207 protein-coding genes and 4 pseudogenes (1 of these 211 only partly in view) are annotated in these 227,432 nt (G+C 59.8%); 110 read left to right on the forward strand and 101 right to left on the reverse strand.

Annotated elements, in window-relative coordinates; all coding sequences use genetic code 11:
* The 8 genes from H8K11_09780 to H8K11_09815 all read right to left on the reverse strand — a co-directional run.
* A protein-coding gene (locus H8K11_09780; GenBank protein ID MCS6264034.1) for a Ppx/GppA family phosphatase crosses the window boundary here: on the reverse strand, positions 1 to 1,368 show its 5' portion. 186 nt of this gene lie to the left of the window's left edge; the window shows 1,368 of its 1,554 coding nt (coding positions 1-1,368); it begins with the start codon at positions 1,366 to 1,368; the stop codon falls past the left edge of the window.
* A complete protein-coding gene (phoU, locus tag H8K11_09785; GenBank protein MCS6264035.1) occupies positions 1,369 to 2,037 on the reverse strand; it encodes a phosphate signaling complex protein PhoU in 669 nt (222 codons plus the stop codon).
* Positions 2,038 to 2,057: 20 nt separating this feature from the next.
* Positions 2,058 to 2,921: a phosphate ABC transporter ATP-binding protein gene (locus H8K11_09790; protein ID MCS6264036.1), complete on the reverse strand. Its 864-nt coding sequence runs from the start codon at positions 2,919 to 2,921 to the stop codon at positions 2,058 to 2,060.
* 18 nt (positions 2,922 to 2,939) lie between these two features.
* The gene (gene pstA / locus H8K11_09795) at positions 2,940 to 4,568 is read right to left on the reverse strand and encodes a phosphate ABC transporter permease PstA (GenBank protein MCS6264037.1); all 1,629 of its coding nucleotides are present in this window, start codon (positions 4,566 to 4,568) and stop codon (positions 2,940 to 2,942) included.
* A 13-nt stretch (positions 4,569 to 4,581) separates the two neighbouring features.
* On the reverse strand, positions 4,582 to 6,786 hold the full coding sequence (locus tag H8K11_09800; GenBank protein MCS6264038.1) for an ABC transporter permease subunit: 2,205 nt from the start codon (positions 6,784 to 6,786) through the stop codon (positions 4,582 to 4,584).
* Positions 6,787 to 6,809: 23 nt separating this feature from the next.
* Positions 6,810 to 7,766, reverse strand: coding sequence for a phosphate ABC transporter substrate-binding protein (locus H8K11_09805; protein ID MCS6264039.1), 957 nt, complete (start codon positions 7,764 to 7,766; stop codon positions 6,810 to 6,812).
* Positions 7,767 to 8,323: 557 nt separating this feature from the next.
* On the reverse strand, positions 8,324 to 9,028 hold the full coding sequence (locus tag H8K11_09810; GenBank protein MCS6264040.1) for a response regulator transcription factor: 705 nt from the start codon (positions 9,026 to 9,028) through the stop codon (positions 8,324 to 8,326).
* Between the two features lie 43 nt (positions 9,029 to 9,071).
* Positions 9,072 to 9,383, reverse strand: coding sequence for a DUF2934 domain-containing protein (locus H8K11_09815; GenBank protein MCS6264041.1), 312 nt, complete (start codon positions 9,381 to 9,383; stop codon positions 9,072 to 9,074).
* Between the two features lie 612 nt (positions 9,384 to 9,995).
* Between H8K11_09815 and H8K11_09820 the strand changes: the two genes are divergently transcribed.
* The gene (locus H8K11_09820) at positions 9,996 to 10,691 is read left to right on the forward strand and encodes a response regulator transcription factor (GenBank protein ID MCS6264042.1); all 696 of its coding nucleotides are present in this window, start codon (positions 9,996 to 9,998) and stop codon (positions 10,689 to 10,691) included.
* A gap of 129 nt (positions 10,692 to 10,820) precedes the next feature.
* On the opposite strand, the gene H8K11_09825 is transcribed toward H8K11_09820, so the two are convergent.
* Positions 10,821 to 11,060 carry a hypothetical protein gene (locus tag H8K11_09825; GenBank protein ID MCS6264043.1) on the reverse strand — a complete coding sequence of 80 codons (240 nt, stop codon included), beginning with the start codon at positions 11,058 to 11,060 and terminating at the stop codon, positions 10,821 to 10,823.
* A gap of 162 nt (positions 11,061 to 11,222) precedes the next feature.
* Complete coding sequence (locus H8K11_09830; GenBank protein MCS6264044.1) at positions 11,223 to 11,684, reverse strand: phosphate-starvation-inducible PsiE family protein; 462 nt, start codon at positions 11,682 to 11,684, stop codon at positions 11,223 to 11,225.
* A gap of 572 nt (positions 11,685 to 12,256) precedes the next feature.
* On the opposite strand from H8K11_09830, the gene H8K11_09835 reads away from it, so the two are divergent.
* The 3 genes from H8K11_09835 to H8K11_09845 all read left to right on the forward strand — a co-directional run bounded on the left by H8K11_09835 (position 12,257) and on the right by H8K11_09845 (position 15,471).
* Positions 12,257 to 13,414 carry a PstS family phosphate ABC transporter substrate-binding protein gene (locus tag H8K11_09835; protein MCS6264045.1) on the forward strand — a complete coding sequence of 386 codons (1,158 nt, stop codon included), beginning with the start codon at positions 12,257 to 12,259 and terminating at the stop codon, positions 13,412 to 13,414.
* 115 nt (positions 13,415 to 13,529) lie between these two features.
* Positions 13,530 to 14,678: a PstS family phosphate ABC transporter substrate-binding protein gene (locus tag H8K11_09840; protein MCS6264046.1), complete on the forward strand. Its 1,149-nt coding sequence runs from the start codon at positions 13,530 to 13,532 to the stop codon at positions 14,676 to 14,678.
* Positions 14,679 to 14,787: 109 nt separating this feature from the next.
* Positions 14,788 to 15,471 (forward strand): hypothetical protein, encoded by a 684-nt coding sequence (locus tag H8K11_09845; protein ID MCS6264047.1) that lies wholly within the window; start codon positions 14,788 to 14,790, stop codon positions 15,469 to 15,471.
* Between the two features lie 504 nt (positions 15,472 to 15,975).
* On the opposite strand, the gene H8K11_09850 is transcribed toward H8K11_09845, so the two are convergent.
* A complete protein-coding gene (locus tag H8K11_09850; protein MCS6264048.1) occupies positions 15,976 to 17,421 on the reverse strand; it encodes a hypothetical protein in 1,446 nt (481 codons plus the stop codon).
* A 608-nt stretch (positions 17,422 to 18,029) separates the two neighbouring features.
* Between H8K11_09850 and H8K11_09855 the strand changes: the two genes are divergently transcribed.
* Entirely contained in the window at positions 18,030 to 18,719 is a 690-nt protein-coding gene (locus tag H8K11_09855; protein ID MCS6264049.1) for a response regulator transcription factor, read from the forward strand.
* 239 nt (positions 18,720 to 18,958) lie between these two features.
* Here H8K11_09855 and H8K11_09860 read toward each other — a convergent pair whose 3' ends face one another.
* From H8K11_09860 to H8K11_09875, 4 genes are all read right to left on the reverse strand, one after another.
* Positions 18,959 to 19,342: a CBS domain-containing protein gene (locus tag H8K11_09860; protein ID MCS6264050.1), complete on the reverse strand. Its 384-nt coding sequence runs from the start codon at positions 19,340 to 19,342 to the stop codon at positions 18,959 to 18,961.
* A gap of 211 nt (positions 19,343 to 19,553) precedes the next feature.
* Positions 19,554 to 20,129, reverse strand: coding sequence for an OmpA family protein (locus tag H8K11_09865; protein MCS6264051.1), 576 nt, complete (start codon positions 20,127 to 20,129; stop codon positions 19,554 to 19,556).
* A 74-nt stretch (positions 20,130 to 20,203) separates the two neighbouring features.
* Entirely contained in the window at positions 20,204 to 23,902 is a 3,699-nt protein-coding gene (locus tag H8K11_09870; protein MCS6264052.1) for a DUF255 domain-containing protein, read from the reverse strand.
* A 147-nt stretch (positions 23,903 to 24,049) separates the two neighbouring features.
* Positions 24,050 to 24,274, reverse strand: coding sequence for a hypothetical protein (locus tag H8K11_09875; protein ID MCS6264053.1), 225 nt, complete (start codon positions 24,272 to 24,274; stop codon positions 24,050 to 24,052).
* A gap of 438 nt (positions 24,275 to 24,712) precedes the next feature.
* On the opposite strand from H8K11_09875, the gene H8K11_09880 reads away from it, so the two are divergent.
* From H8K11_09880 to rnd, 4 genes are all read left to right on the forward strand, one after another.
* Positions 24,713 to 26,155 carry an NAD-dependent malic enzyme gene (locus tag H8K11_09880; protein MCS6264054.1) on the forward strand — a complete coding sequence of 481 codons (1,443 nt, stop codon included), beginning with the start codon at positions 24,713 to 24,715 and terminating at the stop codon, positions 26,153 to 26,155.
* Positions 26,156 to 26,302: 147 nt separating this feature from the next.
* On the forward strand, positions 26,303 to 27,562 hold the full coding sequence (locus H8K11_09885; GenBank protein ID MCS6264055.1) for a putative Na+/H+ antiporter: 1,260 nt from the start codon (positions 26,303 to 26,305) through the stop codon (positions 27,560 to 27,562).
* 110 nt (positions 27,563 to 27,672) lie between these two features.
* On the forward strand, positions 27,673 to 28,302 hold the full coding sequence (locus H8K11_09890) for a J domain-containing protein (GenBank protein MCS6264056.1): 630 nt from the start codon (positions 27,673 to 27,675) through the stop codon (positions 28,300 to 28,302).
* A gap of 3 nt (positions 28,303 to 28,305) precedes the next feature.
* Complete coding sequence (gene rnd, locus H8K11_09895; GenBank protein MCS6264057.1) at positions 28,306 to 29,511, forward strand: ribonuclease D; 1,206 nt, start codon at positions 28,306 to 28,308, stop codon at positions 29,509 to 29,511.
* Between the two features lie 10 nt (positions 29,512 to 29,521).
* Here rnd and H8K11_09900 read toward each other — a convergent pair whose 3' ends face one another.
* Both H8K11_09900 and arsC read right to left on the reverse strand, forming a co-directional pair.
* Complete coding sequence (locus H8K11_09900; GenBank protein ID MCS6264058.1) at positions 29,522 to 29,731, reverse strand: hypothetical protein; 210 nt, start codon at positions 29,729 to 29,731, stop codon at positions 29,522 to 29,524.
* Positions 29,732 to 29,846: 115 nt separating this feature from the next.
* Complete coding sequence (gene arsC / locus H8K11_09905; protein ID MCS6264059.1) at positions 29,847 to 30,197, reverse strand: arsenate reductase (glutaredoxin); 351 nt, start codon at positions 30,195 to 30,197, stop codon at positions 29,847 to 29,849.
* Between the two features lie 102 nt (positions 30,198 to 30,299).
* Here arsC and H8K11_09910 point away from each other — a divergent pair, with 102 nt between their 5' ends.
* Positions 30,300 to 30,677, forward strand: coding sequence for a hypothetical protein (locus H8K11_09910; GenBank protein MCS6264060.1), 378 nt, complete (start codon positions 30,300 to 30,302; stop codon positions 30,675 to 30,677).
* 160 nt (positions 30,678 to 30,837) lie between these two features.
* Here the strand turns inward: H8K11_09910 and H8K11_09915 are convergent, their stop codons facing one another.
* Positions 30,838 to 31,227, reverse strand: a complete 390-nt coding sequence (locus H8K11_09915; protein ID MCS6264061.1) for a hypothetical protein — start codon at positions 31,225 to 31,227, stop codon at positions 30,838 to 30,840.
* Between the two features lie 3 nt (positions 31,228 to 31,230).
* On the reverse strand, positions 31,231 to 31,458 hold the full coding sequence (locus H8K11_09920; protein MCS6264062.1) for a hypothetical protein: 228 nt from the start codon (positions 31,456 to 31,458) through the stop codon (positions 31,231 to 31,233).
* A 232-nt stretch (positions 31,459 to 31,690) separates the two neighbouring features.
* Here H8K11_09920 and H8K11_09925 point away from each other — a divergent pair, with 232 nt between their 5' ends.
* The 4 genes from H8K11_09925 (at position 31,691) to H8K11_09940 (ending at position 36,815) form a co-directional block, all read left to right on the forward strand.
* Positions 31,691 to 32,824, forward strand: a complete 1,134-nt coding sequence (locus H8K11_09925) for a citrate synthase (protein MCS6264063.1) — start codon at positions 31,691 to 31,693, stop codon at positions 32,822 to 32,824.
* Positions 32,825 to 33,113: 289 nt separating this feature from the next.
* A complete protein-coding gene (locus tag H8K11_09930; GenBank protein MCS6264064.1) occupies positions 33,114 to 33,569 on the forward strand; it encodes an Hsp20/alpha crystallin family protein in 456 nt (151 codons plus the stop codon).
* A gap of 239 nt (positions 33,570 to 33,808) precedes the next feature.
* Complete coding sequence (locus H8K11_09935) at positions 33,809 to 35,263, forward strand: class II fumarate hydratase (protein ID MCS6264065.1); 1,455 nt, start codon at positions 33,809 to 33,811, stop codon at positions 35,261 to 35,263.
* Between the two features lie 181 nt (positions 35,264 to 35,444).
* The gene (locus H8K11_09940; GenBank protein ID MCS6264066.1) at positions 35,445 to 36,815 is read left to right on the forward strand and encodes an FAD-dependent oxidoreductase; all 1,371 of its coding nucleotides are present in this window, start codon (positions 35,445 to 35,447) and stop codon (positions 36,813 to 36,815) included.
* A gap of 21 nt (positions 36,816 to 36,836) precedes the next feature.
* Here H8K11_09940 and H8K11_09945 read toward each other — a convergent pair whose 3' ends face one another.
* Positions 36,837 to 37,697 carry an NAD(+)/NADH kinase gene (locus tag H8K11_09945; GenBank protein MCS6264067.1) on the reverse strand — a complete coding sequence of 287 codons (861 nt, stop codon included), beginning with the start codon at positions 37,695 to 37,697 and terminating at the stop codon, positions 36,837 to 36,839.
* 286 nt (positions 37,698 to 37,983) lie between these two features.
* Between H8K11_09945 and H8K11_09950 the strand changes: the two genes are divergently transcribed.
* The 14 genes from H8K11_09950 to thiE all read left to right on the forward strand — a co-directional run bounded on the left by H8K11_09950 (position 37,984) and on the right by thiE (position 52,245).
* A complete protein-coding gene (locus tag H8K11_09950) occupies positions 37,984 to 40,413 on the forward strand; it encodes an ATP-dependent Clp protease ATP-binding subunit (GenBank protein ID MCS6264068.1) in 2,430 nt (809 codons plus the stop codon).
* 248 nt (positions 40,414 to 40,661) lie between these two features.
* Entirely contained in the window at positions 40,662 to 41,720 is a 1,059-nt protein-coding gene (gene tsaD / locus H8K11_09955; protein ID MCS6264069.1) for a tRNA (adenosine(37)-N6)-threonylcarbamoyltransferase complex transferase subunit TsaD, read from the forward strand.
* A 103-nt stretch (positions 41,721 to 41,823) separates the two neighbouring features.
* A complete protein-coding gene (hflX, locus tag H8K11_09960; GenBank protein ID MCS6264070.1) occupies positions 41,824 to 43,440 on the forward strand; it encodes a GTPase HflX in 1,617 nt (538 codons plus the stop codon).
* Between the two features lie 33 nt (positions 43,441 to 43,473).
* The gene (gene nth, locus H8K11_09965) at positions 43,474 to 44,145 is read left to right on the forward strand and encodes an endonuclease III (GenBank protein MCS6264071.1); all 672 of its coding nucleotides are present in this window, start codon (positions 43,474 to 43,476) and stop codon (positions 44,143 to 44,145) included.
* Positions 44,142 to 45,020: a YicC family protein gene (locus H8K11_09970; protein ID MCS6264072.1), complete on the forward strand. Its 879-nt coding sequence runs from the start codon at positions 44,142 to 44,144 to the stop codon at positions 45,018 to 45,020. The genes nth and H8K11_09970 overlap by 4 nt, the downstream gene beginning before the upstream one ends.
* Positions 45,021 to 45,050: 30 nt before the next feature.
* Positions 45,051 to 45,767 carry a guanylate kinase gene (gene gmk, locus H8K11_09975; protein MCS6264073.1) on the forward strand — a complete coding sequence of 239 codons (717 nt, stop codon included), beginning with the start codon at positions 45,051 to 45,053 and terminating at the stop codon, positions 45,765 to 45,767.
* Positions 45,760 to 46,122, forward strand: a complete 363-nt coding sequence (rpoZ, locus tag H8K11_09980) for a DNA-directed RNA polymerase subunit omega (GenBank protein MCS6264074.1) — start codon at positions 45,760 to 45,762, stop codon at positions 46,120 to 46,122. The genes gmk and rpoZ overlap by 8 nt, the downstream gene beginning before the upstream one ends.
* A 9-nt stretch (positions 46,123 to 46,131) precedes the next feature.
* Positions 46,132 to 47,391 (forward strand): bifunctional phosphopantothenoylcysteine decarboxylase/phosphopantothenate--cysteine ligase CoaBC, encoded by a 1,260-nt coding sequence (gene coaBC, locus H8K11_09985; protein ID MCS6264075.1) that lies wholly within the window; start codon positions 46,132 to 46,134, stop codon positions 47,389 to 47,391.
* Between the two features lie 3 nt (positions 47,392 to 47,394).
* Positions 47,395 to 48,072, forward strand: coding sequence for a tetratricopeptide repeat protein (locus tag H8K11_09990; GenBank protein ID MCS6264076.1), 678 nt, complete (start codon positions 47,395 to 47,397; stop codon positions 48,070 to 48,072).
* A gap of 145 nt (positions 48,073 to 48,217) precedes the next feature.
* On the forward strand, positions 48,218 to 48,712 hold the full coding sequence (aroQ, locus tag H8K11_09995) for a type II 3-dehydroquinate dehydratase (GenBank protein MCS6264077.1): 495 nt from the start codon (positions 48,218 to 48,220) through the stop codon (positions 48,710 to 48,712).
* Between the two features lie 25 nt (positions 48,713 to 48,737).
* Positions 48,738 to 49,298, forward strand: a complete 561-nt coding sequence (gene efp / locus H8K11_10000; protein ID MCS6264078.1) for an elongation factor P — start codon at positions 48,738 to 48,740, stop codon at positions 49,296 to 49,298.
* Between the two features lie 95 nt (positions 49,299 to 49,393).
* Positions 49,394 to 49,870 (forward strand): acetyl-CoA carboxylase biotin carboxyl carrier protein, encoded by a 477-nt coding sequence (gene accB / locus H8K11_10005; protein ID MCS6264079.1) that lies wholly within the window; start codon positions 49,394 to 49,396, stop codon positions 49,868 to 49,870.
* Positions 49,871 to 50,049: 179 nt separating this feature from the next.
* Positions 50,050 to 51,399, forward strand: coding sequence for an acetyl-CoA carboxylase biotin carboxylase subunit (gene accC / locus H8K11_10010; GenBank protein ID MCS6264080.1), 1,350 nt, complete (start codon positions 50,050 to 50,052; stop codon positions 51,397 to 51,399).
* Positions 51,400 to 51,612: 213 nt separating this feature from the next.
* Positions 51,613 to 52,245, forward strand: a complete 633-nt coding sequence (gene thiE / locus H8K11_10015) for a thiamine phosphate synthase (protein ID MCS6264081.1) — start codon at positions 51,613 to 51,615, stop codon at positions 52,243 to 52,245.
* Here the strand turns inward: thiE and bioD are convergent.
* Complete coding sequence (gene bioD / locus H8K11_10020; protein MCS6264082.1) at positions 52,169 to 52,939, reverse strand: dethiobiotin synthase; 771 nt, start codon at positions 52,937 to 52,939, stop codon at positions 52,169 to 52,171. The genes thiE and bioD overlap by 77 nt on opposite strands.
* Positions 52,940 to 53,090: 151 nt before the next feature.
* Entirely contained in the window at positions 53,091 to 53,849 is a 759-nt protein-coding gene (locus tag H8K11_10025; GenBank protein ID MCS6264083.1) for an SDR family oxidoreductase, read from the reverse strand.
* Between the two features lie 106 nt (positions 53,850 to 53,955).
* On the opposite strand from H8K11_10025, the gene H8K11_10030 reads away from it, so the two are divergent.
* Positions 53,956 to 54,861 carry a hypothetical protein gene (locus tag H8K11_10030; GenBank protein MCS6264084.1) on the forward strand — a complete coding sequence of 302 codons (906 nt, stop codon included), beginning with the start codon at positions 53,956 to 53,958 and terminating at the stop codon, positions 54,859 to 54,861.
* Here the strand turns inward: H8K11_10030 and H8K11_10035 are convergent.
* A complete protein-coding gene (locus H8K11_10035; protein ID MCS6264085.1) occupies positions 54,751 to 57,720 on the reverse strand; it encodes a bifunctional proline dehydrogenase/L-glutamate gamma-semialdehyde dehydrogenase in 2,970 nt (989 codons plus the stop codon). The two genes, H8K11_10030 and H8K11_10035, sit on opposite strands and share 111 nt — an antisense overlap.
* Positions 57,721 to 58,106: 386 nt before the next feature.
* On the opposite strand from H8K11_10035, the gene H8K11_10040 reads away from it, so the two are divergent.
* The 14 genes from H8K11_10040 (at position 58,107) to amrB (ending at position 70,474) form a co-directional block, all read left to right on the forward strand.
* Positions 58,107 to 58,940, forward strand: coding sequence for a fatty acid desaturase (locus H8K11_10040; GenBank protein MCS6264086.1), 834 nt, complete (start codon positions 58,107 to 58,109; stop codon positions 58,938 to 58,940).
* Positions 58,941 to 59,153: 213 nt separating this feature from the next.
* Entirely contained in the window at positions 59,154 to 60,041 is an 888-nt protein-coding gene (locus H8K11_10045) for an Mrp/NBP35 family ATP-binding protein (protein ID MCS6264087.1), read from the forward strand.
* Positions 60,042 to 60,084: 43 nt separating this feature from the next.
* Entirely contained in the window at positions 60,085 to 60,390 is a 306-nt protein-coding gene (locus H8K11_10050) for a Rieske (2Fe-2S) protein (GenBank protein ID MCS6264088.1), read from the forward strand.
* Positions 60,391 to 60,464: 74 nt separating this feature from the next.
* Positions 60,465 to 60,833 (forward strand): hypothetical protein, encoded by a 369-nt coding sequence (locus H8K11_10055; GenBank protein ID MCS6264089.1) that lies wholly within the window; start codon positions 60,465 to 60,467, stop codon positions 60,831 to 60,833.
* Between the two features lie 7 nt (positions 60,834 to 60,840).
* Complete coding sequence (locus H8K11_10060; protein MCS6264090.1) at positions 60,841 to 61,194, forward strand: hypothetical protein; 354 nt, start codon at positions 60,841 to 60,843, stop codon at positions 61,192 to 61,194.
* 138 nt (positions 61,195 to 61,332) lie between these two features.
* Complete coding sequence (locus tag H8K11_10065; protein MCS6264091.1) at positions 61,333 to 61,779, forward strand: hypothetical protein; 447 nt, start codon at positions 61,333 to 61,335, stop codon at positions 61,777 to 61,779.
* Between the two features lie 98 nt (positions 61,780 to 61,877).
* Positions 61,878 to 62,252 carry a hypothetical protein gene (locus H8K11_10070; protein ID MCS6264092.1) on the forward strand — a complete coding sequence of 125 codons (375 nt, stop codon included), beginning with the start codon at positions 61,878 to 61,880 and terminating at the stop codon, positions 62,250 to 62,252.
* Positions 62,249 to 64,099, forward strand: a complete 1,851-nt coding sequence (locus tag H8K11_10075) for a glutamate mutase L (GenBank protein MCS6264093.1) — start codon at positions 62,249 to 62,251, stop codon at positions 64,097 to 64,099. The genes H8K11_10070 and H8K11_10075 overlap by 4 nt, the downstream gene beginning before the upstream one ends.
* Before the next feature lie 178 nt (positions 64,100 to 64,277).
* Positions 64,278 to 65,402, forward strand: a complete 1,125-nt coding sequence (locus H8K11_10080) for a hypothetical protein (GenBank protein ID MCS6264094.1) — start codon at positions 64,278 to 64,280, stop codon at positions 65,400 to 65,402.
* Entirely contained in the window at positions 65,399 to 66,646 is a 1,248-nt protein-coding gene (locus H8K11_10085; GenBank protein ID MCS6264095.1) for a hypothetical protein, read from the forward strand. The genes H8K11_10080 and H8K11_10085 overlap by 4 nt, the downstream gene beginning before the upstream one ends.
* Complete coding sequence (locus H8K11_10090) at positions 66,643 to 67,293, forward strand: hypothetical protein (protein ID MCS6264096.1); 651 nt, start codon at positions 66,643 to 66,645, stop codon at positions 67,291 to 67,293. Before H8K11_10085 ends, H8K11_10090 begins: the two co-directional genes overlap by 4 nt.
* Positions 67,294 to 67,445: 152 nt before the next feature.
* The gene (locus tag H8K11_10095) at positions 67,446 to 68,291 is read left to right on the forward strand and encodes a hypothetical protein (protein MCS6264097.1); all 846 of its coding nucleotides are present in this window, start codon (positions 67,446 to 67,448) and stop codon (positions 68,289 to 68,291) included.
* A 4-nt stretch (positions 68,292 to 68,295) separates the two neighbouring features.
* Positions 68,296 to 69,051: a hypothetical protein gene (locus H8K11_10100; protein ID MCS6264098.1), complete on the forward strand. Its 756-nt coding sequence runs from the start codon at positions 68,296 to 68,298 to the stop codon at positions 69,049 to 69,051.
* A gap of 160 nt (positions 69,052 to 69,211) precedes the next feature.
* Positions 69,212 to 70,474, forward strand: a complete 1,263-nt coding sequence (amrB, locus tag H8K11_10105) for an AmmeMemoRadiSam system protein B (GenBank protein ID MCS6264099.1) — start codon at positions 69,212 to 69,214, stop codon at positions 70,472 to 70,474.
* Between the two features lie 511 nt (positions 70,475 to 70,985).
* On the opposite strand, the gene H8K11_10110 is transcribed toward amrB, so the two are convergent.
* The 4 genes from H8K11_10110 to H8K11_10125 form a co-directional block, all read right to left on the reverse strand.
* The gene (locus H8K11_10110) at positions 70,986 to 71,369 is read right to left on the reverse strand and encodes a hypothetical protein (protein ID MCS6264100.1); all 384 of its coding nucleotides are present in this window, start codon (positions 71,367 to 71,369) and stop codon (positions 70,986 to 70,988) included.
* 238 nt (positions 71,370 to 71,607) lie between these two features.
* On the reverse strand, positions 71,608 to 71,808 hold the full coding sequence (locus H8K11_10115; GenBank protein ID MCS6264101.1) for a hypothetical protein: 201 nt from the start codon (positions 71,806 to 71,808) through the stop codon (positions 71,608 to 71,610).
* Between the two features lies 1 nt (position 71,809).
* Positions 71,810 to 72,115 carry a BrnT family toxin gene (locus H8K11_10120; GenBank protein ID MCS6264102.1) on the reverse strand — a complete coding sequence of 102 codons (306 nt, stop codon included), beginning with the start codon at positions 72,113 to 72,115 and terminating at the stop codon, positions 71,810 to 71,812.
* 115 nt (positions 72,116 to 72,230) lie between these two features.
* Entirely contained in the window at positions 72,231 to 72,821 is a 591-nt protein-coding gene (locus H8K11_10125) for a peptidylprolyl isomerase (protein MCS6264103.1), read from the reverse strand.
* Positions 72,822 to 73,247: 426 nt separating this feature from the next.
* Between H8K11_10125 and H8K11_10130 the strand changes: the two genes are divergently transcribed.
* The 9 genes from H8K11_10130 (at position 73,248) to H8K11_10170 (ending at position 84,603) form a co-directional block, all read left to right on the forward strand.
* Positions 73,248 to 74,771 (forward strand): MBL fold metallo-hydrolase, encoded by a 1,524-nt coding sequence (locus H8K11_10130; GenBank protein MCS6264104.1) that lies wholly within the window; start codon positions 73,248 to 73,250, stop codon positions 74,769 to 74,771.
* Positions 74,772 to 74,967: 196 nt separating this feature from the next.
* Positions 74,968 to 75,168: a hypothetical protein gene (locus H8K11_10135; protein ID MCS6264105.1), complete on the forward strand. Its 201-nt coding sequence runs from the start codon at positions 74,968 to 74,970 to the stop codon at positions 75,166 to 75,168.
* A 281-nt stretch (positions 75,169 to 75,449) separates the two neighbouring features.
* Positions 75,450 to 75,695, forward strand: a complete 246-nt coding sequence (locus tag H8K11_10140) for a hypothetical protein (GenBank protein MCS6264106.1) — start codon at positions 75,450 to 75,452, stop codon at positions 75,693 to 75,695.
* Positions 75,696 to 75,909: 214 nt separating this feature from the next.
* Positions 75,910 to 77,520, forward strand: a complete 1,611-nt coding sequence (locus H8K11_10145) for an SAM-dependent DNA methyltransferase (GenBank protein ID MCS6264107.1) — start codon at positions 75,910 to 75,912, stop codon at positions 77,518 to 77,520.
* Between the two features lie 2 nt (positions 77,521 to 77,522).
* Complete coding sequence (locus tag H8K11_10150; protein MCS6264108.1) at positions 77,523 to 78,725, forward strand: restriction endonuclease subunit S; 1,203 nt, start codon at positions 77,523 to 77,525, stop codon at positions 78,723 to 78,725.
* A 4-nt stretch (positions 78,726 to 78,729) separates the two neighbouring features.
* On the forward strand, positions 78,730 to 79,659 hold the full coding sequence (locus tag H8K11_10155; protein MCS6264109.1) for a HipA domain-containing protein: 930 nt from the start codon (positions 78,730 to 78,732) through the stop codon (positions 79,657 to 79,659).
* A complete protein-coding gene (locus H8K11_10160) occupies positions 79,656 to 80,426 on the forward strand; it encodes an HIRAN domain-containing protein (GenBank protein ID MCS6264110.1) in 771 nt (256 codons plus the stop codon). The genes H8K11_10155 and H8K11_10160 overlap by 4 nt, the downstream gene beginning before the upstream one ends.
* A gap of 6 nt (positions 80,427 to 80,432) precedes the next feature.
* Positions 80,433 to 83,612 carry a type I restriction endonuclease subunit R gene (locus tag H8K11_10165; protein MCS6264111.1) on the forward strand — a complete coding sequence of 1,060 codons (3,180 nt, stop codon included), beginning with the start codon at positions 80,433 to 80,435 and terminating at the stop codon, positions 83,610 to 83,612.
* A gap of 511 nt (positions 83,613 to 84,123) precedes the next feature.
* A complete protein-coding gene (locus tag H8K11_10170; GenBank protein MCS6264112.1) occupies positions 84,124 to 84,603 on the forward strand; it encodes an NUDIX hydrolase in 480 nt (159 codons plus the stop codon).
* A gap of 201 nt (positions 84,604 to 84,804) precedes the next feature.
* On the opposite strand, the pseudogene H8K11_10175 reads toward H8K11_10170, so the two are convergent.
* Positions 84,805 to 84,957 (reverse strand): annotated as a pseudogene (locus H8K11_10175) (type II toxin-antitoxin system PemK/MazF family toxin).
* Between the two features lie 10 nt (positions 84,958 to 84,967).
* Positions 84,968 to 85,144: a hypothetical protein gene (locus H8K11_10180; GenBank protein MCS6264113.1), complete on the reverse strand. Its 177-nt coding sequence runs from the start codon at positions 85,142 to 85,144 to the stop codon at positions 84,968 to 84,970.
* 195 nt (positions 85,145 to 85,339) lie between these two features.
* Here H8K11_10180 and H8K11_10185 point away from each other — a divergent pair, with 195 nt between their 5' ends.
* Positions 85,340 to 85,591: a DUF433 domain-containing protein gene (locus tag H8K11_10185; GenBank protein MCS6264114.1), complete on the forward strand. Its 252-nt coding sequence runs from the start codon at positions 85,340 to 85,342 to the stop codon at positions 85,589 to 85,591.
* A pseudogene (locus H8K11_10190) lies at positions 85,588 to 85,955 on the forward strand (DUF5615 family PIN-like protein). The gene H8K11_10185 and the pseudogene H8K11_10190 overlap by 4 nt, the downstream one beginning before the upstream one ends.
* Positions 85,956 to 86,066: 111 nt before the next feature.
* Here H8K11_10190 and H8K11_10195 read toward each other — a convergent pair.
* Complete coding sequence (locus tag H8K11_10195) at positions 86,067 to 87,311, reverse strand: MFS transporter (GenBank protein MCS6264115.1); 1,245 nt, start codon at positions 87,309 to 87,311, stop codon at positions 86,067 to 86,069.
* A 233-nt stretch (positions 87,312 to 87,544) separates the two neighbouring features.
* On the opposite strand from H8K11_10195, the gene H8K11_10200 reads away from it, so the two are divergent.
* The 8 genes from H8K11_10200 to H8K11_10235 all read left to right on the forward strand — a co-directional run bounded on the left by H8K11_10200 (position 87,545) and on the right by H8K11_10235 (position 98,765).
* Positions 87,545 to 90,958 carry an AsmA-like C-terminal domain-containing protein gene (locus H8K11_10200; GenBank protein ID MCS6264116.1) on the forward strand — a complete coding sequence of 1,138 codons (3,414 nt, stop codon included), beginning with the start codon at positions 87,545 to 87,547 and terminating at the stop codon, positions 90,956 to 90,958.
* Positions 90,959 to 91,009: 51 nt separating this feature from the next.
* Positions 91,010 to 92,167 (forward strand): aminopeptidase P family protein, encoded by a 1,158-nt coding sequence (locus H8K11_10205; GenBank protein ID MCS6264117.1) that lies wholly within the window; start codon positions 91,010 to 91,012, stop codon positions 92,165 to 92,167.
* A gap of 79 nt (positions 92,168 to 92,246) precedes the next feature.
* Entirely contained in the window at positions 92,247 to 93,221 is a 975-nt protein-coding gene (locus H8K11_10210; GenBank protein ID MCS6264118.1) for a succinate dehydrogenase/fumarate reductase iron-sulfur subunit, read from the forward strand.
* Positions 93,222 to 93,226: 5 nt separating this feature from the next.
* On the forward strand, positions 93,227 to 93,667 hold the full coding sequence (locus tag H8K11_10215; GenBank protein MCS6264119.1) for an archease: 441 nt from the start codon (positions 93,227 to 93,229) through the stop codon (positions 93,665 to 93,667).
* 166 nt (positions 93,668 to 93,833) lie between these two features.
* On the forward strand, positions 93,834 to 95,285 hold the full coding sequence (locus tag H8K11_10220; GenBank protein MCS6264120.1) for an RtcB family protein: 1,452 nt from the start codon (positions 93,834 to 93,836) through the stop codon (positions 95,283 to 95,285).
* Positions 95,286 to 95,308: 23 nt separating this feature from the next.
* Positions 95,309 to 95,674 (forward strand): PilZ domain-containing protein, encoded by a 366-nt coding sequence (locus tag H8K11_10225; protein MCS6264121.1) that lies wholly within the window; start codon positions 95,309 to 95,311, stop codon positions 95,672 to 95,674.
* Positions 95,675 to 95,694: 20 nt separating this feature from the next.
* A complete protein-coding gene (locus tag H8K11_10230) occupies positions 95,695 to 96,408 on the forward strand; it encodes a hypothetical protein (GenBank protein MCS6264122.1) in 714 nt (237 codons plus the stop codon).
* A gap of 230 nt (positions 96,409 to 96,638) precedes the next feature.
* Positions 96,639 to 98,765: an EAL domain-containing protein gene (locus tag H8K11_10235; protein MCS6264123.1), complete on the forward strand. Its 2,127-nt coding sequence runs from the start codon at positions 96,639 to 96,641 to the stop codon at positions 98,763 to 98,765.
* On the opposite strand, the gene H8K11_10240 is transcribed toward H8K11_10235, so the two are convergent.
* From H8K11_10240 to H8K11_10250, 3 genes are all read right to left on the reverse strand, one after another.
* Complete coding sequence (locus H8K11_10240; protein MCS6264124.1) at positions 98,731 to 100,434, reverse strand: tetratricopeptide repeat protein; 1,704 nt, start codon at positions 100,432 to 100,434, stop codon at positions 98,731 to 98,733. The two genes, H8K11_10235 and H8K11_10240, sit on opposite strands and share 35 nt — an antisense overlap.
* A gap of 97 nt (positions 100,435 to 100,531) precedes the next feature.
* Positions 100,532 to 101,950 carry a Si-specific NAD(P)(+) transhydrogenase gene (gene sthA, locus H8K11_10245; protein ID MCS6264125.1) on the reverse strand — a complete coding sequence of 473 codons (1,419 nt, stop codon included), beginning with the start codon at positions 101,948 to 101,950 and terminating at the stop codon, positions 100,532 to 100,534.
* Positions 101,950 to 102,819 (reverse strand): HDOD domain-containing protein, encoded by an 870-nt coding sequence (locus tag H8K11_10250; GenBank protein ID MCS6264126.1) that lies wholly within the window; start codon positions 102,817 to 102,819, stop codon positions 101,950 to 101,952. Before H8K11_10250 ends, sthA begins: the two co-directional genes overlap by 1 nt.
* Positions 102,820 to 103,199: 380 nt before the next feature.
* Between H8K11_10250 and H8K11_10255 the strand changes: the two genes are divergently transcribed.
* The 3 genes from H8K11_10255 to H8K11_10265 all read left to right on the forward strand — a co-directional run bounded on the left by H8K11_10255 (position 103,200) and on the right by H8K11_10265 (position 104,993).
* Positions 103,200 to 103,643 carry a hypothetical protein gene (locus H8K11_10255; protein MCS6264127.1) on the forward strand — a complete coding sequence of 148 codons (444 nt, stop codon included), beginning with the start codon at positions 103,200 to 103,202 and terminating at the stop codon, positions 103,641 to 103,643.
* A 109-nt stretch (positions 103,644 to 103,752) separates the two neighbouring features.
* The gene (locus H8K11_10260) at positions 103,753 to 104,655 is read left to right on the forward strand and encodes a CoB--CoM heterodisulfide reductase iron-sulfur subunit B family protein (GenBank protein ID MCS6264128.1); all 903 of its coding nucleotides are present in this window, start codon (positions 103,753 to 103,755) and stop codon (positions 104,653 to 104,655) included.
* A 17-nt stretch (positions 104,656 to 104,672) separates the two neighbouring features.
* Positions 104,673 to 104,993 (forward strand): cupin domain-containing protein, encoded by a 321-nt coding sequence (locus tag H8K11_10265; GenBank protein MCS6264129.1) that lies wholly within the window; start codon positions 104,673 to 104,675, stop codon positions 104,991 to 104,993.
* Between the two features lie 70 nt (positions 104,994 to 105,063).
* Here the strand turns inward: H8K11_10265 and H8K11_10270 are convergent, their stop codons facing one another.
* The 7 genes from H8K11_10270 to H8K11_10300 form a co-directional block, all read right to left on the reverse strand.
* Positions 105,064 to 105,825: a DUF3365 domain-containing protein gene (locus tag H8K11_10270; protein MCS6264130.1), complete on the reverse strand. Its 762-nt coding sequence runs from the start codon at positions 105,823 to 105,825 to the stop codon at positions 105,064 to 105,066.
* 22 nt (positions 105,826 to 105,847) lie between these two features.
* On the reverse strand, positions 105,848 to 106,879 hold the full coding sequence (locus H8K11_10275) for a transporter substrate-binding domain-containing protein (protein MCS6264131.1): 1,032 nt from the start codon (positions 106,877 to 106,879) through the stop codon (positions 105,848 to 105,850).
* Complete coding sequence (locus H8K11_10280) at positions 106,879 to 107,490, reverse strand: hypothetical protein (GenBank protein MCS6264132.1); 612 nt, start codon at positions 107,488 to 107,490, stop codon at positions 106,879 to 106,881. The genes H8K11_10275 and H8K11_10280 overlap by 1 nt, the downstream gene beginning before the upstream one ends.
* 79 nt (positions 107,491 to 107,569) lie before the next feature.
* Positions 107,570 to 107,917: a hypothetical protein gene (locus H8K11_10285; GenBank protein ID MCS6264133.1), complete on the reverse strand. Its 348-nt coding sequence runs from the start codon at positions 107,915 to 107,917 to the stop codon at positions 107,570 to 107,572.
* 114 nt (positions 107,918 to 108,031) lie between these two features.
* Positions 108,032 to 109,003, reverse strand: a complete 972-nt coding sequence (locus H8K11_10290; protein MCS6264134.1) for a multicopper oxidase domain-containing protein — start codon at positions 109,001 to 109,003, stop codon at positions 108,032 to 108,034.
* Between the two features lie 174 nt (positions 109,004 to 109,177).
* On the reverse strand, positions 109,178 to 109,918 hold the full coding sequence (locus tag H8K11_10295) for a Crp/Fnr family transcriptional regulator (protein MCS6264135.1): 741 nt from the start codon (positions 109,916 to 109,918) through the stop codon (positions 109,178 to 109,180).
* Entirely contained in the window at positions 109,875 to 111,761 is a 1,887-nt protein-coding gene (locus H8K11_10300; protein MCS6264136.1) for a transketolase, read from the reverse strand. The genes H8K11_10295 and H8K11_10300 overlap by 44 nt, the downstream gene beginning before the upstream one ends.
* Positions 111,762 to 112,091: 330 nt before the next feature.
* Between H8K11_10300 and pyrR the strand changes: the two genes are divergently transcribed.
* From pyrR to H8K11_10355, 11 genes are all read left to right on the forward strand, one after another.
* Complete coding sequence (gene pyrR / locus H8K11_10305) at positions 112,092 to 112,652, forward strand: bifunctional pyr operon transcriptional regulator/uracil phosphoribosyltransferase PyrR (GenBank protein ID MCS6264137.1); 561 nt, start codon at positions 112,092 to 112,094, stop codon at positions 112,650 to 112,652.
* A 14-nt stretch (positions 112,653 to 112,666) separates the two neighbouring features.
* Entirely contained in the window at positions 112,667 to 113,587 is a 921-nt protein-coding gene (locus H8K11_10310) for an aspartate carbamoyltransferase catalytic subunit (protein MCS6264138.1), read from the forward strand.
* Between the two features lie 54 nt (positions 113,588 to 113,641).
* On the forward strand, positions 113,642 to 114,934 hold the full coding sequence (locus tag H8K11_10315) for a dihydroorotase (GenBank protein MCS6264139.1): 1,293 nt from the start codon (positions 113,642 to 113,644) through the stop codon (positions 114,932 to 114,934).
* 12 nt (positions 114,935 to 114,946) lie between these two features.
* Complete coding sequence (locus tag H8K11_10320; GenBank protein MCS6264140.1) at positions 114,947 to 115,450, forward strand: DUF4149 domain-containing protein; 504 nt, start codon at positions 114,947 to 114,949, stop codon at positions 115,448 to 115,450.
* Between the two features lie 9 nt (positions 115,451 to 115,459).
* The gene (carA, locus tag H8K11_10325) at positions 115,460 to 116,644 is read left to right on the forward strand and encodes a glutamine-hydrolyzing carbamoyl-phosphate synthase small subunit (protein MCS6264141.1); all 1,185 of its coding nucleotides are present in this window, start codon (positions 115,460 to 115,462) and stop codon (positions 116,642 to 116,644) included.
* Positions 116,637 to 117,713, forward strand: a complete 1,077-nt coding sequence (gene sppA, locus H8K11_10330; GenBank protein ID MCS6264142.1) for a signal peptide peptidase SppA — start codon at positions 116,637 to 116,639, stop codon at positions 117,711 to 117,713. Before carA ends, sppA begins: the two co-directional genes overlap by 8 nt.
* A 41-nt stretch (positions 117,714 to 117,754) precedes the next feature.
* Positions 117,755 to 118,744 carry a M48 family metallopeptidase gene (locus tag H8K11_10335; protein MCS6264143.1) on the forward strand — a complete coding sequence of 330 codons (990 nt, stop codon included), beginning with the start codon at positions 117,755 to 117,757 and terminating at the stop codon, positions 118,742 to 118,744.
* Positions 118,745 to 118,765: 21 nt separating this feature from the next.
* The gene (gene carB, locus H8K11_10340; GenBank protein MCS6264144.1) at positions 118,766 to 122,035 is read left to right on the forward strand and encodes a carbamoyl-phosphate synthase large subunit; all 3,270 of its coding nucleotides are present in this window, start codon (positions 118,766 to 118,768) and stop codon (positions 122,033 to 122,035) included.
* A 144-nt stretch (positions 122,036 to 122,179) separates the two neighbouring features.
* A complete protein-coding gene (gene greA, locus H8K11_10345) occupies positions 122,180 to 122,656 on the forward strand; it encodes a transcription elongation factor GreA (protein ID MCS6264145.1) in 477 nt (158 codons plus the stop codon).
* Between the two features lie 80 nt (positions 122,657 to 122,736).
* A complete protein-coding gene (locus tag H8K11_10350) occupies positions 122,737 to 123,537 on the forward strand; it encodes an SAM-dependent chlorinase/fluorinase (GenBank protein ID MCS6264146.1) in 801 nt (266 codons plus the stop codon).
* A gap of 359 nt (positions 123,538 to 123,896) precedes the next feature.
* Positions 123,897 to 125,045 (forward strand): efflux RND transporter periplasmic adaptor subunit, encoded by a 1,149-nt coding sequence (locus H8K11_10355; protein ID MCS6264147.1) that lies wholly within the window; start codon positions 123,897 to 123,899, stop codon positions 125,043 to 125,045.
* A gap of 23 nt (positions 125,046 to 125,068) precedes the next feature.
* On the opposite strand, the gene H8K11_10360 is transcribed toward H8K11_10355, so the two are convergent.
* Positions 125,069 to 126,295 carry a hypothetical protein gene (locus H8K11_10360; protein ID MCS6264148.1) on the reverse strand — a complete coding sequence of 409 codons (1,227 nt, stop codon included), beginning with the start codon at positions 126,293 to 126,295 and terminating at the stop codon, positions 125,069 to 125,071.
* Between the two features lie 174 nt (positions 126,296 to 126,469).
* Entirely contained in the window at positions 126,470 to 127,852 is a 1,383-nt protein-coding gene (bioA, locus tag H8K11_10365; protein MCS6264149.1) for an adenosylmethionine--8-amino-7-oxononanoate transaminase, read from the reverse strand.
* 142 nt (positions 127,853 to 127,994) lie between these two features.
* Between bioA and lepA the strand changes: the two genes are divergently transcribed.
* The 11 genes from lepA to H8K11_10420 all read left to right on the forward strand — a co-directional run bounded on the left by lepA (position 127,995) and on the right by H8K11_10420 (position 139,464).
* Positions 127,995 to 129,806: an elongation factor 4 gene (gene lepA, locus H8K11_10370; protein MCS6264150.1), complete on the forward strand. Its 1,812-nt coding sequence runs from the start codon at positions 127,995 to 127,997 to the stop codon at positions 129,804 to 129,806.
* Positions 129,803 to 130,582 carry a signal peptidase I gene (gene lepB, locus H8K11_10375; GenBank protein MCS6264151.1) on the forward strand — a complete coding sequence of 260 codons (780 nt, stop codon included), beginning with the start codon at positions 129,803 to 129,805 and terminating at the stop codon, positions 130,580 to 130,582. The genes lepA and lepB overlap by 4 nt, the downstream gene beginning before the upstream one ends.
* Positions 130,552 to 131,616 (forward strand): D-glycero-beta-D-manno-heptose-7-phosphate kinase, encoded by a 1,065-nt coding sequence (rfaE1, locus tag H8K11_10380; GenBank protein ID MCS6264152.1) that lies wholly within the window; start codon positions 130,552 to 130,554, stop codon positions 131,614 to 131,616. Before lepB ends, rfaE1 begins: the two co-directional genes overlap by 31 nt.
* A complete protein-coding gene (gene kdsB / locus H8K11_10385; protein MCS6264153.1) occupies positions 131,597 to 132,388 on the forward strand; it encodes a 3-deoxy-manno-octulosonate cytidylyltransferase in 792 nt (263 codons plus the stop codon). The genes rfaE1 and kdsB overlap by 20 nt, the downstream gene beginning before the upstream one ends.
* 17 nt (positions 132,389 to 132,405) lie before the next feature.
* On the forward strand, positions 132,406 to 134,007 hold the full coding sequence (locus H8K11_10390; GenBank protein ID MCS6264154.1) for a CTP synthase: 1,602 nt from the start codon (positions 132,406 to 132,408) through the stop codon (positions 134,005 to 134,007).
* A gap of 143 nt (positions 134,008 to 134,150) precedes the next feature.
* Positions 134,151 to 134,972, forward strand: a complete 822-nt coding sequence (gene kdsA / locus H8K11_10395) for a 3-deoxy-8-phosphooctulonate synthase (protein MCS6264155.1) — start codon at positions 134,151 to 134,153, stop codon at positions 134,970 to 134,972.
* A gap of 62 nt (positions 134,973 to 135,034) precedes the next feature.
* Positions 135,035 to 135,988 carry a KpsF/GutQ family sugar-phosphate isomerase gene (locus H8K11_10400; GenBank protein MCS6264156.1) on the forward strand — a complete coding sequence of 318 codons (954 nt, stop codon included), beginning with the start codon at positions 135,035 to 135,037 and terminating at the stop codon, positions 135,986 to 135,988.
* A 45-nt stretch (positions 135,989 to 136,033) separates the two neighbouring features.
* On the forward strand, positions 136,034 to 136,648 hold the full coding sequence (gene pgsA / locus H8K11_10405) for a CDP-diacylglycerol--glycerol-3-phosphate 3-phosphatidyltransferase (GenBank protein MCS6264157.1): 615 nt from the start codon (positions 136,034 to 136,036) through the stop codon (positions 136,646 to 136,648).
* Positions 136,649 to 136,696: 48 nt separating this feature from the next.
* Positions 136,697 to 137,299, forward strand: a complete 603-nt coding sequence (plsY, locus tag H8K11_10410; GenBank protein MCS6264158.1) for a glycerol-3-phosphate 1-O-acyltransferase PlsY — start codon at positions 136,697 to 136,699, stop codon at positions 137,297 to 137,299.
* Between the two features lie 29 nt (positions 137,300 to 137,328).
* Positions 137,329 to 137,967 (forward strand): TrkA C-terminal domain-containing protein, encoded by a 639-nt coding sequence (locus H8K11_10415; protein ID MCS6264159.1) that lies wholly within the window; start codon positions 137,329 to 137,331, stop codon positions 137,965 to 137,967.
* Positions 137,968 to 138,057: 90 nt separating this feature from the next.
* Positions 138,058 to 139,464, forward strand: coding sequence for a Do family serine endopeptidase (locus tag H8K11_10420; GenBank protein MCS6264160.1), 1,407 nt, complete (start codon positions 138,058 to 138,060; stop codon positions 139,462 to 139,464).
* 43 nt (positions 139,465 to 139,507) lie between these two features.
* Here the strand turns inward: H8K11_10420 and H8K11_10425 are convergent, their stop codons facing one another.
* Together H8K11_10425 and radC are read right to left on the reverse strand one after the other, a co-directional pair.
* Entirely contained in the window at positions 139,508 to 141,613 is a 2,106-nt protein-coding gene (locus H8K11_10425) for an elongation factor G (GenBank protein ID MCS6264161.1), read from the reverse strand.
* 133 nt (positions 141,614 to 141,746) lie between these two features.
* Positions 141,747 to 142,463, reverse strand: a complete 717-nt coding sequence (radC, locus tag H8K11_10430; protein ID MCS6264162.1) for a DNA repair protein RadC — start codon at positions 142,461 to 142,463, stop codon at positions 141,747 to 141,749.
* Between the two features lie 185 nt (positions 142,464 to 142,648).
* Between radC and H8K11_10435 the strand changes: the two genes are divergently transcribed.
* The 5 genes from H8K11_10435 (at position 142,649) to H8K11_10455 (ending at position 145,919) form a co-directional block, all read left to right on the forward strand.
* On the forward strand, positions 142,649 to 142,822 hold the full coding sequence (locus H8K11_10435; GenBank protein MCS6264163.1) for a hypothetical protein: 174 nt from the start codon (positions 142,649 to 142,651) through the stop codon (positions 142,820 to 142,822).
* Between the two features lie 310 nt (positions 142,823 to 143,132).
* The gene (rsmD, locus tag H8K11_10440; protein MCS6264164.1) at positions 143,133 to 143,705 is read left to right on the forward strand and encodes a 16S rRNA (guanine(966)-N(2))-methyltransferase RsmD; all 573 of its coding nucleotides are present in this window, start codon (positions 143,133 to 143,135) and stop codon (positions 143,703 to 143,705) included.
* Complete coding sequence (gene coaD, locus H8K11_10445; protein MCS6264165.1) at positions 143,702 to 144,190, forward strand: pantetheine-phosphate adenylyltransferase; 489 nt, start codon at positions 143,702 to 143,704, stop codon at positions 144,188 to 144,190. Before rsmD ends, coaD begins: the two co-directional genes overlap by 4 nt.
* Positions 144,187 to 145,380 carry a pyridoxal phosphate-dependent aminotransferase gene (locus tag H8K11_10450; protein ID MCS6264166.1) on the forward strand — a complete coding sequence of 398 codons (1,194 nt, stop codon included), beginning with the start codon at positions 144,187 to 144,189 and terminating at the stop codon, positions 145,378 to 145,380. Before coaD ends, H8K11_10450 begins: the two co-directional genes overlap by 4 nt.
* 134 nt (positions 145,381 to 145,514) lie before the next feature.
* A complete protein-coding gene (locus H8K11_10455; GenBank protein MCS6264167.1) occupies positions 145,515 to 145,919 on the forward strand; it encodes a hypothetical protein in 405 nt (134 codons plus the stop codon).
* A 320-nt stretch (positions 145,920 to 146,239) separates the two neighbouring features.
* Here H8K11_10455 and H8K11_10460 read toward each other — a convergent pair whose 3' ends face one another.
* The 4 genes from H8K11_10460 to purH form a co-directional block, all read right to left on the reverse strand.
* Complete coding sequence (locus H8K11_10460; GenBank protein MCS6264168.1) at positions 146,240 to 146,683, reverse strand: hypothetical protein; 444 nt, start codon at positions 146,681 to 146,683, stop codon at positions 146,240 to 146,242.
* A gap of 48 nt (positions 146,684 to 146,731) precedes the next feature.
* Positions 146,732 to 147,379: a threonylcarbamoyl-AMP synthase gene (locus H8K11_10465; GenBank protein MCS6264169.1), complete on the reverse strand. Its 648-nt coding sequence runs from the start codon at positions 147,377 to 147,379 to the stop codon at positions 146,732 to 146,734.
* A gap of 28 nt (positions 147,380 to 147,407) precedes the next feature.
* Entirely contained in the window at positions 147,408 to 148,685 is a 1,278-nt protein-coding gene (gene purD, locus H8K11_10470) for a phosphoribosylamine--glycine ligase (protein ID MCS6264170.1), read from the reverse strand.
* A gap of 170 nt (positions 148,686 to 148,855) precedes the next feature.
* Entirely contained in the window at positions 148,856 to 150,409 is a 1,554-nt protein-coding gene (gene purH / locus H8K11_10475; GenBank protein ID MCS6264171.1) for a bifunctional phosphoribosylaminoimidazolecarboxamide formyltransferase/IMP cyclohydrolase, read from the reverse strand.
* A gap of 352 nt (positions 150,410 to 150,761) precedes the next feature.
* Here purH and H8K11_10480 point away from each other — a divergent pair, with 352 nt between their 5' ends.
* Entirely contained in the window at positions 150,762 to 151,667 is a 906-nt protein-coding gene (locus H8K11_10480; protein ID MCS6264172.1) for an OmpA family protein, read from the forward strand.
* Between the two features lie 4 nt (positions 151,668 to 151,671).
* Entirely contained in the window at positions 151,672 to 152,922 is a 1,251-nt protein-coding gene (locus tag H8K11_10485; protein MCS6264173.1) for a hypothetical protein, read from the forward strand.
* 102 nt (positions 152,923 to 153,024) lie between these two features.
* Here H8K11_10485 and H8K11_10490 read toward each other — a convergent pair whose 3' ends face one another.
* The 4 genes from H8K11_10490 to H8K11_10505 form a co-directional block, all read right to left on the reverse strand.
* Positions 153,025 to 154,209: an NnrS family protein gene (locus tag H8K11_10490; GenBank protein MCS6264174.1), complete on the reverse strand. Its 1,185-nt coding sequence runs from the start codon at positions 154,207 to 154,209 to the stop codon at positions 153,025 to 153,027.
* A gap of 155 nt (positions 154,210 to 154,364) precedes the next feature.
* Positions 154,365 to 155,357, reverse strand: coding sequence for a hypothetical protein (locus H8K11_10495; GenBank protein ID MCS6264175.1), 993 nt, complete (start codon positions 155,355 to 155,357; stop codon positions 154,365 to 154,367).
* Between the two features lie 279 nt (positions 155,358 to 155,636).
* Positions 155,637 to 156,461 carry a hypothetical protein gene (locus tag H8K11_10500; GenBank protein MCS6264176.1) on the reverse strand — a complete coding sequence of 275 codons (825 nt, stop codon included), beginning with the start codon at positions 156,459 to 156,461 and terminating at the stop codon, positions 155,637 to 155,639.
* A gap of 96 nt (positions 156,462 to 156,557) precedes the next feature.
* Positions 156,558 to 159,716: a hypothetical protein gene (locus H8K11_10505; protein MCS6264177.1), complete on the reverse strand. Its 3,159-nt coding sequence runs from the start codon at positions 159,714 to 159,716 to the stop codon at positions 156,558 to 156,560.
* 436 nt (positions 159,717 to 160,152) lie between these two features.
* Here H8K11_10505 and H8K11_10510 point away from each other — a divergent pair, with 436 nt between their 5' ends.
* The 3 genes from H8K11_10510 to H8K11_10520 all read left to right on the forward strand — a co-directional run bounded on the left by H8K11_10510 (position 160,153) and on the right by H8K11_10520 (position 166,209).
* Positions 160,153 to 163,605: a DNA polymerase III subunit alpha gene (locus tag H8K11_10510; protein MCS6264178.1), complete on the forward strand. Its 3,453-nt coding sequence runs from the start codon at positions 160,153 to 160,155 to the stop codon at positions 163,603 to 163,605.
* 37 nt (positions 163,606 to 163,642) lie between these two features.
* Positions 163,643 to 164,611, forward strand: coding sequence for an acetyl-CoA carboxylase carboxyltransferase subunit alpha (locus tag H8K11_10515; GenBank protein MCS6264179.1), 969 nt, complete (start codon positions 163,643 to 163,645; stop codon positions 164,609 to 164,611).
* A gap of 281 nt (positions 164,612 to 164,892) precedes the next feature.
* Complete coding sequence (locus H8K11_10520) at positions 164,893 to 166,209, forward strand: porin (protein ID MCS6264180.1); 1,317 nt, start codon at positions 164,893 to 164,895, stop codon at positions 166,207 to 166,209.
* 32 nt (positions 166,210 to 166,241) lie between these two features.
* Here the strand turns inward: H8K11_10520 and H8K11_10525 are convergent, their stop codons facing one another.
* Both H8K11_10525 and H8K11_10530 read right to left on the reverse strand, forming a co-directional pair.
* Positions 166,242 to 166,826, reverse strand: coding sequence for a ferritin-like domain-containing protein (locus H8K11_10525; GenBank protein MCS6264181.1), 585 nt, complete (start codon positions 166,824 to 166,826; stop codon positions 166,242 to 166,244).
* Positions 166,827 to 166,833: 7 nt separating this feature from the next.
* Complete coding sequence (locus H8K11_10530) at positions 166,834 to 167,034, reverse strand: hypothetical protein (protein MCS6264182.1); 201 nt, start codon at positions 167,032 to 167,034, stop codon at positions 166,834 to 166,836.
* A 179-nt stretch (positions 167,035 to 167,213) separates the two neighbouring features.
* Here H8K11_10530 and hrpB point away from each other — a divergent pair, with 179 nt between their 5' ends.
* The 3 genes from hrpB (at position 167,214) to def (ending at position 170,856) form a co-directional block, all read left to right on the forward strand.
* Positions 167,214 to 169,712: an ATP-dependent helicase HrpB gene (gene hrpB, locus H8K11_10535; protein ID MCS6264183.1), complete on the forward strand. Its 2,499-nt coding sequence runs from the start codon at positions 167,214 to 167,216 to the stop codon at positions 169,710 to 169,712.
* Positions 169,713 to 169,813: 101 nt separating this feature from the next.
* Positions 169,814 to 170,362, forward strand: a complete 549-nt coding sequence (locus H8K11_10540; GenBank protein ID MCS6264184.1) for an ACT domain-containing protein — start codon at positions 169,814 to 169,816, stop codon at positions 170,360 to 170,362.
* Between the two features lie 2 nt (positions 170,363 to 170,364).
* The gene (gene def, locus H8K11_10545) at positions 170,365 to 170,856 is read left to right on the forward strand and encodes a peptide deformylase (GenBank protein MCS6264185.1); all 492 of its coding nucleotides are present in this window, start codon (positions 170,365 to 170,367) and stop codon (positions 170,854 to 170,856) included.
* Between the two features lie 17 nt (positions 170,857 to 170,873).
* Here def and H8K11_10550 read toward each other — a convergent pair whose 3' ends face one another.
* The 4 genes from H8K11_10550 to H8K11_10565 all read right to left on the reverse strand — a co-directional run bounded on the left by H8K11_10550 (position 170,874) and on the right by H8K11_10565 (position 173,547).
* The gene (locus H8K11_10550) at positions 170,874 to 171,341 is read right to left on the reverse strand and encodes a sel1 repeat family protein (protein MCS6264186.1); all 468 of its coding nucleotides are present in this window, start codon (positions 171,339 to 171,341) and stop codon (positions 170,874 to 170,876) included.
* A 25-nt stretch (positions 171,342 to 171,366) separates the two neighbouring features.
* The gene (locus H8K11_10555; GenBank protein MCS6264187.1) at positions 171,367 to 172,617 is read right to left on the reverse strand and encodes an FAD-dependent oxidoreductase; all 1,251 of its coding nucleotides are present in this window, start codon (positions 172,615 to 172,617) and stop codon (positions 171,367 to 171,369) included.
* Between the two features lie 65 nt (positions 172,618 to 172,682).
* On the reverse strand, positions 172,683 to 173,075 hold the full coding sequence (locus H8K11_10560; GenBank protein ID MCS6264188.1) for a hypothetical protein: 393 nt from the start codon (positions 173,073 to 173,075) through the stop codon (positions 172,683 to 172,685).
* A gap of 58 nt (positions 173,076 to 173,133) precedes the next feature.
* A complete protein-coding gene (locus tag H8K11_10565; GenBank protein ID MCS6264189.1) occupies positions 173,134 to 173,547 on the reverse strand; it encodes a hypothetical protein in 414 nt (137 codons plus the stop codon).
* A 197-nt stretch (positions 173,548 to 173,744) separates the two neighbouring features.
* Between H8K11_10565 and H8K11_10570 the strand changes: the two genes are divergently transcribed.
* The gene (locus tag H8K11_10570) at positions 173,745 to 174,596 is read left to right on the forward strand and encodes an rRNA pseudouridine synthase (protein ID MCS6264190.1); all 852 of its coding nucleotides are present in this window, start codon (positions 173,745 to 173,747) and stop codon (positions 174,594 to 174,596) included.
* A gap of 262 nt (positions 174,597 to 174,858) precedes the next feature.
* On the forward strand, positions 174,859 to 175,308 hold the full coding sequence (locus H8K11_10575) for a hypothetical protein (protein MCS6264191.1): 450 nt from the start codon (positions 174,859 to 174,861) through the stop codon (positions 175,306 to 175,308).
* A gap of 120 nt (positions 175,309 to 175,428) precedes the next feature.
* Here H8K11_10575 and H8K11_10580 read toward each other — a convergent pair whose 3' ends face one another.
* From H8K11_10580 to H8K11_10590, 3 genes are all read right to left on the reverse strand, one after another.
* Complete coding sequence (locus H8K11_10580; protein MCS6264192.1) at positions 175,429 to 175,848, reverse strand: hypothetical protein; 420 nt, start codon at positions 175,846 to 175,848, stop codon at positions 175,429 to 175,431.
* 188 nt (positions 175,849 to 176,036) lie between these two features.
* Complete coding sequence (locus H8K11_10585; GenBank protein MCS6264193.1) at positions 176,037 to 176,939, reverse strand: alpha/beta hydrolase; 903 nt, start codon at positions 176,937 to 176,939, stop codon at positions 176,037 to 176,039.
* 271 nt (positions 176,940 to 177,210) lie between these two features.
* Positions 177,211 to 177,519, reverse strand: coding sequence for a hypothetical protein (locus H8K11_10590; GenBank protein MCS6264194.1), 309 nt, complete (start codon positions 177,517 to 177,519; stop codon positions 177,211 to 177,213).
* A 452-nt stretch (positions 177,520 to 177,971) separates the two neighbouring features.
* Here H8K11_10590 and H8K11_10595 point away from each other — a divergent pair, with 452 nt between their 5' ends.
* A complete protein-coding gene (locus H8K11_10595) occupies positions 177,972 to 179,291 on the forward strand; it encodes a GAF domain-containing sensor histidine kinase (GenBank protein MCS6264195.1) in 1,320 nt (439 codons plus the stop codon).
* Between the two features lie 30 nt (positions 179,292 to 179,321).
* On the opposite strand, the gene H8K11_10600 is transcribed toward H8K11_10595, so the two are convergent.
* The 4 genes from H8K11_10600 to H8K11_10615 form a co-directional block, all read right to left on the reverse strand.
* Complete coding sequence (locus H8K11_10600) at positions 179,322 to 179,969, reverse strand: DUF3365 domain-containing protein (protein ID MCS6264196.1); 648 nt, start codon at positions 179,967 to 179,969, stop codon at positions 179,322 to 179,324.
* A gap of 122 nt (positions 179,970 to 180,091) precedes the next feature.
* Positions 180,092 to 180,820 (reverse strand): MBL fold metallo-hydrolase, encoded by a 729-nt coding sequence (locus tag H8K11_10605; GenBank protein ID MCS6264197.1) that lies wholly within the window; start codon positions 180,818 to 180,820, stop codon positions 180,092 to 180,094.
* Between the two features lie 245 nt (positions 180,821 to 181,065).
* Positions 181,066 to 181,785, reverse strand: a complete 720-nt coding sequence (locus H8K11_10610; protein ID MCS6264198.1) for a DUF3313 domain-containing protein — start codon at positions 181,783 to 181,785, stop codon at positions 181,066 to 181,068.
* 31 nt (positions 181,786 to 181,816) lie between these two features.
* Positions 181,817 to 182,161: a nucleotide pyrophosphohydrolase gene (locus H8K11_10615; protein MCS6264199.1), complete on the reverse strand. Its 345-nt coding sequence runs from the start codon at positions 182,159 to 182,161 to the stop codon at positions 181,817 to 181,819.
* A gap of 390 nt (positions 182,162 to 182,551) precedes the next feature.
* Between H8K11_10615 and H8K11_10620 the strand changes: the two genes are divergently transcribed.
* Entirely contained in the window at positions 182,552 to 183,100 is a 549-nt protein-coding gene (locus H8K11_10620; GenBank protein MCS6264200.1) for a hypothetical protein, read from the forward strand.
* A 32-nt stretch (positions 183,101 to 183,132) separates the two neighbouring features.
* Here H8K11_10620 and H8K11_10625 read toward each other — a convergent pair whose 3' ends face one another.
* From H8K11_10625 to H8K11_10730, 22 genes and pseudogenes are all read right to left on the reverse strand, one after another.
* Entirely contained in the window at positions 183,133 to 183,969 is an 837-nt protein-coding gene (locus tag H8K11_10625) for a transposase (protein ID MCS6264201.1), read from the reverse strand.
* A 65-nt stretch (positions 183,970 to 184,034) separates the two neighbouring features.
* Entirely contained in the window at positions 184,035 to 185,084 is a 1,050-nt protein-coding gene (cydB, locus tag H8K11_10630) for a cytochrome d ubiquinol oxidase subunit II (GenBank protein ID MCS6264202.1), read from the reverse strand.
* Between the two features lies 1 nt (position 185,085).
* Complete coding sequence (locus H8K11_10635) at positions 185,086 to 186,429, reverse strand: cytochrome ubiquinol oxidase subunit I (GenBank protein MCS6264203.1); 1,344 nt, start codon at positions 186,427 to 186,429, stop codon at positions 185,086 to 185,088.
* Between the two features lie 147 nt (positions 186,430 to 186,576).
* Entirely contained in the window at positions 186,577 to 187,173 is a 597-nt protein-coding gene (locus H8K11_10640; GenBank protein MCS6264204.1) for a CDP-alcohol phosphatidyltransferase family protein, read from the reverse strand.
* Positions 187,174 to 187,361: 188 nt separating this feature from the next.
* Positions 187,362 to 187,679: a hypothetical protein gene (locus H8K11_10645; GenBank protein ID MCS6264205.1), complete on the reverse strand. Its 318-nt coding sequence runs from the start codon at positions 187,677 to 187,679 to the stop codon at positions 187,362 to 187,364.
* A gap of 194 nt (positions 187,680 to 187,873) precedes the next feature.
* Positions 187,874 to 188,098 carry a 4a-hydroxytetrahydrobiopterin dehydratase gene (locus H8K11_10650; GenBank protein MCS6264206.1) on the reverse strand — a complete coding sequence of 75 codons (225 nt, stop codon included), beginning with the start codon at positions 188,096 to 188,098 and terminating at the stop codon, positions 187,874 to 187,876.
* Between the two features lie 99 nt (positions 188,099 to 188,197).
* Entirely contained in the window at positions 188,198 to 189,586 is a 1,389-nt protein-coding gene (hflX, locus tag H8K11_10655) for a GTPase HflX (protein ID MCS6264207.1), read from the reverse strand.
* 94 nt (positions 189,587 to 189,680) lie between these two features.
* Complete coding sequence (locus tag H8K11_10660) at positions 189,681 to 190,079, reverse strand: DUF1232 domain-containing protein (GenBank protein MCS6264208.1); 399 nt, start codon at positions 190,077 to 190,079, stop codon at positions 189,681 to 189,683.
* 433 nt (positions 190,080 to 190,512) lie between these two features.
* Positions 190,513 to 192,330 (reverse strand): GIY-YIG nuclease family protein, encoded by a 1,818-nt coding sequence (locus H8K11_10665; protein MCS6264209.1) that lies wholly within the window; start codon positions 192,328 to 192,330, stop codon positions 190,513 to 190,515.
* 135 nt (positions 192,331 to 192,465) lie between these two features.
* Positions 192,466 to 193,263 (reverse strand): annotated as a pseudogene (locus tag H8K11_10670) (DEAD/DEAH box helicase family protein).
* A gap of 1 nt (position 193,264) precedes the next feature.
* A complete protein-coding gene (locus H8K11_10675; protein ID MCS6264210.1) occupies positions 193,265 to 194,263 on the reverse strand; it encodes a virulence protein RhuM/Fic/DOC family protein in 999 nt (332 codons plus the stop codon).
* 22 nt (positions 194,264 to 194,285) lie between these two features.
* Entirely contained in the window at positions 194,286 to 195,419 is a 1,134-nt protein-coding gene (locus H8K11_10680) for a restriction endonuclease subunit S (protein MCS6264211.1), read from the reverse strand.
* Positions 195,416 to 196,885: an N-6 DNA methylase gene (locus H8K11_10685; protein ID MCS6264212.1), complete on the reverse strand. Its 1,470-nt coding sequence runs from the start codon at positions 196,883 to 196,885 to the stop codon at positions 195,416 to 195,418. The genes H8K11_10680 and H8K11_10685 overlap by 4 nt, the downstream gene beginning before the upstream one ends.
* A 261-nt stretch (positions 196,886 to 197,146) precedes the next feature.
* The gene (locus H8K11_10690; protein ID MCS6264213.1) at positions 197,147 to 197,458 is read right to left on the reverse strand and encodes an XRE family transcriptional regulator; all 312 of its coding nucleotides are present in this window, start codon (positions 197,456 to 197,458) and stop codon (positions 197,147 to 197,149) included.
* Positions 197,445 to 197,777 (reverse strand): type II toxin-antitoxin system RelE/ParE family toxin, encoded by a 333-nt coding sequence (locus H8K11_10695; protein MCS6264214.1) that lies wholly within the window; start codon positions 197,775 to 197,777, stop codon positions 197,445 to 197,447. The genes H8K11_10690 and H8K11_10695 overlap by 14 nt, the downstream gene beginning before the upstream one ends.
* A gap of 326 nt (positions 197,778 to 198,103) precedes the next feature.
* Positions 198,104 to 198,445 (reverse strand): annotated as a pseudogene (locus tag H8K11_10700) (helix-turn-helix transcriptional regulator).
* Between the two features lie 21 nt (positions 198,446 to 198,466).
* A complete protein-coding gene (locus H8K11_10705) occupies positions 198,467 to 198,634 on the reverse strand; it encodes a BrnA antitoxin family protein (protein MCS6264215.1) in 168 nt (55 codons plus the stop codon).
* A gap of 43 nt (positions 198,635 to 198,677) precedes the next feature.
* The gene (locus tag H8K11_10710; GenBank protein ID MCS6264216.1) at positions 198,678 to 198,917 is read right to left on the reverse strand and encodes a BrnT family toxin; all 240 of its coding nucleotides are present in this window, start codon (positions 198,915 to 198,917) and stop codon (positions 198,678 to 198,680) included.
* Positions 198,818 to 199,804 carry a transcriptional regulator gene (locus tag H8K11_10715; GenBank protein MCS6264217.1) on the reverse strand — a complete coding sequence of 329 codons (987 nt, stop codon included), beginning with the start codon at positions 199,802 to 199,804 and terminating at the stop codon, positions 198,818 to 198,820. The genes H8K11_10710 and H8K11_10715 overlap by 100 nt, the downstream gene beginning before the upstream one ends.
* A gap of 174 nt (positions 199,805 to 199,978) precedes the next feature.
* On the reverse strand, positions 199,979 to 200,257 hold the full coding sequence (locus H8K11_10720; GenBank protein MCS6264218.1) for a hypothetical protein: 279 nt from the start codon (positions 200,255 to 200,257) through the stop codon (positions 199,979 to 199,981).
* A gap of 164 nt (positions 200,258 to 200,421) precedes the next feature.
* The gene (locus H8K11_10725) at positions 200,422 to 200,664 is read right to left on the reverse strand and encodes a hypothetical protein (protein ID MCS6264219.1); all 243 of its coding nucleotides are present in this window, start codon (positions 200,662 to 200,664) and stop codon (positions 200,422 to 200,424) included.
* Positions 200,661 to 203,501, reverse strand: a complete 2,841-nt coding sequence (locus tag H8K11_10730) for an FAD-binding oxidoreductase (GenBank protein MCS6264220.1) — start codon at positions 203,499 to 203,501, stop codon at positions 200,661 to 200,663. The genes H8K11_10725 and H8K11_10730 overlap by 4 nt, the downstream gene beginning before the upstream one ends.
* 107 nt (positions 203,502 to 203,608) lie before the next feature.
* Here H8K11_10730 and H8K11_10735 point away from each other — a divergent pair, with 107 nt between their 5' ends.
* Positions 203,609 to 204,580 carry a D-glycerate dehydrogenase gene (locus H8K11_10735; GenBank protein ID MCS6264221.1) on the forward strand — a complete coding sequence of 324 codons (972 nt, stop codon included), beginning with the start codon at positions 203,609 to 203,611 and terminating at the stop codon, positions 204,578 to 204,580.
* A gap of 78 nt (positions 204,581 to 204,658) precedes the next feature.
* On the opposite strand, the gene H8K11_10740 is transcribed toward H8K11_10735, so the two are convergent.
* Together H8K11_10740 and H8K11_10745 are read right to left on the reverse strand one after the other, a co-directional pair.
* Positions 204,659 to 206,578, reverse strand: coding sequence for a tetratricopeptide repeat protein (locus H8K11_10740; GenBank protein ID MCS6264222.1), 1,920 nt, complete (start codon positions 206,576 to 206,578; stop codon positions 204,659 to 204,661).
* Positions 206,579 to 206,753: 175 nt separating this feature from the next.
* The gene (locus H8K11_10745) at positions 206,754 to 206,972 is read right to left on the reverse strand and encodes a cold shock domain-containing protein (protein ID MCS6264223.1); all 219 of its coding nucleotides are present in this window, start codon (positions 206,970 to 206,972) and stop codon (positions 206,754 to 206,756) included.
* A 310-nt stretch (positions 206,973 to 207,282) separates the two neighbouring features.
* Here H8K11_10745 and H8K11_10750 point away from each other — a divergent pair, with 310 nt between their 5' ends.
* From H8K11_10750 to lpxD, 5 genes are all read left to right on the forward strand, one after another.
* A complete protein-coding gene (locus H8K11_10750) occupies positions 207,283 to 208,368 on the forward strand; it encodes an LptF/LptG family permease (protein ID MCS6264224.1) in 1,086 nt (361 codons plus the stop codon).
* A gap of 4 nt (positions 208,369 to 208,372) precedes the next feature.
* Entirely contained in the window at positions 208,373 to 209,464 is a 1,092-nt protein-coding gene (gene lptG, locus H8K11_10755; GenBank protein MCS6264225.1) for an LPS export ABC transporter permease LptG, read from the forward strand.
* Positions 209,465 to 209,568: 104 nt separating this feature from the next.
* The gene (gene fabF, locus H8K11_10760) at positions 209,569 to 210,825 is read left to right on the forward strand and encodes a beta-ketoacyl-ACP synthase II (GenBank protein ID MCS6264226.1); all 1,257 of its coding nucleotides are present in this window, start codon (positions 209,569 to 209,571) and stop codon (positions 210,823 to 210,825) included.
* A gap of 63 nt (positions 210,826 to 210,888) precedes the next feature.
* The gene (locus H8K11_10765) at positions 210,889 to 211,230 is read left to right on the forward strand and encodes an acyl carrier protein (GenBank protein ID MCS6264227.1); all 342 of its coding nucleotides are present in this window, start codon (positions 210,889 to 210,891) and stop codon (positions 211,228 to 211,230) included.
* Positions 211,231 to 211,234: 4 nt separating this feature from the next.
* Positions 211,235 to 212,317, forward strand: coding sequence for a UDP-3-O-(3-hydroxymyristoyl)glucosamine N-acyltransferase (gene lpxD, locus H8K11_10770; protein MCS6264228.1), 1,083 nt, complete (start codon positions 211,235 to 211,237; stop codon positions 212,315 to 212,317).
* 18 nt (positions 212,318 to 212,335) lie between these two features.
* Here the strand turns inward: lpxD and H8K11_10775 are convergent, their stop codons facing one another.
* The 12 genes from H8K11_10775 to H8K11_10830 all read right to left on the reverse strand — a co-directional run.
* Positions 212,336 to 212,860 carry a hypothetical protein gene (locus tag H8K11_10775; protein ID MCS6264229.1) on the reverse strand — a complete coding sequence of 175 codons (525 nt, stop codon included), beginning with the start codon at positions 212,858 to 212,860 and terminating at the stop codon, positions 212,336 to 212,338.
* A gap of 488 nt (positions 212,861 to 213,348) precedes the next feature.
* Positions 213,349 to 215,421, reverse strand: coding sequence for an HD domain-containing protein (locus H8K11_10780; GenBank protein ID MCS6264230.1), 2,073 nt, complete (start codon positions 215,419 to 215,421; stop codon positions 213,349 to 213,351).
* Positions 215,422 to 215,620: 199 nt separating this feature from the next.
* Positions 215,621 to 216,592, reverse strand: a complete 972-nt coding sequence (locus H8K11_10785) for a hypothetical protein (protein MCS6264231.1) — start codon at positions 216,590 to 216,592, stop codon at positions 215,621 to 215,623.
* 35 nt (positions 216,593 to 216,627) lie between these two features.
* Positions 216,628 to 218,118 carry a response regulator gene (locus tag H8K11_10790; protein ID MCS6264232.1) on the reverse strand — a complete coding sequence of 497 codons (1,491 nt, stop codon included), beginning with the start codon at positions 218,116 to 218,118 and terminating at the stop codon, positions 216,628 to 216,630.
* Positions 218,119 to 218,146: 28 nt separating this feature from the next.
* Entirely contained in the window at positions 218,147 to 218,623 is a 477-nt protein-coding gene (locus H8K11_10795) for a chemotaxis protein CheW (GenBank protein MCS6264233.1), read from the reverse strand.
* A 16-nt stretch (positions 218,624 to 218,639) separates the two neighbouring features.
* Positions 218,640 to 219,212 (reverse strand): hypothetical protein, encoded by a 573-nt coding sequence (locus tag H8K11_10800; GenBank protein MCS6264234.1) that lies wholly within the window; start codon positions 219,210 to 219,212, stop codon positions 218,640 to 218,642.
* Between the two features lie 47 nt (positions 219,213 to 219,259).
* On the reverse strand, positions 219,260 to 222,649 hold the full coding sequence (locus tag H8K11_10805) for an Hpt domain-containing protein (protein MCS6264235.1): 3,390 nt from the start codon (positions 222,647 to 222,649) through the stop codon (positions 219,260 to 219,262).
* Positions 222,650 to 222,701: 52 nt separating this feature from the next.
* Positions 222,702 to 224,576, reverse strand: coding sequence for an MCP four helix bundle domain-containing protein (locus H8K11_10810; GenBank protein ID MCS6264236.1), 1,875 nt, complete (start codon positions 224,574 to 224,576; stop codon positions 222,702 to 222,704).
* A 95-nt stretch (positions 224,577 to 224,671) separates the two neighbouring features.
* Complete coding sequence (locus tag H8K11_10815) at positions 224,672 to 225,109, reverse strand: purine-binding chemotaxis protein CheW (protein ID MCS6264237.1); 438 nt, start codon at positions 225,107 to 225,109, stop codon at positions 224,672 to 224,674.
* Positions 225,110 to 225,220: 111 nt separating this feature from the next.
* Complete coding sequence (locus H8K11_10820) at positions 225,221 to 225,583, reverse strand: response regulator (GenBank protein MCS6264238.1); 363 nt, start codon at positions 225,581 to 225,583, stop codon at positions 225,221 to 225,223.
* A gap of 64 nt (positions 225,584 to 225,647) precedes the next feature.
* A complete protein-coding gene (locus tag H8K11_10825) occupies positions 225,648 to 226,382 on the reverse strand; it encodes a DUF3365 domain-containing protein (protein MCS6264239.1) in 735 nt (244 codons plus the stop codon).
* Positions 226,383 to 226,777: 395 nt separating this feature from the next.
* Positions 226,778 to 227,432 (reverse strand): cobyric acid synthase (locus H8K11_10830; GenBank protein ID MCS6264240.1); only part of this gene is annotated, 655 nt, incomplete at its 5' end.

A 227,432-nucleotide genomic window follows, 5' to 3' on the forward strand; every position in this document is an offset into this window, starting at 1 on the left:
TCGATCCAATCCGTCGGCAATACGGAGCAGGGCCGACAGCACGTTGATGATGCGCTGATTCCCTTCCGGCAACGCGGTGAACTCACTGTGCTTCCGCGTCGGTACCGAGCGGCGGTGATACCGCGAGACATTCGCCACCAGATCGATTTCCTCGGCGGTGAATCCGGAAAGATCGCTGTTCTTGATCAAGTAGTAGGCATGTTTGTGATGCTGGCGTGAATTGATCAAATATCCGATGTCGTGCAGGATGGCCGCGAACTCCAGCCACTCACGCTCCCGCTGCCCGAATCCGTGCAACGACGTGGTTTGATCGAACAGGCGTAAGGCGAGTCCGGCGACATGGAGCGCATGCGTCTCGGAGACATGGCACCGGCGAGCCAGGGCCAGAATGTTCCGCTTCCGGACATCGGGAATGTCCCGCTCCGCCTGAATACCCTCGTGGTGCCGCTGAATAAAATCGTAAATGATCCCTTCCCGGATCGCCTTGTCGCAAATCGTCAGCTCATCTTTCCGTAACAGGTCGAGCAGAATTCGAAACACCATCGTCGCAGGAAGCAGCGTATCCACGCGTTTGGGATCAAGCCCCGGCATGGCCAGCCGGGTTTTCAGCGTGGCGTCGGCCAGACGTTTTTCAACGGCGGCAATTTCTTTCGCCGAAATTTTCGTGAGGTTCAGCTGCTGGAGCGGGCGGCCCGTGCGCTGCAGATAAATGACTTCGGCCAGGTTGCCCGCCATCCCGGAAGTGGCGATGATCTGCTCCACGCGTTTTGTCTTATAGGTACCGAGCGCCTGCTTGAGTTGACCGGTCACAGCCTCTTCGAGTTCGTGCAGCATCGCCTTAGAGGGCGGCGTCTTGGTCAGATACAAATCTTTGAGCCGAATCGCTCCCAACTTGAGGCTGCGAGCCTGATAGATCGTTTCCCGGTTCCCGACGATCACCTCGACCGAACCGCCTCCGATATCGATCACGAGGGTAGGCGGCTCAGGGAGAGCGACGCTGTTCTGCACGCCAAGGAAGATTAAGCGGGCTTCCTCTGCGCCTGTGATGACCCGGACCGTCAACCCGGTTTGTTGTGCGACATGATCGAGAAATTCCCCGCCGTTTCGCGCCTCTCGTACCGCGCTGGTCGCCACGCCTTCGATCCGCTCGTAGCCCTTGTTCCTGGCCAGCGTGACCAGGTTCCGGATGACTTCGAGTCCGCGCATCATCGCCTGGTCGGAGAGGCGGCGTGACGTGAACACCCCGTCACCGAGACGGGTCATGTCTTTGAAGCGGTCGAGAATCTTATAGGTGTAGTCCGGCTGAACTTCCGCCAGGACCATATGAATGGAATTGGTGCCGATATCGAGGACGGCCAGTTTGGGCATCTACATGCTCGCAGAGGGAGCTACGTGCCGGATGTTCTTGCCTTCAACCATGTAGACGACAAGCTCCGCAATATTGGTGGCATGATCGGCAATCCGTTCGAGCGACTTCGCCACGAAGGTGAGCCGGATCGCGCGGGTAATGGTCCGCGTATCTTCCAGCATAAAGGAGAGCAGTTCTCGAAACAACTGCTCGTTCACCTCATCGACAAAGTCGTCGTCCGCGCACACCTTCCGCGCCAGCACCGGATCTGAATTCACGAAGGCATCCAGACAGTCCTTGACCATACGCATCGTCCAATTGGCCATGCGCGGAATGTCGATATAGGGCTTCAGCTGCGGCTCGCCGTTCAGCTCCAGGGCTCGCTGCGCGATGTTGTCGGCCAGATCGCCCATCCGTTCCAGTTCAGACGAAATCTTCATCCCCGTCGTCACGAAGCGGAGATCGCGAGCCGTCGGCTGTTGCAGCGCCAGCAATTGAATGCAGAGTTCGTCGATCTCGACATCCAACGCGTTGACATCGTGGTCCTGCTTGATGACATCGACCGCCAGATCGGAATCCCGATCCACCAGCGCCTGCAGGGCCTGTTGAATCTGCGATTCGACGAGCCCGCCCATACGGAGCAATGTCTGCTTGAGATGCGCGAGGTCTTGATCGAAATGTCGTTGCATGGTCGGGCTCCTCCCGCGATTTATCCAAACCGCCCGGTGATGTAGTCTTCCGTTCGTTTATCGTGCGGGGTCGTAAAAATCGTCTTGGTATCGCCGAACTCTACCAATTCGCCCATCAGAAAAAAACCGCATTGATCCGACACGCGCGCGGCCTGCTGCATGTTGTGCGTCACGATCACCACGGTGTAGGTGTCCTTCAAAGTATAGATGAGTTCTTCGATCTTGCCGGTCGCGATGGGGTCCAGGGCCGAACAGGGCTCATCCATCAGGATGACGTCGGGCTGGACCGCCAGCGCGCGCGCGATGCACAACCGCTGTTGCTGTCCGCCTGACAGTCCCAGGGCACTTTGCATCAACCGGTCCTTTACCTCATCCCAGAGTCCGGCGCCCTGCAGACTATGCTGCACGAGTTTATCCAGAGACCGCTTATCCTTGGTGCCGTGCAGACGCGGCCCATACGCGACATTGTCGTAGATCGATTTGGGAAACGGGTTCGATTTCTGAAAGACCATCCCCACACGCTTCCTGAGATCGGTGACGTCGATGGCGGGGTCGTAGATGTCGACACCGTCCAGTGCCACACGTCCCACCGCGCGCGCCCCTTCCACCAGATCGTTCATACGATTCAGACATCGCAGCAACGTGGATTTTCCGCACCCCGATGGCCCGATGAAGGAGGTGACCGAATGGGTCCGTACCGTCAGTGAGACCCGAAAGAGGGCCTGTCGTTGGCCATAATAAAAGTCGAGATTGCGGACCAGCATTTTTGCATCGACGGAAGTTCCTTGCGCCTCGTGGGAACGAGTGAGACGCGGTTGCGGAACGGTCGGACGCAGTGACAATGCCGGCGCCGTCGGCGACAGACTACAAGTCTGGATATCCATGCGTAATCCTTTCTGTGATCACACTGCCGATGCGGTAAATCGTCGCCGTAAACGGTTGCGTAGCCGCACGGCCGCCCAATTCAGCAACACGACCACGAGGATCAGAATCAGCGTGGTCATATACACCATCGGCTTCGCCGCCTCGACGTTCGGGGACTGAAATCCGACGTCGTAAATATGGAATCCCAAGTGCATGAACTTTCGATCGAGATGCAGAAAGGGAAGGTATTCGTCCAGCGGGAGGGCAGGGGCCAATTTCACCACCCCGGTCAGCATCAAGGGCGCCACTTCCCCGGCCGCCCTCGCCATGGCCAGGATCAGTCCCGTCAAAATTCCCGGTAACGCACAGGGGAGGATCACATGCCGGAGCGTTTCAAATTTGGTCGCGCCCAGTCCGAGCGAACCTTCCCGGAAATCCCGTGGGACCGCAGACAGTCCTTCCTCCGTCGCCACGATCACGACCGGGACGGTGAGGAGCGCCAGGGTCAAAGAAGCCCACAGGATGCCGCCCGTGCCGAAGGTGGGATTCGGGAGCGCCTCGGGAAACAACCATTGGTCGATCGTGCCACCCAGCGCGTAGACAAAAAAGGCGAGGCCGAAGACCCCGAAGACAATGGACGGCACACCGGCCAGGTTGTTCACCGCAATCCGGACCAGCCTCACCAACGGACCCTGTTGCGCATATTCCCGCAAATAGACGGCCGCCATCACACCGAACGGCATCACAGCCAAGGTCATCAGAAAGACCATCAGCACCGTGCCGAAGATCGCCGGGAAGATGCCGCCCTCCGTGTTCGCTTCACGGGGTTCGCTGGAAACAAACAGCCACAGATTGTGGACATAGGCCAGGAGCTTCTCAACCCAATGCATCCCGTTCGGCCGACTGACGGCCAACACCTGATCGAGAGAGAGCCGCACCGTCCGTCCGGTGGAGACGGTCAAAAACAAGACCTCCTGCCCGGCCTCCTTATGCAGCCGCTCAAGCGCCTCAGCCTTGGCGAGATAGTCTCGTTCCAACGCGGTAATCTGATCGATGAGACGCTGGTCTTGTTCGGCATCGCCAGGGCTAAGTCGACCGCTCAGCGTCAACGCATGTCGGGCAAGCCTGGCCTTCTCAATCCGATAGTTGATGGATCCAATGTCTTCTCGCTCCAGATGTTCGATCCGCCGACGTAACTGATTGGCCCGCTCCACCAGCGTCTTCACCGTCGACCATGAACTCCCGCTTGCGCTTCCTGCTGCTGCCCCCTCCACGCCGACCGTGATCCGACCGAAGGCAGGCCCCCACTCACGCCGCTCGACAACCGTGAGATCCTCGGAACGCGCGCTCGACACAATATCCGCGGCATTGATCCAACGATATTCGGACCCGAACACATCCCGATTGCCGACCCGATACCGAAAACGGCGTTGTCCGGACGGCGAGTCCGGCGTGACCGAATTGGGGATGACTTCTTCTCCCACCACCTGACCGATCACCGTCTCCTGCGTCCTCAGCGTCGTTTCCTGCAATGCACCGGGCCAGAATTGTCCCAGGCCGTTGATCATAATTAAGGCAAGCATCCCGGCCACCATCAACAGGCTGAGCGCCACACCGGAGGCCGTCATCCAGACGAACAGTTCCCCGCCTCGCCAAAAGTCCTTCATGAGCTTCGACCGTTCACCCATGGCTGTACTTATCCCGGAGCCGCTGACGAATGAGTTCCGCCAACGAGTTGATGACAAACGTGACGATGAACAAGAGCAAGGCGGCGAGGAACAACACCCGATAGAGACTTCCGCCATGCGGAGCTTCCGGAATTTCCACGGCGATATTGGCCGACAGCGTCCGAAAGCCGTTCGCCCAATTCCAATCGAGAATGGGAGTATTCCCCGTGGCCATCAGGACGATCATGGTTTCCCCGATCGCACGCCCGAACCCGATCATCACGGCGGAGAATATTCCCGGGCTGGCGGACAACAGCACCAGATACAGAACGGTTTGCCAACGAGTCGCGCCCAGCGCGAGCGACCCGGCGATTTGGATCTTCGGCACATTGGACAGCGCCTCTTCGGCAATACTGTAGATGACCGGGACGATGGCAAACCCCATCATGATACCGACGATCAGCGCGTTGCGCTGATCGTATTCGATACCGAGCCGGGTTGAGAGCCAGGCCTTGACGTTCCCATCGAACCACCAGCCTTCGATGGTGGAATTGGCCCAGAGGCAGCCGACGATTCCGAGAGCCATGATGGGGAGCAGCAGCAATGCTTCCTGACCCTGCGGGAGGTGGCGTTTCACGGACAACGGACAGAGGTACCAGGCGAACGAGGCCACGACAACCAGCAGAGGCAACACCAGCGCCATACCGGCCACCGCCGGGAGCATTCGTTCAAGAAGAGGGGCCAGCCAGAGCCCGGCAAGGAAACCGAGCACCACGGTCGGCAACGCCGCCATGACTTCAATAATAGGTTTAATTTTCGCGCGCAGGTCCTGATGCATGAATTGCGAGGTGCACAGCGCCGCCAGAATGGCAATCGGCACGGCGAGAAACAGGGCGTACATCGTCCCCTTGAGAGTTCCGAATGCCAGCGGAAGCAGACCGAGCTTCGGCTCAACATCATCCGACCCGGAGGAGGATTGCCACACATGCGCCGGCTGATCGTACCCCTCGTACCAGATCTTGCCGAACAACGTCTCGAGCGTCACTTCTGGATAGGCATTCTGCACCTGGTACAGAGTCAGTTGCCCGGCCCCGTCCAACGCGATCAACCCGTCGCCTTTCGGCGCGAACGCCACGGCGCGGATCGGAAACTCACTGTTGGCCAGCCGCAACAACGTTTGAGAAGAGGTCGCATGGTGCAGGAACAGATTGCCCTTCATATCGCCGGTCACGAACCCCTTGACCCGTTGCGACGGAGCAAACGCGGTGACCGGCGCATTGTGAGGGCGGAGGGTATGGATTTGGGTCAGTTTCCAACCGGACGGGGCATCGGCGCGTCGCACAAGTCCCCAGGTCGAGACCGCACCGTCCTCAGACATGACCACCAGGCTACGATCGCCACTCAGAAACCCCAACGTCGTGACGGCCGTCGAGGATGCGGCGACAGTATAGGCGGCCCTCATCTCCGGCGACTCCGTCTCGGACAAGGCGACATGCACCACCTGTCCGTCCGCGGTTCCCACATACAGATTTTCAAGTAACGCATCCAGGGCGAGAGCCGTCACCGCACCTTTCGGTTGCGGCAGTTCCGTGATGATCGGATGGTCGCCCGCCACGTCATCCGCCGCTATGCGCACGACGAGCAGCCGGCCGCCCTTCGACAGGAGGGCCAGCAGACTTCCTTGATCATTGGCCCGGTAGGCCAGCCGGACGATGGGGCTCTTCGTCAGTGGAATAGGTTGACCGGCGCGAATATGCGGGCGCTTGCGTCGCTCGCCTTGATCGGTAAATTCCGTCGTGGTGCCGACTTTCAAGAACAGGATTTCACCATCGGCTGTGCCCACGGCCAACCGCGGAGCATTGCCGCCTCCGGACGCCATCGCCGTGATCTGGCGGCTCGTTACCTGTGCCGGCATCTCCAACGGGATGGGTTGGCCCGATGCCAGATCGAAGAACTGAATGGCTCCTGATGTGAACACCTGCGCGATCTCACGATGTTCATCGACCGCCACCTGAGCCGGACCTTCGTCCACAAGCAGGGCAGGCACACTCAGGCGTTGAGTCAACTTCGCGCTCGGCGCCGTGAACAACGGGGTGACTTCGCGAAACAGAAAAAAGAAGATCCCGAGAATGCTGACGATGGTCGCCAGCCCACCGACGGTAATAATGGCCCGGGCAAGCCGATCGAACAATGTTCGGAGATGCACAGGCCTCAGCATCAGTCGGAATCGCTCCGTGATCATTACCGGATCTGGCTCAGCTGCTTCTCAGCCAAGGTGGCATCGACCGGGAAGTAGCCATCCCTCAGCACGTCGGATTGCCCCTCCCTGCTGTACACGTAGGCAAGAAACTCTTTCACGATGGGGGAGAGGGGTTTTCCCGGGGCCTGATTCACATAGATGTACAAGTATCGCCAGAGCGGATACGTGCCGTTTCTCGTGTTCGCCTGGGTGGGTTCGATGAGCGGTTGGCCGGGCTTTACCGCCAGCGGAAGCATTTTTACTCCGGACGTGGTATAGCCGATCCCGCTGTAGCCGATGCCGTAACGATCTTCGCTGATCCCTTGCACCACGGAGGCGGAGCCGGGCTGTTCCTTCACCTGATCCTTGAAGTCGCCGTTCTTGAGTGCGTGTTCCTTGAAGAAGCCATAGGTGCCGGAAGCAGAATTGCGGCCATAGAGACTGACAGGCGCAGCGGCCCAGTCTCCGGTCAATCCGAGTTGTCCCCACTTGATCAGTTCGACCGCATGGCCCTGCCTCCGGGATTTGGAAAACAGCGCGTCCACCTCTGTAACCGTGAGTCCCTTGATCGGATTGTCCTTATTGACGAAGAGCGCCAAGGCATCCACCGCGACAGGGTAGGCAGTCGGCGGGTACCCGAACTTCGTTTCGAATGCATCGATCTCGCTCGACTTCATCGTCCGCGACATGGGACCGAGTTGAGCCGTGTTTTCAATGAGCGCAGGCGGCGCCGTGCTGGACCCCTTCCCCTCGACTTGAATTTTCACATTGGGATATTGCTTGCGGAATCCCTCCGCCCACAGCGTGATCAAGTTGTTCAAGGTATCGGAGCCGATGCTGTTGATCGTTCCGGAGACGCCGCTGACCTTACTATAGGACTTGAGCTTGGTATCGACGCTTCCCTGTTCGATGACAGCGACAGGCTCAGCGGCACCGGCTGTCCAAAGATCGGTCGTCATGAACGAACCCAACACTGCGAGCGTCACGCTCATACAGACTCGGCGGGCGGATAAGGACATGTGCGCACTCCTCCACAAAAGTATCTATAAAAGTATGCATCACACTTCGAGTGTGTACACGACAGCATACGGTGATGCGATTTCACCTTGTTCACAGCTGTGTTACCGGCCTGTTAACTCTTCTGACGACATGGGGCTCCGGCTGTTGGTTGCGCTGAGCAGCCGACTGCTGCCATGACTGAGCCCTAGCAGGATGCGGAAAAAGTCCGCCAGCGGCGTTCTCGCATCGCTCAGCGGCTCACCGTACGGCACGAGTACGATTCGCCACTTCGCTCGCTGCGGCCTTGCTGGACGGCCTTTTTGCTCATCCTGCGGCCGATTCTGATACCGACACGCCACGTGAGCTGATCGCGGCGTATTGCGGAACAATCCAGTTTTTCCACAGCCTGCTAGACTAGAAACGCGAGGACTCCAGATTCGCCCGCCGGCGACGCAAGGGAGGCAAAGCCAGGCCTTGACCGGCGCATGGGCTAGTTGTCTCGTCGTCATGCGGCCGCTCAGACGGCCGGTCCGCATCCCGCCAGGCCCTTTTGATGAACCCATCGGAGCAGCTTTAACCGGGTGCTGATGCCAAGTTTGCCGAACAGATTGGTCAGGTGATGACGGACAGTGATGGTGGAGATGTGAAGGCGGTCGGCAATGTCTTTGTTGGACAGACCTTGTCCGACCAACAGGGCAATCTCCTGTTCACGATCGGTCAAGGGAGAATCAAGGCGTTCAGGCAAGGAGGGACTCGCAGGGTCCCGACAGTCGGTCGTTTCTCTGCTATCCGACGAGGTCGGGTCGTTGCGCTCCTGTCGCCGGGACGTTCCGGGGAGCCTGCGGAGGTAGTCGACGGTTGCGAGCAGGACCTCCACCGGTTGAATGTTCAATACAATGCCGTCGATGCCGGACAACAGGAGCCCGCCGGTACCGTGCCTGTATTCCATGGCACTGATGGCGATGATTCTGATCGTCGGAACGGAAATCCGCACCTTCCGCACCAGGTCTGCGATGTCGATTTCTGACTCAAGCACCACAATGAGCGCCCGGGGCTTCTCGCGTGCGACGATCTCCTCCGCGTCCGATGCGTTGATCGCTTCCCCAACCAGCCTGACGTGCGGGTGAGTCGTCAGGACGGCCTGCAGGCCGAGACGGACGAGATCACTCTTGCAGACGGTCGCCAGGGCAATTGAATAATCGGGTGGTTCTCGTTCGCTCACTGGACCCATCATTCCTGCCTGAGGTCTACCGCCTTCTGCCTCGTTACGCATGGGATGAGGCCGAAAGGCGATCGAGGCCACCTTGCCTCGTATCTGCGGCTTGTGAGAGCGTCAACCGTTCGGCCTCCAGCCAATCTTGGCGATCATGCCCGTCCTGCCGTCCCCGGCGCTGATACAGCTCATAGGCCAGTTTCTCAATGCGTATCCTGATCTCCTCGGCCGCTGCCATGCCGCCGGTTGGTTGCGGTTGCCGGTCGCGGACCGGCCGTGGGCGGGCAGACGCCTTCTTGGCCGACTTGGAGGGGCTACCTTTCTGCTTACTGTCTGCGGTTGACTTGATCCGTCGTTGTGCCATCGCTGAATCTCCTGCTTGCATCGAACTGAGCCTTCCCCCTTCCGACAGAAACGCATCGCTCGGACAATACGCACGCATGGGATTGTCGAGATTCTCCCGGAACCGTTCCACGATACGATTGTGAGGACGCCGAGTCGCTCGCCACTCGGGGGCCTCTCTGGGCAAAAGTCTTACCCAGGACCTGCGTTGCGCTCAGGCCAGTCCTCTGGCTGTCCTTACAGAGGGTCGGCTCGCGCGGACTCGTTGTCTTGCGCAAGGTCAGGAGACGCACCTGATCCGGCACTCACGAGGTGAATCGTCATGAACGGACCTAAGACCGTAAGGGTGAGGTTGGTGCCACCTTGCTCCGACGGCAGGGGCGTATGATTATTGCTCCATGAAAACATTGCGCTGTCCTCCGTGTGGGGAGGCCAGCATAGAGGCGCGACATTTCATGAGAGTCACTGTTTCTTTAACATTCGGTTAAGCCGGACCATTTCTGGATAATGTTCATGAAGCCGTATGCGCTGCGGCGAAAGCCGCCAAGACTTTTACTGTCGAAGTAACCTCTTCGCAATGCGGCCTTGAGGAAGGCGAAACAGATCAACCGTAGGGTCTGTTGCTATGGTTTCTATGATCGTCCAGATCATCGAAGACGAGCCGCTCCACGCCGACCTCCTGGACCGCGCGTTGCGCCAGGCCCAATTCGCGACGACGCTTGCCGCGGATGGTGAGAGTGGATGGCGTGACGCGCAGCGACTGCTGCCTTCGTTGATTCTTCTCGACTTGATGCTGCCGGGTCTCAGCGGCCATGAGGTCTGTCGCTTAGTCCGACGCACGCCTTTAACACGCCATATCCCGATCATCATGCTGACGGCCGTCGGAACAGAAGCAGACCGTATTGCCGGCCTTGAAATGGGAGCAGACGACTACGTGGTGAAGCCGTTCAGCCCGCGGGAGGTCGTGTCGCGCGTCCATGCCGTACTGCGCAGAGTCCATGAGACACGTCGTGAGGCCCCTGTTCTGTTTTCCGATACCTCCATCACAATGGAGGGGCCTTACTTCGTCGTGTCCTTGCAGGAACGGCAAATCACCGTTTCGAACACAGAGCTGAGGCTGCTTCAATACCTGTTGACTCGGGATGGGGAATTGGTGCGCGGCGATGAACTGCTGAACCTTCCAGGCGAGGAGCCCGGGAGCATGAACAGAGAGGAACTCGATCACCGTGTTCGCTTTCTTCGACGAAAGCTGGAGAACAGCGGTACGGGATCGATTGAGATTTTTCCGGGGTTTCGTTATCGCTTCCTGGCCCATCCGAGGCCAACCTGACACAACCGGCCGGAATACCGCCTCATTCGGAAAGCTGCGGCACTCAACCACAACTACCCGGCGGGGACAGGCTTCTACTGGAATGCCCTGCCTTGATCAAGGAGACCCTTGATGCTTGTCACGCAGGGATCAGCCGACGCAGGCTAAGACCCTCGCCCTCGACGAAATCCGTTCGATCTCGTACTCAAAGCCTCTTCGAAGCAGAATGATTTCTCCGCGTCGGCTCAGCTCGTCGACGGTCTTAAAGACCTGGTTCCAGCTGAGCTCCGGCAGCAGGGTCACGACCTGCTCCAGCGTCAGGGATTTTCGCAGGCATACGAGATCGAGGATCAGACCTTCGCTGGTGGGGGAAATGGATGGATGCACCATGGCACGCCTCCTTGTTGGGAATCCTTCACTCACCCTTGTCGCAGACCCGGGTAACTGTGGAGTCGGCGATCACGTGCAGACAGTAACATGGGGAAACCGTATGTCTATGCAATCAACGCCGCATCAATTCTGAGTTAACTCGTTCCAGGGATCGCCTCGCCGCTAAATCTCTTCGCGGCCGCAGAACGATCCTCTCCCGGTTCCGTCGCCTTGCGCCGGCGAACAACGCACCGCCACCACCCGAATCGCTCCGAGTGCCAGGAGAATGGCTCCAAGCGAGAGCAGCTTCATATGGTCCGCATCCTTGAACCAGAGAGAAATGATTTCCGTCAACATGACCACGAGGATCGTATCGACGATGAAGGTGACTTTGACGCGACCTTCTGAAAAATAGGTCAGCGTGGTCTTGAACACTTCCACGACCGCGAGAAGGATCAGCGTATCAACAATAATCTGCCGGAGCCCGATCTCCACCGGGGCATGCAGCAACAGTGCGATATCCAGAAAGGTTTTGACGACCCCGCCGGTCAAGGCGATGAGGATCGTCAGAATGAGCAGGCTGAGGACTGCCTTGATCCCTTTCATCCAGAGTTCGGTAAGATCGGTATCGATGGCACGCCCCATGAAATCCGAAAAGCGATGGACTCGGGGTTCTGAATTCATGAATGTCATTCGCAGAATCTCCTTCTTGTCTTCTGAGGGTACGCTTCATATCGGACACGATGCGCTGTTACTCATATTTGATCATGATGGACCACAGGCCAATAAAAAGTCCGACAAGCAAGAGCATGGCGAGATGAAACGCGTCGTTTGAGGATGATGACATCAAGAAATCGGCAGCCGACATAAGCGACCCTCCTGGTTATAAATAAAAATGATACCCATCGAAGCAGACTCTTTCTTGAGTATATGGAGGCGCTGTTCCGGGAAGATCACTGCTTAGTTACAGCGTTGTTACTTCTAAAGCATCACCGTGAGACTCCATGAGGACGCCCTCAAGTGCCCAACCTCACCTGACTCACGATTTACACCTTTGAGCCCGCACGGCCCAAGAGTTAACACCGAGTTAACATCTCGCTAATTGATCAGCAATTCACCGCGAGTACCCTGGAACCAGTTATAGACAACATGTTGTTGTTTTTTCTCAAGAGAGCAATCCAATGAGCGGCAACCATCACTTCATACGGAGGCGTCAGATGACACGACAGCAGCAGACAGGTTCCCAACATCACACAGGCACTCGTTCGGTTTGCACCGCGCTGGCCGCCGTCGCGGCGCTGGCACTATTCGGAGACTATGCGGCAGCAGAACATGCGGGAGGCCCGGAACGGCCCACCGCAGACACCTCTCTGGTTGCGTATGAGCCGGTAAAGGGGATCGAAGGGCGACTGACGATCACGGGTTCAGATACGATGGCGCCGCTCATGGATCGACTGGCCAATGAATTCACGCGGCTGCATGGCTATCCCAAGGTGAATCTCTTTGTGGAACATCCAGGGACCAATCCGGCGATGCGGCAATTCCTCCTGAAATATTCCAATCAGCGTCGCGGCGATAAAGCTCGTACCGGTAACACCGGAGCTGGGTTTCCTGAAATTCTTGCTTCATCTCGCGCCATGACGCCTGAGGAGCGTGCCATCTTCACATCGCAAAACGGTCATGAGGTGATTGAGATTCCGATCGCGATGGATGCCGTCGCACTCTACGTGAGTCAGCAGAATCCCGTTCAGCATTTGACGCTGGTTCAGGCTGATGCGATGTTCGGCAGCGGACGCAAACAAGGCGCCGCCGAGGACCTAAACACCTGGGGCGCTGTGGGCGTGACAGAATGGCCATCCCAACCGATCCACCTCTATGGGCGTACCCGGAACTCTGCAACGCACGATTTCTTTGCGCAAAATGTGTTGAAGGGCGGCGCCTTCAAGCCGCAAATCCAGGAAGTTCCTGGAACGGCAATGGAAATGCTTGCCGTGGCTCGAGACCCGCAGGGAATCGGCTATGCGGGTATCGGGTATGAGAATTCGTTCGTCAGAATGGTTCCGCTAGCGCAGAGCGCGAACAGCCCTGCCGTGGTCCCAACCGCCGAATCGGTGATGAATGGAACCTATCCTCTGAGCAGGACTCTGTATCTGTACATTAATCAAGATCCGACGGAAGCCATTGCGGACCCGCTCCTTCGCGAGTTTCTTAAGTTCGTCAATACTCGTGAAGGACAGCAAGTCGTTGCGGATGCAAAGTTTTATTTGCTCCCGAAGGAACGGATCATGCAAAATCTGACTCTTATCCAGGGGCCGACTACTACCGCCAAGCTCATGGACGCAGGGAAGCGGACCATGACGGTTCTGGCCGAATAGCGAGAAGTCGAATGTTGAACGGCGATCATAGCAGTGCGGCCGTTCCGAGCGTCACCGGCCACACTGATCGTGTACTTCATGAGCAGACATGTTATGTCTGTAAGGAGGAGCGACGATGAGTATCAGTCGCATCAGGAGTATTGGGCCGACATTTGTGCGAGCCACCGTCTGTTCCGTTATCACCGCCACCCTTCTCAGCAGCGGCGGCGCCTGGGCAGAACGTGCCAGCGTGGCAGAGAATCCTACCATCGACGGATCCCTGACCGTCTATGAACCAGTCAACAAACTTGAGGGAAAACTGACGATCACGGGCTCCGACACCATGGCTATGCTGACGGATCAGCTGGCCTTCGAATTCACGCGGATATATGGTTATCCATCGGTCAATATCTTTGTTGAACACCCCGGATCAAACTTCGCGATGCGAGAGTTTCTTGTGGGTTTCTCGAAGCAACGGCGAGGTGATAAGTCCAGGAGCGAAGGACATGAGGCAGCTGCATATGCAGATATTCTGGCCTCGTCACGGGTGATGACGCCGGAGGAACGGGGACATTTCAAGTCGCGATATGGTCATGATGTGCTGGAGATTCCGATCGCGTTGGATGGCGTTGGAATCTACGTGCATGCCGCGAATCCTATCCCGCAGCTTACCCTGCAACAAGTCGACGCCATTTTCAGTTCCAGCCGAAAGTTAGGATGGCCCTCGGACATCACGAGCTGGGATAAGGCCGGTGTCGAAGAATGGTCGTCGCGGGATATCCATCTGTATGGGAGAGATTCAAAATCGGGAACGCGTGAGTTTTTCGTTCAAACCGCCTTAGGCGGCGGCACGTTGCGGTCCGACCTTCACGAACAGCCGGGGTCTGCAATGGAAATTCTGTCCATTGCCCGCGATCCGCAGGCCATTGGATATGCCGGCATCGGCTACCAGGGCTCCTTCGTCAAGGTGGTGCCGATTGCAGCACAAGCCAATGGGCAAGCGGTTCTACCGACTGCGGAAACCGTGACGGATCATCGGTATCCGCTCAGCCGAAAGTTGTATCTCTACGTCAACCATGAACCGGGCAAGAAATTCGAGAACCCGGTGCTCCGCGAGTTTCTTCTGTTCGTCAATAGTCGGCAGGGACAGGAAATCGTGAGCAAGGCCCAATTTTATCCTGTCACCAAAGAACAACTCGCTCAGAACCTGGTCTTGATTCAAGACAAGGCGACTACAGCGGGGTTGGAGTCGAACCACCGGTCTGGCAAGGTCCTTCCTGAATAACGCTCGCCTTCATCAAGCTGTTCAGGTATACGTAGCCACTTCATTGTGGAGGGTCGCGACAATGCGCGTCCCTCCACTCCGTCAGCATCACCGTTCCAAAGGCTTTACTATGATCCAATTTCCTCCAGCATTCAGATGTTTCGTCTTCATACTTGGCCTGAGTGTTTCCGCTTGTACTGCCGGCCCAGCACCCCGGGTTCTCTATAAAGATGCGACTACGGTCGTCCAGGTTCAACATGATGCTCATGCCCAGTCGGGCAACAGCCATCCCGCGACCCTTTCCGTTCAGACTATCAAACAAGTGCTCACGGGACTGCGCGTACAACGGCGTGGAGATATCGTGCTGAGTCTACTGACGGGAGAGGAGGAAGCCGTACCCGCTTTTTCGAACGGAGAGATAGACGATCTCGCACCGAGAATCGGTCAAGCCTTGGCAAATGCCACACCGACGGAACTCGTCGGGTTCTATCGTCGGGTTTCCGATTCCGGTCTTGGACTTGGCGTGACCTCCGGTGGCGCCCTGGTCAGAGACGGGCTCCTGTATGTTGTTCTCGCCAACCATCGGTCGAGGTTTTCCGATGCCATGAGAGAGGGGTTGTCCTATGAGGTAGATCCCGTCCGCGACCCGCTTCTTTCCTTGCGATCCCGTGCATTCAAACTATCCTTTGTCACGGATAGAGCTGTTGCTCATCCAGTCAAACCATGGGATTACATCGACTCCGGAAAAGTTGTGGCCCTGGATATTCAGACGCTGACGAGTCTTTTCGAGACCGCACCGCCGTCCCACCGATAATCATCAGCACCCAAACGCTTCCCTCTTCTCTCCCTGGAAAGAGCATCCCTGCAGCCTCATCCGATTTACCGGGCGGTCATAGACCGGGGGATGCTCCCTGCCTCGTCTCGCCTACGCTGCCCCGTTTTGAGCAGGAGCTTCCTTGCCGCGTTCTGTTAGGCTTCGCGCGGCCTTGCCCTCTGAAATCTCCCCGACGCTCAGCATTGGAGCCGCTACCTACTAATATCCAATAGGGGAGAGGCGATGAGTCCTGCCGGCAAACCAGAAGCAAACTGACGCGCCGCAGTTTACAGGGGCGGGGCACTGTCTCGGTGTCAGTCAGTCGTCGTGGGGAATGCGCCGCTCTCGCCTCACTGTAAGCGGTCCCAGCTCGCAGCGACGGAGAGGGCCGATGATTTCTGGAGAGCCGCAAGGCAGGGGATCAGAGGGTGTCCTGCAGGTCCGGCCATCTGCGGGAGCCAGTATCGAGCAACTATACCGCTCGATACCGGCTCATCGGGCAGGTTAGTTGAAGAAATACTGGATTTGGAACCGAAGCCAATGGCCGTACAATTCATCCTGCGAGCGATTCAACGCAAGAACGGTGGTGTCCAATCTGTCATGAAGTGAGTATTCCGACACGAGTCGGAGGTGCGTATCGGGTTCCCACACCAGACCGAAGTTCCACATCGTATTGTCGGCGGCTGCGCCTTGAAAGTTCTTCATGCCGCCGTGGTAATAGCTATACCGCACATACGGCGTCAATTGGCCTACATCGGAGTAGCGCCAGGTATAGTTGGCCTGGGCATACCCGCCATGGAGTTCCTGTTCTGCGACAAAGCCCTGCGCATTACGCTCTGGTCCGCGACCGACCGTATATTCCCCCTGGAATCCCCAGGGTTGTGGAGGGGTGAAGATATACGCGGTGACACGTTGATCCTGGATTTCACACCCGCCGTGTGTCAGGACTTTAGCGCAACGAGAACCGGATGTACTGGTTGGGGCTCCGACGTTTTGCACATTGTAGATTCCGGTGAAGGCAAGGACACCGGCTTCCAGGAGTCGTCCGTTAGGCAACTCGAACGGGTAGGAGAGTTTGGCGCCGAAATGTTTGTCCCGGTTTCGTTCGATTTGGTTGCGGCCTTGTCCATTGTAGACCATGATGCCGAAGACCCCGTAATCTCCAGGGCCATTGTGGTATGTGGTCATGGTTGCAAACCGTTCTTGAGCGATCTTTGGGCTCCAATAGTACGCGAGACCGAAGTCTCGCTCACCGGGAGCGCCGGTCTGAATGGACTCAGACCGATCCAATTCTTGTCGTTGACTGCTGGACCGATAGGTGTCGAACGAGTTGGGAACTCGTTGCAAACCGGCGCGGATCCGATGTTCCTTATTCTTGGTTATATAATAATCTGCATAGGCGTCGACCATTTCTGCATTGGATGTCTGAAACCCGTTGCCTTCATAGGCACCCTGTAGGAAGAATGAGATGCGATCGGACATTTGGCCTTGAAAAACCATACGAATGCGGCGATAAAAGAAATCGCCGTTGTTATTGTTCGAGAAACTCTCTCCTTGCTGATTGGTCAGATTATTCTGAGATCGCGTGGAGTATCGGAACTGGGCGTACCCATTGACGTTGATGCGCTCGAACCATCGGGGACTGGCGCGAAATTGCCCTTCGGTCAATCGTTCAAATGTGCGCCGTTCCTCCTCGGCCTTCGTGCGGAGCCATTCGTCACGGGAGATGAGGTTTTTCTCTAATAGGAGATCTTCTAAAGGGGTGCTCTGCAAAGGCAACCCTGCCCCCATTCCGGCCGATGGTCTGATGTTGGCATCCGTAGGCGCCACAGGAACTCCCTGTGCGACGTTCATTTCCATACCGGACCGCTGAGTCTCCACGGCAGACAGCTCCTGCGCTGAAGCCTGAATCCACGTGCCGACCACTGTCATCACACACAACGCCGCCACACAACTTCCGCTGCGGAGATTGCCTCTCTGCCATCGAGCCCCTGTACCTCTTGAAACCAGCTTCACATGTTCCTCCTTCCTACGGAATGTTTAAAGAGTATTCCATTCACAACGCGCGGCGAAGTATCGTCCTGAAACATGTCTCCCAATTCAGGAACTTGTAACATCCGTGTAAACTATTGGCAGGTTGTTCTGGATTTCGTCTCCCATTCGTATGATCCATGATGGTTCGCCGCAGCAGCGAGCCGTCGCGCCCTAAGAGGCCCACGACGGCAGGAAGGATGAGAGTCTTCGTAAACGAGTTGTTGAACGGGTGAGTAATGAACGCCTCCGCAGAACCGCTTATCCGCGTCTGCAGCAGGAGCCATCATGCATAATGCGGGCGCTTGAATAAATTGTGCCGTGATCTGTTGGGAAATAGAGTAAATTCTTCAACACAATGCAGCAGACTCTTACGACAAACGCGCAGCCGAGCGTCAGGTTCCTGACCTCTTTAGTTGAGGAAACTACAGGTTGCAGCGAGAAGTAACGCAGCTGTAACGTCCGGGCAATCAATCGACAATAAATGCCTACTAGGATACGAAATCTATGTGTGAAGGCTTAGACATATGACGCGCGCTGCGAACTCCATTCTATTGGTTACCGCCGACACTGCCGCTACCCACAACCTGGAGAAGGTCTTGAAGCCGAATGGCTATAATCTTAACGTGGCGGCAACGGTCACATCCGCACTGAGCGAAATCCGGCGGCACTCTCCGATGCTGATTCTTGTGGATCGAGAAATCCTCGCCAAAGAAGCGGGACATCGAGACCAGTTCCCTCCTGCTATCCCCATCATCGTGCTTCAGCCATTCGACAAGTCATGCGGCCCGGATGATTGCCTCACCGAACTGGAGGATGGATACGACCTTGTGTTTTGTTCCCCTCATTACCGTGAACTACTCGCGCACATCCGGGCGATACTTCGCCGGCACAATATGACGTCGGAATCGCCATCCGTGCTCCGCGTCCAAGGCCTCGCTATGGACACCGCCCGCCATGAGGTGACGGTCGGGGGAGCCCTCGTCGAACTCACACCGAAGGAATTTCGTATTCTCCATCAATTTCTCCTCTCACCGGGTGTCGTGCTGTCGAGGCAAGATCTGCTCAACCGTGTCTGGGGGGAGGACTATGCCCTCGAAGAACATGCGCTGGATGTTCACATTCATTCGTTACGCCAGAAAATCGAAGCAGATCCTGCCAAGCCGATTTTCATCGTCACCATTCGCGGGGTCGGATACAAACTCCAGAGCCCCTGACCATCTTCTTCCGGCTTTCTCCCTTCCCCACACACTACTTATGTTTCCGCGGACCGCTGCCAAGTTCGCCCCGAAGTGAGAGTGAGGGGGTATAGGAAACATTTCCCGGAATGGGCAGAGGGGTGGCGAGTGCATCGTCAGGGCAGGTAACAGAACCAATGATGGGTGAGGAAGAGGAGAGGATCAGCCTGCTCAGACCCGGCAGGCCGTCGATGGACAGGTACCGATGCGGTGGAGAGTTAAAACTCGTCCACCGACACCGGCTGCAACAGATCCCGTACTGAAAGGACCCCCACGATCGCGCCGCTCTTCAGGACACCCAGATGGCGGGTGTGGTGATGTTGCATGAGATCGGCCGCTTCCGTAATCGAACGGCGCTCATCCAAGCTGATGACTGGGCTGCTCATGATCGATTCCACAGGAACAAAATGCACCGGCCTGTTTTCACCCACGACTTTTCGAACGATATCGGACTCGGTCACGATGCCGACTACACGGTCGTTCTGCTCGATAAACACGCTGCCGACGTGGCGCTCGTTCATCACTCTGGCTGCGTCCGCCGCGGAAGTACCGGCCGGCACCGTCACCAGTTTCTTCGTCATGAGATCACTGACTGTCACCATACTGTATCCTCCTTGTTGAATGTGTGTCATCGGCGGCTGTTTCTCACCTTGCCGATGCTCTAACAGGGAGGATATTCCTGCTACGTTCCAGGCGGGTTAGGCTTCCGTAAATTCTATGTTACGAATGGGGTCGACGTAGAATGCGGGAGGAGAGGCGCGGCACAGGCGAGAATCACCCGTGCCGCGCCGTGAGGGAACTGCCGGGGGACGACTACTCTTTCACCACGAAGTGGACGCTGCGGTTCTTCTGCCAGCAGACCGGATTGTGCTGGAGACACAACGGCCGGTCTTTTCCGTAACTAGTGACATCGACCTGGAGCTGATTGATGCCCAACGATTCGAGGTACCGTTTCACGGAGAGAGCTCGCCGTTCCCCCAACACCAGATTGTATTCGGAGGTCCCGACTTCGTCGCAACGGCCTTCCAGCAACACCTTGGTCACCCGGTTGTCTTTCAAGCGCTTGGCATTGGCCTCGACCGCCGTGAGCGCATCGTCCCGCAGGACGTATTGGTCAAAATCAAACAGCACATCCGGGAACGGAATGTTCTGTTCCCCGGTCGCATTCCGCGCGGCCATCTCCACCGATCGTAACGGCACCGGCGCCGGTTCGGGCGGGGCGGGGATTTCCTGCACCGGAGCCGCAGCCACACGCTCCTCCGCGCGGGGTTTCGGTGGAGTCGCCGTCGCTCCTCCGCTGGTTCCCGATTTGCTCGCGCAGCCGTCAAGAAACAGGGGGCCGGCGACGGCAAGCAATCCGAGCAGGACAAACGGGCGCAAACGTATCATGAAAACCTCCGGCGCTAGATGGGTTCGTGGAGTGGACGAGGCACAGAATAATCAAATCGAACGAACAGGGCAAGTTACTTCTTCGCGGCACAGCAATCGTAGACGCGTCGCGAATCCGACAACGGCTCCCACCGTAAGATCTGCAACGCATCGTCCACGTAGGCCGGCGTGCGCATTCCGTTGAGCACGGACGTGACACCCGGTGTACTGGCGAGAATCCACAGCGCCTTCTGCGACAAGGTCGCGTTGCGTCTCTGTTCAGGCAACAGCGGATCGATGGTTCGATGCAGGTCTTCGGCGCGCAGACGGCTGCGTTCACTGGCTTCCCGATGCAACGTTCGCAGGAGCGCGAGAAGCTCCGGTACGTACCGGTCACGCCAGGCTTCCCACTGCTCAGCCACGGTACCCGTAAACGCTTCGGAGAGCGCGCGAAGCACCTGATTCACGTGGGGTGCAATCATCTGCGTTTCAATTTGTTCCCAATGTTCCAGGCCCTGCACCTGCGTGCGGATGCGGTTCAGTTCATCGGCCCATCGGAAAAAGTCTGCGGGAAGCATGCCTTGGCCGCTGTGGGCCACCGCCGGCGCAAGATCCTTTCGATACTCTTCTTCCAACCGGGCAACCTTCTGTCGCTGCGTTTCGAATTCCGCCTCCGGTGCCGGCACCGGCACATCGGCCAATCGTACCACGCCGCCGCGCTGGGCCGGCATGGCGTTCAGCGGACGATTCACGAGCACCGCGACACGTTCCCTGATGGCTTCATCCAGCAAGGTGCTGCCGTTGCCCGGACCCGTATTCTTGATCAGCGCTGCGCCGGCCTCGTGCACATTCATCGGGCACTGCAAGACCGTGAAATGGTGATCGGACGCGCCGACGTTCTTCGCCGCCGCCTGCGCGGCTTCAATCATGCGGGACAACGACGTGGCGCCGGGTTCATCCGGAGAGGCCGTGGACGTGTTGGACGACACCCCGTACCCGCGCAGACGGCCTGCTTCGACCTGCCTTTCGCAATACTCGAATGCCAGTTGCAATCGCGCGTAAAACTCATCGCGCAGCGCGGACAGCTCCCGTTGTTCACCGGCGCCGAGCCGGGTCGCATGAGACAGGAAATACTCCGGGTTGTGGAGCAAACAGACATCCAGCGTCGCCAATCCCAGGCGATCGAGCGACAGCGTCAATTGATCGGCCAGGAAATCCGGATGGATGCAATGCCAGATGTCGTCGCCGTACTTCACCATGTCCGGATAGGGCTTGCCGGATTTCTCCCGCGTCTTGGCCTGGGCCAGATTCTGGCCCTGCACATAACCGATCTTCGACACGACGATGATTTCCTCGCGGGCCACTTCACCGGCACGCATCAATTGCTGGAGGACCGAACCGACCACTTGCTCGCTCTCGCCGTCCATGTAATTCGTCGAGGTGTCGATCAGGTTGCAGCCTGAGCGAATCGCCTTGATCAAGGCTTCTCGATGCTCCGCTTCCCGTTGACCGACCCGGTAGGTGCCGAATCCGAGACGGCTCACCGTCAGCCCTGTCGCCCCGAACGGCCCGAACCCATGGGCCAAGGAGCCGGCCCCGGTGGCATCGTGGATCGTCCTGGCCGCGTAACCGGCCGTGCCCTGAACGGTCGCGGCTCCCGGATACAAATTTCCACTCAAGACCTTCTGCTCGGGCGCAGCCAACGACGGTGCAGCTTTGTGCGACGGATCGACCAGGGCAGGGAGATCCGCGGGGTCGGTGATCGGTTGTCGGCAGGCAAAATTCCGGCAGACATACAACGCCGACTTGCCGCCGACCAGAGCCTTCCCCTGCAAGAGCGGATGGGTCGCTTCGGGCTGCTGCGACTCGCGATAGGCGATGACACGATTCGGAATGTAGGTCCGGCTGACTGCAGCGCGCAACGCGACGGTGTTGAAATCGCCGGATGCCCCGATGACGGCAATTTCTACCGGGCCGCTGGTCAACAAATCGACGACGATCAGACTTTTTGCAAATGCGCGCGGGTAGCGGGCAATCTGGCGTCCATAGGCGCGCACAGCCGCCGCCGCCGCCTGCCGGAAATCCTCCCGCCCGAAGTGATAGGACAATCGGGCCAGCGCCGCTGCCGCCACAGCATTCCCGCTCGGGGTGGCTCCGTCGGGACCTTCACGACTGCGCATGATCAGGGCTTCGTGGCCCGTGGCCGTGGTGAAGAATCCGCCCTGTTGACTGTCGGAGAAATCCGCCAGAATGCGCTCCGCGAGCCGCACCGCCGCAGCCAGGTACCGCTCGTTGCCGCCTGCTTCATAGGTGTCGATCAAACCCTCGGCAAAATAGGCATAGTCTTCGAGGTACGCATCCAGGTGGGCTGTGCCCGCGCGATAGGTCCGCAGAAGTCGTCCATCCGGCTTGGACAGCGTGCTCAGGAGAAACTCGCAGGCGCGTTCGGCGGCAGCCCGATATCGCGGCATGTCGAACACCCGCCCGGCTTCCGCCATGGCGCTGATCATCATCCCGTTCCAGGCCGTGATGACCTTATCGTCGAGTCCGGGCGGAACGCGTTTCGCGCGCGCCGCATAGAGCAACGGCTTCACTCGATCGATGGTCTCTTGTAAGTCCTCGACGGTCACCCCCAGTTCCTTCGCCACCGACGTAATGGACTTGGCCGTATGCAGCACATTCTTGTGCTCCCAGTTGCCGCCCGGTGTGACATCGTAATAGGCACAGATTCGCCGCACATCCTCATCGTTCGAAAGCACCGCGCGAATTTCCTCCGGCGTCCAGACGAAGAATTTGCCCTCCACCCCTTCGGAGTCGGCATCGGTTGCGGAATAGAACCCGCCCTCGGGGGACGTCATTTCCTTCAGAATATAATCGAGGGTCTCACAAGCCACGCGGCGGTAGTTCGGGTCGGCCGTCACCTGAAAGGCCTCGACATAGACGCGAGCCAGCAGAGCGTTGTCGTACAGCATCTTCTCGAAATGGGGCACCAGCCACCGGTCGTCGGTGGAGTACCGCGCGAAGCCGCCGCCGATCTGATCGTAGATGCCGCCGGCCGCCATAGCATCCAGCGTGGTACGGACCATCGTAAGCGTATGCGGATCCTTCGTGCGGTGATAACAATGGAGTAACAGTGAGAGCCCGGTGGCAGGGGGGAATTTCGGAGCGCCGCCGAATCCTCCGAGCTTCGCATCGAAGTCCTCCGCAAACTGAGTCACGGCCATGTCGAGTTCGGCTTCGCCGACCGTGGTCGGGGAAGGGGCGTGACTGCCGTCCTGCAGGCGCGCCGTGAGCGTGGCCGCTTGCGCGACGACGCCCGCATGATCCTTTTCCCAATACTCGGCAATTTTCTTAAGCAGAGTCGGAAAACCAGGACGGCCCCATCGATCCTCAGGCGGAAAATAGGTCCCGGCAAAAAACGGTTTCTGATCGGGAGTGAGGAACACGGTCATCGGCCAGCCACCCTGATTCCGGTTCAATGCCAGCGTGGCTTGCATATAAATTTCGTCGAGATCGGGCCGTTCCTCGCGATCGACTTTGATGCAGACGAAATGCTGATTCATCAGCCGGGCGATCGCCTCGTTCTCAAACGATTCCCGCTCCATGACATGACACCAATGGCAGGAGGAATACCCGATGGAGAGCAGGATCGGTCGCTTCAGCTTCGCCGCCTGGGCCAAGGCCTCCGGACCCCAGGGATACCAATCCACCGGGTTATAGGCATGTTGCAGGAGATAGGGACTGGTTTGCTGTATGAGGCGATTCGGCTCGCGGCCGGCGGTTGTGCTGGTCATGCGCGAACCGTATCACGCACCGATTGAATGGGTCAATGAAGCGGAGGGGAGAAGGAGCGGCAGCCGCGCGAGGCAAAAAAATTGGCCCGCGCCGGCATCCGGAGTCGCGAGCCAATTTAGACTACGAAAGAACGTCGGAAGCGGGGATCAGTGTCCGCCCTTCTTTTCGTCCTTCTTTTTGTCTTCGCCGAACACGGTCTGGGACAGGTGTCCGCCCTTCTTCTCTTCCTTCTTCTTGTCATCGCCGAAGAGGGTCTGGGAGAAGTGGCCGCCCTTCTTCTCTTCCTTCTTCTTGTCGTCGCCGGCAAAAGACGGGGCGGTGAATGCAACGAGAATGGCTGCCGCTACGAATGCAAATAGAGCACGCTTCATGGAAACCCCTCCTTGAAAGGTTGAGAATATAAGTGCCCACCACAAGGGCGCGCCGAGGGTAGCCAACCTGTCAAAAAAAGTCAACGAAACTCTTCACCATCTTGTTTCGCCTACGCAGAAAGCCCGGCAGGGCCAGGGCCACCCCCCTGGAGAACCGCTCCAGCACCCCCTCTGGTTGGATTCGAAACTAATCTGAATTCTCAAGAGGATATGAGTTGAACATCAACGAATGATTGCGCCTTCATCTTCTTCAGACTTGCCCATGGTTCAGGCGTTACCGTCTCTGCGACTCTGCCTGCATCGACGGTCTTTGGCGACAGGTTCTAATCGGTGGGACGCGGCATCCCTGCGCAGCGAACAAGCCCGATGATCCACGCCCGCGCGTGACCCACTGTGATACACTCATGAACAAGGCCACTCACCTCCGGGTCGCAGCCTATGACCACCGATGACATCGGTCCCTATTCCAACTACCGCCTGACCGTCCGCCTCGCACTCCTCAACAAACCGGGTATCTTCGCAAAAGTCGCCGGCCTGCTGGCCGAAGAGGGGGCCAACCTCGGGGCCGTGGATATCGTGTCAGCCAATGCCGAACGCATGATCAGGGACATTACCTTCGACGTGCAGAATGAGGCCCACGGAGAACATGTCCTCGAACGCCTCGAAGCCCTGCCGGAAGTGAATGTGCTCTCGGCATCCGACCGGATTTTCCTCCTCCATCTGGGAGGAAAGATCAGAGTCCAGAGCAAAGTCCCGGTCAATACGCGCAACGTCCTCTCGATGATCTACACTCCCGGCGTCGGACGCGTCTGCCAGGCCATCGCGAAAGACCCCTCGAAAGCCTATGCCTTCACGATCAAGAGCAATAGCGTGGCCGTCGTCACCGACGGGTCTGCGGTACTGGGTTTGGGCAATCTCGGTCCCGCCGCCGCGCTTCCGGTGATGGAAGGCAAGGTCATGTTGTTCAAGGAATTGGCGGGCATCGACGCCTGGCCGATTTGTGTTGCCACCCAGGACCCTGATGAAATCATCCGCATCGTGCGCGGCATCGCCCCCGGTTTCGGCGGCATCAACCTGGAAGACATCAGTGCCCCGCGTTGCTTTGAAATTGAACGCGCACTCAAGACATCCCTCGACATTCCCGTCATGCACGACGATCAACATGGCACGGCCGTTGTCCTCCTGGCTGCGCTCACCAATGCCTTGAAGGTGGTCGGAAAACGGATGGAAGATGTCCGGATCGTCGTGAACGGTCTGGGCGCGGCCGGAACCGCCTGTTGCCGCATTTTGCTTGCCGCCGGGGCATCCCATCTCATCGGGTGCGACAAAGAAGGCATCGTGCTGATGGGTGATGCGGAGGAACTGCGAACCTGCCGCACCGATCTTCACGCCTGCATCCGTCGGGATCAGCCGCGCGGGACGCTCCACGATGCCTTGAAGGGCGCCGACGTGTTCATCGGGCTCTCCGTGGGCAATGTGCTGAACCGGGAGGATCTCGAACGGATGAATCAGGACCGGATCGTCTTCGCGATGGCCAACCCCGATCCGGAGATCGAACCGAAGGTGGGCGATGAGGCCTCACGGATCTTTGCCACCGGACGGTCGGACTTTCCCAACCAGATCAACAACGCCCTGTCGTTTCCCGGAATTTTCCGCGGGGCGCTCGACGTGCAAGCCAGCGAGATCAACGAAGCCATGAAGCTGGCGGCGGCCGAGGCTATTGCCGGTTGTGTGCCGGCCGAAGCCCTGTCGGAGGACTACATCATCCCCAGCGTGTTCGATCGCGACGTGGTGCCGCGCGTCGCGAAGGCAGTGGCCGCGGCTGCACGCGCAACCGGCGTGGCCCGCCGCCGTATCCGGATCGACGACGACCTCCGCTGACCGTGCAACCGTCATCTCCCTCCCGTTTCTTTTCTTGCTTGGCGTAGTCCTCCCACCCCATGTACAGTACGCACATATTCTGATGAACCGGTTCGTCCGTGCGTCATCCCTCGTCGGGGTTCGCCGCGACCGCCCTGAAAAATCACCGTGACGCCAACCACAATCGAAATGATCGGGACCGCTCTGTTCGTCGTCGCGATCCTGCATACCTTTTCCACCGCATTTTTTGAGCACCTGGCCCATACAAGACCGGCGCATGCCGGGCTGTGGCACTTGCTGGGGGAAGTCGAAGTCGTCTTCGGCTTCTGGGCGCTCGTCCTCATCGCCGTCATGTTCGTCACGGATGGGCCGGCGGCCGCCACACAGTACCTCGACTCACGCAACTTCACGGAACCGCTGTTCGTCTTCGCCATCATGGTCATCGCGGGCACGCGCCCGATTCTGCATGCCGCCACGAGCGGAGTGCGGCTGCTCAGCAAGGCCCTCCCGCTGCCGCACAATCTGAGCGCCTATTTCACCATTCTGACACTGGTGCCGTTGCTGGGGTCGTTCATCACCGAACCGGCAGCGATGACCCTGGCCGCCCTGATGCTGCGCGACCGGTTTTTTCAGCACGGCCTGTCGAAACCCTTGAGGTATGCCACCCTGGGAGTGCTGTTCGTGAATGTTTCGATCGGCGGGACACTCACACCGTTTGCCGCGCCTCCGGTCTTAATGGTGGCCGGCACCTGGCACTGGGACTTCCCGTTCATGATGGGAAACTTTGGATGGAAAGCCGCAGTCGTGGTGGTCGTCAATGCGCTGGCTGCGGCACTGCTGTTCCGTAGGGAGCTCTGTCGAATCTCTGCAGAGGGCCGTGAAACGGCACATGGCAGGGTGCCCTTCACGATGGTCGTGCTGCACCTGGTGTTTCTTGGCATAGTGGTGCTCTTCGCCCATCACCCGGTGATGTTCCTGGGAGTTTTTCTGTTCTTCCTGGGTGTCGCCCAGGCTTACGAACGACATCAGGATCGTTTGATCCTGCGCGAGGGCTTACTGGTGGGATTCTTTTTGGCAGGCCTGGTCGTGATGGGCGGGCAGCAGCAGTGGTGGTTGCAACCGGTCCTGCTGAGCATGAGCAACGATGCAGTGTTTTTCGGGGCGACTCTCCTCACGGCCTTCACCGACAATGCGGCGCTGACCTATCTCGGGTCGCTTGTGGAAGGGTTGTCGGATGGATTTAAATACGCGCTGGTGGCCGGCGCAGTCACGGGCGGCGGCCTGACTATCATCGCCAATGCGCCGAACCCGGCCGGCGTGGCCATGCTTCGCGGCCACTTCGAGGATGAGTCCATCAATCCGCTGGGACTCTTCCTGGGTGCGTTGCCACCCACCATTCTCGCTGCGCTCGGGTTCTGGTGTCTGTAGGCTGATCCCTTTCCTGGCAGGATGCTCTGCTCTTATCGAAGCGCAAACGGTTGTGCTAAGATGCCCACGACCTTGCCGGAACCCTGGAGGTTCGCGCCCAACGAGGATTTGTGGCCTTTTCAACCAATCGCCTGTTTAAATATCAGCGAGGCATGCGACGGCGCATCGGTATGTTGCGCGCCAAGAATGTCGACAGCATGGAGTTTGCCGTCGATTTCATGATGCAGGAACGGGTCGACAGTTACTTCCGCATCGAACCTGGGCTCGAAGAAGTCGAACGGTCGCTGCAGCAGATCGAAGACGAATTGGATCTCGTGAAGGATGTCTCGGGCGCCATTCGGCTGGAGTCGCGATTGGAGTTCGTCGAAGACCGCTGGGACGAACTCGACAGCGAAGTGCGGGAACGTCCTCGCCGCCGGCGCCGCAAAATCAATCTGGCCGACTTCCTCAAGGCCGCGGGAGGGGAGGGAAGTCCCACCGGCGCGACCAATGAAGTCACCAATGCGTACGATGCCTACCAGATTCTGGGTCTCGAGTTCGGCACTCCGCTCGCCGATGTGACCACCTCCTTCCGTCAACGTGCCAAAGAATTGCACCCCGATGCGCGCAACGGCGACCGCAGTTCAGAACCAGAGCTCCGGCGCATCCTCGAAGCCTATCAATTCCTCAAAGAGTACTTGAGCCTGAGCAACACCGAACCGCCGATTTCACGCGGGGCGGAATATCGTCCCACTGAGTAACCCATGGCCACACTGGAACCGGATCAGACCTTCATTACCTCCGACGATGCCCTCGATGCCCTCTGTGATCAACTCCTCAACAGTTCGGTCATTGCCATCGATACCGAGTTTATGGGGGAGGAGCATTTCATCCCCCGCCTGGAGTTGATTCAGGTCGCGGCGGAAGGGGTGGCCGCGGTTATCGACTTTCCCGCCGTGCAAGAGACCGCGCCGATGGCCCGATTCTGGGAGCTTGTCTGCGATGCCCGCATCGAAAAGGTGCTGCATGCGGGACGGCAGGACCTGGAACTGTTCGCACACCATGCCGGGCGTCTGCCGAAGCCCTTTTTCGATACACAGATCGCCGCCGCCATGGTCGGGTACGGCGCGCAGACCGCCTATGCCAACCTGGTCCAGCGCGTCCAGGGCGTGAAACTCGACAAGGCCCATACATTTACGAATTGGAGCCAGCGGCCGCTGAGCCGCGAGCAGCTGGTCTATGCCCTGGACGACGTGACCTTCCTGCTCCCGGTGCACCGGCATCTCCGGCAGAAATTATCCGTGATGGGTCGCGCGGAATGGGTGGATGAGGAATTCGCCCGTTTGGAAGTCTCTCTTGGCGCACAGGCGCGGGACCCCCAGGAGCGGTATCAACGCATCCGTGGATGGGACAGCCTCAAACCACGCGCGGCCGGTGTCCTGCGCGACTTGGCGGCCTGGCGTGAAGGGGAGGCCCGGCGGCGCAACGTCCCGCGGGGACGAGTGATGCGTGACGAGGTGCTGGTGCAGCTGGCCCGTCAAACGCCGCGCACGCTGGATCAATTGCGCGGCATGCGGGGAATGTATTCGTCGGAAGTCGAACGGAACGGGCAGGCGCTGCTCGCCACCATGCAGCAGGCGCTGGCGCGACCGGAATCCGAATGGCCCGAGGTCCCACGCGATCGCAAGCCGGATCCCGAATCCACCGGCGTGCTGGAGCTGCTGCAGGCTGTGCTGAAGTCCCGTGCCTCTGTGGAGAACATCGCCCCCACGCTGATCGCCACCACCGGTGACTTGCAGGCCCTGGTCGAACGGGCGTCACCAGTGGAAGAAATGGACATCCCCGTGTTACGGGGCTGGCGACGGCAACTGGTCGGAGAAACACTCCTCAGCGTTCTATCCGGGGACCTGAAGGTGTGGATCGACCCGCAACTCGGCAAGCTCCGCTTCGGCCATCTCGATCACGCGTAACCTCCCCCGTCTACCGCGTCGCCCTTCCTGCGGTCTGAGCGCGGCTCTGAGTCCGACGCTCTTTCCACAATCCCAACAACAACGTCAGCAGGGCCAGACCGATTTCGTCGGCCAGCGGGATCACGTCCGGCACAATGATGTCCGCCAGGGTAAGGACGGCGAACAGCACAAAGAGAGACGGAAAGCGAAGGTTGAGCCGCTGCAGAATCCTCCCGAGCAACGACACGCGATCAACGGAACTGAATGCAAACATAGGCCCGGCCCTCCCTGATGTCGACCCGGCGCCGCTGCAGGAGCGTCTGCGGCAGCGCCAGGCTCCCACGTTTCTGAGAAGATCAGAGCATCTTGGTGATCGTGTCGGCCGGGCGCGCCAGCATGGCCTTATCGCCCTTTTCGACGAGCGGACGTTGAATCAAATCCGGATGCAGGACCATCAGGTCGAGCAGATGGTCCTCGCTCATTGCCGGGTCGGCCAGCTTCAGCGACTTGTAGAGATCTTCTTTCGTGCGCAGGACCTCGCGAGCCGTTAGTCCGGCTTTCTGGAGCAGGCCTTTGAGTTGGCTCTTTGTGAACGGTTGCTCATAATAATTGATCGCCTTGAACGGTTGGCCGCTCTCGCGCACGATCCGCACGGCCTCGCGACACGTCGAACAGGTGGGTTTCTGATAGATTGTGATCTCCGCCATGCTTTCAGCCTTGCTCCTTCTTCGTAGGTTCTCTTGACGCAAATTTTTGACCTGTGTTACATGGACACACGAGACTTCACCCTAGAGCGATACTGTTGACCTATGCCGATTTTCGGAACCGACACCAGCGATCAGGCCGGCAAATTTTCCTGTGCGTCAGCGACGCAACGCACCCTGAAAGATCTGCGCACCAAACGCAAGGGGCAGCCGGTGTTTGTCGTCGGGCACCGGCTGGAGCGGAAAGGCAAGGAAGCCACCTTTGAAGTGTTCAATGATCGCCTGGCCATCATTCGCTTCGATGACGAGGTCAAGCTAGGCTATGATCCCTTTGAACTCCTGCTCCCCACCGAGATCGACGAGCAAGGGGTGGCATACTTCGAAATCCGCACCTGCCGCCAGTGCGAGCAATTCTTTCCGCTCACGGCCGACGAATGCGACGCCGACGAAGAACCGACCGTCTGTCCCGACTGCGCATCCTAACGACCACCTCCCGGGATGCGCAAAAAGTCCGTCCTCCTGGTCCGTCGTTCGTGAAACCTCGATCGTCTTTCGTTTCAGCCCCATTGCAGTTCCCGACGAGATGCGCTTCACGTTTTACGGATGTCGAGAACGCCGCTGGCGGATTTTTTCCGCATCGTAACTAGTCTGCCAACGGGGCAATTTCCACCGCTTTTTTAATCAAGCAATCCCCGGCATACCCCTGCAGCGCCATCGGCAGCATACTGGCATCGAGCACCCGTGCCGAGGTGACTTTGAATCCGTCTCCCATCTTCATCCCTTCAAGCTTAAGGGCATGACAGACTTCCAGCGTGCGCCAGACGGGATTCCCGAGGATCAATTCTCCGGGCAGAAGTTTCAAGTCGGAGACGGCGCCATCAAGCAGCGCCTTGGCCGACACGCGCGACCTGTCTTTCGGCACATCGCTGACGACGGCAAACACGACCGTGTCGTCATCGGCCCAGACCGGGACGAACAGACTCAGTGTCAGCGATGTCACAATTCCCCACGTCCGCAAGCGGAACCAGCTCATGCCTCACCTCGTGGTTGCGTACGGAGACTGATTGGAAGGGATCCGGCGATCAGCGGACGGGGCTTCTGCGGGCGCGACCGGGATCGATCCGGCGCCGGGTCCGCCGTGACTCAAGGTGCTGCGCCCGATGCGTGGTTCAACCGGAGAGGCTGCCGGTCGTTCATCGCGCCCGAGCATGAACAAGGCCACGCCCAACACCAGAAGCCCGAGTAGGATAAGGATCCGTGTCACACCGCTCACTCAATGCCTCACAACGAGTCACACGTCGTTCAGTGAGTATGCCAAGCGGGCCGCACCAATTCAAGGTGAGAGCTGAGTCGGCACCGTGGATCATGGTAAGCTCAGCCAGGCACGTGTGTGGACAGTGGCGTCGAAGCAGCGGCACGCGGGAGGACATCTCCAGGCGCCGGATGCATACGTGGTGGGTCATCATTCGTGTTGTTGAAGAGAGGAGAGGGAGACTATGCCGCACGACTTCATGCCGGGGCTTGCCGGTGTTCCTGCCGCAAAATCAGCGATCAGCGATGTCGATGGAACGCGAGGAGTACTTGAATATCGCGGCATCCGCGTTGAGGAACTCTGCCAGCACTCGTCGTTTCTCGAAACGAGTTATCTGCTGCTGTTCGGTCGATTGCCGACTGCGCCTGAGCTCACACAATGGGTGGATGACGTCACGCATCACCGGCGCATCAAATTTCGCATCGTCGATCTATTGAAGGTGATGCCCGAGCATGGGCACCCCATGGATGCGTTGCAGGCGGCCGTCGCGGCACTCGGCATGTTCTACCCGGGCCGCAATGTGAAGGACGTGGCCAACAACTACTGGTCGGCAGTCCGACTGATCGCCAAACTCCCCACCATCGTAGCCGCCTGGGCGCGCCTGAGACGCGGAGACGAGTACATCCCGCCGCGGGACGATTTGCCGTTTTCCGATAACTTTCTCTATATGCTGACCGAAACCGTTCCGCATCCGCTGTGGAGCGAAGTCTTCGACGACTGCCTGATTCTGCACGCCGAACACACCATGAACGCCTCGACCTTTGCCGGCATGGTGACGGCTTCCACCCTGGCCGACCCGTATACCGTAGTGGCCTCCTCGATCGGCGCGCTGAAGGGCCCGCTGCACGGCGGCGCGAATGAAGAGGTCGTGATGATGCTGAGAGAAATCGGCACCCCGGCTCAAGCCCGCGCGGCAGTCGAAGCCAGGCTGGAAGGGAAACACAAACTCATGGGGTTCGGGCACCGGGTCTATAAGGTGAAAGATCCGCGCGCGACCGTGCTGCAGGACCTCTGCATGCGTCTCTTCAACGTCTGTGGAACGTCTCCGCTGTATGAAGTGGCGGTGGCGGTGGAGCAACTCGCGGGTGAGCGACTGACGGACAAAGGGATTTACCCGAACGTCGACTTTTACTCCGGTATCATCTACGACAAGATGGGCATCGAGGTGGATCTCTTTACGCCGCTGTTCGCCATGGCGCGAGTGAGCGGGTGGCTGGCGCATTGGCTGGAGCAATTACGGGAGAACAAACTCTATCGGCCCGACCAGATCTATTCCGGCGAACATGACCGGCACTATGTGCCGATCGACAAGCGGTAGTGGAGTGACGGTTACTCCGTGCGACCGATGAACCACCACAAGACAATCGATGTCACAAACATGATACCGCCGAGCAGCGCATAAGACATGTATTCCAGCATGGTCATCGCCTCCCTGTGTGAAGGGGGCTACTAAATAATGCCGGGGGTCCCAATGTCAAGACCCCGTCGCCGACTTTAACTCTTCCGGCCCGGGCCTTGACTTCAGCAGCGTGGATATTACCTCCTTTCTAGTACGTAGGATGTTCCAAGTGAACGGCGTCAACACATCCACACAAGGAGGTTCCACCATGGCGATTGTACGATGGGATCCGTTCAGGGAATTGGAGGAGATGTCCGACCGGTTGAACCGGATGATTGCACGACCCTCAACCGGTACGCCTACCGGGCAGGGGAAGGAAGTCATGACCGTTGCCGACTGGACCCCGACCGTCGACATCAGCGAAACCGAAAGCGAGTATGCCATTAAGGCTGAGCTTCCGGAGGTGAAAAAGGAAGATGTGAAGGTCACGGTCGAAGATGCGGTCCTCACCATTCAGGGTGAACGGAAACAGGAAAAGGAAGAAAAGGGCAAGAAGTACCATCGTATCGAACGGTCCTACGGTCGGTTTGTACGGAGCTTCACCCTTCCCGATTCGGTCGACGAGAGCAAGGTGAGGGCAGAGTATGCGGATGGTGTTCTGCACCTGCATCTCCCGAAATCGGAGAAGGCGAAACCGAAACAGATCGACGTCAAGATCTCCTAACGAGATCCGATACCATGAGAAGGAAGGCCCGCCCCCGGCGGGCCTTTTCTTTTTCACCATCCCGCCTGCCATCGCATCACCATCTCACCGCCTCACCGTCGGCCCGGGCCGCTTGGTTCACGGACAGGTGAGCGCAATTTCCACTCCCGGACGCAGCCATGCTTGTGCTTCCGCACGGGGACCGTTTAAGATGCGCGGCTCCAGCACGTCAACCGCCAGGTAATCGAGGAGACCCGACGATGAAGAAAGCTTCGCGCACAACCGGCACCGCCGCATCCATGACCACCTCCACGCGCATGGAGCGCGACACGATGGGAGAACTGCCGGTTCCCTCCAATGCCTATTATGGGGTCCAGACCGCCCGCGCGATCGAGAACTTCCCGATCAGTTCGCTTCGTATTCCCCGCGCCATGATCCGGGCCATGGGACTCATCAAACGCGCCGCCGCCTCGGTGAACCACTCGTTGAAACTGCTCGACAAGAAACCGGCCGACGCCATCGTTCGGGCCGCCACCGAAGTGGTGGAGGGGCGCCTGGATGCCGAATTCCCGGTCGATATTTTCCAAACCGGCTCCGGCACCTCGACCAATATGAACACCAACGAAGTCATCTCCAACCGGGCCACGGAACTGCTCGGCGGCGCCAGAGGCAGCAAACTGGTGCACCCGAACGACCATGTGAACCTGGGCCAATCCAGCAACGACGTGGTTCCGACCGCCATCCACATTGCAGCCTCGGAAACGATCCAACGGCAATTGATTCCCGCGCTCACCCGGCTGCAGAAGGCGCTCAACGGCAAAGCCCGCGAGTTCGATAAGATCGTCAAGATCGGCCGGACCCACTTGCAGGATGCAACGCCGGTCCGGTTGGGACAGGAATTCGGCGGCTATGCCAGACAGATCGAGCTGGGCATCGCACGGATGAAGCGGGCTCAGGCGGCCCTCAGCGAAGTAGCCCTGGGAGGCACCGCCGTCGGCACCGGACTCAATTGCCATCCGAAATTCGCCGGCAAGGTCATGGCCATCATTTCGAAGGAAACGGGCTGCGCTTTCAAGGAAGCCGTCAACCACTTCGAAGGACAGTCCGCCCAGGACTCATTGGTCGAGGCCAGCGGGGAATTGCGCACCCTGGCGGTCAGCTTGATGAAGATCGCCAACGACATTCGCTGGCTCGGGTCAGGTCCGCGCTGCGGACTCGGCGAGATCAATCTTCCGGAAACCCAGCCTGGCTCCTCCATCATGCCGGGCAAAGTCAATCCGGTCATTGCGGAATCCGTCACCATGGTCTGCGCCCAAGTGATCGGCAATGACGTCACGATCACCGTGGGAGGCCAGGCGGCTAATTTCGAGTTGATCGTGATGCTGCCGGTGATGGCCTACAACCTGCTGCAATCCATCGAGCTGCTGGCAACGGCCTCGACAAACTTTGCGGTGAAATGCATCGAAGGCATCAAGGCCAACGAGGAACGCTGCAAGAGCTTGATCGAGGAAAGTCTCGCCATGTGCACCGCGCTCGCCCCGGTGATCGGCTACGAGGCGGCCGCAAAACTTGCCAAGGATGCCTATAAGTCCGGCAAGACCGTCAGGGAGGTGGCTCGTGAACAAAACGTGTTACCGGAAAAACGACTCAGCCAGCTCCTCGATCCATGGCGCATGACGCAAGCCGGCGGACCGGTCGGCAGTGCAGGCGGGTAGGCGACTGCCGGACCGGCTCATCGGGCGTGACAATCCGCCAGAGGGTGGTTCACCGGGGCGGTCGGCGATTTTGACAGCCCGAGGAACCCTGTGCTAACGTGCGCAAAATTTTTAAACTTTCGACCGTTCGACGGTCTTCGTCATTAATAATTCACTTTCGATATAGATTGAAGGGTAGATAATGAGCGCAACCGGTTCTGAGACAAGCGGGCATGTCGTCATCGTCGTGGGCGCAGGCCCGGCTGGAATGGCCCTGGCCAAGAAGATGGCGGATGCAGGCCACGAGGTCATCATTCTCAATCGCGACATCAAGTTCGGCGGATTGGCCGAGTACGGGATCTTCCCCAGTAAGCTCAAGCTGCGCGGCGGGTTGAAGAAGCAATATTGGGAGATGCTCGAGCAGCCCAATGTCCACTACTTCGGCAACGTCTCCGTCGGGCAGGGGAAGGACCTCACGGTTGAAGATTTGCGCGGATTGGGTGCCAGCGCCGTCGCCTTTTCGATCGGCGCGCAGGGGACCAAAGCCATTGGGGTCGAAGGAGATTCCGCCAAGGGCGTATTTCACGCCAAGGACGTGGTCTACCACTTCAACCGCCTGCCTGGCTTCGGCGACCGTCCGTTCGACATGGGAAAACATGTCGCCATCATCGGCGTCGGCGACGTCATGGTCGACATCGCCCACTGGTTGATCAAGTATAAGAAGGTGGAGCGCGTCACCGCCATTGCCCGCCGGGGGCCGGTCGAGCGCAAATACAACCCGAAAGAAATCCGGGCCGTCTGCACCAACATGGATCAGGACGGCATCGCCACAGAGTTCGCCCGCATCAAGGACCGGCTGGCCGCAGTCGGTCAGAATGCCGACGAAGTGCTGGCGAGCATGACCTCAGAATTCACCAAGTGTGAACCGACGGGCAGCCCCTCCAAGATGGGATTTCGCTTTCTCGCCTCTCCTAAACGTGTGCTGGTCGACGCCAACAATCGCGTCCGCGCGCTTGAGATGGAAGAAAATAAGCTGGAGCCGAAAGGGGACGACACTGCCGCCGTCGGACTCAAACAATTGTACGAGTTTCCGGTCGACAGCGTGGTGTTCGCCGTGGGCGACCGGGTGGATGAAACCGTGGGGCTCCCCTATAAGAACGGCGTCTACGTCACCAACCCGAACAAGACCGGAAACGATCCGGACGATTCCCTCTTTCAAGCGTATGACGAGAAATCAGGACAGATCGTTGAAGGCGTCTTTCTCGCCGGATGGGCCCGCAAAGCCAGCGAAGGTCTGGTGGGTATCGCCAAGCGGGACGGGGACTGGTGCGCGGAAGTAATCACCCGCTACCTGGCGACTCAAACGACACGCTCACGGGGAACGATGGATGGAGTGCTCGCGAAACTTCACACCATCCTCAAGGAGCGAAAGAGCCGGCCGGTGGACCTCGAAGGACTCAAGGTGCTGGATGCAGTGGAGAAAGCGCATGCCGCCTCTCCCGACGCGATCGGGGAGTTTAAGTTTGCATCGAACGCCGACATGTTGGCCCACATCGAACGGGGGCGCGGCTAGCCGCGCCCCACTCGACATTCCTTACCCGTCGCCCCATTTCAGCTTTTCCCGCAGCACCTCATAATAGCTACTTTCCGGGAAACGGATCAGTCTGGTCATGTGCTCGAAAGCCCGGATCTCCACCGTGTCGCCCTGGGTCAACGCGACTCCCACCTGGCCGTCGAGTGTCGCCATCGCCCCATCATCCTTACTGGTCAAAGCCACTTCGATTTCTGCAGTGGCGGGCACAATCAGCGGTCGATGCGTGAGTGTGTGGGGGCAGATCGGCGTCAGGATCAATGACGGAACCGCCGGGCTGATGATAGGACCGCCGGCTGACAGCGAGTACGCGGTCGATCCCGTCGGCGTGCTGATGATCAACCCGTCTCCGCGCAGGTTCGTGACGAACTGCCCCTGAATCGAGATCTTGAGTTCGATCATCCGCGCGAGCGTGCCTTTGCTGATGACGACATCGTTTAAGACGACTCCGCGGGCGACCGTTTCGCCGTGCCGGTGCACGTGCGTCTTCAACATCAGTCGCTCGTCGAGCACGAAGTCGTTGGCGAATACCCGCTCAAGCGACGGGTATAAATTCTCCAAGACAACTTCGGTCAAGAATCCAAGGCCGCCCATATTCACACCGAGAATCGGAATGCCGCGCTCGCCGGCCAATCGCGCCGCATTGAGCATCGTGCCGTCGCCCCCCAACACAAGCAGGACATCGGCCTTGCTGGCGAGCTGTGGCTTTTGAAACCCGCCTTGCTCGCCAAGCAAAGTCGTGGCGGTCGTATCCAAGAGCACGTCGATGTTCCGGGAACGAAGCCAAGTGACCACGGCCTGCACGGTGCTTTTCACTTCCGGAAATTTGGGTTTCGTCAGAATTCCGATGCTTTTGCTTTTCATAAGTAGGACCGCGATGCGCTGAGATGAGGTGCGGGTCGAAAGGTGCGGGATTGTATCGGGATGATTCTTTGACTGTCAAACAACCGAGCGACAGTACTCGACAAAACCCAGTCGCGTACACATGCGATTCACCAGTCGTAGCGCGCCGTTCGCGATTCGCTCAATACCTTGACACCCCATATTGTGGTAGTTAGAATCACATCATCAGTATTTTCGAGCCTTTGAATTGCATCAATTCACTCAGCTAAGGCTTCTCTTACAGACCCCATCACCATAAGGAGGCGGGATGTTCGAACGGTTCACGGACAAGGGTCGCAAGATCATCATCCTGGCACGTGAAGAAGCCGAGCGCCATCAGAACGATTACCTGGGCACCGAGCACCTGGTGTTGGCCATCCTTCGCGAGACGGATGGGATTGCGCTGATGATCCTCAAGAAAATGGGGCTTTCCACCGAGCAGATTCGGCTTGAAATCGAGCGGAATCTCCCGGGCGGGGGCACAACGATGACCTTCGGGGAAATTCCTTTCAGCCCGCGGGTCAAGAAAGTCATCGAGTACGGGGTGGAAGAAGCCCGCTTACTCGGTCATAACCACATCGGCAGCGAACATCTGCTGCTGGGTCTCCTTCGGGAGGAAGAAGGCATCGGCGGAAAGATTCTCCGGAGTCTGGGCGCCAACCTCCTCACCGCCCGGCAACTCACTGTGACCTTCCTGCGTAAGTCTGCCCCGCGCGAGCGGGATCGCAAGAGCAACACACCGGCACTCGACGAGTTCGGGCGCGACCTGACCCAGCTGGCCCAAGAGGGGCAGTTGGACCCGGTTATCGGTCGCGCGGATGAAATCGAGCGCGTCCTGCAGATTCTCAGCCGCCGATCGAAAAACAATCCGGTGCTCATCGGCGAATCCGGCGTGGGAAAGACAGCCATCGTCGAAGGACTCGCACAGCGTATCATCGCGTCGGAAGTCCCGGACAATTTGCTGTCCCGTCGCGTTATCGCACTCGACCTGGGCTCGCTGGTGGCCGGCACGAAATACCGCGGCCAGTTTGAAGAGCGACTCAAGGTCGTGATGAAGGAGATCGTGCAGGCCGGGAACATCATTATCTTCATCGACGAATTGCATACGTTGGTCGGGGCAGGGGCGGCAGAAGGCTCGATCGATGCCTCCAACATGCTCAAGCCGGCGTTGTCCCGCGGTGAGATTCAATGCATCGGCGCCACGACGCTCGACGAATACCGTAAACACATCGAGAAGGACGGCGCGCTCAAACGTCGCTTCCAACCCATTCACGTACAGCCGCCCAGCACGGATGAAACGGTGCGGATCATCCAGGGTTTGCGGGACCGGTACGAGGAACACCATGGGGTGGAAATTACGGAAGACGCTATCGTGGAGGCCGTTAAGTTAGCGGATCGTTATATTACCGACCGGTTCCTGCCGGACAAGGCGATCGATCTGATCGACGAAACCGGATCGCGGGCGAAGTTGCAGACCTACGCGCTGCCGACTGAACTCAAAGCGCTGGAGCAGGAGCTCAAGAAAATTTCTCGCGATAAAGAGCTGGCGATCTCAATGCAAAACTTCGAGGAAGCCGTCCGCCATCGCGAAGAAGAAGAGCGTCTGCGAAAGCTCCTCGATGAGTCCAAGCGGGAGTGGAAAAAGAATCAGGAGAAACACAAGCCGACCATCGGCAAGGAAGAGGTCGCCTATGTCGTGTCGAAGATGACCGGCATTCCGCTCTTTAAGTTGGAAGAAGAAGAATCCAATAAACTGCTCCGCATGGAAGAATTCCTCCACAAGCGGGTCATCGGACAGAACGAGGCTATTTCGGCGGTGGCGCGTGCCATTCGTCGATCCAGAGCGGGTCTCAAGGAAGCGAAGAAACCCATCGGGTCCTTCATTTTCCTCGGCCCGACCGGTGTCGGAAAGACGGAATTGGCGAGGACGCTGGCGGAGTTCCTCTTCAACAGCGAAGACGCGCTGATCCGGATCGATATGTCCGAGTATCAGGAAAAGTTTACGAGTTCGCGCCTCTTCGGAGCCCCTCCCGGATACGTCGGCTACGAGGAAGGCGGACAGCTCACTGAAAAGGTTCGACGCCGTCCCTATTCGGTCGTGTTGTTCGACGAAATCGAGAAAGCGCATCCGGATGTGTTCAACGTCCTGCTGCAGGTGCTCGACGACGGTGTTCTCACGGACAGCCTGGGCCGAAAAGTCGACTTCAAGAACACGGTCGTGATCATGACCTCGAACATCGGCACGAAGATGATCCAAAAAGGCGTGTCGCTCGGATTCCAGAATGATGAAAAGGGCGGACAGGCCTTGCGTCGTAAGGAAGACGTGATGGGAGAACTCAAGCGTTCGTTCAGTCCGGAGTTCTTGAACCGGATCGACGAAATCGTGATCTTCCATTCCCTGGAGAAGGAACACTTGATCCACATCCTGGATATCCTGCTGCACGAGCTGAATCTCCGCCTGATCGACAAGAGCGTCAGCATCGAGGTGGACGACGAAGTGAAGCAGTGGCTCATCAAGGAAGGATACGAACCGCTCTACGGTGCGCGCCCGATGCGTCGTATCATCCAACGAGCCATCGGCGATCCCCTGTCTGAAGAACTCATCAAGGGTCGCTTCAAGGAGAACAGGAAGATCAAAGTCGTACTGCGCGACGGCGCGCCGGCCTTCATCGAGCAAGAAGCGATGGCAGGCGTCTAGCGCGAGCGGAGAACGTGACGAGAGGATCGACTCTTCGTTGAGATCCTAGAGACCACCCGGCAACCCCCGCGGTCCGCAACCGGATCCGGGGGTTGTCCCATTTTACGGCAGGATCAGTTGTTGACCAAATTTCCTTACGAGCAGCACCCGTCACAGTGCGCGTCCACTGCGCCTGATCTCGCCCCGTGGAATGGCGCGCCCATGCATAACCAGGTTCACACGCCGTCACCCTGTCGGCGGTTTTCCCGATGAAGCCTCCTGCATCCACGACGATTCTCGGCATTGAAACGTCCTGCGACGAGACTGCCGCAGCGGTGCTCGACGGTGAAGGGCATGTCCTGGCCAACGTGATTTCTTCCCAGCAAACCGTCCATGAACGGTTCGGCGGGGTGGTGCCTGAATTAGCCTCGCGTGCTCATATTCAGAATGTGGATCACGTCACACGTCGGGCTCTGGACGCAGCGGGCCTCACCTGGCAGGATCTCGGCGCCATCGCCGTCACCCAAGGTCCAGGCCTGGCCGGCGCCCTGCTGGTGGGGATCAGTTATGCCAAGTCCTTAGCCTACGCGCTGGGCATTCCACTGGTCGGCGTGAGTCACCTCGAAGGCCACATCGCTTCAGCCTGGATCGACCGCCCGTCATTCCCCAGGACCTGCGTAGTCTTGATCGCCTCGGGCGGGCACACGCATCTCTTCCACGCAAAGGACGATGGCGGCTTCCACTTGATGGGACGAACGATCGACGATGCAGCAGGCGAAGCATTCGATAAGGGGGCGCAAATGCTCGGGCTCGGATACCCGGGTGGACCGCTCATCGACGCGGCGGCCAGAAAGGGCAGTCCGACGGCCGTGCGATTTCCCCGATCGCGCGTGAGAACCGGCCAACTGGATTTCAGCTTCAGCGGTCTCAAAACGTCCTTGCTCTATCATCTCCAGCGCATGGATCAGCAAGCCATCACCCGACAACAGGCCGACCTGGCCGCCGGGTACCAGGAAGCGATCGTGGACGTATTGGTCCGCCAGACTTTCGCGGCCGTACGACAGGCAGGGGTCTCAGCCCTCGCCGTCGTCGGCGGCGTCTCAGCGAATTCCAGGCTGCGAGCACGATTGGCGGAGAGGGCAGGCGAGGAGGGGATTGAATTGGGCCTCCCGGCACTCTCATACTGCACAGACAATGCGGCCATGATTGCGGCGGCAGGGCAGCGGGCACTGGAGCAGGGCAGGCTGGCATCATTCGAGTGCGAGGCGATGCCGAACTATGCGTTGCCGGCAGCGGCGGGCGGCGCAACGATGCGTCGTAAATCCTAACCTTCGAGTATCAAGGAGCACCACCATCCCTACCATTCACGGTCACGTCACCGGCCTCAAAGCCAGTCACCTCGCGGCATTGGAGCGACTCTATCGACGACGTGTGCCGCCCTCACTCGTTCTCACGGCCGAGCTCGCGCGCACGACCAGTCAGTTGACGCGGGAGATTCGACGTCCCATCGGCCTCCTGATCACTCGCCGCGGTGTCATCGAACAGGTACTCGTGGGAGCCGGTTGCGCGCCGACCTTTGAATCGCTGGCGAAGTTCAGAGTCGGATCGCATGCCCTCCGCGGTCTCCGGTTGATTCGCACACATCTCCACGATGACCCGTTGAGCCAGGACGATTTGACCCATCTGGCGCTCCTGAGATTGGACCTGATCGGAGTCCTGGGAGTAGACGAAACGGGCGAACCCAGCCGGCTGCATCTGGCGCATCTTCTCCCACCCAATCAGCAGGGAGAAGTCTGCCGACTCCTGAAGCCGGTTCCGTTCCATGATCTCGAACTTCAACTGGACATCTTCCTCCATGGGCTCGATAGCGATTTGCAGCGAGCGGACAGCACCCATGACGTCGCCGGAGGGAGCGAATCCGCCATTCTGGTCAGCGCGGCTCCCAGGAGTCACGCCGAGCAGCAAGAGCATTTGGAAGAACTGAATGAACTGGCCGAATCCGCCGGGGTCCGCGTGCTGGATCGCATCGCCCAGCGCACCCACGAAGGCTTCGAGCGATACTTGCTCGGAAAAGGCAAACTGAAAGAGGTGGTGATGCGCGCGCTCCAGAAGGGAGCCGACCTCGTGATCTTCGACCAGGATCTCGCCCCGGCGCAAGCCCGCGCCATTTCCGAGGTGACGGATCTCAAAGTGATCGATCGCACGCAACTCATTCTGGATATTTTCGCCCGGCGTGCCCATACCCGCGAAGGCAAAGTTCAAGTGGAGCTGGCGCAGCTTCGGTATCTCCTGCCGCGACTGTCCGGACATGGTACCTCGTTGTCGCGACTTGGAGGCGGAATCGGTTCTCGCGGCCCCGGTGAAACCAAGCTGGAAACCGATCGCCGCCGCATCCGCGATCGCATCGCGCACTTGGAGCGGGAAATCGATGACGTGGCCCGCCATCAAGATCAACGCCGATCCCGACGTGTGCGCCAGGGGCTTCCGATCCTGTCCATCGTCGGCTACACCAATGCAGGCAAATCGACGCTGCTCAACTCCCTGACCCAGAGTCAGATCCCGGCCCAGGATCGGCTCTTTGAAACCCTCGACACGACAAGCCGCCGCCTTCGTTTTCCTCATGACCGCGAAGTCATCGTGACTGATACGGTAGGGTTCATCCGGGATCTCCCCAAAGATCTGGTGGGGGCCTTCCGCACCACGCTGGACGAATTGCGGGATGCCGACCTGCTCCTGCATGTGGTCGATGCGTCGGCCCCCAACGTCGATCAACAAATCACCGCCGTCGAAACCGTCCTGCAATCGCTCAACTTGGATATAATTCCCCGCGTGATGGTCCTGAACAAGTGTGACCGCCTCTCGGCACACGAAGCCGGCGTCCTCTGCGAGCGGTATCACGCGATCGGAATCTCGGCGCCGAACCGTGAGACGCTGCGTCCGTTGATCGCGCACCTCGAAACCCTCTTGCCCGCCGTCCCGACATTCCCGGGACAGGAGGAAGATCTCGACCAGCCACCCCAGGACCTGGCGCTTGCATCTCACTCCTGACCTCTGCACAATTGGCCGCCACTACACCGCATCATGAAAGTCGCCACAACAGATCAACCGGCCGGCGTCACGGCCAAACGCCGCCTCGCACGGATGTTGACCGCATTACGCGCGACCTCACCGGCCATGAAAGTCGAACTCGACCATCGCACGCCCTGGGAGTTGCTGGTCGCCACGATCCTGTCGGCTCAATGCACCGATCAGCGAGTGAATCAGGTCACCCCGAATCTCTTCCGACGCTATCAGCAACCTCACGAGTACGCTTCGGCCGACCCCGCGGAATTGGAAGCCCTCATCCGGCCGACCGGGTTTTTCAAAACGAAAGCCAGGAACCTCATCCACTGTGCGAAGACCGTGGTCGAGCAGTTCCACGGAGAGGTTCCCGATACGATGGACGCACTCACCACGCTACCGGGAGTAGGGCGAAAGACCGCGAATGTTCTCCTGGGCAACGCATTCGAGAAGCCGGCCATCGTGGTCGATACGCATGTGAAACGAGTCGCCTGGCGGCTCGACCTGACCCGCCATACGGATCCCGAAAAGATTGAAATGGATCTGCAACGCTTACTGCCGGCAGACCAGTGGACGGAAGGATCGCAACGGCTCCTGCTGCATGGCCGCTACATCTGCCTGGCACGCACACCGAAATGTCGGCACTGTCCGATCTATGCCGATTGCCATTGGAAGGGGAAAGTCGCACGATGATTCGAAGCATGACGGGATATGGAAAAAAGGACGGCACGTCACAGAAAGCCGGGGTCACCGTGGAGATCCGTTCGGTCAATCACCGCTTTCTCGAAGTCGCAGTCAGGCTGCCCCGCTCGTTGGCGCAGCTGGAGGACCAGGTTCGAAAAACCGTCCAGCAACGCTGCCTCCGCGGACGAGTCGACGTGTCGGTTTCGATCCATTCCGCAGGCGGCAGCCTGAAGACCGTGCAGATCGATCAGGCATTAGCCAAGCAGTATCATGCGGCCCTCAAGAAGCTGCAGAAAACGCTGGGGCTGCGCGGAGCGGTGGATGTCTCCACGCTGGCAGGATTCCGGGACATCCTGTCCGTTTCCGATGAGCCGGTCGATGCCGGGCAACTGACGAAAACCGTGCTGCGGGTACTGGGTGGGGCGTTGACAGACCTTGAGAAGATGCGCCGACGGGAAGGGGAGGCGCTCGCCAAAGACCTGGTTCTCCATCTGGATGCAATCCGGGAGGCCAAGTCCACCGTGGCGGAAAAGGCTCCGGTACTGGCCAAGCATGCATTTGAGCGCATGAAAGGCCGCATTGAGTCCCTGTTGCAGGCCGAATTGCCGGATCCGGCCCGGCTCCAACAGGAACTGGCGGTGTTTGCCGACCGTTCGGACATCTCAGAAGAATTGGTCAGACTTGAGTCACATATGCTACAGTTCGACCAGCACCTCCACAGTAAGGAATCGGTGGGGAAGACTTTGGAGTTCCTCCTCCAGGAAATGGGGCGGGAAGTGAACACTATCGGCTCAAAAGCCAACGATGCCGACATCGCCGCGTTGGTGGTCCGGATGAAAGCCGAACTGGAAAAATTGCGCGAACAAGTTCAGAATGTCGAATAGTGTCGGCCCTGTGCCGCCATCGAACACCCTATGAGTACCGCGCCCGTTTCATCCAACGACAAACCACCTCAAGTACGGCGGGGTATTTTGTTTATCATTTCGGCTCCATCGGGGAGCGGGAAGACGACGTTGTGCAAACAGATCACGGCCAATGTTCCAGGATTGTGGCATTCGATCTCGTACACCACGCGCAAACCGCGCCCGGGCGAGGTGGACGGACAGGATTACTATTTTCTCGATGAGCCGGCCTTCCGCCAGATGATCGATCGGAATGAATTCGTCGAATGGGCGCATGTCTATGGCAATTTGTACGGCACGCCGCGCAAGATGCTGACCGAGAAAATGGAACAGGGTATCGACGTGCTGCTCGAAATCGATGTGCAGGGCGCGCGCTCGGTGAAAAAAAAGTTTGAAGACGGCGTGTACATTTTCATTCTGCCGCCCTCGTTCGACACCCTGCGGACGAGACTTCAGAATAGAGCGGGGGACTCGCCGGACGAAATTCAACGCCGCCTGCAGAAAGCCAAGGAAGAGGTCTGGAGCTACCGGGAGTACTACTACATCGTCCGGAACGACGACCTGAAGCAATCGTTGAAAGAGCTCGAGAGCATTTTCCTGGCGGAACGGATCAAAACCAAACGCCTGAACATGACGTGGTTGGAAGAAAAATTTATTCTCGACAAAGAGGGCAAGCAGGGGAATTCCTCCTCGGCCCCCGCATCAAAGGAGCACTTGCATCATGGGTGAAATGTTAAGTTTGTTACCGGAATACGCCACCGGGGAGTTTGATTCACGCCACCGGCTGGTGATCGTCGCCGCGCAGCGGGCGAAACAACTCGTGCAGGGCGCGCGCATGGCGGCGGCATCGAAGTACACGAAAGAAACGAGCATCGCACTCGACGAAGTCCTTCGGCACAAGGTCAAATTCCTGATCGGACAGGAAGCCCGCGAGGCCATCAAAGAATCCAAGCGGGTCAAGGAAGGGGAGACGGAGCGCCTGGCCATGATGACCGGAGAAGACGCCAAGGAAATCAAGAAGGAATTGAGCGTCTACGTCGACGACACCGTCAAGCCCGCCCCTGCGCCGGAGGGCGAGGAGTAGCCCCGCTTCGTGCAGACCACCGGCCCCTTACTCACCGGTGTCCGCCTTGTACTCGCCGTCACGGGGAGTATTGCCGCTTATAAGGCCGTCGGGCTCTTGCGCATGCTCCGTCGCGAAGGCGCAACGGTGAACGTCGTCATGACGGCAGGAGCCTGCCGCTTCGTGACTCCGCTGACCTTCGAGGTGTTGTCCGGTTCCCACGTGGCAACCGACCTCTTCGAAGCCCACCAGGAAATGCTGCACCTCTCCTTGCCGGAGCAGGCGCAGGCTATCCTGATTGCCCCGGCTACAGCCAATTGTCTGGCCAAAGCCGCGCTCGGGCTTGCCGACGATCTCCTCTCGACCATGCTCCTCACTACACAATGTCCCGTGATTTTCGCGCCGGCCATGGACGGGGATATGTGGCAACACCCGACCGTCGTGGAGCACGTGGCCACGCTGCGAACACGCGGCGCAGTCATCGTCGAACCAGAAGAGGGCCCGCTGGCCTCAGGCCGTTCAGGGCAGGGACGGCTGGCCGATGAAGCACGAATCCTTTCGGCACTCCAGGCCGCGCTCCACCCGCGTCGGGATTGGTCCGGTCGCCGTCTGCTCATTTCCGCCGGCCCTACGCAGGAAGCCATCGACCCCGTGCGGTTCATTTCCAACCGGTCCTCCGGAAAGATGGGATATGCGCTCGCCCAAGCCGCGCAGGCACGCGGCTCGGAGGTCCTACTGGTCTCAGGCCCCACGGCCCTGACCCCGCCGGCCGGCGTGGAGTTATGTCCAGTGACAACGGCTGAGGAGATGCGCAAGGCTGTCATCAGCCGGTTTTCCTGGAGCGATACCGTCATCATGGCGGCCGCCGTGGCGGACTTTCGCCCGACACAACCCGCTGCACAGAAACTCAAAAAGCGACGGAGTCCCGTCACCAGCCTGGAGTTGTCGCCGACCGACGATATTCTCAGGGAATTGGGCGAGCGCCGGACGACACAGGTGCTCGTGGGGTTTGCGGCGGAAACTGAGGATCTGCTTGCCCATGCGCGGGAAAAGCTGCAAGCTAAGGGCGTCGACCTGCTGGTCGCCAATGACGTGACGGCAGCAGGATCGGGCTTCGGGTCGGACACGAATCGCGTGTTCATCCTGGATCGTGACGGCCGCGCGGAGGAACTCCCCCTGTTGCCCAAGCGTGAGGTCGCAGACCGTATTTTGGACCGGGTCCTGACCCTACCGACCGGCCGAAGGTCGACGAAGCCAGCCGCAGGAACAGGGACCCATCGCAAGGAGTAGGGCGTGGCTTCTTCATCGCGTATCGATCCATCGACCGCCGCCGAAATCGACCGCCTGGCCACAGCCGTCGCCAAGGACCCCCGCTCGAAAGAATTTCTCCCCCTCGCGGACGAATACATCAAAGTCGGCATGTGGCAAGAAGCGGCAGGCGTGCTGGAAGACGGCCTCAAGGTGTATCCGGGATTTGTCACCGCCATGGCGGCATTGGGGCGGGTGTACGATCAATTGGGACAGCCGGTAAAAGCGAAGGCTATCCTTGAAGATGTTGTCAAACAACGCCCGGACAATCTTCGCGCACACCGGATTCTCGCCAGGCTCTATCAGGCCGAAGGAAACACCGACTCAGCGTTGGTGTCCTGCACCGCCATCCTGAACGCCAATCCATTCGATGACGAGGCGATCGCGATCAAACGGAGCATCACCGGTACCCCTGACGTTCCGCCGCCCGCGAAGCGCGAGAAGAAACGCATCGGTGCCGAGCCGAGACCCGACTCAGCAAAAGTTGCGACTCCCGTCACGTCCGCTTCCGAACCAGCCGTATCCTCGTCATCCCCGGCATCTGCACCGGTTTGCGAAACCGCGCTCCAGCCGCTTTCTGAACCGCCTGCCGTGAAACATGCAGCTGCGATCGCGCGACTGGAAGCCTGGCTGCAAACCATTCACGCTCAACGCGTTCACTGACTCATCACCTCCGCCGGATGCCCCTTCATCCCGGCCCCCCGGAACAACGTTTGACCCACTCCTGGCAGCCTGTTAGAATGCCGCCGCTGCTGGCATCTCTATCCATTGCAGCCTACTGACAACGGGGGCGCGCGACAGACACATGCTGCGGCTGCTAGTGCTTCATGGTCCCAATCTCAATCTCCTGGGAACGCGAGAGCCATCCATCTACGGACAGGCCTCTTTGCCCGACATCAACAAGTCGATTGTCCGTCGCGCAGGCGAGCGGGGGATCGCGGTGCAGACCAAACAGACGAATGTAGAAGGGGAACTGGTCACCTGGATTCAGAATGCCAGGGGCCATTTCGACGGCATCATCATCAATCCGGCCGCGTATACCCATACCAGCATCGCAATTCGCGATGCGATCGCCGCCGTCGCCCTGCCGACGGTCGAAGTGCATCTGTCGAACATCCATCAGCGGGAGGAGTTTCGCCATCACTCCTTCATCGCCGGCGTCGCCTTGGGACAGATTTCCGGATTCGGTCCCACCGGCTATCTACTGGCGCTGGACGCATTGGCCGCGCACCTCGAGGCCGGAGGCAAGGCATCACGCCCCCGGACGGCCCCGAAGAATAAACCCACGGCTTCGCGCCGTTGAACTTGTTGTACCAAGGAGAGTTGTTGTGATTTCGACCGCAGAGTTTCGGAACGGCAGCCCGTTAATGGTAGAAGGCCAACCTTTTTATATCGTGGAATTCCAGCACGTCAAACCCGGCAAGGGCGGGGCATTCGTCCGGACGAAGCTGAAGAGTTATCTCTCCGGCAACGTCCTCGACAGAACCTTTCGTTCCGGAGAAAAATTCGAAACCCCGCAGATCGAAGAATGCGACATGCAGTTCCTGTATGCCACGAACGATTCCTACACGTTCATGGATACGGAGACGTATGAGCAGTCGACCTATGAGAAGAGCCAGTTGGGAAGCAACGCCGATCTGCTCAAAGAGAACATGATCGCCAAGATCCTGATCTACGAGCACCGGCCGATTACGGTCCTGCTGCCGAACTTCATTGAACTCAAAGTGGTCGACGGTGAACCGGGCGTGCGCGGGGACACAGCCTCAGGCGGCAATAAGCCGGTGATCGTCGAGACCGGCGCCACGATCAAGGTGCCGCTCTACCTGGAAATCGGGGAAACGATTCGCATCGATACGAGAACCCGTGAATTTGTGGAGCGCGTGCGTTGAGCTCATCAGGTAAAAAGATAGGAAAAGGCCGGGGAGCCGGAAAGCCGATCGTCCTGCCGAGCGCCTTTGCGCCTCGATCAACGGCCGCTGAGACACTGCTCTCTCCGGACCAGGCCGCGCAGATTCAACAATTGGCTGACCTGCTCAAGCGCAACCATCTGACCGAGTTGGAAATCGAGCGCAGCGGAGTCCGTATCCGCATCCGGCATGAGCCGGTGGTTCGAACGACGACGGCCCAGACGGTGGAGACCGTTACGAACCAGTCAACATCGACCGGGACGACCCCGGCGGCGCAGACCCGTCCGCCCGCAGAAACGGATGGCCAGGTCACGATCACGTCTCCCATCGTCGGCACCTTCTATCGCTCGCCCTCACCCGATGCAGACCCGTATGTGGAAGAGGGGGATTACGTGAGGAAGGGCCAGGTGCTCTGTATCGTCGAAGCCATGAAGCTCATGAACGAAATTGAGTCCGAGGCCGACGGACGGATCACGAAAATACTGGCGGAGAGTACGAAGCCTGTCGAGTATGGACAACCTCTCTTCTTGATAGACCCCAACGCCACGCCCTAGCCGACGCGATCAAGCGGGTTCATGGCGGGACGGTCCGGGGATACGTTCCTCACGCATGTGAGTCCGACGGCAGGCGACACATGCCGGATCATGCAACGGAACCGGGTCAGGTCTTACCCGTGGCAGAGCAAACCGTAAAACCAGGCGGACACAAACAGTGACCCGCTCCGGAGTATCCTGTGTTTAAGAAAGTGTTGGTTGCCAATCGTGGAGAAATCGCCCTACGGGTGATTCGCGCCTGTAAAGAGCTCGGCGTCAAAACCGTTGCGATCCACTCCGAAGCCGATGCCGCAAGCCTGCATGTCCGGGCAGCGGACGAACATGTCTGCGTCGGCCCGCCGGAAGCCGCCCTCAGTTACCGCAATATCCCCAACGTGCTGAGCGCAGCCGAAGTCACCGGGGCCGATGCCATCCATCCCGGCTACGGGTTCCTGTCCGAGAACGCACACTTCGCAGAAGTGTGCGAATCGATCGGCGTCAAATTCATCGGCCCGACCTCCGAAAACATCGCCCTGATGGGGGACAAATCAAAGGCACGGGAAGTGGTCGCCAAGAAGGGCCTCCCGGTCACCCCCGGCAGCCCCGGCGAACTCCGAAGCGAACAGGATGCCCAAGAGGCCGCCAAGACTATCGGCTTCCCCGTGATCATCAAGGCCTCCGCCGGAGGGGGCGGACGGGGCATGCGTGTCGTGAACAAACCGGAAGAACTCGCACGGGCATTTCAAGCGGCGCAAGCCGAAGCGAAATCCACCTTCGGTCACGACGGCGTCTATCTCGAGCGCTACTTCCTCGAACCGCGGCACATCGAAGTACAAATCGTGGCGGACAATCGCGGCCATGTGGTGCATCTCGGCGAGCGGGATTGTTCGATCCAACGACGGCATCAAAAACTGGTGGAAGAAACTCCTTCGCCGGCCATCGATGAAGGCTTACGGCGCGAAATCGGCCGGGTGGCCGTCCAGGCCGTGAAAGCCATTCGGTACTGCAACGTCGGGACGGTGGAGTTTCTGCTGGATAAGGATCGGAACTTCTTCTTCATGGAAGTGAACACCCGCATCCAGGTCGAGCACCCCATCACCGAAATGGTGACCGGGATCGACCTCGTGAAGGAACAGATCCGGATCGCCTCAGGCATGCCCCTCTCGTTCAAGCAGCCGGACATCAAGTTGAACGGTCACAGCTTCGAGTGCCGGATCAATGCCGAAGACCCGGAAAAGTTCACGCCCTGTCCAGGCCAGATCACCAAATATTCCGCCCCTGGTGGCTTTGGCGTGCGTGTCGACTCCGCGATGGAACCGAACGCCGTGGTCGTCCCGTACTACGACAGCCTGATTGCCAAATTAATTACGCACGGACGTGACCGCCAGGAAGCCATGGCACGGATGCGTCGCGCACTCGATGAATTTGTCATCGAAGGCATCAAGACGACGATCCCGCTCCATCGGAGAATTTTCAACGATCCCGATTTCCAGAAGGGACATGTCTCCACGACATTCCTTGACCGCTTTCTTGCCGGCCAGTCCTCCTAACGGTTTGCCGACACACAGATTGCATATATCCATGGGGATCACCGGCAGGCCGTTCAACATGGCCGTCCAGCAAGGCCGCAGCAAGCGACGTGGCGAATCGTACCCCTGTCGTGCGGTGAACCATGGAGCGACGCGAGAACGCCGCGAGCGGACTTTTTCAACGGCCTGCTAAACAGGGAGCCCGTCACGTCTCAGCCCAGCCGACAATCGCTCCTGAAGGGGCTCTATCTCGTACTCGACCCCACGGTCAGGCCGGATCGCCCGCTGCCCGATCTCCTGCGTGAAGCCGCCGCGCACGGTGTCCGGCTCTTTCAATACCGGGACAAACAGGCCACGATGAAAGAGGCCTATGCGAAGGCGCTCGCGTTGCGTCAGGCCGCAACCGACGTCGGCGCCCTCTTGATCGTCAACGATCGCTGCGATCTGGCGATGGCCGTGAACGCGGACGGGGTACATCTGGGGCAGGAAGACCTTCCCATTGTTTACGCCAGACAATTGCTGGGGCGTGAAAAAATCATCGGGCTCTCGACGCACAATGCCGCTCAGGTGCGCGAAGCCGTCATCGCACAGCCCGACTACGTGGGATTCGGCCCGATTTTCAGCACGTCCACAAAAGCCGATCACGACCCGGTGGTCGGTCTGGAAGGATTACGCGCCGGACGCGCATTGACCACGCTGCCGATGTTTGCGATCGGCGGCATTACGGCTGAGTCGGTTGGCGAAATTATGGCGGCAGGGGCGGATGGTGTGGCAGTGATCTCTGCGATCCTCAAGGCTCCTGACCTCGGCGCGGCGATCCGGACATTCCAACGGCATTTGCCCATACCAGATCCGCAAGCTCCCTGATCGGGCTGCCCTGCGCCATCATTTCGACGGCGCCGGACCAATCAGAGCCAAGGCGCGGCTGGTAGAGCAACGGTCCCAACACTGGAACACCGGCGCGCTCCCGCAACAGCGCGACCGTTGACGCACATTGCTCCTGCTGCGCTGGGGTGGCGGCCAACGCCGTCTCGTTCAACACGACGGCCATCACTGCGCAGTGACGTTGCCGAAGGCCCTCCAGCGTCAGCAGCGCATGATTGATGCCCCCTAGTCCGGCCCGCCCCACAAGCACGACGGGCAGCCCGATCCGGCCGATCAAGTCGCGCATATCCCAATCTTTTCCTATCGGCACGAGCAGACCACCGGCGCCTTCAACCACAACACAAGAGTACCGGGACGCAAGCCGTTCGTAGCGTCCCATGATCTCCTGCATCTCGATCACGCGCCCTTGGGCGGATGCAGCGGCGAGGGGAGCAAGCGGCGCGAGAAGCCGGTAGGGAGACACCTCTTCGATCCCATCGGATATTCCCGCCGCAGCCAGGAGTCGCCCGGCATCGCTCTCACCCAGTTGCCCGGGAAGTACACCGGTCTCGACCGGTTTCATCACCCCGACAGGACAGCCCATCTGGACCAGCCTCCGGACCAGCGCGGCGGATACGACGGTCTTCCCGACACCGGTATCCGTACCGGTGACAAACACCCCTTTGGTTATGCCCATTCTTTTCCCGCCTCACAAAATTCGTCACACGTGAAACGTCAAACGTCACAAGCTCCCAGAAAAGTAGCCTTCTCTAGTCCCACATTTCACCTTTCACCATTCACGTTTCACGACGACTCAGAACGAAGCTGGGGCCGTTTTCAGCATCCTGCTAGAGAACGCGACTGTCCAGGTTCCACACTTGCCCCGACATGTCGGAGAGCTGCGCGAGCTGGCAAATTGTCCTGCTCACATCGGCCAGGTTCGAAACACGTCCCAGCACATGGTCGTCGAGCCGTTCACCGGTTGGAAACGAATCACCCGCCATGCGCGTTTGCTGCCAGCCGGGACAGACCAGATTCACGCGAACATTATGCGGTCCCCATTCCCGCGCCGCGGTCTTCACCAACCCGATGAGCCCCGCCTTCGACGCGGCGTAGGCGGCTTGGCCGTTCGTCCCCTGCAATCCGGCAACGGACCCGATGACGACGATGGACCCACCGCCCAGCGTCATCATGTCGTCCACCGCAGCGGTCATGCAGCGATAGGTGCCCGTCAGATTCGTATCGATGATCTGTTGCCATGCTTCTTCCGGGCAATTCACCAGCAGGTGCTTCGACGCGATGCCGGCATTACAGAGCATGGTGTCGAGCCGGCCCCGCTGCGCCCGGATCGCATCAAACATCGTCTGGACCTCATGGCTCGACCGTACATCCGCCTGGTAGAGGGCACCCTGGCCGCCGGCCCGCGAAAGCAGCGCGAGCGTCTCTTCAGCTGCCGGCCGTTGGCGGAAGTAATGCACCCCCACCCAATACCCGGCATGGGCGAAGGCCAGACAGAGCGCACGACCGATTCCACCGGACCCACCGGTCACCAGTACCGTGCGGCGTTCACGAACATCCTGAGCTGCGGGAGATAATGCAGGCATCACGGCGAGCGATTATGAGAGGAGGCACAGGAGAAGGCAAGGCGGGATCTGCCGGCTTGCTGCTGCGAATCGGGTATGATACCGTGATTTTTTTGACTGGAGGACAGCCGTGATCGTTCAGAACTTCGTGCGCTCGACCGTGGTCGCAGTGGGAATATGCGGGCTCCTGGGCATCCTGTCGGCTCCAGGCCAGGCCCGGGCCACGGAGGCAGGACAGACCATCGCTCAGTCTGCCGACTATTTCCCCGACACCGTCGGCACACGGTGGCAGTACCGCGGACAGATCTCGGAAGGCCCTCTCCAGACGATCGAGAACAAATACTTCTTCAACGTCTCGTCGGTGACCGGAACCCGCACTCTCAAGGGCGGCGTCGTCGTCAACGTGTTTCATGACACCAACCCGGGCAACCACGGCGCATCCGACAGCTTTTACCGCCGCGATGCGGCCGGCGTGGTGTACTACGGCTCCGAGCCGGGCACGCCATTGGAGAAGCAACTCGTGCCGTATCAAATCATCCGGTTCCCGATGAAAGTCGCCCAGTCCTTCCAACAGTTCAATCGCACTGACATCGATTTCGGCAGTGATATCGATGGGGACGGCACCAACGAACATGTGGACGTTGAAGGCGTCTCAACGGTGATCGGTCAGGAATCGATCACGGTGCCCGCCGGCACATACCCTGATGCCGTGCGCGTGGAGGCGCGAATGACCCTCAAGATTCAGCTCTCCTCCGCAGACCGGACGGCAGTCGGCACCGATGTGATGACGGCCTGGTTCGCCAAGGGCGTGGGGCTGGTGAAGTATATCGAACGGCAGGAACTGGCCGCACTGAAAGAAGACCGGGGCAATATCACCGATATCACGGAAGAACTGGAAGAGGTCAGCATAAAGTCCGCGCCGGCCCTACAGGGTCGGAGCGAATCCACGCCGGAGGGTTTGCTCGCTGACGACACGCGCGACCATAAATTGTTTCAGGTACTCTTCGCCCCCGGCCTTCGCCCCTATACCCGATAGCCTGTGGCCGCCGAACGGTTGCCGACCGACCAGAGCCCCGGTAATCGAACGGTTGATGTAGAGATTGCCGACATCAAACGCCTGACGCGCCAGCTCGATATGCCGGGGACTGCGCGAGTAGAGTCCCCCGGTCAAGGCGTAGGCGGTACCGTTGGCGAGCTGAAGCGCCTGTTCGAACGATGATGCCCGCATCACGGCCAGCACGGGGCCGAAAATTTCTTCCTGCGCCAGGCGGTGAGTCGGCTCGATTCCTGCGATGACCACCGGTCCCAGGGCATAACCGGGGCCCTCCATCGACCGATCGACCACCACCCGGCCTTCGCGGCGCCCGATCTCCAAGTACTCCCGAATCCGTTTCTGAGCCCGCCCGTCGATCACCGGACCGAGCTGGGTGGCCGGATCCTCAGCCGCGCCGATGCGCAAACTCATCACCGCATCGGCCAGCCGTTGGATGAACGCATCGTGAATCGAATCCAGGAGGATCACACGTGAACAGGCGGAACATTTCTGTCCTGCATAACCGGTACACGATTGCACCACACCGGTGACGGCTTCATCGAGATCCGCCGTGTCATCGACGATGATGGCATTTTTCCCCCCCATCTCCGCGATGACGCGTTTGACGAACTTCTGTCCCGGTTGTTGCAGCGCAGCGGCCTGCACCATACCTAATCCCACGTCCTTCGATCCGGTAAAGGCAATCGTCGCGACAGAAGCCTGAGTCACCAGCTCCCGTCCCACGTCGGGACCACCCGGCACGTACTGCAGAACACCCGCCGGCACCCCGGCCTGCTTCAGAAGCATGGCAAGCCGGTAGCCCATGATCGACGCGCGCTCGGACGGTTTGAACAAGACCGGATTACCGGAGACCAGAGCCGCCGCGACCATACCAGTGGGAATGGCGAGCGGAAAATTCCACGGCGCAATCACAACGGTGATCCCGCGCGGACTCCAGAACAACTCGTTCAACTCACCGGGATACCGGCCCAGGCGGGGCGGCGGCTCAAGCTGCTCCATTTCTCCGGCGTAGTACTCCAGAAAATCGATCGCCTCGGCCACATCCGCATCGGCCTCGCGCCAGGGCTTGGCCTCCTCGAACAGTTCCCAGGCCGCCAACTCCCAACGTTGCTCGCGCATCAATGCAGCGGCCTTCCGCATCACGGCGACCCGTTCCGCAACCGTCCGATGTTTCCATTCCTCTGCATGAGACTCAGCGACCTTCAAGAGACCAGCCACGTCGGCAGGCCGATAACTCTGGACGATGTCGACCAGTTGTTCCGGCTGACTGGGATTGAAGGAACGTACATCCGCTCCCGTCGGGAGATGGGTATTCAGCTTCGAGACCTCAAGCCGCTGCCCCAATTGTTTGCGCACGTGATCGATGGCCTCGGCCATGGCGGCCCGAACGTCGTCTCGTGAAAAATCCGCCACTGGCTCGTTTACAAATGGAGCGGCCTCGACGCTGGAAAAACGCGTCATCGAAGAAGGAGGTGATGGGGGAGTCGCCACGGGCGGAGACAGCAACAAAGACAGAGGCTGCGACTCCACATATTCCTTCCGCAGGAACGATTCGTTCGACGTGTTCTCCAACAACCGCCTCACCAGATAGGCCATGCCGGGAAGGAGTTCTCCGACCGGGGCATAGAGCCGGAGCCTCCGGCCACGATCACTCATGGCATGCTGAAACGGCTCCGCCATACCGTAGATCATCTGATACTCCCAGGCATTCGACGGCAACTTGAGCGCCTCGGCCACCGCTTCGACCACGGCCAGGCTGCGAAGGTTGTGCGTGCCGAACGCCGGCCGGATCACCTCGCTTTGCTCCAAGAGCAATCGAACGAGCCGCTCGTAGTTCACATCCGTCTGCGCCTTCTGCTCGAACAGCGGCATCGGCCAGCCACGTTGCCGATAACGAATCGCGTCGGAGTCCCAATAAGCGCCCTTCACGAGCCTGATCGTGACGGGTACCAGCCGCTCCCTGCTCCAGGCCAACAGCCGCTGCACATCGTCATACGTATCGGTGCGATAGGCCTGCAGCGCAATCCCTGCATGGGGAAACGTTCGGAAGGGTTCTTCCATAAACAGGCGCATGAAAATCGAAAGAATCAGCTCCTTGGTGTCCGCCTGTTCCATATCGAAAATGACCGAGGCGGGGAGCGTGCCGGCAAGATTCAACAACGGCCGCAGGCGGGCAGCGACTGCGCGATAGCTGGATTCGGGATCGATGGGATCGAGCTGCGAATAGAGTGCCGAGATCTTGATCGACAATTGCACGCGGGGCAGGGGACCAAGGTGATCCCGTTCGAGTAACGGCGCAGGAGACCAAGCGGGACAGGCCTCACCGAGGGCCTGCAAAGCCGCGAGGCAACGATCACGATAGGCATCCGCCTCTCGCTCGCTGACACTGGCTTCACCCAGTAGATCCACCGAAAAAGCCCGCCCGTCCTCCCATAACTTATGGAGCGTCGGAACGGCCTGCTCGATGGACGCACCGGCGATGAAACTGGTGGCCATCTGCTCCACCTGATGCCGGATGGCCTTTCCACTGAGCGATGCGCCGAGCTTGGTGGAGGCAAGCGCCTTGAGTCCCCATTGGGCACCGAAGAGGTGTGCGCTCATCTCGCCGAAATATTCCTCGGCCAACTGCACGACCCGTGCATCGTCGTGCAACGAGGGCAGGACATCGATAAACCGGAACAGTTGCGCCTTGAACGCGGGATCTTTCATCGCCAGGTTGATGGCCGCCTGCGACCACCAACGGGAATCGAACAGGCCTGGCGCCCGCCCGCCGGAACGCCGGGCCAGGTCTTCACCGATCGCGCGGATACGGGGTTCGAGCAGGGCAGGGTCGAGAGGCATCGGTTCCTCCTGAACCAGAATGAGAGGCTCTCTGCAGTATACACCGCAGCGCACGACTTGAATATTTGAGGGCAAATAGGCTGCTGTCGATCTTACGCAGAATGGATTTCGCATCGTTCCCGGGAACAGCGGGATACGGATTTAGCTCACCACAGGCACGCGGAGTCGAGCGTACGCCACTCACGGAACCGGCATAGGCCTATCGCCTCCGGCGAACGATTTCTTCAGGCCGCCCTGGTTAATCGGCCGTTGTGTCATCTCACGACACTTCTTCGCTTGAAAATCCGCCTGCCGCTCCGGTAGCATGCGCCGTTTGCCTTGACCCACACCATTTGCATGGCGGTGCACTGTGGCGAAGAGTTGCGCACAGGTTCCGAAGGAGTACGATGGCCGACTCGACCACACAATCCGTCTGCTGGGGCACTGTGGCCCTGTTTACTGCACTCACGGTGCTGACCTTCGTCGGCGTCCCGCTCTTCGCCTACTTCTATGACTACACTCTCCTCGACTGGGTCCTGCTGGCCGTCCTCTATATCGTAACCGGCATGGGGATCACGGTGGGCTATCACCGCATGATCACCCATCGCAGCTTCGAGAGTCATCCCTGGGTCAAAGCCTGCCTGCTGGTGATGGGCGGATGGGCCGTGCAAAACTCGGCCCTGCTCTGGTGCGCCGATCATATCCGCCACCATGCGCACACGGACGAAGAAGCCGATCCCTACAATGCCTCGAAGGGATTCTGGCACAGCCATGTCGGCTGGTTGTTTTTCGATACCCCGTATCGTGAGGACCGATTTGCCGCGAAACTACGTACCGACCCAATGATCATGTGGCAACACCGGTATTACTGGGTGATCGTGGCCTCCGGCTTCCTGCTACCATTTGCGCTGGGATACCTGAACGGTGGCTTCACCAGCGGGCTGGGCTGCTTCCTGCTCGCCGGCGTCCTGCGAACCGTGCTGGTCTTGAACTCCACCTTTACAATCAACTCGCTCTGCCATATGGTCGGCACCCAACCCCACGGCACGCAGGACAGCAGCCGCGATAGTTGGTTGATCTCATTCGTCAGCTTCGGCGAGGGCTATCACAACTATCACCACACCTATTCGCACGACTATCGAAACGGATCGAAGTGGTACAACTTCGACCCGTCGAAATGGTTGATCTATTCGTTGTCGTTGTTCGGCCTGACGTATAACCTGCACAGGGAACGCACCTAGCAGGCGTGAAGGGTCGGGCGTGAACGGTGAAACGTCCCTCGCGTCGTCACTGACTATTCCCGGGACGTTTCGTCCCTCTTTTTTATCCCGTCCTGTTCTACCCAGCAGCGCTCTGCGTCTACTGGCCCATTTCTTTTCCTCGTGGCGATAGCTTAATATGCGATGAAGCCCGCGAATTCCATCCGGACCCGCGAGGCGGCAGGAGGCAGATCTATGGCAGAACAACAAGGTGGCGCACCGCATCAAGACGAAGCGGCCGCCAAGCCCAATATCATTCCCGGCGTGAAACATGTGGTCGCCATCAGCAGCGGCAAGGGCGGCGTCGGAAAATCCACCGTGTCGGTCAACCTGGCCGTCGCCCTCGCCCTCACCGGAGCCAAGGTCGGATTGCTGGACGCCGATATCTACGGACCCAACATTCCGATGATGATGGGCGTCGAAAAAACACCTGAACAGAAAGACGGCAAGATCGCCCCGGCGGAGAGCCATGGCGTCAAACTGATCTCCATGGGATTTTTTGTGCCGGAAGATACCGCCGTCGTGTGGCGTGGTCCGATGGTGCACACCGCCATTCAACAGCTCTTCCGGGACGTTCTCTGGGGCGACCTGGATTATCTGTTGATCGACTTGCCGCCGGGAACCGGCGACGCGCAACTGACACTGACCCAGCTGGTGTCCCTGTCGGGCGCCGTCACCGTCACGACCCCGCAGGAAGTGGCGCTGCACGATGTGCGCAAAGGCATGATGATGTTCCAGAAGGTCAACGTGCCGCTGCTCGGCATCGTCGAGAACATGAGCTTTTTCCTCTGCGGTCATTGCGGCGAACGCACCGAGATCTTCTCCCATGGCGGCGGAGAACGGGCCGCGGAGAAACTGGGTATTCCCTTCCTTGGACGGGTGCCCATCGATCCGGCCATTCGCGCCGGCGGCGATACCGGGAACCCGATCGTGGTCGCCAAACCGGATTCACCGCAAGCTCAGGCGTTTCGGGAGATCGCCGCGAAGCTTGCGGCAGCATTGCAGACGGGCGAGGCAGGGGCGGCGAAGAGCCGGATCGCCAGTCTGCTGGATAAAATCAAACGACCGGCGACGGGAAATTAACCGGAACCGGATCAAGGAAGATGGACGCACTCAGGGAGGATGTATGGGCGAGTTGATTAGAATCGCGGGAACCGCCGACGTGAAGCCGGGCGCCGGCATGGTGGCGGAAGTGAACGGCAAGGCGATTGCGGTGTTCAATGTGGATGGCGCGTTTTATGCCATCGACAACACCTGTGTGCATCGCGGCGGCCCGCTGGGTGAAGGCGATGTGGTGGGTGATGTAGTTGCCTGTCCATGGCACAACTGGGAGTTCAACGTGAAGACGGGCGCTTGCATCAACAACCCTTCGGCAAAAGTGACTGCGTACGAAGTCACGGTCGAGGGCACCGATATTAAAGTCCGGCTGTGACGCAAGACCGGCTCGTGCCGGTCGGACAGGCACGGCAATGAATGTTCCCGGCACCACAGTGAATGGAGGCTCCGATGGCAGACAATACGCTGACCCCGAAACACATTGAGATCGCCGAAACCTTCGTGCGGCTCTACGTCTTTCTGACACAGTATATCGACCGCTGCGAAGATGAAGCCGCGCGCAAGGAGTACCCGGAGGCAGAACTCCAAAAGCACCTCGGCGAAACCCGCGCCAAGATGATGGAGATCCTGAAGGTGAATCCCGTCGTCAAGGGCAAGGTGGAAAAGGAATGTGAACGGGTCCTCGCGCTGGGCAGCAAGTGTCTGATGGGCGGGACCGAAAAGGTGGCCGCGCTGGATGTGCTGGGAGCCGAGCGGGTCATTCTCAAGAACAAAACCATCGCCTTGAGCGATCTGTTAGCCGTGTATCGCGCGCTGTAGTCGTTCGATGTCCACCCCGGCTGGAGAGAAACACCAACTCGCCGGTTTCGACGCCAGGGAACGAGGGTTCAATCGTCCCGTGGAATTCGTACGGACAGCCTCGGGGTACCAGGCGACGTTGCGGTACGAAACCACACACATCGTGACCCCGGAGGCACCGAGCGCAGGCGAGGCCCTGCAGCAATTGATTACCACCCTCCAGCAACAGGGGTACACCCAACTGCGCAGCCAGCAGAGTTATCGCGACGGCATCTACCTCGGCTCGCAGGAGCTGTGGGTGGAATATCCGGACCGGCAGGCCGCCCCGGAAGTCGGACTCCTGGGCCTGCTGAAGAAGTGGCTCGGCCGCTCACCGGGTTGAGGGCCGCCACAAACTCCACACCGCCCCCGGCGACGTTGACTCTCCTCCGCCTCACGCCTATAGTCCATTCCAGATCAGCAGCCTGATCGTTCGACCGTCAGCCTTCACCAGACAGGATCCGGCACCGGAGAATTGACGATGCGCTGGGTTCACGTCCTGCTTCTCACTCTCGTCGCGTTCCTCCTGCCTGGCATGGCAACCGCCAAGGTCTATCGTTGCCAAGGCGCCAATGGCAGCACCGTCCTGACGGACCAGCCGAAGGGCAAGCCGGGCTGCGTCGCCATCGACACCGCCACCCCCCCGCTCCCGGGAGGGTTCACCCCTCCCGTCGAGCCGACCGAACCGGCACAGATGGAACTACCGGCGAATGCGACTCCGCCGTCCGTGTCGGCCGCACCGATGGTTCCGCGCCAACCCGGTCCCGGCGATCCCGCGTTATCGCCGTCCGGTTCGAGAGACACCCCCGAGAAGGCCGCACCCGAAGCGCAACGTTGCTCACCACGCGTCAACCCCCTGAATCCCTTCGCCGGAATGAATTGCTCACCGGCATCCGGCGATCCCCCGGCAGAGAACAAGAACCCGTAGCCCCTCGTCGCGCGCAGCGCCACAGGCTCGATTGACTCTCCCGAAGCCCCTTCATATAATGCCGAAACGAACCGTTTAAGCTGATCTCACAAGCACTTATGTCTGCCTTCTCCGCTGGTTTTTTATCCCGTCGCGCACAGGATCTTCGAGCCGGTCTCCGGCACGCGTTTGCCGTGCGTCCTGAACAAGCCGCCTTCACGATCGAAGACCTGGCCCTGCTCGAACGGGTCGCCGACGCCGTCGTCTCGCGCGGCATGGCCGCACCGGCCACGTTGTTTCTCGAGTCGATGGGCCCCATGAACTTTCTCGGCAGCCAGGCGCTGCACTTCCTGGCTCCCGTCGTAGAATGTGTGCTGACCGGCACGGAGATCGCGCAGATCGCGCGCCTGCTGGAACGGCGCGATTCCATTCACCGACTGACCGCCCTCATCGAAGCCAAGGCTGCGGCTCCCAAAGGAGCGCCCGCTCGATGACGGAACAGCCTCCTTCGCCTGCGGCTTCAGCAGTGACTCATCCTCTGAACGTCATCGTCGCGACCGATTGCGGCAGCACCACCACCAAAGCCATTCTGATTGAAAAGGTCGGGGAGGAGTATCGCCAGACCTACCGTGGTGAAGCACCGACGACCGTCGAAGCCCCCTTCGAAGACGTGACCCGCGGCGTGCTCAACGCCATTGCCGAAATCGAAGAACTTTCCGGCCGGACCATTCTCGACGGCGACCGCATCATCACTCCCAATCACGCAGCACAAGGCGATCCCAAACGAGGCGTGGACATTTACGTGTCCACCAGCAGCGCCGGCGGCGGATTGCAGATGATGGTCACCGGCGTGGTGCAGAACATGACCGGCGAGAGTGCTCAACGCGCCGCCCTGGGCGCCGGCGCCATCGTCATCGACGTCTTGGCCTCCAACGACGGACGGCTGCCCTACGAGAAGATCGAGCGGATTCGAACCATGCGCCCGGACATGATCCTGATGTCCGGCGGCACCGACGGCGGCGCCGTGACCCATGTAGTGGAAATGGCCGAGTACATTGCCGCCGCCGATCCGCGACCGCGCTTCGGCAGCACCTACCGGCTGCCGCTCGTGTACGCCGGCAACACAGACGCCAGGCCGCAAATCAAAACCATTCTCGGCGAGAAGACCGCCTTGGATTTTGCCGACAATATCCGGCCGGTGCTCGAGCGCGAAAACCTGGCGCCGGCCCGCAACAAAATCCACGACCTGTTCCTCGAACACGTTATGCAGCAGGCTCCCGGCTACAAAAAACTGATCGAGATGGCGGGCGCGCCCATCATGCCGACTCCGGCGGCGGTCGGCGTCATCATGGAAACCATCGCCAAACGCGAAGGCATCAACCTGATCGGCGTCGATATCGGCGGCGCCACCACCGACGTCTTCTCGGTGTTTAACGGACTCTTCAACCGCACGGTCAGCGCCAACCTCGGCATGTCCTACAGCATTTCGAACGTGCTGGCGGAGGCGGGGCTCGACAACATCATGCGCTGGGTGCCGTTTACCATCGACGAACAGACCCTGCGCAACCGCATCAAGAACAAGATGGTGCGGCCCACGACGATTCCGCAGTCGCTCGACGAACTGCAGATCGAACATGCCATCGCCCGCGAGGCTCTGCGGCTGGCGCTGATCCATCACAAATCACTCGCCACGGGGCTCAAGGGCATTCAGCAGGAGCGCACCATTTCCGATGTGTTCGAGCAGCGGACGTCCGGCAAGACCCTGATCGATCTGTTGAAACTGGACTTGATCGTCGGCAGCGGCGGCATCCTGTCGCATGCGCCGCGCCGTATCCAATCCATGCTGATGATGGTGGATGCCTATGAACCGCTCGGCGTCACGACGCTGTCGGTCGATAGCATCTTCATGATGCCGCATCTCGGCGTGCTCTCCACCGTGAACGAGCAGGCTGCGACCGACGTATTCGTGCGTGATTGCATGGTCTATCTCGGCACCTGCATTGCGCCCATCGGGCAGGGGAAAGACGGGGAGCGCTGCGCCGACTATGAAATCGCGCTACCGGATGGACGAATCGAGAAGGGCCAGCTGGCGTTCGGAGATCTCAAACTCTTTGCCTTGACGCGGGAGCAGCAGGCCACAGTGACGATGCAACCGGCCAAACAGATCGACCTCGGGAACGGACCGGGACAGTCGTTCACAAAAACGGTGACGGGCGGCGTGGTCGGCCTCATGCTCGACGGCCGTGGTCGCCCGTTACAATTACCGGGTGAGCAGGCAGCCCGCGTCGCCATGCTGACCAGATGGTACCAGGCGGTCGGCTTGTACCCGGCGGGGAGCTGAGAGCCGAATGCCGGGAGCAGATGGCGTAGAGCGTATGGTGAAGAGCGGGGAGCATATGGGAGAGGACGACGAGAGGCGAGGCCGCGAGGCGCGAGAGCCCCGAGTCCTACCGGAAGTTGTACGGTGAGGGGAGCGAGCAACTGAGAACGAAGCGGTAGGGCATTTTCAGCAACCGATTATGGCGCATTCGTATACACCAGGTCTGACCGTCACCGAACGAACCACCGTTCGCCGGAGGCGTATCCTGCCGCTGCCCGGGACCGTCCTGGTCAAGGTGGGGGACGCGGTGCACGCCGATACGGCGGTGGCCCGCGCCGAGTTGCCGGGCAAGGTCGTCCCGCTCAACCTGGCCAACCAGCTGGGCATCGCGCCGGATGAGATCAACGACTACCTGATCAAGAAGGAAAACGATGCCGTCCAGAAAGACGACGTGCTGGCGGAGAATAAACCGTTCATCAAATGGTTTAAGACGGAAATTCGCTCGCCCATCACCGGCAAGGTGGAGTCCGTCTCCACCATCACCGGGCAGATTCTGTTGCGGGAACCACCGCGGATCCTCGAATTGCGCGGCTACATCGACGGCTCGATCGTCGACGTGCACCCCGAACAGGGCGTGACGGTCGAAACCTCCTGCAGTCTGGTGCAGGGCATCTTCGGCATCGGCGGGGAGACCAGCGGAGAATTGGTCATGGGTGTCACGGCGCCGGATCATCCCCTGATGCCTGAGCAGTTGACGCCGGCGATGAAAGGTAAGATCGTGATCGGGGGCGCGTTCCTCTCCGCCGCCACCATGACCCGCGCGAAGGAACTCGGCGTCATCGGTCTCGTCGTCGGCGGGATTCACGACAAAGATCTGCGCGCGCTCCTCGGGTATGATCTGGGCGTGGCCATTACCGGCACCGAGCAGGTGGGCTTCACGTTGATCCTGACGGAAGGCTTCGGCACGATCCCGATGGCGCCCAAGACGTTTGCGTTGCTGTCCGCCCAGGCCGGGCACAAGGCCTCTGTTTCTGGCGCGACGCAAATCCGCGCCGGCGTGATTCGTCCGGAAATCATCATTCCACAGACCTCACACACCGCCGCCCGGCCGGACCGGGTCGAGCGCGAAGGGATTCAACTCGGCGATCCCGTGCGGATCATCCGCGATCCGTTGTTCGGCAAGATCGGGGCAGTGTCCGGATTGCCGTCGGAGCTCAGAGCGATCCCGACGGAAAGTGAAGTCCGCGTACTCGAAGTCCGCTTTCCCGACGGCACGACCACCGTGGTGCCCCGCGCCAACATCGAAGTGATCGAGGGAGCATGATCCGCATACAGCCTCGCCTTCGCATTCTGTCCCTCGCCATCGCGATGCTCGCGTGCCTCCCGTCGCTCCTCTTGGCACAGACCCTCCCGCAGCAGCTTCGGGTCATCGACACACCCAGCGACGGAGGAGGCAGCCTCACGGTTCTCTGGGCTCCCTCGGCCAGCGACAGCGCCGCATGGAAGTATCAAATCCTGCTGCATGAGGGCAGCGTGCCTTCCGACCCATCCGCATGGAAAGTCGTGGCGGAATTTCCGTCCAACACCCGCTATGTCCGCGAGGGCAAGACCGCCTGGTGGACAAGATCCGGCGCCCCCGGCGACCACATCTTCCTGCTCAAGAACGGAAAAGGCATCGAGCTCAAGGCGGCCCAGTCCTACGCCGTCACCGTCGCGGCGATGAACGGCCAGGAACGATTCATCGCGTTGCCGATCGTCGCCTCGCCTGAACCGAACTGGATGAACTGGAACCAAGTGAACAACCTGGTGCTGGCCTTGATGTTCGGCGGCATCGTGTTTTACGCCATCAACCTGGCCAAGCGGAAAGAGATCTTCTTACGGCGTATTCCCGGGCTGGATGCCGTCGATGAAGCCATCGGGCGCGCCACGGAATTGGGCAAGCCGATCCTCTACATGACCGGGGCGCACGACATGAACGACCCTTCGACCATCGCCGCCGCCGTCATCCTGGGGCGCGTGGCCAAGAAGGCCGCCGCGTATGAGACCGAGTTGCTGGTCCCGCACCGCGAGCCGATCACCATGGCCGTCTGCCAGGAAATTACCAAACAAGCGTATATGGAAGCCGGCAAGCCGGATCTCTTCAAGGACGACGCGAACTTTTTCATTACGAGCGACCAGTTCAGTTACACCGCGGCGGTAGACGGTATCATGCTGCGCCGAAAACCGGCGGCCAACTTTTTCATGGGCTCATACTTTGCCGAATCGCTGTTGCTGACGGAAACCGGCGCCAGCACCGGCGCGATTCAAATCGCCGGGACCGACTCCGATCACCAGCTGCCGTTCTTCGTCACGACCTGCGACTACACCCTGATCGGCGAAGAACTCTATGCCGCCAGCGCCTACCTGTCGAAAGAGCCGATCCAGATCGGCACCCTGCGCGGCCAGGACTTGGGCAAGGCGTTCGTCTTGGGCGTGATCGGAGTCGGAACGTTGCTGGCCACGCTCGCCGTCATCACCGGCAACAACTGGGCGCAACCGCTGCTCGACCTCTTCAAGGATCTCAAATGATGTTCCTTCGCCGACAGTTGCCGTTGCTCATTACGATGGTCACCGGCCTCGTCATGGCCGCGCAGTACTACGTGCCGCATCCGGCCTCGGAACAACTGCTGACCACCGTGACCAAATGGCTGCAGATCATCGGCGGCTTCGCGCTCGTGCTGGGCATTACCAGCCTCTTTCACGTGCATGCGTCCAAAATCCGGCGGAAGGAAGCCGGATGGGCCTACAGCCTCGTCCTCTATGTCGGCATGCTCGGCACCATCATCGTGGGGCTCTGGAACGGCGGCAAGGAAAGTATCGACGGGGCGCTGACGTCTTTTGGATGGGTCTACTCCTACACCCTCGTGCCGCTGCAAGGGACCATGTTCGCGATCCTGGCTTTCTTCATCGCCTCCGCCGCCTACCGGTCGTTCCGGGCGCGCAGCCGCGAGGCGGCGGTATTGTTGGTGGCCGCCGTCATTGTGATGATGGGCCGGGTGCCGCTCGGGGAATACCTGTTGCCGATCAGCGGGGACCTCTCCAGCTGGATTCTGAATGTCTTAAACGCGTCTGTGCGGCGCGCCATTTTGATCGGCGTCAGCCTGGGCGCGATCGCCCTCTCGTTCAAGATCATCTTCGGCGTCGAGCGGTCGTATCTGGGCGGAGGCAAAGAATAACGCGTGAGACGTGAAAGGTTAGAGGTGAAACGTAAGTGCCCTCCTCTCGACTCTCTACCGTCTGACGTTTTACGTTTGACGTTTCACGGGGCACGGAGTGCCCGCTTTCCCTTTCACGTTTCACCTTTTACGTTTCACGTCCGGGAGCAAGCGTGACCTTCGCTGAACGCATGTTGCGGATCGACCGGCGGATCATCTTTCTGGTGATCGGTCTCTGTACGCTCCTGCCGTTGCTCTTTCCCGTGGGACTGCCCATCAAGATTTCGTCGGAAGTGCGCGGGGTCTACGACTACATCGAAGGTTTGCCCGAAGGGTCGGTCTTCCTGTTATCGCTGGACTTCGATCCCGCGTCCAAACCCGAGCTCTATCCGCAGGCCATCGCGATCCTGCGTCATGCCTTCAAGAAGAATCTGCGCGTGGTCGCCATGACCCTCTGGGTGTCCGGAACCGGGTTGGCCGATCAAATCCTGTCGCAAACCGCGAAGGAAGCGGGCAAGGAAAACGGGAAGGACTATGTCTTCCTGGGCTGGAGTCCCGGCGGCAGCGCCGTGATCCTGAACATGGGGCAGGACCTCTACAACGCCTTCCCGGCGGACTATGGCGGCAAGGCAACCAAGGGCCTGCCGGTGCTGGCCGGGGTGCAGAACCTGCGCGATGTGACCTATGCGGTGAGTTTGGGTGCAGGCAATCCCGGGGTCGAAGCCTGGTACGTCTTCGGCAAGGACAAATATAAGTTCGAACTCGGAGGCGGCTGCACCGGCGTCATTGCGCCCGGCCTCTATCCGTTGCTACGCAGCGGCCAGATCAACGGCTTGATCGGCGGCTTGCGCGGAGCGGCGGAATACGAAACCTTGATCGGGCAGAAGGGGAAAGCGGTCGCCGGGATGGATGCGCAATCGGCCACGCACCTCGCCATCATCGTGCTCGTTGCCATCTGTAACATCTTTTACTTCTCGTTGCGGCGGCAGCAGCGCCGGCACGACGGGATAGGATCGTAGCCGCATGGATCTTTCGTTCGACGTCATTCTCGGCGCCTGGATCGCCACAGGGTTGACCCTCTTCATCCTGTCGTTCCTGTATGAAGACAACCCACTGTTCAAACTCGCCGAACATCTCTACGTCGGCGTGTCACTCGGGTATACGATCGTTAAAACGTACGACACGGTGGTCATGACCCTCATCGTGCGCCCGATCCTCGACAAGGGCGAATGGTCGCTGCTGATCCCGGTCGCCATCGGCATGCTCATGCTCACGCGTTACGTGCCCAAGGCCGCCTGGCTCTCGCGCTATGCCTTCGCCTTTATCGTGGGCATCGGCGCCGGACTTGCCATCCCCCGCACCATTTCATCGTTTATTCTGAAACAGATCGAGGACACGGTTCGCCCGCTCCTGGCCGTGGCCCCGGGCGGCGGCATCACGTTCGACTATTCGCTCCTGAACCCCGCAAGCCATGTAAACGGCATCATCATTCTGATCGGGGTAGTCTCGGTCCTGTTCTATTTCTTCTTCTCGGTAGAACATTCAGGACCGGGCAAGGCGGTTGCGCGCGCCGGCATCCTCTTTCTCATGATCTCCTTCGGCGCAGCCTTCGGCTATACCGTCATGGCCCGCATGTCGCTGCTGATCGGCCGCCTCACGGACCTGATTGAATTCTCCGACGCCTCCTACGGTCGTCCCACGCTCTGGCTCTTCCTCTTGACCGTCGCCACCCTGATTGTCCTCAGCCGGCGCGGCAGCGCCCATCCGCCGAAACAGTAGGCACCGGGCTGACACCCGGTGCCGTCGTTCGTCGCTCGTATCTCGTCGTTCGATCCGAGAGACGCATCTTCTCCCCCCACGAGAGACGTTTCACGTTTCATGTTTGACCTTTCACGACTGACCTTGCCCACCTTGCGCCTGAGAAGTTCGCTCCGCTACAATGCCGCTCATTATGGAATCAACGCCGACCATCGCCGCCAAAGATCCTGCGCAGTACCCGCTGTTGCGTAACCTCCAATTCTCGCCGATCAAGGAAGGGGAGGAGCAGTACATTGTCCTCTGGGACCCGACCGGGTTGAGCAAGGAACGACTGGTCCTGCCGATGAATTATTTCTTCATCGTGCAGCACCTCGACGGGGAGCACAGCGTCCAGGATATCGGCGCGCTCTACCTGAAGCGGTTCGGCGAGTTCCTCATGCCGAATAAGGTCGAGCAGCTACTCGCCGATCTGGACACGAAACTCTTCCTGGAAGGAACACGCACCGAACAGGCCAAGCAACAGGCGTTGACCGCCTATCGCCAGGCCCCCGCGCGACTCCCGCAGTTTGCCGGCCGCAGTTACGAAGCCGACGCCGCCAAACTCCGCGCCCAGATCAACGGGTTCTTCATTTCGAAAGAGGGACCGGAGGTCAAGAAGTCCGAGCATGCGGGTAAGCTCATCAAGGGGCTCGTCGCGCCGACCTATGAACTGAAACATGCCGGACCGATCTATGCCTGGGCCTACAAAGAATTACAGGAAGCCCAGCAGCCGGACCTGTACGTGCTCATCGGCACCGCCTACTCAGGGCTCGAACATCCGGTGGCGATGACGGACAAAGATTTCGAGACACCATTGGGGCTCGTGAAGGTCGACCGCACGGTCACCGATCGCCTGCGCGAGCACATTCCTTCAGCCTTCACCGACGAATTGGCACATCACAATGAACATGCATTGGAATTTCAGCTGCCGTTCCTGCAAGAGAGTCTCGGCAAGGACCGGCCGTTTACGATTGTTCCGATCCTCACATCGTTTTCGGCGGACAGCCTGCGCGATCCGCAAATACGGGAGCAGGTCGAGACGTTTCTTCAGGCCCTGAAAGACGCCCTCGTGGCGACCGGCAAGAACTACTGTGTGGTCGTGGGAGCGGAACTGGCCCACATCGGCATGCGGTACGGCGACTCGGCGCCGCCGACGGATTTCTCCTTCCACCGCTGCATGCAGATCGATCTCGAAATGCTCAAGCACGTCGAGAACCGAGACCCGGAAGAGTTCGCGAAGTTCATTCAAAAAGAAAACGATCAGCGACGCATCTCCGGCTTCTCACCGATCTACTCCTTGCTGCGGTTGATTCAAGCGGAAACGGGCCAGGTACTGCGGTACGATCGCGGAATCACGGATCAGTATAATTCGACGGTGACCTATGCCAGCATGGCCTTCTTCTAGGTCAGGCTGCTGAAAAAGCCCGCCACCTGCGTTCTCAGCTCGACAAAATCCTCAACGTAGCCAGAGGCTACGCCTCCGGTTTTCTCTCGCCTGCGGCCTTGCTGGGCGAACTTTTTGAGCAGCCTGCGCCGGAAGTCACGCCGTCATCCTAGGTACGCCTCGCTCCTTCGCTAGCTGCGGCCTAGGTGGACCATCGTTTTGACCGTTCTGCGTGAAACCTTCTGAAACAGGCACCCAGCTTCGTTCTCCCCTCGAAACCATCCTCAACGTAGCCCCCATGGGAAAAGAGCCTGTCCCGGCAGGCTCAGGGTGGGCGGGTAAGACTGTCACGCCTCCGGTGCTTTCCTCGGATGCGGCCTCGCTGGATGACCTGTTTGAGCAACCTGCAATCCTCCGCCCTCGGTAGACGGCTTTTTGAGCAGCCTGCGCCGGAAGTCACGCCGTCATCCTAGGTACGTTGAGGCTCTGAATGATGCGAGAACGACGCTGGGCGGCCTTTGTGAGCAGCCTGCTAATACGCGGGCATGCCGCCGGCCGGATCGGTATATCTGGTGGGTATGGTAAAGCGATCCCAGGTGGTGACGACGCCTTCTTCGAAGTACACACGAAAGGCGCTTGTGATGCAGGCATCCCGGCCGATGGGCGGGTAGAGCCAGACCGTGACCATCCGGCCTTCGTCCTCCACGTCTTTTTTACAGACCGGCGACCCGAGTGCGAGGTAGACCTGATCCTGGTTCATGCCGCGCAGAATCTTCCCGCGATCGATGGCCCAGCGCACGCCGTCGGGGTAAGAGGGATAGTGGTCGGTCATCAGACGGTGACGTTCCGTGTCGCACCCGGACAGCGCTATGGCTGCCAGGAGAAAGCCCATGAGAATGACTCGTTTCACCAGCACCCTAGGCGTGCTCCTTTACCTTATGTGACTCATGCTCGAAACGGAAAAAACCAGAGTGGAAAGCGCACTGCCGCCCTAAAAGTCAAAACGATGTCTTAACTCAGAGCAATGGTTGTGAAGGAAAACGGGAAGGGCGTCAATCCGTCACGGAAAGGCATACGAATACCCCAGAAACATGCGGAGGGGGGATTCCTTGTGACGGTAGCAGAGCGATACAGTAGGCTGCAGACCCTATAATTCAAGATAACGATTCCAGAAACTCAACATCTTTTTTGAGGAGCTGATTCACGAGTTCTGCAACAGGCTTTCCGTTTCTCTTTGCAATCCGCTCGAGCCCTCGTCGCGTCGCACTATCGACGTAAATGGGCAAGTGCAAATCAGCGTGTTTTCGGAAGAATTTTCCACGAACCGCTTTAGAAAAATCGTACTCGCGTTTCATATTACACCCTCCGATATTGCTTCACTTCGTTCCTCGTCGCTTTCCGGGCAGATATCAACCTAATTGTCGCGCTCTCATTGCTTGTCTCTTGAAACGTGTGGCAGGCGACAAGAACTACCCCAGCACTGTCCATACCAAGCGTAATCCACCGCTCCTCCTGATCACTATGCTGCTCGTCAAACTCAGAGAGAGCGTCCGGATCTAGAAAGATAGAGGCGGCCCGTTCGAATGGAATACTGTGTTTGCGAATATTGCTGCGGGCTTTGGTTCGATCCCACTCAAAACGATACTGAAATCTCTTAGCCACGCGCGATTATTTCACACTCATGAATTGGAGCCAAGTGAAGAGTGAGGGGGCCTCTGAGGCTTGAGGTGGAATCATTGTATTTCGGGAGTAACGAATCGAAGGAGTAGTGCCAAGCCTATTCCTTCACCGTCACCTTCATGCGAATCGGCTCGAGCGGGTTGTCGCGCTCGTCGCAGGGCAGCTTCGCGATCATGTCGATGATTTCGATCCCCCGGATGATTTCACCGAAGATGGAATAGCGTCGGTCCAATCCGCCGTTATCCTGGATCGAGATAAAGAACTGCGACCCGTTGTCATTGAAATCTCTGGTGCTGCTGCCGTCGCGCGGCATTTTCGCCATGGAAATGGCGCCGCGTTTATGCGGCCGGTCGTTCGGCTCGGGATTCAGAAAGTACCCCGGCCCGCCCGTGCCGTGCGAGAGCCGATCGGATGTCTTGCTCAGCGGATCTCCGCCCTGGATGATGAACCCCGGCACCACGCGATGAAACGTGGTGTCGTCGTAGAAGCCCATCTTCGCCAAGTTGATGAAGTTTTCCACATGGCGCGGGGCATCGTCCGGGTAGAACTTAATCCTGATTTCCCCGAACTTGGTGGTGATCGTGGCACGCGGATCTTTTTTCTGAAATTGCATGGTCATGGCGCAAATGTAACAGGGCGGGGATTCCAACGGCAAGAGGGCCGATCCGGCATGCACCGGACGACGCATCACGAACGACAGCCTCCGTTTTGACAGACGTGATTTCTCACGGTGAACGGCGTATTCTCTGTCGAAACCATCGAGCCGCCGATGACCGAGCTCAGCGGACGGTTACGCCCAATGGAAGCACAGTCGGGAAATCGCCTGCACCCGCAGGCTGCTCAACAAAGCCATCCAGCGAGGCTGCAGCGTGAGACCAGGGACACGACAATTGTTCGCAGGCTGTTCAGAAAGGCTGTCCGGGAAGGCCGCAGGAAGCACGGCGACTGAGGAGGTACATACCAAACTTCGTTTGACCCGTTCGCCGTGACAGATACTCCTGGCGAACGGATATACTCCACCAGTAGTCCCGTTTTATCTCCCATACGTCGCAGGGAGACGTGCGACCGAGAACGCCGCCGGCAGTCTTTATCAACAGCGTGCGAGGGAGGGCCTATGCCTGACACAATGGTGCTCAATGTCGATCTGGCGGATGTGTGGGAACAGCGGGGACGGAAGAAGCTCATCCGGACCATTGCCTGGGGCGACGAAGTCACGGTGTTAAAGGTCGCCGCCACACACCTGGAAGTGGCCATCACCGTCTTTCGCGAAAAACCCGACGGCAGCATCCTCCCCGAATCCATCACCGGCTATATCGAACCAACCAAACCCATCAAAATCGCTAACCTGACCAGGCCCCTCGCAGACAATCAGGTCCTGAAGGTCAATTTCGTCGATGTCCAGCAGGGCGACGGCTCGGTGATCGAATCGCCGGACGGGAAGATCATCCTGGTCGATGGGGGAGACAACCAGATGTTCGCGCGGTACCTGGCCGGACGATTTCGAGGGACCACGGCCGAGAAGCCACAACCCATCGACTGCATCCTCGTCACCCATGGAGATGCGGACCATTTCGCCGGCCTTCCGGAGATTCTCAAGTCGGAAACGAACAAGGTAAAACGCAAGCGCCTCTTCATGCAGCCGAAGCGGGTCTATCACAACGGCATCGTGAAGCGCCCGAGCAAGATCAACAACAAGGCCGTTCCCGACACCAAACTGCTGGGGCCGACCAAAACAGTCAACGGACAACTCTACCTCACGGGGCTGGAAGACAATCTGCTCGACGTGGCCGATGCGGACATGAACGAGCCGTTTCGAGAATGGAAAAACACCTTGGCCACCTACAACAGCCGGAGTGAAGTAGCGTTCCGGCGTCTCCAGTTCGGAGACAACCAGGCCTTTGAGTTTTTCAATCTGGGCGATCTGCGCATCGAGACCTTGGGGCCGATGACCACCACCGTGGGCGGCCAACCGGCGCTGAAGTTTCTCGGAGAACCACCCAAAGGACCGAGGATCGGGCATGACTCGCTGAGCGAGAGCGACGAAGGCTTCACCGGCCACTCTGCCTCCCACACCATCAACGGCCACTCGATCGTTTTCCGTCTGGTCTATGGCGGCTTCAGCTTCCTATTTTCAGGCGATCTCAACGATGAAGCCAGCAGGACTCTGGCGCGGGAACACAACCGGGGCAACCTAAACTTACGATCGGAAGTGTTCAAAGTACCCCACCATGGGTCGGCCGATTTCTCCGGCGCCTTCATTCAAGCCGTCTCGCCGATCGTGAGCGTCGTGTCGAGCGGGGACGAAAGCGCGCGCAAAGAATACATCCATCCGCGAGCCACGCTCATGGGAGCCCTGGGAAAATGGTCGCGAGTCCCCGAACCGCTCATCTTCGTGACCGAGTTGGTCGCGTTCTTTGAGGAGGAGGGGCCGTCCCGTCTGCAGGACGAGAAGAAGGCCAAGAAACGGGGGCCATTCTACGGATTCAGCCGCACCGCCTATGGCCTCGTGAAAACACGCACCGACGGCAAACGCCTGTTCGTCTATACCGACAGCGGAAACGTCCAGATGAAAGAGGCCTACGCCTATCAACTGGATTCGTCCGGCGTCCCTCAACCGGCGGAGGTCAACCGCGCCTGATGGGCAGGGGTGGCTCAAGGCCCAGCGGACGAGTGAGGTTTCACGAGCGAGTTATCCCTGATGTATATCGTGCCCGTGCTCCGCGCCGCTGACCAGAAGGGGGTGTAGGAGAATGCCTAACAGTTGTGTCCGGATGGTCTTCAGACCATAATGCACCTGTTACATGTGGCGCTGGTGGCCTGAAAAGGAGGCATCGATGTCGACGGCGGAGAAAATCTTCAAGGAAGCACAGAAACTTCCGGACCCCCTCGCGCAAGAGGTCCTAGATTTCATCGGATACATTGAAATGAAGCATGGCCTCCGGGATCGTCTCACCGAAGAATTGAAACAGGCACAGGAGCCGGCCATGCGCCATGTGTGGGACAACCAGGACGACGAGGTCTGGAATGGCGTGTAAGCCAGGCGATCTGGTCTTGATCCCCTTCCCCCCGCTTTTCTCCTTCCCCCACGAGATACGCTTCACGAACAACGAGCGACGGTTTTTTATCCTCCTGTGACCCCGGATGTCACGGTCATCGAGTACAGTAGCCGGTGAGCGGACAGGAGGGGAGGTTGGCCATGCAATCTACAAGGCTTCCGGCGATATTTATGCTTCTCGCGTCGGCCTCGGCGACAACAACCTGGGCAGAGCCGGGATTCGATGAGAAGTACCAGCGGGACTTCAACATCTTCAATCCCATCAACCAGTATCAGCCAGCCAACCCGTTCAACCCCGCCAATGCCTACAGTCCGGACAATCCGTTTAACCCCGTGAACCAGTATGATCCCAACAACCCGGCCAATCCCATCAACCAATTCAATCCGAACAATCCGTTCAACCCCATCAATCGGTATCGCCCGGAGAATCCGTTGAACCCGATCAACAAGTACAACCCCAACACGCCATTCACGCCGTTGGATGGGGGAGCAGGATGGAAGCGGTGAGGCGACTCATGTCCTTCCCGATCACAGCGAAAGATTCTTCACGAGATACGATTCTTGGGGAATACGTTTCACCTTTCACGCTTCACGTTTCACGTCCCCCAGTCCCCTAGGCACCGACCAGTCGCTGTTGCCGGTAAAAACGCGGGTGATTAAAAGACGAGAACAGGTTATTCTTCGGCGGCCAATACGAGATCCCGACCAACGGAGAGCATACATGCAGTGGATCGCCCCATCGGAAAAGGACACTGCGACGGACGCGTTGGAAAAGCGTCTCTGGGATGCTGCCGACCAGCTGCGGGCCAATAGCGGCCTCAACGCCGCGCAATATTCCACCCCGGTCCTGGGCCTCATCTTCCTCCGCTTCGCCGATGTGCGTTTTGCAAAAATCAGGGCCGGTCTGGAGAAAATGGCCTCGTCGTCCAGGCGCGGCTCACGCGTGGACGAACCGGCCGCCTACCATGCCGAAGGGGTGCTCTATCTCACGCCGAACGCGCGTTTCGAAAAGCTCCTACATATGCCGGAGGCAAGCAATGCCGGCAAGGCGATCAATGAAGCCATGCGCGACATTGAAAAACACAATCCCCAGCTAGCCGGGGTGCTGCCCAAGACCTACGAAATCTTTAATAGCACGCTGCTGAAAGAACTCCTCAAGCGTGTCTCAGAGATCCCGGCCACCATCGACTACGACGCCTTCGGTCGCATCTACGAATACTTTCTCGGCGAATTCGCCCGTACGGAAGGGCAAAAGGGCGGCGAGTTCTACACACCTTCCGGCATCGTGCGTCTGCTGGTCGAAGTCTTGGAGCCCTACCATGGCCGCATCCTGGACCCGGCCTGCGGCTCCGGCGGCATGTTCGTCCAAAGCGCCCGCTTCGTCGCCCAAAACAAGAAGAACCCGTCGTCAGAATTGGCTATTCATGGGCAGGAAAAGGTCGCGGCTACTGTCGCCCTCTGCCGCATGAACCTGGCTATGCACGGCCTCGAAGGGGATATTAAAGAAGCCATCACCTACTACGACGATCTGCACAACAGCACCGGCAAGTTCGATTTCGTTCTCGCCAATCCTCCGTTCAACGTGAACGCGGTCGATAAGGAACGGCTGGAAGCAGAGGTCGGTAAAGGCCGCCGCTATCCCTTCGGCCTGCCGCGCACAGACAACGCCAACTATCTCTGGATTCAGCTCTTCTATTCGACGCTCAGCGGGAACGGTCGGGCCGGGTTCGTCATGGCGAACAGCGCCTCCGATGCGCGCTCATCCGAGCAGGAGATCCGGAAGCAGCTCATTGAAGCCCGCGCGGTGGATGTCATGGTCGCAGTCGGTCCGAACATGTTCTACACCGTCACGCTGCCTTGTACCCTCTGGTTTCTGGACAAGGGGAAACAGAAGACGCCTCGCGCCGACAAGATCCTGTTTCTGGATGCGCGGCAAATCTACCGGCAAGTTGACCGAGCCCACCGCGACTGGACCGAAGGCCAGATCGGCTTGTTGGCGAACGTCGTGAGGCTCTATCGCGACGAGGAACCGGACTTCACCCTCGGCGGGCCAGAGGCAGAAGCCAAACTCAAAGAAGTCTTCGGCAAGAAACTGAGGTTCGCCGATGTGCCAGGCCTGTGTAAGGCCGCCACCATCAAAGAGATCGAAGCGCAGGGCTGGAGCCTGAATCCCGGCCGCTACGTCGGCGTGGCACCGGGAGAGGAAGTGAGCGACGAGGATTTCAAGGAGCACCTCGAAGCTCTCAATGAAGAACTCGAAGCTCTCAATGCTCAGGCTCGTGAGCTTGAGGTAACCATTGCCAGAAACGTGGCGGAGATTCTCGAAGCCTAAAGATGACGTCTGCAGTGATTATAAGAACGAAGCTTAAGGACGTTTGTGACCGGATCACAGTCGGCCATGTTGGTCCCATGGCAGAGGAATATAGGGAAGAAGGAGTGCCGTTCCTGCGGTCTCAGAACATCGCGCCTTTTTCTCTACACTTGTACGACATCAAATACATTCCGCCAACTTTTCATGAAAAGCTTAAGAAGTCTGCCCTTCGACCAGGAGACGTTGCCGTCGTGCGTACTGGTTATCCCGGAACAGCGTGCGTTATTCCAGAATCTCTGCCAGAGGCGAATTGTGCAGATCTAGTCGTAATCACGCCGTCGGAAAAGCTAAATCCGTACTACCTCGCCGCAATCTTCAATTCGTCATGGGGAAAATCCTCTGTCGCAGGTAATCTTGTTGGTGTTGCACAGCAGCATTTTAATGTTGGTGCGGCCAGAGAAATGGAGATTACGCTCCCATCGCGAGCAATGCAGGATCAAATCGCGGGCATTCTGTCGGCCTACGATGACCTGATTGAGAACAATCAGCGGCGCATCAAAATTCTTGAGGAGATGGCCCGATCCCTCTACCGCGAGTGGTTCGTCCACTTCCGCTTCCCCGGCCACGATAAAGTCAAAATGGTTTCCTCCCCCCTCGGACCCATCCCTCAAGGCTGGGAAGTGAAGCCGCTGGGAGAACTTGCGACAGTCACCATGGGGCTTTCTCCAAAAGGTGATACCTACAATGAAGAAGGAAACGGCACGCCGCTGGTGAATGGACCTGTGGAATTTGGTGATCGGTTCACGAAGCGGATGAAGTGGACAACCGACCCCACTAAGTTCTGCAAAGAAGGCGACCTTGTTGTCTGCGTCAGAGGTTCGACGACCGGCAAATACGTGAAGAGTGACGGCATGTATTGCCTTGGTCGTGGTGTCTGCGGAATTAGCAGCAAGTACCAATGCTTCATCGAGTTACTCTTCGAGAGTGAACTGCCAATACTTCTCGGTCAGACTAGCGGTTCAACCTTCCCAAGCTGGACTGGCCCACAGCTAAAATCCCATCGTGTGCTATCTCCGCCAGTCGAGGTGATTGCACGATTCGATGCGCTTGTTCTGCCGATGAGTGCCGCTGTGCTTGGGTATTCACGTCAAATGAAAAACCTCCGCCGCACTCGCGACCTGTTGCTTCCGCGGCTGCTGTCCGGTCAAATCCCTCTAGCAAGCTAATCTCATGCCACCGCTTGATTCCTATCCCATCATTTCGCTCCGGAAAGAGGATGTGTTGGCCCCGGAAGAGATGGGCAGCAAACGGAAGGGGTGGGTACAAGTCGCCGGTGACTCCGAGCGCTGGCTTTTCAAGTATGCCCGGCTCAGTAACGGTCAAGTCACTGGTGAACATTGGGCCGAAAAGGTGGCGGCCGAAGTCGCCGAGTTGCTCCATATTCCCCATGCGCGAGTTGAACTCGCCACCCTTGACGGATCTCCAGGCTGCATCAGCCGACGCTTCCCCGAACTCGCCAGGCCCGGCGCCGAATTGATTCACGGCAATGACTTACTGGCCGGCGCGGGGTTCGGCTACGACCGTACCAAGCAGTTTCGTCAGAGCGACCACACCGTCGAAAATATCCTGGCTGCGATCTCGCATGTCTTCTCCGATCCGCAGGAGCAGGCATCGGCCTTTCGACAAATGGCCGGCTATCTCGTACTCGATGCCCTCATCTTGAATACGGACCGGCACCATGAAAACTGGGCGCTCATTCGGGTGATGCACCAGGATGGAAGGGTCACTCACGAAATGGCACCCACATTCGATCATGCCTCTTCCCTCGGTCGGAATGAACCACCGGACAAATTGGCGACTTGGCTGACTGAACCAGGGCGTCCCGAGTGGTACGCGGGCAGAAACCGTTGCCAGGGAGGAATCTATCTTCGATCCGACGATGCCCACGGAGCCAATCCTCTCAAGCTTCTGGAACTGGTAGTGCGGAAATGGCCTGACTATTTTGCGCCCTGGTTGCCACAGGTGGAAAATGTTCAGGAAGCGGCCCTTTGTGATACAGTTGGGCGGGTTCCGGCTGAGACCATCATTCAGGCCCAACGTGAGTTTGCAAAGGCGTTGCTGCGAGTGACTCTCCGACGGGTCAAAGACATTCTCTTATGAAAACCCTATTCCTGGCCTGGCAAGACAAACGGCTCCGCGGTGACCATGTGGACGGCACCCGAGCCTGGTTTCCCATCGGCCGATTGGATGCCGAACCGAAAGCTTCTCACTACCGCTTTTCCTACACCCGTGGCGTATTGCAGGCAAAGGAGAAGGCAGGGTTTCAACCGCTTGACGCTTTTCCGAAGTTTGATGCCCTGTACGAATCCTCCGAGCTGTTCCCGCTCTTCCAGAATCGGCTCATTAGCACGAAACGGGAGGATTACGCCGAGTATCTGCAGCGGCTCGATTTGTCTCCGGAGCAAGCGGACCCGTTTGAAATTCTGGCGATCAGCGGGGGAGGGCGACAGACGGACAATTTAGAAGTGTTCCCTAAAATTCAGGCCCGCCGTGACGGCAGCTTTTCCTGCCGCTTCTTCTTGCACGGCTGGCGCCATGTGAACGCCCCATCGCAAGATCGGGTGAATGGGCTTCGGCCAGGCGAACCATTACAGGTATCGATCGAGTTGAATAACCCCGCAACCGGCCTGGCAGTCCAGCTTGAGACGGCCAACGATTATTTCATGTTGGGTTGGGCACCGCGTTACCTGATTCAAGACGTGTTGCGTGCCGTTGCAGGTGGACCGAATAACATGACCGCACGCGTCGTCCAGCTCAATCCACCGCCTGCTCCTCACAATCAGCGCGTGCTCGTCGAGCTCGAAGGCCGCCTGACTGCCGGCTATGAACCGATGAGTAGCGATGAATTTCTTCCACTGCGTTCCTAACGGCGCATGGCCCACGCCTACTCTGAAGACCAGCTCGTCGAACAACCCGCCATTACTCTGCTTGCCGAACTTGGCTGGCAAACTATCTCAGCCTTAGAGGAGGTTTTAGGACCTCACAGCACATTAGGCCGCGAGACCAAAGCTGAATCCGTCTTGCTCTTGCGCCTTCGTGCGGCCCTCTGCCGTCTCAATCCGACATTGCCTCCGGAAGCGCTCTCAACAGCAATAGATGAGCTGGCTCGCGACCGGTCAGCGATGAGCCTCGTGGCGGCGAATCGAGAGGTCTATGGGCTTCTGAAAGAAGGCATTCCAGTTTCCGTTCCCGATCCAAAAGGCGGCGGGCAGAAAACCGAGCGTGTCAGGGTCATCGATTGGGAGAATCCTGCTGCGAATGACTTCCTCCTGGTGAGTCAGTTCAGCGTGACGGGGTCGCTCTACACTCGTCGGCCTGATCTCGTTGGATTTGTGAATGGGTTGCCTCTCGTCGTGATCGAGTTGAAGAAGCCCGGTGTGCCGGCGCAGCAGGCGTTCGACGACAACCTCACCTGTTACAAAGCCGACATTCCCCACCTCTTCTGGTTCAACGGCCTGATGATCGCTTCCAATGGAACGGAAAGCCATGTGGGATCGCTCACGGCTGATTGGGAACGGTTCTTCGAGTGGAAACGGATCGAACGCGAGGATGAACCACGCCGCGTATCGCTCGAAGTGATGCTACGAGGGACCTGCGAGCCATCGCGCCTGCTCGATCTGCTCGAAAACTTCAGCCTCTTCTCCGAGCACAAGGCGGGGCTGGTCAAAGTGCTGGGGCAGAATCACCAATTCCTCGGCGTCAACAATGCAATTGCCGCGACCTTGGCCGCTCGGAAACAGGGCCATGGGCAGGGAGGCGTCTTCTGGCAGACGCAGGGGTCGGGCAAGAGTCTCGCGATGGTGTTCTTCGCCCAGAAGATCCTTCGCAAGGTTTCCGGGAACTGGACCTTTGTGGTGGTAACAGATCGTGTCGAGCTGGACGACCAGATCGCGAAGACCTTCAAGGCTTGTGGCGCTGTCAGCGAGACGGAGAGCGATCGGTGCCATGCACAAAGCGGCGCACAACTTCGGCAGTTGCTTGGTGAGAATCATCGCTATGTCTTCACGCTCATTCATAAATTCCAAACTCCTGAACTGCTGTGCGACCGCTCCGATGTGATTGTCCTGACCGACGAAGCGCACCGGAGCCAATACGACCAGCTGGCGCTGAATATGCGTGCGGCCCTGCCTCGTGCGCTCTTTTTAGCTTTTACCGGCACGCCTTTGATTGCAGGTGAGGAGCGGACCCGTGAGGTATTCGGCGACTATGTCTCCATCTATGACTTTCAGCAGTCGGTTGAAGATGGCGCGACGGTGCCGTTGTTCTACGAAAACCGGACGCCGGAACTCCGCTTGGAGAATCCGAACCTCAACGACGATATCTACAACCTGATCGAAGCCGCCGGACTGGACGAAGAGCAGGAGAAACGGCTGGAGCGAGAACTGGGGCGGCAATATCAGCTGCTCACGCGGGACGACCGGCTTGAGACCATTGCTCAAGACATTGTCCAGCACTTCCTCGGGCGGGGCTTCCAAGGCAAGGCAATGGTTATTTCCATCGACAAGGCGACAACCCTGCGGATGCACGACAAGGTCCGGGCGCACTGGAAAGCCGAAGAGAAGCGCGTCGAGCAGGAGCTGGCCAAGCTCACCACCTATGGAACCAAGCCCGCCAGTCCTGATCGCGTCAGGGAACTCAGAGCGCGACTGGATATCATACGCACGACAGACATGGCCGTGATCGTTTCGGCTGCTCAGAACGAGATTGCGGACATGAAGAAACTGAGCCTCGACATTGCGCCGCACCGGAAGCGGATGAATGATGACAGGCTAGACGAGAAGTTCAAAGAGGCGAAAGACCCGCTGCGCCTTGTTTTTGTCTGCGCCATGTGGCTGACCGGTTTCGATGCGCCGAGCTGTTCAACCATCTACCTCGACAAGCCGATGCGGAACCATACGCTGATGCAGACCATTGCCCGAGCCAACCGCGTATTTCCCGGCAAGCATAGCGGCCTCATCGTGGACTACGCGAACGTCTTTGCTTCGTTGGAGAGGGCACTGGCGATCTATGCCAAAGGCCGTGGTGGGGAGCAACCCATCCGGGACAAGCAAAAGCTCGTGGAGAGCCTCCGCCAGGCAATCACGAAGACAGAGGCCTTCTGCCGTGCGCATGGCGTCACTTTGAAAGAAATTGAGCAGACTCCAGCGGGGACTCTTGTGCGGCTGACGAAAATTGCTGAGGCGGTCGAATGCCTGATTTCTCCCGATCCCCTTCGCAAGGACTTTCTCGGTCAAGAAAGTTGGGTACGGACTCTCTTCCAAGCGGTGAAGCCGGACCCCTCCGCGCTGGAGTGTGCCTCGCGCGTGGCCTGCCTGACGACCATAGCCGAAACCATCCGTGAACGCACGGGCGACGGACCGGCAGACATCTCAGCCGTGATGGCCGACCTGAATAAGATTCTGGATGCTTCCGTGGCTGCGGATGGCTTTCACATTCCCCAGGGAAAATCCGGTCATGGCGTGATCGACCTGACAAAGATTGACTTCGATGCCCTGGCGAAACGTTTTGGAAAGTCCAAAACCAGGAATATCGATCTGGAGCAACTGAAAGCGGCGATCCGTTCCCAACTGGACACACTCGTTCGCGTGAACCGGACCAGGGCCGACTATTTGACGAAGTTCGAAGAGCTGATCGAATCCTATAACGCGGGCAGCCGGAATATTGACGAACTGTTCAAGGAACTCCTCGCGCTCAGCTGTAGTTTGAACGAAGAGCAGGAACGGCATATTAGAGAGCGTCTCTCCGAAGAAGAACTCGTGGTGTTCGATATTCTGACGCGCCCAGCGCCGCAGTTGAGTACAGAAGAACGGGCTGAGGTAAAGAAGGTCGCCCGGGATATGCTGCAGAAGTTAAAGCAGCTTCTGGTGTTGAACTGGCGTCAGAAGGCCTCGGCCCGCTCGCAGATCAAACTCACGATCGAAGATCTCCTAGACCAGGGGCTTCCGCGTGCGTATACGCCGGACTTGTATCAGCAGAAATGCTCCGCAGTGTTTGAGCACGTCTACGAAACCTATGGGGATCGGGGAGCAAGTGCATATCCTGGACCCGGGTAACGATGGCCCAACCCCTCAGTCTCTCAACCCCTCACTCCCGCAACCCCTTGCTCGCATCGATCTTCATCCACATGACACCACCCACATTTGAGACCACATTCATCACGCCGACAACCTACTCGCCTGGATCTTCGAGAATCCGGTCAACCGCGCAGCCTACTTTCCGTCACTCGCGCCATCGATGCCGCTTCGAAAACCGGCGCCGGTCGGTGAGCATCACTGTACGGCCTGCTTGACAGGGTGACGGAGACTGCCTAGCCTGATTGCTGCCCCCTTGCACTTTGCGGCTGCCCAACTTCGATTCCCACCGGAGTAAGAGAGACGTCGATGATCCCGGCGTCGTTTTTCAGTCCGGTATCCGGGGAAATTGATGGAAGCTGGAAGGTCCGAAGAGTTTTTCGAACAGGGCCCGGCCCTATCCCTCATCGACTGCGTGCACGACGTGGACGCAACCCGGTTACGGCATCCAGCCTCCGCAGCCTCATACACGTCGGATTGGAGGAATCATCACATGAGTCACCATGGCAAGACGAAAGCGCAGAAGGGCTCGCTGCCGGCCACGACCATCACGCCGGTTGTGGCGGCGATCGGCGTGGTGTTGCGAGGCGACCAGATTCTACTCGTCCGCCGCGCGAATCAGCCGGACGCGGGGAAGTGGGGCTTTCCCGGTGGCAAGATCGAGCCGGGTGAACCGATCCAGGCTGCCGCTGCACGGGAGGTGGCGGAAGAGACCGGCCTCGTCGTGCGCCCGCTGCACGTGTTCACGGCGGTCGACGCCTTCCATCGGAACGCGAGTGGACAGTTGGTGACCCATTATGTGTTGATCGCCGTATTATGCGAGTGGATTTCAGGCGTCCCGCAGGCGGGCGGTGATGCGTTGGAGGCGGAGTGGTTCCCGGTCGAGACGTTGGACTCAGTCGACATCGTCATGAGTGTTGACGTCGCACGCGTCGCCTCGATGGCTGCGAGGGTCCGTGACGACGTACAATGACCGCGCCGAACGTTTGTGTAATTGTACCCGTCAAACACTCACGCCACCGCCTCACTCCCTTAGCCCCTCGCTCGCATCGATCTTCATCCACATTACGCCGGCGCAGAGGGCGATAAGTGCGGCCACGAGTAACGAAGCCGTCCAGCCCCAGTGGTCGGCCAGCCAGGGCGTGAGGCTGGGGGAAATGGGACTGTCGAAGGATTACGGGGCAAAGAGTTCGGCGAGCAGAGTGAGGACCTGCGCGCGTGTCACGTCAGTGATCGTTCCTACACGCTTGACCAAGCGGCTTTTGTCCACTGTCCGGATTTGATCCAGCACAACCTGCCCGGACTTACCTTTAAATCGAAGCGGGACACTACCATGTTCATTCGCTCCGATCCCATGTAGACACCGCTGCAGATTCCTGATCCAGCAGGTGGTCATCCCCGTGACGATGCATCTGTTCAAACGCTTGACGCCAACCGGCGCGCGGCTTGGATAACGAGCGAATGACCAATTGCCCGTGCTGAGAATTTCCGATTCGTATGGGACGTGCCTTCATTCCAACCTCCTCTGCTCCATGAACAAACTTTCCCGCACTGCATTAGGAACGAACCACATACCTCCGCGTAGTCGGGGCAAGATAATACAATGAAAGGGGTTCTGAATCTTGCTCTACCGCGAGTCGCCTTATCACGGAAGCATCTGTTTTCTTCTCTATCCAAGTACGCTATCATGCGGGTAAACGAGGTCTGCCATGGATGAACAACTGCTCCTCAAACGCATCACGGTGAACCCGAAGATTTTTTCCGGCAAGCCCATCGTTCGAGGTCGGCGGCTGGCCGTCGAACACGTGCTGGGGATGCTGGCCGCCGGTGACACGCCAGAAACCATTCTTCATGGCTATCCGTGGCTGGAGCCGGCAGATATCCAAGCCTGCCTTGCCTATGCCCATCGACTCGTGGGCCATGAGCGGATCGAGCCACTGCCTCTCGAATCGGCTTCGTGAAACTTCTGCTCGATACCTGCATTTGGGGTGGCGCCGTCGGTCCACTGCAATCCGCAGGGCACGATGTCGTCTGGGCCGGAGACTGGCAACGGATCCTGGCGATGACGAGATCATGGCCTTAGCCCATCACGAAGGTCGAATTCTCATCACGCTGGACAAAGACTTCGGTGAACTTGCAGTCGTACGAGGTCAGGCACATGCCGGAATCATTCGACTCGCGATCTTGCCTGCCATCCAGCAGGTCCGATTCTGCTTAATGGTTCTCGCACGGTACGGGGTAGAACTTCAGGCCGGGGCCATTGTCACGATCGAGCCTGGCCGCGTCCGTGTTCGTCCCGCACCTTCCGATCCTGAACCTTCATAACAGCGTGACATCGGTTCATTCCACCACGGTAAACCAAGGCGTGCACCCGCAGCGGAGCTCCGGTAACCTGAGGTTCTACTAAAGCTTCTTTACCAGAACCAACTAGTTCTGCTACCTGTCCCATCCCTCGCTCGCATCGATCTTCATCCACATCACGCCGCCACAGAGGGCGATGAGCGCGGCCACGAGTAACGAAGCCGTCCAGCCCCAGTGGTCGGCCAGCCAGGGCGTGAGGCTGGGGGAAATGACACCGCCCACATTTGCGCCCATGTTCATCACGCCCGACAATGTGCCCGCATGCGTCTTGGAGAGGTCGGTGGTCACGCTCCAATAGGCGCCGACGGTGAAATAGAGCCAGCCGGCGCCGAGTGAAAGGCAGGCGATGGCCACCGTCTGGGAATCGACCCAGGCGCCGACGGCGATCAGTCCACCGGCCAGCCCCATGCCGATCATGCCGACGATCATTCGAGCCTTCGTCAGACCGAGGGCCGAGACCAGGCGATCGGTAGTCCAGCCGCCGAGCGGGCAGAACACAAGAATGGCCACGAAAGGTGCAGCCGCAAGCCAGCCGCCACGCAACAGATCGATCCCGCGTACGTTCACCAAGTAAAGATAAAACCAGGACATATAGATATAGGCGACGTAACCGAGACAGGCATAACTCAGCACCAGCCAGCGCAGGGATGACGAAGCGGCGAATTGCCGCCAGGGAACGACGACGCGCGGGTGTACGGACGCCGCGCCATCCGCAGCCTTCTGCTCTCGGGAACAGAGCACCCATAACAGGGCCACCAGCAGACCGATCAAGGCGGAGAGGTAGAAGACCGACTGCCAGTGATAATTCACCATGACCCAGGAGGCGAGGGGAGGGGTGATCGCGGCGCCGATGCCGATACCGCCGATGGCAATGCCGATACCGAGTCCACGTTGCGCCGGGGGAATCCAATCGGCCACGGCTCGATTGAAGTTCGGCAGGGCGACCGCTTCCCCGACACCGAGGAGGAAGCGCACGACGATGAGCGCCCCGACCGTCCCGACCATGGCGGCCAACGGCAGCGTTGCGGCCACCGCCGTCAAGGCCGTGAACAAGGACCACCAGACCAGCGCACCCGCCAGCACCACCCGGGCTCCCCAGCGATCGCCCAGCCAGCCGCCTGGAATCTGGCAGAGCGCGTAACCGAACACAAAGGCGGAAAAGATATAGCCCATGTCCTGGTCGGTGAGTCCATAGGCGGGCATCATCTGTCTCGCGGTGACGGAGATGTTGACCCGATCCATGTAGGTCACGGCGCTGATCGCGAACAGGAGCCCGAGAATGCCCCATCGCGGTTGTGTCGTCGCTCTGCCTGCTCTCACTCGCACCCCCGGTTTTTACTCACTCGTCAAAAAGCGAGGCATTATAGACCGGCACGCATCAACCGACGAAAGGTATTTGCGATCCCCAACGAGATACGGTCTCCTACCGTTTCACGTCTCACGTTTCACCTTTCTCGTTTCACGTTTCACGCCCGATAGCGCCTCTCTGCCGTATGGATTTCCCTCTCGTGCATCCAGTACACTCAGATTTTGACCTACCTGGTGGAGGTGGAGTGAGGGTTCGTCCGCGCGTTGTCGTGTTATCGCTGCTCGGCCTTGTGGTCGTCGGCGCGCTCCTTCTCCTCTATTCGCGCGAGTTGTTCGGCGTCGACGTCATCAAGAATTTCTTCCTTCAGCAACTCGAAACCAGTCTGCGGCGCAAGATCGAGGTCGATCGGATCAAGCTGGTCGTCCTGCCCAGCGTCCGGCTCGAACTCTCCAATGTGGGTGTCTATGGTCACGACGACCCGACCCACGTCGTCTTCCAGGCCAAAGAAATCGACATCGTCCTGCGCCTCCTGCCGCTGCTGAAGAAGCAGGTCGTGGCCAAGCGCATCTTTCTCGACGAGCCGACCGTGACGCTGATCCGCAATCGCTCCGGCCATTGGAATGTGCTCGCCGGGCTGCCCTCCGCAGCCAAAGACGAATCGGCCTATCAGATGTTCAGCCGCCTCCTGCAAATCCGTGAAGCGACCATTCAACAGGGGCACATCACGATCACGGACGAGGCCCGGCCTGACGGCGTGCGCACCACCAAGCTGGAAGCGGTCGAAATGGCGTTGAAGGTCTATCCGGGCAAGGCCCAGGGCGATTTGCACATCTCCGCCTCATTGCCGGCAGAAGCGGCCCCTTCTTCATTTTCCCTCACCGGTACCATCGGCTTGAGCGAATCCTCTTCGTCGCTGGCGGCGGAAGAACCCTATTCCGTCCATCCCGCGTTTCAGTTCGACGGCGAGATCGAGACCACCAATCTGCGCCTGCGCGAAGCCGCCGACTTCTTCGGCCCGCGCCCCGTGCCCGCTCAACTGCAGGGTGGTGCCAATCTGCAGAGCCGCATCCGCGTGGCGCCCGGCGTGGCCGGCTATGACGTGGTGCTCACGGAGATCGCTGCCAATGTCGATGAGCTGGCCGTCACCGGCAAGGCGAACCTGGCGGGACTTCTGACCACGCAACCCACGTTCTCTATCACCTTTGCCTCGCCCACCATCGACCTCAAGAAGCTCTTCGCCCGCATGCCGCCACAATGGATTCATCCCCAATTGCCCGGCATCGTCGAGCAGCGCCAGCTGGGCGGAACGGTCGAAATCGTCTCGGCCACGCTGACCGGCGCCACCGCGCCCAGCCCGCAACTGTCGCTCACGGGTGACTTCCGGATTGAGAAGGGCACGGCGCTGATCGGCAACGACCGTGTGCCGACGCAGGATCTGTCCGCCACCATCTCCGTGGAGCCGGGACGTATCCGGGTCGGCAAGGTGACGGGGAGCTACGGCACACTCCAGATGACCGACGGAAAAGCCGTGGTGTCGTTCCTGGATGAAGGGCCCTGGATGGAGTTGGACATCAGCGGCAACATGACGGCGGCGGATCTGGTGAAGTTTTTGACCAAAACCATCCGGGCAGACCGGCTCACCTCGCTGCTCGCGCAATCGCGTGAGATCGAAGGCCAAACGCATCCGACCTTCCGCCTCGTCGGTCCGCTGGACAAACCGGAAGGCATCACGTTCGCAGGCGGGGAAGTGCTGGCCGAGCAGGTCAGCCTGGTGAATCCCTCCCTGCCACAACGGCTCACGGCCATGCACGGGCGTATCCTGTTCTCGCAAACCGGCGGAGCCCAATTCGATCAAGTCACCGCCAATGTGGGCGAAACGCAACTGCAATTCAACGGCATGATCAGCGGCGGCACGCCCAGCGTCTTTCAGGATTTTGTCATTCGCGCGAGGGGCAGCGCCGCCCAACTTCGCCAGATGGTCTCTGCCGGAACCTTCCCCGACGATCTCCTCTATGGCATGGTCAACGCGAAGGTCCAGTTATCCGGGGCCTCCGGTGCGCCGCATCTACGCGGGGAGATCGGCCTGAACGACGCCAAACTCGTACTGCCGATGGTCGGAGAAAAACCGTTCGGCTCACCGGCCTCCCTGGAACTGGATGCCGATGTCACGCGGGGAGTCGGCTTGGTGATTTCCCGCATGGAGCTCGTGGTACCGCCGTTGCGGTTGCCCTTGAAGGGACGCATCACCCTGGGCGATCAATTTTCGATCGACGCCTCACTCGCTTCCGGAACGGTCTCATTGTCGAGCCTTCCCGAATGGATCTACCGCAGCGGGTTCGAGGCGGGCAATCTCGAAGTTTCCATGGATGTGAAGGGCACGGATGCCGAATGGAGAAACTGGCGCACGGGCGGATGGCTGGCGCTCACCAACGGCCTGATGTCGGTCAAGGGCGTGGACGGCCAGGTCGAGGATATTTACCTTCGGCTGAAATTTTCGAAGAACATCGCCGATATCAAACAGCTCTCCTTCCGCATCAAGGACAGCGATGTCAGCCTGTCGGGGGCGTTGAAGAACTGGACGACGAAACCGGTCATCGCCGTGAAGATCGAATCGTCCCAGATGGATCTCGACCTGCTCATCCCCAAAGGCCACCGCTCACCGATCCGGGAATTTCTTGAGACCCTGGCTTCGACCAGTCAGGTCAGCGCCACCGCCACGATTGAAAAGGGCCTCTACAAACACCTGCGATTCGGCGGCTTGTCCGGGCGCTTGACGATTCAAGACGGCATGCTGGATCTCGACCGTGTCGTCGCTCAGTCGGGAACCGGTCATGCCGCCGGACGCATGGTCGTCCGGCTGCCCAAGGGACAACCGGCCGAAACCGAAACCTCAATCCGGATGACGGGCATCCCGGCCGAATCCCTGTTGCCGCTGCTCGGAGCCCATGATCAGCCGGTGACCGGCGAGATGAAGCTGACCGGTGTGATCCGCGGGCATGGACGGAACCCCCATGGCGTCCTACCGACCCTCAACGGCAAAGTCGAACTGGTGTTGCAGGATGGCCGCATTCTCAAGACGGAGAAACGCGCCATCTGGAAGATACTCTCCATTCTGAATCTCCCCGCAGTCTTGCAGGGGAAGGTGGATCTGGAGAAAGAGGGATTGCAGTACAACCGGGCGAGCACCACCCTGACGATTCAAAACGGATTGGTGAAGACCCAGAACATCGTCCTGGACAGTCCCGTGTTGAAAATTTCCGCCGTCGGTAATTACGACATGCCCACCGACCAGCTGGACATGATCTGGGCGGTGAGTCCCTTCGGGTCCTACTCGCAATTTCTGAAATCGATTCCGCTCTTCGGGCGGCTGATCGCCGGGGACCGCAAGGGCCTGGCGACGGCGCTGTTTCAGGTGAAGGGCTCCATCGACGATCCGGACGTGACTTACATGCCGATGAAATCCTTTACGACGGGATTGACCGGTGTCGCGCAGCTCGCGTTCGACCTGTTGAAAAATACGGTGATGCTCCCGATCGATATTCTGTCGCCGCAGGAGGAGAAGGATCCGATGTTCGATCCATCGCTGGAGATCCAGACGCCGCCGTCCACCGCGCCGCCGGTCGAGACGCCCACGACTCCGACACCGGCCACGCCTTGACCACCTCCGGACCGCGTGATAGCATCCGAATGACGTGAACGCATCCATCTCATGAGCCACTCGACCGAACACAACAGCCGTCCCGAACAGAGCGCGACGCTCTTCATCGCCGCCAGCGAAACCGATTCCAATCTCTATTACGCCACCCGCTTCATCGCGCCGGATCCCTTCATTTATCTTGAAGTGAAGGGTGAACGGCTCATGGTCATGAGCGATCTGGAAGTGGACCGAGCGCGAAACCAGGCGACGGTCGATCGCGTATTGTCCTATTCCGAGTTGGAGCGACGCGCCAAATCGCAGGGCGTCAAAGATCCCGGCACGATCGATGTGATTCATCTGGTCTTGCAGGATGCCGGCCTGAAAGACATTCTGGTCCCTCCGACGTTTCCCTTTCTCCATGCGAGCCGCCTCCAGGAACTCGGCTATCGGCTGCGCACCAAACGCGAACCGTTCTACGAACAGCGAGTGATGAAATCGGACGAAGAGGTCCGGCACATCGAAGCCGCCCAGCGAGCGACGGAAACCGCTGTGGCCGCCGCGCACCAGACCCTTCGACGCGCCGAGATTCGCGACAACGTCCTCTGGCTGGACGGCGAGATACTCACCTCCGAGCGAGTCAAAAAATTGATCAACGTCGCCCTGATGGAATGTGACTGCGTCGCGCAACATACCATCGTGGCGGGTGGGGAGCAGGCCTGCGATCCCCATGATGAGGGCAGCGGCCCGCTGCCGGCTCATCGCAGCATTATTTTCGATGTCTTTCCGCGATCGGCCGGTTCACGGTATTTTGCCGACATGTCCCGCACGGTGGTCCGCGGCACACCCTCGCCGGAATTGACGCGCCTCTATCACGCCGTCAAAGACGCGCAGGAAGAAGCCATCACCAAGATTCGCGACGGCGCCGACGGGGCCGCCATCCATCAAGGCATCTGCGATCGGTTCGAAAAGGCGGGCTACAAGACCGGCCTGGTCAACGGCCGCATGCAGGGGTATTTTCACGGCACCGGTCATGGCGTCGGCTTGGATATTCACGAAGCGCCCCGTATCAGCCGGACCGGTTCGTTGCTGCAGGAAGGGCATGTCGTCACCGTCGAACCGGGCTTGTATTATCCCGGCCTCGGCGCCGTGCGTATCGAGGACATGGTCCTGGTCACCAAGGACGGCTGCCGGAATTTGACGAATTATCCGAAGGTCTTCGAACTCGGTTGACCCATGGTACGCGCTCCTTCAACATAGGGGCGGCTCTCTTTTCCCGTTTCACGTTTTACGTCTCACGCCTCACGATTCTATGCGCCTGACCTTTACCATCCAGCGTTTTAATCCCGAAACCGATCAACAGCCTCACCGGGAAGACTATCGTCTCGACATCGGACGCGGCATGACCGTGCTCGAGGCCCTGATCCGGATCAAGAACGAACTCGACGGCCGGTTGGCACTGCGTTATTCCTGTCGATCCGCCATTTGCGGCTCCTGTGCCATGCATATCAACGGCACGGAAAAGCTGGCCTGCCGGACGTCCGTCCGCAAAGAACTCGAACGCCACGGCAGAATCTCGATCGAGCCCTTGCCCAACCTCCCGGTCATCAAAGACCTGGTGGTCGATATGTCGCCGTTCTGGGAGAAGATCCGGGCCGTCACGCCCTGGCTGACGCCCGAAACCCATCCCACCAAACGATACGGGTCATCCGGACAACTTCGCCTGTTGCCGGAGTCGTACCAGTTTCACAACGTAGACGCCTGTATCATGTGCGGAGCCTGTGTGGCCGCCTGCACCTCCCATGAAGTCTCACGAGGTTTTCTCGGCCCGGCAGCGCTCGCGAAGTCTGCGCGATTCGTCGCCGACCCGCGCGAACCGGCCGGGGCGAAACAGGCCAGACTCACCGCGCTCCAGGAGGCCGATGGCATCTGGGACTGCACCCGCTGCAACATGTGCGTGCAAGTCTGCCCGAAGGATGTGCAGCCGATGGAGGCGATCATTCGATTGCGCCGCTCGTCCCTCCGGCATGGATTGACCTCGGCCGAAGGCGCCCGCCACATCACCGGCTTCGTCGACCTGGTCCGCCACGAGGGACGTTTGAATGAAGCGTTGATGCCGCTGAAGGTCCTTGGATTCAATCTTCGACGCGTGCTCGATGTCATGCCGCTGGGCCTGCGTATGTGGCTCAAAGGAAAGGTACCGTTGCCGTTCGGCCACACCATTCCGGGTATCGAACAGGTCCGGGCCATCTTTGCCGCCGCGCGCCGTCGGGCTCCTCGCGTCTGACGCCCATGCCGGGCTCCTTCCGATTCCTCGACGACATCGCGCTGGCCGATATGGCATTCGACGCCGAGGGAGAGTCCTTGCCGGCCCTCTTCGAGGCCGCGACGCAAGCGCTCATCGAAAGCCTGGCTGATCCGGTCACCATCGCCGAAACCTGGCGGCATACCGTGGACATGGAAGAACCGGACATCGAGACACTCCTGTTCGAATGGCTGGGACGACTCGTCTACTTGAAAGATGCGCAGGGCGTGGTCTTCCATCGGGCGACATTGTCGCTGAATCAGAATGAGGCCCGCACAGCCTGGCACCTCCACGCCGAACTGACCGGCGCACCGGTCGATCCCGCGACACAGGACCTGCACTCCGACGTCAAAGGCGTCACGAAACATCTGTATGCAGTCACCCAAGAGGGGACGAGCTGGAAGGCCAGGGTGGTGTTGGACGTATGAAGCACCCCTTCGCGCACAATCACCTTCAATCAATAGAAGGATGCTCAAAAAGGATCGCCAACTAGGCCGCAGGACGCGAAGGCCCCGAGGCGTACTCATCGTACGTCGAGGGGATTGAGTGCCCGAGAACGACGTTGGAGGCCTTTTTCAGCATCCGGTTGGACGTATGAAACTGAACACCGACATGCAGGTCGTCAAGATCAACGACTACCTCTGGGAAATTCCGCCCTCTGAAAAGCCGGGCATGCTGGTCCCGGCTCGCATCTACGCCAGCGCGGCGATTCTCGGTGCGATGGATCGAGGCGTCTTCGATCAGGTCACCAACGTGGCCTGTCTCCCCGGTATCCATCGTTATGCCCTCTGTATGCCCGATGGACATTGGGGGTACGGCTTTCCCATCGGTGGTGTGGCGGCATTCAATCCTGAGGATGGAGTCATCTCTCCCGGCGGAGTCGGCTACGATATCAACTGCGGGATGCGGCTGATCCGTACCGACTTGTCGCTCTCCGAGGTGCAACCGAAACTAGAACTGCTGATGACGGAACTCTTCCGTCGCGTCCCGGCCGGTGTCGGATCACGCGGCTTCGTGAATCTCTCCCGGCGGGAGTTTCGCGACGTCATGCGACAGGGCGCCGGCTGGTGCATCGCCAAAGGATATGGCTGGGAGGAGGACCTCGAACGCATCGAGGAGCGCGGGTGCCTGGAGGGCGCAGACCCGACCCACGTGACGGACTACGCCATCGAACGCGGCATCAATCAACTCGGCACCCTGGGATCCGGCAACCACTACCTGGAAATACAGGTCCTCTCCGACAAAGGAATCTACGACCGTGCGACGGCCGCAGCCATGGGATTGACCGGCCGCGATCAGGTGGTGGTGATGGTCCATTGCGGGTCGCGCGGATTCGGCCACCAGGTGGCGAGCGACTACCTCAAGGTGTTCGAGAAGGCCATGCGCCGATACGGCATCTTCGTCAAAGACCAGCAGCTCGCCTGCGCGCCGTTTCGCTCGCCGGAGGGGCAGGAGTATTTCGGCGCAATGAACTGCGCGGCCAACACGGCGTTCGCCAACCGGCAAGTCATCACGCATCAGATCCGCGAAGCCTTCGAAGCGGTGTTCGGCGAAAGCGCCAGGCGCCTGGGCATGCAGCTGATCTACGATGTGGCGCATAACATCGCCAAGGTCGAACGCTACCGGGACGGGGAGTGGCTCGTGCACCGGAAGGGCGCCACGCGGGCATTCGGGCCCGGAAGCCCTGAACTCCCGGCCTGTTATCGAGGGATCGGGCAGCCGGTGATCTGCGGCGGCTCCATGGAGACCGGCTCGTATCTGCTGGTCGGCACGGATCGGGCGATGCAGGAGACGTTCGGCTCGACCATGCACGGGTCCGGCCGGACCATGTCGCGCGCACAGGCGAAACGCACGGTGCGCGGCGAGCAGCTCATGCGCGACATGAAACAGCACGGCATTCTGGTCAAAGCCGTGTCCATGTCCGGTCTGGCTGAGGAAGCCGGGTTCGCGTACAAGAACATTTCCGATGTCGTCGAAACGGTCGACCACGCGGGAATCACAAAAAAAGTGGCGGAACTCAAACCAATCGGCAATATAAAGGGCTAGCCTTATACCAGCGCTAGCCGATCATGGACCAACGCCACCATCCTCGTTTTCCAGTTCACTTTCGCAGTTCCTTCAGTTCGGTCAACCGCGTCGGCGGAGACGGCAAGGTCGTCGATCTGTCCTTGCGCGGCTGCGGGATCCTGAGCGCGACAGCCGTCCATCCAGGCACCACCCTTGAACTTCGCATCCAGCCCGCCGGTGATGCTGCCGCTCTGACCGTTCAGCAAGCCGTGGTACGCTGGTGCCGCGACGGCCGCATCGGTCTCGAATTCGTCTCCCTGCAACCGGACGAATGGACTCGCCTCCAAGGCATTGTCAAAGAACTCACGCGCCAACCCTATGAACGGGCCAACGACCGACAAGACGGTCCCGGCACGTCACGACCCTGACCCGTTGAGGAGGATACAGCATGGCTCACGCGTCCCGATTGCCTCGCACCTGGCTTCCGGCGGTATTCATCAGTGTGATCGTTTCTGCCTGCTGCGCGGCCGCGCTCTATCTGCTCCTGGCTCAGCACGATCGTTCGCTCGTCGCACAGCGCAATGCGGCGGCCATCATGGCCGCCGAGCAGAGCGCACGCGCCGTGGCGCGAACCATGGCCTGGTTCAGTGAATCGCTGCCCGTCGAGAATCTGGCCACTGTTCAACAGACCCTGGAACAACATGCCCGACAGGCTAATCTGCTCGATGCCGCCGTCATCACCACGGACAACATGATCGTCGCCGCCAGTAATCCGGCCGCCATCGGCACCCCGGTGCAGGATGCCGCATGGCCGGCGGCACGCAACAGTCAGAACAGTTCCATCACTCACGGGGTCGACAAGGGGAGGCCGGTCCTGATTGTGATCGAGCCCTTCCGTCAGGACAACCGCATCGCAGGATGGATCAGACTGGTCGTCGCTACCCCGCCGGATGCCGCAGTCCTGCGTTCTGAGGATGATTTGGGACGGGACGTCGCCCTGGTGATCGGACCATTGCTCCTCGTGATGGTCGTCCTCTTGACCCTGACCATGCGGGGACTCATGAGCCGGGTACGCGCACTCTTGGCCGGCATTCTCATGGAGGCGGAGGAACAGCGGTTCGTCCCGGTCGGAAATCACACCGAGGCACCGGACAGGGGCTGATTCACCGGTCCGGACATGCCCGCAATGAGTGTTTCCACCCCGGCAGAGGAACATCCCCGCTGCTCAACAAGTGCTAATTATGTAGCGATTACTGAAAAGTTTGATACTCTGACATGAACGCATAATGCTTCGACCTATCATCGACACCCGTTGCGCCATCGCCCCCTGGAAGGCGCAGATTTCATCATACATGCGCATCCTTTTGCCGTCGCACCACTAAAGACAACACCATGAGTCAAACCCATCCCACGATCCTTGTCGCCGACGACGACCCGCTGTCACGGCTGTTTGTTCAGAACGCGCTGGAACCGGCCGGCATGACCGTCGTGGAGGCCTCGGGAGGGCGGGACGCGCTGGCAAAGTTCGAGACCCTGATGCCCGATCTCGTCGTGATGGACATCATGATGCCGGACCTGGACGGCTATCTGACCTGCTCCCGGCTTCGTACGCTCCCGCGCGGCAAACGGGTGCCGATCCTGGTTCTCACGGGATTGGATGACGCGAATTCCATCGCTCGGGCCTACCAGCACGGCGCCACGGACTTCATTACCAAACCGGTCAACGCCACGATTCTCTGCCACCATGTCCGGTACATGCTCAGAACCAACAACGTGCTGCACGCGCTGATTCGAAGCGAATCGCGGTTGGAACTGGCCCAGCGGATCGCCCGGATCGGCAACTGGGACTGGAATCCCAAGACGAATCGTTTGAGCATGTCCAACGAATTATGCCGGCTCCTGGGCGTGCGTCCGCAGGATTTCGGCGGCACCTTCGAGGCCTTCCTGAATCTGATTCACCCGGAGGACCGGCCGGTCGTCACCGGCGCACTGGAGCGATTGGTCTCGCAGCACACACCCTGCGATATCGACCACCGCGTCGTGTTGCCGAACGGGACCGACTTCATCATTCATCTCCAAGCCGAAGGGGTGCGAGAAGAAGAGACGGACGAGCTGACGGTCATCGGAACCGCCCAGGACATCACCGAACGCAAACAGGCCGAACGAGCCATTCACCAACTCGCCTACTACGACAGTCTGACGGGCCTGGCCAACCGGGTGTTGTTCAAAGATCGCCTCTCCAACGCCCTCTCCTATGCCGAACGCTACCATCAGCATCTGGCCACCCTCTTTATCGACTTGGATCGCTTCAAGATCATCAACGATACCCTGGGGCACACGGTGGGAGACCGCTTGCTGACACATGTCGCCGAGCGGTTGAGCGAGTCGGTTCGCCAGAGCGACTCCGTCGGCCGGCATGCCGATCATGAACCCACCCACGCCCTCGCGCGACTCGGCGGCGATGAGTTCACCATTCTGCTCACGGCACTACCGACCCCGGAAGACGCGGGTCGAGTGGCCAGACGGATACTGGAGGCACTGGCGCATCCCTTCAGCATCGACGGACATGAGATTTTTATTTCCGCGAGCATCGGCATTTCGATCTTTCCTTCGGACGGCGCCACCGTGGAAGCGTTGCTCAAGAACGCCGACACCGCGATGTATCACGCGAAAGAGCAGGGACGGAACAACTGCCAGTTCTATTCGTCCGGCTTGAACGCCGCCGCGGCCGAACGCCTCGATCTGGAAAACGAACTTCGCCGCGCCTTGGAACGGGAAGAGTTTGTCGTCTTTTATCAGCCGAAGCTGAATATCCATTCACGCAAGATACTGGGGGCGGAAGCGCTTGTCCGTTGGAAACATCCCAAACGTGGTCTGGTGCCGCCGGGAGTCTTCTTGAATGCGGCGATCGACACAGGCCTCATCCGCCCGATGGACGAATGGGTACTTCGCGAGGCCTGCCGTCAGGTGAAAGCCTGGGAAACGGCCGGCCTGGCGCCCATCACCGTGTCGGCCAACGTGTCCAATTCCCTGTTTCATGGACGGACGCTGCCCGCCACAGTGGCCGATGCGCTTCGAGACTCCGGGCTGAATCCCTCCCAACTGGAGCTGGAACTGACCGAGTCCATCGCCATGCGGGACGTCGAGGCGTCGGTCACGATGCTGGAAGGTCTCCGCACCATGGGCGTCCGGCTCTCCATCGACGACTTCGGCACAGGGTATTCGTCGCTCAGTTATCTTCAGCGTTTCCCCCTCAGCCGACTGAAGATCGATCAGTCGTTTGTCCGCGATCTGCTCACCAACGAAAACAACGTGAAGATCACCCGGGCGATCATCGCGATGGCGCACAGTCTGAATCTCTCGGTCTTGGCCGAAGGAGTGGAAACAGAAGGCCAGTTGGCACGGTTACGGGAAGAGGGATGCGACGAGGTGCAGGGCTACCTGTTCAGCCGGCCCGTCTGCGCGGAGGATTTTGAGAAGTTGCTCAGGGGCGATGCCGATGCCCGTACAGCAGCGTGATATTGATGCGGCGGTTGGTGAATCCTTCCTTGAACGCAATGTCATCGGTTTCGTGGAACAGATCTGAGTTGAACACCACCGCCCGGTTCGCCCGATAGGGGATCTTGATTTCCTTCGCCCCCTGCGTCGTCAGCCACTCGTAAATCCTGCCTCGGGCCTTGTCGCTATTGTACGTCTTAAAATCCCAGTCCCTGGGCGCTTCCTTGTCCCACACCACCAGTCCACCACTCTCAGGATTCAGGTTCGCCTCATCCGGCGTGATCCAGAAATTGACGTTGACCGCCGCGGCATCCGCATGAATGTTCAGACCGCGCCTGGCGCTGTCGTGCTTGAATGCCCAGGCCTGCGTCAGGCGGTGGGTGCCGAAGATGCGGGGAAACCGGCGGCGTAACTCCTCGGCGATTTGAAGCAACAGGGGAGAGGCGAATCCATCGCCGAGAAAGGCCCCGATGTAGCCATTCTCGTAGTCTTTCTTCCAGATCGTGGACGCCCAGCAGAACCGTCTCAACCGTTGCAACGCCTCGTCCGTCAACAACCCGTCGATGTACGTCACCTCCGGGTTCGTCGCCAGGTACCGGGCCTCTACGGCTGCGCTGTCCAAGTCCGCAGCCAATGCCCCTCCCTCAATCGCCTCACATGGAGCGATATGGATCAGCCGGTTATACGAGGCGGCGATAGGCTGTATGTCGGCAGGCGACAGCGGCACACGATTGGGGGAGCCAGTCGCACCGGTCGCTGCCTGTTCGACTTTCTCGCACAGTCGAGTGAGCGCCTCGTAATAGGGATTCCATTCATCGCCCAACAGCCTGTGCTCTCGAAGATACTGTAGCTGCTCGGCATCATGCTTGAGCCGGGAGCGAAAGACGGCCGTCTCTGTCACAGGGCGGCCGTGCGCATGTTTGGCCTGCGCGGTTTCGGCAAAACAGCGCAGCGCCCGCGGCATATCTTCCCGCCAGATCCAGGCAATACCGAGGTTGTAGAGCGCGGTTCCATACCCGGGGACGATCTGCAGCGCGCGTTCGAAGCAGCGAATGGCATCGTCCAGCCGACCCTGTTCCAGGAGCACCAGGCCGAGATTGTTCTGTGCCTCCGCATGAGTCGGCTTCAAGGCGATCGCCCGCCGATACGACTCCGCAGCTTCATCCAACCGTCCCTGTTCTTTCAAGACGACGCCCAGGTTGTTGTGCGCCTCGGCATGGTCGGGATTGAGCGCCAGTACCTGCTCATACGCGGCTTGCGCGTCTGCGAGACGGCCCAGCTCTTTGTAGGCGTTCCCGAGATTGGTGCGGGCTTCGATGTAGCGGGGATTGCATTGGATGGCCTGGCCATAGGCCTCGAGCGCGTCCGTCGTGCGTCCTGCGCGTTGCAGCACGACGCCGTGATTGAACCAATAGATCGGATTCCGCGGACCGGCGGCACAGGCCTTCGCCAGCCAACCGAGCGCGTCTTTCAAATGACCGCGGCGGTAGGTCAGGAGGCCCAAACCATGGAGTGCGTCCGGCTGTGCCGGCGTGCGCTCGAGCAGGGACCGGTAGGCCCGTTCTGCTTCATCCAGACGTCCGGCCTGATGATGCAGCTGGGCCTCGCGCAGAAGCGCCGTTGAAACATCGGCACCTCCGGCCTGCTTCCCATGCAATTTTTCATCGCGGCGGCGCTCATTGCGATTCACGACGATCCCTCCAGCACGACCTTACGGGTCGCCCCGGAGAGTAGCGCACATAAGGCACGGGGGTCAAAGAGGGAGAAGAGGACAGGGGAGCGGGAGATTAGGCCGCTTGCGTGGTGCTCTGACGCTTGCGGCGTTGACCCAGGATATCGAGCGCGGCCACGCGATACCCTTCGGCAAACGTGGGAAAGCTGAAAATGGAGTCGATGAACCGATCGATGGTGGCCCCGTCTTGCAGCGCCATCTGCCCAAGGTGAATCAGTTCGGTCGCATGCTCGCCGACGATCTGCACACCGAGCAGTCGTTCACCGGAGGGGTCGGCAATCAGCTTCAGGAGTCCGTCGCAGGCTCCCGTGATCTGCCCCTTGGCGATCTCCGTAAACCGCGCGCGCCCCACAAGCGGGCCCCGGTACCGGGCCGCGGCCTGTTCCTCATCGAGTCCGATGGAGGCGATTTCCGGAATGGTGTAGATCCCGATCGGCACCTGATTGAGCGAGTCGCCGACCGGAAGGCCCAAGGCGTGACTGACCGCCCGACGACCATCCTCCATCGCTTGTGAGGCCAAGGCCGGGGGACGACCCAACATGTCGCCGGCGGCAAAAATATGCGAGACGAGGGTTTGCCCGTATTCGTTGACGGGGATCCGGCCCTTCTCGTCCAGCGTGAGCCCGGCCGCCTCAAGGTTCAATTCTTCAATGTTCGGTTGACGCCCCAGCGCGACCAGCATCTTCTCGCTCTTGACCGCCATGCCGTTCGCCAGCCTGGCGACGACGGAGGACACGCCGTCCCACGCTACTTCCTTGACGGTCTGCCCCACGTAAAACCGTCCGCCTTGCCGTTCGATACTGCGCTGAAACACCTCGACGATTTCCGCGTCCATGAACGACAGGGGGCGCTGGGCCCTGTCGATGAGCGTCACTTCGACACCCAGCAGCGCAAAGGTCGAGGCATATTCACAAGCGATGACCCCTCCGCCCAAGACCGTCAACGAGCGGGGCAGGTAGATCATCGACAGGATCGAATCGCTGTCCAGGACATGTTCGTGATCCACGGGAATTTCTGGAATCGAACGCGGCCGGGACCCCGTTGCCAGCACGATCGTGTCGGCCCACAGGGCCTGGCAGGCGCCGTCGATGGTCTGCAATTCCACTTCATTCGGCGAGAGGAATCGCGCGCGGCCGTGCCGATAGATCACATTGTTGCGGGTGAGTTGGTCGGCCATGTAACACTCGTGCGCCTTGACCACCTCATCCAGGCGGTGCAGCAGTACGGACATCGGCACATCGAGCCGCAACCGGCCTTCGAACACTTCGCTCGAGCGTTTGAGACGTTCGAACTGCAATGCCGTCTCGCGCAGCGTCTTACTGGGAATCGTGCCCCGGTAGACACAGTTACCGCCGATGCCCTGCTCCTGTTCGATCAGGACGACTTTCTTGCCGGCCTTGGCGCCTTGAATGGCGGCCTTCTGGCCGGCCGGACCGCTCCCCACCACCACGATGTCATAGGCATTGGGGGGCATCACAACGGCATCGCCTCCACGACGGCTTGCACCTTGTCTTTCAAGGCCAGCAACGCATCGATATCTTTGGGATAGAGGTTCAGATCGGCAAAGACCGCATGCTCACGGACCATCGCCTCATCGAATGCGACGGGATCGAGAAAATGCGTCGCCAAACGACCGGCCAGACAGGTCGTCATGCACTCCTGTTTAGCCGTCTTGGCATACTGGTAGTCGCTGTGAAAGCCGATCGATTCCACGACAGGCGGCGGGAGTCCCCAGTCTTCGGCGACGAGCAGGCCCACCTGGATGTAGTAGCCTTCCAGCAGTTGATGCAACAGCTCCTGCGTCAAGGTGAGATTCTGCTCCTTGGCCAGCGCGACCAGCGTCTGCAACACCACCGGTTTGCCGATCCCGTGCAGGAGTCCGCAGAGATAGGCGCTTTCGACGTTGAACCGGCGGACCCGGGCAATTTCTTTGGCGTAGGCGCCGCTTGCCAGAGAATACTGCCAGAGACGCTTGACTTCATCGTCCCACCCCGGCACCTTGAAGGCACTGCCTTTGATGGAGGCGGAGAACGCCAATTCCGACATCAAGTTCATACCGAGCATCGAAACGGCATGTTGTAACGACACCACAGGATTGCGGGTCATGTAAGCCGGTGAGTTGGCGATCCGGATGACATGGGCGGCAAGGGCCTGGTCCTGATGAATGAGCGCGGCAAGCTTGGCCGCCTCCGCATCCGGATCGTAGACCATACTCAAAATTCTGGAGGCCACTTGAGGCAAGAGCGGGAGTTCGATGGCTCCCTTCTGGATTCGCTCGATCAGATGTTGTTCCAACGCGTCCGTAGAGGCCGCGTCCGTCGCTTTGGGAAGTTCAGCGCTCATAGGGCTTACACCACAGGTCAAGGTTGCGGGATTGTCTGCCTTGTAGATCCTTTTCGGCTCATTCTTCCCAAAACCTTAACCCGCATTATTCATGAGCGCTTCTGCTGCAATCGCCGATTCACTGCTGCGACGGGCCTTTGGCCGGCGGGCTCGCCCCTCGGATCCTCAACGTACTGCACAAGTACGCTTCGGGTCCTCCCGGCTCCGCGCGCCGGTCTCGCCACGTGACTCGGCAATTTCGCGACGAACCGTCATGAATAACGCGGGTTCCCCCTCTGGGAGAGGATCTGCGGGCACAGAACATGCCGGAGAATGAGTATAATGTGACCGCGTCGGGCCGAATGGCTGCATTCCATCTGAAAACAAAAAGGAGTCCCCGCATGGCCGTAGTTAGAACGCTGGTGGTTCTGTGTATCCTGGGTCTCTCCCTCACACTTCCGCCCGGGGCGACCGCGGGGGACAAGCCGCAACCGTCTACAACCGACAGGGTGATCCGGGACACCAAGGAGGCCGTCGAGGCGACCAAGCAGTATACGCTTCAGCAAAAGGAGACCTTCCAGAAGGCGGTGCAGGCCGAACTGGCCGAGATGCAGGTCAAAATTGCGGAGCTCCAAAAGAAGACCAACGCTGCCTCCGCAGAAGCCCGGACTGAAATGCAGAAGGCCCTTCAGGATCTGGAACACAAAAAGGACGAGGCAGGAAAACAGCTCGAGGAGGTGAATGCCTCCACCAGCTCAGCCTGGAGTAAGCTGAAAGACAACATGAACGCCGCCGTCGAAGACCTGAAGAAAAGCTATAAGGAGACCGTTTCAAAACTTCCCTGATTCCACCTATGGCTCACACAACCGAGAGAAGCCCGATTCCGTCTGTTCATCGAGGGGTGAAATACGCTATGTTGGGACGGACAGACCGGACGAACAGGCGACCCACTCTATGCCCCTGAAATTTGCCCTCTATCCTGGTTGCGCAGCGAAAGGCGCCACCCCCGAACTCTATCAATCCACGATGGCCATCGTCGGGCGATTAGGCATCGAGGTCGTCGAGCTTGCCGCCTCCTCCTGTTGCGGCGCCGGTGTGATCGGAGAAGCCGATCCGGATGTGGCGCTTGCGCTGAACGCCCGGACCTTCGCTCAAGCGGAGCGGCTCGGGCTGGACATCATGACCATCTGCGGCACCTGCCAGGGGGTGATGAGCGCGGCAAACCGCCGCCTGAAGAACGAACCGGGCACCCTTGAGCGGGTGAATAAAATCCTCGCGCAAGACGGGATCAGCTACGGCGGCGGGGTTCAGGTAAAACATCTCCTGTGGATTGCGGTGCGGGATATCGGACTCACCCGCGTGGGAGAGACGGTCCAGTCTCCATTTCGTAATTTCCGTATCGCCCCCTTCTATGGATGTTACATGCTCCGGCCCTCCTGGGAGCTGGGGTTCGACGATCCGGAGAATCCAAGCTCGCTCGAAAAAATTATTCGCGCCGTCGGCGGGGAGCCGGTCGCCTATGCGGGGCGGACCAAGTGCTGCGGCTTTCCTATCATTCTGGAGAAGGAAGCTATCGCGGTGGCCATGGCCGGCACGAATATGAAAGACGCGAAGGACCATGGCGCGGACTTTATGGTCACACCCTGTCCGCTCTGCCACATGAGCCTCGACATTTACCAGGAACGCGCAGGACAGGCCGTCAAAACGGCGCTGAACCTTCCCATCCTGCATCTTCCCCAGCTGCTTGGGCTCGCGATGGGTCTCCCTGCACAGGACTTGGGGCTCTCACGCCACTTGATCTCCGTCGACCGTATCGTGACGCGCCTGCACACACCGGACACAACACATTCATCCTGACCTCTGGAGCCCACGACATGAAGGTACTTACGCTTGCCGATTTTCAGCAGTTCAGTTCCGAGAAGATGAAGAAAAATAACCTCTTCCAGACCCCGCGTTTCTTTTGCGACATCTATTGCTTTGAACCGGGCCAAGAACAGAAGGGCCACATTCACGGCGAGCAGGATAAGGTCTACATCGTGCTGGAAGGGGAAGGGACGTTTCAGGTCGGCTCAGAGAAGCAGGTGCTGAAACCGGGGCAGGGTACCATGGCACCCGCGGGCGATGAACATGGGGTGAAGAATCACACGCAGCAGCGGCTGAAAGTCCTGGTGTTCGTCGCGCCGAATCAGGCCTGACAATCGACAGCCGCCGTTCGACAATCGACGATCGTTCCTGTGTTCAAAATCCCGACCGACGCCTGCCGTCTCATTTTCTTGGCGTCAGCGGGGCCGTGACAGTGATGGCCCCGGCAAGGTCACCTTCCTTGTGCCCCTCTTTCGGATAGCCGGAGATGTCGAGATCCCCCTTCGGTTCGCCGTGGCAGGCGAGGCAATCCTTGGCGTAATAGATCGGCATGACCACGCGCAACGTACTCCCCTCGTCCGTCAGCTCACTGACATAAGCCTCGGCACGTGGCCTGGCAGAGAGCCATTTCAGCACCGACGCCTCATATTCATCCGGCTCGTTCTTCGGATTGCGGGGCTCGATGGCCGTCTGTTTCAGGCGTACGTGCGCCGACTTGGAGAACCGGGCCGAGGCCTGACTCCCATAGGTCGCCGGGATGAAATTCTTGTAGCCGATGCCGCGCTGGTTGATGACGACTTGCGCATCCCGCACGACTTCGCGGCTGGCCTGCACCAGCGCAGGTAGAAGTTCTTTTGCCAACGGCGGGATAAGGATGGAAACCGGCGCGGCGGGCAGTGCAGTGAGATCGATCCCGGTCTTGGCCAGAAACTCCCGTACGAGCTGCTGCTCGAACAGTTCCGGCGTGAACCCCTTCTCACCCTTGTGGGGATCGTCGATCAACGCCTGATTCCGTTCGATCACCATACGTCCGGATTGCAGGAGCTTTGCCAACAATCGCGCCGTTTCTTCCGCCTCAGCCCGTTCGACCGCACCGACCATCGACGGTTGCGCGATCACTAACAGGACTGCGGCCGCCAGGATACAGAACGCGTGACTTCTCATGACCATTCTCCTCTCCGTGATGTTACGGCTCGACCTTGAGGCGACAGGTCCCTTGTGCGTAATGGGCCGCCATCTGTTCCACGTCAAACGACAACCCCTCCAGAGAAGCCCGGCGTGGAAAGGCGTACTCCTCATCAAGCCACCTGGTTCGCATCTCGCGAAGTCGACCCGACTCATCGAGTTTCAACAGCAGGTCGTTCAACAACCATCGCAGGTGGTAACTCTCTTCGGGCACGACCACGCCGTAATCTGCCTTGGTCAAAAACAAGGGGCGGCCATTTTCGCGTGTCAACGGTGACCAGTCTTTACGAACCCGTTTGACCATATACTCCAGCACCGGCTGGGCCCCGAGAATTACGTCGATGCGCGGCTCCGCCCGCGAGTCGGCATACTCGAACGCAGCCGGAAGCGAATCGCACAGAATCAACCGGTGGGGACTCAGATTCGCCTCGGCATAATAATAGGCGCTGGTTTCGTCCTGGACCGCGATCGTCAACCCGTCCAGTGCGTGGCTGGTCGCAGCCAGCCGGTCGGGACTGGGATGCATCGCCTGCTCCCGCACATTGGCGCGGACTCGCTCAAGAACCGCGGGATTTGTCGTGATCCCGCTGACCCCACCGCCGTAAAAGTAGGGCAGGGAATAGGCCACACCGGCCCGAGCCGGCGCGGGGGTGTTGATCGCCACGGCGGACATGAACCAATCGAGATGCCCTTCATTCAGCAGCCGGAACAGATCCCTGAACCGCACCAGGTGCAAGACAGGGGTCACCGCGCGTCCGCACCGTCGGGATAATTCGTCGGTCATCGCCCGCACCAGTTCTACATCGAGCCCGGTCACCCGGGCGCCCTCGTCGGTCCAAATCGTCGGGAACACAAACGGACGAAAGGGCTCCATCGCGAGACCGACTTGCACCCGTTCACGTTCGCAGATGATATCGACCTTGTTGCCTGACACGGGCCAGACATGCTCGACCGCGTCGATCAACAGCCCGCACCCGGGAAGACACAGACAGAGGACCGCCATCCATCCCATGCGCACGTGCGACGCCCGCATCAAAACCGAACGCCTGTGAGAAATACCCATTGTTGCGCCTGTCCCGCCTCACCGCGAAAATCCACACCGTACTGGCTATATTGCACGCTGATATCGACCGACAGACTGCGTGCCACAGGAAATCGCACACCCAGCTGACCTCCGATCAAATGGCCCGGCGCGTGGTGCCCCGGACCGGGCAGCACACCTCCGGCCAGGAGCCCGACGTACGGAACCGCCCGATCCTCCAAGGGACCGAACAGGATGTGACGGAGCAGGCGGCTGATCGGTTTGTGCGTGGGAAAATCCAGGATGTCGATGAAGTTGTTCCAACGGGGATTGAGAAAGAGGGAATGTTGGTCGGTCCGGAATTCCTGGGAATGGATGCTGAAGTATTGGTAGATGGTCCGAACCTCCACGTTGCCGTAGCGGAGCGCCGTGATCCCGAGTTGCACGCCGATCTCACGATCGTCCGGGGCGAACGTCTGCTGGCGAAGCATGACATCGACATTGAAGGGCCGGATGGGAAATTCCAGCATCGCCTCCTGGGCCGACAGAGACGCGACAGGGGCCAGACACCAGCCTCCGATCGCGATCGCGCTCCACAACAGGCCGATCCATTTGTGCATCATGATGCCGGTAGTCTCCGCAGAGAGCTTCGGATGGACCGCGCCTAGTCTAGCCGAACGGTTCAAAAGTCGCAAGCACTGCTTACCGGGGCAACGGAGCGGGACCTGCGGAAATACAGGACTGCATGATCTCGACCTGGCAAACTGTATCGGGGCGCACATGGCGACGCGCGACCGCCAGGAGGTCGTCCGGTGCGACCCGGCCGCTGACCACATCGATCAGCACATGATCAGGGACGCTGTCCGGCTCCACGCGCGTGACGCCGGGAACCTGCGCCAATTCCGCAGCGAGACTCCTGCGGAAAGAGGGACAGTCTTGGCCGGACAAGAAGAGCGCCACGCGCTCGTGCGAGGTGTCGGCATTGACTGGGCTCGCTAGGCATCCGACGGATAGGAGCAAGCAGCACCGCGTCATCCCACGAAATGGCATCGGCATCTCCCAAAAACCACAGACTTTGAACGAATTGATTGGTCATAATCTTTCTTTCGGACTGTCCGGCCGACCCTTTCGAGCCGGCCGGGTGAATCAATCCAACGACCGGCATTATTTCGCCGGTAATTCCCACGGCACCATCGGCATCAACGGCGCCGGCTTGGCATCCGGTCCGGCCAGTAACACTGCAATGGCTCCTCGCAACGCCCCCGTAAGTGAGTGGGTGACCAGCGGGTAGGCGCCGGCAGATTCCACTACCACATCGAAGGTGGCCGCGCTCCCCGGTCCTACTACGTAGGTTTGCACACCCTTCAGATTGTTGGCGGGATTGCCGCTCTCATAGACGTTGTCCCAAATCTCTCCGATCGGGTGAAACGAGGAAAACTCGTTCGGGCCCGCGTTGACGAAATAAATCCGCACCCGCTCTCCCGGCTTCGCATCGAGTTTCCCGCCGCCGGTCACAAACGGGTGATACTTGAAAATGCCGCCGTTGAACATCATGCCGTCGTACTTGCGATCGAACATCGCCTGCACGTCATTCGGATTCTTGAAATATTCCGACTGCACCAAGACGTATTCCCGATCCGCTTTCGGCCAGACTTTGGCGTTTTTGGGATCCACGATGATCGCCCCGAACATCCCCCGCGCGACGTGCTGAATCATGGGTGGGGCACCGCAGTGGTAGAAGAACACCCCCGGCTTCTTTGCCGTGAACGAGAAGCTGTGCGTCTCGCCGGTGTTGACGGCCCGGTAATTTTTCAGGAAATCGACTTCCGCCGCATGGAAATCCATGGCATGGGGATTCTTGTTCGTGGCCGGGTTCGTCAAGGTGAAGTTGACGATATCGCCTTCCGTGACCCGCACCACCGGACCGGGGAACTGTCCGTTGAAGGTCCAGGCGGCGTACTTTTCACCGCCTCCGTCGATGACGATGTCCGTTTCCACGGCGGTCATTTTGATCTCATGTGTCTTGGCCTGGGCTGACAGGGCCATCCCCGCCACCAGTCCCAGCGCCATTCCCAGGATAGGCAGGGCTTGGTGCAGGCTGCGCCCCGAATGGTTGTTCGTTCTCTCTGTGTGCATGGTTGCCTCCAATCGTCCTTCCGGTTCACCCGGCGACCGGGAACGCATCGCTCCCGGATCAACATTCGTCGCAATCGAATGCTGCGCCTCTGCCTGCACCATACGGGAGGGCATCGACAATAAAACATGACTATTGTCATGTTTTGAGCAATAACGTCGTTGTGGCGAAAATAATTACGTGGAAGCGAGGAGGCGGAGCTTGGGAAGGTCACGAATAATGAGGCGGGCAGCCGTTCCCGACACCAGCCGCTCTTTCTTAAACCGCGCCATGATGCGAATGGCGGTTTCAGTCGTCACGCCCACCATGTTCGCCATGTCCTGGCGCGTGAGCCGGACGGAGACCCTGATCCCGTTCGGTTCTTGAACTCCGCTTCGTTCCGCGAGGTTCACGAGGAGGGAGGCCAATCGTTGATCGGCCCGGTCCAGCGCGAGGACCTTGGCCTTTTCCTGCGCTTCGTTGAGGCGGTTGCCCAGGTACCGGATGACTTCCATCGCGGCATCCGGATTCCCGCGCAGCATCTTGAAGTAGGCTTCTTTCTTCATCCGCAGCACGCTGACATCCCCCATGGGCTGGGCGGTGCCCGGATGGGAGGCGCCATCGAAGGCCGAGGCATCGCAACAAAACAGATCGCCGGGCATGAGCACTTTCAGCGTGCACTCTTTCCCGTCAAGGGACGATTTGACGCACTTCACCGACCCTTCCTTGACGATATGGAAGTACTCGGTGGGATCGCCCTCACGGAAGATGTACTGCCCCTTGCCGTAGCGGGTTTCCGTCATTTCGCCCAGGACCTTCTGGCGATCCTGGGCGCTGAGGATCTGGAGGAGGGGAATCTGATTCAACCCGGCAGGGAAGGCAGGGCCGGACTGTTCAGCGGGAGGCTGTTTTAACGATTTCTTTGGCCGCTTCGACAATCGAGCGTACTCCAATACCAAAATGATCGACGAGCTCATCCGGCTTCCCGCTGCGCGGGATTTCCCGAACGGCCAGTTTGTGCACCCGCACGCCTTCCGATGCGAGCGCGCTCAAGACGGCATCGCCGATGCCTCCGTGCGCATAATGGTCCTCGACCGTCAGGAATCGTCCGCCGGTCGCCCGCGCGCACTCGATCAAGGTCGCCTGATCCACGGGCACGATGCTGTATAAATCCACAACGCGCGTCGCGATGCCGGCCGCCTTCAATTGATCGTGAGCTTTTAAGGCCTCAAACAACGTCACGCCGGCCGCCACGATTGTCAGCTGGTCGGCAGCACTCTGCCGGACCACCTTGGAGCCTCCGATCTTAAACTGCTCATCGAGGCCATAAATCACCGGCGTCTTGGGGCGACCGGCACGGAGGTATACCATGCCCTTATGAGCGGCCGCCGCTTCCACCAGTTTGTACATCGAGAGCGCGTCGGACGGGTACAGCACCGTCACACCGGGCTGCGCCGACATCATCGCCAGGTCTTCAAGCCCCATCTGCGAGGGGCCGTCTTCGCCGATACTCACACCGACGTGCGTCCCCACCAACTTGATATTCGACTGGCTGATCGCCGCCATCCGAATGAAATCGTACGCCCGCGTGAAGAAGGCGGCGAAGGTCGCCACAAAGGGAATCTTTCCGCAGGCGGCGATACCGGCCGCGGCGCCCAACATGTTCTGCTCCGCGATAAAGTTTTCCAGAAAACGGTCCGGAAACCGCTTGCCGAACTTGTCGCTATAGGTGGAATTCTTCACATCCGCATCCAGCGCGACCACCTGCGAATTCGCCTCACCAACCGCCAGAAGGGCGGCTCCGAATGCTTCCCGCGTCGCCGCGGAGTCCCCGAGTTTGTACGGCGGAGGCGCCATCGTTCCCTTGGCAGGGGCCGCGGCTTTGACGACTGTCGGCATCGGAATCTGCGGTTGCGTCGAGCCGGGCTTGAGTTGCCGCGTCAGTTCATCCAAGGCCTTCTGGGTTTCTTCACCCTTCTTCATGGGCTTTCCATGCCATTCCGGATGATTCTCCATGAAGGAGATGCCGCGCCCCTTAAAGGTCTTCGCCAGCAACACCGTCGGCCGCCCCTTGGTCCGCGCCGCTTCCTCAAACGCTGCCACAAGGGCGCCGATATCGTGACCGTCCACCACAATGGCATGCCAGCCGAACCCGGCCCATCTGGCACGATAGGCCTCCATGTCGTGTTGCAACATCGTGGGATCGCTTTGTCCCAGCCGGTTCACGTCCACTATCGCGCAGAGATTATCCAATGCCGCGTGCCGCGCCACTTCCGCCGCTTCCCACACGGAGCCTTCGACGGACTCACCATCGCCCATCAACACATAGGTCCGGTAGTCGGTCTTGTCGATCGATTTGGCATTAAATGCGAGACCCACTCCGGCCGGCAGGCCTTGCCCCAACGAGCCGGTCGCCATGTCCACGAAGGAAAGGCGGGGCGTCGGGTGGCCTTCGAAATCGGACCCGAGGGTGCGCAATTTGAGCAATTCAGATTTGGGAAACAACCCGGCTTCCGCCCAGGCTGCATAGAGCAGGGGCGCCGCATGGCCTTTTGAGAGGACGAATCGATCGCTATTGGGCAATTTCGGATTTTTCGGATCGTATCGCATCACGGAGAAAAACAAGACCGCGACGATGTCTGCGGCCGAACAGCAGCTGGAGGGATGTCCGCTCCCGGCTTCAGTCGTCGCCTTCACACTGTCCATGCGAAGGTGCGTCGCCTTATTGGCCAAAGCGGTCAGAAGGTCAGGCGTGGCGGTAGAGGCAGCAGAGGCAGTCATGCGCGATCCTTTCAGGATGGGAGCTGATAAATTCCGGGTGATTGGATGATCAGTGAGAGGGACGGACCGCCTCTCAACGGCACGAAGCTAACAAATGGCATGCAGGGAGTCAATGAAGGCAGTCGTCGCGCAGCACAGGCCACTCGGGGCACAGCATTCTTGACACGGTAGGGGCAACTCGTTAAGATCAGCCCGCCTTTAACGCTCATCCTGTGAGGTGGGTAAGGAGATCATGACCACACGACACGGCAGCCAGCCGTCCGACAGCCCGCACCTTCTCATCCAAATCGGTGGGAAGGTTTTTTTATGCCCCCATCGACTCAAGCACCTATGACAACCGAACCTACAACAGGCAACCGGCAGGAGCGTGTGGTGATGGACGCCGGCGATATCGCCCGCGCCGTGACCCGCATCGCGCATGAAATTCTGGAGCGCAACAAGGGCATCAAGGACCTGGCCTTGGTGGGCATCCGGACGGGGGGCGTACACCTGGCGCATCGCCTCGTGCGGCGCATCCACGACATCGAGGGCACCCAGATCCCGATCGGCGAATTGGACATCACGCTCTATCGTGACGACCTGTCGCTCCGCAAGGATCAGCCGATCCTCCGCAAGACCTCGGTGCCGTTCAAAATTTCCGATCTCAAGGTGGTCCTCGTGGACGATGTGCTCTTCACCGGCCGCACCATTCGCGCCGCCATGGACAGCCTGATCGACCTGGGACGACCGGCGGAAATTCAGCTGGCGGTACTGGTCGATCGCGGGCATCGGCAACTGCCGATCAAAGCCAATTACATCGGCAAGAATATTCCCACCTCGCGCGAAGAGGCCATTGAGGTCCATCTCGAAGAAAACGGAGAAGAGGATCGCGTGGTCATCCTCAGGGCGTAACCGGAGACATTGTCGTGGGCCTCAAACGGAAAGACCTGCTCAGCCTGACCAACCTGTCGGCGGACGATATCACGTTGATCCTGGAAACCGCGGATTCCTTCAAGGAAGTCTCCGGCCGGGAGATCAAGAAGGTACCGGCCTTACGAGGCAAGACGGTCGTGAACCTCTTCTTCGAGCCGAGCACGAGAACCAGAACGTCGTTTGAATTGGCCGCCAAGCGACTCAGCGCCGATGTGATCAATTTCTCCCCCTCTTCCAGCAGCGTGGTGAAGGGAGAAACGCTCCTGGATACGGCCCGGAACATCGAAGCCATGCAGGCCGATATCATCGTTCTGCGACACTCCTCGGCCGGCGCGGCAGAGACGCTGGCGCGCGGCGTCAAGTCTTCGGTCATCAATGCCGGGGACGGGTGGCATGAACATCCGACACAGGCTCTGCTCGACCTGTACACGATCCGCAGCCGGCAAATGGGCTTCGCCGGATTGCGCGTCGCGATTGTCGGCGATGTGGCGCATAGCCGTGTCGCCCGTTCGAATATTTTTGCCCTCACGAAACTCGGAGCGGAAGTGCGGGTCGTCGGACCTCCGACCATGATCCCTCTGCAAATCAGCCAGCTCGGGGTGCAGGTCTACCACAATCTGGACGAAGCGCTGCGAGGCGTCCACGTGATCATGATGTTGCGGCTTCAATTGGAGCGACAGGGCCGCGCGCTGTTTCCGACGATCCGGGAATATGCTCGACACTATGGATTGACCAGCGACCGCGTGAAACTGGCTGAGCCCGGCGCCATCGTGATGCATCCGGGCCCCATCAACCGCGGGGTGGAAATCGCGCCCGACGTGGCGGACAGTCTCTCGTCCGTGATTCTCGATCAGGTGGCGAACGGCGTGGCCGTGCGCATGGGCATTTTGTATCTCATGTCGGGAGCCGGCTGAGCCGGACGAAGCGACCGAGTGAATCCTTTTACCTTTTTCTTGTGTGAGTAAACGATGACACTACTGATTCAAGGCGGTCATGTGATCGATCCCGGACGCGTGAACGGCGTGGCCGACGTCCTGATCGAAAACGGAACAATCTCGGCAGTCGGACCGGCCCTCAAGGCGCCGGCCGGCGCGACAGTCATTCAAGCCAAGGGGCAATTAGTGCTTCCGGGGTTCGTGGATCTCCACGTACATTTCCGCGAACCGGGGTTCGAGTATAAGGAAACCATCGAATCGGGTACGGCGGCGGCCGTCGCGGGTGGTTTCACGACCGTCTGCGCGATGCCCAACACCAATCCCGTCAACGACAATCAAGCCGTCACCGAATTCATGCTCGAGCGCGCGAAGGCAGCGGGTAACGCCCACCTCTATCCAATCGGCGCCATCACAAAAAAATCGGAAGGCAAAGAATTGGCGGAAATCGGCGATCTTCGCCGCGCCGGTTGTGTCGCCATCTCCGACGACGGAAAGCCGGTGATGAACAGCCTCGTCATGCGACGCGCCATGGAATATGCGCGGGCGTTCGACGTGCCGGTCGTGGACCACTGCGAAGATCTGCATCTCTCCGAAGGCGGATGCATGAACGAAGGGCTGGTCTCGACCGAACTCGGCCTGCCGGGCATTCCCTCCGCGGCGGAAGATGTCATGGTGGCCCGCAATGTCTCGCTGGCTGAACTGACCGGAGCCCGCCTCCACCTCGCGCACATCAGCACCGCCGGCTCGGTGCGTATGGTGCGGGAAGCCAAGGCGCGGGGGCTGAAGGTGACGGCTGAAGCCTGTCCGCATCACTTTACCCTGACCGAAGAACTGACCCGCGGGTACAACACCCACGCGAAAATGAATCCTCCGCTGAGGACCATGCAGGACGTCCAGGCGATCAAGGAAGGACTCCGCGACGGAACCATCGATGTGATCGCGACCGACCATGCCCCGCATGCGACCCAAGAGAAGCAGCAGGAGTTTACCGAAGCGCCCTTCGGCATCGTGGGCCTGGAGACCGCTCTCTCGCTGACGTTGGCCCTGGTAGATGAAGGAGTGCTTACACTCGAATCCGCGGTAGACAAACTTGCAACCGCCCCGGCCAAAGCGTTCAGTCTCAATGCCGGCACCCTGGCGGTCGGCGCGCCGGCCGACGTCGCCATCGTCGATCCGAACAGGGAGTGGCAAGTCGACCCTTCACGGTTTCGTTCCAAGAGCCGCAACACGCCATTCGCCGGCTGGAAAGTAAAGGGACGGGTGACAACCACCATCGTCTCCGGTCGCGTCGTGTTCGAACTCGATCGCTCAGAGCGACAGGCATAGGGATTCGACACGGTGCGCCAAGGACTGATCGCCTGTATCACCTGTGAGTTGCTGGCCCTGGCGGTCTGGATCGGCGGACTTCTGGTGCTCGTTGCCGCCGTCATCCCGGCCGTGTTCAATACGTTCGGCGGCCAGGACACCGGCGGCTTCTTTCTGACCCGCGCCTTCGACGGGTACAATCGTCTGGTGCTCGGATCGGCGGCGATCCTGACCGCGGGAATCCTATGGCGGGCCTGGCTGGTCCAGCGGGGCCTGACGGATGGCGAGATCACCAGAACCGAATGGCTGTTGCTTGGAGCCATGCTCCTCACCGCGGGAGTCATCACGTTTGTGCTGCATCCCCAAGCGGCGGCTTTGCAGGCACAAGCCTTTGCCTCCAAAGGAGAGGAAGCGCGGAAAGCGGCGTTCGAAGCATTCTTTCAACTGCACAAACCGGTACGGGCCTTGTATATCGTGAATGTCGGACTCGGAATCGCGCTGCTGACCGTGCGCGTACGATCCTGGGTCCCTCGATAAGGAGTCATCTTGAAGAAAGCGATTCTGGCGCTCGCCGACGGAACCTGGTTCGAAGGACGGGCCCTCGGAGCAGAAGGGGAGACCGGGGGTGAAGTCGTGTTCAACACGGCCATGACCGGCTATCAGGAAGTGTTGACCGATCCCTCCTACCGTGGACAGATCGTCACCATGACCTGTCCTCATATCGGCAACTACGGCGTAACACCGGAAGACATCGAGTCCAACCGGATCTGGGCCGAAGGATTCGTCGTCAAGGAGTCCAGCCGGCTGGCGAGCAATTGGCGCAGTAAGGCCACGCTCCAGGAATATCTGCAAGCCGCGAACATCGTGGCCATTGAGGGCATCGACACCAGAGCGCTCACCACACATCTGCGTGAGAAGGGCGCCCAGCCGGGCGTGATTTCCCACATCGATCTCGATCCGCGTCGACTCGCCGACAAGGCCCGGAAGGCGCCGAGCATCATCGGCCGCGATCTGGCCGCCACGGTGACCTGCGAGCGACGCTACACCTGGACAGCCGGAACCGGCGATTGGGCACCGAAGCTCACGATGCCCGCGCCCGGCGCCGCACAGGCAGTACGAAAGACCTGGCGTGTGGTGGCCTATGATTTCGGCGTCAAACGGAATATTCTCCGGCGACTCGTCGATGTCGGCTGCGAGGTCACCGTGGTGCCCGCTTCCACCCCGGCGAAGGACGTGTTGGCGCTCAACCCCCAAGGATTATTCCTCTCGAACGGGCCCGGCGACCCGGAAGGGGTGCCCTATGCCATGGACGCGCTTCGGGAACTGATCGGCCGATTGCCGATTTTCGGCATCTGTTTAGGTCACCAATTACTCGGCCTGGCGCTTGGCTTCTCCACCTATAAACTGAAGTTCGGCCATCATGGCGCCAATCACCCGGTCATCGACCTCCGGACCAGGAAGGTCGAGATCACCTCTCAGAACCATAATTTCGCCGTGCGCTTCCCGATCGGGGCACCGGCGCAAGGGCAGGACATGCCGATTGTAGACACACCGTTCGGGCGCGTGCAGCTGACCCATACCAGTCTCAACGACGGATCGGTCGAGGGCATGATGTGTCTGGACCGCCCGGTCTTCTCCGTCCAGTATCACCCCGAAGCGGCACCGGGTCCGCACGATTCGGCCTATCTCTTTGAACAATTTGTCGCGTTGATGGAGACACATTATGCATAAGAGCCTGCCCGTCGTTAACCTGCCTGCTGTGGCGAACGCTCTGCAGCCAAATGCGAGACCGCATCGCCGTCGCCTTGTCACGAACCACACTGTCGGACAGGCCCTCAGCCCGTGGCATCTCTTCAGCGCGGTGGCCGTGCTTATCCTCGCCCTGATGCAGGCTGCCTGTGTCACGATCAATCTGCCGCCGGGACCGGGCGCCCTTGAAGAACATAAAGTCAGCGGGACCGGCAAGGACAAAGTTCTGCTGATGGACGTGTCCGGTGTGATCAGCTCTGAAAATAAGGACGGGTTTTATTCTTCACCCGGCATGCTCGCCACCGTGAAAGAGGAGCTGGAGCGGGCCACGAAAGACGAGCGCGTCAAGGCCGTCGTGCTCCGGATCAACAGTCCAGGCGGCACCGTCACGGCCTCCGACATCATTTATCATGAACTCAAGTCGTTCAAGGCCAGCCGGAAGATTCCGATTGTGGCCTCCATTATGGATGTGGGTGCCTCCGGCGGGTATTACATTGCGGCCGCAGCCGATACCGTGCTCGCTCATCCGTCGACCGTCACCGGCAGCATCGGCGTGATCATGTTGACGGTCAATGCCAGAGGGCTCCTCGAAAAGGTCGGCGTGGAGACCAACGCCGTCACCTCCGGACCGCGCAAGGATATGGGCTCACCCTTCCGGGCGATGTTGCCGGAGGAACGCGCGATCTTCCAGGGCGTCATCGACGGCTTCTACCAGCGATTTCTCCAGGTCGTGCAGGACGGTCGCCCGAACATGAACGGCGAGACCATCAGGAAGCTGGCCGACGGCCGGATCTATTCCGGCGAGCAGGCGAAAGCTGCCGGGCTGGTGGATGACATCGGGTATCTCGAGGACGCCATCGAGCTGGCGAAGAAAAAAGCCGGCCTCACGGAAGCGAAAGTGGTGACCTATCGCAGACCGGGTGAATACCAGAACAATGTCTACTCGCGATTGGTCTCGCCGGCGCCGAGCCTGGCCAGCCTGGCGAACATCGATGTGCTCTCAGTCGTACGAGGCGGGTCTCCGCAGTTCATGTATCTGTGGATGCCCTGAGGCGGTGAGTTGCATCCCGCGCCTGGTGCTGATTGAATGGAGTGGATATGAGGCATCCATCAGGCCGACATTCAATCGACCGCATGCTCGACACCCCGATTGGAAGACGGGCGGCCTTGGCCCTGGGAGTCCGCGCCGCCTATCTCCTCTCGACGACGGTGTGGCTCGGCGCGGCGGCAGGCCTGATGCAATCGCTTGCTGGGTGCCAGCGGGCGCCCGGCACCGCGCGGGAGCAGTTCATCTATATTTCGGAAGAAAAAGAAATGGCGATGGGCCTCTCGGCTTTTCGAGAAGTGCTCCGGCAGGCTCCCTTGAGCGAAAATCCGGAGCTCAACGAAATGGTGCACCGGGTCGGAAATCGCATCGCCAAGGCGGCCAATAAGCCTGAGTATCAGTGGGAGTTCGCGGTCATTCAGGACGATCGCACGATCAACGCCTTCGCGCTTCCCGGCGGCAAGGTGGCGGTGTTCACCGGAATTTTGAAGGTCACGAAAACTGAAGACGGGTTGGCGACCGTCATGGGTCATGAGGTCGCGCATGCCCTGCAGCGCCACGGAGCGGAACGGATGAGTCGCAGCGTGCTCGAACAGATCGGACAATTGGCGGCCCTAGGCGCCGGCGCGGCCGCAGGTCGTCCGGATGCGGCCATGGCGGCCATGACCGTCTATGGTGTCGGAGTCTCCTTGCCCTTCGACCGCCGGCAGGAATCGGAAGCGGATTTCATCGGCCTGCGCTTGATGGCCGAAGCCGGGTACGACCCGCGCGAAGCGGTCGCCTTCTGGGAACGCATGAGCGGCTGTCCGCGCGCCATGATCAATAAACTCTGCTTCCGCTCACAGCAGGCCATTCCGGAATTTCTCTCGACCCATCCGTCCGATGTGACTCGTATCAATCAGATCGAAGCCTGGATCCCGGACGCGATGAAACACTATCATCCCGCAGGAAAGACACCGGCGATCCCGTCCGGTCCGATCCAACCCTACCGGCCACCGGTGGGGCCCATGCCCGAGGCGCCTCTGCCGACCGGCTAACTTTTTGAGTTGAGGTCAATTGTGCCACGACGGACAGACATCCGCTCCATTCTTCTGATCGGCTCCGGCCCCATCGTCATCGGGCAGGCGTGCGAATTCGACTACTCCGGCACGCAGGCCTGCAAGGCCCTTAAGGAAGAGGGCTACCGCGTGATCCTGATCAACAGCAATCCGGCGACGATCATGACGGACCCGGATTTTGCGGACCGCACGTATATCGAACCGATCACGCTGGACGTGGTCGAGAAGGTCATCGAATGCGAACGGCCCGACGCGCTCCTGCCCACCATGGGCGGACAGACGGCGTTGAACACCGCCATCGGTTTGGCGAAGCGCGGGGTCCTCGAAAAATACGGCGTCAGGTTGATCGGCGCGTCGATCGCAGCCATCCATAAGGCCGAGGATCGCGATGCCTTCCGGCAGGCCATGTGGAAAATCGGCCTGCGGGTACCCGACAGCGGTGTGGCAACCTCCCTGGCCGAGGCCGAGCGTGAACTGGAACGGATCCGCTTCCCCGCGATCGTGCGACCGTCGTTTACCATGGGCGGCACCGGCGGCAATATCGCCTACAACATTGAAGAATTCCGGACGCAGGTGGAATGGGGCCTGTCCATGAGCCCGGTCCGCCAGGTACTCATCGAGCAGTCCGTCATCGGATGGAAAGAGTTCGAACTCGAAGTGATGCGTGACCTGAAGGACAACGTGGTCATCATCTGCCCGATCGAGAATCTCGACCCGATGGGGGTGCACACCGGCGATAGTATTACCGTGGCCCCGGCCCTCACCTTGACCGACAAAGAATATCAAATGCTGCGCGATGCAGCCGTGCGCATCATTCGTGAGATCGGTGTCGACACCGGCGGAGCCAACATCCAGTTCGGCCTGAACCCGGTCAACGGCGAAATGGTCGTCATCGAGATGAATCCGCGCGTCTCCAGAAGCTCCGCCCTGGCGTCGAAAGCGACGGGATTTCCCATCGCCAAGATCGCGGCCAAGCTGGCCGTCGGGTACACCCTCGACGAAATCACGAACGACATCACCGGTGTGACGAAGGCCTCGTTCGAGCCGACCATCGATTACGTCGTCGTCAAGATTCCACGCTTTGCCTTTCAGAAATTCCCCGGAGCCGATCCCACGTTGACCACACAGATGAAGTCGGTGGGCGAAGTGATGGCCATCGGACGCACCTTCAAGGAATCGCTGCAGAAAGCGATCCGGTCCATGGAAGTCGATCAATTCGGATTCAGCTCGAAGATGGGGCTGGATCTCGCGGTGCCGCCCGGCCTCGACCGGGAAGAGGCCATGGAGCAGGTCCGCAAGTCGGTGCGCACTCCGTTGCCAGACCGGCTGTGGCGGCTGGCAGACGGCATGCGGCTCGGCATGCCCAATCAGGAATTATTCGCGCTCACCAAGATCGATCCCTGGTTTCTGGAGCAGATTCGTGAACTGATCGACTTCGAGGCCCGACTCGTCGCGGAACGGGCAACACTTGGCGCCACAGGTCTGCGGCCTGATCTTCTGATCGAGGCGAAGGAACTGGGATTCTCCGACCCACGCCTGGCTCAACTCCTGGGAGTGGAACAACAAACCGTTCGCAGCTGGCGGCTGGCACTGAGCCAAGGGGCTCCGCCGCGGAGCGTGACGTACAAGCGGGTCGATACCTGTGCGGCCGAATTTGAAGCCCATACGCCGTATCTCTACTCGACCTACGAGCGGGAATGCGAAGCCCGGCCGACCGACAAAAAGAAAGTCGTCATTCTCGGCGGCGGACCGAACCGGATCGGGCAGGGGATCGAGTTCGACTACTGCTGTGTGCACGCCGCCATGGCCCTGCGGGAAGAGCAGATTGAAACCATCATGGTCAACTGCAATCCGGAAACGGTCAGCACGGACTATGACACCTCCGACCGTCTCTACTTCGAGCCGTTGACGGAAGAAGACGTGCTGAACATCGTGGAGCGGGAACAGCCGATGGGTGTGGTCCTGCAATTCGGAGGACAGACGCCCTTGAAACTAGCGCTCTCCCTGTCCCGCGCCGGGGTCAGGATTCTCGGCACCAGTCCGGATGCGATCGACCGGGCGGAGGATCGCGCCCGATTCCGTGAGTTACTCGATAAACTCGGGTTGCGTCAGGCGGAGAGCGGGATGGCCCACTCCGTCGAAGAAGCGTTGACGATCGCCGCAGAGATTACCTATCCCGTGATGGTGCGGCCGTCGTATGTGCTCGGCGGACGCTCGATGCAGATCGTGTATGACGAAGCGGGATTGCTCCACTACATGAACACGGCGGTCAAGGCATCGGAGAAACATCCGGTGCTGATCGATAAATACTTGCGCGATGCCATCGAAATCGACGCGGACGCCATTTCCGACGGCACGACCGTGGTCGTCGCCGGCATCATGGAACATATCGAGGAGGCGGGCGTTCACTCCGGCGACTCGGCCTGCTCGCTGCCTCCTTACACGCTGGATGCGACGATCATCGAAGAGATCCGGCGTCAAATGACCGCGCTGGCATTGGAACTCGGCGTCATCGGTCTCATGAACGCGCAATTCGCCGTGAAGGATCAGACCATCTATGTGCTGGAGGTCAACCCGCGCGGCTCACGGACCGTGCCGTTCGTCAGCAAGGCGATCGGCATCCCGCTCGCCAAATTGGCCATGAAGGTGATGGTCGGCAAGTCGCTGCAGCAGCTCAATTTCACCACCGCTCCGACGCCGACGCATCTCTCAGTGAAAGAGGCGGTGTTCCCCTTCACGAAATTCGCAGGCGTCGATGTCCTCCTGGGCCCTGAAATGAAATCCACCGGAGAAGTCATGGGAATCGACAGCGATTTCGGATGGGCCTTCGTCAAATCCCAGGCCGGCGCCGGCGCCATTCTGCCGACCTCCGGCACCGCCTTCCTCAGCGTGAAGAGCGAAGACCGGGCAGGGGCCTTCGATGTCGCGCGGCGTCTCGTGGCGCTGGGCTTCCGTATTACGGCCACATCGGGCACTGCGCTGTACCTGAGCGAACAAGGCATGTGCGTGGACGTTGTGAACAAGGTCCAGGAAGGACGGCCGCACATCGTCGATCATATCAAGAACGGCGAGGTGGCATTGGTGGTCAACACCGTGCGTACCGCTTCGGCTCAGACCGATTCACTGTCCATTCGACGCGAGGCTCTGCACAAGGGGGTGCCGTACTACACCACCATGCGGGGCGCTCTGGCCGCGGTGATGGGCATCGAGGCCTTGCTGAAAAAGGGACTTGCCATTCGAGCCTTGCAGGAGTATCACCGGATACATTAAGCGAAGCTTCAAGCAAACAGGCAATTGACAACAGGTTCCAGGTAGGCTGTCGAACATCAACTGCCTTCCTGGATGCGGGGCGACCGGAAAGACCACCGACACGCAATACGAAAAACCGGTTTCAATGGTCATCGGGGGGAAGATATGCCGACACCGATTACGAGAAAAGGATACGAAGCGCTGAAAGCCGAATTGGACCGGCTGCACAAGGTCGAGCGACCGCGGGTGATCGAGGCCATTGCAGAAGCGCGCGCCCATGGCGATCTGAGCGAAAACGCCGAATACGATGCGGCCAAGGAACGCCAGGGCTTTATCGAAGCGCGGTTGGCGGAGCTGAAGGGCAAACTGGCCGACTGCCGGATCATCGACATTGCAGGGCGGACCAGCGAGACGGTCGTGTTCGGCGCCACCGTGGTGCTGATCGAGCAGGAGGCGCAAGCCAAGAAACAATATACCCTCGTGGGACAGGATGAGGCCGATTTGAAATTTTCCCGCATCTCCGTCCAGTCGCCCGTCGGACGCGCCCTCATCGGCAAGCGGGTAGGGGACATGGTGGAAGTCACCACGCCCGCGAAGGTCGTCGAGTACGAAGTGATGGAAATCCGTTTCGAAGAATTATAGCCGCCGATGTCGACTCTGATCCCGCCACACCATTCAACCTGTCCTGAACCACCCTCCAGCATCCGGGTCTGGTCTTTGTCATGCCGGTAACGATCCCGCTCATCACGCTGCTGACGGATTTCGGCGAACGCGACTATTTCGTCGCCAGCATGAAGGGCGTCATCCTCAACATCAATCCCCAGGCCCGGATCGTGGATCTTTCCCATCAGGTCACGCCGCACGATGTGGCGGATGCCGCGTATCTCCTCAAATCCTGCTATCGCTATTTCCCGGACGGAACGATTCATGTGGCCGTCGTGGATCCCGGCGTGGGCGGCACCAGACGGCCGCTGCTCGTGTCGTCATCGTGCTATGTCTTCATCGGGCCGGACAACGGCCTGTTTACCCATATCTACGAGGAGGAACAGGCCGTCGAAGTGCGGCAGATCGAGAACCGTCAGTATCGATTGGATTCCGACGGGGCGACCTTCGATGGGCGCGATCTCTTTGCGCCGGCAGCCGCCTGGTTGACCAAAGGCCAACCGCTCGGCTCGTTCGGACGACTCGTGCCGAACTACGAACGCCTCCCGATTGCGGAACCGGCCTGGGACAAACATGTGATGGCGGGACAGATTCTCTATATCGATCGGTTCGGGAATCTGATTTCCAATCTCACGGCCTACCATCTCAAGGAAGTACGAGGTCTGACCAAACGCGCCGAGCCCTATATCCGCATCGGCGGGGTCACGATCGACGGAGTGGTGCGCAGTTATGCGGAGGGTTCGCCCGATGCTCCCCAGGCCGTGATCAACAGCAACGGGTATGTCGAGGTTTTCCTGAAGGAAGGCCGAGCGGCCGACCGCTTGAATGTCGCTCGTGGCCAACGGATCGAGCTCTGCTGAGTCAGTGGCCCGCCGGAACCGGACTGACACATCCAGCCAGGCCCGTAGGTGCCTCGATTGACAGGCAAAAGACGTCGATGTTTTAATGACACAGTTGGTGAGTAGGCCGGGACGAATGAGTTGGTCTTCCCGGAACATGCTGATCTCCTCGCGTAGCTGCCCGCAGACCGTTCGGATCGCACCGTTCCCCTTCGTCCTCCCCGGCGGCTTCCAGCTCTTTCGGCAACAGTCATCGAGGAGTCACGCGTGAATCTGCGCGGAGCAGGCCCTCTCAAGCCGACCAGCCAATGTCTGCCGCTGCCACGCACTTGGCATTCTCGGCAGAAAGACCGATACGGAACCAGCGAGAACGGAATGCCATGAAACAACGTCTCTGCAAACTGTCGCTCATTCTCGTCGGTCTGACGTTGGCTGGCTGTACGCGTCCCGATCCGCCCGCACCCTCGTCGAAAACCGTCCAACCGCCGGTCGTCGCCACCCGCCAACCCGATATTCAAACGATGCTCATTGAGACCTCACCCTCGCTTCCGGCCCTGACGCTGTCGGCCAGGGTGACCTATGCCGAGGACGGGTTTTCCAGAATCTCCTCCCCCCTCCAGGGACCGGTGCTGGATGTGCGGGTCAAACTCGGGCAGGCTGTCAAAGCCGGCGATGTGTTGATGGTCATCGACGCGGCCGACATCGCTACCGCCTATGCCGCCTATGTCGAGGAGATTTCCGAGTTGGGACTGGCCGAACGTAACTATGAATTGACGAAAGACTTGTACGATGCCCAAGCCATGTCCCTGAAAGACCTGGAACATGCGGAGAACGATCTGAACCGCGAACGGGCGGAATTCAAACAGGCAAAAGGCCGGCTCCTGTCTCTGCGCGTGCCGGCGGCTGAACTCAGCAAACCGCTTGCCCAGCAACAGATCACGTCACGGTTCGAATTGCGCAGCCCGTTGACGGGAACCGTGGTCGAGCGCAATGTGACACCCGGACAAATTGTAGGGCCGGCCACGGACACGCCGTTGTTTACCGTCGCCAATCTCGACCGTTTGCAGGTCGTTGCGGATGTGTATGAACATGACCTCTCGGGAATTCGTGTCGGAGCGGTCGCGCCCATGACCGTCGAGGCCTACCCGGGTATCGAGTTTCCCGCCACGATCAGCGTGATCGGCGATGTGGTCGATCCGGCCACGCGCACCATTAAAATTCGCGCGTCCGTCTCGAACGTGGATCGTCGCCTGAAGCCTGAAATGTTCGCACGCGTGACCATCGCTGGCCACACCATGCGCCCGAAAATCGTCATTCCGAAACAGGCACTCCTTGAACATTCCGGCAAACAGTGGGTGGTGGTGCAACACGACGCCGGCCGGCTTGAAGAACGTGCCATCAATATCGACAGCGTGATCGATAATCAGGTGACGATTCGGGAGGGGCTCACGACCGGAGAACGAATCCTGCTCGCGCCCTCGACCATCAACCACCTCGCGGCGGGTGACACCTCAGCCGGCGGAGCGTAACGAAGCCGCACTTCGGGAAGGGGCTACAGCGACGCCACCAGAATACGCACGAGCCCGGAGAGATCCTCGGTATCGAGCCCTGCGACAGTCCGATTGGTCGTGTTGGTATAGGCGGCCTCCAGAGAGATCGTCGTGGGATGGCCGTAAATCGGCTCTAGATGTAACGCAAACATCCCCTTGCCCACGATGCTGTTCGTATCGATCAGTCCATCACTCGAACTGGTGCTCGTATAGCCTCCCATCGCACTGACCAATAACCGCTGACTCTGTTTGTACAGCAACGACAGGGACGCCATAGGCGTCTGAATCGTCGCGCCGGACCAGCTTTGGGTCTCCGTCCGGTAGCTCAGCGTCGGAGCAAGCGTCAAAGTGTTCATGGGCCGATAGGTCGCCACCAGGGTCTGGGCAAAGGCGGTCGATTGGGACCCTCCTCGCATTTCGTCGTTCGTCAGGATGTAGCTCGATGAGAGCCGTGCGTTCCACGTGAGTCCCGTATAGGAGAGGGCGGCCTCCATGCTGTTGCTCTGACTTCGCTGCGGGATCGCACCGCTGGGGTCGAAACTGCTCGCGAGGGCGCTTCGCGTATAGGTCAGACTGAGTTCTGGCCAAGCCGGCTTGGCCACCGCGAGACCGATGCGATTGAAGGTGTGTTGAATCCTGGCCCGGGTGGGATCCAGGTCCACATTATTCCAGGTTTGACCGGACGAGCTTCGGAGCTTCGTAATCCCCATCCCCCATTCGCCCCACATTTCCCGCACCGTCTGGTCAGGTGAATTGAAAAACGCCTTGCCGGCCGACCGATAGTTGATGCCGTAGCGAAACTGACCGTTGGTGCCCGTCAGCGCCATACGCACCATGCGTTTGGTCCCGTCATCCCGCTGATCGATGCGAGAGGGAATACCCGCATCGTTCGTCGCATTGTTGGCCACCTCGCCTTCCGTCGTCAGCTGTCCCTTGAAGAATGTCGACGCCGCCACCACGCCTTTCGTCTGCGGCCGTTCCGAATCAGGAACCAGGTCCTTCAAACGCGTCGACGCGGTCGGCGGCGCAAAGGAGGTGGTGTGGAAAGAGGCGTGCAACACGGGAGACGCAATCGAAAAGGGGATCGCTGATGAACCGGACTCGCGGGCCGTGTCCGTGAACTGAATCCGTTGCAGGAGGAGATCTGATTGCTGCGCTTCCTCCGCCAGAGCCGTCAACGGGAGGGCCAGCAGCAGGAGCCAGCCCCACACCATCAGACGGCCTGTCATGCCGAACAATCCGTCGAAAGGATGTCGTGGCGCAGCATGAAATCAAGTGTAGCACTCGATTCTCAGCCGTCCGGGCGCTTGCGGGAGTGCACAAAAACTGTCGGGAGATGTACATCGGCGAACGCGTGACGCCGCGTTCCAGCAGGCAGGAATCGGCCGCAATGACGGGAGGTTCTACGCCGGAGATGCGCTGTCTTCGGTCACCTCAACGATGCCCCTGTGCAAAATTGCCACTATCTTGGTTAATTCTTGAGGGCTGGTGGAGAGGGGGGGGACCAGTGCGATAACGTTGCCGAGCGGTCTCATCAAGAGGCCGCGTTGCCGGCAGGCCCGGGCCACGCGATGGCCGATTCGCATTTCAAGCGGGTAGGGAGTGCGCGTCGTGCGATCCTCCACCAATTCAATGCCGACCATCAAACCACATTGCCGTATCTCGCCCACATGACTCAGCGAGGCCGTCGGACGCAGCAGACGGGCGAGCAGTTTGGTCTGCGTTCGAACGTGCGTGAGCGTCTTCTCGCGACGAAAGGTATCGAGGTTGGCCAGAGCCACGGCGCAGCCCAACGGATTACCCGTGTAACTGTGTCCGTGGAAGAACGTCTTCCACTCGTCATACCGTCCCAAGAAGGCGTTGTAGATCTCCTCGGTCGCCAGGGTGGCTGCCAGCGGCATGTATCCGCCGGTCATACCCTTGCTGATCGCCATGAGATCCGGCGTCACACCTTCATGCTGACAAGCGAACATTTTGCCGGTTCGGCCGAAGCCCGTCGCCACTTCATCCGCAATCAACAAGACGTTGTACTTCGTGCAGAGCTCACGCACGCGGGTGAGGTATCCCGGCGGCGCGGTCAACATCCCCGCCGCCGCTAGCACGAGCGGTTCGAGAATGACCCCGGCCAGTTCACGATGACGGGCCTTCAACAGCGACTCCAGCGGATCAATGCAGGCCATGTGACAAGCGGGATACGTCAGGCGCAGCGGACAACGATAACAATAGGGCGGGTCGACTTGAAGGGTGGGAAACAGGAGCGACTTGAATCGTGCATGAAACAGTTCAATGTTGCCCACGCTCACAGCCCCGATCGTGTCGCCGTGGTAGGCCAGCTTCAAATGCAGAAAGGAATGTTTGGGGCCCGCGGTCGGCTGCCGCTGTTGCCAGTATTGTACCGCCATCTTCAGCGCCACCTCGACCGCCGTGGACCCGTTGTCCGAATAAAACACCCGTTGCAGTCCCTTCGGCGCAATCCGGATCAGCTCCCTCGCCAGTCGAATGGCCGGCGGATTGGACAGACCGAGGAAGGTGGAATGCGCGATCTGTCCGAGCTGCGTCGTGAGGGCGCGATCCAATCGCGGATGCCGGTGGCCGTGAATATTGACCCAGATGGACGACGTGCCGTCGAGATACTTCCGGCCCTCCGTGTCGATGAGGTAGGAGCCTTTGCCCTTGTGGATGATCAGAGGCTCCTCCTGCTCCCATTCCTGCATCTGCGTAAACGGATGCCACAGATAGGCATGGTCCCAGGCTGCTAGTGGAAGGTGCTTGGATGGTCGAGTCATGATGACGGGAAAATACAGAACAACTCGTGCGGCACGATCGCATCGACGACGCTGAACGACGCGCCGCGCGCGGATTATAACGGCGGGCGATTTCTTTGACAACCTTGGGAGCGGCCACTATAATGAACCGATTTTGGGGAACATGAGCCAGGATTTGCAAAGTCTCATCCGAAATTTCTCGATCATCGCCCATATCGATCACGGTAAATCGACCCTCGCTGACCGGCTCCTCGACGCAACTGGCGCAGTGACTGCCCGGGAGGCGAAAGAGCAGATCCTCGATGCGATGGACCTGGAGCGTGAGCGCGGCATCACGATCAAAGCGCACGCTGTGGCCATCCGCTACAAGGCTCAGGACGGGAAGACGTATTTACTGCACTTAATCGATACGCCCGGTCACGTCGACTTCACGTACGAAGTGTCGCGCAGCCTCGCAGCCTGCGAGGGCTCGTTGCTGCTCGTCGATGCGACGCAGGGAGTGCAGGCGCAGACCATCGCCAACGTCAACCTGGCCATGGGCAACCACCATACGATTATTCCGGTCATCAATAAGATCGATCTCGCCAGCGCCGACGTCGAAGGCACGAAACAGCAAATCTCCGATGTCCTCACCCTGGACGCCAGCGATGCCATGTTGGTGAGCGCCAAGGAAGGGCGCGGGGTTCCGGAAGTGCTCGAGGCGATCGTCAAACGTATTCCGCCGCCCTCCGGCGATCCCGATCGTCCGCTCAAGGCGTTGATTTTCGATTCTTGGTTCGATAACTACCAGGGCGTGATCGTCCTCACCCGCATCATCGACGGCTCCGTGCGCCCCGGGATGAAGATCAAGGTGATGTCCAACGACCGGCTCTTCGAAGTCACCGAGGTCGGACAGTTCACGCCGAAACGAACCAAGGGCACCCAGCTCATGACGGGGGAGGTCGGCTACCTCTGCGCCAATATGAAGGAAGTGGCCGACGTGAAGATCGGTGACACGTTGACCGAGGCGGCACACCCGACTGAGCAACCGTTTCCCGGCTACAAAGAAGTCAAACCCCTGGTGTTTTGCGGACTGTATTCCACGGACACCGCACGCTACGAAGATCTGCGGGATGCGCTCTTGAAATTGCGATTGAACGACTCGTCGTTTATTTATGAGCCGGAAACTTCGCTCGCCCTTGGATTCGGCTTCCGTTGCGGCTTCCTCGGTCTGCTCCACATGGAAATCATTCAGGAGCGGCTGGAGCGTGAATACGGACTGACGCTTATCACCACTGCCCCGACCGTCATCTACCGGATTCTGACGACCAAAGGCGACGTGCTCGAACTCAACAACCCGGCGGAACTTCCCGAACCCAGTTCGATCGCCTCGTTCGAGGAGCCGTTTATCCTTGCAACGCTGATCGCGCCGGAGCGTTATCTCGGCACCCTGCTGCAATTGTGTCAGGAGCGGCGCGGTATCCAGCGAAGCATCCACTACCTGGATCCCACCCGCGTCGTGATCAGCTACGAGCTGCCGCTCAACGAAGTCATCCTCGATTTCTACGACAAGTTGAAATCGAAGACACAGGGCTATGCGTCGCTCGACTACGAACTCCTCGGGTATCGGGAATCCGAATTGGTGCGCCTGGATATTCTGCTCAACGGTGAGCCCGTCGATGCGTTGTCTTTCATCACGCATAAAGAGCGGGCGTATCAGCGCGGGCGTCAGGTCGCGGAAAAAATGAAAGAACTGATTCCCAAACAGATGTTCGAAATCGCCATCCAGGCGGCAATCGGCAACAAGATCATCGCGCGGGAAACAATCGGCGCCATTAAGAAGAATGTCACCGCAAAGTGTTACGGCGGCGACATCTCGCGCAAGCGAAAGCTGTGGGACAAGCAGAAGGAAGGCAAGAAACGCATGAAAGCGGTCGGACGGGTGGAAGTGCCCCAAGAGGCGTTCCTGGCCATCTTGAAGGTGGGCGAGGAATGAGTCTCGACCCCAATCCACGCCCCGACGACAGGTCCTCAACGACGGGACCGGTAACGCCCCCCGCACCCTCAGACCAAGCGACAGAGGCCCCCACGGTCGTCGCGGTCGGTCAACCGGCCCACAAGTCGATCCTGCGGGAATATGCGGAAGCGATCATCATCGCGATGTTGCTCGCCTTTGCCATTCGCGTCTTCGTAGTGCAGGCCTTCAAGATTCCCTCCGGCTCGATGATTCCTACGCTGCTGGTGGGTGATCATATTCTCGTCAGCAAACTGTCCTATGGCTTGCAATGGCCGACCGACTGCAAGATTCAGCCGGGCTTTCCGCCGGTCACCTGCTACTCCTCGCGCACGCTCATTCCGTTCGGCTCGATCCAGCGCGGCGATATCATCGTATTCCGGTTTCCCGAAGATGAAGACAAGGACTTTATCAAACGCGTCATCGGTCTCCCCGGCGATACCATTCACGTGCGAAATAAAGTCGTGCACATCAACGGGACGCCGTTCGACGACCATGCCTTCACGCAGCACACTGATCCCCCCGTGCATGACGGGCGTATCAGTCCGCGCGACAATTTCGGCCCTGTGACAGTGCCGGAAGACGCGTATTTCGTGATGGGAGACAATCGGGACCATAGTCTCGATAGTCGCTTCTGGGGCTATGTCCGCACGGAAAAAGTGCGCGGCAAAGCATTTCGCATTTACTGGTCGTGGAGCGGCCAAGGATCATGGACGGAATGGGTACGATGGGAAAGGTTAGGAAAAGCCATCCAGTAGGGCGAACCGGACAGACCGGGACGTCGAGCGGGCAACCGGGCGAGGACACGACGCTTGATCACGTCGCACTCAGCGCCTACGTCCAGCGTTTCTCCCAAGCCAAAGTGCTGGTGATCGGTGATTTGATCCTCGACCACTACGTCTGGGGACGGGTGAGCCGGATTTCTCCGGAAGCGCCGGTTCCGGTCGTCCACGTTGAATCGGAATCCCTCAAGCTGGGCGGCGCGGCCAACGTCTTCAACAATATCCTCGCGCTCGGCGGGCAGGCGGATATCTGTGGCGTGATCGGAGCCGACGAAAGCGGGCGGTTGCTCTTGAAAGAACTGGGCGGGCGCCGGCAGGGCCGCGGCGGCGTGGTCATCGACCAGAGCCGGCCGACGACCAGAAAATCCCGGGTGGTCGCCCACAATCAGCAAATCGTTCGCTATGACGTCGAACGCCGCACGGAACTCTCGGCGCTGCTCCAGCGCCGCATTCTCCGGTATGTGGAGTCGCGCTTGAAAGAACTCTCCTGCCTGGTCGTCTCGGACTATGCCAAGGGGGTCGTCACCGCGTCGCTCATGACAGAGTTGACTCGACTGGCGGGGCAGCGCAAAATTCCCATCGTGGTCGATCCCAAGGTGGAGCATTTCAGCTATTACAAAGGTGTGACCGTCATCACCCCCAATCACCTCGAAGCCACCCAGGCTGCCGGCGTGCAAGGGGAGGATGACAAAGCGATTACAAAAGCCGGCACGATTCTTCGGCAGCGATTGGGATGCCAAACCGTTTTGGTGACGCGGGGTGAGCGAGGAATGAGTGTGTACCAGGCTCATGGCGACCATTGGCATATCCCCACGCGCGCCCGACAGGTCTATGATGTCACCGGTGCCGGTGATACCGTCGTCGGAACACTCGCGCTGGCGCTCTCGACGGGCGCAAGCATGCGTGACGCCGCGGTGCTTGCCAACCAAGCCGCCGGGGTCGTCGTCGGCATGATCGGCACCGCCACGGTCACAGCCGCGCAACTCACGGATGCCCTGGGACAGAACTGACGTGAAACGTTCGGTGACGGTGGTGATTCCAGCCCGGTACGGTTCTTCACGATTCCCGGGCAAACCGCTGGTTGAGTTGCTGGGCAAACCGATGATCCAACATGTCTATGAGCAGGCGAAGGCTTGTCGCGCGGTCGATGACGTTCTGGTCGCCACGGATGACGAGCGCATCAAAACGGCGGTGCAGCGCTTCGGCGGACAGGTCGTGATGATGACGGAGCCCTATCGCACCGGTACCGACCGCGTCGCCGCCGTCGCCGACAGCCGCACCGGCGACTGTTTCGTCGACCTGCAGGGAGACGAGATCCTACTCCATCCCGATCTCATCACCGACCTGGTCGAGCCCTTTCTGGCCAGCAAGGCCACGATGGGCACCTTGAAACGACAGATCGATTCCGATCAGGATCTCCACAACCCGGGCGTGGTCAAAGTGACTACCGATCGCGAGGGCTATGCCTTATATTTTTCCCGCGCGCCGATTCCGTTGGTGCGGGACGATCCGAAGCGGGCTGCGGTGCCGGGACTGCATTTCATTCACCTGGGCTTGTACATCTATACCCGGGAAACATTGCAACGTCTGACGGCCTTGCCAACAGGGACTTTGGAAGAGGCCGAAAAACTCGAACAACTGCGCGCCTTGGAAAACGGAATGCGTATCCGCGTGTGGGAAACCACCCACGGCTCCTTGCGCATCGATAGCCCCGAGGACGTGCCCGGCGCCCTGAAACAACTTCACAGCCGTGCAACCGGACTCGGCATCACTCACTCATGACGAGAGAAGGTGCCACGATGAGCAAACTGATTTTTGTGACCGGCGGTGTCGTATCGTCGCTCGGAAAGGGGCTGGCTTCCGCATCCATCGGCAATCTGCTGGAAAGCCGCGGGCTGAAGATCACGTTCCTCAAGCTCGATCCCTACATCAACGTCGATCCGGGCACCATGAATCCGTACCAGCATGGAGAGGTCTACGTCACGGAGGACGGGGCGGAAACCGACCTCGATCTGGGCCACTATGAGCGGTATACCTCCCTGACTCTGACGCGCGAGAACAACTACACCACCGGCCGCATTTACCACGCCGTCATCACCAAGGAACGGCGCGGCGATTACCTGGGCGGAACGGTGCAAGTCGTGCCCCATGTCACGGACGAGATCAAGCAATGCATCATGCGCATTTCGCAAGGCATGGACGTCACGATCGTCGAGATCGGCGGGACCGTCGGCGACATCGAGAGCCTGCCGTTCCTGGAAGCCATCCGGCAAATCCCCTACGACGTCGGACGGGACAATGTCCTCTACGTGCACCTGACGCTGGTGCCCTACATCGGAGCCGCCGGCGAATTGAAAACCAAACCGACGCAGCATTCCGTGAACAAGCTGCGGGAAATCGGTATTCAACCGAACATTCTCCTGTGCCGCACCGACCGCTATCTTCCACCGGAGCTCAAGGCGAAGATCGCCATGTTCTGCAACGTGGAAAAAGATGCGGTCATCACGGCCAAGGATGTCGAGACCATCTACGAAGTGCCCATCGTGTTTCGCAAAGAAGGACTGGATGAACTGATCGTCCGCCAGCTCAAGCTGGAAACCGGTCCGCCGAATCTCCGCGAGTGGGATGCGATGGTACAGAAGATCAAGCATCCCAAACACGAGGTGTCGATCGCGCTGGTCGGGAAATATGCCGGCTTGAAGGAATGTTATAAGAGCCTGGCGGAAGCGCTGGTGCACGGCGGCATCGATCATGAAACCCGCGTGAATGTGAACTGGATCGAATCCGAAGAGGTAGAGCGTCAGGGGACCGAGCGTATTCTCCGCGAAGCCGACGGCATTCTCATTCCGGGCGGATTCGGGGCGCGGGGAATCGAAGGCAAGATCGTCACCATTCAATATGCGCGAGAACATCAAATTCCGTTCCTCGGCCTCTGCCTGGGCATGCAATGCGCCACGATCGAATTTGCGCGCAACGTCGCCGGCCTCACCGGTGCCAACAGCGCGGAATTCGATGAAAAGACCCCGCATCCGGTGATTCACCTGATGTCCGACCAACAGTCGGTCAACGACAAGGGCGGCACCATGCGGCTCGGCGCCTATGCCTGCAAGCTGGGCGAGGGGACGCTGGCGCAAAAGATGTACGGGGTCAGCGAGGTACGCGAACGGCATCGCCATCGATATGAATTCAATAATGCCTATCGCGAGCAATTGACGGCCAAGGGACTGATTTTGAGCGGCTTGTCTCCGGACGGTCGCCTGGTGGAAATCGTCGAGTTGCGGAACCACCCCTGGTTCCTGGCTACGCAGTTTCATCCGGAATACAAGTCACGGCCGCATCACCCGCATCCGTTATTCAGCGGGTTTGTGGGGGCGGCGTTGCGCCGCAAATGCGGCCACTAAATGGGATGCTGAAACTGCCTTTCGGCGGCGTTCTCGACTCGGCACAATCCTCGACGTAGCTCCGCTACGCCTCCGGTTCTGCCTTGTCTGCGGCCTTGCTGAAAGATCAGTTTGAGCATCCCGTGAATTCAGAAGAGACGACTATGGCGTACGACGTAGACTTAGGACAATTTAAGATCGGGGCGGGGCATCGGCCGTTTTTGATCGCGGGTCCCTGCGTGATTGAGAATGAACAGCTCGTCATGGACACGGCAGGGCGTATTGCCGACATCACCAAAGCGATCGGCATGCCCTACGTCTTCAAGTCATCCTTCGACAAGGCCAATCGCACCTCCATCACCTCGTTTCGTGGACCAGGCTTGGAGAAGGGCTTGGCCGTGCTCGCCAGGGTTAAGCAACAGATCGGTGTGCCGGTGTTGACCGATGTCCATTCGGAAGAGCAGGCCACAGAGGCTGGTCGCATCGTGGATATCCTGCAGATTCCGGCCTTTCTCTGTCGCCAGACCGACCTGCTGATCGCCGCTGCCAAGACCGGCAAGGTCGTCAATATCAAAAAGGGACAGTTTCTCTCCCCGCCCGAAATGGGCAACGCGGTGAAGAAAGTGGAAGACAGCGGGAATCGACGCATCGTGTTGACCGAACGTGGCTCCTCCTTCGGCTACAATAATCTGGTCGTGGACATGCGCTCCTTTCCCATCATGCGCCGGTTCGGCTATCCGGTGGTCTTCGACGCGACCCACAGCGTGCAACTCCCCGGCGGAGGCGGCACGAAATCCAGCGGTCAGCGCGAATTCGTGGAACCATTGGCCTGTGCGGCGGCAGGCGCCGGCTGCGACGGGTTCTTCATGGAAGTGCACCCCGACCCGGATTCCGCGTTGTCTGACGGACCGAACATGGTCCCGCTACATACGCTCCAATCACTTCTCGAACGGGTACTACGTATATGGGACGCAGCCGCAAAATAACCGGATCCGCAGCATCAACAACGCCCAAGCGTGGCGCTGGACGGCCCTCGCAGGATGCCAGTGTGCGGGAGGGGAGGCGCGTCTTGGAGATCGAAGCGCGAGCCGTCCAGGAGTTGACGGCCCGACTGGACGGCCGTTTCGCCCAAGCCGTCGATATTCTGTATCGCTGCACGGGCAAGGTGGTCATTTCCGGTATGGGTAAATCGGGCTTGATCGGCCAAAAAATTGCCGCGACCATGGCGAGTACCGGCACGCCGTCCTTCTTCCTCCATCCGGCCGAGGGTATCCACGGCGACCTGGGCATGCTGGCTCGCCGGGACGTATTGATTGCCATTTCCAATAGCGGCGAGACACAGGAAGTCCTCCAATTGCTGCCCTTCGTGAAACGCATGAATATTTCAGTCGTGGGCATGACGGGGAAAATGGCTTCCACGCTGGCGAAAAACAGCGATGTCACCCTGGATGTATCGGTCGATGAAGAAGCCTGCCCGCTGGGACTGGCCCCGACGGCCAGCACCACCGCGACCCTGGCCATGGGTGATGCGCTCGCAGTCGCGCTGCTTCAAAAGCGCGGCTTCAAGCACGACGATTTCGCACAGTTTCACCCCGGCGGCACCCTGGGGCGACGGCTGCTGGTGAAAGTGCGGGACCTCATGCAGCATGGCGATCACCTGCCGCGTGTGCGCGACACTGTGTCCGGCGCGGATACGATCCTGGAGATGACGTCGAAGAAACTCGGGATGACGACGGTGATCAACGCCAAGGGGGCGCTATACGGAATCGTAACCGACGGAGATTTGCGGCGCTTCATTCAAGCAGGCGGGGACTTCAGCAAAGTGACCGCCGGGGATCTCGCCAGTCGCCAACCCAAAACCATCGGGCCGGACGAACTGGCTACGACGGCTGTCGCGCTGATGGAACAGTTTTCCATCACGGCGCTGGTGGTTCTGGAAAAGCCGAATCGCTTGGCCGGTGTCATTCACTTGCATGACCTGCTCAAACACGGCATTGTGTAGGGGAGCCATCACGCGCTGCAAATCGAAGGGTTTGTCGAAGGATTTATGGCAGAAAACTGGAAACAAGCCGGGCTGGTACTGATGCGGTCGGCAGGGCAGGAAAGCAACATCAATCTGCCCAACGTGCTGACGCTCGTCCGGATTCTCTTGATCCCGGTCTTCGTCATGCTGCTCATCGACCCGACGCCGGATCGAGCCTTGGCCGCGGCCATCGTATTTGTCGTTGCAGCTGTGACAGATCTACTGGACGGATATGTCGCGCGCAAGACCGGCCAAATCACCAAACTCGGGCGACTCTTGGACCCGATTGCGGACAAACTGCTCGTGTTGTCCGCATTGATCCTGCTGGTGCAAGTCGATCGGGTCAGTGCGCTGGTGGCGATTCTGATTATTGCGCGGGAAGTCGCGGTCACCGGACTCCGGGCCATCGCGGCCTCCGAAGGTTTGATCATGTCCGCCGAGGTGACCGGCAAATATAAAATGGCCCTGCAGGTCATTGCCATCGTCCTCCTGTTGCTCGAAGGCACCGTGGTGGAAGCGATCGGCAATCTGCATCTGGCCGGTATCGTCACCTTGTATCTGTCACTCATCCTGGGCTATGTGTCAGGCGCACAATATGTCTGGAGCTTCTGGCGTCAGGTCGGAGCGAAAGGTCTCTAGCCGGACGACCTGGCCGGCTCTCGCATCCGGCTATCCGGTCAACGATTGATGGACAGTCCCTGGCTCATCGGGTTCCTTATCCTTTCCAGCTATCTCCTTGGATCGATTCCTTTTGGAGTCGTGGTATCACGCCTTCTGGGTGCTGTGGATCCACGCACCGCCGGCAGCAGGAACGTGGGATTCACCAATGTCCTGCGCGTGAGCGGGAAAAAGGCCGGCATCCTGACGCTGCTTGGCGACATCGGAAAGGGCTGGCTGGCCGGGTGGGTCGGGACGGTACTATTGCATGAGGAGTCGGCCATTCTCTGGGTCGCGCTGGCTTCGGTCATTGGTCATCTACACTCGGTGTTTCTGGGATTCAAGGGCGGAAAGGGTGTGGCGACCGCACTGGGCGCAGCCCTGGGAGTCGCTCCGTGGATCGGACTGACCCTGATGGGTTTGTGGGTCGGCGCCGTATTCCTGTGGAAATATTCGTCAGGTGGCGCGCTGTTCGCCTTTGCCATGTTTCCAATTGTGGCGTTGCTGTTTCATCGATCCTGGACGTTTATCGGGTTTGCCTGCGTCGTCAGTCTCTTAATTTGGGTGAGACACAAGGACAATCTGGTCCGGTTGTGGAGTGGGACGGAATCTCGAATCGGACAAGCAAGTTGACATAATATATCTTATCGGACATTTATCCGATGCTGTCTTTTGAGCTGCTAGCTCGCCTTCGCAAAGAACTGTTCCTCACCGGCAGCGCACTTTACGAGACGATTGTCGCCATCGCGGAACGCGTCAACCGCAAGGTCCATGTCCTGCGTCTCCATGGTCAGGCCACCACGATTCTCAATCAGACTCACGCCATTCATCGACAGATCGGTCGCCGCATCGCAGAGCTGGGAGCCAAACCCTCCGGCACCATGCCGTCGGCCGCTCCCGCCACTCTTCCGACCCTGGAAGACACTATCCGCACAGCCTCCGATCGCATCAAGGGGCAACAGGTCGCCTTACAACAGATCGAGCGGCATATCCGTGACCTGAAGATCGAACTGGCCCACGAGGACCTGCTGACCATGCAACGTGAACTGGGTCTGCGTGACGCGACCATCGAACGCGTGGTCGTCGCCCGTGGCGCCCCGGTCATCGGCCATCCGATCGGCGAATTCGACCTGCCGTCGACGACCCGCATCGTCGCGGTGTTTCGAGGTCCATTCCTGCTTCCGCTGTCTGATTCCATGACCCTCCGGCCCGACGACATCGTCATTCTGGTCGGCCTCCGCCACGACCTGGTTCATTGGCTCCCGCATTTTCAGCGGCCGGCTGCATCGAAATCTGCCTAGACCTTCTCCGGCTTCCGTTGCCGCGCAGCAATCTGTTATTCTAAATTGCAGGCCGGCTAACCCCGTTCAGATCACGGAGCTTGTCCCAGCATGAAGACACTGACCTCCCTCACCTCAGCACTCATTCTCGGCCTTAGTTTCTCCTGGTGGCTGACGGGCCCTTCAGCGATCACACTGGCCGCGACCGACATCGCATCCCCCCCACGGAAGGAGTCGCCGGGGCTACGCATGCTCGAAGAACTCCAAACCGTGATCACAGACTTGGCTGAGGAGGCCAAACCCTCCGTCGTGAGCATTTTCCCGATCCAAACCCTGGGCAAGTCGCGCGACGGATCCGGCGAGCGGGTCCCCAACTCCACCGGCTCCGGTTCCGGCGTCATCGTCGATCCCAACGGCCACATTATTACGAATAACCATGTGGTGGGTGATGCCACGGAAGTCGAGGTTCGCCTTTCCGACAAGACGAAATTGTTCGCGCAAGTCGTCGGTAAGGATCCGGATACCGATCTGGCCGTTATCAAAGTGACAACCGACCACCCCCTCCCCGCCGCCCGTTTCGGTGACTCCACTGGAGTGAAGGTCGGTCAATGGGTACTGGCTGTCGGAAATCCATTCGGTTTGGATCGAACGGTCACACTCGGCGTGGTCAGCGGCATCGGTCGGGAAAACATCAATCTCTCACGGTATGAAAACTTCATCCAAACCGACGCCTCCATCAATCCGGGGAATTCCGGCGGGCCGCTCTTCAACCTGCGGGGAGACGTGATCGGCATCAACACAGCGATCATCAACTTTGCCCAGGGAATCGGATTTGCGATTCCCTCCAACATGGCCAAGCAGGTGATGAACCAACTCATCTCGAAGGGAAAGGTCGTGCGGGCCTGGCTGGGCGTTGGCCTGCAACCGCTGACACCGGACTTGGCCAGCAAGTTCGGCGTCGATGAGAACGAAGGGGTCCTGGTGAATGAAGTGTTCGAACGGGACCCGGCCGCGCTGGCCGGCATCAAGCCGGGCGATGTGATCACCAAAGTCGACGGCGCGCTCGTCGATACCCCGAATAAACTGTCCCGTCTGGTGGCCGCATTAGACCCCGGCTCCTCCACGCGCGTGGAAGTCGTGCGGGACGGCAAACGCCTCACCCTCAATGTTGCCCTGAGCGAACGCCGGGATGCGGTGGTTACGGCCTCCCTCCCTCAGAGCAGAACGGACTTGAAGTTGGGCATCGACGTGCAAGACCTGACCGCGGGTCTGGCGGAGAAGTTTCGACTGAACGAGAGCAGAGGCGTGCTGATCTCAAAAGTGGAAGCAGGAAGTCTGGCCCAGGCCGAGGGGTTGCGGGAAGGCGATCTGGTCAAGGAAGTCAACCGTGTCGATACAGGCACGGTCGGAGAGTTCACCGTCGCCGTCTCCAAAGTTAAACGCGGCGACACGATTCTCTTGCGCGTCCTGCGTGAGGGGCGGGCCTTCTACGTCGTGCTGAAGCCCGCCGATCGGTAAGCGGGATAGCCGGCCACTTCATGCTTCCGGCGGATCCTGCTGCTCAATGCGCCACGGCCCCGTGGCGCTCCATCTTGTGTTCCTCAATGATCCGGCCGGCCAACTCGCGTGGCACCTCTTCGTAGTGCGCATATTCCATCGCGTAGCTCCCCTGCCCTCCCGTCATTGAATTTAATGACGCAGCATAATTGAGCATCTCGGCTTGCGGCACCAGGGCCTTGACGATTTCAATATGACCGTTCGCTTCGACCATGAGGATCCGGCCCCGTCTCGCATTGAGGTCGCCAAGGACCGTCCCCACACATTCGGCGGGCACCTCGACTTCAACCGTCATCAGCGGCTCCAGCAAGATCGGGTGGGCCGCTTCCAGCGCTTTTTTCACTCCCATCGACCCGGCGATTTTGAAGGCCAACTCGGATGAATCCACCACATGGTAGGAGCCATCGTAGACGGTCACCCGCACATCGACGGCAGGATACCCGGCAAGCGGCCCTTCATGCAGTGCCTCCACGACACCCTTTTCGACCGCCGGCACGAAATTGCGCGGAATCGCGCCGCCGACGATTTTATTCTCGAACTCGAACCCCTGGCCGCGCGGCAACGGACCGACTTCCAACCAACAATCACCATACTGGCCATGCCCGCCGGTCTGCTTCTTATACTTCCCCTGTGCCTGAGCCACGCTGCGGATCGTTTCCCGATAAGGAATTTTCGGCGCGTGCACCATCACGTCCGCGCCGTATTTGCGGTGCAGTTTTTCCAACGCGACATCGATGTGTAATTGGCCCATGCCGCTCAGGACCATCTCCTTCGTCTCGATATGCCGCACGAACTCCAGGCTCGGATCCTCCTCGATCAACTTATGCAGCCCCAGGCTCACCTTTTCGATATCCGTCTTCGATTTCGGCTCGATCGCAAACGACACCACCGGCCTGGGAAATGGAATCCCGGGATATCGGATCGGAGCATGCTCATCACAGAGCGTATCCCCCGTCACCGTATCCTTCAGCTTGCCGATCGCCACGATCTCGCCGGCCGTCGCACGCGTGATCGGCATGTATTTTTTGCCGAAAATTGAGAACAGGTGCCCGCCTCGCTCTCTGACCTGCCGCGTGGAATTGTAGATAGCGGTATCCGCCTCTAAGGTTCCCGAATACACCCGAATGTAAGAAAGACGACCGATGAAGGGATCGATGAGGGTCTTGAATATGAGGCCTGAGAACGGCTCAGTGGGCACCGGACTCCTGCTGATCGGCTCTCCCCCCTCAATCAGACCTATCCCCTGCAAGGGCGCGACGTGAGCCCGACCGGCCGGTGAGGGCAATAGATCAACGAGACTCTGCAAGAGCGTATGCACACCGATGTGTCGAATGGCGGATCCTCCGACAATGGGTACCAGCGACCCGCATTGAACTCCGGTCTGCAGTCCCTTCAGTAAGGCCTCCTCCGTCAAGGCGCCGTCGGTCAAATAGCGTTCGAGCAACGCCTCGTCCCCCTCTGCCACGAGCTCCATCACGCGACGTCTGGCTTGATCGACCCGCTCATGCCACTCAGGCGGCACCGGCCCCTGTTGCGATTGCGGACGGTCGGGACGCGACGTCACCACACGATTCTGCAGCAGATCCACGATGTCGCCCAGTTGCACACCGTTGCCCATCGGCAGGATCAGCGGAACAGCAGTCATCTCCAATTCCTTGGTCAGAGCTTCCACCGTGCTGTCGAACGCCGTGCCGTCCTTGTCCAGATCGTTGACGAACACGACACAGGGCAACCCGGAATCACGGATCATCGACCAGAGCCGCTGGAGGGCGCTGCGCACGCCTGTTGCCGCACTCACGACCACTATCACGCCGTCTGCCGCACGCAGTGCCGATCGCGTCTCACCAATGAAGCTGGGCGAGCCCGGGGTATCCAGAAGATTGAGCACTCGATCCTGATAGGAGCAACGAAGAACGGCGGTGCTGAGAGAGGTTCGGTGGTGGATTTCTTCCGGTTCAAAATCCGACACCGTGGTTCCGGCGAAGACAGAGCCGGGAGCGGGGAGACTACCCGCACAGTAGGCCAGCGCTTCGACTAATGAGGTTTTGCCCGATCCCGCATGCGATACCACAGCCACATTCCTGATGGATTCGGTGAGGGGAACGTTCATGATGACCTCCTCCGGTGAGTCGGCGGCCGCAATGGGCCTGGTTAGAGTGACACGTGCAGGTGATGCCATCCTTTCTCAAAACATCCGATCGAATTCTGCCGGGAAGAAAGCGAGTGCAATCGATTGCCGCGGTTCATGCCCTCACGCCTTCCCCGTTCAGCCACCCCTGGTCGGCAAAACTGACATACCGGCCGTCCCCCACAATGAGGTGATCCAGAACTTGAATTCCGAGGAGAGAACCGGCAGACACCAGCCTGGCCGTCAACACCCGGTCTTCCTGGCTCGGCGTGGGATCCCCGCTGGGATGATTGTGGAGGAAAATGACTCCGGCTGCAGACGCACGCATGGCGGGAATAAAGACTTCCCTCGGGTGCACGATACTCAAGGTCAGACTGCCTTCAGAAATCGTCACGTCGCGGATGACTTGGTTCTTGGCGTCCAGCAGCACCACGGCGAAAATCTCGTGCCGTAAATCCCGCAACCGTGCGTGGTAATGCTGAAACAGGTCGGCGCTCGAGCTGATGCGCGTCCCGGTCGTGAGCGGCGCAGACACCGCGCGTTTCCCGACTTCTACGGCCGCCTTCAACTGCGCGGCCTTGGCAGGCCCCACTCCAGGAATGGCGCAAAGCTCCTCGGCACTGCAATGTAGGAGACCGAAGATGCCTCCGACACGATCAAGCACCTCCATGCCGACTTTGACAGCGGAGGCTTCCTGACGTCCCACGCGCAACAGAATGGCCAGCAATTGCGCATCCGAGAGGCTTTCGGCCCCCTCGCGGAGCAAACGTTCACGTGGACGTTCAGTCTCAGGCCACTTTCCGATCCCGCGCCCTGTTTTTTTGGGTGTCATCGATGACTTCCTGCGACAAAAAAATGTCGGCTTGCACCTTTTTGTGCCGGAGACTTGACGCCTAACCGATCTCCTGCTAGGCAGTCGACTGACATAACCAATTGAAATAATTACATTTTACATTTTGGTGCAGCTCTTGCTTGAGAGGTGACACAGCTGTAAACGTCACCACCCAGGAGGAGCAAATGGAATGTCCGAAGTGCAAAGGCATGATGATGTTGGAACGGTTCTCAGACTTCTTCCTCATTTTCTACGCCTGGAAGTGCATTAACTGTGGAGCCATCATCGATCGGACGATTTCGGCGAATCGGAGAAAGAGCCTCGCCGCTCGCGAAGCTCAGCCTGTCGCGACCCGCTAGTCCGGCGCGTTCGCTGCTCTGTTCTCTGTGTGATGTGGTGGTGTGACGAGCCTGGAATTTCGGCCACCCCCTCAGCCCGCGTGAACCGAGTCTTGGTGTCGCCCGATTATAGCGAGCCGCTTCCCACGCGTCAAAGCGCGCGCACTCCTCCTCGACGTCTGCAGCGCTCCCCGCCCCTCGGCGGGGAGAAGACCTTTTCGGCGCCCCCATCCTCCTCATCACACCCGGTCACCTTGACCCCTTCAAAAACGCTGTGTTAGAGTCTCTCACTTCTTAGCCAGAGACGAATGGCTCTCACCCGAATACGATCATGCGCGTCATCGCAGGGCTTCATCGGGGCCGACGGTTGCTTGGTCCCAGAGGACAGGCGATTCGACCGACGTCCGACCGAGTGAAAGAGGCCCTCTTTTCGATCCTTGGCGAACGGACCACGGGAGCTCGTGTGCTCGACCTCTATGCCGGTACCGGCTCGATCGGAATTGAAGCGCTGAGCCGCGGAGCGGCCCACGTGACCTTTGTGGAAGCCGATCGTCAGGCCCTGCGCCTGGTCAACTCGAACCTTGAGCAATGCGGCCTGCAGCAATCCGCCAATGTCTGCGCCTGCCAGGTCAGCCAGTTTTTCCGTCGGGCAACCGAATGGTCGGGCCCCTACGACATTGTGTTCTGTGATCCACCCTACCAGTTGACCCCCGAACTGATCGCAATGGCCCAGGAGTGGAGCGCCGGATGGCTGGCCGACGACGCCGTGGTGGTCATCGAGCACGGGAAGAAAGCGGAGATCCCGCAGACCCTTGGCCTGCTCTCGCAGGTCAAACGATACGACTACGGCGACACCGCGCTCACACGATTTCACGTGACAGCGAAGGCAGCCCAACCACAATGAAGATCGCCGTCTATCCCGGCACATTCGATCCGATCACGCACGGACACAGCGACATCATCCGGCGCGGATTCCGCATGTTCGAGAAGATGATCGTGGCGATCGCACCCAACCCGTCCAAACATCCGCTGTTCAGTGCGAAGGAACGACTGGAGATGGTTCGCCTCGTCACGAAGGATCTCCCGAACCTGGAGGTGACGACCTTCGAAGGGCTCCTCGTGGATTTTGTGCGGAGCAGCGGCGCCCATGCTATTCTGCGAGGGCTGCGGGCGATTTCGGATTTCGAACACGAGTTTCAAATGGCACTCGTCAATCGCAAGCTGGCGGAGACCGTCGAAACGGTCTTCCTGATGCCCAGTGAGGAATATTCCTATTTGTCTTCCACCATCATCAAGGATGTCGCCAGCCACGGCGGATCACTCAAGGATTTTGTGCATCCCGAAGTGGCTCGGAGGATCCAAGAACGAATTCGGAGTTTCAAAGGATGAAACTTGCAGCCCGTGTCGGACGGATTGTCCCCTCTCCCACACTCAGCATTACCGCCACCGCCAAGTCGATGGCGGCCCAAGGGATCGATGTCATCGATTTCGCGTCCGGAGAACCGGACTTCGATACACCCGAACCCGTGAAGGCCGCGGCAGAAGCCGCGATTCGCGCCGGCTTCACGAAGTATACGCCGTCGTCGGGCATCGATGAATTGCGCGGAGCGATCGCGGATAAGTTGAAGGAGGAGCAAGGCCTCCAGTACGACAAGTCCCAGATCCTCGTCTCCTGCGGCGCCAAACATTCACTTTACAACCTGGCGGAGGCCCTGCTTGAAGCCGGCGATGAACTAATCATCCCCGTTCCCTTCTGGGTCTCCTATCAGGACCAGACCCTGCTCAACGACGCCACGCCCGTCCTGCTCCAGACGCGGGAGGAGGACGGGTATACGATCAGCCAGGAAGCGCTGGAAGCCGTCATCACGCCACGGACCAAAGCCATCATTGTCAACAGTCCCTGTAACCCGACCGGCGCCACCTACGATCGGAAAACCCTCGAAGGTATTGCGGCCGTAGCCCTACGCCACGACCTGGTGATCATCTCGGACGAGATCTACGAGAAAGTGCTCTACGACGGCACCCAGCACATCAGCATTGCGACCTTGAGCCAGGAAGTGGCGGCTCGAACCGTCGTCATCAACGGGGTCTCAAAAGCCTACGCCATGACCGGCTGGCGCATCGGGTACGCCGCGGGACCCAAGCCTTTGCTGACGGCCATGGCGAATATTCAAAGCCAGAGCACCTCGAACCCCTGTTCGATTTCGCAAAAGGCTGCGGTGGCCGCGCTTCGCCTTGGAAATCCCTTTACCAAAACCATGGTGACGGAATTCGACCGTCGCCGACGCGTGATGGTCGAGCGTCTCAACAAGATGCCCGGCGTGGCCTGCCGCATGCCCACGGGAGCGTTTTATGCCTTCCCGAATGTGAGCGGCCTGCTGGCCAAGCGCTGGAAGGATCAGCCCATCGGCTCCGCAGCGAACCTGGCGACCTATCTACTCAATGAAGCCCAGGTGGCGGTGGTGCCCGGTGAACCGTTCGGCAGCGACGTCCACATTCGGCTGTCCTATGCGACCGCCATGGAAGCGATCGAGCGAGGACTGACCCGTATCGATGCGGCGCTCCGCCGGTTGTCCTAAGCTCAGAGGATCTGAGCCTTTCATAGCACTTGATTTTCTCGATATCGAAGCTACTACCAGATGGCGCCGCGGATCCGGGCAAATCGAGCATCAGGACAGCGCGCGACGCTAGCTGATCAGAGGAGGAATGACCCGTGCCAATATATGAATATCAATGTACGAGCTGTGCCCACCGCTTCGAGGTGAAGCAAAGCATTAAGGACGAGCCCATCAAGGAATGCGCGCGGTGCGGAAAAGAAGTGACGAAACTGATCTCGTCCCCTGCCATCATGTTCAAAGGGAGCGGGTGGTATATCACCGACTATTCGGACAAAATGAAACCCGGCTCGGGAAGCGATACCTCCGAGAAACCAGCGGCCTCCACCACGGATAAAACAAAAGCACCGGCTTCCTCTGAAGGCGGAAGCACGAGTTCTACGACAACGCCGGCGCCCGCCGCTGCGGCAGCTTCAAGTTCGACGGCATCGACGAGTACAAGCACTTCCACATCGAGCCCGAGCACCTCTGGCTCAAGCTCCTCATCGTCCTCAAGCACCTAGCAGGCTCCTGCCGGAGGGCTGCCTAGCCCCTGTGCGCTTCAGCACCGGCGGCGGTCAGGCATTCCCTGCACATCCTCCTCAGGCCATTCGAACTCGCTGCTCGGTGAAGCCGCAGCGAAGCCTGCGGCGCGACGGCAGAGGAGCCTCAGGTCGCTGGACGCCGGCGAGACGGTACGCTGCAGTGTTGTAGGCCCGACGTGTCTCCCTCCAGTACGTGGAATCACCGAACCAGGCAGCACACCGTTGACGATTTGTTCAACGTGTATCGGTTCGGCGTGCAGAAGGGAAGGACTCCACCGGCAACAGGAGCGGCGAAGTATTTACCTCACCGGGGCAGGTTTTGTTTTTTTGGTGGTGTGGGACCTGACTGAGGACTTCGCGGCGGGCTTGTGCGTCGGCTTGACGGACTTCTTCACGGCTGGTTTAGCGACCGGCTTGACGGCATTGCTCTTCGTGGCTTTCACCGCGCGTTCTCTTGCGGCGGCGATCGTATGTTCCAGATTCGCGATCATCGCCGACTTTTCTTTGTTCACCCGCGTCAAATCTTCCACCCGAATCTGCAGTTCCTCTTTCGCCTTGTTCGCGGCGTTGAGCTGATTCTGCAGCAGCGCCTTATCTGCGGCCGCCTGTTGGGCTTCCGAGTGCAACTGTTCGATCTGAGCCTGAAGAGCCGGCGGCCAGAAATCGCACCCCGACAGCAGAAGCATCGCACCGACCCCGAGCGTAGACAGTCCCATCACCGCGCGACGTGAACGAATGAGCATAAGTGATCCTCCCATGAGGGTGAATTATACCGACAACCGAGCATCAAATCATGATGAAAGTTCGAATCCCTGCCGCGCCAGCGCTGCGCGAATGAGATCCGTGGAAAGGGCCCCGGCTCGAAGCAGATGCGGGCGGTCTCGCGCGTCCACCATGGTGGACGGCAGCCCTCCCGGCGTGCGCCCTCCATCCAGAATGAGCTCCACCCCTGCTCCCAATGTGCGCTGCACGGCCACGGCGTCGTCGAGCGGGGGTTCTGAAGAACGATTGGCGCTGGTCCCGGTCAGTGGTCCTGTACCCTGCAACAAATGCTGAAGCTGGAGCAACGGAGACTGCCGCACCCCGATCGTTCCGGTCCCCGCGGTCAACAGCGCCGGCAAGTCAGGCGCCGCCGGAAACACGATCGTCAACGGCCCGGGCCAGAACAGTTCCATGAGAAGGGCGGCGGCGGGAGGAACGGAACGCACCAACTGAGGCAATTGGTCCGGACTTCCGATGAGCACTAAGATCGGCTTATCCGCCGGCCGACCTTTCAATTCCATCAATCGCTGCAGCGCCGCTGTATCCGTCGGGCTGACCGCCAAACCGTAATACGTTTCGGTGGGCAGCGCGATGACGCCATGCGCATCCAGCACCCGCCGGACATCAGGCAGAACGCGATCGCAGGTGGTGTCGGTAAAGGGAAGGACCAGAGCCATGGAGTAAGAAGACCGGAAACTGCCCGGATCAGATCTTGTGCGGCAAGGCCCGATGCGCGATATCGGTTCGATAATGGCGGCCTTCAAATAAAATCGAAGGCACGGCTTGATACACCTGCGCCCGTGCATCGAGCAACGACGGCCCCCAGGCAGTGACCGCCAGAACTCGTCCGCCCGCGGTCACCACACGCCCCGACTCCCGTTTCGTGCCGGCGTGGAACACCGCGACCCGTGATTCATCGGATGGAGCAGGCAGCCCTTGAATGGGAAGGCCGGTCGGATAGGAACCGGGATAACCCGGCGAGGTCATCACGACGCACACGGCCGTCTCCGGATGCCATTCCACCGTCAATTCATCCAGACGGTGCTCGACCACCGCCTCCATCACCTCGACAAGATCGGTTTTCAGGAGCGGCAGCACCACTTCCGTTTCAGGATCCCCCATGCGCGCATTGAACTCCAGCACATACGGGATTCCCTTCACGACCATGAGGCCAGCGTAGAGCACTCCTTGAAAGGGGCAACCCAGACGGGCCAGTGCATCCACCGTCGGCTGCAGCACCTGACGCGTCACCTGTTCACGAAGCGCGGCCGTGGCGATCGGCGCCGGGGCATAGGCGCCCATGCCGCCGGTATTGGGTCCGCTGTCCCCATCTCCCACTCGTTTGTGGTCCTGAGCCGGCACCATGGGGACCACGGTTTTCCCGTCGGTGAAGGCCATGAGCGTCAACTCTTCGCCGTCCAGAAACTCTTCGATCAACACACGATGTCCGGCCTGGCCGAACAGGGACTTTTCCATGGCATCGCGAACCGCCTGCTTGGCCTCCTCGCGCGTCGTGGCCACGACCACCCCTTTGCCCTGCGCGAGTCCGTCGGCCTTCACGACGATCGGAACCGGCTGCTCGTCCAGATAGGCCAACGCCTGGTCCATACGCTCAAAGCTGCGTGCAGCCGCGGTGGGGATTCGATTGGCGCCCATGATGTCTTTGGAGAAACTCTTGCTGGATTCCAGGCGAGCGGCGGCCTTGGTCGGACCGAAGATTTTCAGTCGTGCCTTGCGGAATTCATCCGCAATGCCCAACGCCAACGGCGCTTCCGGGCCGACTACGGTGAGATCGATCTGCTCCTTGAGCGCAAACGCCTTGAGACCCTCGATATCGTCGGCCTTGATCGGGACACAGGTGGCGAGACCGTCGATGCCGGCATTCCCCGGTGCACAGAAAATTTCCGGCTTCCGCGGACTTTGGGCGATCTTCCACACCATGGCATGTTCCCGACCACCGCCACCGACAACAAGAATCTTCACAGCTCAACCTTTACTTTATGGGAAGTGCACACGATGCTCACACCTGAGGCTTCTCAAAATGGTCGTCCAGCAAGGCCGCAGGGAAGCCAGAGGCTGAGGCGTACCATCGTTGGTACGTTGAAGCATCTGGCTGACTGAGAACGCAGCTGGCGGCCAGTTTCAGAAGCCGATTAGTGGCGGAAGTGGCGCATACCGGTCAGTATCATCGCCATCCCGTGTTCGTCCACAGCCTTCGTCACTTCAGGATCGCGGATTGAACCGCCCGGCTGAATCACACAGGTAATGCCGGCTTCCGCCGCCGCATCAATGCCGTCACGGAACGGGAAAAATGCATCGGATGCCATCACGCAGCCCTTCACAGGCGACTGGGCTTTCATGACGGCCAGTTTCACCGAGTCCACCCGGCTCATTTGTCCGGCCCCGATTCCGACGATTTCGCCCGGCCGCCCGTAGATGATGGCGTTCGACTTCACATGTTTACAGACCACCCAGGCAAACGCACAGGCCGCATATTCTTCTTCGGTCGGCTTGCGCGAGGTCGGAACCGCCAGTGCCTTGATGTCCTTGATCGTCCCCAGATCGCGATCCTGCACGATCAATCCACCGACCAGCTTCTTGAGGTCATATCCTTCCGCAGTCGCCTTGCTCAGCGGTCCCACGTCCAGGAGGCGGATGTCCTTCTTGCGCTTGAGTTCAGCCAGCGCGTCCTCAGCGAAGCCTGGCGCGATGACCACCTCCACGAAGGTCGAGGTGATTTCCTTGGCCGCAGCCAGATCCACGGGACGGTTGAACGCAATCACGCCGCCGAATGCCGACACGGGGTCGGTCGCGCGCGCTTTCACATAGGCTTCCACCGGCGTCGCGCCGAGCGCGCAGCCGCAGGGATTGTTGTGCTTAATGATCGCCACAGCGGTCTGATCGAACTCTTTCACCAGCTCAAGCGCCGAATTGGAGTCGAGGAAGTTATTGTAGGACATGGCCTTGCCGTGCAGGATTTTCCCGCGCGACACGGCGGGTTCCTTGGCATTCATTTCACGATAGAAGGCCCCTTGCTGATGCGGATTTTCTCCATAACGCAGTGTTTCCACCCGCTCGAACTGCAGCGAGAGGATGGCGGGGAATTTCACCTCGCTCCCCTGGACCTGCTTTTCAAGATACCCGGCGATCAGACTGTCGTACCGGGCCGTGTGCTGAAACACCTTCATGGCCAATTCGCGTCGCAGCGCGGGCGTCACGGAACCGGACTTCAGCGCCTCCAGCACCCGGCCGTAGTCGGCGGGATCGACCAGCACCAACACGTCTTCATGATTCTTTGCGGCGGATCGCAACATCGACGGCCCGCCGATATCGATATTTTCGATGGCCTCTTCGAACGGACAATTGGGCTTCGCGATCGTCGACTCGAAGGGATAGAGATTGACCACCACCACATCGATGTTGCCGATGCCGTGCTGCTGCATCTGCGCCACATGATCGGGCACACGACGGCGGCCGAGGAGTCCGCCATGAATTTTCGGGTGCAATGTTTTCACGCGCCCGTCCAGGATCTCCGGCGATCCCGTATAGGCGGCCACGTCGGTGACAGCCACGCCGGCCTCACGCAAGGCTTTCGCGGTTCCACCGGTGGACAATACTTCGGCGCCCAGGGCCGCCAGCCCCTTCGCCATCTCGACGACTCCGGTCTTATCAGAAACACTGATCAGTGCCCGCGCAATGCTGGCCATGATGAACTCCTTCAACTATTGATATCGTGTGGGTGGGAAACCATGAGCTAGACGAAAAGCGCCGTGACAATACCAGATGGCTCACGGCGACTGCAAGCCGAACACCCCTCAACCCGACCCCCGAACGGCACGGCTGCGCGGCACGAAATCACCCGGCAGAATCCGGCCTCTTCCGAAGAATCCAGGCTAGCATGAGTGCTGGTGATGTGATACCCTTCCGCCGATAGAGATGCGCCGACAGAGATCACGCATCAGCTTAATCAAGTAACACTCGAAGTCTTGAAACGACACCAGCCCACGGCGACTCGATGCCGCAGCGGGGCCTCGTACCTGAGACGATAAAGGCTTGCGCATGTCGCGCGGAATTATTTTCGGCGTAGGACTCTTCGCCCTCACATTGTTGGCATTCCTCTGTATCCCTCGGCATCTGCCGGTGACGTCGTCGGCGACCGGTCATCCCGCGTTCAGTGCCCACCTTGAAAACGGCCACCTGACACTGTCCGGCGCGGTGGCCAGCGAAGAGACCAAAGCCGCCGCGCTAGCGCGCGCACAGGATCTTGCCAAGAGCCTCAGGTTACGGGTCACCGACAATCTGGAGGTCCTCGAAGACGGCCAGGCCGCTGGATGGGAAGCCGCCCTCCCCGCGCTCCTCACACAGGTCATGACACTCCAGCACCATCAGGCCACGGTCTCCCTCTCAGGTCAAACCGCCACCGTCAAAGGGACCGTGACCGGCACAGATCTGAAGAACAAACTTCTCCACGAAGTGGCCTCACTGCTCGGCACATCCGTTCACGTGCAGGATCAGGTCGCTGTCGCATCGGCAGGCTCGACGAGCCCGGCGAACCTTTCGTCGGCAAGCCAGCCCTCACCGGCGCCCCATGCATCCCGGGCCCAGGTCCAAGCCGGGTTGGATGAGATTTTGCGGGGCGAGCATATCGCATTCGAAAGTAACAGCGCGGTTCTCACCTCCAAGGGGCGAGCCGTGGTCGACAAGCTGGTTCCCGCACTCAAGCGGGCACCCGAGGCCATCATCGAAATCGGCGGTCACACCGATTCCTACGGCGACCCCGACTACAACCTCCAATTGAGCCGCACCAGAGCGGAGGCGGTCCGGCAATACCTCGTGGAACATCAGGTGCCGAATCGGCTGACCGCCGTCGGTTATGGATCGACGCGCCCCCTGAGCCAGGACCGGACGCGCGCCGCGTCGAAGAAGAACCGGCGCATCGAATTTCGCGTGAAAGAGGAACGGTGAATCTATGGGAGCCATGATTCTGCAAATGGTGGGGTGCTTGCTGGTGGCGGCGACCATCGGACTGATGATGGGCTGGCTGCTGCGCAGCTTTGCCACGTCTGAAAAACGTCAGCAGCTGTCCGAAATCGCCACCCGACTCCGTGGGCGTGAACATGAGCTGGATACCCTCAACCACGAGTTGAAGGTGCGCACCTCTGCCGTCCAGATGTTGGAAGGCAAGATGATCACCTCCGAAGCGGCCCTCAAAGACCTGACCGCCGATCTCGCCACCAAGGTCGAACAACTCACCACCTTGCAGACGGAAGTCCGGGAAAAGGGTGTACGCCTGCATGCCGCCGAACGTGAACGGGATACCCTCCGACGCGAGGTCGAAGAAGCCGAAGCCAAGATCAAGGCACAATCGACTGGATTTGCCGAGATGCAGGCACAGATGGAGAATGCCGAAGACGTGTTGATTGCCCGCGACCAGGAGATTGCCACCTTAAAAACCTGGGTGGAGCAACTGGCGCCGAAAGATGCCGAGATCGCCCGACTGCGCGCCCGTACGGAAGAGTTGGAACCGTTCCTGGAAAAGAGCCGCCGATTGGAGCGCGAACAGGAACAGGATCGCGCCCGCGCGTCGTCCATGCTGCAGGCCAAGGAACAGGACCTCGCCCGGACCCAGGCACGCCTCACTGCGATCGAGCTGGACCTCGCCAATCTGCGAACACAAAGCCAGGAAGACCTCGCGCGATTCGGCGAAACATTGCAGGAGCGGGACGCGGAGATTCAGCGTCTACAGGCAACCGTCGAAGAGTTGGAGATGTTCCGGGGCGAGGTGGAGAAAAAAGACCTTGCGCTCCGCGAGGCCGAAGAGCGTCGTGTGATGGATGTGAGCGAGCGGGAAGAAGAGATCGGAGCGCTCCGCAAACGACTCGTCGAGTATCGCGTAGCCCAGCGGTTCAGCGCGCAAGCCAAGTCGACGGGAACCACCGAGTCAGGATCAACCGGCAGCGCCACAACAAAACGGGGTGCAGGAAAAGGTCACCCGGCCCAAAAAGACGATCTCAAACAGATCCACGGGATCGGCCCGGTGATGGAACGCGTCCTCAATCGCATGGGGATGTTCACGTTCCGGCAAATCGCCGAGTGGAAGGAGCAAGACGTCGAACACATGGCTTCGGAGCTCAATACGTTCCCCGATCGCATCCGACACGACAATTGGATCGACGGCGCCAAGGAGCAGCACTTCCTGAAGTACGGCGAGGAACTCTAACCGGCAGCACGTCGGTCCATCCGGGTTCCCGACCACCTGCACCGCGTCAACCACCTCCACTACTTCACCGATCGGCAGGCCCTCAGCCCTCTTCCCCTTCCCTCATTCATCCAGGCTGGGGCGAACAAGATACGGCCCATAGACCAGAGCAAACAGCAGATAGGCCCCGCTCCATGCAGCCCCGGCGGAGCCCAAGACCAGATTTGTCGGAAGACCGGTGCCGGGAGCGAAGACCCGCAACGTGGCGCCGAGGATCACCAACCCATAGATGCAGACCGTCGCGGCACCGGCCCGTTTGGGACGGCCCGTATGGCCGAGGCTGGCGCGGGTCATGACCGCCAGGGTCATCGCACCGACGGCACCGGTGGTCAATGCATGCACCGCATCTTCTTTCGCGAGCCCGATTCCCAGCAGCGCGCACCCCAGAGCCAGCATCGACAAGGCGAGCCAGCCGTACCCCACATGCAGGCTCAGCACGAGCGGTTCACGCCACGTGAGCCAGCCGTACCAGCGCACGAGCCGACCGAGATTCACGGCCCCGGCAGCGAGAAAGATCCAGCCCGTCGCCGGCGCCGCCGGGAGCATCGTCCAGGCCAGCGCGCCCATGAGGACAAGCGCGATCGAGAGTGCATCGAAGCGGGAAAACGGTGCAGGTCGTTCCTTCTTTCCGTGACCCGCCAGAAATTCTCGCGTAAAGTTCGGCGTGAGTCGTCCGCCGATAAAGGTCAGCAGGAAGAGGTCCAGCGCGAGCGCGAGCCGCAGCGCAAGGTCCGTCTCCGCGCCCTTCAGTGCAAGAACATGGAAGGTCACATTCGCGGCGGCGTACAGACTGATCGCCACGCCTACCGGTGCATGGTTCCAGCTGTGCCCGGCCGCAAGTTCCCGCCATAACAGACCCACCAATACCACCAGAAACGCCGCATCCACGACGGCCGCGAACAGCGGTACCAGCAGGGAACTCGCCATGGCCGCACGCCCGGCCAGCCATAGGATGAAGAGGATCATCAGCTCCCTGCCTTGAATCGCCGGACGATCCGTCCAGTTAGGCACCGCCGTGAGGAGGAAGCCGGCGATCACCGCAGGGAGAAATCCGAAGAGCATCTCATGCACATGCCAGTCGCGAGCGGCGGAGAGCAGGACCGGATTCCCGGTTCCGGCCAGGATCAGAATCCAGACGGGAATCGCCACACCGGCGAACAGTGCAGCTCCCAGGAAAAACGGCCGGAATCCGTATGAAAAGAACGTCGTCATCGGCGAGACTGCGCGTCGTTCCACTCCATTACCCATGGTCCCTCACTCCTCCCCCTCGTCTATCCGGGCCGATACATCGATGCATCGACGTGACCGCCATAGCGCCATAGTAATACCACAGCGACCGCGATGTCTCGGCAGGGAACAATCGATGTTCCGAACAGGTGGTGAGGAATAAAGGAAAACCTGCCTTACTCCAGATCGTACCCGCGAACCGGCAGGTACGGACCCGGCGCGTGCAGCAATTGAAACGCCTCGCGCGTATCGACCCGCGCAGTTTCCGCGGAATGTGCGGCAACCGGAGCAGCCCCGATCTCCACCGGCTCCCGCCGGATCTCCTGACCGGTTCGACTGCGGTACACCAGTTCGTCGGTATCCAGATCGTATTCAGGCAACTCGAGGCTCTCCCATCGCTGCATGAAGTAGTGGGCATAGAACGTATACAGACCGTGCTCCTTGCGGTTCCGCTGCAAGACATACTCCGGCATGTTCTGACTATCCAGATCGGCATGGTAATGCTGCAACCAGAGAGAGTCACCGAGGATCACCAGTTTGACCAGCGGAGCATCGGCATAGAGCTTCAGCTTCACGACCTTGCCGATCGCCTTCAGACGCTTGAGTAGCGCGATGCTCTGCCGAACCTCTTCACGAAAGGCCGGGTACGTGCAAGCAGGATGGGCCAAGGCCTGCATACGGGCGCGCGCATCCCGGTTGAACGGATTCACGAGGAGGATCTTGGCCTCCAGGCATTTGTCGAGGACCGACGACAGATCGCCGACCTGGTCCACCAGAGTTCCGGCTCCACTGGATCCAATGACCATCACCGAACGACCGGAGCCCTGCTCATCTTTCAACGCTTGAATACGCCGGCGCGCCTCCGGCCCGCGCCGGGGAAAGAACGAGACGAGTCCGGCGCCGAGCGCTGCTTCGGCGAGCGCCCGATCCCGCAAACTGCGGTGGACATAGTTGAAGCAGCCCATCAACAGAACGGCGGCGGTCATCTCGACCGCAATCAGTGAAAATGTGTCATGTTCCACCTGCGACCAGAACGACAGGAACCGGCCGGCTCCGGCCGGCAGGAGGAGCGCAATGCCTGCGCTCATGGCGACGATGACGATGTGATACAGACTCCCTGCCGCATGGCGGAGGAATGCCCGGAGAACGGAACAGAATTCGTGAAACAACGAGACACCTCTAGAACAGGTAAAGAAAGATTCCCACGGCGGTGACGAGCTGGCGGTGCAAACGACGGAGGAACAACCTTCGGCGGTAGGCTCAGCGGAGACGGCACATCTGCGGGCACAAACAACAATCGCGTAAGACTTCAGAGATTCAAGGGCTGCTGCCCCCGGCTACAGAAGGTCTTACGCGAACCTCTGCACTGTACCAGGTCCGGTCACGCGAAGCAAGGACGAGATGCTGAGAGAAGTACCCACACAGTGATTCGATACCGCTCGCTCAGCTCAGTTCCCCAATTGACCGGTCAACCAATCCATCGCATCAGCCGATGCCAGCCAGGCTTCGGCAAAGTTCGCAATATACAAGACCGCTTCGTTCCGGTCGCCGGGACTATAGCGTTCCGGCAAGCGAGCCGGCGGTTTCCGCTTGCCGGCAAAGAACCCCGCCACGTGCGGATTGCCGTGCATCGCCAGGACCAAATGCTCCTTTGCTGCGACCTGGTCTCCCCGGCGAAGGTCGAGCAACACGCGGCTCCACAGAAACGCGGCGGAGGCGTCGTGCGCATAGTCACGAAAGAGTCGTGCGGCTCCAATATCGTTCCCCAGCGCAAGATAGCGACTCAACAATCCATGGCGAATGCCCTGGTTGTCGTCAGGATTCAGCTCTAACAACGCTTCGCAATGCGCAAGAGATTCTCGCTTCCGGCCTAGAGCCCACAAACAATCGGCCAGCCCCTGGCGCGCGCGCATGTACGGTCTGGTTTCGATCATGCCCCAGAAGTGTCCCCTGTGCTCGTCAAAAAAGGCTTGGCCGAGGCTCCGCCGTCCGGCATCGACTCCATGCTCATACAACACCCGAGCCTCCTCAGCTGAACGTGCCTCCGCCCCTGCCAACACGGTGTAGGCGTCTGCACAGTCGGGAAACATCTCCAGCGCCCTGCGGGCCAGGGCGGCAGCTTGTCGTTGAGTCCGCGCCTCCCAGGCCCGGTAAATCAGCGCCTGTGCCTGTTCTTCAGGCGTTTGTGCCCGCATGGTCCGGCTGGGATCAGCTATGACTTCTTCGGCAGGCATTTTCACCGATGGACGGTTGCCTGTGGGTTTCTTAAGCATGATCGCAGGCTTCAAACAACGCGGTTGCCGTGGCTCACTCCCCTCTCATCTCACCCTGCACTGCATAGCACAGCACACCGACCGGACACGAGACCGTCAGAAGATCGTCGCCAGGTACTCCAGCAGGAACAGGAGACCGGTGCCCCCGGTCGGGAGCGCAATCGCCCCGAACAACGGATGGCGGGTGAACGGCAGAAACGCGCCCTCCTGATAGTCCTCGATCAACGCCACCATTCGTTCGACCTGCTTCCGCTTTTCCTTCTTGAAGACGACTTCGCCGGATAATCCATCGAGCCGGGACTTCAATTGGACGACGGCGGCTCGTTTGGCCTGTTCGGCGGAACGACGCAGAAACACCCCGTTCCCGAATGCATAGGCGGCGTTCACCCCGAAAATCGCCATGAGACCGAGCGGAAAGTCCCACCGGTCGAAATAACTGTGCCGGGCAACCGCCATGAGGAACACCACCACGAACGGATAATAAATCATGGCGCTGATGACCGCCGTGCGCTTGGCAATGAACTCCACCGCGATCCACTCATGTACATAGGCCTGGTCCACTCCCCGCTTCGCAGCCTCCCGGACGAGCAGCCGGTCCGACCACCAAATAGTCGTGCCGACCATGATTTTGATCAAACGCCGGCAGAGCCGCGTCGCATCGACGACATAAAACATCAACAGCGTCATGGCCAGGACACTGAACCCCAGTACGGCATAGCTGATCGTAAAACAGGCCGACCCGCGGCAAGGCATCACCGGAAATCCGGAGATCACCAGCAACAGGGCCCCGAACCCCAGATAACACAGCGCCTGCGGCACGATGCGCACAAGTCGCTCCTTCCAGCTCCCCAACGCCCGATATTCCCGCCACAACAGAGCCGCCTCCGCATCGCCCCTCGGTTGCGGACGCCAGTGGTGAATGCCGACGAGTGAGCCGGCCTGAATCGAGAGCGGCGCCCGTGGACGGAGGAACCGGAAACGGCGGCTCAGCTGCTTTTCATTGTCTCGCAGCCGTCTCCACGAATGTCCGAGAAAGAGCAGACAGAGCAGGAATGCGAGAAGCCTGAGCACCGTGGTCGGCCAGACACTGATCCCGTCGGTCAGCGAGAAGGGTTCACCCGCCGTTCGATCGCTCATCGCCCAGCAGAGCAGGCCGAGCAACAGGCACACCATCAAGACAAGACCGACCACAGCTCCCTGGACCCAACGAGATTGCGCCCATTGCCACAACTCGCTGTTGATCAACAGCGCACAGAGGGCCATGAGACTGAGGGCAGATAAGAACAACACAATCGTCTGCGGGCTGAGCACGCGCAATTCACCGGTATCCGGGTCCAGATCGGGACGCGGAAGATGCAGGTTCGGAAGCGCCTCCGGTCGCCGACCGGCATCGTAGGGTCCATCGAGGCTGATATCGACGGGGCCATGACGCCCGACTTCATACAACCGCGGGGGCACCGTCTTCGGGAACGTCACCGTCGCCGGAATCTGCAGTTCGCCCGGGCCCGGGCCCGGCACGATATCATTCACGGCCCGCAGCACCGAATAGAACAACGCGGTCTGATAACTGTCGCGAAACGGCGGAATGGGTGTCTGAATCAACGGATGAAGTTCCAGACCGAAATGGGACGCGATCACCAGATTCCTGGTCCACTGGAGCTGGCTCGGATGGGTCAATCGTGCATCGAGATCGGTCGTGAAAAACAGGGCGTGGGGAAAGTCGCTCCGCAAAGCCTGGAGAATCATCAGCTTGTCATACACGTCGCTGCCCAACACGCCAATGGCCTTGAACTCGCCGTCGTTACTCGCTTCTTCGCGCTTGAGGGTTTCAACCAGCCGTCGAAGATAGTCCAACTGACTGCGGCCGGCGGGCGTCTCCGCCGGACTCTGCTCCACACGCAGTCCCCCGTCTCCGATTTTTCCTTTCGTCTGAGCGCCACCGGAATCCTTCTCGGTATTCTTGGGCGGCAGCTCGCCGTCGAGGCCGGCCAGGTACGAATAGCGGTGCACCCAGTCCGGATACTGTTCACTGCGCAAGCGATTAAAGTGATACTCGAAGCCTCTCATCGCGCGATCAGTCCCTGTCTCCGCCAGGCTGCGGGCCATCGCGACGAATGTACGCGGCAGGGACCTCCCGTAGAGCGTGTCCCATTCTGAGATCAGAGCGATATGAGGAATCCGGCACTTCCCGTCCGAATGCCGGGATGACACCGCGGCAGAATCGGAGTCTGCCTCCTTGCACGGCCCAGCCTCCCCCCGCGGAATCGTCAGGTCGATCCGGCGACGTTTGAGCTCCTCCACCAGTTGCTCTGCCAGCACGGCATCCGTGCCGATGGTCCGGATCAAGCGCAGTCCGCCCGCCTCGAACCACTGCTCCACGCCGCGTGCCGCATCCGGCCCTTGAAGTTCACCCAACAGAACCGGATCTGCCGCCGTCGCCCAGGATGAATAGAATTGAACACCTTTCAGCGAATCCAACCGCCGCCGGGAGGCAGCAAGAGAAGCCGCGGACGAGCCGCCCGAGGATTGATCGGCACCGTACAAGGCCGTCAGTTCGCCGACCATGGCGCCCAGCGAACCGGAGGAGCGTGGCCCCACCACACGATAGGACACCGTACTCTGCTTGAACGCCTGTTGAACTTCCGTCACCAGCTCACTGAGCGACAGCAGCGGCTTCGGACTGAAGTCCTGTTCCTTCAGCCAAAGCACCAATACCTGCGTAGACTGCTTTGGCTCAGCCGGTTTGGGCCTCCCGAGAAACGCCTCGACGGGGACAACGAGATGCCCGTTTCCCGGTCGGACAAAATATCTGATGGATTCGCCGGACTCCGGCTGATATCCCGCCGCCCCTAAGGCCGACACGAGGGCGTAGCGATCCCGCAACCTCGACTCGACTCCGCTGGCATAGGGACTTCCGTCCACAAAGACCGGCAACAATAAAAAATCGGAAGGTGCTCCGGCTTGAGACACCGCCGTCAGCAGTTTGAGAAAGGTGTGGTGTGCGTCCGAATCGGGCTGTTTTTCGACAGCAGCCTCTTTCTGTCGGTGGGTCGAGACCGCTTCAAAGGGATCCTGCCAGAGTCGCGCCTGCACCCGATCCGCCCCGATAGACACAGCCTTCTCCGCTTCCTTGTCGATCGGCCGCGACGTCTTGAGCGGGACCTGATAGATGATGAGGCTGCTGACCACCGCCAACAACAAGGCCACGATGCCCGTCAGCGGCAGCTTGGCTTTCTCTTCCTTCTGTTCGGCCATCCAGACGATCCGTCTTCCGGAGAATGGTGTCAGCGGCGCCTGTGCATCACGGCTCGCGCCAGGCATCTTCTTCACGTCGAAAACAGCGACAGGCTAGTCTTGGGCAACACAACTGTCAATGGAGGCAATGAGGAAATGATGGTGCCTCGATAGCACCCTAACTGCATCCTCGGATACGCATCATCACAATGCTCCCTCCAAGCTCGCTTCCCTTATTTCCCAGGAGGGTGGTCAGGGTAGCCTCCAACTGCACGCGTCCAACGAATTCCGAATCAGCTGCTCCCATCTCTTCATGGAGGGGGGCCTGGTGGTTTCCGACTGTGCGCGTCCAACGAGGGGCTTCCGAGCCCGCGCGTTGCGCGAACAAAGGAGACCACCAAGCCCCCCTCCTTCCCCTCCGTTTGACTTCAACTTTCCCTCTCACTACAATTCGCCCGTGGCTTCACAATTCGTTCATCTGCATCTCCATACCCAATACAGCCTCCTCGACGGCGCCAATCAGATCGAACCCCTGATGCAACGGGTGAAGTCGTTCGGGCAACCGGCCGTCGCGATGACCGACCATGGCAACATGTTCGGCGCGGTGGAGTTCTACCGGAAGGCCAAGGAAGCGGGCGTCAAACCCATCATCGGGTGCGAAGCTTACATGGCTCCGGGCAGCCGATTGGAAAAGAATTCTCATCTCGCACACAACGACTACTACCACCTGATCCTGCTCGCGACAAACCTCAAGGGATACCATAACTTAATCAAACTGGTGAGCAAAGCCTATCTTGAAGGTTTCTACTATAAACCGCGGATGGATAAGGAAATTCTTCAACAGCACCACGAAGGGTTGATCGGCCTCTCCGGTTGTCTCAGCGGCGAGGTCGCCTACCTCATCGGACAGAAAGATCTGGCGGGCGCCACCAAGGCGGCCGGCGAGTACCGAGAGATTTTCGGGAAGGACAATTATTACCTCGAACTCCAAGCCAACGGGCTCGAGCACCAACGCATCGCCAACGACGGTCTGCTGGAGATCCACAAGAAGCTCGACATCCCGCTCGCCGGCACGAACGACTGCCACTACCTGAAGAAGGAAGACTCCCGTCCGCACGACCTCATGCTGTGCTTGCAGACCGGCAAGACCATCAACGATCCCAACCGCATGAAGTTCGATACGGACCAGCTCTACGTCAAATCGACCGAGCAGGCGCTGTCCGAGTTCAAGGAAATGCCGACGGCCGTCTCGAACACCGTCAAGATCGCCGAAGCCTGCACCCTCGACCTGGCGCTCAATAAGACCTACCTGCCCCAGTTCAAGGTACCGGAAGGATTCACCCGCGAAACCTACGTGGAGCAGTTGGCCATGGAAGGATTGGCGGCGCGCCTCAAGGAACGGCCGAGCTCCATTCCCGAGATCGCCTATCAGGTCCGCTTGAAAGAAGAAGTCGCGGTGATCTGCTCGATGGGATTCGCCGGGTACTTCCTCATCGTGTGGGACATCATCAAGTTCGCCCGCTCGCGCGGCATTCCGGTCGGACCTGGACGCGGCTCCGCTGCCGGCAGCCTCGTCGCCTATGCCCTGCGCATCACCGATCTCGACCCGCTCGTCTATTCCTTGCTCTTCGAGCGATTCTTGAATCCTGAGCGTGTGTCCCTCCCCGACATCGACATGGACTTCTGCATGGATCGCCGGGATGAAGTCATCAATTACGTCATCCAGAAATACGGCGAAGACCACGTCGCGCAGATCATCACGTTCGGAACCATGAAGGCCAAGGCCGCCATTCGCGACGTCGGCCGCGTGCTCGAAATGCCCTATGCTGAAGTGGATCGAATTGCGAAGCTCGTCCCGGACGATTTGAAGATGACGCTCGACAAGGCGCTCGAACAGGAACCGCGCCTGAAGGAACTCGTCGATAAAGATGTGAAGGTGAAGGAGCTCATGTCCGTGGCGCAGTCGCTCGAAGGCCTCGCCCGCCATGCCTCCACCCATGCGGCCGGTATCGTGATCTCCGATCAGCCGCTCACCGAACACGTGCCGCTCTATAAAGGCCCCAAGGACGAAATCGTCACCCAGTATTCGATGGGCGATGTCGAAAAAATCGGCCTGGTGAAGTTCGACTTTCTCGGACTAAAAACGCTCACTATGATTCACCGCGCGGAGACGCTGGTCAACGAGGTGCGCCCCGATCAGCCGCCCCTGCGCGTCGAGCAACTGCCGTTCGACGATCCCGACACCTTCGCGCTGCTGTCGTCCGGAAAAACCACCGGCGTCTTCCAGCTCGAAAGTTCCGGGATGCGCGATCTCTTAATGGGGCTGAAGCCCGACCGGTTCGAAGACATCATCGCCATCATCGCGCTCTATCGCCCCGGCCCGATGGACCTCATTCCGGACTTCATCAAACGCAAACAGGGCAAGATTCCGATTGCCTACGAGATGCCCGAACTCGAGCCCATCCTGAAGGACACGTACGGCGTCATCGTGTACCAGGAACAGGTCATGGCCATCGCCAACAAGGTGGCCGGCTTCTCGCTGGGACAAGCGGATATTCTCCGTCGCGCCATGGGTAAAAAGAAGCCCGAGGAGATGGAGAAGCTCCGCGTCCAATTCCTGGAAGGCGCAAAACAGAAGAAAATATCCGAAAAGAAGGCCGACAAACTTTACGAACTCATCCAGAAGTTTGCGGGCTACGGCTTCAACAAATCGCACGCCGCCGCCTATGCGGTGGTCTGTTATCACACGGCCTACCTCAAGGCGCATTACCCGACCGAGTTCATGGCGGCGCTAATGACCACCGACATGGGCAACGCCGACAAGATCGTCGGCTACTTCACCGAATGTCGCGGGCTCGGCATTCCGGTGCTGCCGCCGGACGTGAACCAGAGCCAGAAGAATTTCGCCGTCGTCGATCAGAGCATCCGCTTCGGGCTCGCGGCGATCAAAAATGTCGGCGAAGGAGCCGTCGAGGCCATCATCGAAGTACGCAACGAAACCGGGCCGTTCCGCTCGTTCTTCGATCTCTTTCGCCGGGTCGATCTACGCAAGTTGAATAAGCGCATGATGGAAGGGCTGATCAAGGCCGGAGCCTTCGACTCCATGGGCGGACGACGCTCGCAATACCTGGCCGTCCTCGACCAGGCCATGGATGAAGGGATGAGCATCCAGAAAGAGCGCGCGCTCGGCCAGACCAGCATCTTCGGCGATGACACGGTCGGCTTGCCGCAGCAACTGGATGAACCGGCCCTGCCGGATGTTCCCGAATGGAGCCAAGGCGAGCTGTTGAAATACGAGCGGGAGTTGACCGGCTTCTACATCAGCGCCCATCCGCTGGCGCGGTATGAAGCGGCCATCCAGCTCTTCGCCAACACCACGACGATGCAGATCCCCGATGTGCCGGACGGACGCGAGGTCAAACTCTGCGGGATCATCACAGCGGTGAAATCCATGCTCACCAAAAAGGGCGACCGCATGGCCTACATCACGCTGGAGGATTTACATGGGCTGGTAGAAGTGATAGCCTTCCCCGATCTGTATCGAGACCATGCCGACATGATCGTGCCGGAACGGGTCGTGCGATTGACGGGCACCGTGGATCGCGGAGACAAAGGCACCAAGTTGCGCGGGACCAAAATCGAACCGCTGGCTGATTTACAGAACACAGGGATTTCGCGGGTGATGATTCGCCTGCACGACGGACCGACGGCCTCCACCAGACTGCCGATGCTCCGGCAGGTGTTCCAGAAATATCCCGGTGCCTCGAGCGTCTCCCTGGTCATGGCCCTCGGCGGCACGATGGAAGCGCGGACCTCTCCCCTCCCCAACGTCAAGATCACTCCCAGCGAGCATTTCGTCGCCGATATTGAGGAAGTGCTAGGCAAGGGCGCCATCACTTTGGTAACCTAGGCAAACCTAGGCAACACCCTTAAGGGGGTTCAGCAGTATGAGAGATTACCTCGACTTTGAAAAACCGATCCGCGAACTCGAAGAGAAAATCGAGAAGCTGGCCTCCGCCGAGTCGCCCAAGTCCGGCACGCAGGACGAGATCCGCAAGCTCCGGACGAAACTCGCGCAGGTCGAGCACCAGCTCTATACGACCCTGACGCCCTGGCAGCGCACCCAACTGGCCCGCCATCCTCAGCGGCCCACGACCCTCGACTATATCAACGAGCTCTCCCGTGAATTCCTCGAACTGCACGGCGACCGCAACTTCGGCGACGACCGCGCGATCGTAGGAGGGTTTGCCCGCTTTAACGACCGGTCGGTGATGATCATCGGCCATCAGAAGGGAAAAACCCTCAAAGAGCGCATGCAGCGGAACTTCGGTATGCCCAATCCGGAAGGCTACCGGAAGGCGTTGCGGCTCATGCGACTGGCGGAAAAGTTCGGCCGTCCGATCATTACGCTGATCGACACCCCCGGCGCCTATCCCGGTATCGGCGCGGAAGAACGAGGACAGTCTGAAGCCATCGCCAGAAACCTGTTCGTCATGTCTCGACTGTCAGTGCCCATCATTTCCGTCGTCATCGGCGAAGGCGGCAGCGGCGGCGCCCTGGCGTTGGGCGTGAGCGACCGCATCCTCATGCTGGAACATTCCGTCTACTCCGTCATTTCTCCCGAAGGGTGCGCAGCGATTCTGTACGATGATCCGGCAAAGGTTCCGGATGCCGCCGCATCGCTGAAGATGACCGCGCAGGATCTGGTCGGACTCGGCATCGTCGATGAAGTGATTCCGGAGCCGTTGGGCGGCGCGCATCGTGACCCCCGGGCCATGTGCGACCGGGTCGCCAAGGCCTTGGCCAATCAGCTCTATGCCCTGGTTGAACTGCCGACCGACCAGCTCATCGCGCAGCGCGATCAGAAGTTCCGCAAGATCGGGGTGGTCGGCGGACTCGTACCGGTAGGAGCCTAACCACTCTCGAATTCCCAACCTCGTTCGTCCACACCACAAACCCGGAGCGGTTTTCGTCCTCTGCATCCGCCCCGGCTATTCAGATCCGTTGAAACCACCTACAGATTTGTCCTGATTTTCCATCGCCCGACGACTTGTTACACTGCCGCCCGCCTGCGTAGGCCGAGTGGGTGCCGTATCGATGGAGACACCTCGATACGCGCCGTCACCAGCGTCATCTTCACGCGCAGCGTCATCATTCAACACATCTCGGGAGATTTTTACAGGAGGCAGGTACGGGTATGTCGAAGTCGATCGTGAACGCATTCGTGGTGTCACTGTTATGCAGTTGGGGCGCCTTGACGGGCAACGCATTCGCACAGTCGCTGCCCACCGGCGTGCCGCTGGGCGGAATTCCCTCCCCCGTATTTTCTTCGCAAGCATCCGGAACCGAGGCCGGGGTTGCTCCGGATCCGCTGTGGACCGACGCCCTCTGGCATGCGGATGAGAAGGGCATCAACCGCTTTTTTCCGCAGGACGGATTCCTCCGCGTGCGCGGCTGGGTGGACGGCGGGTATACGTATAACGCAAGCAACCCGCGCAGCAACTTCAGCGGACCTTACAACGCCATCGACCGTGACATTCCGGTCCTCAACCAGTTGTACATGATTGTCGAAAAACCGCTGACCGCCTCGGGCAGCAATTGGGGCATCGGCGGGCGCTTGGATTTCATGTACGGCTACGATTACTTTTTGACGCAGAGCAATGGAGTCGAGCGGCGGGAGAACGGCGCGCAGCGCTGGAACGCGCAGGGGCAGCACTACGGGCTGGCGATGCCGCAGGCCTATGCTGAAATCGGAAACCAGACGTTCTCGGTGAAGGTCGGCCACTTCTATACGATCATCGGCTACGAAGGTGTGCCGTCCATCAACAACTTCTTCTACTCCAAATCCTTTGCCTACCAATTCGCCGGCCCCTTCACCCACTGGGGCGGACTGGCCACCTGGCATGTGAACGATCGCGTGACGCTGCAAGGCGGCCTGGTGAACGGCTGGGATTCGCTGGACCGGACGAAGGACAGCACCACGGGTCTGGCCAGCATCAAGTACACCGCGCCGGAGAACCTCTGGTCGCTCTCATTCTCCATGGTCACGGGCAACGAACCCAGCGCCGTGGCCACACAATTTGAAACCCGCACGCGATACAGCCTGATCTTCACGGCACATCCGGCCGAGCGATGGGAATACGTCTTCCACCATCACTATGCCTATCAAAACCAGGGCAAGGTCGACGGCGGCACCGCGCGCTGGTACGGCATCGACAACTATCTCTACTATGCGCTCACCGATCAATGGCGGGCGGGTCTGCGCTTCGAGTGGATGCGCGACGAAGCCGGCACCAGGGTCGGCGGCAACCCGGTGCGCGACAACCCGAACCTCGGGCCGTTTGCCGGGTCCTTCTATTCGCTCAGCGCCGGCCTCAACTACCGGCCCCATCCCAATGTGTTGATCCGTCCGGAGGTGCGCGCCGACTGGTTCGACGGGCAGCGCTCGCCATACAACGACGGCCTGAACAAGAATCAAGTCCTGGCCGCCATCAACGGCACGCTGCAGTTTTAGCGCGAGATGGAACGGAGCAGGCGGGTCGGAGATTACCGGCCTGCCTGCCCGGCAGGCAGCAAGCCCAATGCAATGAATCGCTCCCGAATGACCGACAGGATGTGGTGCCGAAGTTCGGTCCGGTATGGCGCGAGGGAGGGATCACCGAGATACCGGTCCACCGTGCGAGGCAGCTTCTTCCACCAGGTACGGGCCGCCTCCCGCGCCTGCTGAGCTCCGGTCTCCCCGCCCGCCAGAATCACCCTCAATTCCTTCTCGAAGAATCCGACATGCACCTGTTCGTCTTCGAGGATGTCCGCCAGGTCCGGCCGCACCGTCGCGAGGAGCGTCGCGAATTCCAGTCCGAGCGCCTCATACCCGAACAACAATACCGCCAGCATTTCCCACTGCGACGGCACAGTCGGCAGAGTCGGTGCCCGCTGCGAAGTGGTACCCAGCATCCCTTCGAATTGCCGCAGGTGATCCTGCTCGTCGGTCTCGTGGCGCTGGAGAAACGTCTGGACGTGGCGTGGAAGATTCTGCGTCTGAGCAGCCCGCACCGCCCAGAGCGCCATGGCTTCGGCGCGCAAAAACCGTTCGAGCAAGGCTCTTTCACAGGTCTGAGGCAGAACCATCATCGCACTATCAATCCTCACTCGGCGGGACGATCGGACCGGCCCACTCGCCCTTCGTCAGTCCGACTTCCTGCGAGGCCCCATCGGGCCATTGGAAATACCCCACCGCATCGACATAGAGGATCAGCGGGTCCATGTCCTCTCCCAGCCCGCGCCACCAATACCACCCGGCCTTGGCCGGTTTGTCGCTTGTCCATACTAAGCTCGTCATGATCCTCCCGTGCATCCTATTTCGTCGAAGATAAGAGCGTATGCCAGTGGCTTATCCCCTATGGCCGGACGAACAATACGCTCACTGCTCCGGCGATAGGCGATTCGCTCCGGCCCCTATCCCAATCACTATAGGCCATGTGCTATAGGCTATAGCCTCTTCAGGAGACGCACCCTACCATGGTCCAATTACCAATAGAAGAGGCGATCCCGGCGCTGCGCCAAACCCTGGCAACCGGACGCGCGGCCTTGCTGACGGCGCAACCGGGCGCAGGAAAAACCACACGTGTCCCGCTGGCCCTGCTGCATGAACCCTGGTTGGCCGGACAGAAACTGGTGCTGCTCGAACCCCGGCGATTGGCCGCCCGCGCGGCCGCAACTTACATGGCTGCCATGCTGGGTGAGCCCGTCGGCAAAACGGTCGGGTACCGCATCCGCCACGACACCAGGGTCGGGCAGGATACGCGGATCGAAGTCGTCACCGAAGGGATTCTCACCAGGCTGCTGCAGCACGACCCGTCACTCGCCGGATACGGCCTCGTCATCTTCGACGAGTTTCACGAACGCAGCCTGCAGGCTGATCTTGGCGTGGCCTTCGCCAGGGAATCACAACGTCTGTTCCGGCCGGACCTGCGTCTGCTTGTCATGTCGGCGACGCTCGACTGCGCAGCAGTCACGCGCCTCCTGCATGATGCCGCCACCATTTCCTGCGAGGGTCGCCTCTTCCCGGTCACCACGCAGTATCTCGACCGGCCGATTGAAGGGCATCTGGAACCGGCAGTGGTCCGGAGCATTCGCCAGGCATTGGCTCGTGACGAGGGCAGTCTGTTGGTGTTTCTTCCCGGCATGGCCGAGATCCGGCGCGTCGAGCGGCAACTTGTCGAGGCCTCCCTCGGCCCGGATATGCTCATCGCCCCGATGCATGGTGAACTCCCGCAGAGTGAACAGGAACAGGCGATTCTCCCCGCGCCGACAGGGCGACGGAAAATCGTCCTCGCGACCTCGATCGCAGAAACCAGTTTGACCATCGAGGGTGTGCGGGTCGTCATCGATGCAGGTCTGATGCGGGTTCCGCGCTTCGATCCCCGCTCGGGCCTCACCAGGCTCGATACCATTCGTGTGACCCAGGACGCAGCCGATCAACGACGCGGTCGCGCGGGCCGATTGGAACCGGGCACCTGTTATCGCCTCTGGACGACGGCGGAGCAGCAAGCGCTCCTCCCTCGCCGCCCTCCGGAAATCCTGGAGGCGGACCTGGCCCCCCTGGCGCTGGATCTCGCGGAATGGGGTGTGATTGAAACAAGCGAACTGTCCTGGCTCGACCCGCCGCCGGCAGGGGCGTTGGCCCAGGCCCGTGAACTTCTGCGAGAGCTCGGAGCGCTCGATGCGCGAGGAGCCCTGACCGCACACGGCCGCCGGCTGGCCCACGTCACTGTTCATCCAAGACTGGCCCACATGATGGTGACCGCCGTGCCGATCGGCCTGGGAACTCACGCCTGCGACCTGGCGGCGCTGCTGAGCGAACGTGACATTCTGCAAGGGGGACCGGGTTGGCGAAATGCCGACCTGCGCATCCGAGTTGAAGCCTTGCACGGCGCCAGAGACCATCTTGCCGGTGCAACGATCAATCGTGCCGGTTGCGAACGGGTGCGGCGGGCATCGGAGCAGTGGCGGCGACAGCTCCAACTTGGCGGCTCATCCGGCGATGGTACCGAACACACCGGCACACTACTCGCTCTCGCCTATCCCGACCGCATTGCGCAACGGATCGCAGGCAGCGAGGGTCGCTATCGTTTGGCCAACGGACGAGGCGCGGCATTCCACACCGTACAAGGTCTCTCTCAAGAAGAGTATCTGGTGGTGGCACAACTCGACGGCACCGGTGACTGGGCGCGTATTCTCCTAGCCTCGCCGGTTGGATTGCCGGATCTACGGCACCATTGCGCCGGGCAGATCAACACCGTCGATGTCCTGGAGTGGGACGACCGGTTGGAATCCGTCCGCGCCAGACGGCAGCGCCGGTTGGGGCAACTCATCCTCGATGATCGGGCCACCCACGACCCGGACCCGACTCAAGTCACCGCCGCCTTACTGTTCGGCATCCGTCGGGCGGGGATCACCTGTCTGCCCTGGACCAAAGATCTGCAACAGTGGCGCGCACGCGTCGGGTTTCTCCATCGCATCGACTCCACTTGGCCGGACCTGTCAGACGACGCGCTCACAAACAACCTCGACGCGTGGCTGGGGCCATTTGTCAGCGGCCTCACAAGCCTCGCGCAGGTTCGTCGCATCGATCTCCAACCGCCGCTCGAAAGCCTCCTCACATGGCAGCAGCGGCAGGAGCTTCCCAGGCTCGTGCCCACACACCTCACCGTGCCGAGTGGTTCCCATGTGAAGCTGGATTACGATCAGAACGAGACGCCAGTGCTGGCCGTGCGACTCCAGGAGATGTTCGGCTGTCAGGAGACACCGCGCATCGCGGGTGGAAGGGTGCCGGTGATGGTGCATCTGCTCTCCCCGGCGGGACGGCCTGTGCAGGTCACGAAAGACCTGGCCAGTTTTTGGCGCTCGGCGTATCAAGAGGTGAAGAAAGAATTGCGAGGCCGCTACCCACGCCACCACTGGCCGGATGATCCACTCACCGCACCACCGACGAACCGCACGAAACGCCGTACCTAGGACTTGCCCGACCGTGCACCTTCGGCCGGCGCTTGCTAATCTTCCACAATTGCAGCATTCTACGCGCAACCTGTTCCTTGCTTGCGACCCACGAGATGCCGATGGACCATTTCGCGATCATCACCGCCTTCGGACAAGACCGCCCCGGTATCGTCGCCTTGATGGCCGATAGCCTCTACCAGCTCGGCTGTAATATCGAAGACACCTGCATGACCCGGCTACGCGGCGAGTTCACCATGATGCTCATGGTGCGCCTGCCGGAAGGCATCGCCGCCGAAGATCTTGGCCAACGCCTGACGCCCTATACGACGCCACTGGACCTTGCCGTCTTATGCAGAGCGATGCCGGACCAGGCAGCCACCAGACAGACAGCCCTGGAAACCCCGACGTTCATGTTGTCGGTTTACGGGGCCGACCATCCGGGCATCGTGGCGCAAGTGGCCCGCACCGTCGCCCAGCACCAAGGCAACATTACCGACATGAATACCCGCGTGGTCGGATCGGGAGAGCGTCCCATCTATGTCATGGTCCTGGAGGTTCAATTGCAGGAAGCCGGGCAAGCCGACCAGCTCAGACAGGCCCTGGAACAATTGAAGCCGCTGCTGGGCGTCGATCTGACGTTCCGACCGCTTGAAAGTGTCACCTTCTGATCGTGGCTATCCGTCCGATTCTGCAGTATCCCCACCAGGCACTCAAATCCGCGAACGCCCCCGTCGTCCCCTCCGATCCCGCCGTGCAAGCGGTGGTTCAAGATATGCTGGATACGCTCGCCGCGTCACCCGGTGTCGCACTGGCAGCGCCCCAGATCGGACAGGCGGTGCAGGTGATCGTCGTCGATGTGTCGCGTAAGAAAGGCGAGCGGGGCCATGGATTGGTCGTGCTGTTGAACCCGGTCATTCTCTCGCTGGAAGGAAAAAAGACCGTGCGGGAAGGCTGCCTGAGCGTGCCGGACTATACGGGGAATGTGCTGCGCTACGAAGAGGCGCTGGTGGAGGGGGTGACGCCGGACGGACGGGTCGTCACGGTGAGTGCGTCAGGATTCGAAGCGCTCGCCTTTCAGCATGAAGTGGACCATCTGAACGGCCTGCTCTTCCTCGACCGCATCCAGTCGCTCAGCACCGATCTCTTCAGACGAAAAAAATAACGTCCGACACCGACGAATTATTTTCTCGGCCGCCATCCCTTGAGACGTGCCGCAATGGCTTCATGTTGTTCGGCGGTGAGCATCGCGGCCAATGCGTCACGGCGGAGTCTGGCACGGCTGCTGTCCTGACGACTCGCGAGGGAATACCAGAAGAACGCCTCCAGCACATCTTGCGTCACCCCCTGCCCCTGCTCATACAACATGCCCATGTCCCGTTGCGCCAAGACGTGGCCCTGGTCGGCCGCCAGCTGCAGCCACCGCACCGCCTCGGCCTCATCGGTTTCCCCGAGACTGCCCGTGAGCAAGGCCTGCCCCAACATCCATTGCGCGTTCGCATCGCCCTGGCCGGCGAGCGCCTGCAGCTGATGCTGGGAGGACGGGTCGGCCAAGGCCGACGATACCGGACAGGACAACAGCACCATCATCGCCGCCGACAGCCATCGCCATCCGAAATGATTCGTGACCGGCACTCTCCGTCCGCTCAAGCCCGTCTCCCGTCTGCGAGTCTATTCAATGGTCGGCCAACAACGCCTCGGCGGCTTTTCGCCCGGACAGCAGCGCCCCATCCAACGTCCCGGTCTCGCAATAGTCACCGCATTGATACAACCCCGGTCTCACGCGCGGCGACGCGTTCGACGCCTGCGCCGTGAGCCCCTCAATCGGCGGCAGCGCTCTCTTGATGTGATCGGTCCGCAAATGTCGCCAGGCACTCACCTCCTCACCGAACCACTCGCGCAACTGTCGGCGCACTGCCTGTTGGAGATCATCGCCGGCGTGCGAAGGCTGCCGAGACAAACTGACCGAAACCAGCGCCCGTCCCGAGGGCGCATAACCGGAGGCGACCTCACTCAAGACACAGGCGGTGCCGACCGGCCCCTGACCCTCTCCGTTTAGCATCAACCAGGGCCCGCGGACCGGTGGAGCGGGCGCGTCGAAATACAGGCAGATCGCATCGCGTCCGGGCGCAGCGGGCCAGCTCTCGCCGCGTAACCTGGCAGCGGTGGCATCATCCGTGGCCAGGACCAGCGCATCGGCCGCGAGTCGTTCACCGGACGCCAGCACCACGGCGGCGCCGCCCAGGTGACTGACCGCGGCGTTCAAGCGGATCGACTCCGTTGGAAGAGTCGCGGCCAGCTGACTCGCAATCGCGCCCATGCCCTGTTGCGGCAGCGCGATGTCGCCGCGAGAAAACGCCGCCCAGACCCATTCAAACAGCCGGCAGGGCGTGGACAACGTCTCATCCAGAAACACGCCACTCAGAAACGGCTGGAAAAACCGCTGCTGCATGGCGGGAGAAAACCCATAGGTCTGCAAGACCTCCAGCATGGTGCGCTCGCCTCCGCCCGCCTGCCCGCAAAGCCGTCGTTGCAATGCATCCCGGCGGAGCCGGAGCACCTTAAGCTTGTCACTGAACGAGCCGATCGGGCTGGCCATCGTGGAGAAACAATCCTGCGGGCGGCGAAACGGGTCGCTGATTCGATGAAAACCTCCGGCATATCGCACCATCGCGCCGGGGTAAAACGGTTGGAGTTGCAGCGCCGCATAGTCCAACATCTTCCGGGCTTCTGGATACCCGGTCAGAAACACCTGAAACCCTCGATCGAGTTGGAATCCCTCTACCCGATCGGTCCTCACCCGCCCGCCCACGGCATCGGATGCCTCAAGCAGGCTACAGGCGAGTCCGGTCTTCGACAGATGTCGCGCACAAGCCAAGCCGGCGACACCGGCTCCGATGATGATGACACGAGGGGTAGAAGACATGACGGGCGGCATTCTAAACGCAGGTAGAACCAGACTCCAGTTTCATTAGGACGATTCTCAGCCTGTTACACCTTCTTACAGGCGATTTTCAACTCTGCCTCCCCGTCACTCCCGGCTGTCACCCGCGACCATTCCCTGGTTCCTTTCCCTGACTGCAACGGACGGCCCTTGCCCATCTGTGTCGCATAGTACCTGGTCTGCAGGGGACGGCTCTTGTGAGCGAGACAATCGATCTGCTTCTTAATACGCACGGAGCGATACGTCCCCTGCGGAATCTGCCGATCCACTTTGAAATCCTTCAGGGTCCAAAGCGTCACGGTCTTGCCGGTCGGACCGATGGTGGCCACGTCCACGTACCCGTCGTACTTGTGCGTGCCGCCGATCAGAATCCACTCCGCAGATGCCACGCTCCAAAAGAGCAGCGTTGAGACCATCACCAGCATCACGCATTTCATCATGTTTGCCCCATCACCAGCGTTCCAGGTTCACGTGTCAGAGACTTCGGATCCTCTTGTGCTAATACCCTCGCCCGCTGCTCCCGCCTCGCCCCATGCGATCAAAGGGAAGCGCGTCATACCGCTTCTTCACATCCGGGTGCTGAGCAAGATACCCTTTGACGGCGGCCTCATCGGCGAATATGTCTTTGCTTCGTTGGCGATAGGTTTCAATCGTGAGATCGTATTTGGCCAGGAGCGGCTCGAGCTTGGCATTGATCTCCGCCGTCATTTCCTCCATCCGCTCGGGCGACGGACGCTGCCCCTCTCCATAACGATCCCACCCCTGAAAGTAGCTGGTCATCAGCTCGCCGACCTCGACCCGCGCGTTCACAAACTTCTCCAACTCCGCCGGCTCGGCAGCCCAGCCGGCTCCGCCGCACAGGACCATCGCCGACAGGATGCCGCTCATCAGACGCACCGGATTGATCACCATGGTGTCCTCTCAGAGAGTGGTCCGTCTCTCGCCGCAAAGCCGCATCCATCATACCATCACAGCCATGCGACATACATCCAACTGATCACCGCCCCCACATCGATCAGGAGCCATCCGCTTCTCTTTCAGATCTCGTCAGTGTACAGTCCCCCCATGCAACGGCATCCCGACGCGGCCCTCCGCTTGACCCGACGAGCATGACCGGTAAACCACGATCCACACAACGAGACGCGATCCCTCGGGGCAAGGCTGTTCCCGCCGGCCGAAAGCCGGCGCAGAGCCAGCCCCGCGCCAATGCAAGCAGCGCGAAACGTGTGACGCTGGATCGCCTGCTCTCCAAACTCGGCATTGCCAGCCGGAGCCAGGCGCAGGAATGGATCAGGGCCGGACGAGTCCGCATCAATCAACGCCTGGTACGCATGCCGGACACCTGGATCGACTGGCCCGGCGATGCCGTCACACTCGACGATCGACCGATCCAGCAGCGCCCTCCGCAATTCATTCTCCTCCATAAACCCAAAGGTGTAGTCACGACCCATCAGGACGAGAAGGGTCGAAAGACCATCTTCGATGTACTTCCTCCTGAGTTGAAAAGCCTGCACGCAGTCGGTCGCTTGGATCAGGCGACGAGTGGTCTCCTCTTGCTCACCAACGACTCGACGCTCTCCAGCTTCCTGACCGATCCGAAACAGCAGGTGCCGCGCCTCTATCTCGTCACGGTGCGTGGTGAGGTCTCGGACGAGACAGGCCGGGCCGCGCTCGACGGGGTAGACGATCAGGGCGAGCGCTTGCACTGCGCCGCCGTCACCATCCAGAAACGCTCAGGCCGGGAATCCCATCTGGCCGTCACGTTGACCGAAGGCAAGAATCGTGAGATCCGGCGGCTCTTCAAGGCGCTGGGACATGAGGTAACCAGATTGAGGCGGATTCAATACGGCCCCTTCACCCTCGGCGATCTCCAACCGGGCGCCTGGCGAGAACTCCCGATCGACGCAGCCAGGGCGCAACTCCGGTTGCCGTCATTCAAGCCAGGGCGGACCACTCACTGAAAAGTGGGCGTCATCGCTGATTCCCTACGCTGTTTCCCTCAGGCCCGCCGTCTCCCGGCCGGAGCGAGTGAAAGAACTTGCCAACCTGCTTGCCTGTGCTATGGTGAATACAGCAGACGAAATTCCGGAGCGTGACAGACCGCATCGTCGCAAGAGTTACCCCCAGCTGTAGTCCACCACCAACAAGACTCGCAGCCACCCGATCACAGGGGAATGGTAGATCTGCGATCGCAGGCGGTCTCAATAGAGGAGCACGAGAGCAATGACCCAACTGACAAAGCGATTGGCAACCGTGGCCACCATGCTGGCGTTCGTCGCGAGCGTCGCCGGACCGGCGATGACCGCCGCGGCCACCCCGGAAAAGACACCGGTCGAGATCAAGGTTCGAGTCAGTGAAAAGGGGTTCCTGGATGAGAAGGGCCGACCCTACGGGGCGAAGCGCGCCCTGCAGGTGCCGAAAGATACGATGGTGAAGATCACCTTCGTCTTCGGTGAAGACATGACCAGCCTGGCCGTGGGAGACACGCACCAGATCACGATCCGCGCCGAAGACGGCTGGAAGCAGGAGACCGGCTCAGTCTGGGTCATGAACCGGGAATCGAGCGTGAGTTTTCTCGCCGGAGAAAAGAACCGAACCCAATATCGCGCCTACTGCATCCTCGACTGCATCGGCATGGAGCATCTCACCAACCTGCTGATCCAAGTCGTCTAACGAGACCGGTCGACCAGCCCGTGCGGCAATCCGCGGGGACATGAAAACGCTCGGCGTATGATGTCATACACCGAGCGTTTCTCTTTGTGTGCGAGCGGTCAGGCGAGAGTTGCCCGCCTGCTAGTAGCCTCGTCCGGTGCTGCCTCCTCCACCCCCACTCATCCGATTCAACGGGAGCGCCTCGTACCGGGTCTTCAGATCCGGATGCTGGGCGAGATATCCTTTCACCGCCGCGTCATCGGCGAATACGTCTTTGCTGCGCGCGCGGTAGTCCTCCAGCGTCAATCCATGCTTGGACAACAACGTGGTCAGTTTCGCGTTGATGTCGTCGCCCATCTCTTTCATTTTCTCCGGCGACGGCCGCTGACCCGATCCATACGACTCCCCACCCTTGAAATAATTCGTCATCATTTCGCCGATCTCGATGCGGGCGTTCACAAATTTCTCCACATCGGCCGGTTCCGCCGCTAGGCCATTCCCTGCGAACAGCACGAGGCCCAATGAGGCCGTAATAAAGAGACGTGTCGAAAGCGTTGTCATGATGTCCTCTCAGATGGTGAATGAAGATCCGGTCGAGCAACCATCGTCATCATACCATTCTTGCCGCCAGTTTCGAACGGAGGATTGAGCCTAGAGGTCGAGCAGGCGAACCAAATGGGCCAGAATGAGCGGACCCGCACAGACGGAGCCTCCGCTGGTCGGTTGCCTACAGCGAAACGTGCGCGATGTTACCGCGGCAGGCCTTTCAGAAAATTTCCCAGCACGGTGCGAAACTGGTCGGGGTCTTCGGCCATCATGAAATGGCCGGTATCGAATTCGACGACCTTCGCGCCGGGGATTTGCGCCTGAATGCCCTTGGCGATAGTCGGCGTGGCCACTCCGTCTTTTGCTCCGACCATAATCAGGGTCGGCACGGTGATGCGGCTGAGCTGTCCATGCACGTTGAATTGCGACATGGAAGTCAGCGCCTCCCGGATCACCGTGGCATTCCAGGTGGGGATCCGCTCAAGCAAGGGCCTGTAGGTATGAGCCGGCGCATCGGGAGGAAAACTTTCGACGATCATGTTCTTCGACACCTCCCGATAATCACGCGGCGCGCCGATGGTCGGAATGTCGTCGTCGAGAATCATCGCTCCGTCGGTTGTGGACACCAGGACCAGCGCCCGTACCCGCTCAGGATGATCCAGCGCGAGGCGCTGCAGAATCATCCCGCCCATGGACACGCCCACCCACACCGCACGGTCGATCTTGAGCGTATCGGCCAGGGTAATGAGATCCTTCGAAAACTGCTCGATCGTGAACCCGCCCGGCGGTTTCTCCGAATCGCCGTATCCACGCAGGTCCACCGCAATACCTCGGAAATCAGGCGAAAAGGCACTCACATATTGGGGAAAGATATTGCTGGTCGTCACCACGCCGTGGACAAAGATAATCGGATCGCCGCTGCCTGCCTCCAGCACGCTGAGGGTCAAGCCGTTGAGATCGATCATATGGCGTTGGAACAGATGGCCCGGGGGCATGGACTCGGCCAAGGCCTGCTGGGTGCGATTGTTACGAGCGGGCTGAGTGGGGTCCGCACAGCCGGACGCGCCGAGAACACTCAACGTGAGCAGGATCGTCATCAGCCGCATGCAACTCCCCTTTCTGCAGAGGTCACTGAATCTCCATGCAGCCTAAGCTGTCAGGCGAGCAGATGCAATGCTGAGCTGCCACCCGGTATTCTCCCTCCCACACAATTTCTTGGACTCTTCGAATTGATGATTCCCGGCACTGAGTGGCTGCCCTGCGCACAGGAACACAGGAATGCCATCCGGCCCATCGTCGGGCCCCTCAGATCGACGGCCGATAGCGCCGCGCTGGTGGGTCACGCAGACAACATGCCGACCGCGCGATCATCCGAACTTACTTGATCCGCGAGACAACCGCCCGGACCGGCGCCCATTCGATCTGCGGCTGCAGAGTGAACAGGACCTGCGCAAGACCCCGATACGCCGCCTCCAGTTCACGACAGCGCTCGACGAATCGACCGGAGGCCAGTCGAGGGAAATAGTCGCGGTGACGCTCGTAGAACAGCGCTCGCCGTCTCCAGCGATCGGCATTGACCCTGAACAACCGGGCAGCCAACCCGGAGGGACCGGTGAGTGCCAACCAGTGCCGGTTCCGTCTGAGCGGACGTTCAGCCATTGAGGTGGATGTGGTCACTGCTTTCATCGTTTCTCCTCCTTGTCTTTCGCCTGTGTCATCGCTTCGAACGACGTGACAGAGGCGGCTGTGATGACACCAGTCCCGGATTACCCCTCGCCTACTGTAGTCCCGCTACATGAGGAGATGATTAGTGCAGCATGAGAAAGACTTCATACAAGCACAGCGGGCCGGGGCCTCCGCCGCAGTAGCTCCACAATTCCGGGATTCGAAATCCTATAGGTCTATCCCTGCTGACGGCCCAGTCTCTACGGACGTGGCTGTGACAGATCCCGCGCCTGCGCTCAAACAGGGCGCAGGTCCACTGCCTGCCGCGACTGTGGGAACAAAGGCAGGCGATGGCGGATTTAGCGACAATCTCCCCGTGAAAGTCTTTCCGGACACGATCATAATGACGGTAGCGTGTGCTCCAATCCGATAGGTTCACACACTAGATGCAGGGATCCGCACAGGGAGGGAACATGGCTGAAGACCAGAGCGTTGACCTTGAAGCCTGCCTGGCTCAAGCGCGGCAGTCAGAACGTCGGCTTCGTGCACAATACGCAGTCACCCGTGTGCTGGCCGAGTCCTCAACCCTGAAAGACGCAGGCCGGGAAATCCTTCGGGCCATCGGTGAAAGCCTGGACTGGGAATTGGGCATGTTTTGGGCCGTGGACAAGCAGGCTGAGTTGCTGCGTTTCGTAGACTTGTGGCATGCGCCGCAGGTGGAGGCATCCGAGTTCATACAGGACAGCCGGGAACGGACCTTTCAACGGGGTGTGGGGCTTATCGGTCGAACCTGGGAAAGCGGAACGCCTATTTGGATTCCTGATGTGAGCGGCGACCCCCATTTCCGCCGGGCCTCAATCGCGGCTCATGTCGGACTGCATGGAGGATTTGCCTTTCCAGTCCGGAAGGGCGAACGCATTGACGGAGTCATTGAATTTTTCAGCCACCAGATCCGCAAGCCGGATCAGGATATTCTCGACATGGTGGCCGACATCGGCATCAAAGTCGGCCAGTTTGTGGACCGCGAGCAGACAGCGGAAGCGCTGCGCCAAGCGGAGGCCCTGGCCGACGTGGCGAGACTGCTGGGAGACATCGGCCACGATATCAAGAATATGTTGATGCCGATCATGAGCGGGGCGGCGCTGCTGGAGGAAGAACTCGACGAGTGTTATCACCGCCTACCGGAGAGTGTCACCGGCAATCTGAAGCACAGTCGGGATCTGACCAAGGAACTCCTGGATATGATCCGGAATGGGTCCCGCCGCATTCAGGACCGGGTCAGGGAGATGGCGGAATCGGTCAAAGGCCTCACTCGGCTGCCGGAATTTGCGCCCTGCCGACTCGCGGAGGTGGTCGCCGGCGTGTACGCAGCGCTCAGGATCCTGGCCGATCAACGTAAGGTCGCGCTGCGCGTGGATGGACTCGATACCCTCCCCGTGATTCAGGCTGACGAGAGCCGGCTGTTCAATGCGATCTATAATCTCGTCAACAACGCGATTCCGGAAGTGTCACCCGGCGGATCCGTCACGCTGCGTGGCCGTACGGATCAGGCGGGAAGGAGCATCCTGGTGTCAGTCATCGATACCGGTAGGGGCATGCCAGCAGAAGTCCTCAAGAGCCTCTTCACGTACAGCGCCATCAGCCGAAAGGTCGGCGGGACAGGGCTGGGGACAAAGATTGTGAAAGATGTCGTCGATGCCCATGGAGGCAGCATCACCGTTGAGAGCGAGCCAGGCGTCGGCACCTCGTTTCACATCACGCTTCCCCTTGAGGGACCACCGCCTCGCTCGTAGAAGTCTCCGAAGAACCGCCTGATCAGCCCGTCATCGCACCCAGGGCGGTGTAATCGTCGGCGGAGGCGGAGGCCCTTCGAGTAGTCCCGGCGCTCGCTTAGGAGGTTCCGGAGGGAGGGCCTGACCTTCCCCTTCGACCCTGCGCTTAAGCCGGACCACCAGGGCGCCCATCACATCCCATTGCTGAAAGTTTTTGCGCACCGCACGGGGATGCTGATTGTGACAATCGACGCAGGACCGCACCAGCGCCAAATCCACCGACACCGCCTTGAATTCCTCGCCGTCCACGAATCCGATGACCCCGCGTTGTCGATCCTTCTCCAACTGAAGTAACGCCGTCATCTCCGCGTCCGTACGGGGGCGGTTTGCCGGATTCAGCGGCGTTAAACTAATCAGGCCGATCTCCAATCCCTCCACTTGCTCGGCCGCTTCCTTGACGAACTGGGCGGGAAGCGGGAGGAAATGAGCATCGGTTTTCCAATCCTCGCGCGGCGAGAGCCCCGCGTCTCGCGCATGTTCGACGACGTGGAGCACGTAGGCGGTACGAAACGCTCTGACAATATTGAGGATGTACCCGGCCGTCTGATCAAAGGAGGGTTCGGCCCTGATCACACCCCACCCGGGTATGGTCAGGCAACCGGCCAGGCTGAACGCGATGACGGCGTGACGTATGCGCATAACACCTCGCAACGGATCGTTTCGGAAGCGGCAGAAATGCAGCAGGAACGCGAGGAGCCTAGCCGATTGAAACTCCACCGGTCAACCAGCGGGTGCCCCCTCTGCTTACCCACCTCACCGTGTCAGGCAGCGCCCAACACCTCTCGAAAGACCGTGGCCAAATCACGCAGCGCTTGCCCGCCGTCGCCGACGTACACCGAGCCGTGCATGGTCGCCAGAGTCCTGGGCTGCAGCGCCGCCAGCCTATTGATGGTGGAATCCGTCAACGTGCAATAGGGCATGTAGTTCGCCAGCGGCCCCTGCTGATATTCCATGAGTACGTCCCGACAACGACCAACCACGTCCGAATGCGTCACCGGTTCGCCATTGCCGGCTTGATGCAGGAGATCGGAGCAGAGGAGCGTCCGCTGCGTCTCCTCAAACATGTGCCCCGCTTCCCAGCAATGGGGCACATGTGGCGTGGCCAGGAAGCGAAACCGGTATTTGCCGGTCTGGAGCACCTCGTTATCCGCCATGCCCTTCGCCGGTCGAAGCGCGAGACAATCATCCACACTCACGAGTTTACCCACCACACTGCAGACGGCCTCGGACTGCGGGGCGAGTTGCTGCCACTCCGAAAGCGACCCGCACTCGTCGGCCTCGAAATGGCTGAACCCGATCCAACGCAACGTCCGGACATCGATCAACGACGCCACCGCCTCCTTCACCGCCGGGAACAACATGCGCGGGCCGGTGTGATACAGGAGCGGCTGGGCATCCCGGACGAGAAACTGGCTGAATTGCAGGTTGAACGGTTCGAGGAAGGTGGTGATGCGGAACAGGTCTGGAGCAACTTCGGTGATCTGTGCCATAACGCCTCCACACAAGATGAGGCAGGCATGGTACCTGGTCGGCTAAGGCGCTTCAACTGAGCGAAATATTTGAAGACAGCCGACCGGACGGATGCGTCAAGAAGACTCTCGCCTCGCTTGTGTCACCTCCATACCCTCTCAACCATGCGTTACCTGGCCGCGTTCCTCGGTCTCCCACTGAACTCCCGCTGGTCGCTCAAGGCCAAAAGGATCTCTATCGGTGAGAAGAGATCGAACAGATCCACCTACGAGCCGGGCGAGACACAGTTGGGTTGCTTGCGCAACTGACACAAGCGAAAGCGGGTCAACTGCGACCAGTACTTCAAGGCGCCGTGCACGTCGTTCCAGGAATCGAAGACCTCCGCGTCGAGAAAGCGCCCGCCGACCCGCCGATCCACGGCGGCTGCGAGAATCTCCCCAGACTCCGCATCCATGAGTTTGCCCTCGATGGAGGCCGCGCCTTTGAACAACGGTTTTCCGGTGGTGAGCGTTTTAATGGTCGAGGCGACGAAGGCGACGTTAAACGGCGCCGGCACACTCGAGACGATATCCAAGGCGGGATAGGATTGTTCGGTATCGGTGAGCGCGGCCTGCATCCGAAACGTCTTGGGACCCGGTTCGCTCACCATCGCATAATCCTGGGCGAGTTCCTGATACAGGAGCGCATAGAAAGAATCAGCGATCACCTGGGCCTCCTTCGGATCGAGCCCATCGACCTTGGAGTCTTTCCCCCGCCAAATCATGACCGGATCTAAGAGAATCTTGCTGTACGCGGCCTTCGCCGGCCAATCGATTGCCGGATTGCGATACACCAGGAGCGCTTCGTCGCCCTTACCCTCGCGCATCTGCGCATAGAGGTCCTGCAGAAATCCGGACGGCTCCACCGAGCGGGCATGCCTGGTCGCCCCGCAGCCGGCGAACGCGACCGAGACCGCCACGGACAACAAGACAGATTGCCACATCATGAGACCTCCCTGGAACAGGCGTGAGGCTCGATCACTCATCATACTTCCGGGCATTGCCATAGGACTTCTCGACCGGGTACTTGGCGTCGTTCTTCTTGAGTTTCGCCAGCACCGCGGCGTTCACATCTAAACCGAGATCATGACACAGGTAAGAGAGCAGGATCACGACATCGGCAATTTCATCCTCCACCCGAACCCGTGCCGGGCTTTCCAGCAAACGCGCCACCTCGTCATGCGATTTCCACTGAAAGACCTCCAGCAACTCGCTCGCCTCAACGGCGATAGCCGCCGCCAGTTCCTTGGGCTTGTGAAACTGTTCCCAATCCCGCTTCCGTCGAAATTCGAGCACCGCCGCTTTCACGCTGTCGTTCAACATCGAGGCCCTCTCTCTTTGTTTGGGGTCAGGTCTTGCAATCACACAAATTACTCTTTCCTTACGGCCGCCGCAGCCGGCGCGTTTCTCGTCGAACTACGCTGGAATCCTGCAATCGAATTGTCCGTTCTCTGCCCGCCCTTGTCCTGCCTGGTTGCAAATTCCGGGGCACGGAGAAATCCAGACAGAGGAACTGGATTACCGGCGAGTGTACGGCCTCGTCAGGAATCATTGCCAGACCTGACTCACTCCAAGCGTGATGCCTGATAGAACGGCCGGCAACACGATTGAAAAATAGGAGCGAGTGGCGTACAGGATGAGGCAGGAATGGACAGGCTGCGGCAACTCTTCAAGAGCCAGGTGGTTTCGGCACGGCTTGCAGGAGATCCGATCATGACCCTACGACTTGTGCTCGCGTTCTGTGCGCTCGTGTTGTTTGGCACGCCGGTCTACGCGCAGAGCCCCTGTTCCGATTGTTTCAACGCCGCACAAGTTGAGGCGAGAAAATGCCTCGATAATGCCATTAGTGCAGGCGATAGGAACGATTGTCTGGAGACTCGGCAAACCCGAACCAAGGCCTGCAGCGACAATCAATGTCGGGAGGACAGAGAGGAAGTGACGACCACGGAGTCGCAACCGACGCGCAGTCGGCCAGGCGTCACGCCGTACACACCCACGGAAGGCGAGTGGCTGGCATTACTCATGCGAGCCGGACTGAGACGGGAGGCCACTCCCGACCATCCCTATTCGCTCGACATTGTACTCGCCGATCCGCAAACGCTCCAAATTGTCGTGCGACATGCGTCCACGTTGGACCGGACCAGGCTGAACAAAGCCATCGAGGCCGCACGGGAAGCGATCAGAAGCACGGCCAGAAGTTATGGATGGGACAAATGGGTCAAGATCCGGGAGACGGTCGAGGTATATCCCGCCAAGAAATGAGCCTCCCCCCTTGTCGGGGTCAGGTCTTGCAATCACACATTTCTCTGTTCAACCCGCTTCAGGCGGCGGCTCACCGTAGCGGCATGCACACCCAGATGGTCCGCAATTTGGGCCAGCCGATACCCGTACTGCCGATAGGCCTGATGGATGATCTTCTCCAGGTCCGTCTTCCGCTCAAACAGTGTCTCCAAGGACGGCCGTTGAGCCTGCGTCTGTTGGCGCGGAATGTCACGGATGACCCGATTCGGTTGGTGCTGCGCCACAAATTTTTCCGACCCCAGATAGATCTGGCCGGTGAGCTGTTCCCAGGGGCCCGCCTCTCCTCGCCCCTCGGCCACAAAGGTGCGATATCGCTCCTGCGCCGGCCCCTCGCGCTGCCCGAATTGGCTCAGAATCCAGTCCGTCGTTAGCCAGGCAGGCGCCTTCGTCTCCCCCGCTGTCGCCCGATAACTGCTCCAGGCCCACAGCCGGGGATGCGATACCATCTTCGCGCGGACGGGATTCAGCACGACGTACCGGCACAACTCAAGCAGATGCGCGTCTTTTTCGAGTAGAATCGCCGTAAACCGCCCTTGAAACAAATGCCCGACCTGCTCGTGCCGGAGGTTGTAGGCCTGCGTGTAGCGGCCGTTCAACTGCCGCATGCCAAGCGACACATTCGGCTTCGGCGTCTCGATCAACAGATGATAGTGATTGTCCATCAGGCAGTAGGCATGGCAGATCCACCCATAGCGATCGACGACATGGGCCAGCAAGCTCAGCCACTGTGAACGATCACGGTCGTCAGCCACGATGTCCTGCCGGGCGTTACCCCGACTCGTGACATGGTAGACGGCGCCGGGGAATGAGAGACGGAGGGGACGTGCCATGAGCGGGAGTGTAGTCTGTGACATTGTTCAATTGCAAGACCTGACCCCAATGAGAGAAGGCTAGACTAGTGGCGAGCCATCGCAGGAGATTCAGGCTCGGCCGGGCGGGCGAAGAGGCGATGAATGTGCACTTGATACAGGATCACGAGGGCCAGGCCCGGGGGCACCCACCAGAGACCGACTTCGAGGCCGGTCCGGTCGGTTGCGGCGTTGAGGCTCGTGAGACTGTTGGCCTGTCCGGTCGTCGCAATCAACAGATTGGGGAAAATCCCCCAAGCCGCCGCGACCAATAGGCTCGCGACCGACACACTCGACGCAACGAAGCCAAGGAACGGCCGTTGACGGACAGCGCCCACGTACCGAACGACCAGCGCGACCACCGCCGCCAGGGGCCAGATAAAGCCGATGGGAGCGGCCGCATAATGTGCCCCGAACGCAGGCTGGACTGATGGCAGCGTCACAACCACCGCGATGAGCAACAGCACAAGCACGACCGTGGCGAACTTCGCCAGCGCCTCCACCCTTGCCTGCACCTCCCCACGCGTCTTCATCACTAGGAAACTCGCACCCTGCAACGTCAACAAAGCGACCAGGGTCACTCCAGTCAGCAGAGTGAACCAATCCAGAATGCCGGGTAGTGGACCGGGGCTGAAGTCGGTCCAGAGCGGAAGGAAGAAATACCCGCTCGCGTTCAAGGGCACTCCCCGCAGCAGATTCCCCACCACCAGCCCCACCACGAAGGCCAGCAGCAGATTGGCCAGGAAAAAGATGGTATCCCAGAACGTGCGCCACAACGCGTGATCGACATGCTCCCGTAGCTCGAAAGCCAACCCCCTCCCCATCAGGAGCCACAGCATGATCATCAAGGCCAAGTAGAACCCGCTGAACCCCGACGCAAAGGCCTTCGGAAAGGCCAGGAACAACAGGGCGCTGCCGGCGATCACCCACACTTCGTTGCCGGTCCATACCGGTCCGATCGTCTCCCGCACCAGGCGGCGTTCGCTCTCCTGCCGGGCCACGAAGGGCGACAGAATCCCGACACCGAAGTCATAGCCGTCGAGCACCACATAGGTGGTCAACACGAACAGCACCAGGGCATACCAGATCGTTTCCACGTTAGCTCCCCACCTGCCCCACAACCGGCTCCGTCGGCCCGTGACGCAGAGTTTCCACGAACAAGAGGACGAACAGCAGCCCCAACCCGAGATAGATCCCCAGGAAGCCGAGCAAGGTGAAGAGCGCATTGCCTGAATGGACCAGCGGCGAGATGCCCTCCTCCGTGCGAAAGAGCCCGTACACCAGCCAGGGTTGGCGGCCGAGCTCCGCCGTCATCCAGCCGGCTGTCGTCGCAAGATAGGGAAAAGGAGCGCTCAACAGCAGGAGCCAGAGCAACCAGCGGGCAGTGAAGAGCCGGCCACGCCACAACCACGCCAGGGCCAATCCCATCACCGCGAGCAGGAGCGTGCCGAGCCCGACCATGATGTGGTACGCGTAATACAGCAGCGCAATGTGGTCCGGCCACTCGCGCGGGGGAAAAGCATCCAGCCCCTTCACCTTCGCGTAAAGATCGTCATAGGCGAGCAGGCTCAGCGCCGACGGCACGACGAGCGGATTATCGATCGTCATGGTTTCCATGTTGGGCTGGCCGATCAGCACGAGGTCGGCGCCGCGCTCGGTACGAAAGAGGCCCTCGAAGGCAGCGCCCTTGACCGGCTGGAACTCGAACACCTGCCGCGCGCTCTCATGTCCCGTCGGTGTGATGAGCAGCACCGAGGCGAACGCGCCCGCCACAACGCCCGTGCGCAGACAGGTCCTGGCCAGCGCGGGATGCCTCCCCGCCAGCTGGTAGAGGGCACCCACCGCAGCCACCACGAACGCGCCGGTGACGACCGCCGCCGTCATGTTGTGAGCAAACTGCCAGATCAGCCAAGGGTTCGTGAGCAGCCCGACCAGACTTTCGACCGTCAGCCGACCATCGGCCGCCACGTGATAGGCCACCGGATGTTGCATCCAGGCGTTTGTCGCCAGGATGAAATAACCGGACAACCATGAGCCGATCCACAACAACAGGGTCGCCAGCCACAACGTGCGCCGGCTGACTCGCGATTCGCCGAACAGGAGCAGGCCGAGGAACGACGACTCCAGAAAAAAAGCGAACACCCCCTCCATCGCCAGCGTCTGCCCGACGATGCCGCCTGCGTATTCCGAAAACCTGGCCCAGTTGGTACCGAATTGAAATTCGAGCGGAATGCCCGTGACGACGCCGAACGCGAAGCTTAGCGCGAAGATGCCGGTCCAGAATCGCGCTACCTGGTGATAATGGTCCCCTTCACTGAGCAAGTCACGCGTCCGCAAATAGACCAGCAGCAGGGCCAGCCCCATGGTGAGCTGAGGAAAGAGGTAGTGAAACGTGGCGGTGACGGCGAATTGCAGCCGGTCATATTGCAGCGCGGTGTCCATCACTTCCCCACCCCCTTGAACAGGCCCCCGCCATTGTGACTGATCAGACCTGACGGGGATGCTAGTGACTTCCCCAGGGCCGATGAAGTATTCGATTGCAAGACCTGACCCCAAAATAGTGACCCCAAAATAGAAATAGTGCGACTTCTACAATTTCGGGATGTGGAGGGTTTTGCTGATCATTAAGGTGCCGGAGAGGATGAACATCAGGGACAACGGATGCAGGTCGCCGGGGCCGACGGTCCAGACGTCTCCGTAGAGGTGCTCGCCGAGACGCTCCTGCCAGGCGGCCAGGGCGAGGATGCCGGTCAGGAGCGCGGTGGTGGGAATGGGAGTGCCTTCGAAATAGGCTACCTTGTCCCTGCCAGCGGAGAGGTTCTCGGCGGTCACGTTGTACCGGGCCAGCCGGCTCACCCCGCAGCAGACGAAGTACGTCAGGGCGATCCAGTCCCACCCTCCCCGCAGGCCAGCGGCGAACCCGAGTGCCGCCGGTGCGACGCCGAACGAAATGATGTCGGCCAGCGAATCCAGCTCCCGCCCCAGTACCGACTGCTGATGCCGCCATCGAGCGACCCGGCCGTCGAACCAATCGAAGGTCAGCGCCGCAGGCGATAGGGCGGCCGCCGCGAAAAAATGGACCGACAACCGGCTGCTCATGTACTCCATGGCAAAGAACACGCCCGCAAGTCCGCAGGCGGCGTTAGCCAGCGTGAGCACATCGGCAAGATGGAACTCGCGGAGCATCGAGAAATGTTTGGGAGGTGTCGCGGCCACGGCAGGAAAATCTACGCCGAATCTTGCTGAATGTCCAAACTCTGAACATTGAAGCGCGCGAAGAGCGCTCAGAGCGGCACTTCCAATCCTCACCCCGCCCACCCGAACCAGGCGGCAGGCTGCTAGGCCCGCCGCTCCGGGGCCGACGTGGGATCGGCTTACTTCTCAACCCGCTGCAACGTCGTCACGTGGCCTTTATCGGTGACGTAGGCTTTGACCATATCGCCTTCGACCACCTTGTCGAGCTTCGTGCTCTTGTCCACATGGACCTTCACCAGATCGCCATCTGTATTTCTGATCTGATAAAACTCACCGTCGATCTTCATCAGCGTGCCCTTGACGGCATCCTTGGTGATCCTCTCGCCGAGGGTCGGCGTGGCTTCCTTCTCTTTCATGGGATCGGCCGCAAACGCGAGCCCTCCCCCTCCGGTGACCAGGGCTGCGACGAGCAGTATTTCAACGCTTCGTTTCATCATACGTCCTCCCATGTTGTAACTGAGCCGGTCTCAGCTCTTACCGTACCCCTCCTGCGAAGGAGGGCATACTGGGAAGATCCCCTGACACAGGGATTCGTGGAGATATGGAACTGACAGACAGGGAAGGGGCAGTGGCAGAAGGAATACGGGTTAATTGCACAGGGATAGGCCACCACAGGTTCCTACCGCTTCGCCTAAGCCTCGTCAGATTGCCGCACCATGAAAAAGTCTTTCTGCGTCAGTCCGCATTCGTCATGGGTGGTGAGATTCAACGACACCTTGTTGAACCGAATGTCGATATCGGGATGGTGCTGGGTCTTTTGGCGCGCCTTAGGAGAATCTCCTTTTAGGAATGTGTGTGTCGATCGCTCCTGCCTGCGACCGGATTGGGCAGACAACGAGGGTAAGGTTCGCGCAATTCTGCCCCACCCGACCGGACGAAGGAGCGAGTCACTTCCCCAGAATCGGTCGATTGTTTGATTGCAAGACCTGACCCCGAATAGGGTGGAATCCGCGCCTCAGCGCGGGAGCTTCTTTTTGATGGCAGTCAGGTTCTCAGGGGTCGAGCGCACCCGTATCGTGAGCCCCTCGGCATCATAGTCTTCGGACAGGATACGCATCTTGGCGCGGATCTCTGCGACGACCGCCTGAGCCGTAAACGGAATGCGCAATTCCTCGTCGAGCATATCGCTCTCAAAGTACCCCATGATGCGCTCACGGAGCGCCTGTAGATCGTCCTTGCTTCTCGTGGACAGCACAATGGCGTCGGGATATTCCGCCTTCAGGGCCGCGAGTTCATCCGGCGCGAGACGATCCCGTTTATTCAACACCAGCAGGCTGGGAACCTCCGTGGCGCCGACTTCGGCCAACACCTTCCGCGTGACATCGAGTTGGGAACGAAAGGACGGATCGGAGGCATCGACGACAAACAGCAAGAGCGAGGCACTGGCCGCTTCATCCAGTGTCGACTTGAACGAGGCCACCAGGTCATGCGGGAGCTTTTTGATGAATCCCACCGTATCGGACATGAGCACTTTTGGACGCGTGTCAGGATACAAGGGCCGGATCGTGGTATCGAGCGTGGCGAACAGCTTGTCGGCCACGAGCACCTCGCTGCCCGTCATCGCCCGCATGAGCGAGGATTTCCCGGCATTGGTGTACCCGACGAGCGCGACCGTCAATTCGTGTTCCCGCCTTGCGCGGCGCGTCTGGTGCTCGTCCCCGATCGCCGCCAATTCCGTCCGGAGCTCTTTCGTGCGATCGCGGATTCTTCGCTTATCGAGCTCCAGACTCGTCTCTCCGGCTCCTTTGCCACCAACTCCCCCGCCTTGCCGCTCGCTCCCGCCGCCGGTTTCCCGCAACCGCGGCGCAAGATAATTGAGCCGCGCGATCTCCACCTGCAGCCGGGCCGCTCTGGTCCGCGCGTGCCGGCTGAAAATCTCAATGATGACCCCGGTCCGATCGAGCACCGGCGCGCCGGCGGCACGTTCAAGGTTTTTCAATTGGGACGGCGACAGGTCACAGTCCACGATGACGATCTGCGCCTGCTGGCCAGGGCCTGGGGAAACCTCGATGGTATCGTCCGATTCGTCGTCGCCTGATTCTTCCGTGACGTCCGGGTCCTCCGCCTCGAACTTCGACGCCGCTTTGTGCTTCGGCCGCTCAAACGCCGATTCGATTTTTCCGGACCCGCCGGTCCACAGCGCCAATTCGGCCAGTTTGCCCTGTCCCAGGACCGCCGCATATTTATCGGAACTCCGCTTTTGCGTCACACGGCCCACGACGTGGTACCCGAGGGTCGTCACCAGACGGGTGAGCTCTTGCAGCGAACTGTCCAGCTCATCCACAGTCACGCGAGGCGTGCGGATCGCCACAAGCACGGCATTCGGTTGTGAGGGCTTCGACATCGCAGGCCTTTCCTTGACCACATGTTCGTGAGGGTGGCCATTCTAACAGGGAATTTCGTGCAAAAGCCTACTCACGTCGCAGGACTTCTTCCGGTCACGTGCCCTGTTCCCAACTCTTAAAGTCCTTCAGTTGTTCAGCGATGCTGTTCAACACCCAGGCAATCACCGCCGCATCATCCGCATAACCGACCACAGGAATGAAGTCCGGGATCACATCGAGCGGACTGATGAGATACAGAATCGCCGCCACGATGGTGACGAGCTTGTGAACCGAAAAGCCGGTATAGGCTCCGCTTACGGACGCTTTCAGTAGCCGCACCAACAATTGAAGGTCGTTCAACAGCTTGCCACCGCGACCCTGCGCAATCGAAACCGCCGCGGCCAAGAGATGACGAAGCCGCTCTTTGTCCCTGAGATACTCCGCCGCCGTCTGTGTAAACCCTCGAAACATGGTCAACGCCTTCAGGAGCATTGCTGGAGTCATCGGCTTCATGAAGTCCTCCCTGAGGGGTGAACATTGCCACGGCACACCATCACGATCGAGGATAACAGGCAGTCCGTGAAGGATCAATTAGGGCGGCGGGCGAAACACAGGATCAAACCATCAGCGGCGTGGTGGGGACGGAGAGTCAGAGGCTAGCGATGCGTGAAGCGAAAAGACTAACGGTGAACAAGCCGAAGGCACCGAGGTGTGGGGCTCACGGGAAGGATAGACTCCCGTCAGGTCAGAATGTTTGATTGCAAGACCTGACCCTATTTTAGGCCTTCAAATGACCTGCCATGACCTCAGCAATGAAACCATTCCTGACACCAATTCCGCGGTGGCTTGAACTGCCTCCATTTTGGAAACAGTTGAGATTCGCCTTGTTTTCCACAGGCAAGGGTGGTGTTGCCGACGTTAAAAGGGAAAAAGTGCTGGAGCCATCCTATATCCTCGCCTGGATCTGAGGCTGATATAAGTATTTCTGGAACCCAGCGAATACCTGCCCGATCTCTTCCGGCTTTCCCAGGTCAGCCACGGCGTCGGCGATGGAGTTGTGGTACTTGAGGCGCAGCAGCGGAGTCAGCTTCTCCTGTTCGAGTTCCTCCACACCGACCGTGACATAATGCGACAGCACGAAGTCGAGGAACACCTGCTGCTTGTTGTTGAAGTGATGACTGATTTCAACTTTGGCCTTCGAAGCCCGATGTTCGCGACTCAGCGGCGGCAGCGCATAGGCCACGTGCGCCAGCACATCGAAGAGGTCGCTTTTTTCGGCGTCGATAATCTTCTGCATCTCCGCCATCTGCTGCTTGCCGAAACCTTTCTCGGCCAACCGCTCCAGGAGTTTGGCTCGCGTGTCCGGCAGGCTCCACAAGGCGCGCAGTTCCGCTTCGTCTTTGAAAAACTCAGGCAGCTTGCCGAAGAGCAGTTCCATAAATTGCTGGGCCGACATCGGCGTGCCGTCAGGGTGCCAGAAGGACGTGACCATCATGTGCTGAATCGTCCTCGCCTTGCCATCGGCCAACTTCACTATGATCTTTTGTCGTTTGGCGTATTCGGCAGGCTTTTCGCGCACCCTGTCGGGCAGGAGATCCGGTCGCGGCGGGAAAGGGGCAGGCTTCGGTTCCGGCTCCAGCGGCTCCCCGTCCCACTCCGGATCACTAAAATGGTGGTGTGCCTTCACGAAGTCGTAGATCGTGAAGTAGTCCTTGCCGTCATAGAGCCTGGTACCGCGCCCGATGATCTGTTTGAACTCGATCATGGAGTTGATCGGGCGCATCAACACGATATTCCGAATGTTCCGGGCATCCACGCCGGTGGAAAGCTTCTGTGATGTCGTCAGGATCGTCGGAATGGTCTTCTCGTTGTCCTGAAAGTCCCGGAGATGTTGCTCGCCGAGTTCCCCGTCGTTGGCCGTCACCCGTTGGCAATAGTTCGGGTCGGCGACTGACTTCATTTGGTTGATCAGATCACGCACTGCGAGTGCATGGTCCTGGATGGCGCAGAAGACCAGCGTCTTCTCTTGCTGAATGATCAGGTCCATGAAGAGCTTTACCCGGTGCGCTTCGCGTTCCTTGATCTCGATGATCCTGTTAAAGTCCAGCTCGGTATAACGCTTGCCGGATTCGATCTCCCCTTCGATCAACTTGTCATCGGGCGTATAGACATAGTCGTCGAGCGTCGTGGTAATTTGCTTCACCTTGAAGGGTGTGAGAAACCCGTCGTTGATACCGTCTTTCAGCGAGTAGATATAGACCGGCTCCCCGAAATAGGCATAGGTATCCACGTTGTCTTTGCGTTTGGGGGTGGCAGTCAGGCCGAGTTGTACCGCCGGGGCAAAGTAGTTGAGGATGTCCCGCCAGTTGCTTTCATCATTGGCCCCGCCGCGATGGCACTCATCGATGACGATGAAGTCGAAAAAGTCCGGCGGGTACTCGCCGAACGCTTCGACAGGCTCATCGACCGAGGTATCAGCGCCCCAGGTGCCAGGGACAGATCTGCTTTGTGATAAACGTGGCAACCGATGATTGTTTCCGGCGATCAAGGCAATTTTCTTTGCCCGGCTCCAGCCTTGCACCTGTTTTTCCCCGGCAAATGCCTCGTCAATGCGGTCGAAGGTCTCGTAATAGATGAGTTTTACAGGGCTGCGTGCTGCCGTGTGCCTTGCGCCTTCTTGATCATTATGTTGCTGCAGGCGAGTTCGCAGGTTTGTAGTGCTCCCCGTATAAAAGCTCCCATCTGAGCATTCGAGGATATACATGTAGCCAACGGCATTCGTGATCTCAGATATCTCATTAAAACTGGAGTTCATGTTAGCCCGAGTCCCAGAAGCAGAATCTATCGATAGATCGGTGGCTGAGCCTGCCGAAGCCCCGGTGGTTGAGCTCGTCGAAACCATAAAGGTCTGGAAGATGGTAAAGAACAGGCTGCCGTTCTTCGGCACCTTGCCCTTCTTGCGGATGTCGTCCGGCTCGATTCGCACCAACGCATCCTCAGGGAAGGCCGAGAACGCGTTGTATGCCTGATCAGCGAGAATGTTCCGGTCGGCGAGAAACAAAATGCGCGGGCGGCGCAAGGGCTCGCGGCTTAGGTTCCATCGGCTATGGAATAGTTTCCAGGCAATCTGGAAGGCGATGAAGGTCTTGCCCGTGCCGGTAGCCAGGGTGAGCAGGATACGGGGTTTGCCTGCTGCGATGGCTTCCAGCACCCGTTCCACCGCGATGTCCTGGTAGTAGCGGCCTTGAAAGTACCCGCCTTTGTCTTCGAACGGGACGGTGGCGAAACGGTCATGCCAGGCGTTCTGTTTGGCGAAGGTGCGGTTCCAAAGTTCGTCCGGTCCTGGATAGTGCGGCACCTCCCCCTCGGTGCCATTGTCCATGTCGATGCCGTAGATGCCCTGGCCGTTGGTGGCGTAGGCAAAACGGATGGCAATCTTCCCGGCGTACTGCTTGGCTTGCGCCACACCTTCCGTCAGTTCCTCATCCCAGGCTTTGGCTTCGATGACGGCCAGTTTATGGTTGCGATAGACGAGGACGTAATCCGCTATCAGCGGCTTCGCACGCCGCCCCAATCCCTCGATGCGACCCAAAGTGATGGGATATTCGCGCAGAACGCGGCTGCCCTCGACCACGCCCCATCCCGCCGCCTTCAGCGCAGGATCGACATGTTCAGCGCGGGTCTCCGCTTCGTTCACTTCAGGCTCCCTGGGCCAGCATATTCATGATCAGACGGATCATCGTGTCTTTGTGCGCGGGATCTGACTCCGCCACCAATAGGGCCAGCGCCGCCAAGCCAATATCGTTGATGACCGGTTGCCCGGTGCGATCCAGCAGGCGGCCATTGCGATTCAGGAAATCGACGAATAGAAAGGCACCGCTCCGTTTGTTGCCGTCGGCGAACGGGTGGTTCTTGATGACGAAATACAATAGATGCGCGGCCTTGGCCTCCACGCTTGGGTAAGCAGGCTCGCCGAACACGCTCTGATCCAGATTCCCCAACAACGCCTCAAAGGCCTCTTGCCGTTCCTGCGCAAAAAGCATGGACGCTTCCCCGCGGGCGATCAGGTCGGCCTTGAGTCCGGCCAGCGCCGCACGAGCGTCATCTAACGTGGGAAGTGTTCCCCCTGCTGTCGTTGGGGGTTCGGTCAGTAGCCCTTCGTCGTAGCGCTGCAGCAGCACAAAGGTCTGCGCATAGCGGGTGACGATATCCACCAGCCCGCGTCCCATATCCGCTTGAAGCTCAGGGCTGCGCGCGGCCTTGCGCACCAGTTGGAGGGCCGCTTCCAGTTCGCGGGCGTTGGCCTCGAATCGCTGGCGATTGAGGGTATAGCCTTGGGTGAGGTGCTCGCGCAGGATGCGGGTGGCCCATTGGCGGAACAGCACCGCTCGTTTGGAATTGACGCGATACCCTACTGAGATCACGGCATCCAGATTGTAGTGCTTGAGGGTCCGTTGCACTCGCCGGTTGCCTTCGTTTTGAACTGCTAAGAAATCCTTAGCAGTTGCCACTTCTCCTAACTCCTTGTCCTGGAAGATGTTTTTAAGGTGCATTAAGACGTTTTCAGGTGTGGTGTCAAACAGGGTACTCATCTGACGTTGCGTCAACCAGACCGTATCCCCCTGGACATCTAACCGTACCTCAACCGGCCGATCGGCTTCCTGAAAAATCACGAGGTTCGTCTGCAAATCTTCCATCACGACTCCATGAAACTCATCATCAGAGCTCTCCGCTGAAGGCCTGATGCAGCAGCGACTTCTTCAACTCATCCAGCGCAGCGAGCTTTTGTTGATAGATGGATGAGAGGCGTTGGGTTTCGGCGGCGAGAGAGTCCAGGTCATCCGCAAGTTGCTTCTGCGTCTTCAAATCGGGAAGCCAGAACTTAAACTCGAAGAGATGCTCCCGATTCACCTTCGGCATTCCAGCACGAGCCGAGCCTTGAATCGCGTAGTCAGTGAAATCTTTGTTCAGAAGAAGATGAAAGAGGTAGTCGCGAGTAATTTGATCCGGAATGGGCGCGAGCGGATACATATCAGCACTACAAAGGCCTCTAAAATCAGGCCGTGCCACCTTCATGAGGTAAGGACGAATTTTGCTGTAGAGCACCATTTTTTCATCGAAGATAAATTTACCGGATATGAGCGCTTCTTTCCGAGCGGTCTTGAGGTCAATGAACACTCCGGTCTGTGATTCGATGTTTCCTGCACCGACGTGGATCAGATCGAGGAACTCCTTTTTCCGAGGATCAACGAGCACCGACGTTATTGCGCAAACGTCGCGCAGCTTCTTCTCCACCCACCCATTCCCCCGCTGAGTGAAGACGGATTGCAGATGGCTTTCGAAGAGGGCGCGGGCGTTGTGGAGGTTCTTTTCGGCGTTGGCTTTGGCGATGGCGATGCCCTCAAACGCTTCGTCGAGAATGCCGACGATCCGCTGCTGTTCGGAGAGCGAGGGGAGCGGTATTGGAATTGAGTTCAGCGCCTGCTGATTCAACTTTGGTTGCGCCGCCCCTGTCACGTATTCATCGAGCGGAATGCTGTCCAGGTAGAGCTCAACGAATCGCTGGGTTGTCATGTCGTCGAATTTCAGTATATGGGCGTGATTATTGACCCAGTATTTTCCTGATGCCGGAAACGCAATGGGCGTCGACCGCGCAAGCAAATTTGCGCCATCCTCCGACACAAGCAACGTATCGCCTTCAAAGATATAATCCGTCACATAATCTACGATCCCGGATGCGCCATAGTAGGGATACTTACCGCTAACGCGAGCGGACTTAGTGATGGGTATGCGCTTGCTGTCCAGATTTAATGCGATCTGGTCCAGAGTCTTCATTTGCCAGCCGCCCTTCATATCAACGCCTTGATGGCCCCCAACACCTCCGCGCTCTCCGCATCAAGCGCGGCGATTTCGTCCATGATCTCCTGCGGGCTGCGGTGCGTCACCACCTCGCCACCGTTCGGATTCTTCACGGAGAGATCAAAGGTCGTTTGATCGATGGTTTTGGCATCTACCGCCCAGGACTTCGGCGATTCGGCTGATGTCTTTTGAAGCTTGATGAATTCCTTGAGATCGTCGTCATTCAGCGGGTTGGTCTTGCCGAGGCTGCGGCCCGGATCGAGCTGGTAGTACCAGACCTTCCTCGTCGGCGCGCCCTTCTCGAAGAATAAGACCACGGTCTTCACGCCTGCGCCTTGGAACGTGCCGCCGGGGCAATCGAGCACCGTATGTAGGTTGCAGCTTTCCAGTAGCAGTTTGCGCAGGCTCACGGAAGCGTTGTCGGTATTAGACAGGAAGGTGTTCTTGATGACCACGCCTCCGCGCCCGCCCGCCTTGAGCATCTTGATGAAGTGTTGGAGAAACAGGAACGCCGTCTCGCCGGTGCGGATAGGAAAGTTCTGCTGCACTTCCTTCCGCTCTTTGCCGCCGAAAGGTGGATTGGCCAGCACGATGTCGTAGCGGTCCTTCTCCTGAATGTCGGCGAGGTTTTCGGTGAGCGTGTTGGTATGGATGATATTCGGCGCCTCGATGCCATGCAGGATCATGTTCATGATCGCCATGACATAGGCGAGCGACTTCTTTTCTTTGCCGTAGAAGGTGCGGGTCTGAAGCGTGGTAAGGTCTTTCGTCGTGAGGTTGCCCTTGCCCTTCAGATAATCGAAGGCTTCACACAAGAACCCCGCCGACCCGCAGGCCCCGTCGTAAATCCTCTCGCCGATCTTGGGCTTGACCACCTGCACCATGGCGCGAATGAGCGGACGCGGGGTGTAATACTCGCCGCCGTTGCGCCCGGCATTGCCCATGTTCTTGATCTTGGCTTCATAGAGGTGCGAGAGCTCGTGCTTCTCGGACTGGGAACGGAAGCGCAGTTCGTCGATGTGGTCGATGATCTCACGCAGGTTGTACCCGCTTCGAATCCTGTTCTTGATCTCGCCGAAGATTTCCCCGATTTTGTATTCGATGGTATTCGGCCCGCTGGCCTTCTGCTTGAAACTGTGCAGATAGGGAAAGAGTTTCAGGGTGACGAACTCGCTGAGATCACTGCCGGTCATGGCCTTATTGTGATCGATCACTCGCCCGGTCCCTGAGCTCTGTCGAAGGGTTGGCGCGGCCCAGCTTTCCCACCGGTAGTCTTTGTCCAGGATGAAGCTGTAACGCTTGCCCTCCAGCTTGGCTTCGTCTGCCCTGTCCTGCTCCAGCCCATCGAGGTACTTGAGGAACAACAGCCAGGAGGTCTGTTCGGTATAGTCCAGCTCGGTGGTACAACCGGCTTCCTTTCTGAGTACGTCGTCGATATTTCTAAAGGCTTGTTCGAACATGCAGCTTCATTCCCCCAGACACAAGTCGTGCAGTTTGCGCCGCAGGATACTCTTTCCCGCGCCTTAATTCACTCGCGTTTTTACCGGCAACAGCGGCTGGTGGGTGTCTAGGGGACTGGGGATCGAGGGGGGCGTGAAACGTCAACGGTGAAACGTGAGGCGTACAACGCAGACCAGGAAGCGCAATGAGGTAAAACGTATTCCCGAAGAGTCGTCACTCGATGAAAGAACTGTGCTGGCTGACGGCAAACGGAAGAGGGGTTACGCCGCCGTTTTCTTAACCCGAACCTCCGCCCGATGCCCGGTGGCCGCCAGAACGCGGATGAGCACATCGGTCGACACTCCTCCGGTATTCCCATTCGCAATAGCCGTGACACGGGTCCGCGACGTCCCCGCGCGCTTTGCGATTTCCGCATGCGTGAGCGACCCGGCCTCGATAATGCTGACAAGGGAGACGGTGAGGTCGGATCGAAACTCCATCTCGGCCGTATCGGCCACTGAGAGGCCCAATGCGCGGCCGAGGTCCTCTGCGGATCGAACAGTCACCCGCTTGCCTGTTTTAGCTGTCGCCATGTAACACCTCCTTCAATCGCTGTCGGCCTGTGATCAACTCGCGCTTGGGAGTCTTCTGCGTCTTCTTCTGAAATGCATGAAACACCACGATTGCGTCAGCCAGCTTGACATAGTAGAACACTCGCATCGTAGTGGATGGCCCCGTTACTCGCAGCTCATGTGCCCCCGACGCTATTACCTGCATCGGTCTACTCAGGGGCATGCCCAGCTGCAGACCCTTTTGAAGGTCCCGGAGAGCTTCTCCGATCTCCCGCCGGATGGCAGGATCCTCATCACGGATATACTCCAACGCCTTCGGATGAAAGACGATCGACTTCACGCTTCCCAGTATGTCCTAAATCCGAGACATTCGCAAGCGGCCTTCGGGATAGCGACCAAGGGCGCATGTAAGGACTCAGGCACAACACGCGGCACCATGAAACGACGCTCGTCGTTCGTGAAGCGTATCTCGCTGGGGGACAGGATGCCGTGAAAGGTGAAACGTGAGGCGTAAAACGTAGATCGGGAAATGTAAGACATACGACGTAAAATACGAGGGAAATAGAAACGTATGAGCGATAGCGGGAACAAAAAAGACTGAAGCTTGGGAACAGGCCTTGAACATGTTTGGCGTATACGAACGACGGGATGGGCAAGGCCGTAACGCTACGCTGCCCGCCCCTTTTTGCTGCGGCCTTCGCCGCTGATCGCCTTGGCAAGATCGGCGGAATTGGCACCGAGGAGCAAGAGCGAGCTGACCAAGAGGTCCATGGACACGGAGGGGTCGCCGGCTTCCATCTTCGCCACCCTGGATTGGCTGGATTGAAGGCATTCGGCGAGTTGGACTTGTGATAAACCCTGTTTATTCCGTCAATCTCGCAGACTCCGACTGAGCGCCAACTTCATATCGATGAGCGCCGACTCTGCCTCGGACAGGCCCAGGAACTCCTTCACCGACCCGACAGCCCATCCGGCCGCTTCCAGCTTGGCTCGTTTTGTGTTCTTCATCTGAAGTGCCCGCGGAAAGTTCTACGCAGCTTTTGCGGCCGCTTTCGCTAGAAGTTCATGAATCAAGGATTGATACGGCTTCCCCTGCTTGGCAGCCATCTTGCGCAGCTGGCTCAGAAGTTTCGGGGACAGACGAATGGCGATCAACTGCTTGGCCATGCCGCTGGCCGGCCGGCCGACTCGACGCATACGTTTCAACTCTGCGTCCGTCGCTTCCGGGATATCGGAGAAATCAATTTGCGAGTCCGGTATATGCTTGACGCTCTTTTCGACTCGCCTGCCTTGCGCTGATGAGCCGGATGGTTTCTTTCTCATGGTCTCTCCTTCGTATCGTATACACCACAAACAAGATTCGCCCTGACAGAGATTGGCCTATACTTGCGCTGCGATCCGTTGCGCTTCCTGGCGCACGGCTTCCCGCAGGCTGTCGGGTTTGAGGACCTTCACCCCGCTGCCGAAGCTCAGCACCCACCCGATCAGCTCTCTCGTATCGGCCACGGAGAGGGTCATCCGCAGACCGCCGCTTTTGGTGCGTTTGGTCCCCTGTGTGGCATGCCAGACGCGATCCTTCACCCAGGCGGCGGTGGCCCTGTTGAACTCCAATTCCACCTCGATGCGCGGCCCGCGCATGACGGTCAGCGCATCCTGCACGAAGGCGTCGAGATCGAAATGCAGCGGCATCTGATAGGGATGGTCGGTGGGCGTGACGGACTTGATCCGCTCCACGGCGAACATGCGCGGCTCGCGTCGCAGGTGGCAGTAGGCAATGAGGTAGAGGCCGCCGGTCGCGTACCAGAGCCGATAGGGATCCACTTCGCGCCTGGTCGTGCGGCCGCGCGAGGCGGAATCGTAACGGATCTGCACGGTCGTGGCGTTGGTGATGGCTCTGGTGAGGCGGTCGATGGTTTCGCGATGTTGCCGATACCGTTTGTGCGGACCGAGGCCCACGCTGAAGGTGCCGTCGAGCTGTTGGACCAAGGCCACGCCCTGCGGCGGCAGCGCGGCGGCGGCCTTGCCTAAGGCAGACTGCAGAGAGGTGTGGAGTTCGGTGCCTTCCAGCGGGGTAATGAGCCGACGGCTGAAGGTCAGCGCCATCAGCTCAGAGGGGGAGAAGCGCAACCCGGGGACGTTTCGAAATCCCTCCATGAGCCGCCAGCAGGTCTGACCGTTGATGCGTTCGGTGACGAGGGGGTAGCCCGCCTCTTCCAGCGCGGCGAGGTCGCGACGAAGGGTGCGAGGATGCCGGGTGGAGCCGGGCGCGAGCGACTCAGCCAGCTGCTCCAGCGTAAGGCCCTGCCGCGACGCCTCCAACTGCTTCAACACCACCAACAGACGCACCGCCTGATCGTTGCGCGCCATCGTCTCCCCGCTCCCGGCCCGGTCGATTGCGGCGCCAGTCTACCAGGATGGCCCGAGGGGAGGAAGAGGAACCGTATCTCGTAGGGACCTGGGGAGGCGTTCCGACCGGACCCAAACGTTTCACCTTTTACGTTTCACGCTTCACGGGCGCCGGCCCTCGAGGCCGTCTCCCACTCAGGTAGGAATATCGGTGGTGCCGTCGTAGGAGGCGCGGGATTGGTGAGCGATTTTCAACACGTCGCCGTCTTTCACCACGGAATCGAGTGAGCCGACCTTGCGGTTCACGGTCACCAGCAGTTCGCCGCGCACCACGAACGGCGCCAGGGCATCCATGAGGTCGGCATTGCCTTCGATGAGTAGCTTAATGGGTACCGATCCTTCCACTTCCACATCCAATTCCGGTTCCGTCACCCGCTGTTGTAACGTCGGCCCAAGAATCAACACTTTGACCATAGTCGATGAATCCTCCTATTCAGTCGGTGCGTGGGGCGTGAAACGTGAGACGTAAAAGGTGAAACGACTTTCGGTCGTGTTCCGGCTTATGCTTTGCCTCTTACGTCCTATTTCTTCGCCTTTTACGTTTCACGTTTCACGTCTAACGTTTCACGTTTCCCGCCTCACCCTTGCGCCCGCGCGTGGCAATGCAGGCAATCCTGCCGCTTGGGATGCTGCCCCGGCAAGGGGCGCGCGCCGGTCGGCGTATGGCAAGTCGTGCACTGGCTCTCTACGGTGATCGCCTGGTGCGCGCTGTTGGCCGGCACCTTCGGGTTGCGGTCGCGCGGCGACGGCAGCAGGGCCACGCCTCCCACCACGAGCAGCGCCAGCACCACAAAAATCATATCCACTTTGCGAAAGGTCATTGGCCCGCTCCTGATCCTGTCTCGGTGGCAGCCCCCGCCTCATAGGCGTCCTTGAGTAATTGCGCCACATGTTTTACGGCCACGCGGCCGCGCATGCCGTTGCTGAGCTGAATCATGCAGGCCGGGCAACTGGTGGCCACCGTCTCCGCCCCGCTCTGCTCGATATTCCGCCGCTTCCGGTCGAAGACTTTTTGCGAGGTGTCGTAGTCCTTGACGATGTAGGTGCCGGCCCCGCCCGCGCAGCGGTCGGCATCGGTCATCTCCACATAGTCCGATCCCGGCAATTGTTTGAGCAACTGCCGCGGCTCCTTGGTCACCCCGGCGGCTCGCAGGTGACAGGACGAATGGTAGGTCACCTTCCCGCCCTGGCCTTGCGGCGTCCCCATCGGTGGATGCCGGTCGGAGCGCGCCACGAATTCCGTGATGTGGAGCACCTTCTTCGCCAACGCCTCCGCCGCCTGCTGTTCCGGCCCGCTCTCGAAAAACTTTTTGTATTCCTTGAGCATCAGCGTGCAGGAGGCGCAACCCGTGACGACCTGATCATAGCCCGCCAGGGACTGCAGATTGAAGCGAGCGTTGTCCTTCACCAGATCCAGATGCCCGTAAGTTTCGATCGGCGTTCCGGAACAACGCTGCGGCGGAAGTTCCGGTTCGACCTGATGTTTGCGCAGGACAGAAATGACCGCGTCCCCCACCCCGTCGTCGAAGTAGTTCGCCGCGCAGCCGTGAAAGTACGCGACGCGGGGGCCGGTCTTGGACTTCGAGGGTTGCGTCAACTCCGGATACCGGTCGCGCAGATGGATCGTCGCGAGTTTGGGCAGGACCATGTCCGCCGGGAGTTTGGCCGTGGAGGCGATGCGTTTCATCACCGGCGCGGCCAGCCGTTCGAGCAGACCGCGTGGAGCGGGCCGATCCCACCACGATTGCGTCCTGGCCAATAGTTTAAGTATCGCTTCAAATACCGGCAATTTCGCCTGTAGGGCAAAGAGCCAGCGCGAGCCCTGGTTGGGATTCTCGGCGCGCCGCTGGAGGATCAGCTCCGACACATCCACCCCGGCCGGACAGATCGTGCGGCAGGATTTACAGTTCAAGCAGGCCTCCACCACCCGCTTCGAGTCGAGGTAGCTGTAGTCCTTCGCCGTGACGATTTCGAACCAGCCGCGCGAGCTCATGTCTTCCGACTGGAAGACGTCGTAGACCGGACAGACGGAGTTGCACTTCGCGCAGGTCGCACAGGATTTCGAGAGGCGCTGGTAGTCGATGTGTTCGGTGAAGGGCGTCTCGCTGATCTTGATGCCGGGGTTCATCACGTTCGCCGGATCGATCGTCTGCTTCACCTGCACGAAGAGTTGATACAACTCATCACCGAACATCTTGCGCACATATTCCGCCCGCACGCGGCCGTCGCCATGTTCGCCGCAAATGGACCCCTCGAACCGCGAGAGCACCGCGCTGTGAATCTCGTGGTAGGCCTGCACCATCTTGTCGAAATCCTGCCGGTCGTTCACGTCGAGCAGGGGCGTGATGTGGGCGTTGCCGTTACCGATATGGCCGAAGATCGCCACCGGCACATGCTGGCCCTCGAAGAAGGTTTCCAGGTAGCGGATCAACTCGCTGATCCGCGTGGCGGGCACGACCACGTCGTCCACGAAGTTGATCGGCTTCTTGCGCGGATCGAAGCGATAGAGTGTGGGGTACAAGGCCTTGCGCGCTTTCCAGAGTTGGTCGCGCTGCTCCTTGTCGTAGGCAATGGTGAGGTCGCCGCACAGTTGATAACGCCCGCAGATGGCAGCCATTTGATCGGCCCGTTCACGCAGATCGGCTTCGCCTTCGCTGCTGTCCAGTTCGGCCAGCAGGGTGGCGGCGGCATCGGCGGGAATGCCATGCGCCGACCGGCCGATCAAATTCAGCGTGTTCGCATCCATGACTTCCAGTGCGCTCGGCCGGAGGCTTAACAGATGCGGCACCGCTTCCCCGACTTCTTCGAGACGGCGAAAGTGGATCAACGCCGTCAACGTGCCCTGTGGTTTCGGCACGAGACGAAGCATCGCTTCGCTCACCACTCCCAACGTACCCTCACTGCCGACGAACAGTTTGGGGAGATCGAAGACATCGCGACTCAGCCCGTCAGCAAGGCCGAACAAGTTATACCCGCAACTGTTCTTGCTCACCGTCGGCTTCTTGCCGTCGATCAGGCCGCGCTGCCGCTGGACGAGGTCGAGGATCAACTTGAGCGACGGATGGGCCGCGAGGGTCTGATCCAACTCAGGATCGTTCAGGTTCATCGAGGAAGCGGAGAGCCAGGAGCCGGACGGCAGGCAGACACGCATGGCCTGAACGTTGTCTTTCACGGAACCATAGATGAGGGTGTGGGGCCCGGCCGAATTGTTGGCGAGCATGCCCCCGAGCTTGCACATGTCGCCGCTGGACGGGTCGGGACCGAAGAGGAGATTGCGGCGCCCGAGTTGCTTGTTCAATTCCGCCAGGACGATCCCCGGCTGCACACGGGCCCGGCGTTCCTCCTCATTCACGTCGAGGATGCGGTTCATCTTGGAGATATCCAGGATGATGCCGGAACCGATCGCGGAGCCGGTGAGATTAGTACCGGCGGCGCGCGGCGTGAGGGGGATGCCCCGCTCCACCGCAAATCGCACGACGGTATCGATGTCGCCTTCATGCTCCGCGAGCACGACGGCTTGCGGCTGCATCCGGTAAATGCTGGCATCGACGGCGTAGGCGGTCAGCGTAGGCACATCGTTCCAGACCTTCGCCTGTCCGAGGAGTTGCCGAAGGTCGCTGACGACGACGGATGAGGTGTTAGGAAGGATGAGGGTCATGCTTGTGATTACGTTGCGTTATTGTAGTCGCTCGGAAGAGAGCAGGACAAGTGAGTTGTTGCTTAGCACCCGATTCGCTAAGATACGTGCCATTCGAACGAGGCGCCATGTCACCTCCCATCCTTTATATCTCCCGACTGTTGCCCGATCCGGTCATGGCGGCCGCCCGCCAGCAGTTTCAGCTCTTCAATGAGCCGCGCGACATCGCACCCTCATGGGAGACCTTCAAGGCAGGCCTTCGCGAAGCCGATGCGGCCATCTGCACCCTGACCGATCGCGTGGATGCGGCCCTGCTGGCCGAGCCGACCAGACTCAAGATCCTGGCGAACTACGCCGTGGGGTATAACAACATCGACCTCACCGCCGCGACGGCCAAGGGCATTGTGGTCACGAACACGCCGGACGTGTTGACCGACTCGACGGCCGATCTCACCTGGGCCTTGATCCTGGCGGTGGCGCGGCGGGTGGCGGAAGGCGACGCCTACGTGCGAGCGGGAGCCTGGCCCGGTTGGGCCCCGACTCAAATGCTGGGGACGGATGTCTCGGGCAAGGTGCTGGGTATCGTCGGCATGGGGCGGATCGGACAGGCGGTGGCGAAGCGGGCCGCCGGATTTAACATGCGCATTTGTTACAGCTCACGAACCCCGCATGCGCCGGGACACATCTCGTCGCAATGGGAACAGCGCCCCCTGCCCGACCTGCTGAGAGAAGCCGACTTCGTGACTCTGCATGTACCGCTTACGCCGGAGACGCATCACTTGATCGGCCCGCGGCAGCTGGCACTCATGAAGCCCACGGCGTTCCTGCTCAATACCTCACGGGGACCGGTGGTGGATGAAGGCGCGTTGGTCGATGCACTCTTGCGACGTCAACTGGCCGGCGCGGGGTTGGATGTGTTCGAACAGGAACCGGTCTTTCACCCCAGTCTGCGCGACCTGCGGCAGGTAGTGCTCCTCCCGCACCTCGGCTCCGCGACCTTGGCGACGCGTGTGCGCATGGGAATGATCTGCCTGGAGAACATTGCCGCAGTCTGCGCCGGGAGGCCGGCTCTGAATCAGGTCAATCGCACGCAGGCGTAGTGCCGTAGATCGCATCACGTGTGTGAACGCCGCCGAAATGGTGAGGGGCCTGTGCCCAGTGAGCACGCGGTCGGTGGGCTAGTGGCCCGCGAGTGGGAGAGGACTGATCTGACTGGAAGCGGGAAGTTCCGGATGGGTGACCCCGTTGGTGCCGAGGTTGCGTAGCGCTTCGACCCGGCGAGGCACATCGTGGAACGAGGGAATGGACTGATACATGGCGAGCGCCCGATCGCGGGCACCGGTTTTTTCGTAGAGCATCGCCAGTTCATACCGCACGAGCTGGGCATTGCCTCCCCGGCAGCGCGAGTCGGCGATGAGCTTCTCCAGCAATTGAATGGCCTGATCGAACCGGTTCTGCTCCTTCAGGCAAAGTCCCAGCATCAGGCAGGAATCGACGAAGAACCCCGAGTCCTTCATCGAGGAGACGAACTCTTCCTTCGCTTCCTCCAACAATCCCATGTCCTTATAGGCCATACCCAGCGCGTACTGCGTTTCCGCGTCCACCTGGGCCACGGGTTGCGCAGCAGGAACGGGGGCCGGAGGAGGCTCGACGGGCGCGGCCTGGGCAACGGGCGGCGCCGGAGCCGGAACGGGCGGAGGCGGCGGGGTGACCTGAGCCAGCACAGGCGCCATCACCGGCGCGGGAGCGGCTGGGGTAGGCGAGCTGTCCTGCAATCGGAACGGCATGTCTACCGCAGGCGCGGCAATGACCGGAGCGGGAGCCGGTTCCGGTTGTGGTTCCGGTTCGAGCTGGATCGCGACAGGCTCCGGTGTCATCACCATCGGCTCTGTGACTTCCGATTCGGTGGACGATGAGGCAGTCGGGTCGAACGCCGGCGCGAGCTTGCGGGCAATGGCGCTGCCCGGAGCCAGGGCCTGGACCTTCTCAAACAGCTCAGCCGGCAGGGTGGGCATACCCGGTTCCGGATGTTCCAGCAAAATCTCCACGGCCCTGCCGAAATGCTGCGCCGCCGTGGCGGCATCTCCTTTTTCCTGATAGAGCTCGCCCAGCAGTTCCAACATCGGCACGGATGCCGGCTCGACCTTGAGATAGTCGTTAATCAACAACTCGGCCATGGCATAGTCTTGCGCGCGCAACGCGGCACCGGCCAGGAATCGATATTCGCCCAACGCGACTTGCAGATTGCCCTGCAACAGATGCAGCCGCGCCAGCAGTTGGCAGATTTCCGGATTGCCCGGCTCCCGGCTCAGTAACTGCGTCAACATGGCTTCGGCGCCGGCATATTGCCCTTCTTCGATCCGCCGCGTCGCTTCCGCCATGAGATCGCTGCCTTCACCCGGCTTTGCCGCGGCCGCAGAGGGTTTGGCGGCGCGTACCACGGTTGAGGGCGCGCTTCCGCCCGACTCGATCATAGTGACGATTTCTTTGGCTTCGGCGTTCTCCGGATTCAGGCGCAAGACCGCCGCATACATGGCATTGGCCTGTTCATATTGTTGGGCGGCGGAACGCTCCCGCCCGAGTTGGAGATATACGCGAATCGCTTCGTCGATCAACTGCTCCTGTTCACACAGTTCCGCCACGCGCAGCTGTGCGTCCAGATTGGACGGATCATGTGAAATGATTTTGCGGTAGATCTCGAGGGCTTCCTTGTTGCGGCCGTCCTTGAAGTAGTGCTTGCCCAGGGTCAAATAATCCTGGACGGCGCTGCTCAAGAGCCCGCGCTCCGCATTCAAATCGCCGAGGTGCCGATAGATGTCGATCTTGGTGGGATCGACTTTGAGAATCTTTTTATAGGCGGCAATGGCCTTGAGGACAGACCCTTCGGAACGGAACGCGCCGGCGGCTTGAAGAAAGGCGGCGACGGCGTCAGGCGTGGCATTGCGTTTCAGCTGGAGGTCGCCGATGGAGTTGAAAATCGTCCCGTCGGCCGGGGTATCGGTGGTGAGTTTTCGCCATTCGGCGATGGCAGCTTCGTACTGCCCCTTGGAGGCAAAGAGCTGCGCGTTTTGGAGAACTGTTCGGCGATCGACAGCCAAGAAGACTCCTCACCCGACGTTGAGAGTCAACGCTAACAGTCTGCCTTTTCTTTGTCAAACAAATGGATAAAACAGCAACACCGCGAACGCGGCGTCCAGAGCGGATGAAACCAACGGGGGCAAACCGGCGGCCCCTCCGGAACACAGAGGGGCCGCGGATTACGATGCCCGGCGATCAGGACGCCGGCGCGAGGTCCTTCAACACGTTCGCCGCTTGCGGCCCCTTGGCTCCCTGCACGATGTCGAACTCGACGTTCTCACCCTCTTTCAACGTCTTGAATCCCTCGCCCTGCAGCGCGGAATAATGCACGAAGACATCGTCTCCGCCATCGAGCCGGATAAACCCGAACCCCTTACGATCGTTGAACCACTTCACTGTCCCCTTGGTCTTCATACGGTCCTCCCTTTCTCAACGCACAGACATAATGAGCGCATCAGCTCGCCGGCTGAGTCGCATGGCATGGTAATGATGACGATAAAAGGAGAAATAAAACCGACGAGCGTGGAAGCTCTTGCGAGGCGTTGAGACAATATTCAACCCGAACCATCGTGACCTACTGAAAAGTGCGCAGCGATGTACCATGGGGTGCACATCTTGTCAAGCGGATAGTTTCGAGAATGGATCTCAGATCTGTTTACAAGCTCCGTAGACTCTTCTATAGTGCGGCAACCCAAGTCTCCGATGTAGGATTTCGACCGCCCTCGTGCTGCACACCATCCTCGATCGCTATATTTTCCGCGAACTCTTCTCCCCGTTCGGCATCAGCCTGGCTGCGCTCTGTTTCGTGATGCTCACGAAAGAGCTGTTGCGACTGGTGGAACTGCTGGTGACGAAGGGGATCGGCTTTCTCTCGGTCCTGAAAGTGTTCGCCCATTTGCTGCCGTCGTTTCTGGTCCTCACCCTGCCCATCGCGGGCATTATTGCCACCATTACAGCCTTCGGCCGGTTATCCCTCGACAAGGAACTCGTCGCCATGCGCGCCGCCGGCTTCAGCCTCCTGCGGCTGTCCCAGTCGGTCTTTCTATTCGCCGCGCTGGTCTGCGGCCTGACGCTGGCGATGGCGCAGTACGGGCAACCCTGGAGCAACGTCAATCTCAAGAAAGTGGCGCTGAACCTGTTGCGCGACGAACTCGTGCTGGAGCTCGATCGCGGCGTCTTTAACGAAGCCATCCCCAAAATGACGATCTACGTACCGGATGCTCAGGAGGGACAGGACAACCGGGGCATTTTCGTGGCCGATGAACGCAACCCGGCCGATCCACGCATCATCGTGGCCCAGCAGTATCAGGTGATGACCGATCCGGCCAGCAGCCAGGTGGCGCTGCGGCTGATGAACGGCGTCATCCATAGCCGCCCCCAGACTCCGGAGGAATATCAGAAGATTTCGTTTACGTCGTACGACTTAAAGCTGAGCATCAGCGCGAGCCTGTACGGCGCGGAGGAGCGCACGCCGATCGACGTCATTCGCGCCAAACTGGAGAGCACCGGCTGGACGGATACCAACGCGTTGCGGCGTTTGATGGAATATTATAAGGACCTGGCCTTCCCGGCGGCCTCGCTGGTGTTCTGTATCCTGGGGGTGCCGGTCGGCATCGTATCCAAACGTTCAGGCAGCATCGGCGGGTTTGCGGTGGGCGTGCTGGTGGTCATCGCCTACTATGTCCTCAATGTGGCCTGCGAGTTCCTGGTCACCACCCTGTGGATTTCTCCGTTCGCCGGCGCCTGGTTACCCAACGTCATCTTCACCGTGGTCACTATTCTGTGGTTCTATCGGGTGAGCCGCCAATAGTCCTATGAACATTCTGTTCCGCTATATGCTGCGCGAGTACGTGAAGATCTTCGGCATGTGCTTCTCCGGGCTCATGACGATTTACCTCGTCATCGACTTCTTCGAGAAGGTGCGCCGCTTCCTGCGGTACGACGCCCATGCCCTCGATGTGCTGGCCTACTTCGTCCTCAAGATGCCCGCCATTTCCTACCAGATCGCGCCGCTGGCGGTCCTGATGGCGACCCTGCTTACGATCGGCCTGTTGTCGCGCAGCCATGAAATCACCGCGATGCGCAGCTGCGGCATCAGTCTCTATTGGATCACCTCCCCGTTCCTGTTTCTCGGTACTGTCTTGGCCTTGGTCCTGTTTGCGTTCAGTTCGACCATCATCCCCCTCGCCCTCGCCAAGGCCGAGCAGATCAAGACCACCCGGATTGAAAAACGAGCGGTACCGGTCTCGCTCAAAGCGGCACAGCCCTGGGTGAGCCTGGGCGGCCAAACCTTGATGAACATCGACACCATCGACCCGGGCGGAGCCGTGTTACGGAAGATCCGCCTCTATCGCTTGAGCCCCACGTTCGAGCTGGAGCAGATTGCGGAAGCACAACGCGCGGTGTATTCGCCGCAGGGTTGGGTCCTGGAAGACGGGATCCGGCGCTCGTTCCGGCAGGATGGGACGGTCTCGGTAAACAGCTTTCAGGCCGAACCCCTGCCGCTCGCGCAAATTCCCGACGACTTCACGACCTGGCTGGAGTTGGATTCGGAAACGATGACGCTGCCGGAGATTCGCGCCTATGTCGATCGGCTGCATCTGGGCGGCACGATCCTCCCGCGCCTGCTGACGGATTATTATGGCCGGATCGCCTTCCCCTGCGTGACCTTTATTATGGTGGTCGTCGGCATTGCCTTGAGCCTCCGGCGCACCGGCGTGCGCGGCAGCGGCATGGCCATGGGCATCGGACAAGCGATGGCCGTAGGATTCTTTTACTGGTCCACCCATTCCGTAGCCATTGCGCTGGGACGCGGCGGGGCACTCGCGCCGATGCTGGCAGGCTGGATGGCCAATCTGGTATTTCTCACGTTCGGCTTTTATCTGCTGTTGAAAGTGCGTTACTAGACGGATGCTGAACGCGTGACCGTCTCCAGCATTGACTGTGGCGCCACCGTACGGTAAGTAGACAGGCCGCACAAGGCATCACCGGCAAGCAGTGAAAGGGTTCTATGTCGACGAGAGTCGTCATCACAGGTCTGGGAGTCGTCTCCCCCATCGGCATCGGGGTGCCGCAGTTCTGGAAAGCGGCATTGGAAGGCCGGTCCGGGATCTCGGCCATTACCTCCTTCGATCCGTTCCCGCTGGAAGGGTACCGGTCGCGCGTAGCCGGACGCATTGTTGGATTTTCCCCCGAGCAGTATCTCCCGGCCGGCCAAGGCGACCGGGTAGACCGCTATGCCCAGTTCGCCCTTGTGGCCGCCAAGGAAGCGCTGGCGGACGCCGACTTCCGCATGGAGCGGGAAGAGCCGCACCGTGTCGGAGTCATCGTCGGCGCCGGCATGGGCGGCATGGTGATGGGCGAACGGGAAATCACGCAGCTGTACGAACAGAAACGCCCGCACCGTGTGCATCCCAACTTTATTCCGGTCATTACACTGAATTCGGCTTCCGGCATCGTGGCCATGGCCTATGGGGCCAAAGGGCCCAACCTGACGATTTCCACGGCTTGCTCATCGAGCGCCCATGCCCTTGGTCAGGCCATGCACGCCATTCGTGCCGGCACGGCGGATGCGGTGATCGTCGTCGGCGCCGATGCCAGTATCACGCCCCTGGTCTTTGCCGGATTTTGCTCGCTGCGCGCACTTTCGACCAAGTATAACGATGCACCGGAACGAGCCTCACGACCCTTCGATCGCGGACGGGATGGCTTTGTCATGGGTGAAGGCGCCGGCGCGCTGATTGTCGAATCGCTCGCCCACGCCAAGAAACGCAAGGCCCGGATGTACGCGGAAGTGGCCGGATACGCCGCCACCAGCGAAGCTCATCACATGGTGATTCCACGCGAGGACGGCGAAGAGGTGGCCATCACGATGCGCCTGGCCTTGAAGGATGCGGGCGTCACGCCTGCGCAAGTCGATTACATCAATGCCCATGCGACTTCCACGACGGTGGGTGATGCGGTCGAGGTGAAGGCCATTCGTCTCTTGTTCAAATCCCGGGCGGATAAGCTGGCGGTGAGCGCCACGAAGTCACTCGTGGGGCATACGCTGGGTGCGGCAGGCTCGCTGGCCGGGATCGTCTCGGCCCTGACCCTTACCAGCGGGCAGATCCACCCGACGCTCAACCTTGACGATCCGGATCCGGCCTGCGCCCTCGCGGGGTTGTCTGCGCAACCGCAAACCCGCAAAACCAAGGTCGCGCTGATCAACGCGTTCGGCTTCGGCAGTAACAATGCCGCGGTCGTCTTAAAATCTCTATCGACCTGACCCGCGTCGGGCGACGACATTCGTGCACGTGCGATGTGCCGGCAAGAAACGAAGGAACCGGTTATGGCTAAGACTTCAGACGTTTCCGACAAGATCATTCAGGCGCTGGCGGACTATCTCAAGCGGGATGCGGCGTCGATTCAGACGACCCATCACCTGCGGGACGACCTGGGTTTGGATTCGATGGCGGTAATCGAAATGCTGTACCGCATCGAAGAAGTCTTTAATCTCCAGATCCCCGACCAGGACCTCGTCGGCCTGACCACCGTCGGCCAGGTGATCACCTATGTGCAAGGCCGCGTCGCCCCTCCGAAGGCTCCTGCAAAGGCGGCCGCGAAAACTCCGGCGAAAGCCGCCCCGAAGACACCTGCCGCCAAGCGTTCTACCAAGAGCAAGAAGGCCTAGCCGTATGACGACCGCACCGAGGCACACGCCGCTGACACTCCGGGAACTCCACAGTTATGTCGGAGGAGAGCTGGTCGGTTCACCGGATGCGACCGTCACCGGAGTGGCGAGCCTGGAAGAGGCCGGACCGGGCGACCTCGCCTTCCTGACCTCCGAACGCAATTTGAAATCTCCGCAGACCGCCACTATCGGAGCCCTGCTCGTGGGACGTCGCCTGCCGGATTGCCCGTCACCGCAACTCGTGGTGGACAATCCTGCGTATGCCTTTGCACGGGCCGCCCAGCAGTTTTTTGCGCGACCGACCCGCATGCGCGGCATCGCCCAGGGCATCACCCGCGGCGAGGACGTGACCATCGGCGCGGATGTGTCGATCTGGCCCGGCGTGACCCTCGGGGACCGCGTCTCCATCGGCGCGCGGGTGACCCTCTATCCGGGGGTCTTTATCGGCGACGATAGCGCCATCGGTGATGATGCCCTCCTCTACCCCAACGTGGTGGTTCGTGAAGGCTGCCGTCTCGGAGCTCGCGTGATCGTGCACAGCGGCACGGTGATCGGCAGTGACGGATTCGGCTACGTCCAGTATCAGGGACGTCACCAGAAGATTCCGCAATTGGGCGGCGTGCTCATCGAGGATGACGTGGAACTGGGCTCCAATGTGAGCGTGGATCGCGCGACGTTCGGCAACACCGTCATCAAGCGCGGGACGAAAATCGATAACCTCGTGCAGATCGCCCACAACGTGGTGGTGGGTGAGCACAATATTCTCGTCGCACAAGTCGGTATCGCGGGGAGTACGACGCTGGGAAAGTATGTGATGGTGGGTGGCCAGGCCGGCCTCGCCGACCATTTGCAGATCGGCGATCAGGTGATGATTGCGGCTAAGTCCGGCGTCACAAGAAGTCTGGAGCCCAATCAAATCGTCTCCGGCGCGCCGGTGATGCCCCACGCGACGTTTCTGAAGGCCCAGGCGGTGATTCCGCAGTTGCCGGAACTACGCCAGCGCGTCCGCGAGTTGGAAGAGCGCCTCGCGAAACTGGAACAGACCCGACAACCTCCCGCCAAGTCCCGCAAGCCCCGTCGCAAATAGCCCGCGTCAGCCGCATCGTTAGTTCTTCAGCATCGACTTCCAAAAGAACAGTTTGGCCCAGAAAAATCCCGCCCAGGGCAGGAAACAGGCCGCGATCGGATGGACCGCGCCATAGAGCATGCTGACCATTGAGCCCGCGAGCAATACCGCCAGGCCGACCATATACGCACCTGGTGCCCACGGCGACCCACTGGCCTGTTCCTGACTGGCCGCACTCTCTCGTTTGGGTTTGCCGCTCTTACTGACCGTCGGCTGCCGCATGCGCGCCGCAAACACCTCCGGGCGATTGGTCAAAATCCACCGGTGGTACGTCGTCTGCACCCACCCGAGCACCCCGCCCAGCAGCAACAACCCGGAACTTTGGAGAAAGGTCCACCACGTATAGGTGTCGGTGGCGATGAGCTGATATCCGAGCCCGCCGACCCCGCCGATCATGGAAATCAGGCCAAGGATGCCGGCCGGAAATAACATGTACGCTTTGATGTAGGCCGTCGCCCGCGCGTCGTGCCCTTCCTGCTGCTTGAGAGAGATCAGTTTTGCCATGGGCGTGATGGTCGTACAATCGCAACCTCAACCGCAAGCGAAAATGTGTCGGACCGGGACAAATTTCAGCGAGCAGCGAAGCAAGCATACCTTTTCCGTGCAGGGCCCCTCTTCACTCGACGAGCAAGAGGCGTGAGCACAGGGGGCGCAGGCCGACGGAGTTGATTCCCTCCAAGCTCGCACGGCAACACGTGTTCAGCAGGTGGTGGATCGATCGTTCAGGATTGACGTGGGGAACCGGCGATCTCAACTGAGTGGCATCATTCTTCCCTGTCCACAAGAACTGTGGACGGACTGTGCGCAACCATGTGGACAGACCTCCGCCGGCAGTGGCTGCGTAGGAATGCCCGCAATGTGCTCAATAATTAGGCGGCGTGACGTGAAATTTCTCAGCAGGATAGAAACGTGTTCAGCTTTGAGCGGTGGAGGGCAGGCGACGCGGAGAGGCAGGCAAACCGGGTATCAATTGGGAGCGCTTCGTCAAGCCGCTACGCCATAGGGAGGATGTCAAAAATGGCCGCCCGTTCCACGCGGCCGACATCGACCCATTGCTGGGCCAGCGGAATGAGCGTCGCCAATCGTTCTTCCACGGCTGCCAATCGCTCGCGGATGACCATCGGCTTGTGCTGAGCCGTGACGCGGAGGAATGTACGCAGGCCATGCAGGAACAGGCTGATATTCGCCGCGGCCACCCGGTCGGCCGCATCGGAAAGCGCCTCGATCTCGACAAAAATGGGTTCCAACGCCTGGGGTGGGAAGACGCGATCCTCACTGGTGAGCGCGACATGCCTGAGCGTGGCGATCACCGCCGGGATATGCGCCTGCATGTGCGCGAGAAATCGCTCGTCCAACTCATCCAGCTCCTGCAACAGTCGCCCGATGGCACGCGCATCCACCAAGCCTGTCCCTCGCGCCATCTCCTGCTCGGCACGCTGAATCACGGTTTCCAGCACATCGCGCACCGGTTGCAGCGATCGACCTCGCGCCTGATGCAACTGCCGCAAGGCGTCAAGAATGGATGCGGCGGGCAACGAAGTGGAAGGCGCGTCGTCCGGAACGTCAGCCTCGACAGGGGCCGGCGCTTCAGCGACCATCGGCTCAGGCATTTCAGTCACAGGCTGCTGCACAGCGACGGCAGCTTCGAGATGATCCTGGGGTGGCCGCTCGAGCGCCTGAAGCGCCTGCACCGTCTTGCTGATTTCGAGCAACCCCTCTCGAAGCGACGCCACGTGATGAGCCGCCACGGTGCGCTCATGTTTTGCGGCGGCCTGAAGGAGCGGAAGCAGTCGGGTCGCCATGTCTTCCACGGCCGTCAACCCGACGGTCGCGGCGGATTGCGCGAGGTTACTGACGCTCTGCCATAAAATCGTCGTCAACTTGGCGCGGCGCCCCTGTTCACTTGTCGTGTCGAGCCGCTCAAGCGCCGTCTGGATCTGATTGAGCCATTCACGGGCCTCCAATACAAACAGGCCGAGAATTTCTCGCCGGACATGCGGGCCCTGGTCCGGCGCCTCGATCGTCGACTGGACCTGCGCAGGCTGTGCAGCTGCCTTGGGTTGCTCCACCGCGGCCTGAATCACGCCGGCGATCGCATCCAGACTTTCGAGCAAGGCGGCAAACTGATCCGATGCGCTCGTCGGCGTGGCGGGCTCGGCAGCCATCGGTGCGGTTGCAAACGTGACACGCTCCAATGCCGGTGAATCGACAGTTTCTGCGACCGACACCTGTGGCAACTGACTGAGATCGAGATACCGCGGCGGATCGGTCACCGCTGTCTCCTGTGCGCCGGTCACACGAAGCACCGGACGGGATGGGTAGCGAGGCGTGATTCGCACCACCACCCCTTCTTCGCCGCTGCTCAGGCGCACTTTGGTACCCAGCGGGTAGACCGAGAGTTGCTCGACCAATCCTTTCATGATTTCACGGGGAAACGCAGTACGCTCCGTGTTCAATAACTCACGGATCGCCTCGTGCGGGAGGAGGCGCCGGCGGTAGGGGCGCGGACTGACCAACGCATCGAAGATATCGACGAGCCCGATGATCTGCGCCAGCTCATTAATTTCACGCCCCTTTAAACGGTTCGGGTACCCCTGCCCCTTCCCGCGCTCATGGGCCTGCAATACCACTTCGGCCAGCCAGGCATAGTCCGCACCGAGACGTTCGATCACCCCATATCCCAAACGCGGATGTTGCTCGACCAGAGCCCGCTCATCGGAGCTCAGACGGCCGGTCTTCGTCAGTAGATGCTGCGGCACGGCAAAAATGCCGATGTCGTGCAGGAGCCCGGCCAACGCCAAACGCCGCAACTCCGCGCCGTAATAGCCGAGGCCGATCCCGACCTTCGTCGCGAGAATGCTCACATTGACTAGATTGGTAACCAGCGGAGGGCCGACAGGACTGGAGAGGGCTTCAACGACTAACTGATCAGTTTCCTGAATCGACTCGACGATGCTGCCGGCAAGATGGGTCAACTCCGTCAGGTTCACCGGTTCCTGCCGTTGCACGGCGGCAGCGACCCGCATCAGCGCATCCTCAGCCTGCCGGTAGTGATTCTGCTCCATTTCCGCTTAGCCTCCAGCCTCGACGCGCTTCGTCACGCGGCACGCCTTTGTTTTCACCTCTGCATGGTCCAACGCTCCGAGTCAGACGAATCAGCGAAGCCGTCTGGAATGATCCCCATGGTGGAGGTGCGCCTTCAACTCAACGAAACCTGTCCGGGAAGTCCTGTCCGAGGCCGGTCGCGCACTGTGAGGAGCGTCCTCAGGCGGCAGGCAGCAGCCGGCTCATCAGATCACGTTCCTGTTGTCCGGCGGTGATCCAGTCCTCGATCGTGGTCATCACGGCGAGAATGCGTGCTTCGACGGCCTGGACACGTTGGGACGCGATCACGATACGACGCTGGACAATCAAGGCCAGGAAGTTCTGAAGGCCGGTGAGAAAGGTCACCAGCGGGGTGGCATTGACCTGCTTGGCAATGCCCTGGAGTTGTTCGATCTGTTGCATGCAGGTGCCGAGCACGTTGCCTGGTTCCAAAATCGTCAATCCCTCGCCCCGGAGCCTGTTCAGGTTCTGCGCAATGCCGGGCAATGCTTGTCGCAGTGAGTCCAGGCATCGGGCGTCCGTGCTTTGGAGCTCACCCAGCAGCTGCTGAAACGCGGTCATCTGTATCTGGCTCTCCCCTTGTCTCGCTTCCTGCTCCAATCGGTGCATGACTTGTGGAATCAAACTGCGGGAAGGGACTTCCTTGGCAACCTGCTCGTCTTGAAGCATGCGAAGCGCGTTCAGGAGCGTGAGGAAATCGATGGCCGGTTCCGGTTGTGGAGGCGCGCCCTGCTCCGGACCAAGGTCCAGCGTAATGCCAGTGGCCATGGTGACGGACGCGATGACGAGACAGAACTGTTCACGGACCGTGCCGAAATCCTGCTTGGTCGCCGTCGTCCGGTCTTTCAGGGTGTCGATGAAGGGAAGCAGCGCGAAGGTAGCGCGTTCGACATCGGGAAGGTTCACCGTGGCGGCAGAACCACCGAGACTGGTGATGCCCCTCACCACGGCATCCACCAGTTGCGCATGCCGATCGGTATCCGGCTGGCTTTCCAGTTCGGTCAGGGCGGAATGGATTTGGATGAGCCACTCTTGCGCCTCTTGACCGAACAGTTCAATCAGTTCTTTTTGAAAATCGTCTTCGGTCTGTTCTGGTTCGGTCGACACAGTGGCGCCCTGCCTCTGACCCATGCACTCGCCTGAACATACGGACGAGTGACGGCCTCCTAGCGTTTTCCATTACCGAGTTGGGAGGCCAGTCCCGCGATCTCCCCCAGCTTCCTCGCCATATCTTCGAACCGGCGAGTCGACTGCTCCGCCATGTGCTCGGCTTCCATCGCCCGTTTCTCGAGCTGCATCGAACGCTCCTGCTCGCTGACCAGGGCGAGATCCAGCTCACTGGCACGTTGCGCCGTCGCTTCCAACTGTTTGACCTGAACCAACAGGGCCGCCGCAGCCTCCCGTTCAGCCGAGAGCGCCGCGTCCAGCTCGGCGATCTGAGCATGGGCTTTCGCACAGGCCTCTTCCAGCGCCGGCACCTTGTCTGCAACCTGTTCCAGCTCGACACGCTCCCGTCGCTGCATTTCCGCTTGCTCACGTTCAGCGGCCAAGGTCGTTTCGAGCTCGTGCACGCGCGTTTCGACCTGCTCAAGACCGGTAATCTGCTGCACCAATTGATTCGCCGCTTCCCGCTCTGCCTCCAGATGGGCCTCCAATTCCACGATGCGCGCGGCATGACGGACCCCTTCCGAAACCTGTTGGGACAATTGCTGGGCACGATGCTGCTCATCGGCCAGAGCCGTCTCCAGTTCGCCGATCCGGTGCATCTGTCTCGAGACTTCATCCAACTGTTCTGCGAGAGCGGTTCGCTGCGCCCGCTCGTCGGCTAGACTCTGGTCCAATGTGTGTGCATGTGACGACAGGGCTGCAACCTGCTCGTGCTGCTCATCCAACGCACGCTGGATGTGGCCGATCTGCTGAGTCTGCTCCAGACTCCGCCGACGCTCCTCGTCCAACTGCGCTTCGAGTTCGCCGATCCGCGTGTCACGTTCCGCCAGGATTGCATGATGATGCTCATGATCATGCGCCGGCGTAGCCGGCTCAGCGGCATGGAATGCAGGGGCCGCATCCACCATCGTGTCGCGGGGCATCGTCGCCGGTATGGCGTGAGGATCGTCAAGACTGATCGTGATCGGCTCGAGCGACGGCCGATGCTCCTGAGTGTCTACGCGGGCCTCTTCGAGTTCTTCCGGCACATGAATGGCGGGTGCGGCCGCGACCTCTGCCACGATAGATGGCTCCACGGCCACGTGCTGCTGCGGCAGTTCCGGAACCGGAGCAGGCTTTTGTGGGCGCTTCGTCAACAGGTCCAGCACACGGTCCTTGAGTGAGGAGCCCTGAAACGGCTTCTTCAAGACCCCGTCGGCCTTACAGGACTCCGCTTGTCGGGACACTTCATCGTTCACGATACCGCTGATCAGCAGCACGGGAAGATCCGCGAGGTTTGCCTGTCCCCGAATGTACGCACAGACCTCATAGCCGCTCTTGTCCGGCATGATGACATCGGACACGATGAGGTCGGGGCGATCCTTACTTAACAGCGCCAGAGCCTCCGATCCGTTCGCCGCAAGTGTCACCCCCATGCCGGCCTCGGTCAGGAGACGCTCGGCCACCTTACGGACTGCGATACTGTCGTCGGCAATCAAGATCTTTGGCATGTCGTTCCTCTACACAAGGCAAGGCTCATCACGCAGGACGGTTCGATGAGACCCCCAAGGTTGTCAGGTTGATGATAGGAAGTTCTTCTTCGCCGGCGATGCACGTTCCCGCGATGTCGGGATCGTTGCCGGCGCGATACTGCACTGCCGAGCGTGCCACCATGTGCAAGGAAGGAACCTGGGAATCGATACAGATTGCCAGCGGTCCATCCACATGTTTGACAACCAGACACAGCGGTTCACCATCCTGCAGGGAGCGCTTGAACTTCGCCGCCAGGTCGAATACCGGAAGACATCCCTTCTCCTGTCGGACGAGAGCGCGCACAAACGGCGTATCGCTGGGAACCGTCGTCGAGCCCGTCCACGGCATCACTCCGCCGATCTCCTCGGTTCTGGCGGCCAACCGCTGCCCGCCCACCGAAAACACCACCATGTGCTGCATCCGCGCCTCGGTCGCGCCTTTGCTACCCGTGTGCGGTTGTCTGCGTAACTGAGTACGTAGCATGGTCGATCCTCGTGATCTACTTGGCCGATCCGGCTGACATCGCCGACGCCGCTTCCAAGGCTGCCGAAGGCAGGCGGAGCCTGGAATCGAATTCGCCCGGCCGGCGCTCCGACACCCGAAGGGCAAACACATCCAACACATTGTTCCGGGAGGGAAGCTCAAGCACCCAAAACGGATTGGCGATGAGCGCGATATACGACGACTCGACAAACAATCCGAGCAATCGTTCCCGCTCCCCTCCTCGAAACTGCGCAGGGAGCGGCTGGATCAGCGCCCGTTCGACATCGATGAGGCCCACGACCTTGTCCACCGCAAACGATCGCGACCGTTCCTCATTGGCATAGAGCACGATCCGGGTCTCAGCCGTGACGCCTTCGGCTTGGATCGTCAAACGACGGGCGAGATCGGTGCGTTCGTAGGAAGCATTGGCCCAGGTGACATGCCCGTCCTTCCCCCCCTCAACCGGGGTCACAATGCCGCGAACCCAGTGGGAGGGAAAGGCCATATGCGCGGAGCCCATGAGCGCCACGAGAAACCGGACCGCCAGCCCGCTCGACACCACTGCTGTCTTATGTCCCCGGAGCCCCATGCCTGTCCTTCATTCTGCCGGTAACGGTACGAATCGACCAAACGTTCCTATTTTTTCACGACGCTTTCGCGGCCTGTCCACTTGCGGACTTCCTGGATCAAGGCGCGTTCTTCCACCGGCTTGGCAATGTATCCCGAGGCGCCCACACTCACGGCCATCTGGCGATGCTTTTCTCCCGCCCGCGTGGTCATGACGAGAATCGGCGTGGCCTGAGTCTGCGGCCTGGCGCGAAGCGCCTGAATGACTTCAAAGCCGTTCAACTTCGGCATTTCGAGATCGGTGATGATGAGCTGGTACTGCTGCACCAATGCCTTGCGACAGCCTTCTTCTCCGTCGGTCGCCGTTTCGACGATATACCCGGCCGACTCCAGCATGCGTCCGACAAACTTTCTGATGCTGAGCGAGTCATCGATCAACAAGAGCGGAAGCTGCGTATCCGGAAGCTGCGGCGAAGCGGGCTGCGCCGGTCCCTCAAGCATCGGCGAGGAGGCGGGGTTTTGAATGACCGACATGGCCTCATGGTATTCGCGAGTCGTCAACCGGCTAACGTCCAGAACCAGCACCACACGCCCCTCGGGATCGATAGTCGCGCCACCGAACACGGACCGCTCATACGGCTTCAGCCCACCCAATGATTTAATGACGATTTCCTGCCGGCCCAGCAATTCATCCACCGCGCAACCGAGCGCGCCGGTCGAGGTTCGAACGACGACCACGGGAGTCGCTCCCTCAATGGTGCCGGCATCCCGGCGAATGAGGCTGCCGAGCGGATAGACCTCAATGGCTTCGTCGCCGATCTGCAGCACCGATCGATCCCCCATCTGCTGGATCGTCGACGCCGTCGACATCGTGACCTCACGCACGCTCGGAAGCGGAATCGCGTAGCGCTCTTTCCCGACCCGAACGAGCAGCGCAGTTGCGATCAAGAGGGTGAGCGGCAAATGCATCGTGAACTTGGTGCCCTGCCCGTAGACGGATTCCACTTCGATGTGGCCGTTCATCGTCTCGATGACCCGCTTGACCACATCCATACCGACGCCGCGTCCGGCCTGATCCCCGACCGCCTCGGCAGTGGAAAATCCCGGCAGGAAGATGAACTTGATGATTTCGCTCTCCGGCAGTGAGTCCGCGACATCCGCTCGTACCAGACCCAGCTTGACCGCCTTGGCCTTGATCTTGACGATGTCGAGCCCCGCTCCGTCGTCTTCGACTTCGATGAGCACCGAGTTCCCTCGATGCGCGGCGTGGAGATAGATCGTACCGGCCGACGGCTTCCCTTGGCTGCGACGGATGCCCGCAGGCTCGATCCCGTGGTACACCGCATTTCTGACCAGATGGACAAGCGGATCGACAAGCCGCTCCACGACACCGGTGTCGATTTCGGTATGTTCGCCGGACGTGACTAAATTGACTTCTTTTCCGGTGGCGCGGGCCATCTCACGGGCCGCGCGGCGGAAGCGCGTGAACGGCGTCCCGATCGGCACCATGCGGGCGCGGGCAATTTCATCGCGCATGCCCAAGGTCAACTGTTGCAGCGACCCCATGTCGTCCTGGGCGCGATGGATCGATCCGCTCAGCTGCGACATCGATTCGGTGATGTCCGCGGTGACCTCGCTGATTCGCCGGGCCAGGATGTTGAAGTCGTCGTACTTGTCGAATTCCAGGCTGCCGAAATCACTGACGCCAGGATACGCCTGCGGCGCGGCTTCGCTCGAGGACGCGGGAGAGGGCTGAAAGGAAAAGGTATGTTTGTCTTCGAAGGTGCGTACGGCATCGGTCAGCCGGTTCTTGTTGGCCAAGACCTGTGTGGCCAATTGATCCAACGTGCGCAGCCGCTGCTCCAGCCGGCCGCGATCGATAACCAATTCGCCGACCAGATTGAGGAGGCGTTCCAAACGATCACGGCTGACCCGGATCACCTCTCGCTCTTCGCCGGTCTTCCCATCGACGCCTTTGGGCGAATCCTGTCCGTCGGCTTCGCGAATTTCTTCCACCGAGGCGCCTTCGGCAATCGATGAGACGATGGGGTGATCTTGGTCCGGTGCCGGCTGAGCCTGCCCCAGTTGCTTCAACTCCTGCAAGGAATTCGCAAACCGTTGTCTCGTTCGCCCCACCATGGATACATCCCGTCGCATCAAGGCGCGAATGACATCGATTGAGCGCAACAGGACATCCGTGTGACCGGGAAGGAGCACCAGCTGCCCTTCGCGAACGGCGCCCATGAAGTCTTCAATATGATGAGTCAGATCACCGATCGCCTGAAAGCCTACGGTATAAGCCGAGCCTTTCAGCGTATGGGCCGTGCGGAACAGTTGGTGAATCGTGTCGGGATTGCCCGCGTCCTTATCGACTCGCAGCAAGTCGGCTTCGAGGCTTTCCAAATATTCCTGCGCTTCCGGCGCGAAATAGGACATCACCTCAGAATCGAGGGCCGGGATCAGATAGGCCTCGGAAAGCTCCTGGGAGTCCGCCTCGCTCATGGAGTGCACAGCGGATTCGGGACCGGATGTGGCGGCAGGCACGGACTCCTGCACCGACCTCTCTTCAGGCCGCCTCGTCTCAGCGGCAGCCGCTGCAGACTCCCCCTGGCTCACGCCCTGCTCCAATTCTCTGAGCTTCGTCCTGATGCGAGGCACCTCCTGACGCAAGCGCGTCAGTGATTGAGCGTCCCGCGCCATCAGGGAACGGATCACGTCCACCGCCTGCCGCAGAACGGCGATCCAATGCGGCGCGATCGTGACAGCGCCCTCGCGAACGGCCATCATGCAGGATTCAATCGGATGAGAGAGATCTCCCACGACCTCAAATCCAACGGTATAGGCCGACCCTTTCAGCGTGTGCGCCACCCGATACAATTGATGAATCGTGTCGGCATTTGCCAAGTCGGAGTCCAACCGTTGGAGCAGGGTCTGGATCGTGTTGAGGTATTCTTCTGCCTCCGGCGAGAAGTAGGACAGCACCTCTTCGTCCAGGACAGGAATGAGGTACTCATCCGCCGGCCGATCGGAAGGCTGCACGCACTCTGCCGAGGAGTCGCTCGAAACGGCCGGCATCAAGTCGGAGTGGCGCCGGACAAACCCCTCAACCACGGAGGCATCTTCCCCTCCCCCACGCCCGATCTGCTCGACCTGCCCTCGAAAGGACGCGGCAATCTCGCGCATCAGGTGCATGGCTTCGGGCCAGCGCGCCGCCGGAATCTCCTGCACTCGTTCGAGCGTATCTTCGAGTAGGGCCCCGAGTTGCCCGAGCGCCGGGAACCCGTAGAGGAGCGCCGCACCTTTGAGCTTGTGGCCGACCGTGTGAAACTCGGCGACGTCGCCCGGCTCCGGATGCGCCTTCCCATCGGGATGCAACGCTTTCCAGAAGCGCCCCATATCGTCGCCGGCCTCGGCCACGAAAATGTCCAGCAACTGGTCGCGATCGAAATCAGCGCTCATTCACCCACTCAGCATCCGAGCGGAGGTCGGTCACCGCTCTTCAAGAATTCTCTTACGCGAGCTTGAACTGAGCGACCGAAGAGTTGAGGCCTTCGGCCAGTTTTGCCATGTCTTCGATCGTGAGTCGCGTCGAGTCCGTCTGCTTCTGCGTCGCCACGGCGCCGCCCGTGAACTCCTTAATGGCTCGACCGACTTTTTCCGTCGAGGCGGTCTGTTCGGACGCCGCGCTCGCGATGTTCTGGGCCAACTCGGAAGACCGTTTCGCAATGTCTGAAATTTCAGCGAACACGTCGCCGGTCCGGAGAGCCGAAGCGGATCCGGCTTCCACCGCCTGCGTTTCATGCTCCATGGCCACCACGGCATCCTGCGTTTCCGTTTGAATCACTTTCACGAGGTCGGCGATTTCACGTGTGGCTTGCGTGGAGCTTTCCGCCAGCTTTCGGACCTGGTCGGCGACGACGGCGAATCGTGCGCCGGCCTCACCCGCGCCGGCCGCCTCAATGGCGGCGTTGAGCGCGAGCAAGTTCGTTTGATTAGCGATATCACGAATCGTCGACACGATCTGTGAAATTTCGAGTGAACGGTCACCGAGGCCCTTCACCTGCTTGGACATACGTTGCACCGCCGACCGGATGCTCTGCATGTCGCGCACGGTTTCCTGCACCGCGACGTTGCCGCGTTCCGTGGCCGACAGCACCTGCTTGGCGGAGTCGGAGGATGCGCCGGCCGTAGTGGCCACTTGACGCATACCGGCGGCCAACTGTTCGACCGCGCCCAGCGTACGCACGGATTCTTCCGCCTGCACCCGGGCTGTTCCGGACATTTGACCGGCTGAATCCCGTAGGGTACCGGCTGACTTGTTCACCCGATCGGCCGCCTCGCGCACCTGCTTCAACAATTGTCCGAACCGCGCGATCATGAGGTTGAACCCGTCCGCAAGGTTACCGAACATGTCGGCCGTCACTTCGCCTCGCCGGGTCAAGTCTCCTTTACCGACTTCGGAGACCAGCACGAGGAATTGCATGAGCCGTTTCTGCATCAGGTCGCGCTCTTCCTCCGTCGACACCAGGGCGGTAATACGATCGAGCATGGAGTTGAACGCGGTGGCCATCTGGCCCAACTCATCGTGCGACTGAATTTTCGCGCGGGCCTGCAGATTGCCGCCGGCGGCCTGCGTCGCGACATTGGCGATGTGGCTGATGCTCCGGGAAAGGAACGTCGCTAACAGATATCCGACGAACAATCCGAGTGCCACGGCGACCAAACCGCCGGCCACCAGAATCAGGGTACCGTTACTGGCCAGGCCTTGCGCATCATCGTTGAGGTCCTTGGCGACGGCTTCAATGGCAGTGACCTGCTCATTGTGACGTTTGACGGCATTTTCGAATGAGGGCGTCAAATTGACCGTTAAGGCCAGGATACCGAGTGCCCGCATTTGCTCCGCTTGCGTCGATGACAGGACGTTACGATCGAAGCTATCCGCCATGGCGCTCAGTGCGCCGTCGGCATCCTGAAAGTATTTTTTCAATGCCGGCTCAAAGAGGGTCAGATCCTTCGCCTCGTCCCGGCCCGATCGCGATACGCGCAGCGTCGTGCTCTTATAGTTGTTCACCACCTTGTCGATCTGGGCCTTCAGGGGCGGCAACTTGGTCACTTCCTGGGCGAAGTCGCCTTGTTTGGTGGCGGACGCGATATCCAGCAGAATCTGGTGATGTTTGGTCAACGCGGTTCCCATCTGGGCGAACTCAGCCAACGGCACCGTATAGTCCGCATACACCGTTTGCGACTGGGTGCTGAGTTGGCGCAGGGTGAACACACCGACGCTGGCCATGATCATGATGATGACACTCACGAGACCGAAGCTGACCAGCAGCTTCGTCTTTGTTTTCATGTCCTGGAATCGATTCTTGACGCCTTGCCCGATCATGGTGCGCTCCTCCTTGTTCTGCTTTCCTCAACGTCCGGTGGCCGGTCGCACAATCTTCGATGAAGCAGGTCCGCGATGACTCGCGCGCCTGCTGTTTACGCGATCGACAATATCGCACTCCCTCCGTCAACTTGTGCAAAGACCTGCGGCACCTCCAGCACTCCACCCAGACGTTCATCCAGGCGAAGCACAGCCGAGACACAAGGACGCGCCCCCGCCGGTCCCGCTTGCATGGCCGGCAACAGGTGCTCACGACTGACGGTGTGAATTTCAGGAACGTGATCGACGAGCACACCCACCTGTCTGGTGCCATGGCGAATCACGACCGCGAAGGGCAAGGCGGTCTCGGTCACGGACAGACCCAGGCTTCCACGCAGATCGACCAGGGTAACGACCGTTCCCCGGAGATTGGTCACTCCGGTCAACAGGCTCGGCATGCTGGGCACGACGGTCACCGCTTCCACCTCAAACACTTCACTGACGTGGCGGAGATCGATGGCGAACAACTCGCCCCCCAGCGTGAGGACACACATACGCAGCGTGCCTTCAATCGACGCGGCAAGAGACCTCGATGGGCTGGAGGGTCCGTGAGCCGGAGAGGAGTCTGAGGAGTGAGGCTGGATCGTTGGCACGTCGCTCATGGATTAGTTCAACGCCCGCTTGACTGCGGCGACCAGATCTTCAGCTTTAAACGGCTTCACCACATACCCATTGGCACCCTGCTGTTGGCCCCAGAATTTGTCGCTTTCCTGCCCCTTGGACGTGCAGAGGACGATCGGGATGCCCTTGAAGCGGTCATCGCTTTTCAGGTCGCGGCAGGCCTGGAACCCGTTACGCCCGGGCATCACGACATCCAGCACGATCAGGTCCGGCTTATCCAACGCCAGTTTGTCCTCGAGTTTGTCGGTGTTCGGATACGACACGACTGTGTGATTGGCAGACTTCAAATAGCCTTCGATCAACTGCAGTTCGGCGTACGAATCATCGACGACAACGATCTTGCTCATGAGTACGTCCCCCCTTCAAACCAGCTAAATGTGTGCGCGATAAAGACATTTGATCCGGTTGCGGCTATCGCATCGGAATCACGATGCTGATCGCACCGGCCAGATCGCCCTCGTGCCATCCTTCTTTCTTGGCGCCGGTGATGTCGCGCTCCCCTTTCGGGTCGCCATGGCAACTCAGGCACGTGCTCGCGGCATACTCCGGATCCATCATGCGCAGTACCGGCTTCCCGTCCAACATCGTGGTCTTGCTGTACGGCTGGCCTTTCGGATGGCGCGTGTCGGCAAAAATTCTCAACACTTCCGACTCAAACTCATCCGGCCGATTGCCCGGAAACCGATAGTCGGTGCCCGTCAACTTCACACGAATTCCGGTCTTCCGATAGAACCGTTCGCCGGACTTGCGGGCGAAGACGGCGGGGATAATCCCTTTGAAGCCGACGCCCTGCTTATTGATGACGGGCTGCGCCTCGTCGATGACTTCCTTTTCGGATTCCACCATGGCGAGAAAAAGCGGCGCTTGCGGAACCGTGGCAGGCCGGCTCAGATCGATCTTGGTGGCTTTGCGAAATCGTTCGATCACCTGATTGGACACAAAGTCGCCGCTAAACCCTTTGTCGCCCTTGCTGGCGTCATTGATCGTGGCTTGGTATTCGGAAATCACCCCACGACCGACTTGCAACAACTTGATGAGCAACTCGGCCGTTTCCACCTCGGTATTGGCCGACGCGGGAGCAGCCGCGCCCATGCAGGTCACGGTCAATGCAGCCATCACGATTCTCTTGATGATATGTTTCGCCATGCCGTCTCCTCCTGCCTGCCTCGTAGCGCCCGGTCAACCCAATTCCCCTAAGTCAGCCAATCCCTTGTCAAAGATAGCGCAAAATTCTTCGTTGACAATTTCATCGACGCATGGAACCACGCCAGGACCCTGCAGCCCAGGCAGACGTTGTGCACGATCGGTGCCAAACAAAACAATTAGTTAGGATTGCGGAGCGGAAAGAATTCGAACCGATGAAGTCGGCGATTTTGCGGATGATTATGTGTGGATGGTCTACTATACCCACTATGGTCAGCTAGGCTGACATGGGTGCGTAATTGTTCACGATGGAAGTCGGAGCGCCAAAGTTTGGTCGCTTTTCGAGGGAAGCGTCAAAGTCTCTTCAGAACTTAGACGAAAAGAGGATTGCGGCCGGCCTAGACCGTCCCACCTTGACGAAGGAGCGCCAGGATCGGGATGAGATCAAGATGTTGTTCGACGTGGTCGGCCCATCGATCCATCGCACCGGATCGCTGCTGGTTCACCTGTTGCGACAAGGCCATGTCGGCAGCTGGAAGCCCCTTTCTGATACGCAACCGGTTCAACCATGCGCGTCGACAGAGGGGCTCGTCGAACAGGCCATGGATGTAGGTCCCCCAGACCAGACCGTCATCGCTCATCGCGCCGTCGAGCCACGCATCATCCCGTTCGGTGACGTCGCGTGGTCCTGCAGGCGACGGTTCTTTGCCCTGCAGTTCGAAGCAAGCTCGATGTCCATGTCGATCCGTCCGTCCCATGTGAATCAAGTACCCTCGAACCGGTGGCGCCGCCGGCCCACCGAGATACAAGGCACGCCCTTCGACCTGCTCGGTGATTTTCTCCCGCATCAACACCGTCGTCACCTGCAGCAGACCGAGCCCCTCGCCGCTCCCGACTGATTCGACCGCATCCGGATCGGCGATCCGGCGCCCCAACATTTGATACCCGCCGCAAATGCCGACCACTTCTCCCCCGCGGTGGACATGACCATGCAGGAGTGATTCGAACCCCTTGCCTCGCAGATAGGCGAGATCCGCCAATGTGGTTTTGGAA

The sequence above is a fragment of the Nitrospira sp. genome (assembly GCA_024998565.1).
Lineage (GTDB): Bacteria > Nitrospirota > Nitrospiria > Nitrospirales > Nitrospiraceae > Nitrospira_A.

What these genes read in the sequence shown, in the direction of transcription:
- phoU (MCS6264035.1), bottom strand. Translation starts at nt 2,037, where the DNA reads ATGCAACGACATTTCGATCAAGACCTCGCGCATCTCAAGCAGACATTG.
- H8K11_09790 (MCS6264036.1), bottom strand. Translation starts at nt 2,921, where the DNA reads ATGGATATCCAGACTTGTAGTCTGTCGCCGACGGCGCCGGCATTGTCA.
- pstA (MCS6264037.1), bottom strand. Translation starts at nt 4,568, where the DNA reads ATGAAGGACTTTTGGCGAGGCGGGGAACTGTTCGTCTGGATGACGGCC.
- H8K11_09800 (MCS6264038.1), bottom strand. Translation starts at nt 6,786, where the DNA reads ATGCTGAGGCCTGTGCATCTCCGAACATTGTTCGATCGGCTTGCCCGG.
- H8K11_09805 (MCS6264039.1), bottom strand. Translation starts at nt 7,766, where the DNA reads ATGACGACCGATCTTTGGACAGCCGGTGCCGCTGAGCCTGTCGCTGTC.
- H8K11_09815 (MCS6264041.1), bottom strand. Translation starts at nt 9,383, where the DNA reads ATGGCACAACGACGGATCAAGTCAACCGCAGACAGTAAGCAGAAAGGT.
- H8K11_09820 (MCS6264042.1), top strand. Translation starts at nt 9,996, where the DNA reads ATGATCGTCCAGATCATCGAAGACGAGCCGCTCCACGCCGACCTCCTG.
- H8K11_09825 (MCS6264043.1), bottom strand. Translation starts at nt 11,060, where the DNA reads ATGGTGCATCCATCCATTTCCCCCACCAGCGAAGGTCTGATCCTCGAT.
- H8K11_09830 (MCS6264044.1), bottom strand. Translation starts at nt 11,684, where the DNA reads ATGGGGCGTGCCATCGATACCGATCTTACCGAACTCTGGATGAAAGGG.
- H8K11_09835 (MCS6264045.1), top strand. Translation starts at nt 12,257, where the DNA reads ATGACACGACAGCAGCAGACAGGTTCCCAACATCACACAGGCACTCGT.
- H8K11_09840 (MCS6264046.1), top strand. Translation starts at nt 13,530, where the DNA reads ATGAGTATCAGTCGCATCAGGAGTATTGGGCCGACATTTGTGCGAGCC.
- H8K11_09845 (MCS6264047.1), top strand. Translation starts at nt 14,788, where the DNA reads ATGATCCAATTTCCTCCAGCATTCAGATGTTTCGTCTTCATACTTGGC.
- H8K11_09855 (MCS6264049.1), top strand. Translation starts at nt 18,030, where the DNA reads ATGACGCGCGCTGCGAACTCCATTCTATTGGTTACCGCCGACACTGCC.
- H8K11_09860 (MCS6264050.1), bottom strand. Translation starts at nt 19,342, where the DNA reads ATGGTGACAGTCAGTGATCTCATGACGAAGAAACTGGTGACGGTGCCG.
- H8K11_09865 (MCS6264051.1), bottom strand. Translation starts at nt 20,129, where the DNA reads ATGATACGTTTGCGCCCGTTTGTCCTGCTCGGATTGCTTGCCGTCGCC.
- H8K11_09870 (MCS6264052.1), bottom strand. Translation starts at nt 23,902, where the DNA reads ATGACCAGCACAACCGCCGGCCGCGAGCCGAATCGCCTCATACAGCAA.
- H8K11_09875 (MCS6264053.1), bottom strand. Translation starts at nt 24,274, where the DNA reads ATGAAGCGTGCTCTATTTGCATTCGTAGCGGCAGCCATTCTCGTTGCA.
- H8K11_09880 (MCS6264054.1), top strand. Translation starts at nt 24,713, where the DNA reads ATGACCACCGATGACATCGGTCCCTATTCCAACTACCGCCTGACCGTC.
- rnd (MCS6264057.1), top strand. Translation starts at nt 28,306, where the DNA reads ATGGCCACACTGGAACCGGATCAGACCTTCATTACCTCCGACGATGCC.
- arsC (MCS6264059.1), bottom strand. Translation starts at nt 30,197, where the DNA reads ATGGCGGAGATCACAATCTATCAGAAACCCACCTGTTCGACGTGTCGC.
- H8K11_09910 (MCS6264060.1), top strand. Translation starts at nt 30,300, where the DNA reads ATGCCGATTTTCGGAACCGACACCAGCGATCAGGCCGGCAAATTTTCC.
- H8K11_09915 (MCS6264061.1), bottom strand. Translation starts at nt 31,227, where the DNA reads ATGAGCTGGTTCCGCTTGCGGACGTGGGGAATTGTGACATCGCTGACA.
- H8K11_09925 (MCS6264063.1), top strand. Translation starts at nt 31,691, where the DNA reads ATGCCGCACGACTTCATGCCGGGGCTTGCCGGTGTTCCTGCCGCAAAA.
- H8K11_09930 (MCS6264064.1), top strand. Translation starts at nt 33,114, where the DNA reads ATGGCGATTGTACGATGGGATCCGTTCAGGGAATTGGAGGAGATGTCC.
- H8K11_09935 (MCS6264065.1), top strand. Translation starts at nt 33,809, where the DNA reads ATGAAGAAAGCTTCGCGCACAACCGGCACCGCCGCATCCATGACCACC.
- H8K11_09940 (MCS6264066.1), top strand. Translation starts at nt 35,445, where the DNA reads ATGAGCGCAACCGGTTCTGAGACAAGCGGGCATGTCGTCATCGTCGTG.
- H8K11_09945 (MCS6264067.1), bottom strand. Translation starts at nt 37,697, where the DNA reads ATGAAAAGCAAAAGCATCGGAATTCTGACGAAACCCAAATTTCCGGAA.
- H8K11_09950 (MCS6264068.1), top strand. Translation starts at nt 37,984, where the DNA reads ATGTTCGAACGGTTCACGGACAAGGGTCGCAAGATCATCATCCTGGCA.
- tsaD (MCS6264069.1), top strand. Translation starts at nt 40,662, where the DNA reads ATGAAGCCTCCTGCATCCACGACGATTCTCGGCATTGAAACGTCCTGC.
- nth (MCS6264071.1), top strand. Translation starts at nt 43,474, where the DNA reads ATGAAAGTCGCCACAACAGATCAACCGGCCGGCGTCACGGCCAAACGC.
- H8K11_09970 (MCS6264072.1), top strand. Translation starts at nt 44,142, where the DNA reads ATGATTCGAAGCATGACGGGATATGGAAAAAAGGACGGCACGTCACAG.
- gmk (MCS6264073.1), top strand. Translation starts at nt 45,051, where the DNA reads ATGAGTACCGCGCCCGTTTCATCCAACGACAAACCACCTCAAGTACGG.
- rpoZ (MCS6264074.1), top strand. Translation starts at nt 45,760, where the DNA reads ATGGGTGAAATGTTAAGTTTGTTACCGGAATACGCCACCGGGGAGTTT.
- bioD (MCS6264082.1), bottom strand. Translation starts at nt 52,939, where the DNA reads ATGGGCATAACCAAAGGGGTGTTTGTCACCGGTACGGATACCGGTGTC.
- H8K11_10035 (MCS6264085.1), bottom strand. Translation starts at nt 57,720, where the DNA reads ATGCCTCTCGACCCTGCCCTGCTCGAACCCCGTATCCGCGCGATCGGT.
- H8K11_10040 (MCS6264086.1), top strand. Translation starts at nt 58,107, where the DNA reads ATGGCCGACTCGACCACACAATCCGTCTGCTGGGGCACTGTGGCCCTG.
- H8K11_10045 (MCS6264087.1), top strand. Translation starts at nt 59,154, where the DNA reads ATGGCAGAACAACAAGGTGGCGCACCGCATCAAGACGAAGCGGCCGCC.
- H8K11_10050 (MCS6264088.1), top strand. Translation starts at nt 60,085, where the DNA reads ATGGGCGAGTTGATTAGAATCGCGGGAACCGCCGACGTGAAGCCGGGC.
- H8K11_10055 (MCS6264089.1), top strand. Translation starts at nt 60,465, where the DNA reads ATGGCAGACAATACGCTGACCCCGAAACACATTGAGATCGCCGAAACC.
- H8K11_10060 (MCS6264090.1), top strand. Translation starts at nt 60,841, where the DNA reads ATGTCCACCCCGGCTGGAGAGAAACACCAACTCGCCGGTTTCGACGCC.
- H8K11_10065 (MCS6264091.1), top strand. Translation starts at nt 61,333, where the DNA reads ATGCGCTGGGTTCACGTCCTGCTTCTCACTCTCGTCGCGTTCCTCCTG.
- H8K11_10070 (MCS6264092.1), top strand. Translation starts at nt 61,878, where the DNA reads ATGTCTGCCTTCTCCGCTGGTTTTTTATCCCGTCGCGCACAGGATCTT.
- H8K11_10075 (MCS6264093.1), top strand. Translation starts at nt 62,249, where the DNA reads ATGACGGAACAGCCTCCTTCGCCTGCGGCTTCAGCAGTGACTCATCCT.
- H8K11_10080 (MCS6264094.1), top strand. Translation starts at nt 64,278, where the DNA reads ATGGCGCATTCGTATACACCAGGTCTGACCGTCACCGAACGAACCACC.
- H8K11_10085 (MCS6264095.1), top strand. Translation starts at nt 65,399, where the DNA reads ATGATCCGCATACAGCCTCGCCTTCGCATTCTGTCCCTCGCCATCGCG.
- H8K11_10090 (MCS6264096.1), top strand. Translation starts at nt 66,643, where the DNA reads ATGATGTTCCTTCGCCGACAGTTGCCGTTGCTCATTACGATGGTCACC.
- H8K11_10100 (MCS6264098.1), top strand. Translation starts at nt 68,296, where the DNA reads ATGGATCTTTCGTTCGACGTCATTCTCGGCGCCTGGATCGCCACAGGG.
- amrB (MCS6264099.1), top strand. Translation starts at nt 69,212, where the DNA reads ATGCCGCTCATTATGGAATCAACGCCGACCATCGCCGCCAAAGATCCT.
- H8K11_10115 (MCS6264101.1), bottom strand. Translation starts at nt 71,808, where the DNA reads ATGAAACGCGAGTACGATTTTTCTAAAGCGGTTCGTGGAAAATTCTTC.
- H8K11_10125 (MCS6264103.1), bottom strand. Translation starts at nt 72,821, where the DNA reads ATGCGTCGTCCGGTGCATGCCGGATCGGCCCTCTTGCCGTTGGAATCC.
- H8K11_10130 (MCS6264104.1), top strand. Translation starts at nt 73,248, where the DNA reads ATGCCTGACACAATGGTGCTCAATGTCGATCTGGCGGATGTGTGGGAA.
- H8K11_10135 (MCS6264105.1), top strand. Translation starts at nt 74,968, where the DNA reads ATGTCGACGGCGGAGAAAATCTTCAAGGAAGCACAGAAACTTCCGGAC.
- H8K11_10145 (MCS6264107.1), top strand. Translation starts at nt 75,910, where the DNA reads ATGCAGTGGATCGCCCCATCGGAAAAGGACACTGCGACGGACGCGTTG.
- H8K11_10150 (MCS6264108.1), top strand. Translation starts at nt 77,523, where the DNA reads ATGACGTCTGCAGTGATTATAAGAACGAAGCTTAAGGACGTTTGTGAC.
- H8K11_10155 (MCS6264109.1), top strand. Translation starts at nt 78,730, where the DNA reads ATGCCACCGCTTGATTCCTATCCCATCATTTCGCTCCGGAAAGAGGAT.
- H8K11_10160 (MCS6264110.1), top strand. Translation starts at nt 79,656, where the DNA reads ATGAAAACCCTATTCCTGGCCTGGCAAGACAAACGGCTCCGCGGTGAC.
- H8K11_10165 (MCS6264111.1), top strand. Translation starts at nt 80,433, where the DNA reads ATGGCCCACGCCTACTCTGAAGACCAGCTCGTCGAACAACCCGCCATT.
- H8K11_10170 (MCS6264112.1), top strand. Translation starts at nt 84,124, where the DNA reads ATGAGTCACCATGGCAAGACGAAAGCGCAGAAGGGCTCGCTGCCGGCC.
- H8K11_10180 (MCS6264113.1), bottom strand. Translation starts at nt 85,144, where the DNA reads ATGAAGGCACGTCCCATACGAATCGGAAATTCTCAGCACGGGCAATTG.
- H8K11_10185 (MCS6264114.1), top strand. Translation starts at nt 85,340, where the DNA reads ATGGATGAACAACTGCTCCTCAAACGCATCACGGTGAACCCGAAGATT.
- H8K11_10205 (MCS6264117.1), top strand. Translation starts at nt 91,010, where the DNA reads ATGAGCCACTCGACCGAACACAACAGCCGTCCCGAACAGAGCGCGACG.
- H8K11_10210 (MCS6264118.1), top strand. Translation starts at nt 92,247, where the DNA reads ATGCGCCTGACCTTTACCATCCAGCGTTTTAATCCCGAAACCGATCAA.
- H8K11_10215 (MCS6264119.1), top strand. Translation starts at nt 93,227, where the DNA reads ATGCCGGGCTCCTTCCGATTCCTCGACGACATCGCGCTGGCCGATATG.
- H8K11_10220 (MCS6264120.1), top strand. Translation starts at nt 93,834, where the DNA reads ATGAAACTGAACACCGACATGCAGGTCGTCAAGATCAACGACTACCTC.
- H8K11_10225 (MCS6264121.1), top strand. Translation starts at nt 95,309, where the DNA reads ATGGACCAACGCCACCATCCTCGTTTTCCAGTTCACTTTCGCAGTTCC.
- H8K11_10230 (MCS6264122.1), top strand. Translation starts at nt 95,695, where the DNA reads ATGGCTCACGCGTCCCGATTGCCTCGCACCTGGCTTCCGGCGGTATTC.
- H8K11_10235 (MCS6264123.1), top strand. Translation starts at nt 96,639, where the DNA reads ATGAGTCAAACCCATCCCACGATCCTTGTCGCCGACGACGACCCGCTG.
- sthA (MCS6264125.1), bottom strand. Translation starts at nt 101,950, where the DNA reads ATGCCCCCCAATGCCTATGACATCGTGGTGGTGGGGAGCGGTCCGGCC.
- H8K11_10250 (MCS6264126.1), bottom strand. Translation starts at nt 102,819, where the DNA reads ATGAGCGCTGAACTTCCCAAAGCGACGGACGCGGCCTCTACGGACGCG.
- H8K11_10255 (MCS6264127.1), top strand. Translation starts at nt 103,200, where the DNA reads ATGGCCGTAGTTAGAACGCTGGTGGTTCTGTGTATCCTGGGTCTCTCC.
- H8K11_10260 (MCS6264128.1), top strand. Translation starts at nt 103,753, where the DNA reads ATGCCCCTGAAATTTGCCCTCTATCCTGGTTGCGCAGCGAAAGGCGCC.
- H8K11_10265 (MCS6264129.1), top strand. Translation starts at nt 104,673, where the DNA reads ATGAAGGTACTTACGCTTGCCGATTTTCAGCAGTTCAGTTCCGAGAAG.
- H8K11_10270 (MCS6264130.1), bottom strand. Translation starts at nt 105,825, where the DNA reads ATGAGAAGTCACGCGTTCTGTATCCTGGCGGCCGCAGTCCTGTTAGTG.
- H8K11_10275 (MCS6264131.1), bottom strand. Translation starts at nt 106,879, where the DNA reads ATGCGGGCGTCGCACGTGCGCATGGGATGGATGGCGGTCCTCTGTCTG.
- H8K11_10280 (MCS6264132.1), bottom strand. Translation starts at nt 107,490, where the DNA reads ATGATGCACAAATGGATCGGCCTGTTGTGGAGCGCGATCGCGATCGGA.
- H8K11_10285 (MCS6264133.1), bottom strand. Translation starts at nt 107,917, where the DNA reads ATGCCATTTCGTGGGATGACGCGGTGCTGCTTGCTCCTATCCGTCGGA.
- H8K11_10290 (MCS6264134.1), bottom strand. Translation starts at nt 109,003, where the DNA reads ATGCACACAGAGAGAACGAACAACCATTCGGGGCGCAGCCTGCACCAA.
- H8K11_10300 (MCS6264136.1), bottom strand. Translation starts at nt 111,761, where the DNA reads ATGACTGCCTCTGCTGCCTCTACCGCCACGCCTGACCTTCTGACCGCT.
- pyrR (MCS6264137.1), top strand. Translation starts at nt 112,092, where the DNA reads ATGACAACCGAACCTACAACAGGCAACCGGCAGGAGCGTGTGGTGATG.
- H8K11_10315 (MCS6264139.1), top strand. Translation starts at nt 113,642, where the DNA reads ATGACACTACTGATTCAAGGCGGTCATGTGATCGATCCCGGACGCGTG.
- sppA (MCS6264142.1), top strand. Translation starts at nt 116,637, where the DNA reads ATGCATAAGAGCCTGCCCGTCGTTAACCTGCCTGCTGTGGCGAACGCT.
- greA (MCS6264145.1), top strand. Translation starts at nt 122,180, where the DNA reads ATGCCGACACCGATTACGAGAAAAGGATACGAAGCGCTGAAAGCCGAA.
- H8K11_10350 (MCS6264146.1), top strand. Translation starts at nt 122,737, where the DNA reads ATGCCGGTAACGATCCCGCTCATCACGCTGCTGACGGATTTCGGCGAA.
- H8K11_10355 (MCS6264147.1), top strand. Translation starts at nt 123,897, where the DNA reads ATGAAACAACGTCTCTGCAAACTGTCGCTCATTCTCGTCGGTCTGACG.
- H8K11_10360 (MCS6264148.1), bottom strand. Translation starts at nt 126,295, where the DNA reads ATGACAGGCCGTCTGATGGTGTGGGGCTGGCTCCTGCTGCTGGCCCTC.
- bioA (MCS6264149.1), bottom strand. Translation starts at nt 127,852, where the DNA reads ATGACTCGACCATCCAAGCACCTTCCACTAGCAGCCTGGGACCATGCC.
- lepA (MCS6264150.1), top strand. Translation starts at nt 127,995, where the DNA reads ATGAGCCAGGATTTGCAAAGTCTCATCCGAAATTTCTCGATCATCGCC.
- lepB (MCS6264151.1), top strand. Translation starts at nt 129,803, where the DNA reads ATGAGTCTCGACCCCAATCCACGCCCCGACGACAGGTCCTCAACGACG.
- rfaE1 (MCS6264152.1), top strand. Translation starts at nt 130,552, where the DNA reads ATGGGAAAGGTTAGGAAAAGCCATCCAGTAGGGCGAACCGGACAGACC.
- kdsB (MCS6264153.1), top strand. Translation starts at nt 131,597, where the DNA reads ATGCCCTGGGACAGAACTGACGTGAAACGTTCGGTGACGGTGGTGATT.
- H8K11_10390 (MCS6264154.1), top strand. Translation starts at nt 132,406, where the DNA reads ATGAGCAAACTGATTTTTGTGACCGGCGGTGTCGTATCGTCGCTCGGA.
- kdsA (MCS6264155.1), top strand. Translation starts at nt 134,151, where the DNA reads ATGGCGTACGACGTAGACTTAGGACAATTTAAGATCGGGGCGGGGCAT.
- pgsA (MCS6264157.1), top strand. Translation starts at nt 136,034, where the DNA reads ATGGCAGAAAACTGGAAACAAGCCGGGCTGGTACTGATGCGGTCGGCA.
- plsY (MCS6264158.1), top strand. Translation starts at nt 136,697, where the DNA reads ATGGACAGTCCCTGGCTCATCGGGTTCCTTATCCTTTCCAGCTATCTC.
- H8K11_10415 (MCS6264159.1), top strand. Translation starts at nt 137,329, where the DNA reads ATGCTGTCTTTTGAGCTGCTAGCTCGCCTTCGCAAAGAACTGTTCCTC.
- H8K11_10420 (MCS6264160.1), top strand. Translation starts at nt 138,058, where the DNA reads ATGAAGACACTGACCTCCCTCACCTCAGCACTCATTCTCGGCCTTAGT.
- H8K11_10425 (MCS6264161.1), bottom strand. Translation starts at nt 141,613, where the DNA reads ATGAACGTTCCCCTCACCGAATCCATCAGGAATGTGGCTGTGGTATCG.
- radC (MCS6264162.1), bottom strand. Translation starts at nt 142,463, where the DNA reads ATGACACCCAAAAAAACAGGGCGCGGGATCGGAAAGTGGCCTGAGACT.
- H8K11_10435 (MCS6264163.1), top strand. Translation starts at nt 142,649, where the DNA reads ATGGAATGTCCGAAGTGCAAAGGCATGATGATGTTGGAACGGTTCTCA.
- rsmD (MCS6264164.1), top strand. Translation starts at nt 143,133, where the DNA reads ATGCGCGTCATCGCAGGGCTTCATCGGGGCCGACGGTTGCTTGGTCCC.
- coaD (MCS6264165.1), top strand. Translation starts at nt 143,702, where the DNA reads ATGAAGATCGCCGTCTATCCCGGCACATTCGATCCGATCACGCACGGA.
- H8K11_10450 (MCS6264166.1), top strand. Translation starts at nt 144,187, where the DNA reads ATGAAACTTGCAGCCCGTGTCGGACGGATTGTCCCCTCTCCCACACTC.
- H8K11_10460 (MCS6264168.1), bottom strand. Translation starts at nt 146,683, where the DNA reads ATGCTCATTCGTTCACGTCGCGCGGTGATGGGACTGTCTACGCTCGGG.
- H8K11_10465 (MCS6264169.1), bottom strand. Translation starts at nt 147,379, where the DNA reads ATGGCTCTGGTCCTTCCCTTTACCGACACCACCTGCGATCGCGTTCTG.
- purH (MCS6264171.1), bottom strand. Translation starts at nt 150,409, where the DNA reads ATGGCCAGCATTGCGCGGGCACTGATCAGTGTTTCTGATAAGACCGGA.
- H8K11_10480 (MCS6264172.1), top strand. Translation starts at nt 150,762, where the DNA reads ATGTCGCGCGGAATTATTTTCGGCGTAGGACTCTTCGCCCTCACATTG.
- H8K11_10485 (MCS6264173.1), top strand. Translation starts at nt 151,672, where the DNA reads ATGGGAGCCATGATTCTGCAAATGGTGGGGTGCTTGCTGGTGGCGGCG.
- H8K11_10490 (MCS6264174.1), bottom strand. Translation starts at nt 154,209, where the DNA reads ATGGGTAATGGAGTGGAACGACGCGCAGTCTCGCCGATGACGACGTTC.
- H8K11_10500 (MCS6264176.1), bottom strand. Translation starts at nt 156,461, where the DNA reads ATGCTTAAGAAACCCACAGGCAACCGTCCATCGGTGAAAATGCCTGCC.
- H8K11_10505 (MCS6264177.1), bottom strand. Translation starts at nt 159,716, where the DNA reads ATGGCCGAACAGAAGGAAGAGAAAGCCAAGCTGCCGCTGACGGGCATC.
- H8K11_10515 (MCS6264179.1), top strand. Translation starts at nt 163,643, where the DNA reads ATGAGAGATTACCTCGACTTTGAAAAACCGATCCGCGAACTCGAAGAG.
- H8K11_10520 (MCS6264180.1), top strand. Translation starts at nt 164,893, where the DNA reads ATGTCGAAGTCGATCGTGAACGCATTCGTGGTGTCACTGTTATGCAGT.
- H8K11_10525 (MCS6264181.1), bottom strand. Translation starts at nt 166,826, where the DNA reads ATGATGGTTCTGCCTCAGACCTGTGAAAGAGCCTTGCTCGAACGGTTT.
- H8K11_10530 (MCS6264182.1), bottom strand. Translation starts at nt 167,034, where the DNA reads ATGACGAGCTTAGTATGGACAAGCGACAAACCGGCCAAGGCCGGGTGG.
- hrpB (MCS6264183.1), top strand. Translation starts at nt 167,214, where the DNA reads ATGGTCCAATTACCAATAGAAGAGGCGATCCCGGCGCTGCGCCAAACC.
- H8K11_10540 (MCS6264184.1), top strand. Translation starts at nt 169,814, where the DNA reads ATGGACCATTTCGCGATCATCACCGCCTTCGGACAAGACCGCCCCGGT.
- H8K11_10555 (MCS6264187.1), bottom strand. Translation starts at nt 172,617, where the DNA reads ATGTCTTCTACCCCTCGTGTCATCATCATCGGAGCCGGTGTCGCCGGC.
- H8K11_10560 (MCS6264188.1), bottom strand. Translation starts at nt 173,075, where the DNA reads ATGATGAAATGCGTGATGCTGGTGATGGTCTCAACGCTGCTCTTTTGG.
- H8K11_10565 (MCS6264189.1), bottom strand. Translation starts at nt 173,547, where the DNA reads ATGGTGATCAATCCGGTGCGTCTGATGAGCGGCATCCTGTCGGCGATG.
- H8K11_10570 (MCS6264190.1), top strand. Translation starts at nt 173,745, where the DNA reads ATGACCGGTAAACCACGATCCACACAACGAGACGCGATCCCTCGGGGC.
- H8K11_10575 (MCS6264191.1), top strand. Translation starts at nt 174,859, where the DNA reads ATGACCCAACTGACAAAGCGATTGGCAACCGTGGCCACCATGCTGGCG.
- H8K11_10580 (MCS6264192.1), bottom strand. Translation starts at nt 175,848, where the DNA reads ATGACAACGCTTTCGACACGTCTCTTTATTACGGCCTCATTGGGCCTC.
- H8K11_10585 (MCS6264193.1), bottom strand. Translation starts at nt 176,939, where the DNA reads ATGCGGCTGATGACGATCCTGCTCACGTTGAGTGTTCTCGGCGCGTCC.
- H8K11_10590 (MCS6264194.1), bottom strand. Translation starts at nt 177,519, where the DNA reads ATGAAAGCAGTGACCACATCCACCTCAATGGCTGAACGTCCGCTCAGA.
- H8K11_10595 (MCS6264195.1), top strand. Translation starts at nt 177,972, where the DNA reads ATGGCTGAAGACCAGAGCGTTGACCTTGAAGCCTGCCTGGCTCAAGCG.
- H8K11_10600 (MCS6264196.1), bottom strand. Translation starts at nt 179,969, where the DNA reads ATGCGCATACGTCACGCCGTCATCGCGTTCAGCCTGGCCGGTTGCCTG.
- H8K11_10605 (MCS6264197.1), bottom strand. Translation starts at nt 180,820, where the DNA reads ATGGCACAGATCACCGAAGTTGCTCCAGACCTGTTCCGCATCACCACC.
- H8K11_10610 (MCS6264198.1), bottom strand. Translation starts at nt 181,785, where the DNA reads ATGATGTGGCAATCTGTCTTGTTGTCCGTGGCGGTCTCGGTCGCGTTC.
- H8K11_10615 (MCS6264199.1), bottom strand. Translation starts at nt 182,161, where the DNA reads ATGTTGAACGACAGCGTGAAAGCGGCGGTGCTCGAATTTCGACGGAAG.
- H8K11_10620 (MCS6264200.1), top strand. Translation starts at nt 182,552, where the DNA reads ATGACCCTACGACTTGTGCTCGCGTTCTGTGCGCTCGTGTTGTTTGGC.
- H8K11_10625 (MCS6264201.1), bottom strand. Translation starts at nt 183,969, where the DNA reads ATGGCACGTCCCCTCCGTCTCTCATTCCCCGGCGCCGTCTACCATGTC.
- H8K11_10635 (MCS6264203.1), bottom strand. Translation starts at nt 186,429, where the DNA reads ATGGACACCGCGCTGCAATATGACCGGCTGCAATTCGCCGTCACCGCC.
- H8K11_10640 (MCS6264204.1), bottom strand. Translation starts at nt 187,173, where the DNA reads ATGCTCCGCGAGTTCCATCTTGCCGATGTGCTCACGCTGGCTAACGCC.
- H8K11_10645 (MCS6264205.1), bottom strand. Translation starts at nt 187,679, where the DNA reads ATGATGAAACGAAGCGTTGAAATACTGCTCGTCGCAGCCCTGGTCACC.
- hflX (MCS6264207.1), bottom strand. Translation starts at nt 189,586, where the DNA reads ATGTCGAAGCCCTCACAACCGAATGCCGTGCTTGTGGCGATCCGCACG.
- H8K11_10660 (MCS6264208.1), bottom strand. Translation starts at nt 190,079, where the DNA reads ATGAAGCCGATGACTCCAGCAATGCTCCTGAAGGCGTTGACCATGTTT.
- H8K11_10665 (MCS6264209.1), bottom strand. Translation starts at nt 192,330, where the DNA reads ATGTATATCCTCGAATGCTCAGATGGGAGCTTTTATACGGGGAGCACT.
- H8K11_10675 (MCS6264210.1), bottom strand. Translation starts at nt 194,263, where the DNA reads ATGGAAGATTTGCAGACGAACCTCGTGATTTTTCAGGAAGCCGATCGG.
- H8K11_10680 (MCS6264211.1), bottom strand. Translation starts at nt 195,419, where the DNA reads ATGAAGGGCGGCTGGCAAATGAAGACTCTGGACCAGATCGCATTAAAT.
- H8K11_10685 (MCS6264212.1), bottom strand. Translation starts at nt 196,885, where the DNA reads ATGTTCGAACAAGCCTTTAGAAATATCGACGACGTACTCAGAAAGGAA.
- H8K11_10690 (MCS6264213.1), bottom strand. Translation starts at nt 197,458, where the DNA reads ATGGCGACAGCTAAAACAGGCAAGCGGGTGACTGTTCGATCCGCAGAG.
- H8K11_10705 (MCS6264215.1), bottom strand. Translation starts at nt 198,634, where the DNA reads ATGCGTCGAGTCGGCCGGCCGGCCAGCGGCATGGCCAAGCAGTTGATC.
- H8K11_10715 (MCS6264217.1), bottom strand. Translation starts at nt 199,804, where the DNA reads ATGGCGCGCAACGATCAGGCGGTGCGTCTGTTGGTGGTGTTGAAGCAG.
- H8K11_10720 (MCS6264218.1), bottom strand. Translation starts at nt 200,257, where the DNA reads ATGGTCAAAGTGTTGATTCTTGGGCCGACGTTACAACAGCGGGTGACG.
- H8K11_10725 (MCS6264219.1), bottom strand. Translation starts at nt 200,664, where the DNA reads ATGACCTTTCGCAAAGTGGATATGATTTTTGTGGTGCTGGCGCTGCTC.
- H8K11_10730 (MCS6264220.1), bottom strand. Translation starts at nt 203,501, where the DNA reads ATGACCCTCATCCTTCCTAACACCTCATCCGTCGTCGTCAGCGACCTT.
- H8K11_10735 (MCS6264221.1), top strand. Translation starts at nt 203,609, where the DNA reads ATGTCACCTCCCATCCTTTATATCTCCCGACTGTTGCCCGATCCGGTC.
- H8K11_10745 (MCS6264223.1), bottom strand. Translation starts at nt 206,972, where the DNA reads ATGAAGACCAAGGGGACAGTGAAGTGGTTCAACGATCGTAAGGGGTTC.
- lptG (MCS6264225.1), top strand. Translation starts at nt 208,373, where the DNA reads ATGAACATTCTGTTCCGCTATATGCTGCGCGAGTACGTGAAGATCTTC.
- fabF (MCS6264226.1), top strand. Translation starts at nt 209,569, where the DNA reads ATGTCGACGAGAGTCGTCATCACAGGTCTGGGAGTCGTCTCCCCCATC.
- H8K11_10765 (MCS6264227.1), top strand. Translation starts at nt 210,889, where the DNA reads ATGGCTAAGACTTCAGACGTTTCCGACAAGATCATTCAGGCGCTGGCG.
- lpxD (MCS6264228.1), top strand. Translation starts at nt 211,235, where the DNA reads ATGACGACCGCACCGAGGCACACGCCGCTGACACTCCGGGAACTCCAC.
- H8K11_10775 (MCS6264229.1), bottom strand. Translation starts at nt 212,860, where the DNA reads ATGGCAAAACTGATCTCTCTCAAGCAGCAGGAAGGGCACGACGCGCGG.
- H8K11_10780 (MCS6264230.1), bottom strand. Translation starts at nt 215,421, where the DNA reads ATGGAGCAGAATCACTACCGGCAGGCTGAGGATGCGCTGATGCGGGTC.
- H8K11_10785 (MCS6264231.1), bottom strand. Translation starts at nt 216,592, where the DNA reads ATGGGTCAGAGGCAGGGCGCCACTGTGTCGACCGAACCAGAACAGACC.
- H8K11_10790 (MCS6264232.1), bottom strand. Translation starts at nt 218,118, where the DNA reads ATGCCAAAGATCTTGATTGCCGACGACAGTATCGCAGTCCGTAAGGTG.
- H8K11_10795 (MCS6264233.1), bottom strand. Translation starts at nt 218,623, where the DNA reads ATGCTACGTACTCAGTTACGCAGACAACCGCACACGGGTAGCAAAGGC.
- H8K11_10800 (MCS6264234.1), bottom strand. Translation starts at nt 219,212, where the DNA reads ATGGGGCTCCGGGGACATAAGACAGCAGTGGTGTCGAGCGGGCTGGCG.
- H8K11_10805 (MCS6264235.1), bottom strand. Translation starts at nt 222,649, where the DNA reads ATGAGCGCTGATTTCGATCGCGACCAGTTGCTGGACATTTTCGTGGCC.
- H8K11_10810 (MCS6264236.1), bottom strand. Translation starts at nt 224,576, where the DNA reads ATGATCGGGCAAGGCGTCAAGAATCGATTCCAGGACATGAAAACAAAG.
- H8K11_10815 (MCS6264237.1), bottom strand. Translation starts at nt 225,109, where the DNA reads ATGTGTGTCCTCACGCTGGGGGGCGAGTTGTTCGCCATCGATCTCCGC.
- H8K11_10820 (MCS6264238.1), bottom strand. Translation starts at nt 225,583, where the DNA reads ATGAGCAAGATCGTTGTCGTCGATGATTCGTACGCCGAACTGCAGTTG.
- H8K11_10825 (MCS6264239.1), bottom strand. Translation starts at nt 226,382, where the DNA reads ATGGCGAAACATATCATCAAGAGAATCGTGATGGCTGCATTGACCGTG.